Raw genomic sequence first — 230,686 nt, 5'->3', positions numbered from 1 at the left:
AAGGTGGATGAGCGTGACGACCGCACTGAAGTCACGCTGGAATTCGACGCGCCCCTGGACAGCAAAGTGGGCTTGTTCCGCATGGCGAACCCCGCCCGCCAAGTGGTGGATTTTTCTGCAGTGTTGGATAACCCAGCCTTGCCCGTGAAATTTTCAGAACACAGCCGCATCAAGCAGGGGCAACTTGTTTCTGCTCAGGGGCGAAGTCGCCTGGTGTTTGAAACGGCTCAAAGTTATGAGGTACAAACCAGCCAGTCCGAGCGTTCAGTGCGTTTGGTGTTCTCGGGGCCCCGACCCTTTGTGCCGGGTGGCGGTCAGGCGGCTGTGTTGTCTGAAAAAAGTGAGTTAAAAAATACAGTACAGGCGGTTCTTGGAAAGCCGGTGGTCATTCAGGAAGGGCCGCAGGTCAGTACCTGGAGCCTGTCTGAACAGAACGGCAAGTCGGTGCTGAGAATTGAGTTCGACCGAAGTGGCATTCAGGCCGATGCCCGGTTGACTAACGACAGATTGAGGCTTCGCTTTGCCAATGCAAAAATAAAACCCGGTATACCTGTCAGCTTGAACAGCGCACCCTCTGGTTTGGTCGGCAATGTGAAGTTGAGTCCAGGCGACCAGGCCCTGTCGGTGGACATGACGCTGAACAAATCGACCCATGTCATTCGCCAGATCGACAAGGTCGTTGAGGTGGAATTTATTCCCCTCGAGAAAACTGCGGGTTTGGCCAAGCCGGAGGTTTCAAAGCCCCTGAGTCCAAGCCAAAGTGTGGCGTCCCGGTATTCAGGTCGGCCTATCACGTTGGACTTCAAAGATGCAGACATTCGAACCGTGATGCAGGTGTTTGCCGATTTTACGAAGATGAACCTGGTGTTGAGTGATTCCATACAAGGCAAAGTCACGGTGTTTCTCAAAGACGTGCCTTGGGACCAAGCGCTGGACATCGTGATGCGCTCGCAGGGTTTGGTATCCAGCCAGTCGGGCAACGTATTGCTGGTGTCAACACCTGAAAATGTCAGTAACGACCGGTTTCAGGCCGCCAATACCCGTGCCCTGGATGACATGGAGCCGCTGGTTTCCAAGGTGTTTCAAATCAGTTATCAGAAAACAGCTGAGCTAGTCCAGATGATCAAGTCAGAGGATTCAAAGCTGTTGTCATCTCGCGGCACGCTGATTTCTGATGAACGAACAAGCCAGATTTTCGTGCAGGACACGCCAACCCGGATGGACCGAATCAGTTCAGTTGTATCGGGTCTGGACAAGCCGGTGAAGCAGGTCATGATTGAGGCCCGAGTGGTGCTGGCCGACACATCCGTGTCCAAGGAACTGGGTGTGAATGTTCGCGCCGCTTCCTCGCGCTCTGACGCATTTTTTGACATTGGTGACCAGTTTGGCAGTGGCAATTTCGTGGACACCGGTTCATCCGCGTCGACCAATCTGGCCTATACCCTGTTCAACGCCAACTCCACCCGCTTGATCAACCTGCAATTGCGGGCGCTTGAGACCAGCAACAAGATCCGTACTGTGTCGAACCCCCGGGTGATTACTTCGAACAAGGAACCCGCCCTGATTGAACAGGGCACCGAAATTCCGTACCAGATTGCCACCAGCAGCGGGGCCACGGCCATCGAATTCAAGGAGGCCAATCTCAAACTGGCGGTGACCCCCCAGATTGCGCCTGACGGCACAGTATTGCTGGATGTCGATGTCGCCAAGGACTCACTGGGCATAACCACTGCCAACGGCCCCGCCATTGACACCCGCCGGGTGAAGACCAAGGTGTTGGTGGCGGACGGCGGCACGGTGGTGTTGGGAGGGATTTTTGAAGAGGACGACAACGTGCTGCGAGAGAAAACCCCATTTCTTGGAGACATTCCCGGATTGGGTGTTCTTTTTCGTGGAAAGACGGACACCAAGCGCCGGGCTGAGTTGTTAATCTTTTTGACGCCCGTTGTGCTCGCAGACCAGTAAGACATGCTTTACCGTACAATGGGTTGATTGTTTACAAAAATTGAATGAAGTGTCCAATCAATGCATTGTGCTGGTGGGCATGATGGGTGCCGGCAAAAGCACTGTCGGCAAGGCCTTGGCCAAGCATCTGTCCTGGGAGTTCACTGATACCGATCACCTGATCGAGCATCAAACAGGCGTCAGTATTCCCGTCATATTCGAAATTGAAGGCGAGGCCGGTTTTCGTCGACGCGAGTCGACGGCACTGGCCAGTTTTGTTGGCAAAGAGCGTCAGGTGATTGCCACAGGCGGTGGCATCGTGCTGGTCCAGGAAAACCGCGAAGTGCTCAAACAGATTGGCTCGGTTATTTACTTGAGCGCCTCTGCTTCCGAGCTTTACCAGCGCACCCGGATGGACAAAAACCGGCCCCTGCTGCAAGGCCCCAACCCCCGACGAAAAATTGAAGAATTGCTGGCCGCACGCTTGCCCTTGTACAAGGAATGCGCGAGTGTGATCATAGAGACTGGGCGCCAGCCGGTTTACCAGATTGTTAACAAGATCAGCCTGGCGTTGAATCTTGATCAAAAGAATGAAAGCAGTACGCAAAAGGCAATAGGAACAGAATGAGCCGATATACCTTGGAAGTTGATTTGGGCGACCGCAGCTACCCGATCCACATTGGAGAAGGGCTGCTCAGTCAGGCCGATTTGTTCAAACCCCATGTGGCGGGCAAAGTGGCCATGATCTGTACCAACACCACGGTGGGGCCCCTGTATGCAGACCGCTTGAAAACCAGTTTGCTGGATGCGGGTGCAAAATCAGTGTTCACCGTCAGCCTGCCTGATGGGGAGGAATACAAGGACTGGCCCAACCTGCAATTGGTATTTGATGCCTTGCTGCAAAACCACTGCGACCGCAAAACCGTCTTGGTTGCACTGGGCGGTGGCGTGGTAGGCGACATGGGCGGGTTTGCCGCATCCGCTTTCATGCGCGGAATTCCGTTTATCCAGGTGCCGACCACTTTGCTTAGTCAAGTGGACAGTTCCGTGGGCGGTAAAACCGGCATCAACCACCCCTTGGGAAAAAACATGATTGGGGCGTTTTATCAACCCGAGATGGTGGTGACTGACATTTCCACTCTGAATACTTTGCCCGACCGCGAGCTCAGCTGCGGCTTGGCGGAAATCATCAAGCACGGCGCGATTGCTGACACGGCGTACCTTGACCTGGTTGAGCAGAATATGCCCGCCTTGCTGCGCCGAGACCCGGAATTGTTGGCCCTGGTGGTGAAGCGTTCCTGTGAAATCAAGGCAGATGTGGTGTCCAAAGATGAACGCGAAGGCGGCATTCGGGCCATTCTGAATTTCGGCCACACCTTTGGCCACGCCATTGAAGCGGGCATGGGCTACGGCCAGTGGTACCACGGCGAGGCTGTGGGGTGCGGCATGGTGGTTGCGGCCGAGTTGTGTCGCCGCATGGGCCGCTTGAGTGCCGAGGAGGCAGCGCGCTTGAAAAAAGTGGTGGTCGATGCCCGTTTACCGGTGATTCCGCCCGTGCTGGGCGTGGACAAGTACATGGCACTGATGGCGCACGACAAAAAGGCCGATTCAGGTTCCATCAAATATGTGTTGCTCAATGGTTTGGGGCGCGCGTCCACATCCCCGGCCGATGAGGCCTTGGTTCGGCAAACGCTTCTGGAAATGGGGGCAGGGGACTGACCGTGCGAAACTTCGAACTCAGCCTGGCGCCCTATGCGGTCAGCTCTGCCAACACCCGTGGCAGACTTCACCCGGAAACAAGTCCCGAAGGGCGCACTGAGTTTGAACGAGACCGCGACCGCATTATTCACAGTGCGGCCTTTCGTCGCCTGGAATACAAAACACAGGTGTTTGTGAATACGGAAGGCGATTTGTACCGCACCCGCCTGACCCACAGCCTTGAAGTGGCCCAAATTGCGCGCAGCATTTCCCGCAACCTTGGGCTTAATGAAGAACTGACTGAAGCTGTGGCCCTGGCCCATGATTTGGGTCACACGCCTTTTGGCCACGCAGGCCAAGACGCATTGAATGAATGCATGTCGCCGCATGGTGGTTTCGAGCACAACCTGCAAAGCTTGCGCGTGGTGGATGAACTGGAAGAAAAATATGCGTCATTCAACGGTTTGAATTTGTGTTTTGAAACCCGCGAAAGCATTTTGAAACACTGTTCACGCCCCAACGCAGAGAAACTGGGCGAGGTGGCAGACCGGTTTCTGAGTAATCGCCGCCCGGTGCTGGAAGCGCAAGTGACCAACCTGGCTGATGAAATCGCCTACAACAACCACGACATTGACGATGGCTTGCGTTCGGGCCTGATTACGCTGGAGCAGGCCGCTGAGGTGCCTTTGTTCAAGTTGCACCTGGATCGTGTGAAGGCGCGACACCCCAACCTGGACGGGCGCAGGTTGATCCACGAAGTGGTTCGGGGCATCATCAATGCACTGGTTCAGGATTTGTTGCATGAATCGGAGCGCCGCATTGCCCTGTTCAAACCGACCAGCGTGGCCGATGTGCAACTGGCCGACAAATTGATTGGCTTCAGTTCTGAAATGGCTGAATTGAACCATGCCCTAAAAGTGTTTTTGCGCAAAGACCTTTATCAGCATTACCAGGTACTTCGTGCGACCTTGAAGGCGCGCCGGGTGGTCCAGGAACTGTTCCAGATTTTCATGGAAGACCCGCGCCTTTTGCCACCGCAGTTTTTCCGCCGTTCCGAACTGGATGTGCCCCGCGCTATTGCCGATTATATTGCCGGCATGACCGACCGCTACGCCATGAAAGAACACCAGCGCCTCACCGTTCCCGGCCTGCAATCCTGACATTTCCATGGCACGCCAGGCCCGTTTGTTCATTCCCGATTGCCCCATGGTGCTGGAATTGCAGGGTGTGGCGGGGCAGGATGTATTCAAAACCCGGGAAGCCTTTTCGCTTTTTCAAGCCCAGTTGCCCTTGAGTTCCATTGAAGAAGGCATCGCACTGCATGCCTACTGCATGGTGCCTGCTCGGGCATTGCTCATGGTGTCGTCGCCCCAAGCGCAAAATGTGGGGCGCTTCGTCCAAAACCTGAATCGCCATTTTTCCCCCGCCTTGCGGCAAGTGCAGGATGTGCAATCCAGTGCGGTCTGGGAGCCTCGTTTCAAATCAAACGTGATTCAACCGGGCTTGCGAAGTTTAAAAGCGTGCCTGTTTGTTGAACAACTGGCAGCCCGCGCCACGGGGGCTCCTGACTTGGCCACCTACCCCTGGAGCAGTTTTGCAGCACACGCGGGGGTTGTGAATGAAGCCTGGCTGGTTGATTTGCCTGCCTATTGGCAATTGGGCAACACACCCTTCGAGCGCCAAAGCCGCTACAGGCAGTTTAGTGAGCAAGGTTTAAGTGACCGCGATGGTGCAGCGCTTGCTGCCAGCCTGCAAAAAGGGTGGTTGTGGGGTGACGACGATTTTTGCACACAAATTCAAGACTTTGCAAACAGGCCTGTCCGGCCAAGACGGCGCGGGCGTCCTTTAAAAGCCACGCGCAGCACCGAGTAGGTGCGGAAAACGGCCTTGATTTTTCTGTGTGTCCCTATTTTTATTCCCCTGAATTTGGTATCACTAAAAAAATAGGGTCAGACCCCTTTTAATTTTACTTGAGAATCTTGCTGCCCTGCAGTAAAGTGACCAACGTACTGAAATCAGGGGCTTTTCCATGCAACAAGACATTAGAAAGATTGCCGAAGAAAAAGGCATGTACTCCGCCAGCAACGAACACGACGCCTGCGGCGTTGGCTTCGTGGCGCACATCAAGGGCAAACGCACGCACGACATCATTGCAAGCGGCCTGAAAATTCTGGAAAACCTCGACCACCGGGGCGCCGTGGGTGCCGACCCATTGATGGGCGACGGTGCCGGTATCCTGATTCAGATTCCTGACGCCTTCTTCCGTGAAGAAATGGCCAAGCAGGGCGTGAATCTGCCACCCGCCGGTGAATACGGCGTGGGCATGTTGTTCCTGCCCAAGGAAACAGCTTCACGCATTGCCTGCGAGCAGGAAATTGAGCGCGCCGTGAAAGCCGAAGGCCAGGTGCTGTTGGGTTGGCGCGATGTGCCGGTGAATGCCGACATGCCAATGAGCCCCACAGTGCGTTTGAAAGAACCCGTGATTCGCCAGGTGTTTGTTGGCCGTGGTCGCGACATCATGGTGACCGATGCGCTGGAACGCAAACTGTATGTAATCCGCAAGCGTGCAGTGCACGCCATCAAGAACCTGAACCTGGCGCACGGCACTGAGTATTTCAGCCCCTCCATGAGCGCCCGTACCATTGTGTACAAAGGCCTGTTGCTGGCCAACCAGGTTGGCGAGTACTACCTCGATTTGAAAGACCCGCGTTGCGTGTCTGCATTGGCATTGGTTCACCAGCGCTTCTCCACCAACACATTCCCCGAGTGGCCACTGGCTCACCCGTACCGTATGTTGGCCCACAACGGTGAAATCAACACCGTGAAAGGCAACTTCAACTGGATGCGTGCACGTGAAGGCGTGATGAAAAGCGCCGTGTTGGGCGACGACCTGCAAAAGCTTTACCCGCTGATTTTTGAAGGGCAGTCCGACACCGCCTGTTTCGATAACTGTCTGGAACTGCTGGTGATGGCCGGCTACCCGATTGCCCAAGCCATGATGATGATGGTGCCTGAGGCCTGGGAACAACACACCCTGATGGACGACAACCGTCGCGCCTTCTACGAATACCACGCTGCCATGATGGAACCCTGGGACGGCCCCGCCGCCATGGCGTTCACAGACGGCAAGCAGATTGGTGCCACGCTTGACCGCAACGGCCTGCGTCCCGCACGTTACATCGTAACGGAAGATGATTTGGTCGTGATGGCGTCGGAATCCGGCACCCTGTCCATTCCTGAAAGCAAGATCGTCAAGAAGTGGCGCCTGCAGCCCGGCAAGATGTTCCTGATCGACATGGAAGCCGGTCGCATCATCAACGACGATGAGCTGAAAAACCAGTTGAGCGCCGCCAAGCCCTACAAGCAGTGGATTGACACAATCCGCGTGAAGCTGGACGAAGTGGAAGGCCAACCCGAGCCGATCGAACCGAACGAAACGCTGCTGGACCGTCAGCAGGCATTTGGCTACACCCAGGAAGATTTGAAGTTCCTGATGGCTCCCATGCTGCAAAGCGGCGAAGAAGCCACCGGCTCCATGGGCAATGACAGCCCCTTGGCCGTGATGTCCAACAAACTCAAGCCTTTGTACAACTACTTCAAGCAGTTGTTCGCACAGGTGACCAACCCACCGATCGACCCGATCCGTGAAAACCTGGTCATGAGCCTGAACAGCTTCATCGGACCCAAGCCCAACCTGCTTGACCTGAACAACATCAACCCGCCCATGCGTCTTGAGGTGTCCCAGCCCGTGCTGACCTCGAAAGACATGGCCAAGATCCGCAATATCGAGCAATTCACAGGCGGTAAATTCACCAGCCATGAATTGAACATTTGCTACCCAGTGGCCTGGGGCAAGGAAGGCATTGAAGCGCGCATCGCCTCATTGTGTGCAGAAGCACGCGATGCCGTGAAGAACGGCGCCAACATCCTGATCATTACCGACCGCATGATGAGCCGCGACAACGTGGCCATTCCAGCGCTGTTGGCAGTTTCCGCCATTCACCAGCACCTGGTGAAAGTGGGCCTGCGCACCAGCACCGGCTTGGTGGTTGAAACTGGCTCCGCCCGTGAAACACACCACTTTGCTTTGCTGGCGGGTTACGGTGCCGAAGCCGTTCACCCCTACCTGGCGATGGAAACCATTGCTGACATGGCCAAGGGTCTGCCAGGCGACCTGGGTCCTGAAAAGGCTGTGTACAACTACATCAAGGCCGTTGGAAAGGGTTTGATGAAAGTGATGTCCAAGATGGGCATTTCCACTTACATGAGCTACACCGGCGCGCAAATTTTCGAAGCCGTGGGCTTGAACCAGACTTTCGTCGATGGCTACTTTGCCGGTACCCCCACCAAGGTGGAAGGCATTGGCATTTTCGAAGTCGCGGAAGAAGCCATTCGTATTCACCACGCAGCCTTCAGCCCAGACCCCGTGCTGGCTGGCGCGCTGGATGCCGGCGGTGAATACGCCTGGCGTACCCGTGGTGAAGAACACATGTGGACCCCCGATGCAATTGCAAAATTGCAGCACGCCACACGTTCCGGCACGTACAACACCTACAAGGAATACGCGCAGATCATCAACGACCAAAGCAAGCGCCACATGACCTTGCGCGGCCTGTTTGAATTCAAGATTGACCCGGCCAAGGCCATTCCAATCGAAGAAGTTGAATCTGCTGAAGAAATCGTCAAGCGCTTCGCAACCGGTGCCATGTCACTGGGTTCCATTTCGACCGAAGCCCACTCCACCCTGGCCGTGGCCATGAACCGCATTGGTGGCAAAAGCAACACCGGCGAAGGTGGTGAAGACGAGAAGCGTTACAGCGCTGAATTGCGTGCCGGTCTGGACAAGTTTGGTCCCGGCAAAGGCCTGATTCAGGACGGCGAAACCCTCAAGAGCTTCCTTGGTGACGTGGTTGAGGCCGACTTCCCCTTGAAGAAAGGCGATTCACTGCGCTCACGCATCAAGCAGGTGGCTTCAGGCCGTTTCGGCGTTACTGCCGAATACCTGACTTCTGCTGATCAGATCCAGATCAAGATGGCCCAGGGTGCCAAGCCAGGCGAGGGTGGTCAGCTGCCCGGTGGCAAGGTTTCCGATTACATCGGCAAGCTGCGTTACTCCGTGCCAGGCGTGGGCCTGATTTCCCCACCCCCGCACCACGACATTTATTCCATTGAAGATTTGGCCCAGCTGATTCATGACCTGAAAAACGTGAATGCACAGGCTTCCATTTCCGTGAAGCTGGTGTCTGAAGTGGGTGTCGGTACCATTGCAGCCGGTGTGTCCAAGGCCAAGGCCGATCACCTGGTGATCGCAGGTCAAGACGGTGGCACAGGTGCTTCACCAGTTTCATCGATCAAGCACGCAGGTACCAATTGGGAACTAGGCTTGGCTGAAACCCAGCAGACCCTGGTGCTGAACGGTCTGCGTGGCCGCATCCGCGTACAGGTGGATGGCCAGATGAAGACGGGCCGTGACGTGGTGATTGGTGCCATGTTGGGCGCGGATGAATTCGGCTTTGCCACCGCACCGCTGGTGGTTGAAGGCTGCATCATGATGCGCAAGTGTCACTTGAACACCTGCCCAGTGGGCGTGGCCACACAAAACCCTGAACTTCGCAAGAAGTTCACTGGCAAGCCAGAGCACGTGGTGAACTATTTCTTCTTCGTGGCCAACGAAGTGCGCGAAATCATGGCGCAATTGGGCATTCGCAAGTTTGACGACCTGATCGGCCGCGCCAACCTGCTGGACATGAAGAAAGGCATTTCACACTGGAAGGCCAAGGGTCTGGACTTCAGCCGTTTGCTGTGGGTGCCGGAAGGCACAAGCGAGCCATTGCTGCACACAGGCAGCCAGGACCACGGCCTGGACAAGGCACTGGACCAGAAGCTGATCCAGTTGGCCAAGCCAGCCTTGGACAAGGGCGAGAAAGTGTCTTTCATCACCCCAATCAAGAACGTGAACCGCACAGCCGGTGCCATGTTATCAGGCGAAGTGGCCAAGAAATACGGCCATGCTGGTTTGCCGGATGACACCATCCACATTCAGTTCACAGGTACAGCTGGCCAATCGTTCGGCGCCTTCCTGGCACACGGCGTGACTGCCGACCTGGTGGGTGAAGGCAACGACTACGTGGGCAAGGGCTTGAGTGGCGGTCGCATTATTGTGCGCCCCACCAACGACTTCCGTGGCTTGTCTGCTGAAAACATGATCGTCGGCAACACTGTGCTTTACGGTGCCATCGCTGGTGAAGCATTCCTGAGTGGCGTGGCTGGTGAGCGTTTCGCTGTGCGTAACTCGGGTGCCGCTGCTGTAATCGAAGGCACTGGTGACCACGGTTGTGAATACATGACTGGCGGTACAGTGGTTGTGCTGGGTGAAACCGGCCGCAACTTTGCAGCCGGCATGAGCGGTGGCATGGCCTATGTGTATGACATCGACGGCTTGTTTGCCAAGCGCTGCAACATGGCCCAGGTTGAACTGGAAGGTGTGGTCACGGCAACCGAACAGGAAGCCCTGGGTAACCGCGAAATCTGGCACAGCCCAGCCCGTGGTGCCGACCGTCAGCCTGATGAAGTCATTCTGAAAGGCCTGATTGAACGCCATGCCCGTTACACCGGCAGCGAACGCGCAAAAGCCATCCTGGAAAACTGGGGCACAGAGCGCAAGAAATTCGTGAAAGTATTCCCAACCGAATACCGCCGCGCCTTGAAAGAACTGCACGTGGCTGCGCAGGCAAAACCTGCCGTAGTCGCTTGAGAACCAACCTGTTAGTGAGGATTTAAGAAAATGGGAAAGGTCACAGGTTTTATGGAATTTGAGCGTTTGAAGGAAGCCAGTGAGGCTCCCGAAAAACGCGTCAAGCACTACAAAGAATTTGTTATTACGCTGAATGATGACGAAGCCAAAATTCAGGGCGCGCGTTGCATGGACTGCGGCATTCCGTTTTGCAACAACGGTTGCCCGGTGAACAACATTATCCCCGACTTCAATGATCTTGTTTACAAGCAAGACTGGAAGGCGGCGTTGCACACCCTGCACAGCACCAACAACTTCCCCGAGTTCACCGGTCGTATTTGCCCGGCTCCATGTGAAGCGGCCTGTACCTTGGGTATTCACGAACTGCCCGTTGGCATCAAGAGCATTGAGCACGCGATCATCGACAAGGGTTGGGAAAACAACTGGGTGGTGCCGCAGGTACCAGCCAAGAAAACCGGCAAGAAAGTGGCTGTGGTGGGTTCAGGCCCAGCAGGCATGGCGGCTGCCCAGCAGTTGGCACGTGTGGGTCACGATGTAACGCTGTTTGAAAAGAACGACCGAATTGGTGGTTTGCTGCGCTATGGCATTCCAGACTTCAAGATGGAAAAGCACCACATCGACCGCCGTGTCGAGCAAATGCAGGCCGAAGGCGTGACCTTCAAGACCGGCGTGTTTGTGGGTGAAAAGCTGGCTGAAGGTGGCATCACCAACCTGGCCAAGCAAACCATTACCCCGAAAGAATTGATGGCTCAGTTTGATGCTGTCATTTTGACTGGCGGTTCAGAAGTACCCCGTGATTTGCCTATTCCTGGTCGTCAGTTGAAAGGTGTTCACTTTGCAATGGAATTCCTGCCACTGCAAAACCGTGTGAACGCAGGTGACAAGTTGAAAGACCAGATCATGGCCACGAAGAAAAACGTGTTGGTGATTGGCGGTGGCGACACCGGCTCCGATTGCGTAGGGACCTCCAACCGCCACGGTGCCAAGCAGGTTACGCAAATTGAATTGATGCCCCAGCCACCCGAAGAAGAAAACAAACCTTTGGTCTGGCCCTACTGGCCCATGAAAATGCGCACCTCGTCTTCCCACGAAGAAGGCGTGGCACGTGACTGGGCAGTGACCACCAAGGAATTCATCGACGACGGCAAAGGCAATGTAAAAGCTGCCAAATGCGCAAAGGTGGAATGGGTGAAAGACGAAGCCACAGGACAAATGAAAATGCAGGAAATCGCAGGTTCAGAATTCATGGTCGAGGCTGACCTGGTGTTGTTTGCCATGGGCTTTACGAACCCCGCGAAAAGCATTCTGGACGCCTTCGGTGTCGAGAAAGACAACCGCGGCAACGCCAAGGCGACTACCGATGGCGATGGCTGCTACCGCACCAATGTCGACAAGGTGTTTGCTGCGGGCGACATGCGCCGCGGTCAGTCACTGGTGGTGTGGGCCATTCGCGAAGGCCGCCAGGCTGCCCGTGAAGTGGACGAGTTCCTGATGGGATCTACCTTACTGCCACGCTGATTGTTCAGCGGTCTGGAAACAAAAAGGGATGCCCAGGCATCCCTTTTTTACTGGCATTCAGCCACGCATTAGAATCCGCTGTTGATGGCCTGATTTGCAGACATATCTGCAAATTGCGCCCGCTGGGCTGCATCCCTGTCACTTTGGTCCTGAGGGTCGATTGTTGGAGTGTCGTAGCCGGGAATGGACCCGGATGGTACCCCTCCGCAACCGCCGCCACTGCCACCGCCACCGCAACCACCCCCACCTTGTACGGGTGGTTGAACCGAGGGTACGCTTCCAATTGCTCCACATCCCATACGTTTCTCCATTCACAAATTTTGATTGACCCCACCCCATGTAAGAAAACACGGCGTCTGCAAATTGAGTAAGAAATTCTTGGTCTTGGTTCCATAAAAAACCTCTGCCGCACGGTGCTCGGGTTAGAAATGGGTCTGCTTGGACCAAGGGCGATTAGCTGGGGGCAGTCCAACGATATTCCATACCCGCCTTGTCGGGGGAAAAATAAAAAAGGGATGCCGAGGCATCCCTTTTTCTCAGGCGTGTAGCTTCAGAAACCGCTGCTGGCGTACTGGTAGTCATAGTCGTAAGCATAGTTACTGGGTGTCGAGCCGTTCAACCATGCGTTGCCAAACTGTGAGCTGTTCATCTCCGTGTTGTTGGGTTGCTGGTCAGTAGAGGCGAAAGCATAGTCGTAATCGTATGCATACTGGCTTGTATTCTGCCCATTTTGGTTTGCATCCCTGTTTTGCTGATTTTGAAAGTCAAAGGCCGACCTTTCAAAGAGAGGAACGTTTCCAAAAGGCGAGCCGCCACTTCCATCATCACCGTTTTGTCCAGTTGGTGGAACTGTTGATACACCGCTGAATGCACTACATCCCATAATCTTCTCCTTGACTAAATTTTCATGAACACAAACCGCAGACAAAACCACGGTCTCTGAAAATTGGGTAGAAGATGAGCTCACAGGGTTCCTGAAAGGTCGCGACAAAAAGGCCGAATTCTACAAGTGGCTCAAGTGTGCAGAATCAATTTCTGCACACGCGGCACTACGGCCCCACCAGAATTTATTGCGAGGCCAGCCCCCAGCAGGACTATCACTTTGATGTAATTTGAGCTGGCAACTCCACAGTGCTTGTTCCGCTTGGACACATCGTGACATGCGGGAATGGAATTTCAATACCCACCCTGTCGAATGCAGCCTTGATGCGCTTGTTGTACTCGCGGCGAACACCCCACTGCTCACCAGGCTGGGTTTTGAACCGAACCCGTACAATCACTGCAGAATCCGCCAGTTCCTGAACACCAAAAGTGGTCATCGGTTCAGTAATTTTTGAGGCCCATTCGGGATCTTCGGCCAACTCGACCCCCACTTTTTGCATGACTTGAATGGAAGCGTCCACATCTTCCTTGTAGGCAATACCCACATCTATCACTGCGTAAGCAAAGTCCATTGTGGAGTTGGTGACCGAGTTGATTTGGCCGTTTGGAACGAAGTGCACATTACCGTGTGCGTCCCGCAGCCTTACATAGCGCAGGGTAACGTTTTCCACGGTGCCTGATTTTCCACCCACTTCAATGGTGTCGCCTGCGCGAATCTGGTTTTCCAGCAGCAACACAACGCCTGTGAAATAGTCTTTCACCAGGCTTTGAGCACCAAAGCCAACGGCCAGGCCAACCACACCTGCAGCGGCCAGCACCGGGGCAATTGAAATGCCGATGGTACCCAATGCGATCAATGCACCCAAGAGAAGAATGACCACGTTGGCCACGTACTTCAGCACGCGCGTTAGTGTTTCGACGCGTTTCTGGTCGTCCAGGGTTTTGCTGCGGGCTTGCATTCTTGCGCCAACACGCTGAATCGCGGCTTTAACTAGCCGCAGTATAAACAGCGCCACAACAATGACCAGGATAAATTTCATGGCCTGCAAGCCAAGCTCCAGCAATTTTGCTGGCTCAATGTACTTGAATAGGGTTTCAAATTGTTCGTTCATGGTGCTCCCACTGCTTGAAAGAACCCCCTATTCTACACGAGCACTTTTTTGGCCTGTTTTCAGGCCTTTCCACCTGCTTTTTCATCGTTGTAGAAACGGGCCAAAAATTGACCCGTGTGGCTGGCCGGGTTGTTGGCAATGTCGCGTGGCGTGCCTTCGGCGATTAACTGGCCACCGTTGTCACCGCCCTCCGGCCCCATGTCGAGCACCCAGTCCGCGCACTTGATTACATCCAGGTTGTGCTCGATCACCAATACGGTGTTGCCCTGTTCAACCAGCGGGTTCAACACTTTCAGCAACATCGCAATGTCATGGAAGTGCAGGCCCGTGGTGGGCTCGTCCAGAATGTAAAGGGTTTTGCCGGTGTCGCGTTTTGAAAGCTCCAGCGACAACTTCACCCTCTGTGCTTCACCGCCAGACAGCGTGGTGGCCGATTGCCCCAGGCGAATATAACCCAGGCCTACATCAATCAGGGTTTGCAGTTTGCGTGCAATGTTGGGCACGGCTGCGAATACTTCAAGCGCTTTTTCCACCGTCAGTTCAAGCACTTCAGCAATGCTTTTGCCGCGGTATTGAATTTCCAGGGTTTCGCGGTTGTAGCGTTTGCCGTGGCAGACATCACAGGGCACATACAGGTCGGGCAAAAAGTGCATTTCCACTTTCACCACGCCATCGCCCTGGCAGGCTTCGCATCGGCCGCCTTTCACATTGAACGAGAAGCGACCCACGTCGTAACCGCGCTCGCGTGCAGAAGGCACGCCCGCAAACAGTTCACGAATGGGCGTGAACAGGCCCGTGTAAGTGGCCGGGTTGCTGCGGGGTGTGCGGCCAATCGGGCTTTGGTCCACGGCAATGACCTTGTCAAAGTGGTCCAGGCCTGCAATGTGGCTGTGTGGGGCGCCTTCGGAATGGGCACGGTTCAACTGGTGCGCTGCTTCGGCCAGCAAGGTGTCGTTGATCAGGGTCGATTTTCCTGAACCGGATACGCCAGTGACGCAAACAAACAACCCCACTGGAATGCTTGCAGTGACGTCTTTCAGGTTGTTGCCCGTGGCGTTGTGAATGGTCAGCATGCGCGCCGGGTCGGGTTTGCGCATGGGGCTTAAGCGGTCAATTTTCAGTTGACCATTCAGGTACTGCCCCGTCAATGACTTCGGGTTGGCCAGAATTTCAGCCGGTGTACCTTGGGCCACCACGTGGCCGCCGTGTTCGCCTGCGCCAGGGCCCATGTCCACCACGTAATCGGCGCAGCGAATCGCGTCTTCGTCATGTTCAACCACCAGCACGGTGTTGCCCAGGTTTTTCAGGCGCAACAGGGTTTGAATAAGCCGGTCGTTGTCGCGCTGGTGCAAGCCAATCGATGGTTCATCCAGTACGTACATCACACCCGTCAGGCCAGAACCAATCTGGCTGGCCAGCCGGATGCGCTGGCTTTCGCCACCGCTGAGCGTATCGGCGCTGCGGTTCAAGGTCAGGTAATTCAGGCCTACGTCATTCAGGAATTGCAAGCGAGCCTTGATTTCCACCACGATTTTTTCAGCAATCTGACCCTTGGCCCCGTGCATGGTCATGCCTTCAAAATAATGCAGCGCCTTGTGAATAGGCAATTCAGTCACTTGATGCAGCGCCCTTCGGTGGTCGTGTTCGCCGATAAATACGTGGCGCGCACCGGTTTTCAGGCGCGACCCTTGGCAGGCCTGGCAACCTCGCACGGCCATCAACTTGCCCAGTTCGTCACGCACTGCCGATGAGTCGGTTTCACGGTGGCGGCGCGTCAGGTTGGGCAAAATGCCTTCGAAGGGGTGGGTTTTGGCAACCGGCTTGCTGCGTTCGCTGAGGTAGGTGAAAGTAATCTGTTCGCTGCCCGATCCATACAACACCACCTGTTGCACATCATCTGGCAGTTCTTTCCAGGGCGATTCCGGGTCGAACCCATAGTGCGCCGCCAGGCTTTGGATCATCTGGTAATAAAGCGCATTGCGGCGGTCCCACCCGCTGATGGCGCCGGCCGACAGGGAAATGTCAGGGTGGGCCACCACGCGCTGGGGGTCAAAAAAAGTTTCGTGTCCCAAACCATCGCACACCGGGCAAGCCCCGGCCGGGTTGTTGAAGGAGAACAAACGGGGTTCAAGCTCGGTCAGGCTGTAGTCGCACACCGGGCAGGCAAACTTGCTGGAAAAAACGGTTTCGGTTTCCGTGTCCAGGTTTACCGCGATCGCTTTGCCATCCGACAGGCGCAGGGCTGTCTCGAAACTTTCCGCCAAACGCTGCCGTGCATCTACCCGTACTTTCAGGCGGTCAACCACCACGTCCAGGTTGTGCTTGTGGTGTTTGTCCAGCGGCGGTAGTTTGTCCAGTTCAAGAATTTCAGGCGCGTCTTGTGGCCCTTTCTTCAGGCGAATGCGCACAAAGCCTTGGGCGCGCAGGTCGTTGAGCATGTCAACGTGTTCGCCTTTGCGCTGGTCGAGTACCGGCGCCAAAATCATGATTCGCGCTTCTTCCGGCCAGCCAAGCACCGTGTCCACCATTTCTGAAACTGTTTGTACGCTCAGTTCCAAGTCATGTTCCGGGCAGCGGGGTGTGCCCGCGCGGGCAAACAGCAAACGCAGGTAATCGTGAATTTCGGTGACTGTCCCCACGGTTGAGCGCGGGTTGTGGCTGGTCGCTTTTTGCTCGATCGAAATGGCCGGTGACAGTCCTTCGATCAAGTCTACATCCGGCTTTTCCATCAGCTGCAAAAACTGGCGGGCGTAGGCCGACAGGCTTTCTACGTAGCGCCGTTGGCCCTCGGCATACAGGGTGTCAAAGGCCAGGCTGGATTTGCCCGATCCTGATAGACCTGTCAGCACCACGAGGGAATCGCGGGGCAGGTCAAGCGAGATGTTTTTCAGGTTGTGGGTTCTAGCGCCACGAATGCGAATGGAGTTCATGCGGTACAGCAAATGGAATCAGCGGCCAACCTGATACTATAGACGGTTTCCCGGATCAAGACATCTGCGCGGGTTGTTCAAGCCCTTGATTTTCCAAACCACATGAGTCTTAAAAGCGTGAGCCGCACTTCTGTTCCCGATGCTTTCACCATGTTGCCTGCCGAGCGAAAGGCTGCCGGGTGGCTTGCCAGCATTTATGCGTTGCGCATGTTTGGCATGTTCATGATTTTGCCTGTGTTTTCACTGCACGCTGCCGGCTTGCCGGGTGGGGACAACCTCAGCCTGATTGGCCTGGCGATGGGTATTTATGGCCTGGCTCAGGCCTGCATGCAAATTCCGCTGGGCTGGGCTTCTGACAAAATTGGTAGAAAACCCATCATCATCGGTGGCTTGTTGCTGTTTGCAGCGGGTTGCTGGCTGGGCTATGTCGCAGAAACGGTTGAGCAACTGGTTTGGGCGCGTGCCCTTCAAGGGGCTGGTGCCATATCTGCCGCATTGTCTGCTTTGTTGGCGGATGTCACCCGCGATGAGGTGCGCTCCAAGGGTATGGCCATGATCGGCGCCTCCATCGGCATCACTTTTGCACTGTCTCTGGTGTGTGCCCCTGTGTTGTACAAGTTTTTTGGGCTCAGTGGCTTGTTCGGCATCACAGGTGTCCTCAGTATTCTGGGCATTGGGGTGGTGATCTGGCTATTGCCCACACCGAACCTGGCTGACCAACAAGCCAAGCTGCAAGGCAGTTTTGCCGATGGCTGGGCTGTGCTGACCCAAACCGATTTGCTGCGTTTGAATCTGGGTATTTTTACCTTGCACCTGACACAGATGTCCTTGTTTGTGGTCGTGCCCAGTTTGTTGCTCAGCGGTCTTGGTTTGCCGCTGGAAGAACACTGGAAAGTGTACTTGCCCGTGGTGTTGGGCTCGTTTGTCCTGATGGTGCCGCTGATGGTGTGGTCCGAGAAAAAAGCCAAAACCAAGCAGGTCAAACTGGGCTCAATCGCCTTGATGGCGGTGGTGCTGTTGGGCCTGGTGTTGTTGGCTGACCAAGGCTGGGTGGTGGTTTTGCTGCTGCTCGCGTATTTCGTCGGCTTCAATCTGCTCGAGGCTACCCTTCCCTCGTGGGTATCACGAGTGGCACCCCTCAGTCACAGGGGTTTGGCATTGGGTGTATATAATACTTCTCAAGCGCTGGGGCTTTTTGCCGGTGGTGCGCTCGGTGGCTTGGCGTTTCGCCACTTGGGGGCGCAAGGCGTGTTTGAAGGTGTGTTGCTGCTGGTCGTGTTGTGGTTTTTGCTGGCCATGGGCATCAAAGCCTTGCCGCCACGCGCCACTACAGTACAGCCTGGCAATAGCGATTCAAACACCGCGTCCACCAGCCCCACTTAAAACTCATTTCAAGAATTCAGGAGCATTTTCATGGCATCAGTAAACAAGGTCATTCTGGTTGGTAATTTGGGCAAAGACCCCGATGTGCGTTATTTGCCCGACGGTGGCGCAGTGGTTAACCTGGCGTTGGCCACATCCAGCAACTGGAAAGACAAAAACACAGGCGAAAAGCGCGAAGAAACCGAATGGCACCGCGTGGTTATTTACGGTCGTTTGGCTGAAATCGCGGGCGAGTATTGCAAGAAAGGCCGTTCGGTTTACATTGAAGGGCGCTTGAAAACACGCAAGTGGCAGGACCAGTCGGGTGTGGACAAGTACACCACTGAAATTATTGCCGACCAAATGCAATTGCTCGGCGGCCGTGATGGTGGCGGTGGTGGTTCATCCATGGGCGGTGGTGATGATTTCGATCAGTCGCCCGCACCAAGCCGCAGTTCAGGTGGCAATTCTGGTGGCGGCAGCAGCATGCGCTCATCGGCGCCTGCGCCCCAACGTTCAGCGCCGCAAAGCGTTGCTGATCTGGATGACGACATTCCCTTCTAAAACCGACTAAAGGTTATTTCTGTTGATAAAAGCTCGCTAAGCTTTGTGCTGGCGAGCTTTTTCTTTATCCACGCTTTGTTCAGGGAGTTGGTATTGATATTTCTAAACAACTACTTTGATGTTCTTTGTGGGTAGCTCATCCTAAGTCACTGACTCTTGAGCGATAAAAGAGAAGTTTTTGCTGCCAAACAACGCTTGTCTCTTTCAGGTACTTTTGTACTGATTTTCCTGAATGGTTTCAGCCTGAAGTAACAATTTAGAGGCTCTCAGATTTAACGCGGACGCAATTTTAGAGAAGGTTTCAATGGTCGGCTGGGTTCTGCCAGATTCGAAACGCCATATAAATGACCGAGTCAATCCGGCTCGTAAAGCCAAATCGTCTTGGCTGTAGCCGAGTTCAATTCGCCTAGCGCGAACCAAAGCACCTAAAGTCAAAGAGAGTGTCATTTAGCAATTGGTCTTATAGAGACTTCATGCTACGATGTGCAATGATGCATATATGCATCATTCTGTCGCTTTAATTCCTCTGAGTTAAGCCATAAATAACTCTGGAAAATTGAAAATGTTGGAAACCAATCTACATGAAGGTTCTACATCCGTTTTTAATTGATTCGAATAGAACAGGTATTACCGAGGCTGAAGAACATTTGTATTTTTCTTTGATTGGTCGACCAAATATTCCCCCTCTTACTCAAAACGCATTTGTTAAAGAGTTTGTAGCTTTTAACCCTTACACAGTTATAGAGTTTAGAAACTCAGGTCGCTCAAACCACCATCAAGGGATGACTTTCCATGACTGTTTCAAATCTTGGTTGGATTCGAAAATATCTAATAAGAATTGGCACAGAAAACTTGTTAGGGAGGGTTATTCGGCCTTGCTGAGAGACTTATATATTTTGTGTAGGGATGATGCAGAAGGTAAATTATCTCTTCATTCGATTATAAGAATCGTGATGACACCACTGGTGCTAGCGGTTCATCTATCCGACGGCCGGTTAATTGAGGAAGTGCTGAACTCAGCAGATGACGGTTTGAATTCTATGGGCACTTGCGCCTTTGCATCGATTTCAGCGGACAAGGCTTCTTGTCAGAGTTCTTAAAAAAGGCGAAAGACTAGATGGGAACACAAGAACTCTCTTCTGATAGGTTGTATTGGGAGGATAGCAAGCGTCAGGCCCACGCCAACAGGGTGCTGCAACTAAAGAAAGGCAATATAGTCACCGCTGAACGCTTTTGCGACATGCTTGGAATAAAACCAGAAGACCTTGAACTTCGAGTGAAGGATTTTAGGGTGATAAAACTCGAACTCGATGGTGAATTTTATTACCCTAAGTTCTATGGTAAACGCGGCATTAACTGCTCTGAACTTGAACAAGTAGCACAGATTTTGGCGCCCATAGATGCGTGGGGGCGATGGGTATTTTTCATGCAGCGCAAGCTTACCTTGAACGGAAAAACACCTCTCCAAGCGTTGTCTCAAAACAAATTTGAAAAAGTTCTCGACGCCGCTCGTGGCTACGTTGAACTATAAAGATAAAGTTTTAAGTCGAAGGTCGATTATCAACTTTTAGCTTCCCATAAACAAACGGCAATAACAGCTCCGCAAACGACTCCCGTATCCGGTCATTGGTCAGAATTTGCTTGGTCATAGATTGGTGATTCTCAAAGCACGCCACTACTGCTTCTTCTAACACTTTCTTGAAATCAGGGCTTGCTCCAAACTGCTGCTCCGAGTTGGCCTTGGCCTGCTCCATCAGGTTTTCGTTCTCAAGCATCTTGCCTGCCACATGATTGAACACAGCCACGGCATCGGCATCGGTGAGCTGGTCACCTTCGAATAGCTTGTTAACTCGTTCGATGATTTCTGCAAAAAGCGCCTCTTCATCATTCTTGGGCGGCTTAGTGGTTCCCAGGTCAGTGAAAGCCGGGTCCAATGCCTTGGGGTCTGCCTTGGTCAAGGGGATGTTCTGAAGACCCTTGCTACGCAGTTGATAGTGAGTCAACTCCACATCGGAAAGGTCGATTGTTTCCAAATCCACTGACGACTTGAGCAAGCGGCTTAGAAGCTTCAAAAAGATGCTTCTCTTTTCTAACTCACTGTCGTCGTAGTTGATGATTTGAGACAAGAAGTCATAGATGCGCACAAACGTAATGACATCTTTCTTGAATCCTTCCAACCTTTCGATTTCAGGCAAATCATTGGCTGCAATTGCTGCTTTCAGTCCATCTCGGAATCTGCTTTGAGCCGGCTGCAAGCATTTGCTTACTGCTGCCTGAGTTGGTTTGTTGAAATACACCTTCACGAGGTAGTCGACTTCCTGCGCGGTATAAATCAGAGCGGCATCCAGCTTGGATTGCAGGTCATGAATCACGTTCGGGTCGGAGACGTCCGAAAGCGCAGCTGTCTTGAAATACGGCACGAACGCCTCAAGAATCTCATCTGGCTTGTTTACAAAATCGATAACAAAAGTCACATCCTTGCCAGGGTGGGTACGATTCAGGCGAGAGAGGGTTTGCACAGCAGCAACACCTGACAGCTTTTTATCCACATACATGGAGACGAGCAGCGGCTGGTCAAAGCCTGTCTGGTACTTGTTAGCAACAATCATCACTTGGTATTCGTCTTCAGCAAAAGCCTCTCGCATCTCGCGGCCGTTCAGCCCTGGGTTCATGTTCGTTTCGGTGAACTCGCCTGGGCCGGTATCTGGGTCAATCACTTGACCAGAAAAGGCAACCATCGCCTGCAATGCTTTGTAGCTGGGGTCTTGAGCCGCCTTATCAGTGATGTACTTGTCAATGGCCACTTTGTAACGAACAGCTTCTTTGCGCGAGCCAGTAACAACCATTGCCTTGGCTTTGCCACCAAGTCGCCACGCAACGTTGGTCTTGAAGTGCTCTACAATCACCGCCACTTTTTGGGCGATGTTGTAGGGGTGCAGGCGAACCCAATTCATAAGGCTCTTCAGGGCCTCAGATTTGTTCACCGTTTCGCTGTCGTAATCTTGGCCGTTGTGAGCAATCTTGAAGGCTACTTTGTAGGGCGTGTAGTTCTTGAGTACATCCAGAATGAAGCCTTCTTCAATGGCCTGCTGCATGGTGTACACATGGAAGGGTTCGGGCTTGCCAGATGCGCCAACACGTCCGAACAACTCCATGGTTTTGGATTTCGGAGTGGCCGTGAACGCAAAATAACTGATGTTTTTGGGTTGGGCCCGGGCAGCCATTTCGGCAGCCAACAGCGCTTCAATGTCCAAGTCCCCGCCGTCTTCCAGCTCCGCCTGTTCGGCCGGCGACAAGATGGATTTAACTTTCTTGGCTGCACTGCCTGTTTGAGAGGTGTGCGCCTCATCTGCAATGATGGCGTAGGACCGACCTTTCAGTGTCACATCTGCCAATGCATCCACCACGAAGGGGAAAGTCTGAATGGTCACGATGATGACAGGCGTTTTGTCTTTCAAGGCCTGTGCCAATTGCGCAGACTTTGAGTCACCCGGCTGCGACTTGATGCAGGCCACAACCCCGTGCTTGTGCTCAAACTGATAAATGGCATCTTGTAACTGGTCATCCAGCACCGTGCGGTCAGTGACCACAATCACACTATCGAAGACCTTTTTGTTGGCCGCGTCATGCAGGCTTGCCAACTGGTGGGCAGTCCACGAAATAGTGTTGGTCTTGCCAGAGCCGGCAGAATGCTGAATGAGGTACTTGTTTCCCGGACCTTCAACCTTGGCAGCGGCAATCAATTGGGTCACGCCTTCAAGCTGATGAAAGCGCGGGAAAATCATGGACAGCTTGGTGACCTTCTTTCCTGTTTTCTTGTCCACGCTGTCTTTGCGCTGCAAGTGAACGAAGCGACCAATGATGTCCAAGAAGCTGTCGCGATGGAGCACCTTTTCCCAGAGGTATTCAGTTTTGAATCCGTTTGGATTGTCCGGGTTTCCTTTGCCACCGTTGTTGCCCAGGTTAAAAGGCAGGAAGGTGGTTCCGGGGCCTTCTAGCTTGGTGGTCATTTGCACTTCTTCAGTGCTTACAGCGAAGTGGACCAATGCGCCGCGCTTAAAGGCCAAGAGGGGTTCCTCAGCTTTGCTTACTGGGTCTTTCGGCGGCCGGTCAAACTTGTACTGCTTTACTGCATCATCAATGGTTTGCGTGAAGTCAGTTTTCAACTCCATGGTGGCCACGGGTATGCCGTTAACAAAGAACACCAGGTCGATGGAATTACGATTGTGCAGGGAATAATGAACCTGCTGCATGACCCGCAGGCGCACCTTGCCGTAGTCTGCAAGCGTGGCAGGGTTCAGCGATGTTGCAGGCTTGAACTGACACAAAGAAATGCGACCAGAGGACACGTCCTTGAACCCATGGCGAACCACAGACAAGGTGCCATCTGCTTGAAGGACCTTCACCACACGTTCGAGCAGCTTCTTTTCCGACTGGCCATTGTGCATGGCTTTGATTTTGGCCCACGCTTGGGGTTGGGTTTCTTGTACCCACCACAGCAAGTCTTCTGGGAAAAGAGCTTTTTCAGCGTCGTAGCCTGCATCTCCCTCGGAGTGCAGCCAGCCCTGTGCTTTTAGCTGAGCGCAAATCTCTTTTTCGAAGTGCAGTTCTTTATGAATGTTTGACATGAGAGGATAGTTTTAGAGTTGTATGTGTAGCAATCCAGATTATTTTGTAGCGCCAGGTCGAATCAACTCGAGCAGATTCAACGGGAGGGGCTCATCCTTCACAATCCCGTCACTGGCGGGTCTGAAAAGTGCGGTTAGGACCGGTGCAAGTGAATCCCCTTGAAGAGGATGCTCAGTTTTCATCAACGCAAGGTAGGAGTTAATCATTGCCAAGCGCTCTTCGGCGTCATGCATCAAGTGTATGTTGGTCAGGTATACCCTCATGACTGTTTTGACTACCCAAGTCATTCCTGTAATCACCACCAAAACTAGAGCTGAGAACAATAAATTTACATTTTTGATATCACCGTAGAAAGGAACTAGTTTCCACCCGGCTAACGCCACTCCAACAGCAGAAATTACACCCAGCACACACAACCAGCGGTATGCGGTCTTTTGTGCGTTTTCATGACGTGTTTTCTTATCAGTCCAATATTTAACTGGCGCCTGGAGGGCAAGTTCTTTTTGAACTGCATTTTTAAATTGCTCAATTTCTTTGGTCTGTTCTTCTAGAAAGGAATTCAGCTTCTTGCCTACTTCCTCAATTTTTGTATCGACTGTTTTATTGGTTTTTTCCAGAAACTGGGCTTGAGCTAGGTTCTCTGCGGAACGATGCTGAGAATTTTTCTCGATTAAATCTTCGAGTTCTTTTCTTGCGTTGTCATAGTAGGTGGTTAGCGTGAGAAGAGTTTTGGCCTTCTCTAGTGCAAGCTTACCTTCTGGAATGATTCCATGTTCAATCATCCAACCCACTAATCGACCTGCTTGAATGTCAGGAAACCTTGAGGCATCGCCAAGCTCGCCATTATTGGAGTCTAAGTAAATTAGGGATTCCAACAAACCTCTTTTAAATTGCCCGTTCGGAGACTGCTGGCAAAGCTTGACCAAAGCAGCACGTCGAACATCGGTTTTATAGGGATACTTTGATTTGACATATAAAGAATGTAGCCCGTTTTTTGTGTCGGCTATAGCCCTCTTCCAAGCCTCGGGAGGATTCGCAGCGTCGAACCCGTTAGCGCTTTCTTGAGACAAGGCTTGGGCTATGTAACTTTGAATGTTGGACAACAACTGATTTACATGCCCGATTGGTTCTTGACCGCCTCGATACATAGGGCTCGGAGGGAGGTTAAGGCCAGCAAGAAATGTTAGTTCCGCCTCAACATGGGTCTTGATTTCGTGCAAAGAGGAGAACCTAATTAACGCCTCCCTATAACCCTTAATTTCAACAAATGCGGTGGATTCCGTCATTCCTCGTCACCTGTGGCTTCGCCGATGTTCAATTCAGATTCGCTGGCTCGCTCTAGCATCGCAACTTCTTCATCGGTGACCAAGTTGCCTACGTCAATCTCGCCGGTAACCGCTGCGGAAATAAGGGCTTGGCGGTGTTCTTTCAGCAGTTTGATAGAAGTAATAGCTTTGTCCATAAGCAGTCTGAATTGATTTTCCTTTTCCTCAATGTAATCAAGAATTGTTGACTGCTCCTTAATAGGAGGAAGTAAAGTTACAAGAGTATTCATCCCCCCGAGCGAGAGGGCTGGCTGGGCACTTCCGTTTACCAACAAATCAATCTGGCCTACCCACTTCAGCCAGTTCAGCTGTCGGACAATCCAACGATTGCTGGTTAGTCGGTCACAGGAATTGAGTTTGAGGGAGTTGCCTGATACGACTGCTTGTTTTGAAAGAGGTGGGAGTATTGCTGCACTTCCAAAACGAGCACCAATCTTTGCTATCACAATATCTCCCGCACTAACTTCACTTCGCTTTATGGTTTCAAAATGCTGCTGAGAAATTTTTTTCAACTCTTGTTCAAACAGGTTGCCTGTTGTCGCAAAGTTACTTTCTATAACCAGTACCTCGCCATCTTCAACGAAGTGCTCTGACTTCAGATTACTGCCGAACGGCCCGTCTACAAAAGAGTTTGCACTTGGGGATTTAATATATTTTATTTTTGTGATGACCCAATGCTCCGGCACATCCCCTAACCAACCAATCCCGCTAACCTTCATTTTCACATTAGAGTCGAGACCCTTTGTAATGGCTCGGCTGATGACAGCTTGTTGATTTTCTTGGATAAGCTCAATCAGACGTTCCTGCTTGGCAATCAAGCTGTCAATCTTAGCGGTTTCGCGATTTAAGAAAGCCACGACCTTGAGCAGCAAATTACGCTCTTCTGGCACAAACACCCTCAACTTTGCAACCTGGGAACTTGAAAGATGTTTAACTGTAGTGGCATAGGTTAAATCATTGATTTCTTGTAAGTGTTTGGGCAACAAGTACTCAAGATAATTCAAAATAATCGTATCTGAGTGACGCAGAGCCAAACAACGTTGATTTAGAAGGGCCGCAGTGTTTCCTTTCCATCTACCTATATTAAAATCCCCGTCCATACCAACTAAAACGTCCTTGGTTGTGATGAGTGCAGTCGAGGGGAAATCACCTCGATATGACAACTCCGTTTTAGTCTTCCCAATATCACGAATTCTAACCAGTGGCATACCCTCGTGATGAAAGTTGGTCGAGTCAAATGGGTGTCCATTAAGGAGCCTAACTAGAGAACCAACACGTTTATACGAAAATAGAGGCGCATTATTCATTTGGCCACATCTCCGAGCAGTGCAACAATCTCCGCAGTCACCGCCTTCAGGTCCGCATCAATCTCTTCGAGAGAGCGAGGCGGGACATATTTGTAAAAGTGTCGATTGAACGGAATCTCATACCCAATCTTGGTTTTATCTCGGTCAATCCAAGCGTCTGACACATGTGGCAGTACTTCCCGCTCGAAGTAAGCTTGTATGTCGTCTTTTAATGGAACGTTTTCTGTATCCCGCAGTTCAGGGTCCGCTTCAATGCGACCTTTACTGTCTTTACACACAGCAGCATCCTCATCGCGCTCACCCAGCTCGGAAATAACCGATTTCAAAGCGGCTGCCCCCAGAGAAAGTCCCTGTCCAGGGCATGCCTTCTTGAAGTCTTTTAAAAACTCTTCTCTGTCCATCCAGACCTTGCCTTCCGGAAAAGTTGACAAAACATTCGTGAGACGAAGCTTGTCCTCAGGTCTGAGTTTTGCGATAGGCCCAGCGGCCAGCAGCGACTGCACCTTGTCCGGGCTAACTGAAAACTTAAGTTTTAAGGGTCGCTCAACAGTGATGGTTGAGTAGCCAAAGTCCTCGTTGTCGAAAATAAGCGAGTGTTCAGAAGATACAAACTCACCATACAACTTGGTGATTTGGTCGATGTGCTCGTTGCTCAGTTCTTTGCGCTTTGAACCTAGGCTTTTGCGCATTTTTTGGAAGAAGTCAGCGGCATTGATGAGTTGAACTTTGCCTTTCCGCTCCGGAGCCTTGTGATTTGAAAGTACCCAGATGTAGGTGGAGATACCCGTGTTGTAGAACATATCCGTGGGCAATGCGATGATAACTTCCACCAGGTCTTGTTCCAGCACGTAACGCCGAATCTCGGACTCGCCGGAGCCCGCGCCACCGGTAAACAAAGGCGAGCCATTCAGAACAATACCAATTCGGCTGCCGCCTTCTTCAATAGGCCGCATCTTAGCCACCAAGTGCATCAGGAACAGCAAAGAGCCGTCTGACACACGGGGAAGCCCCGGCCCAAACCTGCCGGCGAATCCCTTTGTCTCGTGTTCCTTGCGAACGGCAGCTTCGACATTTTTCCATTCCACGCCAAACGGTGGATTGGCCAGCATGTAGTCAAATTTGGTGCCTTCGTGTCCATCCTCAGAAAGTGTATTACCCCAAACGATGTTGTTGATGTCCTGCCCCTTGATGAGCATGTCCGCTTTGCAAATTGCAAACGTGTCGGGGTTCAGCTCCTGGCCGTGCATCACTAAGCGGGCCTTGGGGTTGAGCTCAAAAACCTTCTCTTCACTGACAGATAACATGCCGCCTGTACCAGCTGTCGGGTCGTACACGGTGCGAACCACACCAGGCTTTGTCAATGCGTCTTCATCGGCAGAGAACAGGAGGTTCACCATCAACTTGATAACTTCACGCGGGGTAAAGTGCTCTCCTGCGGTCTGGTTGGATGCTTCGGCAAACTTGCGAATCAATTCTTCAAACAGGTACCCCATGCCCATATTGGAAATGGCCGCTGGACTCAAATCCACGGTAGCAAACTTCTGCGCGACCAAATAAAGCAGGTTGTTGGCATCCAGTGTTTCGATGAAGTTGATGAATTTGAACTTGTCGAAGATGTCACGGACGTTCTCTGAGAACGAGCCTACATAGTTGATGAGGTTTTGCTTGATGTTGGCACTGTCGCCCATCATTGTTTGCAAATCCATCCCGAAAGTGTTGTAAAAGCCAAGCTGCGACTTTTGCATCAGGAACGCTTTGGCGGCGTCCCCCAGGAATTTCTTGTTCTCCCATTCAGCAAGCACAGCTGGCTTGGTGGGCGCCATCACGCAATCCAGGCGGCGCAATACCACGAAAGGAAGGATGATTTTTTCGAACTCATAGTGCTTGAAGTTGCCGCGCAAAAGGTCTGCAACTGACCAGATAAAAGAGCTGATGTTTTGATTAGTCATGTAAATGCTTGTAGGGTATAAGTGGTTCGTTGTTTATCACATGCAAGGCTCAAGAGCTGAGCTCGTCTTTTTTATCTGCTTCGGGGTCAACTATTCCGCGTTTTTCGCAGAAGTCATACACCAGGTATTCCACCATGTTGGTCATCGTGCGGTGCTCCTTCTCTGCGGCCAGCTTGAGAAGCCTCTTGGCTTGAGCGGACATCTTCATGTTGACCTGCTCGGTTTTTTCGACCATTGCGTATAGTCCTTGTATTTATTTCCTATTTACCAATCTCTTTTTATCCGACTTAGCTTTCTTTGTCTATAGCTTTTGAAGACGTGTTTTGCCATCAAATTTGATTTATCAAATAAAAAATCTATCCATTTGTATAGATTTTTAATTTATTTGAAATTCTAGTTGCATGGTTCGAGGGAAAGCTATATAAAAATCCAATTAAAAAATTGGTTTGAGTTGAAGTTCGCCTAAAAAGCGATTGATTGATTTAATTTGGTTTGGCTTTTTATTTTTTGATTGATAATAAATTTCTTATTATCAATAGGTTGAGTGTTAGAGATTGAGTTAATGGACTGCGTGTTATTTAATTTAGTGGTTAAATCATGAGTTTTGTGGCTAAGCGTGTTCGATTTAGAAATGGAGAGCATCACTCCATATTGAGCAGGACAGGGTTAACTCCTGTACATGAAGTAACAATTTATCTTCGGAAGTATCGAACTAGAGGTCGCGCGGCAAACACAATCCATTTCGTTTGTTGCTCATTGGCGTTGCTTTACCGTCAATTGGCTGGGGCCAAAATTGACTTACTTGACCGTCTCAGTAATGGAAATTTTTTAACAATGCCAGAACTCGATAGGTTGGCCTCAGCTGCACAGTATCGGGTGGAGGATTTAGAAGAGTTGACAGAAGATACCTCTAATACACCAAACGTTATTCGAATTTCTCGAATCGGTTTACGAAAGACGAAAGTGGCCGACTCGCGGGCCTCTGTTGATGCTGCCACCCAAGCTTCTAGACTCCGATACATCTCCGATTTTTTAGAGTTTTTCTCTGGTTATGTTGGCGCAACGCTTTGTGATGCTGAACGAAAGCGGCTTGAAATGAGCACAAGTTTTGCATTGAAGGCGTTTCGGGAGCATATCCCCACTGTTTCTAAAAGAGCGAAATTGAATGCCCGCATTGGGTTAAGTGAACAGGAGCAACATCGACTACTTGAAGTTATTAATCCTGAGTCATCTCTTAATCCGTGGACAAGAGGATATGTCAGAAAGCGAAATTGGTTGCTTATCGTCTTATTGTTGGCTTCTGGAATGCGACGTGGTGAGCTACTCGGTCTTCAAATTGGGGATTTGAATGCGGAGGCGCCAAAGCTACGAATTCTAAGACGCGCCGATACTGAAAAAGACCCGCGTCGGATTCAACCATGTACCAAAACATTCGACCGAGAAATCGAATTAGCGCGACCTGTTATGAAGGCCCTATGGGACTTCATTAATAACGATAGGCGGGCAATCAAGAGGGCAAGAACAGTACCTCAGATTTTTGTTTCGGACGAAGGTGCGCCCCTCTCACATGCAAGTATTGACAAAGTCTTTTTTCAGTTGAGGTCAGTCTTTCCAGGTTTGCCAATGACACTGACAAGTCATGTCATGCGGCATACCTGGAATGAGCGATTTTCCGAGAAAGCTGAGGCTATGGGTGTCTCGGAAACAGTGGAGGAAAGGGCGCGCAACAGCCAGCAAGGTTGGAGTGACAACTCGAGGATGGCTGCCACTTACACACGCAGATATACAGCAAAAAAAGGCCGCGAAGTTGCTTTGAAATTACAGGAACGTTTAGATGCGCTCACTAACAAAAATTGATGCGAGTTCTAATCTTACTCCTCGTTTGCCAGAGGCAGCCTTCACTAGAAGCGGACTAAAGTTTCAGCCAAACAACGATTTGTGGCATTGGGTAGATGGCCCATTTCGGGTCCATTTAGATTTTGGAAAATTATTTTTACCAAGCTCGATTCCAATAGATTCCATTAAACGGACTTTGTTGGTTTTCGCTAAGAGAAGTTCTTCGTCTCACCTAGTTAATTTATTTAGCGTCTTCGTTCACTTCCTTACATATCGAAACAACTCGACGCAGTTGAAGACAATAACTACAGCTGAGATATCGAGTTACTCCTCGAATCTGCTGAGTCATCAGAAATGGCGGGTAGGCACATTAAATGTATTACTTCAAAAATGGGTGAGTCTTGGGTTGCCCGGAGTTGAGTCTGATTGCACAAATTATCTGCGTGAAATCCGTAAGCCTGGGAATACTAAAGGGAACGCCGTCAGAACAAGAGACCCTATAAGAGGACCTTTGAGCAACGATGAGTACACCAATTTGTACAAGTCCGTGGATGCCGCATATGGTCGCATGGAAATTCAGCAATGGGTGCTGGTTCTTACCCGACTATTGTTTGCTTGTGGTGGGCGTATATCTCAATACGCTTCTCTTAAGTTAAGTGATTTAAATGCAGTCAATGGGGTTTGGACTATTAAGCTTCCACAGGTAAAAACCCGTGAAAAGCACTCTCGTTATTCCTTTAAGGAGTTTGACTTGAGTCCTCAGACTGGAAGGTTGCTTGCTGAATACGTGCAAACCTTAAAGATAGCTGGTTACAAAGATGATTCAGCTCTGTTTCCAGAAGATATCGTAATGCCAAGTGGTAAAAGAAGCTCGAGCAGAGCTGAAGGAGACCTTTTTTTAGGTCACTGTGAAAGTAATTACCTTTCAAATATTTTTTCAAAAATGTTGCAGCCAATCTGTCCCGCAACGGAAAGGCTGGGTTTTGAGGCCATTCCAATTTCAGCTCAACGATTTCGGTACACCTTTGGAACTCGTATGGCTGAAGAGGGGGTAAGTAAAACAATCATTGCTGACCGTTTAGGACATACAGATTTACAGAACGTAGATGTGTATTTTGAAGCATCTCCTCGAATTGTTGACAACATAGATAAAGCTATGGGCTATGCCCTGGCGCCTCTGTCGCGAGCTTTTATGGGTCGACTGATTGAAGACGAGCAACATTCAACACAAAAAGGTAAAACCGGTAGTCGTATTATCGATTTCAGGTCGGCTGCTACCCCCCTAGGGAATTGCATGGGCTGTGGCAAGCAGTGTGCATTTGATAAGCCTGTGGCTTGTTACACCTGTTTCAAGTTTGAACCATGGCTCGATGCTCCTCATGAAAAGGTGCTTGCTAGGCTTGAGTCCGAACGAGCCCGCTTCTCTGCTGATGAGCGTATGGCCACTGTCAATGATGATGCGATATGCGCGGTACGCGAGGTAATCGCCGAATGTAAGCATATAAATGAAGCTCGCAAGGGGGAGAGGTGTGTATGAGTGCATCTACTCTGCATTTCATTTCAAGAACAGAGTTTCAAGCCTCAGTGAATATCGAAGCCTTCGTCTCACTGTGCAAACAGTCTTCAGTGTTGGATTCTAGTAAGCAGTTCGACTCAAATATTTGGGATTTAGGTTACTTCAAAGGGCAAAACAAAATCCAGAGAGCAATTTTTAGTTCTATGGAGGCTTCCCAGATTTCCCAATCACAGCCATTTTTGGCACAGCCATTTTTGGATTTTGCAAAAGCCTTATTGGTTTACTTGCATGATAAGCGACCTGTCGTTTGTCAAGCTGTTCGTGTCTCTGCACTTCGATTTCTTGAAGCTGCTCTAAGGGGTTGTGGAAAGGACTCTTGCCCAACGGCAGTGAACGAGGACGTCTTGGACACTGCTGTTGAGCTGGCGAGGAAACAATTATCCGCAAGGGTAGCCTATAGAGTTGCTGGTCAATTGGAGCTAATTAGCGAACTGATGAACTCCAAAAGATTTATCGTTCTCAGGCAGCGCTGGCATCATGGAATGAATAAACCACGTGAGCTGGGTTCTCGTATTTCAAAGGAGTCAATCGAGGCTAGAGAAAAAAAATTGCCATCGGCAGCGGTATTGAGAGCCTTGGCCAATATTTTTCATCAAGCAACAAAACCAATGCATATTTTAGTGTCAAGTTACACAGCTCTTATGCTGTGTGCGCCAGAGCGGATTAACGAAGTACTTAGGTTAAGCCGGAATTGCATCGTGCGAGGTGACGGACGATTTTCTGGAAGAGTTGGAATACGGTGGGCTGGTTCGAAAGGGGCCTCGGATACTATTAAATGGATTCCGTCTGCCATGGTCTCTGTGGCAGAGAAAGCCGTATCAAATTTGTTGAGAGTTTCGCTTCCTGCTCAGCAAATTGCAGAGTGGTATACAAACAATCCCAAAGAAATATATATCCATCAAACAATTGGATATTTAAGAAATTACGAATATCTAACGGTTTCTGAAGTGGCTGACATACTTTGGGGTGACGATACAAAACGTCACTCTGCCTATTCGTGGGTAATAGCGAATGGGATACCGAGCGTGTCTTTGGGGGCAAAAGGCAAAGGGTATTCGTTCAAGCATGTAGAGGAAGCTGTTTTGAAACTGTTACCACCCACTTTTCCTTACGTCCTAGGTGCTCCCGAACTTCTCTGCAAGGACTCATTAGCGCTTGTGCGACTGAACGAAAGCCACTGCGCAAGAGCAACTTATGTGTGCATGTTTCATTGCGTGGACAATTCAATTGTTACTAATCCCTTGGGTCGCCCTGGGCATAGGTCTATCTTTGAAGACTTTTCTTTCACAGAGGATGATGGTTCAGCCATTTGGGTTCGAAGTCACAGCTTTAGGCACTATCTCAATATGCTTGCCCAGATGGGGGGGCTGAGTAGTGCAGAAATTGCAATTTTTTCGGGACGAAAGGATGTTGGTCAGAATAGAGCCTATGACCATATGAGTTCAGAAGAGATTCAAGCGCCTGTGGGCCGGGCAATTAAAGAAGGTTTGAGTGGCGATTTAGTACCTATTACCAGCAGGAATTTGGTGGCTCGAAGCGAGTTCGCTGCGTCGGGAGTAGCCGCCGCGCACACAACTGAATTTGGCTGGTGTCAACATAACTTTGCGAGTGAGCCTTGCCAAATGTACAGGGATTGCATTAACTGCGAAGAACAGGTTTGCATTAAAGGGGAGGCTCGTAAAGAGGCCAATTTGCGAAGTCTCAAAGTGGAGACTGAGCATCTGTTGAGCCAGGCTTGTCAAGCCCTTACTAATGAAGAGTACGGCGCAGACACATGGGTCGTCCATCAAATGAAAACCCTAGAAAGGGTTAATGTTTTGTTATCGATTCTTGATGACCCGTCAGTATCTGATGGTGCACGAATTCGGCTCAACATTGAGAATGCGCCACTCGTCACTCTAGCTGACTCTGAGACCATAACTAAAGCAGTAACTTTTGAAAGAAGAAAGCGTCTTAAATGAGAAAATTACGTGCACCAGACTTGACGCCTAAGATACTCCAGGCGGTGATAGAAATTCTTGACGACTGGAAAGGTAAGCTGACATGGGAGTTGTTATTAGACGAAGTCCATAGAAAATTTGGCATTCGCTACTCTCGCTTCACCTTCGCGGAATACCCTCAAATTGCCAATGCATTCGCGCTCAAAAAGCAAACCTTGAAGGGTTCATGGTCACGTAAAGTGGGTAATCCTAGAGATGAAAAGGTTCGGGCCGCTCTTCAGCAAGTCGAGCGTTACAAAGCCAAGGTGCAGCGGCTTGAACAAGAGAATCAATTACTTTTGGAGCAGTTTGTCACTTGGGCTCATAACGCTGAACGTAAAGGGGTGACATTGATGATGTTGAATTCCCCTCTTCCTAAACCTCAGAGAGGCCAAAGCAAAGGTGTTTGTTAGTGGTGACTTAGTTAGCGTCCTCCGAAACTGAAATCTTTCATGGGCTTTTCCTTTTTATGGACATTTTTTCTAGGATGTGTTGGTCTTTTTAAGGCTTAACCCTATGATTTTAAATAATTTTATCGCTCGGTTAAAAATTCTCCATCGGACAAGGTAGTAATATTAATAAATTGAGCTGTGTGACAACTTACTTATGACGCGTTTAAGTGATTTTTTAAGCCATGAAGGTCCATCACGTTCTTCGGTCGTTTCTGATTGGCTAGTCAAAACTGAAGGGCTTTCTTCGGATGCTGCAAGGAAGCGCCTTTCTGCTAAACGCTTAAAGGCGCCCCTAAGAGCTTTCCCCGTTCCGCTACTACCTAAAAAAGAGGCATTTCTTTACCTTCAAGAGCAGAGGTACGAAGAGCGCTTTTGGCTTAAGTTTCTTGATGCTATGCGAGAGACTGGCTCTGTATTTGGATTGTCGATTGATGGCATGATTGCTCGTCATGGTTTGGTATTGGCATCTGAGTTTGCAGTGATATCTGGGGCTTCAGCGTCGGGCGTGAAGGGGCAGTTGACCGCAACGAGCGTAGCTGAGCGGCTTCAAAATGCGGGAGTGTTACAACTTCGTAATTTTGATGGGCTTGATTATTGGGAAGTTAGACGCGATGTTTTTGGAATACCTGATTATTCTGGCAACCGTGCACGTGACTTAACGGAAAAGATATTGTTAGACGGGTTGCGCGATTGGGTTAGAAATATGGGTATGGCCGCATACAACCAAGTGAAAATAAGAGGTGAGCAAGATAGAAGACCTGTGAGTTCTTACCTCTTCGATTTAGCAGGCCCTAGCTTTCTTCTTCCTCTCCAACACTCAGGCAAGCAACAAAGTTATTTTGTGGCGGATGTCTTTTCGAACACCGTTGTTTCAGAGCATCAAGTTAATTACTTTATTCGTAAAGCCAGTGCTACACATAGTCTTTTGAGGCGTAACGGTGCGGGCTTGATTGCAGTTCTTTTAGCTAGCGGCTTCACAGGACCTGCATTGACCGCCGGACATGCGGCGGGTGTAATTCTTACTACCCCTCGTGAATTGTTCGGCAGACGTACAGGAATTGCCCTACAAAATTTGCTGTCCGTCCTTTCAAATACAGCCGCGTATGTTTCAGCTGGTACTCCAGACCGAATAGCGAACCTGATTGAGGACCTGGCCGAAATAGAGGGGGCATCAGGTAACTTACGAGGGGTACTTTTCGAGCTACTTGCTGCTTATCTTGCCCGGCGCACAGCGGTTTCAATTGATATGGGAGTTCGCGCTTCAGACCCTGAAACTGGCAAGACGGCAGATATCGATATCTTGACTTTTTCAAACCAAGGCTCTCACTGCCACGTGATTGAATGCAAAGGTAGGAGTCCAGGTGGAACCGTTGACGTGAGGGAAGTGGAAAACTGGATTCGGCGCCTTCCGATTTTTACAGCACACCTCAAAGCCCAGTCTCATTTACGAGAATCAAAAATTAATTTTGCATTGTGGACTTCAGGCACCTTTGAACCTGATGCGAGATTAATGCTTGAGAACGAAAAGCGTAAAAGAATAAAGCATCCAATTTCGTGGAAGGAAGGTAAGGATGTTTTGCAGTTGGCATTGGAGGGCAAAGAAAAAGGAATTGCGAATGCCTTGCGTGAACATTTTTTGCATCACCCGTTATCCTTAATTGCTGGGTAATCATTTAGAAATTAAAGATGAAAATTTGTAGCTGAAAAATATCAATAAGTGCACATTTCTTAATCATCACAATCTAGCCGTTAGCAAGAAATCATTGAGCATCCCGTGAGTACATACGAACCCGACAAAAAAAGAGTCCAAGGTTTTGACCCGATTGCTATATTAGGTAATGGATTTACCTTAGGCGGCGCAGACTTGGTGACTGGTGGCTCATTGCGTGAGGTTGTTGGTCGCATGACAGCAGCTCTCTTATTGGCGCTTCGCGATAAAAAAGGGGGTTTGGTGTTTCCAGGAGGAGTTATCTTCTTGCCGCCTTCACAAGCGACGATGGTTACTCACGCGAACGTATTTTCGGCTTTGCTCGAGGCTATACAGGAACTGCGCGGTTCTCCAGTTGATACCAAAGAAGAAAAAGTTCTTCGACGTATTGTGAAAGTTCAGCATACCTCCAGTCTTGAGGTTGGGGATTTGATTCGCGAAGCGCAAGGCAGCCCTGAACGTAGCTTTATCGTGGTAGCAGAGGCGAGCCGCTTTAGAGACCCTGCGGTGAAACTGCCAGTTACTTTTGGAGCGACCGCCACGAGGCTTCCCGAGGACAACTGGACTCCCCATGTGGCGTCACTGTGTCGGCAATTGGTTTCAGTTGTTAAACGTATGGACTCCTATGCTTTCGTGCACGTGCCAGAACTTCCGGCTCGAAATCCGATAAATCAGCAACAGCTTATGTCTATAGATGATTGTGGAGTTGTTGAGTTGACCTATGAAGGTGATATTGAGCAGATTCTCGCTCATAACAGTGAGCTGTGGCTATCAATGGCTGTTCAAGGCCGACTCCACGAAGTGGAGACTCAACTTGATAATTTGAAGCTTTCGACAGGCTATAAATTTCACACGCTCGTTCAGCTTGTAAATCGAACCGGAAACAAAGAAGAGACGCTCGCATTTATTAAACGTTTCCGTCCTTACCTGCCTGAGCTTCCATCGGAGGTCGCCATTCAGGTCTCTCACTTCGCCGCAAACGCTGGTGATATAGTTTTAGCCCAGGAGTTGCTGCCCAACGTGCCCAACAGTATACGCGACCCAATGTGGCTCGAAGAGGGGCTAGAAGTTGCTACTCAACTTGAAGACAATGACCGAATAGCGCAGTACGATGCTCGTCTAGAAATTTTGTCACCACATTCGGAACGACTGAGAGAAAACCGCGACCGTCGGCTTCTAATGAACTGTCGAGATGCGTTGATTAGTGAGGGTCAGCGGTTCACAACGGCTGGCTTCACAATTTATCATCTTGAGTTACAACGATGTATGCTCGAGTCCGACCCAGACTATGATGCTGCAATTAAGCTGGCTGACGGCTGGGGGCAAGAATGGTGGGAGCTCGCGGTGGTGTGCTGCGCGATACGTGCAGAAAGTCTAGGCTTTTATCGTGATGCTGCTAACGCAGCTTGTCTTATCACCTCGTCAAAGCTTTATGGGCGGCAGGCTACTCAAGTGCTCTTGGCCTCTGTAAAAGCTATGATGCTTCGAGAGTTAGTTCCGAAGACAGAGTACGATGTTTACAGGGTGCTTTTTAAATCTGCTTTTCAATTCTTGGCGAGTCATCCTTCTGACTATCGAGTCCGCTCGAGTCTGACTTCACTTCTTTCTGTCGAGGCATGTGGTGACTTAGGCATGCCTATAGTAGCTTCAAGTATGCTCGCTTTAGCAGAGCGCGGTATCACGTTGTCAAGACCGGAGACAGAACGAGATGAGTTCAAAGCTTACTTGCTTGACAATCAAGTGCGGACTTCAATAACTAACGCATTTAAATGGATGGACGAAAGAGGTATTGGTGAGCCAGGTGTTACCGTGATTCCACGAGAGCTTATCCTTGCACCTCCAGACGATGTTGTCGCGGCGCTCAAGCAGACGGTTCTAAATGCTAACGGAGTGTTGGGGGAAGACGCCGACCTAACATTTTTGGAAAAGCTGGTATTCATTGTTTGCGCGGTGTGTCCTCACGCAATACAAGAACGTGATTGCGACATCGAATTGATGCGCTTGCTCGCATCACAATTTGCAATCTCGGGCCAATTTCAACGTGCTCGAGATTTCGCAGAACAGATTTTGTTAATGGGACAAAGGACTGTAATTTGCCGACGGTTGGCATGGGGTGCATTTGCCGATATCCATCATCGTTGTCATAACCACGTCACCGCGCTTGTGGGTTCAGCCTGTGCGCTTGCTACTGATGCTGCTGTTCAAAAAGAAGACCTTTGGCAAGAGGTGTACGTCATCCATCGAACACTGCGTGACCTTGGTCTCTTTGAGCTAGCTCAGAGTTTCCTTATTCCCATGAAGAAGCTACGGGAAGATTTAGGTTTTGACCCAAGTACAGATTTTCAAATTATCGCCGCCGATTTAGGTTTGCAGCTCATGCAGGCTGATGAGAAGCCTCTACATGAACTACAAGAATTACTGACTAAAATCGCCAAAGCATCCGAAGATGCGCTTGAGCATAAAAATCGTCTATTCCCTCTCGCGGTGCTTCTAGGTCAAATCATCACAAAGGTCAAAGTGGCGGGCGGTGTCGTAGCGCCGGCTAGAGACAGGCTGCTTAAAACTGCGCTTCAACAAGTCGGACTTAGGGCTGCAAATACAATAAGAACCATGTCCACAGATAAACCTACAGCTCTCGAAGTTTTAGCCTTGTTTAATGAAGTGGAACGAGCAACCTTCGTTTCAGATATCGCTTGCGACTATGCCTATATTGAAATCGCATCTAGACGTCTTTTGGGAGCAGGGCTAAAAGACGCGCCCATTCCTTCAGAGGCAGCGTTTGCTGTTGAGTTGCTTTCTGACCATACTTTAAGTACGCGCTCCAAAATTCCACCTATGACTGTTGAGTGGGCGACTCAATATGCTTATGAATTAAATGACCTGGGTTATAGCGTCGTATTTATGGCATTAGATAACGAGGGTGAGCTATCGGTTATCAATGTAGCGGACCGTCAAGTTTGCAAAATTGAACAGCAACGCTTGGAGAATACGTTCCAGAGGCGATTTGAAGGGTGGCTTGAGGAATTTCCAAAGGGGTATGGAACAGTTGACCGTGACGAAGGTAACAACATCTTTTATCTCACTATGGAGCAATTAGCGATTAATTTTCCTGAAGCAGATAGGTTGATTGTTGTCGCAGAGCCAGCACTTCAACAGTTGACCACCAACCTTGTGGTCATGCGTTCCGAAGTTAACAGTTGTGAATATCTTGCAGGTACACGGATATCCATCGGCATGGTACCTTCGCTGACATGGCTCGCAGCTACTAGGGCCGCACCGCGCGCTCGTAAAATTGGTTATAAGGCTTGGGTTTCTGCACAATCTGATGAAGTCCCTATCGAGCCTGGTACTGGGCAGGGTGAGCAAGATGGTGTTCAAGTTGTTCAAACCCTTGATGTCGCTCTAGGTCGTCTTAAAGGAAGTTTTGAGGAATTTGGATTTTCCGTAAATACTGGACGCAGACTTCCAGCTGGTTTGGGAGACGCGAGTCTCGCGGTGGTAATAGCCCACGGAGGGCTAAGTAATGAGGGCCGCTATTTACGCAGTATTCGGGATGATTACAGTCTCATCGAGTCCCCTTCTGCTTTGGCTAATGCTATTGGAGGAACTGAGTTGGTAGTTCTTTTTGTGTGCAGTGGAGGGCGTATCGACAAAAATCCTTGGAACAACTCCACCACCAGCTTACCAAAGCAACTTTTGAATTGTGGTAGCCGCGCGGTGGTAGCTTCACCGTGGCCACTAAGCGTGATTGTTACACACAATTGGCTCGACCCGTTCCTAAGAGCCTGGGAAGTGGGGGAAACCGTTCTTGAGGCTACTCGAAAGGCCAATGATGAAGTTGCAAGAAAATTGGGAGACGTCCCACAATATTCACTTGCAATGCAAGTGTATGGTGATGTTTTGCTGACTCGTTCAGCTGGCGTTTGAATCAGATGTTGTTGCTTTACCCACAAACTTGCGTTTATAAGGCCATAAAAGAAGAAGTGGTACCTATAAATGAAACTTACCAACATTGCTGATTGAATTTTGCATGGAGAGCCACGAATCTAGGCTTATAGGTAGAACTATCATCCGTTTTAAGTATGAATAACCTTTTTGACCCATTGCTCACGATACTTGAGCAATAAAAAAACCCCCTGTCAATATGAAATTGGCGGGGGTTTTTTATTGGGCTGATCTTGCCCCAAACCTGCGGGCCCAGTATGCTGATCGCACCAACCATTGTCGTAGAGGTTTGTATGTTGCACCGTGTTCTGGCTTTGTCTTGTAGCGCTCTTACCCTTCTCTGCAGCCCGTTGCAGGCTGAAACTTTGCTTCCAAAAGAGCACCCCCTGATTGGCTTGTGGCGCATTAATTTGCCAGAACAGCGTTGTGCTGAAATTTACGACATACGCACTGATGGCACTACGCAGATTCTTAGTGGCGGCCAGGTAGTGAAAACCCAATATGACATCAGCTTGGCCCCGAATGCTCAAGGTTTCTATACCTGGATGGATACGGTTGTTCAGGTGAACAGCGAGCCCGACTGTATGGGCAATGTAGTGCCCAATGGCAATGTGGCCACCAATTACATCGTGATGCACGCGTCGGGATCAAAATTCATGATGTGCCAAAAGGCCGACATCGAAACCTGCTTTGGTCCCTTTTTGAAAGAAGAGGGTATTTAACCCCGACAAGGAATCCCGATGCCACACGTCGCCTTACTGGCTGCTCAAACCAAAGCGGTTCAGGTTCGCAATATTTTCTGTATCGGCCGAAACTACTCGGCTCACATCGCGGAGCTGGGCAATCGTCCGGAGGAAGACCCAGTTGTGTTCATCAAGCCCACCTCAGCACTGCATGTGCAGGGCAAGCCCATTGTGTTACCCGTGCATTCCAGTGAAGTGCACTACGAGGCTGAATTGGTGTTGTTGGTCGGCAAGGCCGGTAAACACATTCCCGAAGACGAAGCCATGGATTACATTGCGGGTTATGGTTTGGGCCTCGACCTGACCGCCCGCGACCTGCAAACCAAAGCGAAGCAGGGCGGCTTGCCTTGGGCTGTGGCCAAGGGTTTTGATTGCGCGGCCACGGTGACTCCTTTTGTGCCGGCGAATACCATTCAGAATCCTTTCGAGATTCAATTTGAAATGCACTTGAATGGCCATTTAAGGCAGCATGGGGATATTAGAAAAATGCTGTTTTCCATTCCGCTTATTGTTCATTATTTGAGTACGGTTTTTGCCCTGCAGGAAGGTGACCTTATTTTCACCGGTACTCCTGAAGGGGTCGGCTCGTTGACTTCTCTCGACAAAATTCGATTGGTACTGCCCGGTCACATTGACACTGAATTTGACGTGATTTGAGATTCACCCCATTCAAATTCTGTTTACCCCTCCAATACCCACTCTGATTATGATTTTTCTGACGTACAAAGTGCGTCGGGGTGAAAAAATCATACGCGGTGCATCTCCTGTTTAATTCACAAGTACCTGCCAAATCCACCGGCTTCTTGTTGGTTTGAAGTTTATTTTCTCTCGATACAGTTCTTGTGCCAGCCAATAGCCCTTTACTATCAATGGGTTGTGCGGGTCGGATGCCTGCGCCTAACCGTGCAGGTGGTTTACAAGTCATCACTGTATTTAGCGGAAAACATCATCATGAGTATTCGAGCCGTTACCACCCAGCCCATCCTCAATGTCAGTATTTTGTTGATGGCCTCCATTGCAGTTCAATCCCCAAATGCCCTCGCTCAGGCGTATGAGCCTATTTGCCAGGTTGGTGTGGCGAGCGGTTATTGTCGCGCGCCCAGCGTGCTGACCACACTGGAAGCATTGCCCGAACCCACGCCTTTGCCCCTTCCCACACCTGTGGTTCCAGCCCCCACGGTGACGCCATCGGCGTCCGTGAGTCCGTTGTCCATGGGGAATCCGCTTGATTTGACCCCTTACGATTTTGGGTCGTTTAACAGACCTTTTTCGTTGAATTCCTTGTGGAACATTCGCCCAAAATTCGTCACGTTGGGTACTGCAGAAATTCCCAAATCCACGTATTACCCATTGATTGGAACAGGCAAGTATTCCACCACCGCCTTTCTGGCCAAACCGACTGATCCAGCAGTCAAGGTATACCCGCTGCCCGGTACCTATGGGGTGTGGGATCCCGATGCCGAGGCCAATTTTCCGTCCATTGACATTCCTCATTGGCCTGCTGACACCTTGCCCGCCAGCGGTACAGATGGCCATGCCGACATTGTCGATGTTGAAAACGGCATGATTCATTCTTTCTGGCAGTTGAGACAAACGAACGGTCGATGGGTTGCAGCTCAATACGCTTGGTCCAAGCTGGATGGCCGCGGTTGGGGCGATGGTTCTCATTACTTTCAAGGGGCCCGTGCTTCAGGTATTGCATCAATCGCAGGCTTGATCCGGAAGAACGAAATCAACGACGGCGCAAGTCAGTATTTCCATGCCTTGGCCATGTCGTTGACTTACACCGGCATGTCGGAATACGAGCAGTTTGTTTTTCCCGCCACATCGGGTGATCGAACCTGGCGAGAAAATACAGGCCGCTTTCCAACGGGTGCGTTGTTGATGCTGCCTCCCTCGTTTGATTCTTCAAAAATCAGCAATCCTGACCTGAGAAAGGTGGTCAATACCCTGAAAACCTATGGGGCCTACGTGGTGGATCGAAATGTTGGTACTCCCTTCTACATCTATGTTGAAAATGGATCAGGGTTTAATCTTCACAAAGGTGGATGGAATTCCGCTGTCGGCAATGACCTGCAAAAAATTCGGGCAGCGCTTCGCCAGGTTATCTATGCAAAAGACTGGGTCAACGCCCTAGGTCAGCCAGTTGCAGCGCTTGCGCCATTGAATGCCACTTCAATGCGTGGGCCCTGGAAGCCGATGGTCAAAGGCGGTGCCGTGCCTGTGTACGATTCACGCAAGCAGGGTGTCACGTTTGGCAAAACTGACAAAGCGTACTGGGCTGAAAGTGCGTCTGACAGGTCTATCCCAAGAGTGAGTTGGGCCAAGCCTGTGAAAGGTCGTCTGTATGAGTTCAAGGTCAAGGCGACCAACGGCGGGCGTGCTTACCTTCGCTTCTGGGGCAATGGTGCCGAGCAGTTCAACACCCGGGCCTTGGGTGACGGCGAGACCTATCGCTTCAACTGGCCCATGGTCAATGGTGTGTCCATTTTGGGTGTGGTCAGCGGGGTGGGGGATAAAACCTTCATTCAGGGCATGTTGACTGAAGTCGCTCAATAAAGAGACAGAACGGAGTCACTTCTTGAATTATTGAAACTTGAGGCTTTTACATCCGTTGATTGATGTCCTGTAATCAACGGATGTGAGGTGTTGTTTTGAAATGTTTGAAGTTTTCGCTACCCCTGACCACACTGGTCAATCGCTCAATTCTGGTTTTTGCCATGCTACTTGGCGGCGGCGCTTGCGCCGAGCCTTCCCAATCAAACCATTCTGTTTCCGGGTCATTTGGCACTTACGAGCGCCCGTTTTCTGCCCGCTCTTACTGGAATATTCGCCCTGTGGGAGCAAGATTAGGCTATTTTCAAATTCCTGATTCACGTTACAACCCCTTGATCGGAGAGGGGCCTTACTCGTCCGCTGCATTTCTGGCTCGCAACAGCGACGCTCCCATGAAAGTTTATGGCCGTGATGCAAAAAAAGGACTTTGGGAACTTGATGGTGAACAATTTGTTCCCAGCGTCACCATTGCGAATTGGCCTGCCAGCACCATGCCTGCAAGTGGCAGTGACGGACATGCCGACATTGTTGATCCAAGCACGGGTGTCATTCATTCTTTTCTCGATTTGAAAAAAGACGGACAGGGTCGCTGGACTGCGTCCATGTACGCATGGACCCGACTGGATGGCAGGGGTTGGGCTGAACCCGCCCAATATTACCAGGGAGCACGCGCCGCTGCTGTTGCACCCATGGCAGGCTTGATCCGCAAGCACGAAGTCCATGATGGAAAGCCCATGTATTCGCACGCCTTGGCAGTTTCCCTGACTTACAACGCATTGTCTGGGCAAACAGGCTATATATTTCCCGCAACATCAACCGACAGGACCTTCAAAAAGAACAGCGGCAAAATTCCGGTGGGTGCCTTGTTGATGCTTCCTGAAACATTCGACACGAGCCGCATTTCAAACCCCGCCTTGCGCAAAGTCGCTGAAACACTGAAGGTGTATGGCGCCTACGTTGTGGACCGAAATGAGGGAACACCCTTCTATATTTATGTCGAGAACGGCTCCAAGTTCAACCTGCATAAACCCAAGTGGAACAGCGAAGTGGCCAAGGACTTGAAAGACATCCAGAAAGGGCTTCGGCAAGTCATGTCTGTCCAAAGCTGGGTGGACGGTCATGGCCAGGCTTTCAATCCGAAGGAGAACCTGAACATGATTTCCATGCGTGGGCCCTGGGTGAAAACCTCGGGCAATGGGACCGCGCGTTTTGACACCTGGAGCCAGTCATTGATCGTCAGTGGAAGCAATCAGCAAAGTCTGTTTCAACACCGAAACAACCGAAGCTTCAACTCAACAAACTGGGGTGAAATGGAGGCAGGCAAACGCTATAAATTACAGCTGAAGTCCACTGAGGGGGCACAGATGGAATTGAAGGTCATGGCCCGAGAGGGTAATCGTGTGTTGTTCAACTCAGGCTGGATGAGAAATGGACAAGCCATGGTTATGCAGTGGCCCCAAGACGCTGGGCACACCGTGCTCAGTGTGCTCAAGCCCAAGTCAAACGACAACGACCCGGCCCGGGTTCGAGCTTTGGTTTATCCCCTGGATACAATGCTGACCAGTCCCCTGCAAAGTGTGGAAGCCATGGTGCGCTGATTCACATTTGCTTTTATTTTGTTTCGTTGTCACGTTTGGAGCGAACCCACTCCGCTTGGCGACGAAACAGAAAGCGGGCATACACAGGTAGTTTGGCCAACACATACACGGGCGCCATCAACAACTCCCGACCCGTTACCACGGCTCGTCCAAACTTGAGCCAAGCCAGGCCGACGGACGAGGCGATTGCCAGCAGGTAAACAAGACTGATCAGAAACGCAGCGGAGTTGCCGCTTGCAAGTGCATAAATGCCGGTGAGCAATTCCCAGGCAAGTACGGCAGTAACCAGCAATGCAAGTGGTGGAATGCACAAGTCCAAAGAAAGACCTACCAACGCCATGTCACGGCTGATCAATCCTTTGAGCAATTTGGGCAAGCCTTCGTGCCACATCATGGCCAGGTGACCATGTTCCCAGCGGGTGCGCTGTGATGCAACGCCTTCCCTGTTATTCGGGAATGCGCTGGTAACCACCGTGTCTTCTGAAAACAGGGGCGCCTGGCCCTGCGTGGTCAAGGTCATGCCCAATTTCATGTCCTCCACGATATCCCCGGTGGCCAGGGACACACCTTGTAATACCTCCCAGGTGAATGCCATGCCAGAACCTGTAAGGTGACAAGGCAAGCCCATGTTGTGCAAACCCTTGGGGCGGACATGATTTTTCACAAGCCAGGCAAACTCGGCAATTTTTTCCTTCAAACCGGGACTGTGCAGGTTGTTCATCAGGTAAAGCGCTTGCACAGGGCGGGAGGTACTCATGGCCCTGTTTGCAAGTTTCGCCAACACGCCATTCTCGGGCAGGCAGTCTGCATCCAGAACAATCACCACCTGCGGCGGGTTCGCTTTCAGGTGTCGAATGCCAAAGTCCAGCGCATAGCCTTTGCCCCGCAAAGCAGTGTTGTGGCGTTCAATCACCTCCACGCCTTCCTGTCTTGCAACTTCAGCCGTGTCGTCGTTGCAATTGTCCGCCACCACCAGAATATGGATCGACTCGCTTGCTTGTGCCAAAACGGCTCGCAGTGTGGGCAGCATGTTGGCGGACTCATTGTGTGCGGGCACAAGAACCGTGATCCGATGTGGCAGGTTCTCAAATTGCATTTCAATTGTTTTTTCAAATTGTTGCCTGAAAAAACAGGCTGCAGCAATTTGAATACAGAACCAGAACACGGGGATACCCAGTAACACGGTCATGGCCAGAACTGAGGACTCAGCAATCGACATGGGCTTAACCTCCCTTGGGCGTGAATTCGCCGGAATTGCTGTTTGAGAACAAGTGAGCGAGCCTGCCCGCCTCGATGTCAACACTGTGTTGCGCGAGAACGGCCTGCTGGGCCAAAAAGCCCATGTGCACCAAGGTTTCTGTAGGGGCGGTCAGGCACAGTTCCATCTGCAAGGCCAAGGCATCAACATCACCCGCAGGGCACAAAAAGCCATTCTGGCCCGCCTGTACCAATTCAGGAATGCCGGCAATGTAGGTGCTGATCACCGGTCGCCGCAAGGCCATGGCTTCCATGATCACAACAGGCAGACCTTCGCCGAAGCTTGGCAACACCATCGCCCTTGATTTCAATATTTCTTCCCGAACCTGTGCGCTGCTAATCCAGCCCGTGACCTGCACGTGCTTGCGCAAACCCATTGCGTCAATCTGGCGTTCAATTTCTGGACGCATTTCCCCGTCGCCAGCCAACACCAACGAAAAACTGATTTTCTTGAGTTTCAGCTTCAAGGCTGCTTCCAGCAAAATCAACTGGCCTTTCTGCTCACACAGGCGACCAATGCACACCATGCGGGGTTCGGCTGGAAAGGTGTCAGGCAGGTTTTCATGAAAAGGCGCATCAATACCACAGCGAACGACTTGAACCTTGTGCCATTGTGAATAAGGTATCCAGCGGAAGATCTGGCTTCGGCAATACGAAGTAATTGCCACGGTGAATGCACTGTGCTTGACCTTGGCCCCCAAATGAATGAATTCGGGCTTGTCGAACTCTTCGGGGCCATGAACCGTAAAGCTGTAAGGTGGCCCACCGAGCAGCCGAATCAGCATGGCGACTTCGGTGGAGTTGCCGCCAAAGTGCGCATGGACATGCTCAATATTGTCTTGCTGAAGCCATTCCAAGGCCTTGCAGGCTTCCAGCAAATAGATCAAGTGAAAAGGCCAGGCCCGGTCAGCACGAACTCCCATTCTCAAGGCAACGAACAGGGTGTTGAGAAATGTCGCGGGACGCTGCATGAAAACCTTCATGCCCGACCACAACAGGCTTCCCACACCTTGGCGAAGCAGGTAACGGGTTTTTTGTCGTTCTTGTTCATCCACGGGGTCGGGCAATTCATTTTCCCAGCCCCTGACAGACAGGCGCATTACATTCAATCCCAAGGTTTCAAGCGCCAGTATTTCCCGCCGTATGAAGGTGTGACTGACTTTTGGATATTGATTCACCAGATAGACAATTTTTTTCGCAGTCAAAATGATTTTTGTCCTTGCAGTTTGAATTTGCCTTTCAAATAGGCCATGAACACCACTTCGATGCTTTGGGGCTTGCCACTGACTCGCCACAGCAAACCCTGAATGACAAACTGCATCAGCAATCCCAACAGAATCAGACCGAAAAGTCCGGCTGCTTGATGCAATTTTGAATCGCCAATTTCCATGACTGGCCAGGTTTTTATCCAGTACAAAAATGGATAAACCAGTGCGCAGGCCAACCAAGTGCGCCAACTCAGAAACAGCTGCTTGCGGATGTGCAGTCCGGTGACCTTTCCCGCGATGGTGAAATACAGAAGAAGATCGATCACCGATGACAAGGCCCGCCCAGCCAATAAACCGATGAAGCCGCCTAGGTATAGGCCTGCGCCCATGCACAAAGCGCGAATGACAATCGAAACCAGGTCCCGCAGAAATGCAAGGCGGGTATTCAGCGTGGCCACCACAACCGACAAACCAACGCCACCAATCGCTTCAAGGCACACTGCCAAAACCAGGAACCTGAACACCTCGGTGACTTCTATCCACTTGTTGCCGAGTGTGAATTCAATCAAGGGATAGGCCAATGCGCTGGTGACACTGGCCAGTGGCAGAAAAACCAGGGTGACCAGACTTTGTGCGTGCAAATAGGCTTTGCCCAATTCCACTTTGTCGGCGGTGTAGGCCCGCAGACTGGGTGAAATCACACGAAGGGCAGCACCCAGTGTGTCGGTAAACAGAACGCTGGAAAGCCGAGTGCCCATCGAATAAAACCCGGTTGTCTCTGTGCTGAACATTTTCCCCACCAAAAACTGGTCTTGCTTGATGTTGAGTGTTTTGACAAAGTTGGCCAGCGACAGCCAAACCGAGTAGCCCCACAAATCACGCACTTTGCTCAGGGTGAATGATGGCTTGAATGGGTAACACCAATAGGACACCACGAAGCCGCAAATCTGCGTGGCCAGAGTGCCCAGTACCAAGGCCCAGTAACTGCGCAAGTAGTAGGCTGCAGCAACGGTCACCACAAAGCCGGCAATCTTCTGGCTGACATTCAAGATAAAGTCTTTCTTGAAGTCGAGGTCGCGAATCAGTATGGCCAGCTTTGGATTCAGCAAGGCGCCCAGAAAAAGGGAAAGACTCGAGATATAAGCAATACTCAAAAGTCTGGGTTCGTCATAAAACTCGACAAGCCATGGCGCGATTAAAATGACAAGCAAGCACAGTGCGAAGGCACGTATCAGGTTCAATGTCCAGGCCGTGCTGAAATGTGCATCGTTGACCTTGGGCAAATGAATCAGCACCGAGGCCATTTGCAGTTCAGTCACGGCGGCCAGTAATGTGACCACCGCTTCGACCAGAACGACGAGCCCATAATCTTCAGGGTCGAGCAGGCGAGCCAGAATCAGCATGCTGGCCAGCCCGATCACCGCAGAAAGCCCTTTGCCGGCCACAAGCAAATAGGCACCGCGAAGTGATTGTGCGTTCACGGGTTTGTGTTGGCAGGTGGGATTTGTCGGGCGTGTGCATACATGGCACCAGCGACTACCCAGTAGTACCAGTTGTAAGCCAGGTAATCGATGACGTTGTCAGAAAAGTTGAGTACCAGATACGACAACATCAGGCAGAAGTAAACCAGCCCTGTGAATTGATCCTGTTTCAGCAACTTGCGTGCATGATGAAACTGCACGGCAAAAAAGATTGAGAACACGGCAATCGCCACCAAGCCACCGTCAAAAAGCCGTTCAACAAATACATTGTGCGCACCGAAATAATTTCCCCCTGACAGCGGGAAGAAATCCACGGAATGATAGAAAAACCCACCGATTCCATAGCCCAACAAATATCGAGAGGGGCTCATCCAGTTCAAGCCACTTTCCCAAATGTACTGGCGCCAGGCGAACGAATTCAATTTGGCGTATTGAACAACTTCATTGCCTGAAAACAGATCCATGATCCGTTCCTGAACCGCTGGCAACAAGGCTGCCAATACAAGTACTGCCAACATTCCGAACAAGGTTCGTTTTGAAAAAAGAATACCGTACACCAGGCCAAGCAGGATCAACGCCGCCCAGGCACTGCGCGTTTGGGTCATGACAATCGACAGCAAGAGGCACGGCAGCAAAAGCCACATGGCGATCGTTGGTCCCATCGACTGTGCAGTCCCTGTGGGCACTTGTGTTCTCGCGTGCATTCGTTGAAGGTATACCAATGTGATGACGACCAGCAGGCAATAAAAGGCATAAATATTGGGGTGCGTGAAAGTGGCGGCCAGGCGGCCAGTACTGGCCATACCCCCTGTCGTTATTTGATAAAACCCCACACCCAGCGGAACCAGGGATGACAACACAATCACTTTTAGCAGCCTCTTGAGTTGTTCTTCGCTGGCCAGAATGAAGCCAATGGTGAACACTGCGAAATAGCTCACAAAGGCAACAAGTCTTTTCAGTGCAGGAATCAGTTCCGGTGCATAACTGACACCTAGCATCATCACCAGCAGCGGTGCAACCCACAACACAATGCTTTGCTGGATTGAAGCTTTGGTGCGCTGTATGCACAGGACGCCCGCGCATGCAATCAACAACAAATTCAGCAAGGCGCCCAGACCGAAGCTGGATGAGAATCGGGCTGATTCCAGGATGGGGTCCAGTGCACAACGCGAAGCAATCAAGAGATAAAACAGCAGCCTTGGCTGAATGAACAGCAGAACCCCTAACGGGATAATCAACGGGGCTGCCAACAGCAAAATGGCATGTTCTCCAAAACGAACGCCATAGGCACCCACCACCCCGCCAAAGGCCAGCAAAGCCAGTAGTGCAAAAAATTTGATTGCAATTTGTCGAGGATTTCCCACGCTTTGAATTGCATTCAAAAATGGATTGTCTGGGCTTTGTGAATGGTCTGATGTCAGCAAAGGAATGTGGGGTGTAGGGGTCATACCTTAAAAGTCCAGCAGTACCGATCCCAACAGATTGCCACCGGTCCTTGACATGCTTTCCTTCAATTGGCGCAGTTGCTCAACTTTGGAATAGCCTTGGCGCGCCACTGCAATCGAGGCGCTTGTGCGCGTTGCAATCGCTACTGCATCGGAATAGAGGAGGGAGGCCGGCGTGTCCAGAACAACAAGGTCAAAATGCGCAGCAAGTTCGTTCAGCAAATCTGGAAAGCGTACCTGTGACAAGAGCTCTTGGGGATTGGGTGCATGCGGGCCCGCGGGCAAAACGGACAAGTTTCGAATTTCAGGAATTTGCAGAATGAAACCTGGGTCACCCTTGCCTTGCAGAATACTGGACAGTCCCCTGCGGCTTGAGATACCAAAATGATGGTGAAGGTGGGAGTGGCGCAAATCGGCATCGACCAATAGTGTTTTCAGGCCCAATTGTGAAAATGACACCGCAAGGTTCGATGCAACATAACTTCTGCCTTCACCACGTTGCGTGCTCAAGATCGACAAGGTTTTTGGCTTTGATTCTGTCTCTATCCAGCGCAACAACAGATGAGTACGCAACTCGCGAAAAGCCTCGGCTTTTCCGCCAAAAGGATCGTAAGCCGACACTAGGTCTTCGGAAATTGCGCTGTCTCCTTTCTTCAATACGGAGTATTCAAATTGTCGTGCTATTGCATACTCCAGGTCTTCGCGGCTAATCAAGCCAAGCGAAATGCCTGTTTCTCCGAAAAGAATATTGTTGTCGCCTTGCTTGCGGTGTATCTGTTCCGCAGCCTCGGGAGTAAGCCGACCTGCGCTGACCAAGATATTGCCGATTGTTTGAGGTGGCAGATCTTGAGCGTTCAAGCCAGTGGGTTTTTCAATGTAGTTCATGGTTCTAGTTGCTGCGGGTGTATTGGCTGTCATGGTGATACCCAAGAATGATCTGTATTTAATTGGCTAGGCGGCGCCAGTCTGGCTTACCAGACGAAATCAGGGCCAGCGTAGGTAGGCCGAGCAAAGACAAGTCATCTTTGGATCGCACACGGTGATCCAGATATTCAGTGACACAGGCAATTGCTGAACCCAGTGCAAGCCCAAAAAGGAGTGCACTGAGTGCGATCAGTCCCAGGCGGGGTGAGCTTGGCTCTTTGGGCACACTGGCCTCAGTGACCAGGAACGCATTGGCGTTGGCTTGGCGACTTGAAATTTCCGACATGCTGGTTCGCGTTGATACCAATTCAAACTGATTTTTTGCTGCCTCAAGGTCCCGCTTCAAGGTCATGGCTGAATCGCTGTTTTCTTTCATGGTCAGAATTTTCCTGCGCTGTTCTTCAAGCGCCTTGCTCAAGCTGGCCGCACGTCCTGCTGCCGCCTTTGCTCCAGCACCCAAGGTGGCATTGCTGCGCAGAATTTCCTCATTCACGCTGTTTTGCAAAGCTTGAACCTCGGCCTTAAGGCGTTGGTATTCAGGATGGTTTTCTCCGATCCGGGCCGATGCCTCAGCCAGAACCGATTGCTTTTGCTGGAGTTGTGTTCTCAGTGTATTCAGAACCACATTGCTCATTGGGTCTTGAATCAACCCTTTGTCCCCCGAGCTAGCTGCACGGCTGAACTGTTCTGCGCTTTCAGCCTGTACCTGGGTTAGCGCACTTGAGAGTTCGTTCAGTCTTGCATTCTCAACATCGATTTGATCGTCGCTTGCAATCACGATTCCACGTTCTCTTTGAAAGTCAGACAAGCGGGTTTGTGCAGCAATCAGTTCTTCTCTTGCCTCGCGTTGTTGCTCATCAAAAAACTGGGCATACACTTTTGCAGGTTCAACATTCAAGGCCACGGAGGTCGTGATGTAGGCTTGGGAAATGCCGTTGGCCAATTCAGCCGAGAAGGTGGGCGAACTGCTTGAGGCGGTAATCTGCAAGGTGTTGCTTTCCTTGCCCGGCGCCACTTCGATCCGGCTTTGCACAAGGTTTACCAGCCAGTTTTGATATTCGCTTTCTTCTTGTTCTGTCGTTTCCCACTGGGCTCTCAAGTCTTCGTCTTCATCAAGTTTCAAGGTTTTGATGGCTTGGCGAATCACGCGTCCGGACACCACGATTTCAGCTTGCGTGTTCATGTAGGCAGGGGAGGTCAATGGCAGACCCGAATTACCGAACACAGAATCGGGTGAGCGTACATCGATGACCAGCGTTGCTTTTGCTGTGTAGGATTTGGGTATCAGGAACGCTGTAACCAGGGCACCAAACAACACCACGAACATGATGATCACGATGACTTGGAGGTGTGCCCGAAAGATCAATTGCAGTTGGTTGAATGTCATGAATATGTCCTGCGCTTGATTAAAATATGCTTTGTTTGAAGAAAAGGGTGTCGTTGTCCAGCAAAGGCTGATCCAGGTCAGGATTGACAACCGTTTCCTTGCCATCACTTTTTTTGCGGAAAATCTGAATGCCGTTCTGGGACCCGCGCGGTGTAAGTCCGCCTGCTTGGGCAAGAGCTTGACGCACCGTCATTCCAGTTTCAATCTTGTAGACGCCGGGCCGTTGTACCTCGCCATACACATAGTATTGAGGCGCCCTGTTGACATAGATGGTGTCCCCGCCCGCCACAAGCACATTGAGTTCATCATTGCCCTTGAGAAAGATCTCTTTGAGGTCAATCGTTTTTGAAAAACGCTCACCGTCCCTGATGCCCTGTAGCACCACGATGTCGCCGCCATTCAAGCTCACTGATGGGGCCGATTGAACAATACCGCCCGCCATGCTGAGCGCATCGGTAAGTCGGGTGTTGCGCGATTCCAGCGGATAACGTCCAGGTTTGCCCACCAGTCCTATGACCGAGATTTGAGCGCTGCGCATTTCGATGGGTACGATGGACACTTGTGGGCTGATCACGAACTGGCCTTCACTCAGTTTTCGCGCAATCAGCTGCTCTGCTTCTTGAACGGTCAGTTTTCCAACGGAGACGGCACCCACCAGTGGGAAAGTGATTTCTCCCGTCTCAGAGACTCGACGGTCTCCATTGAAGTCCGGGTTTTGGAATACAGTGATGTTGATCAGGTCTCCACCTCCAAGTCGATATTGATCACCGGGGCTGGCGCCATGCAAGGGGGTGAGTGCACCGAGAAGCAGCAGTGTGGATAGAAATCGTTTGAACATGTGGGTCTCTGCCAAGTAATTCAGTGTAGGGGTTGAAGATGGACCTGAGGATCAGTGCACATACTTCAGAAAAATGCTCATGGAACTGGCGGTGTAATCTGCATTCTCAATGGTGGTGGCGCGGCTTCGGTTGCGGAAATTGGCGCCTAGCGATATGCGTTGTTGAAGCTGATATTCAAGACTCGCAATGCCTTCCTTCACACGTTCCGTTCTGGGTGCCGTACTGAAACCATCGGTTCCATCAAATTGAAGATTCTGGGGACGGTAGGCCAGCTTGAAATGTACTTTGTCAGTGACTTCCATGTTCATGCCTAAAAACAGTTGGCGTGCCAATGCGTCAGAGTTTGTTGCATCGGACACACCCACAATCTGTTTGCCCCAGGTCAGGTTGAAATTGGTTTTCACCGTGGGCCGGTAGAATACTTCCAGCCGATAATTGGTACCCGAGAAGTCACGACGAGGGATTTCTTCATGGTCGCGTTGAACCGAAGAAAGTGACAGCGAGAATGCCGTTATTTCAGACCAGTTCCACTGACCGAGAAGCTCTGTTTCATTCTGGTGAAAGTCATTGGATACACTTTGACCCGGTGCCACAATTTGGCGAATTGGAAAATAGCCGTCTGCTTGCTTGAACAGTAGAGAAATGGTGCTGCCGCTTCCTGGGTGATAGGCAATACCAATGTGGCCCAGTTCATCATCACGATTCAGGCCTGCGAGTACAGCATCGTCGCTGTTTTCGGTTCCAACGAATCGGGTATTGGTTTTGGAGAGCTGACTCACCACTGAATAGTTTGCGTGGAATTTCCATGCAAGGGATGCATTGGCGTAGCCTTGTTCCCTTTGCACTGCAGTCACCAATCCTGTTTGAATCGGCGCTTGATCCGATGACATTCCACCTTCGATAGACGCTGTCAGTGTTTCGCCTATTTCAGAATCCCAGCGCAGGCGGTGGGCGTTTCCATCGGCATTGCGTTCTGTAAATCGGTCATATCGGGTGTCGCTGAACGACAGTGCGCCGCTGAACTTTTGCCTGCTGAGCTGAAAATTGATGTGAGTCCCAATTTCAATCCGCTCAATTTGATCAGATTCAGGGTCGGCTCCAGGCCCTTCTTCAGAACGATTCAGCAGATTGGAATCGTAGGTGTGTGTGAGGGTTGCATAGGGTGCAATGCCCTGGCTGGGCTCAAGCGGAGCAGCCTGTGCGGAAAGGTGCGCGCCAGACATCAGAACGCTCAGCAATGAGCACATCCGTCTGGGCGAAAGCCACGGCTTTGGCGTGGAAGCCACACGGTGATGTTCTGAAACTCGCACAAGCAACCTAGTTTTGTTGGTAATTTTTCTTAACGCTTAACAATACGCGCAAGGTAACACCACGCGGCTTGATACCTCCGGTCTGGGTAGGGGTGGGTAATCACTTGTGGTGATATGTGACAGTGTGTCTGCGCCTGAAGCAAATCACTTTCATATCGTGGCGTGCATCGGTCAATCGGGGAGGGGGAAACAGGAGTGCACTGGTGTAAAGTCAATCGCAACTTTAACCGGGTGTGGAGTATTTGTTGTCTATGGATCAAGACTGGTCATCAGATTTGGCACGTGCTGGCGGCAGCTGGAAAGCTCTGCTTCGAGAGCAATCGCTGTGGGCCATCTGGGTTTACAGATTGGGTCGGCGAATCGATCAGCGACCCGATGGATGGAGAAAGAGATTCATGCTTCAGTGGTATTGGTTGTTGTATCGCTTTGTTGAAACCGTGACAGGAATCAGTCTGCCCAAGGCTGCGGCTATTGGGGCGGGTTTAAGAATTTGGCATTTCGGTGGCATTTTCATTCACCCGGCGGTGGTGATGGGGCGTAACTGCACTTTGCGTCAAGGTGTGACGCTTGGCGACAAAGGCGATGGTGGTGCTGCACCTGTGGTTGGCGACAATGTGGATTTTGGTTCATGTGCACATGTAATAGGCCCGGTCCACATTGGTTCAAATGTCAAAGTGGGTGCATTGACCATTGTGTTGTCCAATGTGCCGGAGGGCGCCTCGGTGGTAGGAAACCCGGGGCGCGTTGTGCGTCAAAGTCCGGTTCACTGACGGTTTGATGTTGCTCGCCTGCCAGTCTTTCGATATTCAGACCAAAACAGGCCTGGTAGCGCCAAGCCATCCTGAACGTAGCGTTTGGTCAGTCTTTTGGGTTCTGAAAGCAGTCGGAAAAGCCATTCAAGACCGGTTTTTCTCATCCAGACCGGGGCCCGGGCTTTTTCCCCAGCCATGAAATCAATGGTGGCCCCCGCACAAATGGCTACATTCACACCAGTGTGTTCAAGGTGTTTGTCAGCCCACAATTCCTGTTTGGGTGCGCCCAAACCAATGATCAACAGACCTGCTTTGCTGTCCCGAATATTCTGACAAATCTTTCTGCATTCAACGGGGTTTTTTTCAAATCCGAAAGGTGGGCTGTACACACCGCAAACATGGACAGACGGGTGTTGGTCCATGATTCTATCTGCCGCGCGCCGGGCAACACCTTCAGCTGCGCCCAGCAAATACACATTGAGTTTTTCATCACTGCGTGTGGCTTGATGGGTAGCAAATATCGCTGGCACCAGGTCGCTGCCGGTGACCACTTCCGGCAGGCCGACATTGAACCATCGGGAAGCCCAATAAATTGGTTTGCCGTCCACCAGGCACAGGCTGGACGAGTTCAAAATCCGGCGAAACGCCGGATTGCCTTTTTGTAACATCGTCAGGTTGACATTGGGTGTGACAACCATTTTTGGACTGGGTACTTCTTCGGCCACCCAGTCCAGAATGGTCTTCACTGCCTGAGCCTGCGTTACAGCAGAGAATTCAATATCAAACAGTGTTTTTCGCATGGCGCTTGTAAATGATTGAGTCAGCTGCAGAAGGCGCAGGTGTAATAAAAGGCTTGGGTACGGAAGTTTTGCGTTTTCTCAACCATTCTTTGCCCATTTCGATGAAGAACTTTTCGAAGTATTTCGTGGAAAAGTACGCCAGGCCAAACAGCACCAGGAACAGCAGGGGACGCTTCATGTACATGGTCATTTTGTCGCCCGATGCAAGCCATGTGGTAAGCAAAAATGGGTGAATGATGTAAAGCGCGTAAGCGTGTTTTGAAAGCCACTGCCAGCATGAAGCAGACATCAGTTTGCTAAGGCCGGCCTGTTGGTTGTAGATCAGTGCACCGATCAACACGGCGGCGATGTAGGGGCGCAGTACGAACAAGACCGGATGGGGAGGCGCCATGCTTGCCGCAGCCAGGGCAATCATGATGAAGATAGGGTTGATGCTCGACAATATTTTCTTCAGTTGGCGCGCGATATTGTTGTCGGAATGCCAGAGCAAACCTACGCTGAGACCGATCAACAATTCATCCAGACGGAAGAGTGTGGTGGTGTTGAACAGGGCCTGTTCCTGAAAACGGTACAGGGTCAGCAACACGCCCACCATGACCAGCAGGTAAAGCCCCGAGCGGCGCAGCAGGAAAAAGCACAAGCCCGCCAGAATGTAGAAATGAACCTCAACGCACACGCTCCAGAGATGCTCTGTCTCGCGCAGGTAAAGTTCAGGCAAGTTATTCACGAACACCAGGAAATGTGAACTGACTGCCTTGAATTCGAGCTCCGGCAGGCGCCAGGCAAAGCTGAGAATTAACAGCAGCCAGAGCAGGGGGAAAATACGAACCGCGCGATTGACTGCAAAATCGGCCAGCGATTTTTCAGTCATCAACTTGTGTGCAATTAAAAAGCCGGACAGTGCAAAAAATATGGCCATGCCAAATTGCCCGACGGCAATATTCAAATCAAAAAAAGTTTTTGGCCCCAGTGGTAACAGGTGACAGGCCAAAACACACGCAATACTCAATGCTCTTGCACCGTCCAGGGAATTCCACTGGAAGTTGGTAGCGGGCTTGCTCATCGACATAAAATCTCCCCAAAAATTGAACAAAATCTCGATGAGTGTTAAGCCCCCACAGAGTGCGCCCAGCCTAACAGTGCAGGAGGAAGAGTGAGAAATTGCGCGTTGGAATTAGCTTGATGTAGCTAACCCATGCGCAGGCGAAAGCCTTGTAGCGGCGCGTATTCAGGGGATTGGGTCAATGATGGGAAATGCGGAATCTGTTGCAGAGCTGGATTAAAAATTTGCTGATCGGGGCTGAGAATACAAAAGGAATTTTCAATCGCTGGATGATAACCACAGCAAGCAAGGGGGCGAGAACTCCGGCCATGCAACCTGCTATCAAATGCAGGGTGAACGAGTCAATGTGAAGGAGCTTACTCAGCACAACACGAGTGCCGCTTCCTGCCAGGATATGCATGAGATAAATGGCCATCGAGGAGGCTCCGATGAACGCTAGAAATTTTAGATTTTTTTGGGCCAGATAGGCGCCCAGAGAAACCACGAAAAGGATGGATACACAAGTCAGTGCCAGCAATGCCGGATTTCTGTCACTTGACCGAAATTCGAATACTGTGTGGAACAGCCATTGAGCGATTGCGAAGGCCGCTGTGATTAACACCAGTGACGTCAGCGAAGAAAATTTTGCAATTCGGAAGTGGGTATTGAAAACAATACCCAGGCAAAAAAACACCAGGTGGCCCACAATGAAATTGGGAATGATGTAATGCGTGAGCGGAGGCGGAAACAGATACAGCACAACCGATACACCGAATATCAGCAGGTGTCGGCGGGTTGAGAAAGCCCAATACGTAAGGGATGCAAATGCAAATACAAAGAACAGCGCATACAAAAACCAGAATTGCGCGCGTGGCTGCCACCACAGGGCAAGTACTTCGCTGACTGTGACTGATCCGTTTGCATGTTGCGACAGAAATACTTCAATGCCACCCTGAATCAATGACCAGACGACATAGGGATAAAGGATGGTGTCCACCTTGCTGAGTACCAGTTTCCCGGTCCCTTTTTTGTCCAGCGTCTGAATGAAGAAAAGACCTGACAGGAAGAAAAAAAGTGGCATGTGAAAGCTGTAGATCACCTGATCCATCAGCTGGTAATACGGTGTGGGTGCCTCAATGTTTGAGCTGACCAATCCCCTGGCAACATGCCCGTACACCACCAGAATAATGCCAATGGCTTTTGCGTTGTCGATCCATGGGGTTCGATCGTTGATCATTTACCCGGACGCCATGCGTTGTTCCCATTTCCAGGCATGGTCCAACATGATGTCCAGGTCTGAAAATCGGGGTTGCCAGCCCAGTTGTTGTGTGGCCAGTGTGGCGTCAGCAACGAGACGGGCCGGGTCACCGAAGCGTCGAAGTGCGTCTACCACCTTGATGTCACGGCCCGTAACCCGCAGAGCGGAATCGATCACTTCATGAACTGAAAAACCCTGGCCGTTGCCCAAATTGTATCGCTGGCTGCCTGCACCGTTCATCAGGCTCAATAACGCAAGCCAGTGCGCAGAGCACAAGTCAGAAATGTGGATGTAATCGCGAATGCAGGTGCCGTCTGGTGTGTCGTAGTCTCGTCCGAAAAGTGAAATCGATGGCCTGCGCCCCGACGCGGCTTGCAAGATCAGCGGAATGAGGTGCGTTTCCGGGTCGTGTCTTTCGCCGAGTTGTCCCTCGGGGTCAGCCCCTGCAGCGTTGAAGTAGCGCAGGCAAACCGAACGCAGGCCATACGCGTGTTCGTAGTCATCAAGAATACGCTCCACGAACAGTTTGCTTCTGCCGTACGGGTTGATTGGCAACTGTGGATGTTGTTCGTCGATGGGGCTGTATTGGGGCTCCCCGAAAGTGGCCGCTGTGGATGAAAAAATGAATTTGTCGACCCCCGAAAGCCTCATGGTGTCGAGCAGGTTCAGCGTGTTGGTCACATTGTTCTCGTAATACATGGCCGGCTTTTGAACTGACTCGCCCACTTGGATAAACGAGGCAAAGTGCATGACTGCATCGAACTGAGTTGTGGCAAATAGCCTTTGCAGCATTGGCTTGTCTGCGATGTCACCCAGCACGAAATCACCGTGAAGAACTGCATCACGGTGACCACTCACCAGATTGTCCAGCGTCGTGACCCGACAGCCTGTTTTTGCGAGGTGCTTCACCATGTGTGAACCGATGTAGCCTGCGCCTCCAACTACCAAGACGTGTAGATTTGTCATTGTTGCCCGTTAATCCGTTTGTTCACCTGAGTGCGCTTGAATGCCTTTCATGCGTTACTGCTTTTCAATCTGTCACCGAAAAATTTTGACACTCAATCTGAGGTTCTGCCATGAACAACGTTCTATATCCATTGACCTACTTGGGTCTGGGGCCGTACATGATTGCATTGGCACGTGCGCTGCAATCCCGTTACAACTTTTGTCCCACTTATCTGGCTGTTACACCTTCAGAGGCTGCGTTTGCGATGAACAACGCAAGCGGGGATTCACTGGTGCTTGCGCTGCCCGACGATACAGACTCAGGCACCGATGCCCTTCTCAGCCAGGCAGAGTATGAATCTGTCTACGGCTTCATGAAAGCCAAATATGGAGGTAGTCACAAGGAGTGGCGCGACAGGGTGAACACTGTTTTCCGCTGTGTGGAAAGGGCTGTGGTCGATCGAAAAATTACCTTGTTTATTGTGTGGAATGGCAGCGACTGCGTGGGAAAGGTTTGTCAGATATTGGCCCACAAGCACGGGTTGAAAATCCTGTATCTGGAAAATGGTTACTTTCCGAATACCTTGCAAATCGACCCTTGCGGAGTGAATGCCGAAGCAAGCATTTGTGAGCTTTCCCGCGCCGAGTGGGAGCGTGAACCTGTTCCAGTTGTGGTGTCAGGGCAGCCAACTCATCCTTCTCATATTGTGCCCTTGAGCTTGTTCCAGCGAGCTGTCTTGAAATGCAAATCGAAACTGGATCGCAGGTTTTTTTCCCGCTACCCCGAGTTGCGTGATCAGCAAAAAGCAAAACGGGTACACACCAACCTGACGCTTTCCACTTCGCACAGCGTCTTGAAAAACAAAAAAGAATTTGCATTGATTGTGTTGCAAGTGCATGACGACACGCAACTCTTGCTGAATTCCCCATTGTTTAAAAATCCTCGCGATTTTCTGCTGCACTGTTACAGCAGCATTCGAGAGGTGTACGGACCGAATTATCCAATCGTGGTTAAGTTACACCCGGTTGATATGGATCGGATCTGTTACGCCGATTTGGCGTCCAGCATGCGTGGGGTCAGCTGGATTGGTGCAGAGCCCGTGCAGCCGCTCTTGCTGGGGTGTGGTTTTGTGATGGTGATCAATTCTTCCGTGGGATTGCAGTCGATTGCCTTGCACAAGCCAACATTGGTGTTTGGCGACAGTTTTTATTCACGCAGTGAGGTGTGCACTGTGGTGCGGTCGGTGCATGACACCCGTGTTGCGTTGCTCGCATTGAAAGGGTCGGGTTATCAGAAAGACCCGCGTCAAATCGACCGATTTGTCCATTATCTGAGTCAGAGCTATTTTGTTCCGGGTTCATGGAGTCTCAAGCCTGATTCGGATTTGACACCCGTCATCAACAGAATTCAATGGTTACTCAATAAGGCCTGAACAAGGATTGAATTTCCCTAAAAACCCTCTGCTCAGCAGAGGGTTTTTTCATTCAACTATTCCAAGCCAGTAAAGCGCCCCGATGTGATTACACCCACTAGGGGTTTTCTTTTACAGAACGGATCCCCCGTTTGTCCCTTTACTCACGAAACCACAACACTCGAGGAAATTCTAAAAAATATCCGCACTGATGAAGTTCCATCAAGGCAGGAACGAGGACACAAATTTCGTCACACCTTTTTCAGGTGTGGGTTCTTTCGTCCTACTTTCGGTGTGCTGCGATATGAAACGCAATAATTTTGATACTGTCCAGGTTTCCGCCGCCAATGTGGTTCCTTATTTAAGGTCCACCCTCAAGCGGATATTCGACATTCTATTTTCACTGCTGGTCTTGTGCCTGCTTTCGCCCTTTCTGTTGATGGCCGTTTTGCTGGTGGGTCTGGACGGTGGCCCCGTGTTTTATTATCAGCGGCGAGTGGGCCTTCACGGTGAAACATTCAAGTGCTGGAAGTTCAGAACCATGGTGGTCAACGCTGAAATGGTTTTGAAACACCTGATTGAGTCGGATGAAAAAATCGCAAAGGAATGGAATACCACCCAGAAGTTGCAGGTGGATCCGCGTATTACCTGGATTGGCAAATGGCTGCGCCGTTGCAGTATTGACGAGTTGCCCCAGTTCATCAATGTGCTGAACGGCAGCATGAGTGTTGTTGGTCCTCGCCCCTTTGCCCGTGAACAGATGGGTTTGTATAACAACGCTGCCTTGGCCAAATACCTGTCTGTCAAGCCGGGTCTGACTGGTTCATGGCAGGTTTATGCAAGGCATGACACCACATTCGCTTGCCGCGCAAAATACGATGAATTGTATGTGGATCAGGCTTCTTTTGCCATGGATCTGGCTTTGGTGGCAAAAACACCTTTGGCCATGTTGCGTGGTCAATAAGTCGATTCCTGGCTTTCGGGCGGTCAGCCTGCCCGAATGTCGCTTGGGCTTTTGCCAAACCAGCGTTTGCAGGCCCTGCTGAAAGCTGAAGCATCGGAAAAGCCCAGGTCAAGCGCAATAGCGGTTAAAGAGTCTTGGGTTTGCTTCAATCGCCGTTGTGCTTCACTTTGCCGGATGTCATCCACAATTGTGGCCAGGCTGGTGTTTTCTTCGGCCAGCTTGCGCTGCAGATTCCTGGTGCTCATGTTCATGTGCAGGGCCGCCTGATCAATTCCGGGTGCGCCGTTCTCCAGTTGCCCGACGACCCACGCCCGCAGTTTTCGGCTGATGCTGTGTACGGGCTTCAGCCGTTCAATGGCGGCCTGGCTGGCTTGGTCCAGGTGTTCAGCAATCAAGGGGTTTGCCCCCTTGAGCTTTTTGCGCACGGTTTCAATGTCGTAAACAATACGCATGGTGGCGCAGTCGAACAGCAAGGGTGCTGCAAAACTTTTCTCGAACAAGTTCAGATTTTCGGCCTTGGGGGCTGGGCGGCTCAACTCAACCCGCAGTGGCACCAGGCTGGCGTCGCCCAAGCCTTTGCCTGCATTGGCCAAAAGGCACAGAAACCCATCTGTGGACTGATGGGCTGGTTGCGCACCATCTTTGACTTTCAGTTCCACGATAAAGCTGGAATCGCTGCTTATCAAATCAATTTCACTGGCATCGGTGACCAGGTCTGCAAACCTGCGCATGCGGCCAAAAGCCTGCTCAAGGGTTTCGCTGGCCATGACACTTAAGCCCACTGCATGAAATGTGGCGGGTGTGATGTGGCGAATGGCCTTGATTCCAAGCGCCTCATCACCCGTGGCCACAACAGCCTTTTGCCAGAGTCGGGTGGTTTGGGCAACCGGGTAGCGGGCTTCCGGCGAGTCCAGGAGGCTGAAATCCAGTCCGGCTTCTTCAAACAGGGCCGCGGCATTGCAGCCTTGCTGTTCCAGCTCGCGTGCCAGCCCACGCATCCAGCTGGCCAGTGCGGTTGGGTTGTTTGCTGTTGAATTGGACGCTTTGTTGTTCATTGATTGCTTATATTGGCGCCGAAAGTCATGGGCTTGTCGTCTCTGAACAAGCTTTACAAGTTAACCCCAAGCATACTTCAATCACCAAAAGCCAAAACTAGAAAGAGGCAACAGTATGTCAAGTTTGAGTGAAAAGCTGATGAGCCAGCCGGCCAAAGCCGAAGGTGGTTCAAGAATCAAGCAAAACAGCATCAATGTGCAAGACCAAAAACGCATTGCTGCCATTAAAACCGCGGTGCTCGCCGAGGGCGATCGCATTCGGGCCAAGTACCCTATCCTGCAGCATCAAGACGCGATTGGCATGGCGATTTTGCTGTTTTCCATGGCAGGTGCTGCGCTAACTGGCTGGGCCTACCTCGAAGGCATGTTGGCCTGGTATGTCACGATTCCCGTGATTGCGATTTTCCTGAGCTTTACCCATGAACTGGAACATGACCTGATCCACTACATGTATTTCCGTAAAAACAAGTTGATGCACAACCTGATGATGGCGCTGGTGTGGGTTGCACGTCCCAGTACCGTAAACCCCTGGTTGCGCCGTCACCTGCATTTGCACCACCACAAGCATTCCGGCACCGAAACAGACTTGGAAGAGCGTGCGATTACCAATGGCGAACGTTTTACCCCCTTGCGTTTGTTGATGATGCTGGACCTGGAATTGAGTGTTGCTCTGCGCATTTTCCAGATTCCTGCAAAATATCGCTTGAAGGCTATCATGCGCGGAGCGGCGGGTAACTTCCCGCTGGCATCCGCCTTCTGGATCAGCTTCCACGCATATGTGGCGTACTCGGCGATTGAAGCAGCTGCCTGGGCGGTGGGCTACAGCGTGCCTTGGCCAGCCTTTGTCAATGCGGAATCAGTGGCCATTGCCAACACGGTTGCAGTGTTGATCTTCGCACCCAATTTGCTTCGTTCGTTCTCAATTAATTTCATTAGCTCGAACATGCATTACTTTGGCGACATTGAAGACGGCAACTTTGTGCAGCAATGCCAGGTGTTGAACAGCAAGTGGTTCATCATTCCCCACCTGTTCTGCTTCAACTTCGGCTCAACCCATGGCATCCACCATTTCGTTGTGCGTGATCCGTTTTACATTCGCCAGATGACAGCCAAGAAGGCCCATGAAGTGATGCGAGCCAATGGTGTGCGGTTCAATGACTTGGGTACGTTCAAGCGGGCCAACCGTTGGACTATGAAGGAACAGGCCAGCAAGGAGCATGGATACCAGGCCGCCTGAGAGCCTGTTGATCCGAAAACCCGTCCTTTGCTAGAGGGGGCGGGCAGTGGTGGGGTCGCAGAGCGGTCGTAGAACATCCGACGCGCTTTTGTCGACATGAAGGGTGCTTTTCCATTGGGAAAGCACTCTTTTTTTGTCTTTAAAATTCAGGGTGTTGGAGTTATGTAGCTTCGCATCTTATAATAGGGGGTTTTGTATCTGAATTTGCAGGTGTAGCGGAAATGCCAATTTATGCATATCGCTGTGAAGCGTGTGGTTTCGAGAAGGATGTGTTGCAAAAGCTGAGTGATGCGCCATTGACGCAGTGCCCCAGTTGCGGGCAGGCCAGTTTTGCGAAGCAGGTGACGGCAGCCGGATTCCAGTTGAAGGGGTCGGGCTGGTACGTCACTGATTTTCGGGGTGGGGCCAGTGGTGGTGGGGCAACTGCCGCCGCCCCAGCAGCCGAAGCGCCTAAAGCAAGCCCCTCCACATCGGGCACGAAAGATGCCAATTAAGCTAACGCCTCCGGTTTTGAATTCGGCAATGGTCAAGAAGTACCTGTTTACAGGTCTTTTGATCTGGGTACCTCTGGGCATTACGCTTTGGGTGCTGTCCCTGTTTGTGGGGCTGATGGATCAAAGCCTGATGTTGCTGCCTGACGCATTGCATCCTCGGGTGCTGTTTGGTGTTCATATTCCAGGTTTGGGTATCATTCTGACCGGGGCTGTTTTGCTAGTCACCGGCATGGTGGCTGCCAATTATTTCGGAGCCTGGGTTTTTAGAACAGGCGATTGGGTTTTGTCCCGAATCCCTTTATTCAATATTGTTTACAACAGTGTTAAGCAGGTTTCGGACACTTTGTTGAGTTCATCCGGCAAGGCGTTTAGCCAGTCTGTGCTGGTGCCTTACCCCCATGCAGGTGTTTGGGCTTTGGGTTTTGTCACGGGTACGCCACCCCAGGTTTTGCAAGACAATCTGGGTGATCAGGGTGCCTTGGTTTCTGTGTATGTGCCCACATCACCCAGCCCGGCTTCCGGGTATGTGATCATGGTGCCGGAAAATTTGCTGCGCCCGTCTGGCCTGACTGTGGACGAGGCGCTGAAGTATATTGTGTCTTTGGGGGTGGTTGCACCGCCTGAAGATGTGTTGAATCAACCTAATTAAACAAGACTACTATTCATGAAAATGCGTACTGACTATTGTGGCAACGTGTCACAGGCTTATTTGGGCCAAACCATTGCACTGTGTGGCTGGGTGCAGCGTCGCCGTGACCATGGAGGGGTCATTTTCATCGACCTGCGCGACCGTGAAGGCCTGGTGCAGGTGGTTTGTGACCCTGATCTGGCTGAGGTGTTTGCGACGGCCGAAACACTGCGTAATGAATTCTGTGTGCGTGTCGAAGGCCTGGTCCGTGCGCGTCCCCAAGGCACAGAAAACAGCAATTTGAAAAGCGGTGCCGTGGAGCTGTTGTGCAAGGGTCTTGAGGTGCTGAACGCATCGGTTACGCCGCCGTTCCAGTTGGATGATGAAAACCTGTCTGAAACCACGCGCTTGACCCATCGTGTACTCGATCTGCGCCGCCCGCAAATGCAGAAAAACCTGATGTTGCGTTACAAGGTGGCCATGGCCATCCGCAACCATTTGGATGCACAGGGTTTTGTTGACATTGAAACACCCATGTTGACCAAGAGCACACCTGAAGGCGCGCGCGATTACCTGGTGCCATCCCGTGTGCATTCCGGCGAGTTTTTCGCTTTGCCCCAGTCGCCCCAGTTGTTCAAGCAGATGCTGATGGTGGCTGGTTACGACCGCTATTACCAAATTACCAAGTGCTTCCGCGATGAAGACTTGCGTGCAGATCGTCAGCCTGAATTCACACAGGTCGACATTGAAACGTCGTTTTTGGGTGAGCAGGAAATTCGTGACCTTTTCGAGGACATGATCCGCAAGGTATTCAAGCAGACCATGGATGTGGAATTGCAGAACCCCTTCCCCGTGATGGCTTACGGCGAAGCGATGGCCCGTTTTGGTTCCGACAAGCCCGACTTGCGCGTGAAAATGGAGTTCACCGAGCTGACTGACATCATGAAAGATGTTGATTTCAAGGTGTTCTCAGGTCCGGCCAATTCAGACAATGGTCGCGTTGTGGCCTTGCGTGTGCCTGGCGGCGCAGAAATTCCACGTTCGGAGATCGACAACTACACCAAGTTTGTGGGCATCTACGGTGCCAAGGGCCTGGCCTGGATCAAGGTCAATGAGCTGGCCAAGGGCCGCGACGGTTTGCAGTCGCCCATCGTGAAAAACATTCACGATGCAGCCTTGGCTGAATTGCTCAAGCGCAGTGGTGCGGCCGATGGCGACATTCTGTTCTTCGGTGCAGACAAGGCCAAGGTAGTTAACGATGCCATGGGTGCTTTGCGCCTGAAGATTGGACACAGCGAGTTTGGCCAGAAAGCCGGATTGGTGCAGGGTCGTTGGGAGCCATTGTGGGTAATCGACTTCCCGATGTTTGAGCTGGACGAGGAAGCCGGCCGTTGGGCTGCATGCCATCACCCCTTCACCAGCCCCAAAGACGGGCATGAGGATTACCTGACCACGGACCCTGGCAAGTGTTTGGCCAAGGCTTATGACATGGTGTTGAATGGCTGGGAGCTGGGCGGTGGTTCCGTGCGTATCCACAAGGAAAAGGTACAAAGCAAGGTGTTCCGTGCGTTGAATATTTCCGAAGAAGAAGCCGCCGCCAAATTCGGCTTCCTGCTGGATGCCCTTCAGTACGGTGCGCCACCTCACGGTGGCCTGGCTTTTGGCCTGGATCGAATCGTCACCATGATGAGTGGTGCAGAAAGTATTCGCGACGTGATTGCCTTCCCGAAAACCCAGCGTGCGCAATGTTTGTTGACTCAAGCCCCGAGCCCTGTCGATGAAAAGCAGTTGCGCGAGCTGCACATTCGCCTGCGTCAAGCTGAACCCAAGAACGTTGCTTAAAGCAGGCTGACTTGAGCGGTAACAAAATCCCCGTGTCGGTGTTGGTTGTCATGGTCAACCCGGGCGGGGAGTTTTTATTGATAGAGCGGGCCGACAAGCCAGGGTATTGGCAATCGGTAACGGGTAGCCTGGATTTTCCAGGTGAATCGCCCTTGTTGGCTGCAGTCAGGGAATTGCAGGAGGAGACCGGGTTCAAAGCCACTCCGATGCCTGTGCCGACCGTGCGTGATGCGCATCCAACAGAATTGCTGGAGCCTGGGCTGTTGCGGCCCTGGCCGCACAGTTTGCAATACGAGATTTTCGAGCATTGGCGTCACCGTTACCCGGCGGGTGTGACTCAAAACACGGAACACTGGTTCATGGTGTGCATGCCAGATGGTTTTTCACCTCAACTGGCAAGCAATGAGCATGTAGGGTTCGCTTGGCTGTGTGCCAGGCAAGCCGCTGAACGGTGCTTTTCGCCAAACAATGCCCAAGCCATTCTCGAGTTGGCTGACCGGTTATCGACCTGACTGCCATGAAAATACAAAGGGGCCCCATGGGGCCCCTTTTTTCATATACGGTATGTAAATTGTGCAAGCGGTGATATGAAACTGCGTAACAATATTTCAATATTTACAAACTTAGTCTAAGGGCTAACCCTAATAGGTGACAATACCCAACGGGTGTGACGCCTTTGAGTTTATATAGTCAAATTACCGACAAATTCTTTAAGGTTGGCAATTGATGCGACTTCGAATCGCGACGTACAACATCCACAAAGGCGTCATGGGCCTGCGCAAGCCGGCCTTGACTATTCATGCCTTGCGCGAACAGATCCATGCCATGAATGCGGACCTGGTTTTTTTGCAGGAGGTACAGGGGCGGCACGACAAACATGCGGGCAAGTTCGAGCAGTGGCCTGAAGTGGGGCAGCACGAATTTCTTGCCCAGGCGCCTTCGGCAATTGATGACTTGCTGGGCCACGCCAGCCAGCAGTATTTCACAGCTTATGGCATGAATGCGGTGTATTCACATGGTCACCATGGCAACGCTTTGTTGTCCCGCTATGAAATTGAATGGATGCTTAACCAGGATGTGTCGGATCACCGCCTGGAGCAGCGTGGCTTGCTGCATTGCTGCGTAAAAACACCTGCTGGCCCCATGCATGCCATGGTTGCGCATTTCGGTTTGCTGTATCGCAGTCGGGTTCGACAGGCCAACAAACTGATTGAGCATGTGGGCAGCCATGTTCCCCCCAACATGCCATTGGTAGTCGCGGGTGATTTCAATGACTGGCAACGTCGTTTGGGGCCTGTGTTGCAGCAAGGTTTGAATGCCAAAGAAGTCATGCCCTTGGACAAGAACAATCGCTTGGCGCGCGTAGGCAGCTTTCCCAGTCGCTTCCCGGTATTGGGTCTGGATCGCGTGTTCGCGCGAGGCTTCAAGGTGCATGAGGCTGCTGTTCTGCATGGCCCTGCCTGGGCCAAGTTGTCTGACCATGCGCCCTTTGTGGTTGACCTGGAATTCACATGGCCCTGAATTTGTTGCCTGCCCCAGCGCCTGAGCGGGACGGCAATGTGGTGGAGTTGTTGATCGGCGGGGCACAGCTGTTCCCCAAGGCGCTGAAGGCCATTGAAGGTGCGCAAAGTGAAGTGCGCATTGAAACCTATATTTTTGCGAACGACCCTGCTGGTGAGGCTTTTCATGCGGCGATGTGCAAGGCGGCTGAGCGTGGTGTAAAAGTATGTCTCGTGCTGGACGGATTTGGCGGGCAAGAGGGTGTGAAGGCCTGGGTACCCGGGCTGCTTGCACAGGGTGTCGAGGTGCGTGTATTCAGGCCGGAAGGCTTCCTGTTTCAGCCCAATCCCCGACGATTGCGCCGCATGCACCGCAAGATCATCGCAGTGGACAATCAAATTGCTTTTGTGGGTGGCATTAACCTGATTGATGACATGAACCACACCGGCGAACTGGGTGAGCTGCAACGGGCCACTGAGCGTGCCCAGAGAAAGAAGACAAGAAGCTGGGGTGCTTCTGGGGGCATGCGGGCTGAAGCCATGACAGTCAACAAGGATTTGCTGGATCAAGATTTGGGGCCTCGCTACGACTTTGCCGTGCAGTTGCAAGGGCCTGTTGTGCAAGACATTTGGCACAACATGGACTGGTTGTGGTTGCAGATCGGCCCTGGCGGGCAGGTCACCGACACCTTCAGGTCGAACTGGTGGAAAGAAAGGTCGCGCCAGTTGCAACACACCTTGATCAATCAGCGTGGCATGACAAAACCAAAACCGGTTGGCTCCGTGAAAGTGCAACTGGCTGTACGGGACAATTTTCGTTTGCAACGTCGCATTGAACGCGCCTATTTGCAGGCCATTGGCAAGGCCCAGCGTTCTGTGGTGTTGAGCAACGCCTATTTCTTGCCGGGCAACAAATTGCGCAAAGCCCTGTTGGCTGCGCGTGGGCGTGGGGTGCACGTGCAATTGCTGTTGCAGGGGCGGGTTGAATACCGGTTTCAGCATTACGCAACGCAAAGCCTGTATTCCAGTCTTCTGAAGGCTGGCGTTGATATCTATGAATACCTGCCGAGTTTTCTGCATGCCAAGGTGGCCGTGGTGGATGGGCAGTGGGCCACGGTTGGGTCATCCAACCTGGATCCGCTGAGTTGCCTGTTTGCCCGCGAAGCGAATGTGATTGTGTACAACCGCGAGTTTGCTCAACAGTTGCAAACGGAGTTGTTGCGTGCAATTGAAAAAGGTAGTCGACCCATACAGGCCGAAGCCCACGCACAGCGACCCTTGACTGAAAGGGTGTTCAGTTGGGTGTGCTATAAATTGATGTTGCTGGCTGTGTTTCTGGGTGGTTTTGGCAGCCGGTATTAGCGAAGTGAACAGGAAGGTTGTACCGCATGGATTTGGTAGTTAGTCGGCCGGAAGGTCTGTATTGCCCACCGGGTGATTTTTACATCGACCCGTGGCGAAAGGTGGACCGTGCCATTATTACGCATGCGCATGCAGACCATGCCCGGGTGGGCCACAACCACTACCTGTGTGCTGCACCCGGTGAGGGTGTGTTGAGAGCCAGGCTGGGGAAAATCGCACTCGATACGCTGCCCTATGGCGGCAGCACGGTCCACAACGGTGTGAAAATCTCCCTGCACCCGGCTGGGCATGTGCTGGGTTCCTGCCAGATCAGGCTTGAATACCAGGGCGAAGTGTGGGTGGCCAGCGGCGACTACAAGGTGGCCCCTGATCTGACCTGCGAAGCATTCGAACCTGTGACATGCCACACCTTTATCACCGAATCAACTTTTGGTTTGCCCATCTACCGCTGGCGCAGTGATGCGGAAATTTATGCCGAAATCAATGCCTGGTGGGCAGCCAATGCCGCGCAGGGTAAAGCCAGTGTGTTGTACGGTTATTCCTTCGGGAAGGCGCAGCGAATATTGGCCGGGGTGGATCCGTCCATAGGGCCCATTGTGTGCCACAGTGCCTGCGAGGGCCTGAACAAGGCTTACCGCGATGCAGGTGTTGCCTTGCCCCCCACGGTGATGGTGAGCGACGTGCAAGACAAATCAATCTACAAGAACTGCCTGGCCATTGCGCCACCAGCGGCACAAGGCGCCGCCTGGATGAAGCGCTTTGGCAATGCCTATTCGGATGCGTTCGCCTCGGGATGGATGCTGCTGCGGGGTGGGCGCAGGCGAAGCAACATGGACCGCGGTTTTGTGATGTCTGACCATGCAGATTGGCCTGGCTTGATGCGGGCCATTGGTGCTACAGGTGCAGAACAGGTGATTGTGACCCACGGCTACGTGCAGGTGATGGTGCGCTGGTTGCAGGAACAAGGTTTGAATGCCCGGTCGTTTGTCACTGAATACGGCGGTGACAGCGATGAAAAAGAAGACGTTGAAAAGGAAGGCGTTGAAAATACGCCGGGTCTGCTTGCTACCGCCACTGGCCCGGTTGATCACGCTGCGGGTCCCGCCGCATGAAGCAGTTTGCCGAACTGTTTGCCCAACTGGACGGGTCCACTTCGACCTTGCACAAGCTGCAGGTGTTGCGGGCCTATTTTGACAAAGCTCCTGCAGAAGATGCGGCTTGGGCAGTTTACTTTTTGTCAGGCGGAAAACCCAAGCGCACGGTACCCACCCGCACCTTGCGGGAGGTGGCTTTGCAGGTCAGCGGGCTGCCCGACTGGCTATTTGAAGAAAGCTACCAGGCGGTGGGTGATTTGGCCGAGACCATCGCCCACGTGTTGCCCGCAGCTCCCAATGCAGTCAATCACTCTCAGGGTTTGGCCTGGTGGATGCAGCACCGCATCCTGCCCCTGCGCGCGTTACCTGATGATGAACGCATTGAAGCAGTAAAAATCTGTTGGAGTGAGTTGACCGCGGCTGAGCGGTTTCTGTTTGTGAAACTTGTGGGCGGTGGTTTTCGCGTTGGGGTGTCGAAGTTGCTGGTCACGCGGGCACTGGCTCAACTTTCAGGGTTGGATGCCAAGGTGGTGGCCACCCGAATGATGGGTTTTGCCGATGCGAGCAACCAGCCTGGCGCTGAACAATTTCTGGCTTTGGTTGAGCCGGAAACAGCCAGTGCTGATGACATGCACACGGGCCGAACTGGTCAGCCTTTGCCCTTTTTTCTGGCGCATCCTTTGCAGGAAGAACCTGAAATTCTCGGCGATGTAGATGATTGGCTGGTGGAATGGAAATTTGATGGCATTCGCGGCCAAGTGGTGAAGGACAACGGGCAGGTCTGGGTGTGGTCGCGCGGCGAAGAATTGGTGAGCGAACAGTTTCCGGAATTGCAGGAAGCCTTTGCACATTGGCCGGACGGCAGCATTCTCGATGGTGAAATTCTGGTGTGGCAGGGTGAAGCCCCTGCTGGTTTCAACGCTTTGCAGGGTCGCTTGAACCGCAAGGTGGTCAGCAAGAAGTTGATGGCCGATGCGCCAGTGATATTTCTGGCCTACGACCTGTTGCGGTTGAGTGGGCAAAACCGGGTGCAAAGCCCGCAGTATGAGCGCAGGCAGCAGCTTGAAGCGTTCCATGCAGCCTACAGCGAACAAAGCCAGGCCAATGGCATGCCGCGTTTTTTGTTGTCTGAACTGGTGAATGCGGACAGTTGGAGCAGCCTCAAAGTGCTGAGGGAGGAAAGCCGTGTGCGGGGAGTGGAAGGTTTCATGCTGAAGCACCGCAATTCACACTATGGTGTGGGCCGCACCAAGGCCGACGGCCTGTGGTGGAAATGGAAAATTGACCCGATGACTGCCGATTGCGTGTTGGTGTATGCGCAACGTGGTCATGGCCGCCGCGCCAGCTTATACACCGATTACACCTTCGCCGTGTGGGACACGCCGCCTACTAACGCTGCGCAGGCGCAGGAAGTGGCGCAAGCCATCGCCAAGGGCGAGAAGGTTGAAGATACAGTAGCCCGTGGTTTGCCGCGTTTGGTGCCTTTCGCCAAGGCCTATTCCGGTTTGACAGATGAAGAATTCAAGGAAGTTGACCGGGTGATCCGAAAGCACACTGTGGACAAGTTTGGCCCGGTCCGCACCGTTGTGCCTGTACTGGTGTTCGAGTTGGGCTTCGAGGCGATTTCACGTTCAACCCGACACAAAAGCGGCGTGGCTGTGAGGTTTCCGCGTATGCTTCGCATTCGCCATGACAAACCCCTACATGAAGCCGACCACCTCGCGGTGCTCGAAGCTTTGTTGCCCCCGGAGAATGCAGTTTGAATCCCGAGAACAGTCGCCTGCTGGGCATTGATTTTTCCAGCAGCCCCAGCAAAAAAAAGCCGGTCGCCGTGGCCGTTGGTCAATGGCAAGGTGCTGTGTTGGCTGTGGATGAACTGATGTCGCTGACCACGCTGGCTGAATTTGAAACCTTGCTGAAAGAAGGTCCGCAGGCTTTTGGAAAGTTTGAACGGGCGGCAGGCCCACTGGAACAATTGGGCTTTGTGGCGGCCATTGACATGCCGTTTGGTTTGTCGCGCAAACTGGTGGAAGGCTTGAAATGGCCGGGTGCCGGGCGCACTGACTTCCAAGCTTGGTCAGACCTGATCAATTTTTACAGCAAGCTAAGCCGTGAGCAAATTCGCGCCACCTTCAAAGCGTGGTGTGATGCACGCCCTGTTGGGCACAAGTTTGCCCACCGTGATTGCGATGGCCCGGCAGGTTCTTCTCCTTCCATGAAATGGGTCAACCCGCCAGTGGCCTACATGTTGCACGCAGGGGCGCCCTTGTTGATGAAAGCCGGTGTACACATACCCGGCATGCAGCGGGGTGACAAAACCCGTGTTGCACTGGAGGCCTATCCAGGTTACCTGGCACGCAAGGTGTTGAACCGTGCCAGCTATAAAAGTGATGATCCAAAAAAGGACACGGCCGACCGGCGCATGGCGCGTTCCGAACTGTTGTGCGCTCTGGAAGAGGGCATGTTGTTCGGGATCAAGGTGCAGGTGCGCCCATACCTGCGCGCCAAACTGCTGGACGATGTGAAGGCAGACCACCTGGATGCCGTGCTGTGCTGTTTGGTTGCGGCCTGGGCTGCCAAGCGGGCCGATTCCCATTACGGTTTGCCCAAGTTGATTGATCCGGTTGAAGGCTGGATTGCCGGAGTGCCCCCGTTATAATGTCAGCACTTATTCTTCCAAGGCCTGCAGTGAGAAATCCGGAAATTGTTTCAACCGACCAGCTGTTTGAGTACGCTCAGATTATTGATGTGCGTTCGCCCGCCGAGTTCGAGGAAGACCACGTGCCCGGTGCCATCAATTGCCCTGTGCTCAGCAATGAAGAGCGCATCAGGGTGGGTACCTTGTACAAGCAGGTGTCACCTTTTGATGCCAAGAAAGTGGGTGCTGCACTGGTGGCGAAGAATATTGCCCGCCACCTGGAGGAACAGTTTTGTCAGCATGAAAAAAGCTGGCGCCCGCTGATTTATTGCTGGCGCGGCGGCAGCCGATCGGGCGCGATGACCCACATTTTGAGGCAGGTGGGTTGGCAGGCCAGTCAACTGCACGGCGGTTACAAGGTGTACCGCGGTTTGGTGTTGAACGAGCTGGCCGAGTTGCCGAAAGCGTTCCGGTATCGGGTGATCTGCGGTGCAACCGGCAGTGCAAAAAGTCGCTTGCTTGAACAGATCGCAGCCCAGGGTGGGCAAGTTCTGGACCTGGAGGGTTTGGCCTGTCACAAAGGTTCAGTGTTGGGTGTGTTGCCCAATCAGCCACAGCCTGCGCAAAAAATGTTTGAAAGCCGGGTTTGGAATGCCCTGCGCCAGTTTGATGTGGCCAAACCCGTTTTTATCGAAGCAGAAAGCAAGAAGATCGGGAAGCTGCGTTTGCCTGAGGCTTTGTTCGATGCCATGGCAGCCAGTGGCGAGGTAATTCAGATCCACGCCCCTGTTGAGGCACGGGTCGATTTTCTGCTTCGCGATTATGATTATTTTCTGAAAGACCCAGTCAGCCTGCAAACCCAGCTTGATTACCTGTTTCGCCTGCATGGCCATGCGGTAATCAACCGCTGGAAGGAATGGGCAGAGAAGGGGGAATGGAACACCTTGGTCACAGAGCTTTTGGTGATGCATTACGACCCCAGTTATACCCGGTCAACTCCGCACAATTTGAGTGGTTTTGCGCAGGCCCGTACGCTGGATCTAAGCCAGTTGAGCACTGCCGAGTTAAGCCTGGCGGCGACAGAATTGTTGTCGGACTGAACCGGATCATGTCGGATTTTCGGGGACTTCCACCCGGTCCCAATGTGGGAACCCAACTGAAAGCACTGCGCCGCAAACAAAAAAAGGCGGCCGCGACGGCTGCCAACGTTGCCACGGATGTTGCCACCGCTGAGCAAGCAGGCACAGAGAATGTTGGTCCTGTTGTTGCCCCTTTCCCGGTAACCTCCACAGACCTATCACCCCTTTCAGCCTTGACTATCGAAAGAATCCAAGACTGGTTTGCAGCACAAGACTGGTCGCCATTCCACTATCAGCAGGAAGTGTGGAATGCCATGCAAGGTGGCCGAAGTGGTTTGTTGCATGCCACCACGGGTGCTGGAAAAACCCTCGCTGTGTGGCTGGGCGCCTTGCTGGCAGTTGCGCGCTTGCCCAAGCAACGCGGAGCCGCCACACGCGTGATGTGGATTACACCCATGCGAGCCCTGGCTGCTGACAGCGCCAAGGCCTTGCAAAAATCAGTTGCAGCACTGGCCGGCGACTGCGAGGTGGCACTTCAAACCGGCGACACCGATTCCGCAACGCGGGCTGCCATATTGCGCAAACCTCCATTTGCTTTGGTGACTACCCCCGAAAGCCTGACCCTGATGTTCACGCGCGCCAGCAGCCAGCCAAACTTGAGCAAGTTGCAAGTACTGGTGGTGGATGAATGGCATGAGCTGATCGGCAACAAACGAGGCGTGCAATTGCAGTTGGCCATTGCCCGGCTTGCCCAAATGAATCCTGGTTTGCAGGTGTGGGGCTTGAGTGCCACTTTGGGCAATTTGCCCTTGGCGATGGATGTGCTGCTGCACCCGGTGACAGCGAAGAAGAAGCCAGTACTGGTTCAAGGCAAACTACCCAAGCAATTGATGATCGACAGCTTGATCCCCGATACGTTTGAGCGTTTTCCCTGGGGCGGTCACCTGGGTTTGACCCAACTTGAATTTGTGGCCCGAGAAATCGACCAGTCGGCCTCCACGCTGGTGTTTACCAACACGCGGTCACAGGCGGAAATCTGGTATCAAGCCCTGTTGGAAGCACGCCCGGAATATGCGGGGCTGTTGGCCTTGCACCATGGTTCACTGGACAAGTCAGTTCGTGACTGGGTCGAGTCTGGTTTGAAAACCGGCCTGCTGAAAGCGGTGGTGTGTACCTCGTCGCTTGATTTGGGAGTTGATTTTCTGCCGGTTGAAAGGGTGATTCAAATCGGTTCGCCCAAGGGTGTGGCGCGTTTGCTTCAACGTGCAGGGCGTTCTGGCCACGCACCTGGAAGGCCTTCACGAATTACCGTGGTGCCCACCAATGCACTGGAATTACTGGAGGCTGCCGCCGCACGCCACGCAGCCGAGCGTCGGCAAATTGAATCGCGTTTCAGCCCGGATTGCCCTTTGGATGTGCTGGTTCAGCACCTGGTCACCGTGGCGATGGGTACGGGTTTCAAACCCGATGATTTGTATGTTGAAGTTCGCGCCACCTATGCCTACAGGAATCTGACACGGGCGCAGTTTGACTGGGCGGTGGCCTTCGTGGAGAAGGGCGGTGAAAGTCTTGCAGCCTATCCCGACTACCAGCGTGTGGCCATGGACGATGCCGGTGTGTACCGCGTGCCGCGTCGCGACATTGCACGTCGGCACGCCATGTCGGTGGGCACCATCGTGTCGGATTCAGCCATGCACGTGGCCTGGATGACTGGTGGCCGCCTGGGTACGATTGAAGAAGGTTTTATTGCCCGGCTGAAGGCGGGCGATTGCTTCAGTTTTGCAGGCCGGGTACTTGAGTTGGTAAAAGTGCGCGACATGACCGCGTATGTGCGAAAAGCCAACCGCAAAAAAGCCACGGTGCCCCAATGGCAGGGTGGAAAAATGCCCTTGAGTAGTGAATTGGCACACGCTTCGCTGCACATGCTTGAGGTGGCGCATCAAGCCCTATACAAAGGCAAAAAGCCGGCATTGCCTGAGCTGCATGCACTTGAGGGTTTGCTGGGTTTGCAAATGCGCTGGAGCGCCCTGCCCAGCACCACGAATTTGCTGATCGAGGAACTGCACAGCAAGGAAGGTCACCACCTGTTTGTGTACCCTTTCGAAGGGCGGACGGTCCACATTGGGCTTGCCAGCCTGCTGGCCTGGCGGGCTTCGCGCCACAAGCCGGGGACCTTTTCAATCGCCATGAACGATTATGGTTTTGAGTTGCTAAGCGCCGAACCTGTGAACTGGGCTGAGTGGATTCCCGCCCGCCTTGCAGATTCCCACCTTTTTTCCACAGACAACCTGTTTCAGGACGTGCTGGACTGCCTGAATGCGTCCGAGTTGGCTCAGCGGCGTTTTCGGGAAATCGCACGCATCTCGGGGCTCGTGTTTCAAGGATATCCGGGTGCCGGGAAAAGCACCAAGCAGCTGCAGGCCTCCAGTGGTTTGTTTTTTGAGGTGTTCAAAAAGCATGATCAACACAACCTGCTGCTGGGGCAGGCCCAGCGCGAAGCGCTGGAACAGGAACTGGAATTGAAACGCATGGAACAGGCGCTGCTGTCCATCCAAACCAAAACCCTCGTGTTCAAGCAAATTGAAAGGCCGACACCCTTTGCTTTTCCCTTGTTGATCGAGCGGCTGCGCGAGGTGGTCAGCACAGAAAAATTGAGTGACCGGGTCGCCCGCATGGTTGCTGAGCTGGAAAAGGCGGCGCAAGCGTGATTTTGCTGTCCGAAAAGTCGCCTACCCATGTCATTCAAACAGCCGGTGGCTCTCTTGCCTTGTCTAGTCGAAAACTGATTTTTGACCCGGGTCACCGCGCACTTTTCGTGGCCGATATTCATCTAGGTAAGGCCGCCACTTTTCGCAGTCTGGGTGTGCCCGTTCCTGCAGGTACCACACAGGAAAACCTGGATCGTTTGTCTGCTGCCATTGCCGAGTTTCAGCCGGCATCGCTTTATTTTCTAGGCGATTTGCTGCATGCCAAAGCGGCCCACAATTCAGATCTGCTCGGCAAGTTGCTGAACTGGCGGATGCAGCATGCTGGCGTTGAAATGACATTGATTCGTGGCAATCACGACAGCAAGGCAGGTGACCCGCCTGCTGATATGAACATTCAGGTGGTTGAAGAACCGTTCATGCTGGGTGGTTTCGCCTTGTGCCATCACCCCCAAGCGGTGCCCGGTGCACTTGCCTTGGCGGGCCACGAGCACCCTGTGGTGGTGCTCAATGGCAAAGGCAGAAGCCGTGCGCGTTTGCCTTGCTTCTACCTCAAATCAGATCAGCTGATTCTGCCTTCATTTGGCGAATTCACCGGTGGGTTCGCGGTGGTGCCCCAAGCCGGTGAGCTCGTGTTTCCAGTGGTGTGAATACTGGTGATGACTTTTATTTGCCTTTGCTGATTCCCAACGCACCACCACCCAAAGCCACAATCATCAGCAGACCACCCGCCACGCTCAGGTTTTTCATGAACATGAGTTGTTGAATGTAAGCTTGTTCTGCAGGCATGGCCCAAAAGTTGTGAAACAGCACCGATGCTGCCAAGGTGAAACCAGCCAGCAGCAAGGCGGCAATTCGGGCCTGGAAACCGACAATCAAGGCCAGACCGGCACCAATTTCCACTGCAATCGTCACAACGGTAAGCAGTTCAGCAAAGGGGAGCCCCACCGAGGCAATGTAGCCGGCGGTGCCTTCAAAGCCTGTTATTTTATCGATCCCGGCCAGGACGAACATGGCAGCCAGCAACACCCTTCCGATCAATGCGATTGTGCTACTTGCGTTTGTGAACGCGGTGTCCAGTGTGCTGGTGCCATTTGCGATTTTGCTTGTTGAAGTCATTTCAATTCTCCGTAGTGTGGTTGCGATTTATTGAATCGATGGGTGAATGATGCACGTAAGGAGAATTGAAATCGACTGGTCAGTTTTGCATTGAATGTTCAAATATTTTGAATATATTTTTTTGTTCGATCAACGGCCTGGCCCGGAACTGAATGGCATGGATCCTAGAATAATTTCTCTAACCAGACCCATTCCCAAATCTTTGCGGAAATAGCGTACACTCATAAAAAAACGAACGTTCGGTCTATTTTATATGCGCAAAGGTGAACAAACCCGAGCCGCCATTGTTGAGGCGGCGCTAGAAATCGCGTCCACGCAAGGGCTCGAAGGGTTGACCATTGGGTCTATCGCAGAAAAAATGGCCATGAGCAAAAGTGGTGTGTTTGCCCATTTTGGCTCACGTGAAGAACTCCAGATTGCCGTGTTGCAGGAATATGAAACACAGTTCATCAACGCCGTGTTATTCCCTTGCTTGAAAGAACCCCGTGGATTGCCCCGGTTGCGCGCAATTTTCATGCGCTGGCTGGACCGTGTCGGCAAGGAAATCGACAGCGGTTGCATCTACATCTCGGGCGCTACAGAATACGATGACAGGCCAGGTGCCGTTCGGGACGTTCTGGTGAAAATGCACCGGGACTGGCAAAAAGAAATGCACCGCGCCACAACACAGGCCATTGAGGAAAACCATTTACCAGCCAACCAAGCCCATGCGGACCAGCTCGTTTTCGAGATGGTGGGTTTGATTCTGGCCGCCCACCAACAAGGTCGCCTGATGGGCGATACCTTGTCGGTGAAGCGAGCCAGCGCTGGATTTAACCGCATGATTCAGCATTATCAGCAAACCCAGTCAGAAACTCTGAGCCAGTAGTACCAGGAGACTTTACATGAGCCAATACACGCCCCCAATTCGCGACATGCAGTTCGTATTGCACGAAATGTTGAACGCTGAATCCACTTTCAAAGCCATTCCAGCCTTTGAAGAAATTGACGCTGACACCATGAATCAGATCATGGAAGAAGGTGGCAAGTTCTGCGCGGAAGTGCTGCAACCACTGAACGCTGTAGGCGACACAGAAGGTTGTACCCTGAACAAGGCTGATCATTCCCTGAAAACGCCAACAGGTTTCAAAGAAGCCTATCAGCAGTTCGTGGAAGCCGGTTGGGCCTCCCTGAGCTGCGACCCCACCTACGGTGGTCAGGGTCTGCCAGTGACAGTGAATCAAGCCTTCTATGAAATGATGAACAGCGCCAACCAGGCCTGGACCATGTACCCCGGCCTGACACACGGCGCTTACGATTGCCTGCACGAGCACGGCAGCCAGGAACAGAAAGACCTGTACCTACCCAAGCTGACCAGCGGTGAATGGACCGGCACCATGTGCCTGACCGAACCCCATTGCGGTACCGATCTGGGCATGCTGCGCAGCAAGGCAGAGCCACAGGCCGATGGCAGCTACAAGATCACCGGCGCGAAAATCTTCATCAGCTCTGGTGAACACGACATGGCCGAAAACATCATTCACCTGGTGTTGGCCCGCCTGCCCGACGCACCTGTGGGCACCAAGGGAATTTCATTGTTCCTGGTACCCAAGTTCGTTCCCAATGCAGACGGCTCACTGGGTGCACGCAATCCGATTTTCTGCGGTGCCATCGAACACAAGATGGGCATTCACGGCAATGCGACCTGCCAGATGAATCTGGACGGCGCAACTGGCTGGCTGATTGGTCAACCCCACCGCGGTTTGGCGGCCATGTTCGTAATGATGAACGCAGCCCGTTTGGGCGTTGGCATGCAGTCTCTCGGCCTGACAGAAATTGCTTACCAGAATGCAGTTGTTTATGCCAAAGACCGCATTCAAAGCCGTTCATTGACCGGTCCCAAGGCCACTGACAAGCCTGCGGACCCCATCATCGTTCACCCCGATGTGCGCAAAATGCTGTTGACTACCCGTGCTTACGCAGAGGGTGGCCGCGCACTGTGCATGTGGACCGCGCTGGAACTGGACAAGGAACTGAGCCACCCCGATGAGGCAGTGCGCAAGGAAGCTTCTGAAATGGTTGCCCTGGCCACGCCCATCGTGAAAGCGTTCATTACCGACAACGCGTGGGAAGCGACATCGCATTGCATGCAGGTGTACGGTGGTCACGGTTACATTGCAGAATGGGGCATGGAGCAGTATGTTCGCGACAGCCGTATTAACATGATCTACGAAGGCACCAACACCATTCAATCCCTGGACCTGCTGGGTCGCAAGGTATTGGGTGACGGTGGCGCCAAGTTGATGAAGTTTGGCAAGATGGTGCGCGCACTGTGCGAAGCCGAAGCCAACAACCCAGCCATGAAAGAGTTCATTGAGCCCTTGGCAGACCTGGGCGACAAGGTCAGCAAGCTGACCATGGAAATTGGTGGCAAGGCCATGCAGAACCCCGATGAAGTGGGCGCTGCAGCCGTGGATTACCTGCGCGTGGTAGGTCACCTGTTCTACGGCTACTTCTTCGCAAAAGCAGCGAAAATCGCACTGGAAAAACAATCCGGTGGCGACAAGTTCTACACCGCCAAGCTCCACACAGCGCGTTTCTACTTCCAGAAAATGCTGCCCGAAACTGCCATGCTGATTCGCAAGGCACGTGCCGGTTCCAGCAGCTTGATGGAAATGGAAGCCGATCTGTTCTAAGAAATCCTGTCCAGTAGTACCCCGCAGCCCAAATGTGGCTGCGGGCGTTGAAACCAATTAACCTGAAGGAGACACGCGTGTCCAATTTCATCGTTCGCAAAGTCGCCGTGCTTGGCGCTGGCGTGATGGGTGCACAAATTGCTGCCCACTGTGCCAATGCCAAAGTGCCCGTGGTGCTGTTTGACCTGCCCGCCAAGGAAGGCCCCAAGAACGGCATCGTCGACAAAGCCATTCTGAACCTCACCAAGCTAAAGCCCGCACCGTTTGGCGCGAAAGACGTTGCACAATATGTGCAGGCCGCCAACTACGAAGAGCATCTTGAATTGCTGCAGGGCTGCGACCTGGTGATTGAAGCGATTGCTGAACGCATGGACTGGAAACACGACCTGTACAAAAAGGTTGCTCCGCACATCAATGCCAATGCAATTTTTGCAACCAACACATCGGGCTTGTCAATTGCCAAGCTGAGCGAAGGGTTTGACGCTGAATTGAAAAGCCGCTTCTGTGGCGTTCACTTCTTCAACCCCCCCCGTTACATGCACCTGTGCGAACTCATTCCATTGAGCACCACACGTCAGGACATTCTGGACAACCTGGAAACTTTCCTGACCACCACCTTGGGCAAAGGCACCATCACCGCCAAGGACACGCCCAACTTCGTGGCCAACCGCGTGGGTGTTGCCGGCATGCTGGCCACCATGGTTGAAGCACAGAAATATGGCATTCCTTTCGACATCGTTGACCAGTTGACTGGCTCCAAGCTGGGCCGCGCCAAGTCCGCAACATTCCGCACCGCCGACGTGGTGGGTCTGGACACCATGGGCCACGTGATTGCAACCATGCAAAACACACTGCCCAACGACCCGTTCGCTGCCAGCTATGCAACACCTGCCGTGTTGAAAGCGCTGGTCGAAAAAGGCGCGCTGGGACAAAAAACCAAGGGTGGCTTCTTCAAGAAAGAAGGCAAGCAGATCATGGTGTTCGATGCGAATACCAGCAGCTATGTGCCATCCGAAGGCAAGGCCGATGAAGCCGTGCTGAAGATTCTGAAAAACCGCAATGTGGCTGAACGCATGGCCGCACTGCGTGCTTCCGAGCATCCCCAGGCGAAATTCCTGTGGGCGATTTTCCGTGATGCATTCCACTACATTGCATTCCACCTGAATGAAATTGCAGACACCGCGCGCGAAGTGGACTTCTCCCTGCGCTGGGGTTACGGCTGGACAGAAGGTCCATTCGAAACCTGGCAAGCCGCCGGCTGGAAGCAGGTTGCAGAATGGGTGAAGGCTGACATTGATGCGGGCGAAGCCCTGTGCGATGCACCTCTGCCTGCCTGGGTATTTGAAGGCCCCGTGGCTGACAACGGTGGTGTGTACGGCACAGCCGGCGCATTCAGCCCTGCTGCCAATGCGTTCGTTCCGCGCAAAGATTTGCCCGTGTACCAGCGCCAGATTTTCCGCGCCAAGGTACTGGGCGAAACAACCGTGACTGGCCACAACGGTGGCACCACGATCAAGGAAAACGATGCAGTTCGCATTTGGACTGCACCGGGTCATGATGATGTTTTGGTTTTGTCCATCAAGACCAAGATGCACGCCATTGGCCCCGATGTCATCACCGGCACGCACGAAGCCATTGCCCTGGCCGAGAAAAGCTACAAAGGCCTGGTACTGTGGAGCCCGGATGAACCCTTCTCCGCAGGTGCAGACCTGCAGGCCATGTTGCCTGCATTCATGCAAGGCGGTGGCAAGGCCATCGAACCCATGGTGGCAGAATTCCAGAAAGGCACTGCCGCACTGAAGTACGCACAGGTTCCAACCGTGGCTGCTGTAACTGGCCTGGCCTTGGGCGGTGGCTGTGAATTCGCAATTCATTGCGCCGCACGCGTAGCCAACCTTGAAAGCTACATGGGCCTGGTGGAAGTGGGCGTTGGCCTGATTCCTGGCGGCGGTGGCTTGAAAGAAATTGCTGTCAACGCAGGTTTGGCTGCACAGAAAGCGGGCTCATCCGATGTGCTAGCTTTCCTGAAAGACGGCTTCATGACCGCTGCAACCGCCAAGGTGGGCACATCGGCCATGGAATGTCGCGACCTGGGCTTCATCAAGGAATCCGACACCATTGTGTTCAACAGCCACGAGTTGTTGTACGTCGCCATTTCACGCGCACGCGCCATGTTCGACAGCGGCTATCGCCCACCTCACAAAATCAAGGGTGTGCCTGCCGCAGGCAAATCCGGTTTCGCCACCATCAAGGCGCAATTGGTCAACATGCGTGACGGTGGTTTCATTTCCGCATACGACTTCCACCTGGGCTGCGTGATCGCCGAAGTGGTGTGTGGTGGCGAAATTGAAACCGGCTCATTGGTGGATGAAGAGTGGTTCCTGAACCTGGAGCGCAAGCACTTCGTGAAGTTGCTCGACAACCCCAAGACACAAGAACGAATCATGGGCATGCTGCAAACCGGCAAGCCTGTACGTAACTAAGGAGAGCAAACATGGCTCAAACTTGTAAAGATGTTTACATCGTCGCTGCAACGCGCACGCCAATTGGCAAGGCCCCACGCGGCGTGTTCAAGGACACCCGCCCCGATGACCTGCTGGTGCACGCCATCGCCAACGCCATGGCCCAGGTGCCAACGCTCGACCCTGCATCAATCAACGACGCAATCGTAGGTTGTGCATTTCCCGAAGGCGAGCAGGGCATGAACATGGCCCGCATCGCCGTGTTGCTGGCAGGCCTGCCCAACACAGTGGGTGGCGTCACCATCAACCGCTTCTGTGCATCCGGCATCACCGCTGTGTCAATGGCAGCCAACGCCATTGCCATGGGCGAAGCCGAAGTCATGATTGCTGCTGGCGCTGAAAGCATGAGCATGGTGCCCATGAGCGGCAACAAGCCCTCATTCAACAACGCAATTTTCCAGAAAGATGAAAACCTGGGCATTGCTTACGGCATGGGCATGACCGCTGAAAAGGTTGCCCAGCAGTGGGGCATCAGCCGCGATGCGCAAGACGAATTCGCCTTGAACAGCCACAAGAAGGCAATCGCAGCCCAGCAGGCTGGCGAGTTCAACGACGAAATCACACCGTTCACGGTTGTGAAAGCCACCCCCGACTTGTCCACTGGTGAAATCAAGACCAGTAGCAAAGTGGTGGGTCTGGACGAAGGCCCCCGTGCTGATTCTTCCATCGAAGGCTTGACCAAACTGCGCCCAGTGTTTGCAGCCAAGGGCTCAGTGACAGCTGGCAACAGCTCGCAGATGAGCGACGGTGCAGGTGCCCTGATTCTGGCGTCTGAAGAAGCCGTGAAGCGCTACAACCTGACACCGCTGGCCAAGTGGCGCGGTTTTGCAGTGCGTGGTGTGCCACCGGAAATCATGGGCATTGGCCCCAAGGAAGCCATTCCTGCTGTGTTGAAAACTGCAGGACTTAAAACCAGCGACATCGACTGGTTTGAGCTGAACGAGGCCTTTGCTGCGCAATCACTTGCCGTGATGAAAGACCTGGAGCTGGACCCCGCCAAGGTAAACCCAATGGGCGGTGCAATCGCCCTGGGCCACCCGCTGGGTGCAACCGGTGCCATTCGTGCAGCCACTGTGGTGCATGCACTGCGCAGGCACAACCTGAAGTACGGCATGGTCACCATGTGCATCGGCACAGGCATGGGTGCAGCAGGTATTTTCGAACGCGTGTAATTTCACCGTTTGAGTTGTTACAAAAAGCACAGCTTCTAAACAAGGGGCTGTGCTTTTTTTATGGTCAGAAGCTCACTACAGGGAACCCAGGCACGCCGAACGTTACTCACTGTTTTCAACTTCAAGGAAGTAGATCAGCATGGGTTGGTTTGGGATCAGTAACACAGTGAATCGGTGCAACAACGCATGCAGCATGCGTGCTGATGCACAACTTGTAAAAACGTTGCAGGAAAAAACAAAAGAGTTGAGTGCCGCACTGGATGCACAATTAATACACGCAGGGAAACTCGTCTATGTGGCCAATGCAGCACCTCCCACACAAATGCTGTGTTCCCGACATGGCGACTTGTCCGCCACAGCAGGTGAACTTGCTGCAGATTTAAGTATCGCCAAGGAGGATGCTCAACAATTTCGAAACGCTGTGGGCAAACTTGCCGGCGAAATTGATGAAACCAGGAATTTGTTGAAAAGCGTTGTTCAACAATACAACCTGCCCCGTGTTAAACGGTTGTTTCGTCTGGACGAAAAAGGCCAACCCGCCACGGGCAAACAGATTGCTGATTTCACCAAGGGCCTTGCACAACAAGTGCTGTCCAGTGCACAACATTTTGAAGCCACACATGCCCACCGGGCGGTGAACACCCACAACATCATTGCCAAAGCGGAAATGATTATGCTGAACCAGATCTCTGACAGCAACCGGGTGGTCAATGTTTTGCGTCAGCTTACAAGTCCTTGATAACGGGGCAGCCCGTTTTTCCAAGCGAGGTTGTCCGAAAATCGTTGCCAGACCGTATTAGAATGGGTCTTTGTACCTAATTTGGGGTAACGGCCAGCAATGGATATTCAAACAGAAATCAACAACGGCTTGATGACCATCACCATCAACCGTCCTGAGCGCAAGAACGCATTCACCAATGCCATGTACGTCGAACTGGCCGATGCATTTCGTGACGCCACCCACAGCAGTGGCGTGAAAGTGGTCTTGATCAAAGGCCACGAAGGCAGTTTCTCAGCAGGCAACGATCTGGGGGATTTCCTTAATAGCCCGCCGACCTCGCTGGATGCACCTGTGTTCCGTTTCCTGCGCATGATTTCAGTCTTTCCCAAACCAGTGGTGGCCCAGGTGCAGGGGCTGGCAATCGGAATTGGTACTACCTTGTTGCTGCATTGTGACCTGGTGTATGCCGCCAGCACAGCCAAGTTTTCCATGCCGTTTGTAAAGTTGGGTTTGTGCCCCGAAGCGGCTTCAAGTCTGTTGCTTCCTATTTCCGCCGGTTATCAGAAAGCGGCGGAGTTGCTGTTGCTTGGTGACTTGTTCACGGCCTTGAAAGCCTACGACACCGGCATCATTTCTGACGTTCTGGAACCTGACGCGCTGGAAGCGCATGTTCAGGCCCAAGTGAAAAAATTGCTTGACTTGCCCTTGACCAGTTTGCTGACCACCAAACGCCTGTTGAAGTCTGCAAACAAAAGCCAGGTTGCGGAAATCATGGCAGAAGAAGGCAAGCTGTTCATGAACATGATTCCCCAAGAACCTGCCCAGGAGGCATTCAGCGCTTTTGGAGAAAAGCGGGCACCCAATTTCAAGCAGTTTGAAGGCCAAGCATGACCGTCGCACTTTCAGAGATTTTGTCGAACCGTCGCCTGAACGGCGACACAGTAACTTTCACCGCCACAGACGACTGGACTCAGGGCCGAACAATGTTTGGCGGTTTTCTGTCCGCCTTGGCCGTGGTGGCCATGCGCGATACCTTGGGTATTGACATGCCTCTGCGTGCACTTCAAACCAACTTTGTGGGCCCTGTGCCAGCGGGTGATGTTGTGTACCGCACCCGGTTGCTTCGACAGGGAAAGAGTGTCAGCCAGGTCCAGTGCGAAATTTACAGCGACGAAACCCTGGCCGGTTTGGTCGTCGGCGTGTTTGGTGCACCGCGCGACACGGCGTTGCCGCTACTGACACCGGAGCACAAGCCGCTTCCCAAGCTTGTTGACGACATTCCAGCTTTGCCTTTCATTCCAAAAATCACCCCGAATTTCCTGCAGCACATTGAAATGCGCTGGGCCTTGGGCAGCATTCCCTATATGGGCACCCCATTCTGGGAAAGTGGCATTTACATCCGTTCAATCGATAAAAATCTAAGTCCTGAAGTGTTGATTGTCATGCTCAGCGATGGTCCACCCACCCCTTGCCTGAGTCATTTCAAGGGCCCTGTCATGGCCAGTTCCGTGAGCTGGTCTTTGGAATTACCGCCCCTGCCCAAAGACATCAACAGCGATGGCTGGTTCCAGATCGACATGGAAACCAAAGCGGGTGCGCAAGGGTATGTGAATCAAACAGCCAAGCTGTGGACGCCCAATGGCCAATTGGCCTCGCTGGGCTATCAAGTGGTAGCGGTCTATGGTTGAGCGGGTCAATCTGACATGAGAAATTCAGGCGCCAAAACACCCCTGATAAAATCTTTCCTGATTGCGTGGGTACTGGGTGTTTTGTTGGGTACCTTGGTGCAATCCCAGATCAACCTGTATGCCTTGCAAAATCTTGGGGTCAACATTCCGCTGCCCATTCGGTTCGAGACGACGCTGCATGATTTGGGGAACTTCTCCATCGTGTATGCGGTCATTTTCGGATGCAGCTTTGCAGCGTCCCAAGCCGTTGCCCTGTTGTGCTCGAGATGGACCTCTTTCAAATGGCGAATCTACTGGTGCACCTTTGGGGCAGTTGCGGGTTTGTGGGTAACTTTCAAGGTAGTCGACATGATTGCACCAATGCCAATACTTATCGCCGCCACCCGTACAGTGGTGGGTCTGTTCTCAATGCTAGCTGCCGCCGCAGTGGCTGGGGCGCTGTTTTCCGTCTTGTCAAAGCGCGGTAAATTGACGGCCTCCCCAATTCTTGCCTTCGTACTGCTCACAGGTTTGTTGATGCCTGCAGAGCAAACGCTTGCGCAGACCAGCAAGCCCTACAGAATCGACCTGCTTGCAGACGGCCTGGAAAGCCCATGGTCCATTGCTTTTCTTCCCGATGGCCGTGCGCTGATTACCGAAAAGCCGGGGCGACTGCGCTTGCTGGGCAGCGATGGAAAATTGCAGGCCAAGCCTTTGAGCAATGTCCCCGCCGTATTTTATGGTGGGCAAGCCGGGCTGTTCGATGTGCTGCCAGCGCCTGATTTCGCTCAAAGCAAGCAGATTTTCTTGAGCTATGCCTGTGGTACCCGCAGTGCCAACCACACCTGTGTGTCTGTGGCCCGCTTGGGCACGGATGGGCTTGATGGCGTCAAGGAAATATTCCGCTCCCAAATGGCCAAGTCGGGCAGTGCCCATTACGGCGGGCGCATGGTCTGGTTGCCCGACAACACCCTCATTGTCACACTGGGTGATGGTTACAGCTATCGCGAAGAAGCGCAGAACCTGTCAAATCATCTTGGCAAAATCGTGCGGATCAACCGGGACGGTTCAGTGCCAGCAGACAATCCTTTTGTTAAAACATCAGGCGCCAAGCCCGAGATATATAGCTACGGACATCGCAATGTGCAGGGTGTTGCTTATGACCCTGTTAACAAGCGCCTTGTCGCACACGAACATGGCCCTCGCGGCGGCGATGAGGTCAATGTCATCAATCCTGGTGTCAATTATGGATGGCCCAAAGCCACCTACGGCATTGATTACACCGGCGCTCAAATTTCACCCTTTAAAGAGTTTGATGGTACACAGCAACCCGCAATTTACTGGGTACCGTCGATCGCCCCCTCCGGCATGACCGTCTACGACGGCAATCTTTTTCCACAATGGAAGGGTAACTTGTTGGTGGGTGCCTTGAAGGCCCAGCAAGTAAGTCGCGTGGTGTTGAAGGGTAACAAGGCCACTGAAGAAGAGGTGCTGTTCAAAGAAGTGGGTGAGAGGTTTCGCGACATCCGTACCGGCCCCGATGGCGCCATTTATTTGCTTACCGACAATCCGGAAGGAAAACTGCTGCGCGTGCTTCCGCGATAAACAAGCTCGTGAAGCCGTCGTCTTTTTGCGTGTTCTGAGGCAACCCACATCATAAAACTGTTGATTGATCGTCAGTCTTTTGTGCTACTGTCGCTTCATGAAATCATCTTACCCAGCCCTCAGTACGCGCCTGTCCAAACAGGCTTTGGAACTCTCTATCGCCGCGCCTCAAGTGGTTGCCCAACGGGTGACCCGCATGGCACTGGCGGGAGCCAACCCTTCCGCCAGAGATCAAAAAGAATTCAAGCAAATGAGCGATGAAAAAGTCACTGCTTTCTATGAATCCTGGACTGCCATTTGGGCGCAAATGTACAAATCCCAGTTTGCCATTGCTCAAACCATGATGTCAGCGATGACCACTGCCATGGTGGCAGGAAAGCAACCTTCTGCGGCTTCCACGCTTTCCGCCTTGTCTCGTGAAACAAGCAAGGTCTTGTCTGCTGGAATTGCACCCGTGCACCGCAAGGCGGTTTCAAATGCCAAGCGTTTGTCGCGTGGTTGATCACGGCGGTAAAAAGTAAGCTGCCTCATTTAACCATTGGCCTTGAACAGGCGCTATACTTCGGTCCCGACTTGTCTAGATCTGAAGGAATACCATGGCGCTTAAATCCACCGACATGGCCAAAAACATGGCCAAAAAGCTGGACGGGTCACTGAAATCCGAAAGCTTGCCCGACCGCTTTGGACAGTCATCCAAAGCAGCAGCTAGCAAACGTGAGCGAGCTGCTGACATTCCTGCCAGCAAGTTGATTTCCGTCAACTACAGGTTGCCCGCTGAATTGGTCAATAGGCTCCGAGACCACGCCCTTCATTGCGAGGGTGGAATCAATCAATTGGTGGCTTCTGCCTTGAATGAATGGCTGATGTCGCAAGATAAAAAATAGTTTGAATCCAGTGTTTAGAACTTGCCCGGTGCAATTTTCCGGGTATTTCTTAAAACTTCAAACTTGCTATCTCAATGGTTGGTTTATTTCTAATAATTAAATTTCTAAAAATATTGCGTAAAAATCAATATTTTCAAGCTTTATAGTTAGTTTATTAAACAAAAACATTCTGATTTTTCCAGAAAACTCCCCAAGTCAAATCCCGTCCAGTTCATCACGATTGCCCCCTGTGGTTTCTGCGTATATGGAAAACCACAATTGCTGCCCATCCACCGCATGCTGATACTCCATCCACCTGCAGAGTCAATGCAGAAATCACAAGAAGAATAAAGCAGGCATTTCAATACCATCTGGTACCAATCACAAGGAGAGTTCCGTGAAGAAATCAATTAAGTCCGTTCTGGCAGTGGCCCTGTTGGGTCTGGTGGGTTCAGTACAAGCTGCTGATCCCTATCCATCCAAAGTCATTACCATGCTGATTCCGTTTGCAGCCGGTGGCCCAACGGACACGGTAGGCCGTTTGATTGCACAGTCCATGTCCAAAGACCTTGGGCAACAAGTGATTGTTGAAAACCTGGGTGGTGCTGGTGGAACTTTGGCTGCCGGCAAGGCTGCACGTTCACCTGCAGATGGTTACAACATTTTCCTGCATCACATTGGTCAGTCCACCGCGCCTTCGCTGTATCGCAAGTTGTCATACAACGCATCTACTGACTTCGAAACAATTGGCTTGGTGACCGATGTGCCAATGACCATCGTTGCCCGTAGCAACATGCCAGCCAAAAACATGCAGGAACTGTTGGCTTACATCAAGACCAACAAAGACAAGGTGACTTATGCCAACGCTGGCATTGGATCCGCCTCGCACCTGTGCGGCATGTTGTTCCAGACCGCCGTGGGTGTCGACCTCACGACAGTGCCTTACAAAGGCACCGGCCCCGCAATGAACGACCTCTTGGGTGGTCAGGTTGATTTCATGTGCGACCAGACAACCAACACCACCAGCCAGATCAAGGGCGGAAAGATCAAGGCCTACGCCGTAACCACCAAAAAGCCGGTTGCTTCCTTGCCTGATCTGCCAACTTTGGACAAAGCGGGTCTGCCCGGTTTCGAAGTGGGCGTTTGGCACGGTTTGTATGCCCCCAAAGGCACACCAAAGCCAATCATTGATCGCCTGAGCAAGTCGCTACAAACTGCATTGAAGGATCCTTCTGTCATTGCACGTTTCGCTGAATTGGGTACCGAGCCAGTAGCACAGGATCAAGCCACGCCTGCCGCCTTGCGCAAGCACCTCGATGCTGAAATCGCACGCTGGAAACCTATCATCGAAAAAGCTGGCCAGTACGCTGACTGATCAATTACCGAGATTTTAAAATGCCAAAAGACTTACGCGACTTTTGGGCCGGGCTGCTATACCTGATCATTGGTGTAGCAGCTTTGTATATGGCAGGTGACTACGAAATGGGCACCGCCATTGTCATGGGCCCAGGCTATTTTCCCGTGGTGTTGAGTGGTTTGCTGATTGTCATCGGCTTGATATCCCTCATTCGTTCTTTCATTGTTGAAGGCGAACCACTTCAAGGGTTTGCTTTTTCCAAAATTATTTTTGTGACCCTTTCCATCGTCGCATTTGCATTGCTGGTAGAGGGCGCGGGTCTGGCTATTGCTGTTATTGCGGTATTTTTTATTTCAGCCCTTGCCAGCAAGTTTTTTAACTGGAAGTTCACCCTTGGCATCGCACTGGGCGCGGCAGTATTTTGCAGCCTGGTGTTTGTTAAAGGCCTGGGAATTCCTCTGCCCATATTCGGGTCCTGGTTTGGAATGTAAACATGGAACTTCTCTCTAACTTATCCCTCGGTCTTGAAACAGCATTCACGGTCAACAACCTGCTGTTTTGCCTGATCGGTGTATTTCTGGGTACTGCCATTGGTGTACTGCCTGGCTTGGGCCCCACGGCAACCATTGCCATGCTGTTGCCTATCACCTTTGGTCTCCCGCCAGTGTCGTCCTTGATCATGTTGTCCGGCATTTATTACGGCGCGCAGTATGGGGGCTCCACCACGGCCATTCTGGTCAACTTGCCGGGGGAATCGTCGTCGGTGGTTACCGCACTGGATGGCTATCAAATGGCACGCCAGGGCAAGGCTGGTAAAGCGTTGGCTACCGCAGCAATTGGTTCTTTCGTGGCGGGTACATTTGCCACGGTCTTGCTGGCCCTGTTTGCTCCTCCCCTGGCCGATATTGCATTGCAGTTCGGTGCAGCTGAATACTTTTCCTTGATGGTTGTGGGTCTGGTTGCTTCGGTAGTTTTAGCCAGCGGTTCCCTGTTGCAGGCATTTGGCATGATTGTGCTGGGTTTGTTACTGGGCATGGCTGGTACCGATGTCAACTCAGGCCTGGAGCGGTACACCTTCGACACCCCTTACATGGCCGAAGGCATCAACTTCGTGATTCTGGCCATGGGCATGTTCGGTCTGGGTGAAATCATCAAGAACCTGGAGGAAGAGCATCTTCGTTCTGCCATGGTTTCCAAAGTTGAAGGCTTGATGCCCAGCAAGGAAGATTTCAAGCGCATGGCCTGGCCAATTATACGGGGCACAGGTCTTGGGTCTTTGTTGGGTATTTTGCCCGGCGGTGGCGCCATGCTGGCTTCGTTTGCCTCCTATTCCATCGAAAAGAAGATTTCGAAAACACCGGAACAGTTTGGCAAAGGTGCCATTGAAGGCGTAGCGGGTCCGGAGTCAGCCAACAATGCCGGTGCGCAAACCTCCTTCATTCCCTTGCTGACACTGGGTATTCCTTCCAACCCGGTCATGGCACTGATGATTGGCGCCATGATTATTCAGGGCATCACGCCAGGGCCTGCGGTCATGACCGAACAGCCTGCATTGTTCTGGGGCATCATCGTCTCGATGTGGATCGGTAACCTGTTCCTTGTTGTTTTGAACCTGCCCTTGATTGGTATCTGGGTCAAGATGATTTCGGTCCCTTACCATTACCTGTACCCGATGATTCTGGTTTTCTGCTGTATCGGTGTGTTCAGTCTGGGCAACAAGTTGTTTGATGTTTACCTGCTGGCCGGGTTTGGTGTGTTGGGTTACATTTTCTCAAAACTGAAATGTGAACCAGCCCCATTGCTGTTGGGTTTTATCCTGGGTCCCATGATGGAAGAGTACCTGCGCAGGGCCTTGCTGCTGTCGCGTGGAGACTTCTCCGTACTGGTTACCCGTCCAATCAGTGCAACCATGCTGGCTATCGCACTGATCGCCTTGATTGTGGTGTTTTTGCCTTCGATTCGTAAAAAGCGTGAAGAGGCCTTTCAGGAAGAGTAATCCGCTACCAAGCGTGTCCTGATGCAACACAAGGGCTGCCAGAACTTCGGTTTGGGCAGCCCTTTCACTTTTTTGTACTATCGCAGCAGTATGAATTGTGTTGCATTGTGTTGTATTATCTATGCAGCATTTCAGCAGCACTTGGACAGTACCCATGGACAGTCAGTTTCCCTCCGCACTTCACGAAGAATCGAACTTCGGGGACAGTAAATTGGACCCCAATCAGGTCGTGCCTCTTTATCACCAGATCTACCTGATTCTTCGCGAACGCATTATTGAGGGACACTACGACACCAAGCCCTTGCCAGGTGAGCTGGTGCTTGCAGAACAATTCAATGTGTCCCGGGTCACCATGCGTCGGGCCCTGCAAGACCTGGTGAAGGAAGGTTTGGTGGCAAGGGGCCGTGGCAAGGGTACTTTTGTCAAACCCCGCACTGAGTCACGCAATTCCTCCGTTGGCCAAAGCCAGTTGCTCAGTGCTTCTGCCATGCGTCTGCAAGCCAGTGGCGACTCTTCCGATCTCCAGCTGATCACCTCCAAACGCATTCTTCCTCCACCTGACATTGCAACCCTGCTGCATTTGCCCAGCGACGCCATTGTGGAAAAACTGATCCGTATTCGTCAGATTGAAGGACAGCCGGTTGCCCACCTGACCAGTTTCATACCGCAGGATTTGTCTGGCCGTATTTGTCGCAGGCGCTTGCGAGAATTTCCGATATTGGTTTTGCTGGAAGAGGCTGGGGTGAAAGTGGCCAAGGCTCGTCAAACCATCTCGGCGCGCCTGGCCGATGCATCGGTTGCCTATGCTTTGGGTGTACCCGTCGGCGCGCCCCTGTTGGCCATTTCACGCGTGGCTTACGATGAAAACGGCAGGCCGGTGCAGGTACTGAAAGGTTTGTATCGCCCCGACCGGTATGACTACCGGATCGAACTGTCGCGAAAACAGGCCAAGGGGCAAAGTTCCTGGCAGCACGTGAACGAGGTTGAGTTTGCGTTCGAGATGCACCAGCAGGACCTCAGTCACTTCTAGGCTCAAAGCGAGCAAGGCGACCAAAGCCATTTGGTCGCCGACCTGCTCAACTGTTCAAGAGCCTAATTCAATGGCTCCACAGGCCGTGAATTCCGGTTCTCGTCGACAGCCACATAAGTAATGTAGGCTTCGGTAACCTTGGCCACGTCATCTGGTTTCAAGCGGCGCTGTGCGAAAACTTCCACGTAAATCTGCATGGACGTTCGACCAACCTTCACCACTTCTGCATAGAAGCTGCACAAGTCACCGACAAACACCGGTTCCTTGAACACGAACTCATTCACAGCCACGGTCACAATCCTACCTTTGGCATGTGCGGTGGCAGGCACCGACCCAGCCAAGTCAACCTGCGCCATAATCCAGCCACCAAAAACGTCGCCTGATGCATTGGAATCACGGGGCATGGGGATCACACGAATGACCGGTTCACGGTCTACAGGTAGCAGGATTGGTTTGTCGGTGGTCATGTAGTCAGGTTCTTTTTATTGGATGAATGCTGGATTGTAACGCTGACCTTCTAGAGTCTGCATTTTATTCTAGGTGCCCGTTACCAATGCCTTCGCCTGAAAAGCGCGATAATGGCCCATTGTTGACTGGATCATAAGAGGAAATTATGGCTGTAGCTTGGGTGGCAGTATTGCAGATGGTGCCTTGGGGCGAGGTGATTAAAAATGCACCTAAAGTGGCAGACGGTGCAGTCAAGCTGTGGAACAGCGTATCCAGAAAAAAGTCGTCAGAATCAGGTCAAAGCAACACAACCGGCGTCGTGCTGGCCACCGACATCGGTGCAATTGGACGCCTTGAACACCAGTTGTTTGAGGCACAACAGGCCATCGTTGAGCTTCAAAGCCAGGTGGTTCAATCTGCCGAGGTCATCAAGGAACTGGCCAGCCAGAACACCCAGTTGGTTGCGCAAATCGAGGCCAATCGCAAAGCGGTTACCGTGCTGGGTGTGGTGGTTGTCTTGGCGGTATTGGGGGCTGTGGTTCAGGCCGTTATTCTGTTTGGGGCCTGAACCGGGCCCGTCCAAACTCGAATTCAAGCAGATTTTTTCCCGCCATGTTCGTCGTCCAGTGCGTCCTTGGCCATTTTGTCGATCACCGCGGGCACAAAGGGTTTCAGTTTCAGGCCCAAGCGACCTTTTGCCGTCATGACCCATTCGCGCTTGCGCTCGGCCATGGCGTCCACAATCTCGTTCACACATTGTTCAACGGTCATGGCCCCTTTTTCGCGCAGGCCCGATACGCCGGCACGTTCGCCATTCGGGTTCAGGCCGTTGCGGCGAATTTCCGTGTCCACCACCCCAGGAAAAATGGCGCACACATCCACGCCTGTGCCCATCAGTTCAATGCGCAAGGCTTCCATGAAACCGCTCATTGCGAACTTGCTGGTGCAATAGGTGGTGCGTGCAGGCACACCGGTTTTTCCAGCCAGGCTGGAAACACCGACAATCAGGCCTTTGGCTTTCTTGATATAGGGCAGGGCTTTGTGGGTAATCCAGACCATGCTCATCACATTCACGCGGAACAGGCGCTCAAATGTGCCCAGGTCGGTGATGTCCTCAAACCAGGCATGCATTGAAACACCTGCGTTGTTCACCACCATGTCAATGCCACCGAACACTTTCACCGATTCTTCCACCAGGTTTTCACACTGAGCCTGTTCGGTGACATCGCACGCCACGCAGTGAACTTGCCCGCCGGCAGCCTGCACCTGTTTGGCGACTTCCTGCAATTTGTCCATGCGCCTTGCAGCAAGAACCAGTTTGTTGCCGGGAGCCAGCTTGATGGCTAGCGCTGCGCCAATGCCCTCGGATGAACCCGTGATCACAATCACTTTGTCTTGAATACTTGTCATTTGAATTTGTCTCCTGCGTCGTGTTGGGCGAGGCGGGTGGTAGCATTCACCATCGCCTCATTTTTTTGTATCGAGAAGTATCGCATGCGCAGAACTGCACCGGTGGAATCCGCCCCGCCAAGATCCCGAAAACGAAGCGACTGGGGCACCATTGCCCAGCTTTTGCCTTACCTGTGGGAATACAAGTGGAGGGTGGTCTTTGCAATCGCCTGCCTGGTGCTGGCCAAGGTCGCCAACGTTGGCGTGCCCCTGTTGCTCAAGGAAATCATCGACACCTTGACCCCTTTGCTGCAAAGCAATGCCCTGTTGGCTGCTGCGTCAATGCCAGTGGCCTTGTTGGTGGCCTACGGCGCCTTGCGACTTTCCACGACCCTGTTTACCGAGCTGCGGGAACTGCTGTTTGCACGGGTCACCCAAAATGCAGTTAGGTCCATTGCCATTCAGGTGTTCGATTATTTGCATGCCCTGTCGTTGCGGTTTCACCTCAACCGTCAAACCGGGGGCGTCACCCGTGACATCGAACGCGGTTCACGTGCCATTTCAAGCTTGGTCAGCTACACCCTGTATAGCATCCTGCCCACACTGATTGAAATTGTTCTCGTGGTGGGCTACCTGTTTTTCAATTACGACATCTGGTTTTCAGTCATCACTGCAGTGGCGCTTTCGCTGTACATCTTTTTCACAGTCAAGATCACCGAATGGCGCCTGCATTTTCGCCGCACCATGAATGAACTCGATTCCAAGGCCAATGTGCGGTCGGTGGATTCCCTGATCAACTATGAAACAGTCAAGTATTTCGGTAACGAGGCTTTTGAATCCCAGCGTTACAACAAGAGCATGACTGCCTGGCAGGAAGCTGCCATACGTTCCCAGAAATCACTGACTCTGCTCAATACCGGGCAAAGTGCAATCATTGCACTTGCGGTCACTTTGGTGTTGTGGCGCGCCACAGCAGGTGTTCTCGATGGCAGCATGACCTTGGGCGACCTGGTGCTGGTCAATGCATTCATGATTCAGCTTTACATCCCCTTGAACTTCCTCGGTGTGATTTACCGCGAGATCAAGCAGAGCCTGGCTGACATCGAGCGCATGTTTGGGCTGATGGATGAGAATCTTGAAGTCAAAGACAAGCCCGATGCACCCGATTTGAAGGTAAATGGCGGGGCGATCGAGTTTCGCAACGTTGGTTTTGCCTATGACGAGCGGCGCCAAGTATTGAAAAATCTCTCTTTCTCGGTGCCTGCCGGGCACACTGTTGCGGTGGTCGGTCACAGCGGCGCCGGAAAATCAACGCTCTCCCGCCTGCTGTATCGTTTTTATGAGGTGGGCAGCGGCGCCATCCTGATTGACGGGCAAGACATTCGTGATGTTGCCCAGATCTCCCTTCGCAAAAATATCGGCATCGTTCCTCAGGACACTGTGCTGTTCAACGACAGCATCGCCTACAACATCGCCTACGGTCGGCCTGATGCCAGCCAGGATGAAATTGAAGCGGCTGCAAAAGCCGCGCACATCCATGAATTCATTCTCAGCCAACCGGATGGGTACCAAACCCAGGTTGGTGAGCGCGGTTTGAAGTTGTCCGGGGGAGAAAAACAGCGCGTGGCCATTGCACGAACCATCCTGAAAAATCCGGCAATCCTGATTTTTGATGAAGCCACTTCAGCACTCGACTCGCGCTCGGAACGGGCCATTCAGCAAGAGCTGCAAGCCTTGTCGCGCAACCGCACCACCTTGATCATCGCCCACCGTTTAAGCACGGTGGTTCATGCAAACCAGATTCTAGTGATGGGGCAGGGGGAAATTCTGGAAAGTGGCAGCCATGAATCACTACTTGACAAGAATGGTGAATACGCACGAATGTGGCTGATTCAACAGCACAGTCAACCGAACGCGTCTGCCCATGGAAACGAAATGGCTTGAAGACTTCATCACCCTGGCCCAAACCAAGAACTTTTCGAAAGCGGCCAACTTGAGATGCGTGACCCAGCCTGCTTTCTCGCGTCGAATTCAGGCGCTTGAGGGCTGGCTTGGCTGCGAGTTGATTGACCGGGGTTCATACCCCACGAGACTCAGCGCCCAGGGAGAAGTGTTTTATGAACAGGCCCTCGCCATGCTTGAGCAAATTCGCCAAGCCCGCACCATTGTGCGGGGCGGCAGCCTTCAAAGCCGACACCCGATCCGCTTGGTTGTACCTCATACGCTGGCTTGCAGCAAGGCCCCTTACTGGATCAGTACACTAAAGGCCAAGCTGGCCGATCGGTTACCCGATCTCAGTTTTCAATTGACTGCAAGCAACGTGCACGATGCAGTACTTTACTTCACCGACGGAGCAAGCGATTTTCTGGTGTGTTATCACCACAGTCGAGAGCCTATTGAGTTGGACCCGGGCAAATTCGAGTTTCGTCTTTTGGGCGTGGAGCGTTTTGCGCCTTACACGGCAAAAGATGCCTTCGGCAAGCCGCTTTATGCACTTGATCCCCTCGCACCATTGCCCGTGCCTTTTCTGTCCTATTCCAAGCACGCTTACTTGTCCAAGATGACTGACATGGCTTTTGAAGCAGGTCCGGTGTTTCTGAAAAAAACACTGTACGAAACCGATATGTCAGAAAGCCTGAAGTCCCTGTGCCAGGCTGGGCTAGGGGTGGCGTGGTTGCCGGAAAGTGCGGTGTCTGGTGATTCCGGTCTGTGTTGCATCACCGGACCTTACTTCATCGACATGGAAGTACGCCTGTACCGCCGCAGTCAACGCAACCGAGAGCTTAACGCTGGCAATGAGCAGGCCGATCTGGCTTGGCACTATTGGCCTGATTAGCTCGGTCGCCTACCCATCCAAGCACTACCCAATCAGGGGGTCTTTTGTGTATGCAAGAATTGCATGCTTTAATGCCAATTATGTATTGGAGGGAAATGCACCAAAGATTTAGCATGACCTTCATTCAAATTTCCATCAGGGGATCGCATGGTTAAGCAGCAGTCGGAACATCGCGTCGAAAAAGATCTTCTGGGTGAAAAGAAGATCCCCGCAGAGGCTTACTGGGGCGTTCACACCAGCCGGGCACTCGACAACTATCAAATCACCGGCTTCCCGCTTTACAACGCGCCTGAACTAATTAACGCGCTTGCCGCCGTCAAGTGGGCGGCAACCAAGGCCAATGCCGATCTGGATACAATCCCCCCCGAGTTGGCCAAAGCCATTACGCAGGCTTGCAAAGAAATCCGTACCGGCAAACTTCATGACCAGTTCGTGGTGGATGTCATTCAGGGTGGTGCCGGTACCTCGACCAACATGAATGCCAATGAAGTTATCGCCAACCGCGCCATTGAAATTCTGGGCGGAAAGAAGGGCGATTACAAGTTGGTTCACCCGATTGAACATGTCAATGCATCCCAAAGCACCAACGATGTTTACCCCACTGCAGTCAAAATCGGTTTGATCAATGCCATCACAGGTTTGTTGGCTGCCATGGAAGAGCTCGGCGAGGCATTTGGTGAAAAATCCTTTGAATTTCGCAAAATCCTGAAAATTGGTCGTACTCAGTTGCAAGATGCTGTACCTATGACCTTGGGGCAGGAATTTGCAACCTTCTCAGTCATGATTGGCGAAGATATCTTGCGCCTTCGTGAAGCCACCAGCCTGATTTCCGAAATCAACCTGGGTGCCACGGCCATTGGCACGGGCATCAACACCGATCCGGAATATGCATCCCGCGCGCGCCATTACCTTGAAGAAATAACCCAGTTGGGCCTGGTCACGGCCGCGGACCTTGTTGAAGCCACACAAGACACGGGTTCCTTTGTGCAGTTGTCGGGCGTACTGAAGCGCGTGGCCGTCAAATTGTCCAAGATGTGTAACGATTTGCGCCTGCTTTCGTCTGGTCCGCAAGCCGGCTTGAATGAAATCAATCTGCCCCCGCGTGCCGCAGGTTCGTCCATCATGCCAGGCAAGGTGAATCCGGTCATTCCTGAAGTGGTCAATCAGGTGGCCTTCGAGGTCATCGGAAACGACGTCACTGTGACCATGGCCGCCGAGGCAGGCCAACTCCAATTGAACGCCTTTGAACCCATTATTGCGTGGAGTTTGTTCAAAAGCATTTATCACCTGACAGCTGCTTGTAAAACCCTGACCAAGAATTGCGTATTAGGGATTACCGCAAATGAGTCACTTTTGCGTCAAAGGGTGGAGGAATCAGCCAGTCTGGCTACCTCCCTCAACCCTTACATAGGCTATGATCAAGCATCTGAGATCGCAAAAACTGCATTGAAAACCGGAAGGAAAGTTTCCGACCTTGTTCTTGAAAAGGGCTTACTGTCAGAGCAGCAGTTGAGTGAAATACTCAGACCCGAGGTTCTCACCCGTCCTCGGAGAATAAAACTCTAATACCGCCGCGCGGAAATTCGCGTTTCGGAGGGTGTTTGCACACTTCGTGCTTTAAATTTTTCATTCAAGGAGCAAAAATGAAAAGGAATCTTCTTGCAGCAGCGCTGGCCGTGGCCACTGTTGCCGTAGTGCAGCCCGCAGTTGCCCAAGACCTTACGGGTACTTTGAAAAAAATCTCCGACACAAAAACAATTGTGGTTGGATACCGTGAGTCGTCTGTTCCGTTTTCATACCTGGACAACAATCAGAAGCCGATTGGTTACCACATGGACCTGTGCAACAAAATTGTTGATGCGGTCAAAACCAAGCTGAAAATGCCTGACCTGAAAGTGGAAATGCAACCAGTTACTTCTGCAAACCGCATCCCCTTGCTTCAAAACGGCACAGTTGATATGGAATGTGGTTCAACGACCAACTCAGTCGCTCGCCAGGAACAAGTTTCTTTCGGCAACACTACCTTCGTGACTGGCGTGAAAGTAGTTGTCAAGAAAAACAGCGGCATCAAAAGCCTTGCTGATTTGGATGGACAGCCCATCGCCACTACATCGGGTACCACTTCCGTTCAGCTGATCAAGCAAAACGAGAAAGGTGCCAACATCAATTTCAAGGAAATTTACGGCAAAGACCATGCTGAAAGCTTCTTGTTGGTGGCCAATGACCGCGCAAAAGCTTTCGTGATGGACGACATTCTGATTGCTGGCTTGGTTGCGAACAGCAAGAATCCTGATGAATTCATGTTCCTGCCCGAAGTATTGCGCGTAGAGCCTTACGGCGTCATGGTTCGCAAGGGCGATGCACCTTTCAAGGCAGTTGTTGATGGAACGATCAACGGCCTGATCAAGTCCGGTGATGTGGAAAAAATGTATGCCAAGTGGTTCATGAACCCGATTCCTCCAAAGAACGTGAACCTGAATTTCCCGATGTCTGCTGAACTGAAGGCAGCGTTGGCGAACCCCAATGACCAAGGCGTGAAATAATACGACCTGGTTCGACACAGGCCGGCTAGCGTTTGCAAACGTATGCCGGCCTTTTCCTTGTATTGGCCGAGATTCGACTCGGGAGTATCTAAATGAATAGCGACCTGAATTGGCTGTTGTTTTTTCAGCCGATCGTGGAAGGTGAAACCCTGGTTTGGTGGGAAATGCTGTTTTCCGGCCTGCTTTGGACCCTTGCCACTTCTGCAGTTGCGGGCGTCATCGCCTTCTCTGTGGGTTCCCTGATGGGTGTGTTGCGCACCGCCTCGAACAAACCGTTGGCCTTCCTGGGCAATGCTTATGTTGAGATCTTTCGCAACATTCCACTGATCGTGCAATTTTTTCTCTGGTATTTTGTGGTTCCCGAATTCATCCCGGCTCTGAAAAGTTGGTCGATTGAACAAGATCCGACCTTTGTCCAGTTTCTGGCTGCTGTAGTTTGTCTTGGCCTGTTTACCGCTTCACGGGTGGCTGAACAGGTGAAATCGGGCATTCTTTCCCTTTCGCGCGGCCAGCGGGCTGCGGGCTACGCACTTGGACTGACTGAGGCGCAAACCTACCGGTTTGTACTTTTGCCGATGGCTTATCGCATCATCATCCCACCCATGACGTCCGAGTCCATGAACCTGATCAAGAACACATCGGTGGCTTTGACCATCGGCTTGACAGAGTTGACGTTCCGGACCCGTGAAATGGGTGAAGTCACATTTGCGTTTTTTGAAGCTTATATTGCTGCCACCGTGTTGTACGTGATTGTGGCGATGACCATGAACCGGGTGATGGCTTTGATTGAGCGACGTACAGCAGTGCCTGGCTTCATTGCGGGAGGCAAATAATGAACGATTTTGACTTCAGCGCAATTACGGGTTCTCTGCCTTATCTGCTGCAAGGCCTTGGCTACACCGTGCAACTGACGGTGGTGGCGTGTCTTGGGGGTATTTTCTTTGGTACCTTGCTGGCTTTGGCCCGTTTGTCGAGTATCAAACCCTTGGCCATGATCGCGGCGGGTTACGTGAACCTGATGCGGTCTATTCCCTTGATTCTGGTGATCTTCTGGTTCTATTTTCTGGTGCCGGTGGTTCTGCAGTCGGTCATGGGGTATGAGCGTCCGCCACAGGTTGGGCCAGACCGTTCGGCCTACATCACGTTCATCATGTTTGAAGCAGCATTTTTCTGCGAAATCATGCGGGCCGGTATTCAAAGTATTTCACGCGGCCAGGTTTCAGCTGCGCAAGCTTTGGGTTTGAACTATCGCCAGTCAATGTGGTTGATCATTCTGCCTCAAGCCTTCCGCAACATGTTGCCTGTGTTGTTGACCCAAACCATCATTTTGTTCCAGGACACATCCCTGGTGTATGTACTGTCAGTCACCGATTTCTTGGGCGCTGCGTCCAAAATCGCACAACGCGACAGCTCTCTGGTTGAGATGTACACCTTTGTGGCCCTGGTCTATCTGGCGATCTGTTTCAGCATGTCGATGCTGGTCAAGGCGCTTCAGAAGAAAACCCAAATTATTCGATAGCAGGAGAGCACTGTGATTGAAATCAGTAAAGTAAGTAAGTGGTACGGCAGTTTTCAGGTGCTCACCAATTGCACAACTTCGGTTAAAAAGGGCGAAGTTGTGGTGGTGTGTGGTCCATCAGGTTCTGGCAAGTCCACCTTGATCAAAACCGTCAACATGCTGGAGCCTTTTCAGGAAGGAACTATCACGGTGGACGGCGTCTCTGTTGGCGCCAAAGGCACTGACCTGCCCAAGTTGCGTTCGCGCGTCGGTATGGTGTTTCAGAACTTTGAGTTGTTCCCTCACCTCACCATTACAGAAAACCTGACCTTGGCCCAGATCAAGGTACTGGGCCGTTCCAAGGAAGAGGCCACAGCCAAGGGGCTTGGCCTGCTGGACCGCGTGGGCTTGAAAGCGCAAGCCGCCAAGTTCCCGGGGCAACTCTCCGGTGGACAGCAACAGCGTGTGGCCATTGCACGGGCCTTGTCCATGGATCCGATCTGCATGTTGTTCGACGAGCCGACTTCAGCCCTTGATCCAGAAATGGTGAATGAAGTGCTGGATGTAATGGTGGAACTCGCTCAGGAAGGCATGACCATGATGTGCGTGACCCATGAAATGGGCTTTGCACGTAAGGTGGCTGATCGGGTCATTTTCATGGACAAAGGCAACATTGTGGAAGACTGTACCAAGGAAGACTTCTTTGGTTCGCCGCGTTCTGAACGCGCGCAGTTGTTCCTGTCAAAAATCCTGGGTCACTGATCCGGCGTATCTTGCTGCCGGGGCGATCGCTCTGGCAGCTTCCTTCGTTGCTCGAACTCTCCACGATGAAGAATCCATGGGCCTGCTCCTTGGTCCGACCGCCTCGCCCAATTTGATTGTCGTCGCTGTGGCCGTTTCCATTCCCACCCGAAATGGATGCCGCAAGCGCAATGGCGCCTTGCGGAGCCGCTTCGCATCTAATCCATTTCAAGTGGGGAAACGGCGGGCGAGTCGTGACTATCGGCCAAAGACCGGCCCATGAATTCTTCTGGTTTCATCGCGTGCAACGCAGAAATGCCATCGACGCAAATCCTTGTGTGACCGCACCCGCAGCAGCTGGCATCCAGAGCAGAAGCCAGAGTCGCGACACCGCATGGCATGGCATGGCACAGCACAGCACGGCAAGGCACCGATCTGCGACAGGCTGTGGTTTGTGATTCAGAAAGGCCCCAACTTTGTCGACCCACTGCTTTGGGATGGGCTGCAAGCCCCCGGACGGACCTGTTTGAGCGCGAAGCGCGAGTTGGTCCTCCGGTTCCCAACGCAATGGGGCGACCCTTTACCTTTGGGCCTTTCAAGCAAACGGGGCCTGTTGCGGTTCGGTGCCCAAACCAGTGCAGTGCTAAATTCAGTGCAGTGCGATGGCGTGCCTCGCGCGGGGTTACTTCTCCCGCTGATTGCTCATCAACTCCCGCACTTTCGCGTACTTGATAAAACTGTTGAAACAGCCAATTGCAATGTGCACCAGGCCCGGCCATCCATCCAGAAATCCTTTGCGCGCAACATAAAACTTGATGAATCGAACCAGTGGCGACAAGGTCATTTTGCCCACACTGGGCCATTTGCCCCGCGCGGCAAGGGCTTGCGCTTGAATGCTGGTGTAGCGGTTCTGCTTCACCAAATAGCTGTCCAGGCTTTCTGCCGATTCATGCAAAAGGTCACCGTGGAGTTTTTCGAAGTGACGGCCAGCAGTCAGCAATTCAACTTTTTCGTGAACTGCGTCATCGCTCCAATTGGCAAGCTTGCGATTGAACAGGCGGCGAGAATAATCCGGGTACCCTTCACCGTGACGCAGATACCGACCCAGGAAAAAGTTGCAGCGTGGCATGTCGAAACCCGCCAGGTCGTCTGGCAACAAACCTTGTTCTGCCTGCAGCATCATGGCACGAATGCTTTGTTCCAGTTGCGGCGTCACTCGTTCATCCGCATCTAGACACAATACCCAGTCATGTCTGGCCTGCGCCACAGCGAACTGCTTTTGGGGCCCGAAACCAAGCCAGCTTTGTTGCACGACCCTGGCGCCCTGTCGCGTTGCAATCTCGACTGTGTTGTCGCTGCTGTTCGAATCGACAATCACAATGTCGTCGCAAAATTTCAGGCTTTTCAATGCTGCGTCAAGCTGACTGCCAGCGTTCAGCGTAATCAGCACTGCAGACAATGCGATTGGATTGTGTGGAGCAGAATTCAAATTTATTCTTCCTTGGCTGGGACTAATCGGATTGACCGAGCGCTTCTGCTTACAATGATGCGATTGCGACCAACTCAAGCGCTAGATGAAGCGTATCTTAATAGTTAAGACGACCTCGATGGGAGACGTCATTCACGCCTTGCCGGTTTTGAGTGACATTCGTGCCCACGACCCCTCTGTTCAAATTGACTGGATGGTTGAAGAGCCATTTGCAGACTTGGTGCGAGCCAGTCTGCTGGTCAATGAGGTAGTGCCTGTAAATTTGCGGAAATGGCGCAAACTGGGCATTCGCCACACTTGGCAACAGTGGAAAAGTCTTCAAGCCCGTTTGGCAGACCGTGAATATGACGCTGTCATTGACTTGCAGGGGTTGATTAAAAGTGCGTTGCTGGCTTGCGCAGCCAAGGGGCCACGCATGGGCCCAGGCTATTCCTACGCCAAAGAAGGGCTGGCCTGCCTGTTTTATAAAAAGCGCGCGGGTTGGGACCCCCAGGCCCATGCTGTGGAGCGCCTTCGCGAATTGGCCGCCGGGCTTTTGAATTATCGTTTGAATGGCAAACCGGTCTTCTACGATATTCGCCCACAAAAAGTGTTGCCGGTAATTCCGAAGGGTGCGGAAATCTGGTTTTTGCATGCCACGGCACGGGATGAAAAAAAATGGCCTCTTCTCCAGTGGCGTGAACTTGCACACCGCTTTTCTGACCTTGGCTACCAAATCAAGCTGCCTTGGGGCAGTGAGGCTGAACGTGTTCAAGCAGAAAAAATTGCCGCCGGCATTGCCCATGTGGAGGTATTGCCGGGCATGTCACTTGCCGAGCTTCGTTTGCGTCTTGGCCACGCGGGCCTTGTCATTGGTGTAGACACCGGGATCATGCATTTGGCGGCTGCACATTACCTGCCCATGGTGGCTTTGTTTTTTGCCACGCCCGCCTGGCGCTTTGCGCCCCGGTTCAATCCCCACGCCATCAGTCTGGGCGATGTGGGTCACCAGCCCTCGGTGGGTGAAGTGTTCGGGGCCGCCACGCGTTTGCTACGGGGGAATAAACTTTGAGTGTCTTTGCTCGCCTGTTTCTGGGAATTTACAGCCTTTGCCTGTTTGTACTACAGCCTGTGCTGGCGATTTACCTGTTCAAGCGAAGCCTCAAGCAGCCTGAATACAGACAGGCCTGGGGGCAGCGCTTCCTGGCCCGGTTGCCACATTTCTCACCTGTGCCTGCGGGGCAAAAACGGATCTGGGTGCATGCGGTGTCGGTGGGCGAGGCGCATGCCGTGTCTCCACTGGTCCATCACTGGGCCAAGGTGCATCCACAACACGAATGGGCTATTTCCTGTACCACGCCTACGGGTTTGGCTACCTGCAAGCAATTGTATGCCGGGTTGAACAACGTCCGTTTTTTCTATTTGCCTTATGACTTGCCTTGGCTGGTCAAAAAATGCGTCAGACAAGTGAAGGCCCATGCCTTGTGGATTGTAGAAACAGAAATTTGGCCCAATTTGCTGCTGGGGGCAGCCCGTCAAGGTATTCACACGGCCTTGCTCAATGCACGTGTTTCACCCACCACTGGAAAGCGTTTGGCGCAATTGCAGTTCATCAGCAGGCCTGTATTGCGCAGTTTGGGCACGCTGGTTTGCCAAACCGAAGCAGATGCAGCGGTGTTTGAAAACCTGGGCCGCAAACCAGATGCCATTTGTGGAAATCTGAAGTTCGATGTGGCTTTGAAACCCGAACTGGCAGCGATTGGGCGAAGCTGGCGTGCGTCGTTGCAGGCCGATCAAGTGTTGTTGTTCGCCAGCAGCAGGGATGGCGAAGAAGCCCTGTTGCTGGATGCGCTAAACCGGTGTCAGTTTTTCAAGCGCATGCCCAAGGCCAGTGTGTGGATCGTGCCGCGCCATCCTCAGCGTTTTGAAGAGGTGTTTGATCTGATGGCGGACGCAGCTACGCGCATGGGTGTGGCTCGGCCTGTGCGGCGCTCCGCGTCATTCAATGCAGGAAACAACGTGGCGCTGGCCGGGTTTGGGCAGGCGCGTTTGGTGTTGGGCGATTCCATGAGTGAAATGCCCGCTTACTACAATGTTGCAGACCTGGCGTTGCTGGGTGGTTCCTGGTTGCCTTTTGGCGGGCAGAATTTGATCGAAGCTTGCGCTTATGGCTGCCCGGTCTGGATGGGGCCTCACACATTCAACTTCTCAAAAGCTGCGCAAGATGCTTTGGCGGCGAATGCTGCGCGTCGTTTTGACAATTTGATTTCAGTTTGCGATGAATACCTTGCTGGCCATCAGGGTACTGACTTGGCCAAAAAAGCGGCTTTCGCTTATGCGAGGAGCCATCGCGGTGCAACTCAGCGAAGTTTTGATGTGTTGAATCGCGCAGTTTGATGCGCCAGCCTGAACTTGCTTTATGGCCATGTCAGCAGGCTGTTGACCTTTTTCAATGCGTCGATGTTCAATTGACCTGCCGCAGCTTGTAGCTCAAGCATGTTGATCAGGCAGGCATACTTCGCTTTCGACAAATCTCGTTGGGTGGCATTGAATTGCTGCTGGGCATTTAGTACATCCACATTGATCCGTATGCCCACCTCAAAGGCTGTTTTGTTGGATTGCAATGCCAGTCCGCTAGACGACATGGCCGTTTCAAGCGCCCGGACCTGGGCAAGGCTGCTTTGCACACCTAGAAAGGCAGCCTTTGCGTTTTGTGCGGCACTTCGTTCAGCAAAGTCCCGATTGTTCTGAGATTTTTCCAGCAGGGCTGCCTGCTGCCTCACTTTACTTTGCGTGCCGCCACCCGAGAAAATGGGCAGGTTCATGACCAACCCGATGGTGGTGCTGTCCACACCGATGTCAAATGGACGTCCGCTGGTGCCATCAAAAATTTGCTGCTCTGTTTCAACCATTTGGGCAGTTAAGTCCAGCGTGGGCAGGTGACCGTACCTGGCTTTGTTGACTTCTGCCTTTGCTACACCGTGGGCCAGCTTTATTTGCTGGGCCTGTAAATTGTTTTCGCGGGCTTGTGCGGCCCATTGGTCAGGGCTGTTGGGGCTTGGTGTATCCAATTGGATTTCAGGTTTCAATTGGGATAGCTTTTGAACGGGCTTACCCACCATGGTTTCCAGCTGAAGCTGTCGAACCGCCAATTGGTTTGTTGCGGCAAGTTCCTGAGCCACTGTCAAATCAAACCGTGCCTGTGCTTCCTGCTGGTCGGTAATTGTGGTGCTGCCCACTTCAAAATTGGCTTTGGCGAAAGCCAATTGTTCGGTAATTGCGGTTTTCAAAAGTTGCAAGTTGTCCAGTTCATCTTGAGCAGACAACAAGTCAAAGTAGGCTTTGGACAACCGCAAAATCAAATCCTGCTCGGCCTGCTTGAAAGCGAGTTTGGCAATTTCACCAATCAGTTGGCTTTGTTTGTGACTCTCCCAGGCCTGAGGACGAAAAATCGCCTGGTTCAGTGTCAGGCTGTAGGTGCCGGGGTTTCTGCTGGCGTCCACTGACATGCCAAATGCATCGTAAGTGTTTTCCTGTTTTTCAATCCGGGCGCCAAGGTTTACGTTGGGCAGCAAGGCCGATCGACTTTGATTTTCTGTCTCAAGATCGGCTTGCAATTGCGAGGCGGCTGCCAGATATTGCGCATCGTGCTGCCGGGCCAAGGCAAAGAGTGCTGACAGGTTTTCAGTGGCAGGTGTTTGCGCAAAACCTGTTCGCCCCAGCAAGCACAGACAGACAAGAAACACGACTTTCAATCCAGATGCACCTGACTGCTGCTTGGTGGTGTTGCTTGGGGTGGGCATTGAATTGATGTCCTGGATTAATAGGTGGGGCAGCTTGGATCTACGGTACACGACCAGTCATGAATGCCGCCGCGCAAGTTGTAGAGCCGGGAAAATCCGAGGCTTTTGAGGTAGAGCGCTACCTGCTGACTGCGAATGCCGTGGTGACAGATGCACACCAACTCGGTTTCCGGATCCAGAGTTTTGGCCCTGTCCATGATTTCACCCATCGGAATTGAAAGACTGCCAGGCAGCTTGCAGATTTCGAATTCCCAGTTTTCGCGGACATCCAGCAACAGCGGTTGTTGCTTGTCGGGGCTACCCAGCCAATCGGACAAATCGGCGGCGCTGATTTGCGCGATAGGCTGGGACATTTGTGCCTATTCCTTAGAATACGAATTCACTGGCTTTGGGAGCGTTGGTCAACACCTTGGTCATGGTTTCGAACAGGGGTGTTGTGATCAGTTGTCCTTCTTTGGACTTGCGGGCCAAGACCAGTTGCATGGCCGGGGCCTTGCCAACCACAGCCATAAGGCGGCCCAGGGGGTTCAAGGCACCCAACAGCGATGCAGGCATGATGGATGAGGCGCCGGACAGCACGATGGCGTCAAATTGCCCCAAACCTGCTGCGAGTTCAAAGCCACAACCTTCAAGTACTTTCACACGGGTGATTCCATTCTTTTTCAGGTTGGCACGCGCCAATTCCGCGATGCTGCCATTCAACTCAACCGTGGTCACGTGCGCACATTGCTGAACCATCAGTGCGGCCATGTATCCAGTACCTGTGCCGATTTCGAGCACTTTATCCTGACTTCCAAGTTCGAGCTCCTGCAGAATGCGCGCTTCCATTTTAGGGCTGAACATGGTTTCGCCAGTGTCCCTGCCGTTGATGCGGATGGGCAGGTCGCAGTCAGTAAATGCCAGTTTTTCCAAGCCAGAGCACACAAAATTTTCGCGTTTAACCACTTCCAGCAAATCAAGCACGTCCTGATTCAGCACATTCCATGGGCGGATTTGCTGTTCGATCATGTTGAAGCGGGCTTTTTCGAAGTCCATGGCGGGTTCTCGCGGGGTGGTCAATAGATAACTTTCTATTTTAGCAAATTTTAAGCGAGTCGCGCTGAATGTCCTGTGACATGTTGCTGGCAAGTCAAGCCGCCAAGCACCATCTGGATGTGAGCTTCAATGTAGCGCATTGGGTTGGTGTCAATGCCGCAGCAGGTGTCCATGGTTCGTTTCCACAAACCAAGTGTCACCAGCGGCGCGCACAGCACCTGGGCCGCATATTGGGTGTCAATGTCTGAAAATTCGCCTCGCGATATGCCGCGTTTCAGGATGGATTCAAGATAATCCCACCAAGGGCGAACCACTTCGCTGTAAAAAAACCGGGCCAGTTCGGGAAAAGCGTTGGCTTCCGAGAGCACAATTTTGGTGATGCTGCTCAACTTGGTTGAACCATACTTGAGCCACCAAAGGTGGATTGCTTCGCGGATCAGGACGGCTGAGCTTTTATCAGGTTCGAGCAGGCCCTTGGCCTCCTCGACAATTGGGGATACGTGCTCCTTGACCACAGCTTTCAGCAGTTCTTCCTTGTTAGAGTAGTACAGGTAAACAGTACCTTTGCTGACACCCGCGCTTTTGGCCACGTCTTCGAGGCGAGCCCCAGCGAACCCTTTCTCGCTGAAAATGGTCAGGGCGGCGTCGAGCAGTTCTTGCGGCCTCTCCTGTTTGCGCCGCGTCCACCGGGGTTGTGCATTTGCCAAGCATTGCTTCATTGGAGTACTTCTTTTTTAGGGTGCTTGATTGCACTATAGTGGTTCATTCTTCACCGAGTCAACGTACTGCGCCCAATTCGATGCTGGTTGGGTTGTAGAATATGTCGGTTTGGTAAATCTTGGAATTTCGGAGAATTCAGCATGTCAATGGCCGATCGCGATGGCTTTATCTGGTTTGACGGCAAACTTGTGCCGTGGCGTGAAGCGCAAATTCACGTGCTTACACACAGTTTGCATTATGGCCTGTCCGTGTTTGAAGGCGAGCGTGCCTACAAAACCGACAAGGGCCCAGCTATTTTCCGCTTGAAAGAGCACACCGACCGTTTGTTCAATTCGGCCCACATTTATCGCATGCACATGCCGTATACCCGTGAACAAATCATGGAAGCCTGCTGTGAAGTGGTGCGTGCAAACAAACTGGATTCTTGCTACATCCGTCCAATCGCTTTTTATGGCTCTGAAAAAATGGGTGTTTCGCCCAAGGGCGCAGCCACACATGTTGCAATTGCTGCATGGCCTTGGGGCGCCTATCTGGGTGAAGAAGGTCTGCAAAAAGGCATTCGAGTCAAAACATCTTCCTACGCCCGCCATCATGTGAACGTGACCATGGCGCGTGCCAAGTTTGCGGCCACTTACGCCAATTCCATTCTGGCCAATACTGAAGCGGTTCAAGATGGCTACGATGAAGCCTTGCTGCTGGACGTAGATGGTTTTGTGGCTGAAGGCGCAGGCGAGAACGTGTTCGTGATCAAAGACGGCTGCATTTACGAGCCTGAAATTGCATCAGCCCTGGTGGGTATTACCCGTTCAACCATTATTTCTCTGGCCCGTGAAATGGGCCTGGAAGTGGTGAGCAAGCGCCTGACCCGCGACGACATCTACATCGCGGACGAGTGCTTCTTTACTGGTACTGCTGCTGAAGTGACGCCTGTGCGTGAACTGGACAACCGTACCATTGGCGCAGGTACACGCGGCCCGATCACCGAAGAATTGCAGAAGCGTTATTTCGACGTGGTGTATGGTCGCAATGACAAATACGAACACTGGCTGACCAGGGTATAAGAATCATGATCAGTGACAAAAAAGCAAAACATGAAACCGTTCAGCTTGATGGCGACCAGTTGCCTGCATTTTGTCCCAACCCGGCCATGCCGGTGTGGAACACACACCCCAAGGTGTACTTGGACGTAACAAAAACAGGCAAGGCAGCCTGTCCGTATTGCGGCACGGTATATACGCTGAAGCCCGGTGCGAAAGTACACGCACATTGATGCGGCAAGTGTGTTGACGGCAGCATGAAAATTTTGATTGTTGCTCCAAACTGGATTGGCGATGCGGTGATGAGCCTGTCGCTGATTCAGGCCTTGCACCAGAACAAATCCCTTTTCGGTTCCGATGGTCAGCCTTGTGAAATTCATGTGCTGGCCCCTCCCGTCACCGCACCGGTTTACCAGTTCAGCCACACAGTGCACGCGGTGCATGTAGAGCCCTTTGCCCATGGGCAGTTGCAGTGGAGTTTGCGGCGCAAGGCTGCGAAGGGTTTAAAAAATCAGAAATTTGACCAGGCCGTGGTGTTGCCCAACTCCCTGAAGTCCGCTCTGTTGCCTTGGCTTGCGCGTATTCCCAAGCGAATTGGATACGACGGTGAATTGCGTACAGCCGTACTCACCCACCCCTTGCCCAAACCGGCCAAAACGAACAAGCCTCCCATGATTGAATGGTATGGACGCCTGGGTGGGGTTCTGCCTGACGCGCTGGCGTATCCGGAATTGCAGGTCGATCCCGGCATGGCCACGACTACATTGGAACAGTTCAGTTTGTCGGCAGGTTTTCTTGCTTTGGCTCCTGGTGCAGAGTTTGGTCCTGCCAAACGCTGGCCCGCCGACCATTTTGCGCAAGTGGCAGCTGCGTTTCTTGAACAAAATCAGACCCAACACGCGGTGTTGTTTGGCGGGCCGAAAGACCAGGCTTTCTGCGGTGAAATTTTGGCACTGCTGCCGCAGCCCTTGCGCAGCCGTGCTGTCAGCCTGGCTGGCTCAACGAGCCTTGCGCAGGCGGTGGCCTTGATGTCAGCGGCTAGCCAGTTGGTGACCAATGATTCAGGCTTGATGCATGTGGCAGCCGCCTTGAATGTTCAGGTGCATGCGGTATTCGGTTCCAGCAGCCCACACCACACCCCCCCTTTGAACAAGGCGGCCAAAGTCTATTACCTGAGCCTGGAATGCAGCCCCTGTTTTCAGCGTGAATGCCCCCTCGGGCATACCGATTGCCTGAAAAAGCTGACCCCCAAAATGGTGGCGGATCAGTTGGTGCCAGCCCCGCGCGGGGTATGATCTAGCAAGTCCACTACCGACGCAATTTGGCATTACCATGCGTGATTACATCCTGACCATTTCTTGCCCGGATACCACGGGCATTGTGTACAACGTCAGCAAGTTCTTGTTTGACCAACAGTGCAATATTATCGATTCAGCCCAGTTTGGCGACGAGTCGACCAACCTGTTTTTTCTGCGGGTTCACTTTTCATTGCCAGTTGAAAGCGCACTCAATGAAATGGATCTGCAAGCCAATTTTGCAACAGTGGCTGCGCCTTTCGGCATGAAGTACCAGTTTTTCGATGCCAGTGTGAAACCCCGAGTATTGCTGATGGTTTCAAAGTTCGGCCACTGCCTGAATGACCTGTTGTTCCGCTGGAAAAGCGGGCAATTGCCGTGTGAAATACCGGCGATTGTCTCGAACCATCAGGACTTTGCGCTGCTTGCTGCTTCCTATGGTGTACCGTTTTATCATCTGCCGGTCAAGCCCGATGCCAAGGAATTGCAGGAAACCCAGATTCGCCAGATTGTTGAGAATGAAAAGATCGATCTCATGGTGCTCGCCCGGTACATGCAAATTTTGTCACCCGCGCTTTGCCGTGATCTGTTGGGCAGGGTGATCAACATTCACCACAGTTTTCTGCCCAGCTTTAAAGGGGCCAAGCCGTATCAGCAAGCATTCGATCGAGGCGTAAAGTTGATTGGTGCGACTGCGCATTACGTGACTTCTGATCTGGATGAAGGCCCGATCATTGAGCAGGATGTCGCCCGTGTTGATCACTCGCTGACGCCCGAGGAACTCACCGCCCGTGGTCGCGATACGGAATGCATGGTACTGGCCCGCGCCGTGAAATGGCATTGTGAGCACCGCGTGGTCTTGAATGGCCACAAAACGGTGGTGTTTCAGTGAAAGCATCAACCCTGAGGGTTGTGTGTAACGCCTTGTATTTTTTTGGAGTGTGTTGAGTGTCCCGAACCAAAGTTATTCATTCCTCACCCCAAGACATTGAACAAGCCTTCTATGAGGCGCTGGAAGCAGCCGATCTGGAGGCCTTGATGGATCTGTGGGCCGACGACGAGCACGTAGTATGTATTCACCCAGGCGGGCCTCGGGTGGAGGGTTATCACGATGTTCGCGATTCCTGGAAAGAGATTCTCTCGGCCGGGGCTTTGCAAATTCGTGTGGTGCCCGTGCATCGTGTTGAAGGAGTGATGGTGTCGGTTCACAACCTTGTTGAGCAGGTCATGATGAGCAGTTCCCGGGGCGAACCCCATGTGGTTCAGGTCAATGCAACCAATGTGTATCACAAGGGGCCCAATGGCTGGAAGATTGTGATGCACCATGCCAGCCCGGCAATGGACACAGAAGAACTGGCCGAGGACGATCTGTCTGAATTTGATCCTCAGCCCACCTTGCATTAAAAAGCGTCACCCCATATGTTGTACCGTTCTCCTTGGTGGCTCCCTGAAGGGCATTCGCAAACCATTCTCGCTGCACGGTGGGCCAGCAAGCCCGCGATGCAGTATCACCGTGTGCGCTGGACCACCCCCGACCACGATTTCATTGACCTTGATTTCACTGAATCCCCTGAGGTGGCCGCGCGCCACCACAGCCTGTGGGTGCTTTTTCATGGCCTGGAGGGCTGTTCCCGAAGCCATTACAGCCTGGCCGTGATGAACCAGGCCCGAGCCGCAGGTGCCTTGGGTGTGGTGGTGCATTTTCGGGGATGCTCTGGCGAAAACAATTTGAATCCACGCGCCTATCATTCCGGTGATTCAACCGAGATGGACTGGATACTGCGGCGTTTGCGTGAAAGCTTTCCGGCGGTGGATAGCATGCATGTCACCGGCGTGTCGCTGGGTGGCAATGTGTTGCTGAAATGGCTGGGTGAGCAACAGGAAGCGGCCCGCGAAGTGATTAGTTCCGCCGTGTCAGTTAGTGCACCAGTGGATTTGCTTGCTGGGGCCAATTCGCTGGCCAAAGGCTTTAACCGGGTGTACACCCGAATGTTTTTGAATACCCTGATTCCCAAATCAATTGAGAAAATCAGGCGTTTTCCGCAATTGGGCAATGCGGACGACATCGCGCGTTGCAAGGACTTCTTCGACTTTGACAACCGGGTTACTGCGCCCTGGCATGGCTTTCGGGACGCAGAACATTATTACGCTGTGTCCTCCGCCAAGCCCTTGTTGAAGCAGATTGCGGTGCCCACCCTGATGATTCACGCAAAAAATGACCCGTTCATGGGGGGGCAATATTTGCCAGCGGCAAACGAGGTGTCGAATCAGGTCACTTGCCGGTTCACGGAGCATGGTGGCCATGTGGGCTTTGCCAATGGCAGCCCCAGAATGCGTTTGGGGCTGGACTGGCTGCCCCGACAGTGCGATTCTTTCTTTGCACAACACAACGGAGCAAGAGGTGGATGATCTCGTTGAAAAAGCATTGGCGCGTTGGCCCAATGTGCCGGCAATTGCCGGTTGGTTGAAGCTGAACCAGCAAGGCGACTGGTTGTTGACTGGCCCGGTGCCAGAAGGGTTGACGATCAGCCACCCGCGCATTCTGAACTTCATGGCCCGCAACTATGGCTGCGAGCCGGACGGCCGTTACTATTTCCAGAACGGTCCCCAAAAAGCCTATGTTCACCTGGCTTACACGCCTTGGGTGTATCGCATTCATCCACTGGAATCCGGTGAATTGATGCTGAGTACCCACACTGGCCTGCTCGACTGGCCCAAAGCCATGTATCAGGATGAACAGGGCAGGGTGTTGATTCAAGGCGAGCAGGGTATTGGCCTGCTGCACAGCAGTGACATGGAATTGCTGGCTGCGGGCTTGCAGGAAAAAGACACCCAGCTGAGTCACCACGCTGTCTGGGCCATACCGGAGGTTGATCCCGACACCTTGATTGCCACGCGAACGCGCCTGCGCAAAGGCAAAAGCACCCCAACGGGACGACGCGAATGTGTCTTTGAGATGCAAGGTATTCAATCCAGCCAAGTGGCTGCACGTTTCAACTTTGAACCAAATCCCGAGATCAACAAGCCGGAATCAATCCAGTGAAAACCATTCAGAACCAGCGGGGTGCTTCAGCCACCGCATTGCTTGCCTTCGTGCTTTTTGTGGCACTGCTGTATGTGTTGTACAACCAGTCCAGCATTGAAAGCCTGTTCACCAGCCGTCCCGAGAACGTGACGCCACGCGTGGTTGAGGCGCGCGGTGACTTGGCTGCCGGTGAGAAAAGTGTGGTTCAACTGTTTGAAGTGTCCAAGGCCTCAGTGGCGTATATTTTTACTGAAAGCGTACAGGGGCAACTCTTCTTTCGGCGTGTGGCGGAGGGAACCGGGTCTGGTTTTATCTGGGACGACGCAGGGCACATTGTGACCAATGCCCACGTAGTACAGGGTGCAAGTCGAATCCGCGTGCAACTCGATGATTCCGAGCCATTGCCTGCGCGCCTCGTTGGCATTGCGCCATCCTATGATTTGGCGGTCATTCGTTTGGTGAACAAGCCGGCCAATCTTCGCCCCATCCCGGTGGGCACTTCAGGCGACCTGTTGGTGGGGCAATCCGTGTTTGCCATTGGCAACCCATTCGGTTTGTCCAAAACGCTGACTGCAGGCATTGTGAGCGCCTTGGGTCGTACCTTGCCAGTCAGCAATGGCCGTGAAATTCCGGATGTCATTCAAACCGATGCGGCGATCAACCCGGGTAATTCGGGTGGGCCGCTGCTTGATTCTGCCGGCCGGTTGATTGGTGTAAATACTGCGATTTTGTCGCAAAGCGGCAGCTCTGCAGGGGTGGGTTTTGCTATACCGGTTGACCTGGTCAACCAGATTGTTCCGCAACTCATTGAGCGCGGTACATTGCCACGCCCAGGCATTGGTATCTCGGTGGCCGATGAGTCACTTGCCCGCCGCCTGGGTATTCGGGGTATTGCAGTGATGGGTGTAGAGCCGGGCTCACCCGCTTCAGAAGTCGGCTTGATGCCTTTTGATTTGCAGGCCGGTGTAGTTGGCGACATCATCATCGCAGTGGACCGCAAGCCTGTGGCCAACGTCCTGCAATTGTCCAAAGCACTTGAAGCCATTGGTGTGGGCGGTACAGCCAATTTGCTGGTGATGCGGGGTGACGACACTCGCGAATTGACGGTTCGAATTGCCGACCTGGAAACGCGTCAATGAGCGATGGCGCCCTGACCGCAGATTTAAGTCGCCGCTTCGGCGGGCTGGATCGCCTTTACGGCGAAGGAGCGTACGCGTATTTGAATACACAGGTCCACGCCATGGTGGTGGGCGTGGGGGGCGTGGGTTCGTGGGCTGCCGAGGCGCTGGCACGCAGTGGCGTAGGTCGAATCACACTTGTTGACCTGGATCACGTGGCGGAAAGCAACATCAACCGCCAGATTCAGGCCTGCGATGCCACCCTGGGGCAGGAGAAGATCAAGGCCCTGACCAACCACATTCACAGTTATTTCCCGAGTTGTGAAGTGACCCTGGTGGATGCATTTCTTGAGCCGGAAAATGCACAGGACCTGTTGACCAGATTTGCGCAATCGAACGCCGCATACAAAGTACTATTGGATTGTTGCGACAATGTGCGTGCCAAAGTGGCCATGGTCAACTGGGCCAAACGGTTGGGCATTTCAGTAGTGCTGTCGGGCAGCGCTGGTGGCAAAAGCAAACCCTGGCTGGTTCAGCCAGCGGATTTGCGCGATACCACCAATGATCCTCTTTTGGCCAAGGTGCGTTACACCCTTCGGCGAGAGCACGGCTACAGCAAAGACCCCAAAAAGAAATTGGGCGTCTCCGTCTTTTATTCTGCCGAGCAGGTCACTCGAAGTAACGCGTGTGAACCTTCGGCAGGGCTGAACTGTGCGGGTTATGGCTCGGTGGTTACCGTGACGGCCACCATGGGCATGCAAATGGCCGCATGGGCCATTTCACAAGCCATTTCACAGAACATTCAGGCAGGTTTAAAGCCTAGCGTTTGAACAAATCCGCGAAAAGATCTTCAGCCTTTTCAACCTTGGGTGCAACCACATAGGCGCAATAAGGTTGCATGGGGTTGTTCTCGAAGTATTCCTGGTGGTATTTCTCGGCCGGAAAGTAATTGATCAGTGGTGATATCTCGGTGACAACCTTGTCTCGGAAAATTTTCCTTTTTTCAAGGTCTTCCACAAAGGCCAAGGCAGTGTCACGTTGCTCGTCGGTGTGGAAAAAAATCACTGACCGATATTGCGTACCAATGTCATTGCCTTGGCGATTCAGCGTGGTAGGGTCGTGAATGGCGAAAAATACAGCGAGAATTTTTCTAAATGAAATGACATTGGGGTCAAAGTGAAGGCGGACGACTTCTGCATGTCCGGTTTTGCCACCACATATCTTGTCGTAGTTGGGGTTTGGGTCTGAACCTCCGCTGTAACCCGACTCACAAAGTTCAATTCCCTTGAGTTGGCGAAAGACAGCCTCAGTGCACCAGAAACAACCTCCACCCAAGGTTGCCTGTTCAATATTGCTCGACATAAATCAAAGCCTGTTTTTATGGTTCCCACAATCATCTAGTGAATCTTTAAGTGGAACTCAAGTCAAGCCTTTTGGTCTGAATTTTGGGTGTCAAGCGTTGTATACTCGGCGCGAACCCATCACAACTTTAAGGAGATGACCGTGATTTCATCCGCGTTTGCGCAATCCGCAGCCGCTGGCCCGGAAAGTGGCCTTTTGAGCTTTTTGCCTCTCATTTTGATGTTCGGTGTGCTTTACTTCTTGGCCATTCGCCCCCAGATGAAGCGTCAGAAGGAACACAAATCCATGGTTGAAGCGCTACAGAAAGGCGATGAGGTGATTGCGTCGGGTGGTTTGTTGGGCAAGATCAGTAAAATCAATGAGTCGTATATCACACTGGAAGTTGCTGAAATGGGCGACAAGCCTGTTGAAGTGGTGGTGCAACGCGCTGCCGTGCAAAGCCTGCTGCCCCGTGGCACCCTGAAAGAAACACGTTAATCCGCCGTCATGAATCGATACCCTGTCTGGAAGTACCTGTTGATCGCCGTCACCTTGGTGTTGGGTGTGTTGTACACCTTGCCCAATTTTTACGGCGAAGCCCCTGCCGTGCAGGTTTCAAGCGGCAAGTCCACCTTGAAACTGTCCGCTGAAGTCGCCGACCGTTTGGCCAGCGACCTGACAGCTCAGGGCTTGACTCCAGACGGGGTGTTCTATGAACAGAACCTGGGTGGCGGCACCGTCAAGCTGCGATTTAATACATCGGAAGAACAGCTCAAGGCGCGGGATCTCCTTCAGGCCCGATTGAATCCAGACCTGAACAACCCTGACTACATTGTGGCCTTGAACCTGTTGTCGCGTTCGCCGGATTGGCTCACCAACATCAATGCCTTGCCCATGTACCTGGGTCTCGATTTACGTGGTGGCGTGCATTTTCTGTTGCAAGTGGACATGAATGCAGCCCTTGAAAAGCGGAAGGATTCGCTCTTGAGTGGCGCCAAGCAAACCATGCGTGACCAGGATTTGCGCTACTCAAGCGCAGTGCGGACGCCCGCGGGTTTTTCAATGACATTCCGCGATGCTGCCTCGCTTGACAAGGCTCGGGCCGCGCTGGAAAAAAGCTCAAGCGACCTTCAGTTCAGCGTCCCTGAAAACAGCACCGATTTCATTTTGAATGTGGGTCTGGCTGCCGGCGTTGAACAACAGGCGCGTGAGTATGCATTGCGCCAGAACATTACAACACTTCACAACAGGATTAATGAGTTGGGTGTCGCCGAACCCGTGATTCAACGCCAGGGTGCTGACCGAATTGTGGTGCAATTGCCAGGCGTTCAAGACACAGCAAAGGCCAAGGACATTTTGGGCCGGACGGCCACTTTGGAAGTGCGTCTTGTAGACGACAGCCCGGAAGCTCAGTCAGCCTTGGCCAGCGGCATTGTGCCATTTGGCCTTGAGCGCTACACCGAGCGTGGCGGACGCGACTTGTTGCTACGCCCTGAAGTGATCCTGACTGGTGAAAACCTCACGGATGCACAGGCCGGTTTTGACAACCAGACCCAAGAGCCAGCTGTTCATCTGTCCCTTGACAGCCAGGGTTCCCGAATTTTCAGAACCATCACCGCTGAAAGCATCGGCAAACGCATGGCCATCGTGCTGGTTGAAAAAGGCAAGGGTGAAGTGATTACTGCACCTGTGATCCGCGCTGAAATCGGCGGTGGCCGAGTACAAATTTCGGGCAGCATGAACACGGTCGAGTCTGCAGACTTGGCCTTGTTGCTTCGTGCCGGCTCCTTGGCTGCCCCGATGGACATTATTGAAGAGCGTACCATTGGCCCAAGCCTGGGCGCAGACAACATTGACAAGGGCATTAGCTCAACTGTCTACGGTTTTGTGGTGCTGGGCGCTTTCATGGTGGTGTACTACCTCATGTTCGGTGTGTTTTCCGTGTTTGCGCTGGGCGTCAACGTGCTCTTGCTGTTTGCTCTGCTTTCGGTATTACAGGCCACATTGACGCTGCCTGGACTGGCTGCTGTTGCATTGACACTGGGTATGGCCATTGACGCCAACGTGCTGATCAACGAGCGTATTCGGGAAGAACTTCGAGATGGCGCACAACCGCAACAAGCCATTTTTGCCGGCTATGAGCGTGCATGGGCTACCATTCTTGATTCCAACATCACCACGCTGATCGCAGGCCTTGCCCTGTTGGTGTTTGGCTCAGGCCCTGTCCGTGGTTTTGCTGTGGTCCATTGCTTGGGTATCGTGACCTCCATTTTCAGTTCCGTGGTGGTGTCCCGCGCTGTGGTTAACCTCTGGTATGGCCGCAAGAAGAAACTGGATTCAGTGAGTATCGGCCAAATCTGGCGCCCCGACGGTGGCACTGATTTGGACAACAGCGTGGCGAAAAAAGCCTGATCACCAATCGAACCGAGTGAATTAAAAGAAAATGGAATTATTCAGGATTAAGAACGACATTCCGTTCATGCGGCATGCAAAGATTTTCAACATCATTTCTTTTCTGACCTTTGCGGCAGCGGTGTTTTTTCTGTCCACCAAGGGTTTGAACTTGAGTGTTGAATTCACGGGCGGGGTCTTGGTTGAAGCCCGTTATTCGCAACCGGCCGAGCTCGAGAAAATTCGGGAAGGCTTGCGTGCAACGGGAATTGATGAGCCTCAGGTACAAAACTTCGGTACTGCCCGTGATGTGCTGGTACGTTTGGCGGTCAAGGATTTGCAGTCCGGTGTATTGGGAAGTGAAGGCAAACTCGATCAGCAGGCCATGACAAACAAGGTGCTTGCCTTGGGCGGGCCAGATGTTCAGTTGATGCGTGTGGAATTCGTGGGCCCGCAAGTGGGCCGAGAATTGGCTGAAAACGGGGTGATTGCCTTGATGGTGGTGATCGCCGGGATCATGATCTACCTTGCCTTGCGGTTTGAGTGGAAGTTTGCTGTTTCCGCGATTGTGGCCAACCTTCACGACGTCATTATCATTCTTGGTTTTTTCGCGTTTTTCGGCTGGGAGTTTTCCCTTTCGGTATTGGCTGCGGTGCTGGCAGTGCTGGGCTATTCGGTGAACGAGTCGGTGGTGGTGTTTGATCGAATTCGTGAAACATTCATGAAAGTGCGCCGAATGACAGTTGAGGAAACCATTGACAACGCCATCACCCGGACAATTTCCCGAACCATCATCACCCATGGATCAACCCAGATCATGGTGTGTTCCATGTTGTTTTTTGGTGGCCCTACCTTGCATGGTTTCGCAGTGGCGCTGACAATCGGTATTTGTTTTGGTATTTACTCTTCTGTATTGGTAGCAAGCCCCATGCTGATGTGGATGGGGTTGACTCGGGAAGACTTGGTCAAGCCGGTCAAAAAAGACAAAGAGTTCGAAACCCCTTGATGTGGGCGCCCTGTAGAGGGTGTAAGGCAGCGTGGAAAATCCGAAAGATCTGTCACCCTTGGCCAAGGGTGATCTCGAAATAGGCAAAGCGCTGCCGTTTCCAATTTATGACCGGCAAGGCATGTTGTTGCTGGCTGCCGGTCAAAGTATTGCCACCAGCAAACAGCTCGATGAGCTTGCCTTGAAGGGTTTGTATCAAAACCCGCGTTGGTCATCCTCCGTGTTGCAGTCCAAGCAAGCCAAAGGCAGCGTGAAGCCCGGGGTGGAGATTAGATCTGCCTTGCTGAAACAGCTTGCAGAAGAGCCCTCCGAAACCGGCGCAAGCCTCAAGATGAATTTGATTGGTCAAACCGATGTGTTTCCGGTCAAGCTGGTCGGCGCCCATGGTCGGGAAGCTTTCGTAGTGTCACACCCCATGCGGGATGGCAGCTGCATTTTTACCAAAGAAGGCCAGAACTGGGAGTTTCGCTCGTTCTATGGCTTGTCGGTGTATCACTTCACCGCCATGGTTGAAAAGGTGTTGCTGTCGCCCTATCCTTTGCTGGTCATGTCTTGGCCGCAAGAACAACAGCTCGAATCGACCCCGATACGCAGTGCCCGCAGGGTGGCTTGTGAGGTGCCAGCCACTGTGCGTTTGAATGCGGAAGATACACATCCCAGAAACGCAGTGGTGCTGAATCTTTCAACAGGCGGTGCCGAGCTTAAATTGACTTCCGGGGGTGCCTTGGTTGTGGGCGGCGAGTTTTTGCTGGCTTTCCAGCTGCACGTATCTGGCCGAAAATACCTGTTTGAACTGCCTGCCCGTGTTGTTGCCCATCACGGGGGCGCAGGTGAAAAGACCAGTTATGGTTTGGCTTTCAACCTCTTGAAAGACAGTGATTTTGCTGCCATTCACGCTTTTGTTTGCGAACGGCTGGTGCTGAAGCTGGAGTCGCCGCTGTATTCAGTCGGCAACCCCTGAAGCCCGGTTAAATGCGTTTGGCCAGTTCAGCGGCCTTGCCGATGTAGCTGGCAGGTGTCATTGCCAACAAGCGTGTTTTCTCTGCTTCGGGCAAGTCCAGTTGACCTATGAATTGCTTCAAGCCTTCCTGCGTAATGCCTTTGCCGCGTGTCAGTTCCTTGAGTTGCTCATACGGGTTAGGCAGGCCGTAGCGGCGCATCACTGTTTGAACGGGTTCTGCAAGCAATTCCCAGGCATTGTCGATGTCTGCAGCAATGGCCGCTTCGTTCACTTCGAGCTTGCCCAAACCACGCAGGCAGCTTTCATACGCCAGGATGGCATAGCCAATGCCGACACCCAAATTGCGCAGTACCGTGGAGTCGGTCAAATCACGCTGCCAGCGTGAAACAGGCAGTTTCTCAGCCAAATGCTTTAGCACGGCGTTGGCCATACCCAAGTTGCCTTCGGCGTTCTCGAAGTCGATCGGGTTGACCTTGTGTGGCATGGTTGATGAACCCACTTCGCCAGCTTTCAGCTTTTGCTTGAAATAACCCAGTGAAATGTAGCCCCAAATGTCGCGACTCAAGTCGATCAGAATGGTGTTGGTGCGGGCAATGGCGTCCATCAAGGCGGCAATGCCATCATGGGGTTCAATCTGGATGGTGTAGGGGTTGAAGGTCAAACCCAGGCTTTCAATCAGATCACGGCTCAGCTTTTCCCAGTCAAATTCCGGGTAGGCCGACAGGTGTGCATTGAAGTTGCCCACCGCACCGTTCATCTTGGCTGGCAATTCCACAGCTTGAATTGCAGCTATGGCGCGTTCAAGGCGGTGTACTACGTTGGCAAATTCCTTGCCCATTGTGCTGGGGCTGGCAGGCTGACCGTGTGTGCGACACATCATGGGCAGGTCAGCAAACTGGTGCGCATAATTGCGCAGAGTGGTAACCATGCGGTCCAGGGTGGGCAGAATGACCTGCTCACGGGTCGCTTTCAGCATGAGTGCATGGCTCATGTTGTTGATGTCTTCAGACGTGCAGGCGAAATGAACGAATTCTGCTGATTTTTTCAGTTCTTCATCGGCCTGAAACTTTTCTTTAATAAAGTATTCCACGGCTTTTACATCGTGGTTGGTGGTGACCTCGAATTCCTTGATGCGTTGTGCATCGGCTTCTGAAAACTCGTTTTTGATCGATTCGAGTTTGGCGAGTGCCTGTGCCGAAAAGGCAGGAAGTTCGGAGAACCCCGCGTTTGCAAGCGCTTTGAGCCATTCAATTTCGACAATGACGCGGTGGTGCATGAACCCGGCTTCAGAGAGCAGGGGGCGCAAATTCGCCACTTTGGACTGATAACGGCCGTCAAGCGGGCTAATTGCGGTTAAGGTGCTTAAAGAGTCTGAAGAGATCATGCGGGCGGTAAAAATTGAGGTTTTTCAAAGCCTTGTATTGTAACCTGTCCCACCCGAAACTGTTTGGACTGAGTGATGTCCCCGGTGCTATTTTGGAATACTGCTTGTTCAATTTGTAAAACTGTTAGACACTTTCAGGTCGTAGAAACAACACGCAATCTCATCCAGGATTGTATCTAGGAGAACTGTGATGAAACTAGTGGGATCCCTGACTAGCCCTTTCGTGCGAAAAATACGCGTGCAGCTTCAAGAAAAAGAAATTCCGTACGAGTTTGTTTTGGAAAATGTGTGGGACGAGAATACCCGCATTGCCGAGCACAATCCATTGGGCAAGGTACCTTGCCTGATTCTGGATGGTGGTCAAACTGTATTTGATTCATTGGTTATTTCCGGCACGCTGGAATACATGATGCCAACGGTACCCCTGTTGCCGACCAACCCGAATCAGCGCGCCTTGGTGCGTACTGTCGAGTCACTGGGGCAAGGCATCAGCCAGGCGGCGGTGGATATTTTGCTGGAAAAAAGATTCCATGAAGGCGACAAGGTCAGCCAGGTCTGGATTGATCGCCAAACCCAGAAAATACACAGTGGTCTGGCCTGGGTGTCACATCGCATCAAGACAACTCCCGGTTACTACCTGACTGAACAATTCAGCCTGGCGGATATCACCGTGGGTTGCGCCTTGTTCTATCTGGACTTCCGCATGCCCGAACTGAAGTGGCGTGAACTGTATCCGGAATTGAATGAGTATTCAGAACGTTTGGCCTGTCGCCCAAGTTTTGAAGACACCAAGCCTGAATGAAGACTCTTTAAAGTGCGGTCAGGCAAATCTGCTCGCAAAAATAAAAAAGCCCCAGTACTGGGGCTTTTTTTATGGGTATCGACATGATTCAAGCGATGACACCGCCACCCAGACACACCTCGCCTTGATATAGCACTGCACTTTGGCCTGGCGTGACTGCAAACTGGCTCTCCTCGAAGTTCAGCTCGAAGCCTGAGGGCGTGGCCCTGAAGTGGCACGCAGCATCTTCCTGCCGGTAGCGCGCCTTGCAGCCCATTTCCATCTCACTGGGTGCGCTTCCTGAAATGTAATGGGCTTGTTCCGCACTTAGGGTTTTCTGGTGCAGCCACGGGTGGTCATGCCCTTGCACGGCATACAACACATTGTTAGGCAGGTCTTTTCGAGCCACAAACCAGGGTTCGCCATTGCCTTCCTTCTGGCCGCCAATGCCAATGCCCTTGCGCTGCCCAAGGGTATAAAAGCTCAGACCCACATGTTCGCCAATTTGCTGGCCTTCATCATTCAGAATAGGGCCAGGTGCAGTGGGCAAGTAGCGGTTCAGAAAGTCGCGGAATGGGCGCTCGCCAATAAAACAAATGCCAGTGCTGTCTTTCTTTGTGGCATTGGACAAGCCCAGTTCAAGCGCAATTTTGCGCACTTCGGTTTTCTGGATTTCGCCCAGAGGAAACAGGGTTTTGCTCAGTTGTGCCTGGTTAAGCCGGTGCAGGAAATACGATTGGTCTTTGCTGTGGTCCACAGCCTTCAACAATTGAAACTCGCCGTTCAACTCGCGAACACGTGCATAGTGGCCCGTGGCAATGTAGTCAGCCCCCAGACTGTAGGCGTGGTCGAGAAAAGCCTTGAATTTGATTTCGCTGTTGCACAGAATGTCGGGGTTGGGTGTTCGGCCTGCGGAGTATTCGCTGAGAAACACCGAGAACACGCGGTCTTTGTATTCGCTGGCGAAGTTCACGGCTTCAATGTCAACGCCCACCACATCGGCCACGCTGGCTGCATCCAGCCAGTCCTGGCGGCTGGAGCAATATTCGGAGTCATCGTCGTCTTCCCAGTTTTTCATGAAAAGACCGATGACGTTGTAACCCTGCTGTTTGAGCAGCCAGGCTGAAACCGAGGAATCTACCCCGCCCGACATGCCGATTACCACTGTTTTTGCCATGTTGCTTACGACACGCCAGGAGGCATTGGGCCAGCCAGCACGCTGGGGTGCGTGTACACATGCTCAAGCGGCATAATGGGCTGCTTGCCGGCTTTCCAGTTTAAAAAGTCTTCGACGCAGCGCATTACCAAGGGGCTGCGGTGCTGATCTTGCGTTGCGCGCAATTCCTCGACGGTCATCCAGATTGTGCGGATAATCCCTTCGTCCAAGGCTCGATCGGTGTGGTGTTTGATCACTTCCGCCGCGAAGGCAAAGCGCAGGTAGGTGACGTCTTCCAGGGTGCGGGAGCTTGTATAGCGGCTCATGTAGATGCCAAGCAAGCCCACCGGGTTAACTTCCCAGGCGGATTCTTCGAGTGTCTCGCGCGCAGCACCAAACTGCGGCGTTTCACCTGGGTCCAGGTGGCCTGCGGGTTGGTTCAACTTGATGCCATCGGTGGTGTGCTCTTCCACCATCAGGAATTTGCCCTGATGTTCAACAATGGCGGCTACGGTAACGCTGGGTTTCCAGACTTCTGACATGGCTTTTCAATCGCACTAGCTAAACAGAGTGCGCCGATGTTTGGGTGTTGAAAAAACACGTTAGAATAGCAGGGTTAAGGTGCTTGTGCTCATTTTTTGAGCGCAGTTAAACGGGAAGCAGGTATCAAGCCTGCGCTGCCCCCGCAACGGTAAGTAAGTGCGGGTGTGTCATTTTGCCACTGGTAGTAAAGCTGTTTACATTTTGGTGTAAACAGCGACTGGGAAGGCGACACATCAAAACTTACAAGCCCGGATACCGGCCTTGACCGTTCAGCCTGTCCCATTCAGGCGAGCGACTGGTGCTGCGGGGAGGCAGTGCGCAGGCGGCTAATTGTTTCCATTCGAACTTTTTCCGGGACTTCTGTCGGCGTATCGCCTTCGGCTTGTTTGCGTAGACTGTTTCATCGCCTGTCTTTTGTCTTCTCCAGTGAATTAATTGCCGCACGGTGGGTGTGGTCAAACCTCAAGGTTAAATTCATGTTGAAGCAAATTCGTTGTCAGGCAGTAGTGGGCGCATCTGTTGCCCTTTCATTTTTCTCATTCCCACAGCTGGCTATTGCTGAGCCAGTAGTCTCCAAGGAAGTTGTCATCACTGCGAGTCGCTACGAGCGCTCGTTGAAAGATGTACAGGCAGATGTCACCGTGATTGATCAGGACGACATCAAGCGTTCTGGAGCAAGCAATCTGACAGATCTTCTAAAGAGATCTCCTGGTGTTCAGTACTCAAGCAACGGTGGCGGTCAGCAAGCTTCATCGCTGTTTATTCGAGGAGCTGACAGCAAGCACACTCTGTTTTTGGTAGATGGTCAGCGAATTGGTCCACTTGACGGATTTTCGCAATTTCAGTTTCAACACGTACCTTTGGACCAAATTGAGCGAATTGAAATTCTGCGCGGGCCTGGTTCATCACTTTATGGCAGTGACGCAATTGGCGGTGTTGTACAAATCATTACCAAGAAAGCGGCGCGGAAAAGCGGTGGGGATGTTGCTTTCTCACTGGGAAACAACCACACCAGAAAACTGAGTACATCAGGCACCTTTGCCGGTGAACGAGGCTCGATTCGATTAGGTGTTGGCCATGAGTACAGTGATGGTATCAATGCCAGTCGAGACAATAGCGGTAAAGATGCGTACCGGATTACTTCCGGCAGCTTTAATGGGCTGTACGAGTTAACCAAGCACACGCAACTGACTGCTAGCGCACTCGCTACCGATGTAAATAACGAGTTTGATTCGAATCCCCAGTTCAACCGCGACAATCAGACCGTACTGAATGTAGGGTTAAAGCATCAATGGACGGATGGAGCCGAGTCGTCCATTCGTTTGGGCAGTTCGACTGAAGAGCTAGAGTTTCCTTTGTTCGATTTCGGCACGCGCACCTTTCAAAATCAGTTCTCTCTGGATCATCGTTTCAGCGTCTTTAATGGTGTGTTGTTGTTGGGGTACGAATATCTGGATCAACGATTCAGTTCAACATCCGCCCCGCAGGCAGGTATCCCGAATGTCGACAATACGCAAGTTAACAGTGGACTTGTGACGTACACGAAAGACGTGGCGGGTTACACCATCCAAGGTAACCTGCGCTTCGATGCGAATTCGAACTACAGGGACGTTGCAACCGGTCAAGTCTCTGTTTCCCGAGCTCTTAATGAGCAAGTCAAGCTTGGCACTTTGATTGGAACAGGTTTCAAGCGTCCAAATTTCAGTCAGATTTCAGGATTCGCAAATCCTTTTGCTCCAGGATTTGTCTTGAATCCTGCTGTGGTCAATACAAATCTTGATCCTGAAGAAAGCGAGAATTACGAATTGTATGCTGCCATCAGTAATGAATATGGGCAGTCCAGAATCTCCGTGTTTCAGAATTTGGTTCAAGATCTGATTGTGGGTAATCTTATTTCTCCAGGAAATACGCGGTTCACGAATGAACCTGGTGTTGCGAAAATCGAGGGTATCTCCTTCTCACATGAAGGTGGGTCCGGGCCGATTGTATGGGGTGCTTCTCTGGATATTCTGTCGGCAAAAAATGCGCGTGATGAGCGTTTGCTGCGCAGGGCTATCCAAACAGCAAAGGTGTACGGCAGTTATAACCTACCTCAAGGGTGGTCTATTGGCGCTGAATTCTTGGCCAATGGCAAACGCGATGACATTGCCTTTCCTGGCGGACGGGTTCAATTGGGTGGATATTCGATAATCAATACTACTGTGCAGTATGAACTTGATAAGCAAAATAGTTTTACTTTTCGGGTCGATAACTTGACTGGTAAAGACTATGAAATTGTCAAAGGCTTTGGCGTTGCACAACAAGATGTCTTGCTGACCTATAACCACAAGTTCTAAGGAAAGTTGTTGTTACTGCGATCATTCATTGTCTTGTGGCTGTGTGGCTTTGTGCAATTTGCACAAGCCACACAACCCTGCGTTCAAGACGACCTCAACCAACCCGTGTGTGTGAAGCAAGCCCAGCGTGTGCTGGTGCTTGCTCCGCATCTTACTGAAATAGTGGATTTTGTTGGTGGACTTGATCGGGTAATTGCCGTGGATGGTTCCAGCAATTTTCCAGCCGCGGTCAATTCTTTGCCGAAACTCCCTAACCCTTGGGTTTTGGGTGCCGAGTCCATTCTGGCCCGTAAGCCAGACTTGGTTCTGGTGTGGCAATCCGGTATTTCTGCAGATGTGGTTGTGCAATTACGCAAGGCCGGGATGCCCGTGTTCGTGAGCGAACCAAAAACCGTTGCTCAGGTGGCCACTACCATGCAACGTATTGCGCTCCTACTCGGTACGCAAAGCACAGCCTATCCAAAGGTGGATCAATGGTTGGCCAGGTTTGAGCAATTGAGCAACCGTTTCAAGGGGCGTGCCGTAGTGCCGGTTTTTTACCAGGTTTGGCGCCAACCTCTGATGACACTGGGCGGTCAGCACGTGGTGTCGGAGGTGATCGGCTTGTGCGGCGGGCGGAATGTGTTTTCGGATTTGACCAATCTGGCTGCGCAGGTCAGTGTGGAAGGTGTTCTGAAACGAAACCCGGCAGTGCTGCTGAGCAGTGGCTCGGTTGAGGATCACCGTGCATTGCTCAAACAGTGGGCGCCATGGCCTGGGCTGAATGCTGTGCAGCGAAGTCATGTGTACACCGTTCCGAACGACTTGTTGGTGCGCAACGGTCCTCGGCTTATCGATGCAGCAGAGCAGGTTTGTGATCACATTGAGCAGGCGCGTCGCCAGGAACCATGACAGAAGCAGGTCTGGACTATTCAGCCAGTGCAATCCCTGCTTAGATCAATGCTTCAAGACAGAAACAACGCGTTCGAATATCATTTGGCAGTTAATATTGTCAGATACTGGGTTGTGGTTATCCCTTAGATTGGGTGATACTACCGTGCTATAGTCCGCACCAGCAGTGTATTTGCAGTTCTTAAACATCAAATAAAAGCGCTTTCCCTCAAGGAGAAGTTCCATGAAAATCGGAATCCCGGCCGAGACAAGGTCCGGAGAAACGCGTGTAGCCGCCACACCTGAAACGGTGAAGAAGCTCATTTCTCAAAAACACGAAGTGTTTGTTCAGACTGGCGCAGGCGTTGCCAGCTCCATCACCGATCAATCCTATGTGGATGTGGGCGCCAAAATCGTCGAACGTGCCATGGACGTGATCAGCAACTGCGACATGATCCTCAAGGTGCGTGCACCAGCAGAGAATGAATTGTCTGCATACCGTGCAGGCCAGGTGGTGGTCGGGATGCTGAACCCTTTTGATTCAGCTGCACTGGAATCCATGAACAAGGCTGGTCTCACAGCCTTTGCCCTGGAAGCCGCGCCCCGCACAACCCGTGCGCAAAGCATGGACGTGTTGTCTTCACAGGCCAACATCGCAGGTTACAAGGCCGTGATGATTGCAGCCAATGTGTACCAGCGTTTCATGCCCATGTTGATGACCGCCGCCGGTACCGTGAAAGCTGCCCGCGTGCTGATTTTGGGTGTGGGTGTTGCCGGTTTGCAAGCCATTGCCACGGCCAAGCGCCTGGGCGCTGTGATTGAAGCATCCGACGTTCGCCCGGCCACCAAAGAGCAGGTTGAATCCTTGGGCGCGAAGTTTGTCGATGTGCCGTTTGAATCCGATGAAGAACGTGAAATTGCCAAGGGTGTAGGCGGTTATGCACGCCCCATGCCAGAAAGCTGGATGAAACGACAGGCAGCTGCAGTTCACGAAAAGGCGATCAAAAGCGATATCGTGATTACGACGGCCCTGATTCCCGGACGCAAGGCACCGACATTGCTGCACGAAGAAACCGTGCGCGCCATGAAGCCAGGTTCTGTGGTGATCGATTTGGCGGTCGAGCAGGGTGGCAACTGCCCCTTGTCCCAACTGAACGAAATTGTAGACGTAAATGGCGTCAAAATTGTGGGTTATGCCAACCTGGCCACTATGGTGGCTGCGGATGCTTCCGCACTGTATGCCCGCAACGTGATCGATTTCCTGAAGCTTGTTTTCGACAAGGAAGGCGCTTTCAAGATCGACCTGGAAGACGACATTGTTGCTGCGTGCCTGATGTGCACCGGCGGCGAACTCAAACGCAAGAACGCATAAGGAAGGAGCCAACATGGACGCAATCAGCCCTGCCGTGGTCAACCTGATTATTTTTGTACTGGCCATTTACGTGGGTTACCACGTGGTCTGGAACGTAACACCTGCGTTGCACACCCCCTTGATGGCGGTGACCAACGCAATTTCCGCAATCGTGATTGTGGGTGCCATGCTGGCAGCCGCGCTAACCGTGACGCCCTTGGGCAAGTTCATGGGCGTGCTGGCTGTGGCGCTGGCCGCTGTGAATGTGTTTGGTGGCTTTCTGGTCACCCGGCGCATGCTTGAAATGTTCAAGAAAAAGAACAAGTAACCCAACAGCGATCTGGAGAATCTTATGCAATTGAGTTTCAACGCAGTGACGCTGTTGTACCTGGTGGCGTCAATCTGTTTCATTCAGGCCTTGAAGGGCCTTTCACACCCCACAACCTCACGCCTGGGTAACACCTTCGGCATGGTGGGCATGGCCATTGCCGTGGTCACCACGATCGGCTTGATCTTCAAACTGGCTGAAATTGCAGGGCAATCTGCGATTACAGGTTTGGGCTGGGTACTGGCTGGTTTGGTTGTTGGTGGCGGCTTGGGCACAGTGATGGCCAAGCGCGTCGAAATGACCAAAATGCCTGAACTGGTGGCTTTCATGCACAGCATGATCGGTTTGGCTGCCGTGGCCATTGCGGTTGCTGCGGTCGCTGAACCCGATGCGTTTGGCATCACTGCCAAAGGCGTTTTCGACATTCCCTTGGGTAACAAGATTGAACTGTTCATTGGTACCTTCGTGGGCGCAATTACCTTCTCGGGTTCCGTCATCGCTTTTGGCAAGTTGAGTGGCAAGTACAAGTTCCGCCTGTTCCAGGGTGCACCTGTGCGCTTCACCGGTCAACACCAGTTGAATGCAGTTTTGGGTATTGTGATGATCGGTTGCGGTATCTGGTTTGCAGCAACGCAAAGCTGGACACCGTTCATCATCATGACGGTTGCGGCCTTCATTTTGGGCGTCACGCTGATTATTCCAATTGGCGGTGCAGACATGCCCGTGGTGGTGTCCATGCTGAACAGCTATTCTGGCTGGGCGGCAGCGGGCATTGGTTTCTCGCTGAACAACAGCATGTTGATTGTGGCGGGTTCGCTGGTCGGTTCATCCGGCGCGATCCTTTCCTACATCATGTGCAAGGCGATGAATCGTTCGTTCTTCAACGTGATTCTGGGTGGCTTCGGTGGTGAGGCAGACGCAGCAACAGCAGGCGGTGGCCAGCAGCGCACCGTGAAAAGTGGTTCGTCTGATGACGTGGCTTTCTTGTTGACCAACGCAGAAACCGTGGTGATTGTGCCTGGTTACGGTTTGGCTGTAGCCCGTGCCCAGCACGCACTCAAGGAACTGAGCGAGAAGCTGACCCACATGGGCGTGACCGTGAAATATGCGATTCACCCCGTGGCAGGTCGTATGCCAGGCCACATGAACGTGTTGCTGGCCGAGGCCGAAGTGCCTTATGACCAGGTGTTCGAGATGGAAGACATCAACAGCGAATTCGCGCAAACTGACGTGGTGTTGGTATTGGGTGCGAACGACGTGGTGAACCCCGCCGCGAAAGACCCCAAGAGCCCGATTGCAGGCATGCCGATTCTGGAAGCCTACAAGGCCAAAACCATCATCGTGAACAAGCGTTCGATGAACGCTGGCTACGCTGGTTTGGACAACGAACTGTTCTACATGGACAAAACCATGATGGTGTTTGGCGACGCCAAGAAAGTGATTGAAGACATGGTGAAAGCTGTCGAGTAAAGTCGGCGCTGCTTGCCTGTCCTGAAAAGCCCTGTGAGCAATCACGGGGCTTTTTTCTTGGGTGAGTTGTTTTGTGTGAAGCCTTCCGACCTTTGCTGGTTTGCTTGGAAATTTGTGATTCCAGCGGCTTTGAAAAATTCGCTCAAAGCCGCTCGCCAAAAGAAATCGGCGAGTCCGCTTTGTCGCTGGCGCGAACGCTCATTTTGCAAGCCACTGGCAAATTTCCTTGAATCGCAAACCAGCCAAAGGCGCGGAAGGCTTCACGCAGTCACCCAGCGTGCGCAGAGTTGAGTGCTGTCAACCTCTGTCGTGAGGCTTGCCGGATACTGACTGCTGGGCTGGGCTGGGCTGGGCTGGGCTGGGCTGGGCTGGGCTGGGCTGGGCTGGGCTGGGCTGGGCTGGGCTGGGCTGGGCTGGGCTGGGCTGGGCTGGGTTGCTGTCGAGTGGCTGGTTCTCCCTGCCGAATTGTCTCTGCGTTCCGGCGGGCTCGCAGCGCGAGGCGATTCCGTTAGGAATCGATGCGAAGACGCTATTGCGTTTCGCATGCCCCAAGCAAGAGGCAAAAAGCCGGAAAAAACGCAGAGACCAGGCAGGGTGAACAGCCCTCGGCAGCAAGCTTTAGCTCTACGCTAACTTGCGCGAGCTTTCCTTGCCCCAACAATGCTGCGCCTTAGACTCCCACCACTTCCCGAATCCGTTGCACCACCAAGTCTGTGTGCTCCATCGGCAAAAAGTGTGTGGCATCAGCAAGCACTTCAATCCTTGCATGTGGCAAGCGCTTTTGAATTCGCGCATGGGCGGTGACAGGAAATGTGGATCCTTTGCCCGCAGCAAGTATGTGAATCGGGCAGCCGGGGTTTTTCATCCAGCGAACGGCATCGGGCTCTGTGTGTTGAAAGGTCAGCGATTCCCAGTCGGGTTTGCAGGCCAACTCAACTTCGTCGATTCCTTTGGCAACAAAACCATGTTGAACGTAGGCATTTAACCACTCATCACTCCAGGTGCTGAACGCCTTTTTATTGCGATAGTTCTCAAAGGCCTCTTCATGGGATGCAAAGCTTGCTCGCCTGCGTGCAGCCGCCGACGCCATGGCGATTCGATTGGCAAAGCCAAACCAGTTCGCCAGCTTTAGCGCCCAACCCTGCTTGGGGTCGAGCAAAACAGGTTCGATCAATATTAGCCCTTTCACCTTTTGGGGACGCTGTGCGGCAGCGGCCAGGCTGGTGGTGGCGCCAATCGAATGGCCTGCCAGCCACATCGGCTCTTCCGCCTGGTCCAGCACGGCGATCAGGTCGTTGTAGTAGGTTTTCCAACCCTTGAATGTTTTGGGGTTGCCGGCATCGCGACTTTCCCCGTGCCCGCGCATGTCCCAACTGTGGACATCGAAGTGAGGAAGCAGTTTGTGCAGCATCGGGGTATAGGTTTTGGCACTAAACCCTGTGGCATGGGCCCAATGCAGAACAGGTTTGCCTGTGCTTTGGCCCCAACGAATCAACTGAATGCTGGCGCCGTCGCCCGTACGTACTGAAAAATTGGTCTGTGTCATTCTGCGCGTTCAAGCCACATGGCATCGCCGTAACTGAAGAATCTGTATTGTTGCGCAATTGCGTGTTGATATGCGTTAAAGATGGTGGACTTTCCTGCCAAAGCGGAAACCAGCATCAACAAGGTACTTTTGGGTAGGTGGAAGTTGGTGATCAATCTGTCGACCACCTTGAAGTTGTAGCCGGGTTTGATAAAAATCTGAGTATCTCCGGCGTGCCCATGTTCTGCATAAGTGGCCACTTTGCTTAGCCCGGCTTCAGAGTTCAAGTCACAGGCTGTTTCCGTGGCCCAGGCTTCCAGTGCGCGCAGCGAGGTTGTGCCCACGGCCACAATGCGCCCGCCGTTTCGTTTTGCATTCAACAACTCGGCAATCACCGGCCCTGAAATGCTGTAACGCTCGCTGTGCATGACGTGTTCTTCCACATTGTCGGTTTTGACCGGCAGAAATGTGCCAGCACCTACATGCAGGGTCAGGTTTAAAAGTTGAACGCCTTTGGCCTGTACCTGTGCCAGCAAGTCTTCAGTGAAATGCAAGCCAGCGGTGGGGGCCGCCACGGCACCGGGTTCTTTTGCGAACACGGTTTGGTAGCGCTCATCGTCTTGAGCATCGGCATTGTGCTCAATATAAGGGGGTAGAGGAAGGGCGCCGTGCGACTCAAGCAAGTCGGGCAGGCTCAGGCTGGATTGCGTGAGTTCCAGTTCATACATCATGTCGTGCTTGGCCAGTACCCGTGCGCTGGCCACCCCAGCCAAAATCACTTCACTGCCGGGTTTTGGCGATTTACTGGCTCGAATCATGGCGGTGAAGCGCCTGTCATCGAGTATGCGTTCAAGCATCACTTCAATTTTTCCACCCGTGGCTTTTTCGCCCTGCAAGCGGGCTTTCAAAACCTTCGTGTCATTGACCACCAGCACATCGTTGGGCTTAAGCAGATTCAACACATGCCGGAATTGATGGTCTTCAATCGGCTCATGGGTTGGGCACACCAGCAAACGGGACTCCCCCCGCTGTTGCGGCGGATGTTGGGCAATTAGCGCTTCGGGAAGCGTGAAGTCAAAATCAGACAATTTCATGGTGAGCTACATGCAGACTTGGGAAATATTGCGGGGGACAGGGAAATTGACACTGATTTTCCATTGAAAAACCGACCATGGGGTCTCTCGCAAAAACTCAGGATCGACCAGATAAAAACAAAGAATATTTTGAATTCAAGGCGCCTGTTGTTGGCACAATTTTACAGTCCCTGCACCGTCCCGCAAGAACGTCCACTTCCAAAAGCACAAAAGGCAGTTGCAAGTCATTTGCAAACTGCCTTTTTTACAACTGTTTGAGAAAGGGTGAAGCTTACTCTGCGTTTTCAGTTTCCCTTAAAACGGCTGAAAGATGATTCCGGGCTTGACCCAGTTGTTCCAGGTCGGCCTTGCAGGCTTTGCGGAACAGCTCTGCACATTCGGTTTCGCCCGCTTCTTCTGCATCAGAAATGTATTGCTCATAGGCCTTGACTGCCTTGGCTTTGTGTTGAACAAAGCTCACCCAGTTGTAAGCCATATTGCTGAGCGATTTGTTTTGTCCGTTGGAATCCATGTCAGCCCGGTTGTTGTCTTGATCCTGGCCGGACTCTTCAAGGTCATCATCCTGATCGCCACGACTTTCCTTTCCAATGCTCTGAAAGCTGCGTTCTTCATTGCCCTCGTCGTTGGATCGATCGTTGGAACTGCTTTTTTCCCATTGCTTTTCCATGCTGTTTTCTCTCCGTGAACATATGTTGGTGAAAAAGAGAAGACGCAACAGCGTCACAGAAGAATTTAGTTCAACGAAGACGTGATGGATGTAGGACAGGCGTGACACCATTTGTGGGACATGTCTGGCTTGAATATAGGAAATTTGGAATTGCAGCGCATGTAAATCGCGCTTAGGATTTCTATCGAAGATTGCTTGAGCAGATCTTTTTTGAATTTGGGGGCTGGTGCCGAGGGCGGGAATCGAACCCGCACGATATCTCTACCACTGGATTTTGAGTCCAGCGCGTCTACCAATTCCGCCACCTCGGCAAGCCCACAATTATGGCAAAAAAAAAGTTTTAATACAACACCCCGGATCACAAATTTGTGTTTATTTTGAAAATGGGCGAAAAGTGCCCCTCTCGTGGGATTCAAACACGATCAGCAAGCGGGGATACTTTGCACAATAGATCACACTTTTCGGGCCACACGGCGATGTCTTTTAAATGGAAATGGCTCCTGACTACATTTGTCGCCCAGCTGATGTTGGGCGGCATTTTCACGAGTATTCAATTCCTGCACATGGGCAATGTGGCAGAACGTGAGCTCCAGAAAACCCGTGAAAGTTTTCAGGCTGAGTTGACGCGGGCCAACATGGCCAGCGACACCTATTCCATCAATACTGTGTCGTCGATTGTTCGGGATTTTTATACGCGCTACAAACCCACTGCGGTGTGGATCAACGCTGAAAACCGCATGGTGTATACCTTGGGGCAGGTTCCTAAAAGTTCTGAAGACATTGATCCCGCGCTGGTTTCCGCATTCACCTTGCCCACGCAAGGGCACCAGCTAATGGTTTTGTTTGATGAGCAAGAGGTGTACCGCAGCAGAGACGAGATGGTTTTCTACCTGGTGGGTGTATTTCTGCTCAGTGCAATTGCCTGCGCCATGATCCTGTTTGGTTTGAGCAATACCCTGTCGGCTCGACTGGAAGACCTGCGGACCAAGGCCATGGAGTTGCAGTCCGGGCAAATTGAATCGCGCATACAGGTCACTGGACGCGATGAAATCTCTTGCTTGGGTGCAGCGTTCAACAGCATGGCGCAAGCGATTCAAGCGCAAATGAAGGCCATGGAAAACAGCCATGCGCGGTCTGTTTCCGAAAAAAACAGGCTGGATTTGTTGCTTTCGTCACTGGGTAGCGGCGTAGCGTATCTGGATGAACACTTCAATGTGCTTTACACCAACAAGGCCTTGGCCAAAATGCTGCGGCTGGAATCAATCAATCCGGCATCGGCAAAACTGGAGCAGGTGTTGCTCAACGCAGGTGTGGTACGCGAACAGCGGATATTGCTCAAGGACCTCGTAACCGACTATTTTCGCAACCACGAAATGCCCATCGAATTGAATTTCACCGACGGCCGGGTACTTCAATTCCGCTTCGCGGTGTACAACGACAAAACGCAGGGTGCCCATGCGGTATTGATTGTGGAGGATGTCAGTATCCGCAAGAATGTGGAAGACCTTCGCAACGAGGTGGAGCGCGACCCGCTGACCGGTATCTTGAATCGCCGTGGCTTCGACATCACGCTGGAAACCCGCTTGTCTCGCTTGTTGCCCGGGGAAACCCTGGGTTTGATGTTTCTGGACCTTGATGGTTTCAAGGCTGTGAACGACACGCTGGGCCACAAGGCCGGCGATCAAATTCTGAAAACCAGTGCCAGCCTGTTGAAGGGCGCCACACGCAACGTGGACCAGGTGGCGCGCCTGGGTGGCGATGAGTTCGCAATCATCGTGGCACGGTGCAATATCCAGTTGCTCAAGAACATTTCGGAGCGGATTATTGAATCGTTTGCTTGTGACAAGCTCTTGGTGCGGATTCGTCAAAATCATGGATTGACCGTGTCATGCAGCATTGGTGCAGCCATGCACCCGCTGCACGGCAGCTCATTTCAAAAACTGCTGGAAATCAGTGACGAGCAAATGTACCAGGCCAAGAAGGCCGGTAAAAACTGTTATCGAATTGCAGGTGTCAGCGCGACACCCGAGCCGCTTGATTCCAGTGTTTGAGTTGGTTTGCTGTGTGTTTTCATGGTTAGTCCCAGTGTCTAAGGCTGCAATTAGTCGGTAGCCTTCTAGCAACCCAATTGGAGACAACACCATGAACATTGTTTGGCTGGAAAGCGAAACCGTACGCACCCCTTTGCCGCGCCCTGAATGCGCGCACACCTGGACGGAATACCCCTTCACAACGGCAGACATGCTGAAAGAGCGCATCAAGGACGCTGAAATTCTGATCATCAACAAGGTTAAAATTGGACCCGTCGAACTGGGCTATGCACCCAAACTGAAAATGATTCAGCTGGTGGCCACCGGCACAGATAATGTGGACAAGGTTGCTTGTGCAGAGCGTGGGATCAAGGTCAGCAACGTGATCAACTACGGCCCGGAATCTGTGGCCGAGCATGCAATGGCCTGTATTTTGCAACTGACTCGGCGGGTGCCTGAATGGCAAAGCCAGGTGCATGACGGCACTTGGAGTGCGTCGCGGTTTTTCTGCCTGCACACCTTGCCCATGCGCGGTTTGCATACCCAAACGCTGGGTGTGCTGGGCAGCGGTGCCATTGGTGGCAAGCTGATCGAATTCGCCAAAGCGTTTGGCATGACCGTGCTGCACATTGAACGCCAGGGGGTCGCAACACCTCGCGACGGCTACGTGACCTTTGAACATGGTTTGGCCCACAGCGATGTGCTCAGTCTGCACTGCCCCTTGAACGATCAAACACGTGGTTTGATTGGCCCTGATACATTGCCAAAGATGAAGAAGGGTGCCATTTTGATCAATACCGCGCGTGGAGGCCTGGTGCAGTTCGAGGCTTTGAAGCAGGCCATCGAAAGCGGGCATTTGGGTGGCGCCGCACTGGATGTTCTGGATGTGGAACCACCCCCACGAGATCACCTGATGGTGCAATGGCACCACCCGCGTTGCATCATCACACCCCACGTGGCTTGGGGCACTGAAAGTTCGCAGGCCAATGCGGGCCGTTTGGCGGTCAAACACGTGGATGAATTCATCGCCGAACATCTCTGAATCGACAGACACCGCCAGCTGTTGTATGAAAAGTACATTTGCTGCACCCAGCCGGTGCAGCAAGTGAATTTAAGTCCGCTGCACAAATAATAAGCATCAAATGGGCTTAGAATGCGTGCATGACACAAACTGAACCGAATACCATCAGCGCGGCAGAAGAGGCCGCCCTCGCGAACGTCACTTTTGCGGACTTCGCGCTGCACCCCGACATTCAAAAAGCAATCGACGCGCAAGGCTACACCCAGCCGACCCCAATCCAGGCGAAAGCAATTCCGGTCGTGTTGACCGGTGTGGATGTCATGGGTGCTGCTCAAACAGGTACCGGAAAAACCGCTGGTTTCTCCTTGCCGATTTTGAACCGCTTGATGCCGCTGGCCACGGAAAACACGTCGCCCGCCCGTCACCCCGTTCGTGCCCTGATTTTGACGCCTACCCGCGAGCTGGCTGATCAGGTTGCAGCCAATGTGCACACCTACGCCAAATTCACGCCATTGCGTTCAACTGTGGTGTACGGTGGTGTGGACATCAACCCCCAGATTCAGGCGCTGCGCCGCGGTGTTGAGCTGGTGATTGCCACGCCCGGTCGACTGTTGGACCACGTCCAACAAAAAAGCATCAACTTGGGCCAGGTTCAAGTGCTGGTGCTGGACGAAGCAGATCGCATGCTGGACATGGGCTTTTTGCCTGATTTGCAGCGCATTATCAATTTGTTGCCTAAAACTCGGCAAAACTTGCTGTTTTCTGCCACTTTCTCCCCAGAAATTCAAAAACTGGCCCGAAGTTTCATGGTGTCGCCCACTTTGATTGAGGTGGCCCGACGCAATGCAACGTCCGAGAACATCAAGCAGGTGATCTTCGCGCTGGACAGCGAAGAAGACAAACGCATGGCCGTTTGCCACCTGATTCAGACCAAGGCCCTGAGCCAGGTCATCGTGTTTTCAAATACCAAGCTGGGTACGGCCCGACTGGCGATTTATCTTGAAAAGCAGGGTGTGTCCAGCACTGCAATTCACGGCGACAAAACGCAGGCCGAGCGTACCAAATCGCTTGAAGCGTTCAAAGCGGGTGAAGTCACCGTGCTGGTGGCCACTGATGTGGCTGCACGTGGTTTGGACATTGCCGACCTGCCCTGCGTGATCAACTATGACCTGCCCACCACGCCTGAAGATTATGTTCACCGCATTGGCCGTACTGGCCGCGCGGGTGCCAAAGGTACAGCGTATTCATTCGTTGTAAAACGCGATGAACGCGCCTTGAAAGACATTGAAAAGCTGATCGGCAAAGCCTTTGTTCGCGAAGAACTTGAAGGCTTTGTTCCAGGTGCGCGTGCACCCCGTGAAGAACGTGCTGGTCGGGATGGACGTGATGGCCGCACAGAAGGACGCACCGAGAGTCGCTACGAGGGACGTAGCCAGGAAGGCCGTTCAGACCGCAGACCCCCCCGAACGTCTGATGATTCAGCCCCAGCGCGTGAGCGCCGCCCGGCCAGGGACATGTCGTACCAGGGCGCGCGTTTCAACGACAACGCCCCGATTCACCGCGATGCGGAATACGAGCGTTTGCGCGCCAAGCTGGCGCAAACCCGTGTGAAAGACAACTTGTTCAATCAGCCTTACCAGGAATCCAAGGAAGACAAGGCGGCAGGCGATCAGGCCTCTGCCCAGCAGTCCAACCTGAGCAACAAGGCCAAAAACAAGAATTCAGCGCCCGTGGCGTTTTTGCTGGGTGGTAGCCCCCGCAACTGACGCAATCAGGCACTGTGTCCCTACAATTTCCGTGCGGCCTGTGCTGCCCGGTAATTGGCCCAAACCGGAATTGCCAAATCAAGCCACTCGGTTGCCGATGTGGCTTTTATTTTGTCCAGTCCAAAGTGCTGCCACACCGCATTCAAGTTCAGCACCGGCTCGTGTTCAGGCACAGCCTGTGCCCCGGTCTGTTTGGAAAGCTTTTGCCCATCCTCAGCCAATATCACTGGCAGGTGCCAATACGCAGGGGGTGTGCCTTGCAGGGCTCTCCACACCGCGATTTGTCGTGCGGTGGTGTCGGTCAAGTCTTCACCCCGGACAATGTGGGTGACCTTGCTGGCCAGGTCGTCAACCACCACGACCAGGTGGTAAGCCCAAAAGCCGTCTCCCCGTTTCAGAATAAAATCGCCGCTGGTTTCGCTTAGCCGGTCACTGAAATGGCCCAAGCGGTGGTCGTGCCAATTGATAGGCTGGTTGGGGCATCGAAAACGAACGGCCCGCATTTCCCGACCTTCCGGCATGCCTTGTCTGCAGGTGCCGGGGTAAATGCGGTTTTCACCGTGGGTGCGGTTGGCATTGGCTTCGTCAATTTCCTTTCGGGTGCAGGCGCAGGGATAGGTCAAGTTGTCGCCTTGCAGTATATCCAGAGCAGTTTGATACACAGCATGCCTTTGCGATTGCACCCACACGTCGCCTTGCCAGTTCAAGCCATGTCGCCTCAGTGTGTGAACAATGTGTTCGGTAGACGCAGCGTTGCAGCGGTCTTGATCAATGTCTTCTATACGCAGCAGCCATTGGCCTTGGTGCACTTTGGCGTCCAGATAGCTGGCCAGCGCCGTGGCCAGTGAACCGAGGTGCAATGGGCCGGTGGGGGAAGGTGCGAAGCGACCGATGTAGTGGGGTGTGGTGGGCATGGACGCTTAAGGGTTCAGGCGGGCGGTTGAAAGTGAAGCTGAACCGTGGCCAGGTGGCGCGTCCACCAGTCCAGCGCCTTGCCCTGGCTGCCGCGTTGCCACGCAAAACAAAGGTTGCTTTGGCGGGTTGTGTCTTCTGTGGCCTTTACAATCAGGCGGCCATTGGCCACATCCTGTTCAATCAGGTTCCAGGGCAGCCAGCCGCAGCCTAACCCAGCCAGTTGCGCCTGCACCTTGGCTTGCAAGTTGGGCACGGTCAGTACGGCCTGCCCGCTTTGCAGGCCAAAGGTGACCGGCTTGAAGTTGCGGGACGTATCCCCAACAGCCACCGCGCGGTGCTGGCGTATGGTTTCGATGCACACGGGTTCCGGCTCTGCCGCCAAGGGGTGCGTGGGGGCCACGGCAAACACGAACACCGACTGCCCAAGGCTTTGAATGTGCAGGCCAGTAGCGGTGGCAAACTGGTTTTGATCCAAGCGGCTGCCGATCAACAGGTCTGCCCGGCCCGAATACAGTGCTTCCCAGGTGCCCGACAGCACTTCACTTGAAAAGCGAAGGCGGGTGGGGCTTTGTAGTTGATCGAATGCGTCGATCCACGCGATGGTTTGTTCAAACGGCACCACTGAATCCAGCACGATGCGCAGTTCGGCTTCCCAGCCGCTGGCCACGGCTTTGACCCTCTTGGTCAGTGCTTCTGAGTTTTCGAGCAACTTGCGGCCTTCTTCCAGCAAAGCCTGCCCAGCGGGCGTTAACTTGGCCTTGTGGCCCGAGCGGTCGTAAATCAGCACATCCAGGCTTTCTTCAAGCTGGCGCAGTTGGTAGGTAATGGCAGAGGGCGCTTTGTTCAAGGCCAGGGCAGCGGCTGCAAAACTGCCCCGGGCTTCAATCAGTTCAAGCAGTGCGAGGCTGTCCAGGTTGATGGTCATGGGTTCAAATTTTTTGAATAAGTCCGTCAAATTCTACGCCTTGTTTGGGCGTGCTGCACCACCTACACTGGGTTCATCATTCAACAGGAGGTTGAACATGTTCCAGATCAGAAAATCCAATGAACGCGGTTACGCCCAGCACGGCTGGCTTGAAAGCTATCACAGCTTTTCATTTGGCAGTTATTACGACCCCAAGCATATGGGGTTTGGCCCCCTGCGCGTTATCAACGAAGACTGGGTACAGCCCGAAACCGGCTTTGGCACCCATGGTCACCGCGACATGGAAATCATCACCTACATGCTGGGTGGTGAATTGAGCCACAAAGACAGCCTGGGCGGTGGTTCAGCCATCAATCCCAATCAGATCCAGCGCATGAGCGCGGGCACCGGTATTCGCCATTCTGAAATGAATGCGCACAAAACGGATGTGGCGCACCTTTTGCAAATCTGGATCGAGCCTGCTGTGAAAAATGTGGAGCCTGGTTACAAAGATCACGATCTGGATGTGGCCAGCATCACCGGACAATTGGGCTTGATTGTGACGGGCGACAAGGCTGAGGCGGAAGCAAAGAACATCGCCTTTATCTACCAGGACGCCAAGATGTATGCTGGCCGTTTGAACCAGCAAAGCGTGCACCGCGAACTGGACCCCCAGCGCAAAGGGTACCTGCATGTGGCGCGTGGCGAATTGACCGTGGGCAATGTGTTGCTGCAGACCGGCGATGCCTTGATGGTGAGCGGCGAGCGGGAATTGAATTTTGACGTGAACGACCAAGCGGAAGTGCTGTTTTTCGACCTGCCTGCTTGAACTTACAACACAGGAGTTTTGACATGACACAAGTTGCAGTTGTTTATCACAGCGGTTACGGACACACAGCCAAGGTGGCGCAAGCTGTTCAGCAAGGTGTGGATGCTGTGGATGGGGTGACCAGCCACCTGATTTCCGTCAATGACGTGAATGACGTGAATGACGCCACCTGGGATGTACTGGCCAAAGCCGATGCCATCATTTTTGGCTCGCCCACTTACATGGGCGGTGCTTCGGCCGACTTCAAAAAGTTCGCAGATGCGTCCAGCAAGGTTTGGTTCAGCCAAGGCTGGAAGAACAAGATTGCCGGCGGCTTCACCAATTCCATGTCCATGAGTGGCGACAAGCTGAGCACGCTTCAGTATTTCGTCACCTTTGCCATGCAACACGGCATGATCTGGGTGGGCAGTGCAACACCGGGCGCCCAGAAGCCGGGTGATGTGAACGAGCTGAATCGTGTTGGTTCTTGGGTGGGCGTGATGACGCAATCCGACAACGCGCCTGCCGATGTAACGCCACCGGCTTCCGACCTTGAAACTGCGAACATTTATGGCAGCCGGGTTGCCGAGTTTGCAAAGAAAATGTCGGCTTAAAGTATTGGATGGTTTGATGGTGCTTTCCGGGCAACTTCTGGTTCATGCCTGGAAAGCACTCTGTTTGAACGCGCCTGTTTCAGCAGTTGTTTTTGGACACACCATAAATAATTCCGGATATCAATGTTGCAGTAGTACCCAGCGTAAAGCCCAATGAGCCCAGAGAGGCCATTAGTCCACCGACACCCATGGATGCCATGCCCGCCGCCCGCGCCGCGCCTTCTTCCTCTTCAGCCACCGAGCCGCCTCCCCACAGGCAACCGCCCAGAATTACGCCACCCAGGCACGCACCCGTTGTTGCGCCTGAAATGACCAGGGCGCGTTTCGCACTTGCTATGTTTTTGAGTTGGTGCGGGCTGCATCCCTCCTCATTCAGCAAGCTTCTGTTTTGCAAGCCGCTTGTGTCCGATCCTTCATGCAAAGCCACAATTGCCGTAGTTAAAGCGCCAGCGATACTTGCTGCAGCCAGCGTTGCAATTTTTGCCCGGGCCAACGTCCGATTGTATTGGGGCGCTTCGGGTTTTTGCGCTTCGATGTCCATGGTGTGTTGCGGGGCAACTCTTAAAGCCAATGCATTCGAGCTGGTAGTCATTTTGATTTCCTGTGGTTGTTAAGGGTCGTTGCAGTACAGCACAGGGATGAGCAAGAGTGGCTTGTGTACTCCTGCAGAGGTAACTCGGTTCCGAACTTAGGTAGGGGTGTTTTTACAAAGCGATACTTCAGTTGTTTTGGGCAAAATTCAATTGGTCCGCTTTGTATGACATTCAAGAGTCACAACCTTGGTTCCTGGTGAAAAAAATCAAGTCTTGCTCAAGCAAGCTGCGGATCTGATTTTTGGACGAAAAATTAAATGAGGGATACCTAGCGAGCGATGCGGTGTAATCCGTTTGAGCGACACAACCCATATGAAGTTTTTTGATCCCTGTAAGTTGTCTCCACTTAAATTTGGAGTCCATTGAATGCGGTGTCGGTTGTTGTCTCATGTGATTGTTGGCGTGCTTTTCTTGAATGCGGTCAGTGCTGCGCAAGCAGACATACCTCTCAAGGTTGAAGAAATTCTGACTGACCAAGGTCGTTATCGATTGGAGCTCACCGGCACCTATTCGAATAGTGACCAGACGGGTTTGTTTGTTGGTGAGCCCTTGCTGATTCAAACTGGTCCAACTTCATTTGTGGTCATACCTACCCAAATAGGCCAAATTCAAAACAATACGGATACTTTGGTGGGGTCATTGGGACTTCGCTATGGTGTAACTTCCAAAACTGAAATCACTTCCCGTGTGTCGTATTTGTTCAATGAGAGTCGACAGGTTGGTGCAACGGGGTTCAGTAGCCAGTCAGATTCTTATGTGGCTGACGCATGGGTGGGCATTTCCCATGAATTCAAAGGTGATGATCAAACACCTGCCCTCCTCGGGTTCGGCGAACTCGCCTTGTATGAAAACCGTGGTTCAGGTTCAAGTAATTTGAAATCTACTTTGATTGGTTTGACCGCGTACAAGGCCATTGATCCTGTTGTGTTTGCAATTACTGCTGCGTACCGGGCAAGTGCTTCTCGCAATGAGAGCGGGGCAAACGTAAAGCCAGGAGCCATTTGGACGATATCCCCAACCGTCGTTTTTGCTGCGAATGACCGTGTGTCATTGAGCACGGGTTTTCAATGGACAGCAAAACAGGCGGATTCAATCAACGGCCAGTCCTTGTTTGCTCGTCGTACCCAAACCAGCTTGGTTTTGGGTGTTGGTTATGGCCTGCAAAAAGGATCCTCCATCAATCTTTCTCTCAAAGCGAATACTTCAGGTGGGCAGGGTGCTGACCTGAGGTTAAGTTGGCTGCAAACCTTGTAGGTTCAGCGACTTTTCTAACAGCACCCGGATTTATTTCAGGAAAAAATATGAAAAAGCTGAATAAGAGTCTTATCGCAACAATTCTGGTGGGAAGCGTTGTGACCCCCGCATTTGCAGAGCAGACGCATGCACAGGAATCGCCGGCGTTTGAAGCTGCGGATTATGCTTCTTTGTTTGACTCAGAGATAGCCAGAGTAGAAGTTGCTTCGCTGAGTGATGAGGAAATGAAGGAAACGGAGGGTGCTTTTTTTAATCCATATGGAGCTGCACTTGGTGCGGCGGCAGGCGGTGCTGGTTACGCTTATCGAACAGTGATCGGTGGTTCTCCTTGGTCTTGGTATTCTTTTGGCACTTCAGCGGGGGCTGGTTTTGTTGCGGGCTCCGGTGCCGGAGCGGTTGCTTCAATATGGGGGGCGAACGCTTATATGGCCTCAAGTTTGGTTGGTGGTGTAATGGATTATAACGGCTGGTAAAAAATGGCAGCGCATCTTAAAAAGTTAGCGGCAGCAGCTATTCAATGCGCTGCCATCATTTTGGCTCCCAGTTATGAAAACTGGTTGGGTTTCCTTCCTTGGATTTTTATAGTCTTTGGGTTTTTAGTTGTTGATATAGAAAAATCTGGAAAAATTTATCCCTATGACTCATTGTCTGTAAAGAGTTTTCTTTCTAATAGATGGATGGCATTTATTCTTATTTATATGCTTTGGCAGTCCTCTGCTTATGTTAGTGTTTAAAAATATCAAATTAATTTTTATGTGTGTAGTTTATAAAAATATTGAAGAAGGTTCAAAAAAATAAGATTGATTTTTAAAATAACAATTGAGTTTTTTAGGAAGGTATTTATAACTCCTTTTTCGTTGGAAAGTGCGGGATTTTATTTTTTCAAAAAATCAACGAGAAGGTCTAATGCTGCGAGTAAAAATCTTCGTCAATTGGTGTTTTTGATTCTGATTGGGGAGGGTTGTGATCTTTTTTGATTTTATAGTTTTGTTCCTAACTTTTTTGATGTCTTTTTGTGTGCTAAGCGGATGTTTATATCGTCTCGTGAAAGGTGATTTTTTTCGGTATTTATTTTTTGTAGCTGGGATTTCGCTTTTTCTTTATTTTCTGAAATTTGGCGTTTATTTAGATTATTGGAGTTTTTCGTTGTCAGTTTTTTTATTGGTGCTCTTCATTGGAATGTTTTTTTATGAAAGAAGAAGTTTTTTGATGCTTAAGAAGCGGTGAATATTTTTAATTTTTTTGTAATCGATTTTTTGTTTTAAATATTTGGGTGTAATTGAATTGATTTTTGATCAATTTTTTGATTTGAAATTTTTTTGTAGGTCATATGATCCATTGGCTATATCGTTGCTGATACTAGTGGGTTATCAGTTGTCTATGCCGCCGTATTCTGTGGTGAAGGTTTTATTGCAGTTTTTGGGTGTTGTTTCATTCTGGATATTGGTAATTGTATTCGATAATAAAATGTGCAAAACTGAGCCTGATGAAATTAAATGGATTTTTATTTTATTTTTTTCTGTGTTTCTTCATATATTTTTTTATCTGTGCAAGTGGTTGGAGCGACTTAGCGAGGTAAAAAAAGAGGGTTGAGTTTGAATGATATTTTCCTGATTTTTCTTGATGTTATAAAAAACCTGCTTGATAAGCAAAAAATAAGTTTTTTGATTTCAATTGTTTTGGTTTTTATTTTTTCTTTTGTTTTTTTTTTATTATTTGCGGTGGCTTGTCAAAAGAATTTGAGTTTGTTTTATGTTGTTTTTGTAAGTTCTCTTCTTTCTTTTTTTATGAGTTTTTTAGCGGCAATATACTTTTATCCATGGCGTATTATTTCAAAAAATTCGAATGATGATTAAAGGTAAAGATGCGTCTATTTATTTGAGTAATTTTTTAGACATTTTTCTAAATAAAAAATTGTTTTCATTTTATTTCGTTTTTCTTTTCCCGGTTAGCCTTTATGGACAAACAATTTTGTTAACTCCATCATCTGTTCTGACCTTGCAAGTAAAAAGCTGGAAGTCCATCCGTGATGAAGGCATCGTCAAGCAGGACCTCGATTACTCATGCGGTGCCGCCGGTCTGGCTACAATTCTGAATGAGTTTTATGGTCAGTCAGTTTCCGAAGAAGAGTTGCTGAAAGCTTTGGACAAAGGCGATGCCCGGGCTAGCTTTGCAGACATGCAGCGTGTGTTGCCCGCCTTTGGATTCAAAGCTCAAGGCTTTGCAGCAACATTTGACCAGTTGCTAAAGCTCAAAGCGCCTGTACTCGTCTACTTAAAGCACCGCTCCACAGAACACTTTTCAGTCCTCAAGGGAGTGGGTAACAACACGGTGCATTTGGCAGATCCGTCATTGGGGCATGTCACATTAAGCAAATCCCAGTTTTTGAACATGTGGAACAACCACGAGGCTGATGTAGATGACAATCTTCGCGGCCGCTTTCTGGCGGTACTCCCAGTCAAGCATGATGAAATAGACGTTATTCAAAACTATTTTAATCGAGCGCCAATACGGCGATCCCAGGCTGCGATGCTGCACTTGGCCCATCCTTCGTTCTAGTCCATGGATTGAACAAGCTCAATCGTTTGCCAGTCACTTGGTAGTAAAATGCCCAGATGACAAATCCATCCCACCCTCTACCTTCCACTTTTGTTCACCTGCGCATGCACACCGAGTTTTCGGTGCTCGATGGCATGGTGAGGGTGGGCGACGCCGTCAAAGCCGCGGCTGCCTGCGGCATGCCCGCGCTGGCCATTTCTGACCTGTCCAACCTGTTTGGTCTGATCAAGTTTTATGGCAAAGCCCGTGGTGCAGGGGTCAAGCCCATTGCAGCGTGCGACGTGTGGATTGAAAGCGAGCGCGATGACGAACAACCCGCACGCGTGCTTTTGCTGGTACAAAACCACAAAGGCTACCTGCAGCTGTGCGAATTGCTGAGCCGCGCCTTTTTGCGCAACCAGAAACGTGGCAAGGCCACGCTGAAATTCGAGTGGTTCGATGAAGTGGGTTGCGATGGGCTGATCGCGGTATCCGGGTTTGTAAATTCCGATGTCGGTCAGTTTTTACTGGGTGGCAACATGGGGCGAGCAGAACATTCCGCCCGCAAATTCCTGCACTACTTTGAAGGCCGTTATTACATCGAGCTTCAGCGCGATGGCTCAAGCCAGGCGGAAAATCTGGTTAATCTGAGTTGTCAGCTGGCGGCCAAATTGCAGTTGCCGGTAGTGGCCACTCACCCCATCCAGTTTTTGAAGCCCGATGACTTTCGGGCGCATGAAGCACGCGTGTGCATTGCGCAGGGCGAAATCCTGTCGAACCCGCGCAGGCCGCGCCGCTTCACCGAGCAGCAATATTTCAAGACTGCGCAGGAAATGGCTGAACTGTTCGCCGACATTCCCAGTGCCATACGCAACAGCATTCGAATTGCCCAGCGTTGCAACCTGACGCTGGAACTGGGCAAGCCCAAGCTGCCCGCATTTCCCACACCCGAAGGCATGACGCTGGACGATTACCTAGTGCACTTGTCCAAGGAGGGGCTTGAAAAGCGCCTGGTGCACCTGTTCCCGAATATCGAGGAACGGGAAAAAATGCGCCCGGAATACGAAGCGCGTTTGAAAATCGAATGCGACACCATCATTGGTATGGGCTTTCCCGGCTACTTCCTGATTGTTCAGGACTTCATCAACTGGGGAAAAAGCAACGGCGTGCCGGTGGGGCCGGGCAGGGGTTCCGGTGCGGGTTCACTAGTGGCCTACGCATTGGGCATTACCGACCTGGACCCCTTGCGCTACGACTTGCTGTTCGAACGGTTCTTGAACCCAGAGCGGGTTTCAATGCCTGACTTCGACATTGACTTTTGCCAGGACAACCGCGACCGCGTAATCGATTACGTAAAGCAGAACTACGGGCGCGATGCGGTCAGCCAGATTGCCACCTTCGGTACCCTGGGCGCGAAAGCCGTTATTCGAGATGTGGGCCGCGTGCTCGATATGCCCTACATGTATTGCGACGGGCTGTCCAAGCTGATCCCGCAAACCCCTGCCGACCCTTGGGACCTTGAACGGGCCATGGCCGACGAGCCCACGTTCCGCGAGCGTGTCGAAAACGAAGACGAAGCCCGTGAAATAATTTCTGTGGCGCGTCCTCTCGAAGGCTTGACCCGCAACGTGGGCATGCACGCCGGGGGCGTGTTGATTGCACCGGGCAAGCTGACTGATTTCTGCCCCTTGTATTGCGCCGATGGCTCGACCGATTCCGTGGTGTCGCAGTACGACAAAGACGACGTGGAAGCAGTTGGCTTGGTCAAGTTCGACTTTTTGGGCCTGCGAAACCTGACCATTCTGGATTGGGCGGTGCGTTGGGTTCGCGAAAACTACGAAGACATGCGCGACTTCCGCTTGGAAGACCTGCCGCTGGATGACCCGGCGGTCTACCAGTTGTTTTCCGATGGCAACACCACAGCGGTCTTCCAGTCTGAATCGCGTTCCGCGAAAGACCTTGAAAAAAAGCTCAAGCCTGACAATTTTGAAGACATCATCGCTTTGATGGCGCTGAACCGCCCTGGCCCATTGGGTTCAGGCATGGTGGACGACTTCATTGCCCGTAAAAAGGAAACTTCGAAAACCGGCAAAGGCCGCGCCGAGTGGTACTTCAACCCCAAGCTGGAAGGCATTCTCAAAAGTACCTATGGGGTGATTGTTTACCAGGAACAGGTGATGCTGGTCGCCCAGATTCTGGCAGGTTACAGCCTGGGTGGCGCTGACCTGTTGCGTCGCGCCATGGGTAAAAAGAAGCCCGAGGAAATGGCCAAGCAGCGTGAAATTTTCACGACTGGTGCCACGGAGCGAGGTGTTGAGCCGGCGGTGGCCAAGCAGCTTTTCGACTTGATGGAAAAGTTTGCCGAATACGGTTTCAACAAATCACATTCGGCTGCTTATGCGCTGATTGCGTACCACACCGCGTGGTTGAAGGCTCATTACCCGGCAGAGTTCATGGCCGCGTCCATGAGTTCCGATATGGACGACACCGACAAGGTCAAAATTTTTGTCGAAGACGCCATGTCCATGTGCCAGGTGCCAGGCAAAAAAGCCGGCACCACCGTCACCATGCTCGGTCCCGATGTCAACGAGTCGAATTTCCGTTTCACTGCAGTGCGCGTGGGTGGCGAAAAGCGCGCCAGTGCCATTCGTTATGGTTTAGGTGCAGTCAAAGGCACAGGGCAGGCCGCTTGTGAAGCCATTGTGGCTGAACGCACCGCCAATGGGCCGTTCAATGACCTGTTCGACTTTGTCAAGCGCGTAGACAGCAAGCAGATCAACCGCCGAGTGATTGAGGCCTTGATTCGCGCTGGTGCATTTGATTCACTTAATCCTGACCGGGCCAAGTTGCTGGCCAGTTCAGGCCAGGCCATGGAATGGGCAGCACAGCAGGCCGCCACTGCAGCGCAGGTCAGCCTGTTTGGGGAAGACCTGGGTGGCGACGCGCCCCCTGCGCTGGTCGATGTGCCCGCGTGGAGCGAACGGGAAAAGTTGCAGCAGGAAAAAGCGGCGCTGGGTTATTACTTCAGCGGCCACCTGTTCAAGGCCGATGAAGACAAAGTTCGCCAGTTCGTCAAACTGCGTTTGAAAGATTTGTCGCCAGGGCGTGACATGGTGTGGATGGCGGGGGTTATCGCCTCCCTGCGTACCATGATGACCAAACGCGGAAAAATGGCGATTGTGTTGCTGGATGATTCGACCGCACAGGTCGAACTATCGATTTTTAACGAGCAGTTTGAAGCCAACCGCACCCTGCTGAAAGAAGATTCCCTGCTGGTGCTGCAGGGCAAGGTGTCCGAAGATTCGTACACGGGTGGCTTGCGGATTTCGGCCGAGAACCTGTATTCACTGGCCAGCGCAAGGGCCCATTTTGTAAGCCGTTTGCGCCTGAGCATGAACGGCAAATCGGATGCAGAGAAGCTTCGCGCCATGCTGGAGCCTTTTCGTGACCCCGAGCAGGGTTGTTTGGTCGAGATCGACTACCACAACGGGCAGGCCGCCTGCGTTGCACAGTTGAGCAGCGACTGGAAGGTGCGGCCTGAAGAAGATTTGCTGATTGAAATGCAAGGTTGGTTGGGTGAAGGCAAAGCCAAATGGGTGTTTGGCTGAACGCGACCAGATTTGTTTTTGCCCGGCGGTGTCTGTGAAGCCTTCCCAGCAGTTTTTCAAGCCTCCCCGGCGTGCCTTGCCCGATTCCGCACAGAAAACCGCTGATCCCTTTTTTGATCCCACCCTCTGCTCACAGCGCCTCGGCAAAAAAGATGGCCGAGTCTCTGTGGTGCCCTTTTGGCACACGCAGTGGGCGGGTCAAAACGGGGCGGTTTCCTGAATCTGCGGAACAGGCAAGTGCACGGCCGGGGCGGCTGGAAGCCCGACGGTGATTTTTATCAGCAGGTCGCTGCTTAGCCAGATCTGGGGGTCAACTTGCCGCCAGTTTGGTCGCTCGCCCTGTGCGATTACGCTCACCCGTGCGATAAATCACTGCCGGCTCTCTGCCCAATCGGCGGCGGTGTTCCAGTCGCGTCGCCTTCAAGAAAACCTGCCCGTTTGAATTCACATGCAACGTTCGGCTGCAAGCCGACAATCCATTCGACCATCTGTTTTGTCGAATGGATTGAGTCAATGTGAATACAAAAAGGGATCCAAAGGTTTTCTGGCGAGTGACTGGAATTCGCGCCGGGTGGGCACAAAACTAACCAGCGAATTTTGAAACAGGTGTGCGAATGGAATTCGCGCCGGGAGGGCTCAAAGCCGACTGGCTTCAAGCCGAGTGCGCCTCAACAAATCCTGCAGGCTAACGATTGAGACTCGTGTAAACTTCGACCATCCAATCCAAACTCGCACTGCATGCCCAACAACATAGACTACACCGCCAAAGGTCTTTACAAGCGCTTGCTTTCCTACAGCCTCCGGTATTGGCCCTTGTTCACGACTTCACTTGTTGCATTGGTGTTTGCAGCTGTCACCGAGCCGTTGTTTGCAAGCCTGATGAAGCCGTTGATTGACGAGAATTTCTCAGGTCAGCGCACGGAAATGGCGAAATGGCTGCCGGTCATAATTATCGTGTTGTTTCTGGTTCGTGGACTGGCTACCTACATAAACGAGTATTGCAGTGCCAAGTTGGCGGGTCTTGTGGTTCACGATCTGCGCTTCGACATGCTCTCGGGTATTTTGCGTTTTCCGAATTCCTATTTCGTCGAGCAACCCGCCGGGAAAATCATTTCCACCGTGTCCACTAACGTGGACGCCGTAACTGAAGCCGGCTTCAACATCATCACGGTGCTGATTCGCGACGGCGCAATTGTCATCGGGTTGATGGCTATTTTGCTCTACACCAACTGGCAGCTCACCCTGATCTGTTTTGCGATTCTGCCCTTGATCGCCGTTGGGGTTTCTGTGGCGGCCAAGCGCTTGAACCGCTTCGCGCACAGCGCGCAAACCTCGCATGCCGATTTGGTACAAAGTATTTCTGAAGTGATTGGTGCCCAGAAAATCATCAAGATTTACGGTGCGCAGAAAGTTGAAACCGAGCGCTTCATGAAAAGCGCTGATGAAATCATGAAGTCGCGCGTGAAGCTTGTGGCCACCAGTGCTGCCAACTCTGCCATTGTGCAGTGGATTCTGGCTGTAGCCGTGGCTGCAGTGGTTTACTTCGCTGGCATTTTGGCTGAAAGCAACAGCATGACCGCTGGAGATTTTGCGTCATTCATGACTGCCATGATGATGCTGCTGGCCCCTGTAAAAAGGCTGACCAACATCAACCAGCAACTTCAAAAAGGCCTTGCCGCGGCGGACAACGTGTTTCGAGTGGTGGATCGCCCCATTGAAAATTCCAGTGGCACCCACACTACCGACCGGGCTTTGGGCTACATCGAGTTCAACCAGGTCGGCCTGACTTTTCCCGGGGCCGACGCCCCCACGCTGAGTCAAATCAATTTGTGGGTCAAGCCCGGTCAAACCGTGGGTATTGTGGGTGTGTCGGGTGGCGGAAAGTCCACGCTGATTAATCTGTTGCCCCGGTTTCTCGACCCCAGCAGTGGGGTGGTCAAGCTCGATAGCGTGGATTTGAAGCAATGGGATTTGCAATGCCTGCGCCGCCAAATTGCGGTGGTTACCCAGGAAAGTCACCTGCTGAACGACACCGTGCGCAACAACATCGCCTATGGTGAAATGCGTGGTGCCACTGACGAAGCCATTCTGGAAGCTGCCCGCATGGCCAATGCCTTGCCCTTCATTGAAAAACTGGAACACGGCCTGGATACGGTGCTGGGTGACAATGGTCTGAGGCTTTCCGGCGGCCAGCGCCAGCGTATTTCAATTGCTAGGGCCTTCTTGAAAAACGCCCCTATCCTGATTCTGGATGAAGCGACTTCGGCGCTGGATTCCGAGGCCGAACGTGAAGTGCAGGAAGACATGGAACGTCTGCGCCATGGCCGCACCACGCTGGTTATTGCACACCGATTGTCCACGCTGACCACGGCCGATTTCATCATCGTGCTGGATCAAGGTCAGTTGATCGAACAAGGCACCCACCAGGAATTGCTGGCCAAACAGGGCAAGTACCACTACCTGCATTCCATACAAAACCAGTCTGGTGAAAACAGCCATTGAACAGGCTTTAGGCCCGATCTGCCCAGATTTATTTCATCAACTGGTCCACAGCCTGAATGACCACCTCGGTGGGAATGGCTGCCAATAAACGGGTGGTGTCGTCGGTGTTGATGCTGTCGGGGTGGGGAAGTGGGCCGAAGTCGCCCGCATAAATCACCGTGGCCTTGTCAGACCAAGGTCGCCATTCCTGAACCCACGATGGGCCAAACAAGGCCACCTGGGGCACATTCAATGCTGCCGCCATGTGCATGGGTGCAGAATCCACACCCACATAAAACTTGCTCAACTTCAACAAGGCGGCCAGCAGGGGCAAGCTCATTTGGCCACCCACATTCACCAGTTTGCTGGGGGCGTTACCTGTTTTTTCACGGGCCAGTCGCTCGATTTCAGCTGTCATGGCCACTTCCACGGGGTCGGGGCTGCAAGTCAGCACCACATGCAAACCGCTGTTCAACAGGTGCACAACCACGGCGGCAAATTTTTTGTCTTCCCAACATTTGAAGGGCCAGCGGGCCGCCGGGTGTATCAGTACAAAAGGCCCGTCAATGCTTTGGGTGCTCAACAGTTGATCCGCCTTTTCCAGATTCTCGGCACTCGGACGCAACACCATTTCACCGCGCAGGCTGCGCGGGTTCACACCCAAAGCTTCCAGGCACAGCAAGTTAAGCTCCACAGCGTGTGCTTGTCCGCGTGCAGGAGGTACGATGCGGTGGGTAAAGCAGGCGTGCCACAGGGCTTTGTCGCGCTTGGCATACGCCATTTGAACCCGCACGGGCGCTTTTGAAAAACGGGCCAGCAGTGCGCCAACCCATTGGTCAGTCAAATGGATCACCACATCGTAACCAGTGCGCCTTACATTCAATACCAAGCCCATTTCCGCTTTCAAGCGCGTAAAGCCTTTGAGTTTCCTGTCGATGCACAGCACCCGGTTCAGGTGCGGGTTATTTTGCAGCAGTGGCGTGGTTTCCTTGTAAATCAGGGTGTCCACCTGCGCGTCGGGAAACTGCGTGTGCAGCGCGTGGTACAAAGCCGTTGTCAGCAGCACGTCGCCGTGGTGCCTTAATTTGATCACCAGAATTTTTTGCAAGGTATTTCAACCCAGTGAGGATTAGAGTGAATTCACGCCCATGTACCTGTTCAGGCGCATTAAACTGCGGCGTAATATAAAGCGAATATAGACCGCGACTCAAACCAATTCTGTCTCCAAATCAAAATGACCCCCATTTTCTTTTCTGAAAGTTCTAAAAATATCGGTGGGCAAGAACTGCAATTGCTTGAGCAGGCTGTTGGCCTGAAAGCGAAGGGGTATACACCTTACATTTTGTGCCGGGCAGGCAGCCGCATATCGCAGGAAGCGCACAAGCTGGGTTTGAACGTCGAATACGTGCCATTTCGCAATGCCATTCACCCGCCTAGTGTGCTCAGATTGGCCAATCTGGTTCGGCGCCACAAACCGGTGGCCGTAGTTTGCCACAGCAGTCACGATGCCAACTTGTGCTCACTCACGGTGCATACCTTGGCAAAGGTCGGTTTGCTCAAACCCCGCCCCATGTTGATCCGCATGCGCACTTACCAGCCGGGCCCTGCCAAGGCCTTTACCTACAACCAGATGTTTGATCAGACCTTCACGCCCAGCCAGGCGCTGAAAGATCAATTGTTGCAAAACAGTGGTGTGCTGCCCGAAAAAGTGGGTGTGTTGTACCCTGGTATCGATTTCGAGCGCATTGTTGCAGCGGCCACAAGTGCGCTGCCCGCTGAACTGGATACCCGTTTGAACGACTTGCAACAACGCCCTGTGATAGTTCATGCAGCCATGTTTCGTGTCGAGAAGGGCCACAGTTTCATGTTGCAGGTGGTCAAAGCACTGTTGCCGCGTTTCCCCAACTTGTTGTACGTGGCCGCCGGGGAGGGTGAAACCCGCCAAGCCGTTGAAACAGAGGCCCAACGCCTTGGCTTGCTCAAGCATGTGGTGCTGCCGGGCATGTTGAACCCGGTTGCCCCATTGATCAAGCGGGCTGATGTACTGGTCATGCCGTCGAGCTATGAACCCTTGGGCATGAGCCAGATTGAAGCGCTCGGTTTGGGCGTACCCGTGGTGGTGAGCAACGTGGGTGGTCTGCCTGAAACGGTGCAAAGTGGCATTACTGGTTATGTGTGCCCCGCCCCCCATGCCCCCGGTGCTCTGGATACTTGGGTGCAGGCATTGACTACCGTACTGGGCGAGCCGCAGAAGGCGCGCGACATGGCTGCAAAAGGCCAGCAGGCCGTGGTGGCCCAGTTTGGCCGGCAAAGCAACATCAACGGCCTGGTAGGCACCATTCAAACACCGCGTTTGGGGCGCAACTGATGGGCCGTGCCACGCGTATTGGTCTGTGGTTCGGTGGCGGTCTGGAAAATGCCCTGGCTGCGCGGGCGGTATTGGGGCCCTTGCAAGCCGAATACCCAGGGGCTGAATGGGTGTTGTTTGGACCTCGCGAAAGTCTGTACTTGTTTGAAATGGACGACCGCGTGTCTGGTTATATTCCCCTTCGCAGCCTGGAAGCCCGGCGTGTCACGCAATCCCGTCTTTCCTTCTTTTTTGAAAAAAGGGCACAGTTCAAAAAACTGCGTGGCCTGCAACTGGATGAATGCATTGCTGTGCTTGTTTGCTCAGGCGATAAGGCTGCAGATCAGCAGGCGTTGAAAAATTTTCAGAAAGACTTCAGCCGCCTGGGCGTCTCCGGCCGCTGCATGGCTGATACCTTGGAATGGTTTCTGGCCATTGATCGACCCACCTTGCAAGCTGGCCCGGAAGCCTTGGCATTTGCCACGCAACTTCACAGAAGAAGTTCACCCAATTTGCCAAAGTACCTGGTGTTGCTGAGCGATTATGCGGGCAACGGTTTCACTTTGGAGCAACAGTGGGCAAGCGTGCAGAGTTGTGATGTTTTCAAGAAAAATTCTCAACCCACTGTGGCGGTGGTGACCACAGGCAACCGCCTTGCTGTGCGGCAAATCTCCCAAAGCCACCCGGACTGGCTTCAATTGAACAGGGCGCAAGCCATGGGCCTGATTGCGTATGCAGATGGGGTGATCAGTTTGTCGCCGGATATCACCCTGATTTGCCAGGAAATGGGTCGTTCAGAGCTGCTGTTGTTGGGTAAAAGTCACAGTTAATTCTGCTGCTACAAAGTGCTGGCATCTTGGGGCGTACACCACGCATTAAACAACCCCAAGCTTTTCAATCGCAAGGCTTTTTGCGGCTTGCAGGGCGGTCCACAGCTATTGCCAATATGCGGCCACTATTGCTTTCATCGGTTTTGCCTGTTGCACGTCAGCGACAAAAACACCAGTTTTGCGATACTCACAGCAGGATTTGGTTGGTTGCCTCAAGGGTCCGCGTGTACATTGTCTCTCGTGCCGCCGTAAATGGTGGCAAAGATTCAACCAACACTAATAAGGGTGAAATATGAACAAGAAGCTAGTAGCTGCTGCTCTGGGTCTGGCATTTGCCGCTCCAGTATTTGCTGATTCATCAAACGTAACTTTGTACGGTCGTGTACACCAAGCTCTGGATCACCAGTCCACAAGCGCACCAACCGGTGACACAGGCGGTAACTTCGCCCTGGAAGACGTTTCTTCACGTTTCGGTATCCGCGGTACTGAAGACCTTGGCGGTGGCTTGAGCGCCATTTTCGCCTACGAATTTTCTGTAGCTGCTGATGCAAACGCTGGTGTGGGTGGTCGTCACTCTTACATCGGTTTGAAAGGTAGCTGGGGTACATTCGTAGCTGGTAAGCAAGACGGTGGTAACGAATCAGTTGCTCCTTTGTATACCCAAGCTTCTTTGACTGGTGGCGTTTCTAACCAAGGTGGTCCTTTGACTACTATTGGCGGTGGTGTTGCCTCTTTGGCCAACAACGTTGCAATTTCACGTACACAGCGTACCGACAACTCTTTCGGTTACAAGACAAGCATCGCTGGTGTAGCTCTGGAAGCACGTCACGCACTGCGCGGTACCAACGACCAGGCCAACAACACACCAGTTAAAGAAAACGGTGTTCGCGAAACTGAAGTTGCAGCAACTTACAAAGTTGGCGCGCTGACTCTTGGCGGTGGCTTGCAGATGTTTGACCAGCAAGGTAATGACCCAACAGTAGCAGCTGCACCAGAGCGTACAGTTCAGGGTGTTGCTTCTTACAACTTCGGTTCATTCACATTGGCCGGTCTGGTTGCACAAACCAAACTGTACGGTACCAACGCAGGTAACGGCAAAGACGACAACACAGAATACCTGTTGTCAGCAACTGTTCCATTGAGCGCCAACAGCGGTCTGTTCGGTTCTTACTCTGACTCAGAGCGTAACAACCTGGTTGCCGGTAATGAATTGACTCAAGCTCAAGTTGCTTACTACTACGACTTCAGCAAGCGTACACGTTCATACGTTGGTTTCAACCGTTTGACAACTGAAAACACAGTTGGCGCACGCGTAGAGACAGATCAGGACAACTTCACAGTTGGTCTGCGTCACAACTTCTAATTCAACGCCAGGCTGGCCTGGTTTGAATGCAGAGTTTGAAAAAGCCACCTTCGGGTGGCTTTTTCTATTTCAGCCTTTGTTAGTAGATAGAGGCCAAAAAAAAGACCTGAACAAATTGGTCAGGTCTTTTCGGTTTCACAAATCATTTATCGGGCCTTACTGCAAATTCATATCCAGTTGAACACCACACAGGGTGCTGCTGTATCGGTTGGTATTTCGACCAACGCTGCTGCCGCTGTCGCTCATGCACCCCAATGAAGTGGTTTGCAACTGGCTTTCAGCCACTTTCAAGCCAAAAAACAAGTCGGGCCTTTTGCTGCCTTCTTCACGGCTTAGCTTGAACACCCAGTCTCCCGAGCTCCACTGTGCGCTCATCGGTGCGCGGCCGCGTTCCTGGTTCAATTTGAATCCGTAGCCCAACCCACCATTTTCGGCGCTGGTCCAGCGACCCCATTTGCTTAAGGGGCTTTGGTTGTCGATGTTCAAGGTGACACCGCCAGCTTGGGCGCTGACCAGTGTGGGCATTGCTGCAATGCAGGCAATTAAAAGTGCTTTTTTCATGTTCTTCTTCCCTTCAACAGCTGCCAATTTCGGCAATTTCAGCTGTTTCGCCTTCAAGGGTTTAATTATGCGCGCAAAGCAGTAGCTCACAAAGCTACATTAAGGTGAGCTTTGTGCCGTCAAATCATTGATTTGAATCAGAAAGTCAAATATTCTTAATTTGATTCTTCTTTTAAAACAACGGCTTTTAGGTGTTAGTTCTCAAGTCGCTTTAAGCCCAGCTTCTCAAACAGACGTGTATCGCGTTCAAGTTCAGGGTTGTCTGTTACCAACAGTTTTTCGCCATAGAAAATGGAGTTGGCGCCTGCCAGGAAACAAAGCGCCTGGGTGCTCTCGTTCATGCTCTCGCGGCCAGCCGACAAACGCACAAAACTGCCGGGCATGGTGATGCGGGCCACAGCAATGGTGCGCACAAAATCCAGTGGGTCAATTTCAGCATTGTCAGCCAGCGGGGTTCCTTCCACTTTCACCAAATTGTTGATGGGTACACTTTCAGGCGGTTCGGCCATGTTGGCCAGTTGCGCAATCAACCCTGCACGTTGGGTCACGGTTTCGCCCAAACCAACAATGCCTCCACAGCATACTTTGATGCCAGCATCGCGCACGTGGTCCAGCGTATCAAGCCGGTCTTGGTAAGTGCGGGTGCTGATAATGTCGCCATAGAAATCAGGCGAGGTGTCCAGGTTGTGGTTGTAGTAATCAAGCCCGGCTTCTTGCAGTTGTTTGGCCTGGCTTTCCTTGAGCATGCCCAAGGTGACGCAGGTTTCAAGGCCCATGGCCTTGACGGCTGCAACCATTTCACCCACGGCTTCCACCTGGTGATCTTTAGGGCTGCGCCAAGCGGCACCCATGCAGAAGCGGGTTGCGCCTTTGTCTTTGGCCGCTTGGGCGGCCTTCAGTACCTCGTCTATCGGCATCAGTTTTTCTGCTTCAACGCCGGTGTTGTACTTCGCCGATTGTGGGCAGTAGCCGCAGTCTTCGGGGCAACCGCCGGTCTTGATCGACAGCAGTGTTGAAAGCTGTACGGTGTTGGCATCGAAATTCTCGCGGTGCACTTGTTGTGCCCGGAAGATCAAGTCATTGAATGGCAGCGCGAACAAAGCCTCAATGGCCTCCACTCTCCAGCGTGTGGTATCTGTTACTGCATTGGCCTTGTTTGCGGGTGAGTTGGCTTTTTTATTCTCTACCCAGGTGATTTGGCTTTCCATGTGCATCCTTCAGAACAATTCGCTTCCGGGGCCAGGTGCAGTCAAACTGCCCCAGCGTTGTAGTATTTGCATCAGTGTCTGGTAAGCGTTTTCCAGTGTTTCGGGGGCGGTGCAATAAGGCGGCACCCAGTACACCGTGTTGCCCAAGGGGCGCACCACAATGCCCAGTTCCAGAAAGGTTTCGCGTATCCATTGGCTTGTATTGGAACCGTAGGAAGAACCGCACTGACTTTGCTTGGATTTTAGCTCAAAGGCCGCCACGGTGCCGCATACGCGCGGATTTTCAATCCAGGGGTGGCAGGCAAGGGTTGGCAGCCAACTCTGGTGAATGGCTTCAATATTGCGCATGCTTGCCCAGGTTGATTCATGACTGAACAGGGCCAGGCTGGCCAGCGCAGCGGCGCAACCCAAGGGGTTTGCCGTGTAGGAATGACCGTGCAGCAACGCACGACCCACTTCGTCGCTCAGGAAGGCATCGTAAACAGCCTGGTTGGTCAAGGTAGCGGCCATTGGCATGAAGCCGCCTGTCAGGCCCTTGGATATGCAAATCATGTCCGCTTGCCCGCCAAATTCGGCTACTTGATCGGCGGCAAACAGGGTGCCGGTTCGGCCAAATGCGGTAAACACTTCATCGAAAATCACCAGCACATCGGCAGCCTTGCAGCGCTTGCACAGCTCCGCCACAAAAGCGGGGCGCATGAAGCGCATGCCGCTGGCACCCTGTATCAGGGGTTCCAGTATCAGTGCGGCAATATCGGAAGCACTGTCTTCAAGCAATTGATTCAGTGTGGCCAGCGCAGCTTCTTCAGTGCAGTGGCACACGCCAGTGGGTATGAAGTTCACTTCGAAAAGCCACGGCTTGAAGGGATCGTAAAAACCACTTGATTTGCCAGCAGCCATGGCCCCAAAGGTGTCGCCGTGGTAGCCGCCTTCCAGTGCGATGATGCGCTTCTTATCAGGGACCCCTTTGTTTTGCCAGTATTGAAAGGCCATTTTCAAGGCCACTTCAATGGCAGTGGATCCGTTGTCAGAATAAAACACCTTGGCCATGGGGGTCGGGGCGTGTTGTATCAGTTGTTGCGCCAGCAGCGCGGCAGGCGGGTGGGTCACACCGGCAAACATCACGTGTTCAAGCTCAGCCGCTTGCCTGGCAATTGCTTGCGCAATCGCGGGGTGGCTGTGACCATGAATGTTGACCCACCAGCTCGACACTGCATCAAAGTACTTTTTGCCTTGGGCATCGAACAGAAATTCGTTTTGCCCACGCACAACAGCCAGTGGGGCTGTAGCGGTTTGCATTTGTGTGAAAGGGTGCCAGCAGTACTGCGCATCCAGTTCAAGCAGTTCGGTGTGTGAAAGAAGGGTCATTCTTGTATTGCCCTGATTTACAGGCTGTCCAGGGCACGCTTAAGGCGGTCTGGCATTGTAAACTCGGAAAGAGCCTGGGCTGTCAGGTGCTCGAAGTAGGGCAATTCAGCCAACACCGGTACTTCACCAAAATGTTCAATGGCCTCGCGGTTGGCGGGGTTGGGCGGGTTCAGCCGGTCTGCAGCCATGATGACGCCCAATATAGGCACGCCAGCGGCTTTCAGTGCCTGGAGTGACAGGCAAGTGTGGTTGATGGTGCCAAGCCCACTGCGGGCCACCAGCAGGGCGCAGCTGCGAAGGTGTTTCATCAGGTCCAGCATGGTGTCGCGCCAGTTCAGTGGCACCAGGCAGCCCCCCGCACCTTCCACCACCAGGCGCTCGGCTTGTGGCAGTGTGAAATCATTCAACTGAATCTTGACGCCATCTAGATCGGCTGACTGGTGCGGAGATAGGGGTTGGGTCAGGCGCCAGGTTTCAGGGTGCGCGCGCGCGCCGCTCAAGCCCGAAACCAATTCACTGTCTGTGCCGTCTTCCAACCCGCTCTGGACCGGCTTCCAGTAGTCGGCCTGCCAGTGCTGGCAAAGCCAGGCACTGGTGATTGTTTTGCCAATACCGGTGTCTGTGCCGGTTATAAAAACATGTTTCACGGCCGTTCCAGGTAGTAAAAACCAACGTGATAATTCATGGTACAGCCATCGCCCAAGGCTGAAATCACCTTGCGCAAGTTGACAGGCGTGTGGTTCACGCGGGGTTGATCCGCGCCAATAGCGCGCAGGCTGCGTGCAAAGGAAAGCCCATCAGGATGATGATCAAGAAAGTTTTTGGTGTGGTTTGCCGAGCTTGCCACAATACCCTCGGCCACCAGCGTGTGCAGAATGTCTTGCAGCTGTTCATCACAGGGCAACTGGCGTAACCCGCTGGTTTGATTTGTATCCTGGTGGGCGGTTTCCCAGGCCTGGAAGGAACCATCAAGCAGAACGCTGAATGCAACGGTGTTTGACACCGAAAGCCAGCGGCGTATGGCCTCCTCGAGGTTGTTGAACCACTGCGCGCACATACCAGAAATCAATAGTGAATGGTTTGGAATCCACAAATGTTCCACTGCCAGCTCTTCACCGTTCAACAAGTGCGTGTGCAGACGTTCCGTGGGGTATTTGCGTTTCAATTCACTCAACATGCCCTGCGCTACATCCACCGCGTGCACGGCACTGTTGGAGAAGCGGTTCAGCAGGTGCTCAGTCAAAAAGCCTGTTCCGCTGCCCACGTCCACGCAGGCCTTGGGCGCAAACTCTGCGGGAAGCATTTGCTCCAGCCACTGTACAAGGTGAAGGGCTGCGTGCTTTTGCACCCTTGCGTGGTGGTCGTAGTCACGGGCGGCATCGGAAAACCTTCTTGATGCGGGCGGTGAGGCGACAGGTTTGCGGGTTGATGCGTGTTCAGGCATGGGCTTGCTGCGGTTTAAGGCGTGTTGAGCAAAGGCAACAAAGTGCCAGTATACAGCGCAGGTGTGCGTGCAAGTTCAGCATGTTCCGCTGCCAGCGTGATGAGCTGATTACCCTGATTGTTCAGTGGTTCGTTAAAACAGGCCTGCGCCAAGGGCAGGGGTACTATTTTGTCTTGAAGGCCAGCCCAGGCAAACAATTCGGCACCATTGGACAGGGCAGCTTGAAGTGCCGTGGCGCAGTCCAGTGTTTGCATGCTGTGCAGGTCTACCATCAGGGCCTCTTTATTCAAGGTGGTGAATGGGGTTTTGAATCCGCAGCGTTCATGAAATTCATTCAGTACTTCCGGCAGATTTTGTTCAGCTTTCCTGCACATGCGGTCCAATACCCGTGGTGCCGTGCCTTCGGATTGCAAAGCATTTGCAGCAAAGCGGTTGAAGCCATGCACGCTGAACAAATTGCGCCAGCGAACCGAGAAATCCAGCAGCTTTGAAAACCCCAGCGAATGCCCCAAGCCCAGCCAGGGCAGGTTGGCATGTGCCAGAACCAGACTGTGCAATGTTTCCAGTGGGTGGTGAATCCATTCGCCTTCGGTGTAGACCATCAAACCGCTGGGGGCCTGGTCGTCGAAATAACCCGCTTCAAGACAGGCTAGCAATGTGGTTTCGCGCATGGCGTTTGGGAGGGCTTTCACCAAGGGGTCAAAGAAGCGGTGGTTGTAGCCCCAGCCATGCGCCAACAGCAGCACGCGCTGAATGTTTGCCTGCGTCATGCCCTGCGTTTCCACTGCTGTAGGCATTCCAGCAATTGGCTGTACAACTCGTCGCTGTGCCCGGTATTCAAGGCTAGGCGAACGCGTGCGGCATTGGGTGGCACGGTGGGTGGGCGCACCGCAGATGTGCGAATGCCTGCTTGTTGCAAATGGCTTTTCAATTCCAGGCAGGCTTCTGCACTGCCCACCACCAGCGGCACAATGTGGGTGTTCGACAAACCCGTGTCAAACCCCAAGGCATGCACTTGCCCGCGCAATTGCTCGGCTGCCAAGTGCAGGGCGGTACGTTCAGTTTCCATTTGCGGGATGATTTCCAGTGCCCTGGCCACTGCGCCGATCACGAAAGGAGACGGCGCTGTGGAGTACACAAAACCCGTACAACGGTTCACAAGGTACTGTTTGAAAATTTCGCTGCATGCAATGTAGGCACCGCTGACTCCTACCGCCTTGCTGAAGGTGCCCATGACGATCCAGTGGCCCATCGCTTTCAATGCATCAATGTCGGGGTGTTTTACTGCACCCAAACCGCGGCCGTTTGGACCCCACACACCAGTGGCATGGGCTTCGTCCAGATACACCACTGCCTTGTGTACAAGCGCAATTTCCGCCAGTTGTTCAACGGGAAGCAGATCACCTTCCATGCCAAACACCGTTTCGGTCACGATGATTTTGGGCTGGGTCGATTCCGCATGTTTTGCCAACAATTCGGCCAGGTGCGCCATGTCATTGTGGCGAAAACGGATTTGCCTGATTCCTGCCAGTTGGCAGGCGTGGTGCAGGCTGGCGTGGTTCAACCGGTCGGTGAAAACCAGGGGGGCTGTACCACCAACCGTGCCACCAACCGTGCCACCCCAAAGGCTTTTATCCAGCAAGGCGGCAAGCCCGCTGGCATTGGCTTGGTAGCCGCTGGAAAACACCAGCGCTGATTCGGCGTTCTTGAATTGGGCCACTTGCGATTCAAGTTGTTCAAAGCAGTCCAGGTTGCCTGACAGCAATCGCGAACCTGTAGCACCCGCCCCGTACTGCCGTGCACAGGCATGTCCAGCCTCGATGATTTCGGGGCGCTGGCTCAGGCACAGATAATCGTTGCTGGAAAAGTCAGAGATTCGCTGATCAAGTGGGCAGGGCAGCAGAGTCCGTTTCAGGCTGTCCTGAGACAGAAGTTCAAGGCGTTGCTGACTGGCTTCACTCAGGTTCATCGCAGCTATTTTTAAAATTCGTTCAGGTCAAAATAATGTCGTAATGTTCCTGCACAAACAGGTTGTCCACTTGCAAGGTAATTGGCTTGCCGACGAATTCTTCCAGCATGCCCAAGTGTTGTGCTTCTTCTTCCAGAAACAGGTCGATTACCGCCGGGCTGGCGAGAATACGAAATTCCTTGGGGTTGAACTGGCGGCTTTCGCGCACAATTTCCCGCATGATTTCATACGCCACGGTTTGCGCGGTTTTAACCTGGCCTTTGCCCTGGCAACTGGGGCAGGGCTCGCACAGCAGGTGCGCCAGGCTTTCGCGGGTGCGTTTTCGGGTCATTTCAACCAGGCCCAGCGTTGAGAATTCAGTGACACTGGTGCGGGCGCGGTCACGGTCCAGTGCTTTTTGCAGTTCCGAAAGCACCGCTTTCTTGTGGTCTTCCGTGTTCATGTCGATGAAGTCGATCACGATAATGCCGCCCAGGTTGCGCAAACGCAGTTGGCGGGCGATGCTTTGAGCGGCTTCCAAATTGGTTTTGAACACCGTTTCTTCAAAATTGCGGGCGCCGATGAAGCCGCCTGTGTTCACATCCACCGTGGTCAATGCCTCGGTCTGGTCAATGATCAGGTACCCACCAGATTTCAATTCTACCCGGCGCCCCAAGGCTTTTTGCAATTCGTCTTCGATGTTGTAAAGCTCGAACAGCGGTCGTTCACCTTGGTGTAATTGAAGGCGATCTGTCACTTCGTGCGCATACGTTTGCGCGAAGGTTTGCAGGCTTTTCAGGGTTTCTTTCGAATCGATCAGAATGGCCTGCGTGTCGGTGCTGACCAAATCACGAACCACACGCTGGGCCATGGTCAGGTCTTCATAAATCAGACTGGGTGCCGGTTTCATGCGGGTCAACTCCAGCATTTCGCGCCAGCGGGTTCGCAGGTAATTCACATCGGCGGTCAATTCTTCGTCGGTGGCTTCTTCCGCATGGGTCCGAATGATGAAGCCGCCAGTGTTTTCGGGCAGCAAGCGGGTCAGTTTTGCGCGCAGTTCTTCGCGTTCGCCTTCGTTTTCAATGCGTTGGGACACGCCAATGTGCGGGTCTTGGGGCAGGTGCACCAGCATGCGGCCAGCCAGGCTGATCTGTGTGGTCAAGCGAGCGCCCTTGGTGCCCAGCGGGTCTTTGCTGACCTGCACAATGATGGTTTGGCCTTCGAATACCATTTTTTCAATGGCAGGCGGTGGGTTGCCGTTTTGCTTGGACTGGTGGTGGTTGTAGGTGCGGTGTTCCCACAGGTCGGCCACATGCAGAAAGGCAGCACGTTCCAGGCCGATGTCGACAAAGGCCGATTGCATGCCTGGCAACACCCGCACCACTTTGCCCAGGTACACATTGCCCACGATGCCGCGGGTGGACGTGCGCTCTATGTGAAGTTCCTGCACAGCCCCGTGTTGAACGATGGCCACGCGCGTTTCCTGCGGTGTCACGTTCACCAGTATTTGTTCGTTGATCATTTTTTGCTTCTTGGGTATGAATCGATTTTTGTTGCAGCTCAGTGACTACTTTGGGCCGCTGTTTGGATGAGGCGCATCAATTCGCTGGTTTCAAACAGTGGTAAGCCCATGATGCCAGAATGACTGCCCGAAATGTGACGAACGTACTGACCAGCTATCCCCTGAATGCCGTAGGCTCCCGCTTTGTCGAAGGGTTCGCCACTGGCAATGTAGGCCTGGATGAAGGTTTCTGGCAGGGTTGCAAACTCCACTTGGGATGTTTGTACGATAGAGCGGATGGCTTGTGTCGTGCCTTTTTCGTCCAGCCAGGCGCCCGCCACTGCGGTGTGAACCTGGTGGGTGGTGCCGGAAAGACTGTGCAGCATCTGGAAGGCCTCTGCGGCGTTTTGTGGTTTGCCCAGAATGTTGCCGTTCAGCGCCACCGTGGTGTCGGCAGCCAGTACCAGGCCGCTCAAGCCTTGCTCAGTGCTTTTTTCACGCATGGCATTCAATGCGGCATTCAGCTTCAACTGGGTCACCCGTTGAACGTAGACCAACGGGTCTTCCTGCTCAAAAGGGGCTTCAAGCGCTTCTGCTTCCGGGCTGTTCTGGGCCAGAAAAACGGTGACATTCAGCCCAAGTGTTTGCAGCAATTCAAGCCGACGCGGGCTGCGTGAGGCCAGCCATACCGCATGCGGAAGGCCACATTGTTGGGGGCTGATTGGCGTATTCATCGGTTTTTGTTCACTCTCGGTGATACGGATGCCCGATGGTAATGGAAAACGCGCGATACAACGCTTCCACCAGCAACACGCGGGCGAGCGCATGGGGCAGGGTCAGATCAGAAAGGCGCCACATGCCCTGGCATTGCTGTTTCAGTGTGTCATCCAGGCCGTCTGCGCTGCCAATCAACAGACACAGTGTTTCACTGCTGTTGTGCCATTTTTGAAGTTGTTCAGCCAGGGCTTTGCTGGTGTGGCGTTCGCCGCGTTCATCCAGAGCAACCACACGCGCACCGGCAGGTATGGCCGCGCGAATGCGCTCGGCTTCCTTGGCGAGTATCTGGTCCACGGGCTTGCCCGCAGACCGGTCTTCCGGCTTCAGTTCTTTGATGGACAGCTTCCAGTCGTTCGGAAAACGTTTCTGGAACTGATCCACAGCAAGTTGCGCCCAAGGCTCAATTTTGTGAGACAGGGCGATCACGTGGATTTTCAAGGTGAATGAAAAGCTTAGTTGTACTGGCTTGAATAGGCTTCAGCCTGTTGCGGGAAGTAGTCCACACCGGGCATGGGCTTGCTCAGGCTGTGCGGGTTCAGTTTCACGCGCACGGGCTTGCCGCCCCAGATCTCCTCCAGGTTGTAATACTCGCGAATGGCGGGTTGCATCAAGTGCACCACCACGTCGCCGAGGTCAACCAGAACCCATTCGCCGGTGTCTTCGCCTTCGGTGCTGAACACTTCGCCGCCAGCTTCCTTGGTTTTTTCGCGAACGTTGTTGGCCAAAGCGCGGGTTTGGCGGTTAGAGGAGGCCGAAGCAATGACTACCCGGTCAAAAACACCGGTCAGGTGGGTCGTGTCGAAGATGGCGATGTCTTGTGCCTTGATGTCTTCGAGGGCGTCAATCACGACGCGCTGCAGTTTACGCAATTCCATGCAATTCCAAAGGTATGTTAATTGCCTGAATTCTAACAACTTTCACGGCTGGGCGCGACCATAAACTGAGTGCTTGATGATGTACTTGAACACCGCAGTGGGCAGGCTGGCTTCAAGTTTGAAGCGGGCCGTTTCCAAAACATCACCAGTTCCTGAATGCAAAAGCGCGAACTGGCGTCGAATTTGGGTGGAACTGATGTTGACGCTGGGCATGGGTATGCGAAACAGGCGGTCTTGCATCAAGTGTCGTTTTAAAGCCTCGGGTACCTTGAATTCGCCCCACTGTACACGGTCCACCACACCAATACGGGCGTAGTCAAACAGGCTTTGCCAGTGTTTCCAGGTCGTCAGGTTGGCAAGCTGGTCTGCGCCGATTACGAGGGCAAACTTGCAATCCGGGTGCTTGTCGGAAAGCAGTTCCAGCGTGTCCACGGTGTAGGTAGGGCCTTGGCATTCAAGTTCGAAAGGCTCTAGCCGCCAGGAATGCACTCCTTCGATGGCCAATTCCACCAGGTGCTTGCGCACGTCGGACGGGGCCAGGTCTATGTTGGCTTTTTGCCAAGGCTGCCCAGCCGGCATGAACCACACCTCGTCGGCCATGCACTGGGCTTGTGCCGAGCGCGCCATTTGAAGGTGACCCATGTGAATGGGGTTGAAGGTGCCGCCAATGATGCAGATTTGCCGAGTGGGCATGGTGTGGGCATGAGTGTGAAGACGAATTGAAGTCTACTCCACTAAGTTAGTGAGGTGTTTTGATCAAGTGGAAAGTCAGGGCCGTGGCTGGGTTGCGTTGGTGTGTGTTGATTGGCTAATGTCACTAGATCAACGACCTTGCTGTGTCTATTCCCTGAATTTGCCCATGGAAATCGTGACCAAGTACCCTTTGTTGTCAGGGTAGCGATTGTCACCGTAGCAAGTAATCACCACCATCAGTTGGTACAGTTTTCCGGCATTCCAGTGACTGCTTAATGCTGAGCATTCCTTCAGGGCTTGGTACCAAACTGGGGTGTTGTCGTAGGCTGGAAATTCTTCGGGTTCATCAAGTGTCCACCCTGATGTTCTCCACTGCTCTTGCAAATTAAGCACGATGTCCAATGCCTGTTGAAGCGGGAGGGGTTCGATTTGGGGGGACATACGTATGCTGTCAATTTTTCCCCTGTTGAAACCAATTGTAAAGAATTTGGCTGGAGGAGTTATAAATTCGTAATTAGGATCGGAAAACCTGAGATAAGCGAGTTCCTTTGGTACGCGGTACCAAATTTCATTAGGTATGTCATCGGCGATTTCTGCTGTTGAACGGGCCTGCATGCTTTTCCAGGGCTCGCCGATAATCAAAGCTATTTCCTTTGCCTGGGTGAGGGGTTCCGCGGCCTTGCACGCACCAAATGCAAGCAGCATGGTCGCGAATGCAGCGAGAATTTTGTGATGTCTAATCAACTGAAGCAGCCTGATGTTTGTTCGCAGTTCACTGGTAGTCGATGTATTTACCCATGGACATTGTGATCAAGTAACGTTTCTCTTCCGGATGACGATAATCTTTGAAGCATCCGATTGCGATTGCAATCGAATACAAACCTTTAACATGCCAATAGGTGCTGTAGGCGGTGCATTGTTCGATGGCCTTTCGCCATTCAACATTGTCCTCATAGGGCGGGTTTTCCTCCGCATCATCAAGTTCCCAGCCAGTTTTTCTCCACTGCTCTTGTAAGTTCAGCACGATATTTAAAGTTTCTTGAAGAGGCAGTGGTTCGACTTGAGGAGACATTCGAACGCCATCAATGTTTCCGTTGCTGTCGAACCCAATGGTAAAAAACTTCGCTGGCGGTGTTGTAAATTGATAATTGCTGTCCGCAAAGCGCAAAAAGGATATTTGCTTGGGTTCCCGATACCAATGGCGGCCTTCAAACACTGGACCAATTTCGGCTGTTGATCTGACCTGCATGTTTGTCCAGGGCTCACCGATAATCAAGGCGATTTCTTTGGCTGGGGCAAGGAGTTCTGCTGCCTTGCAAACTCCTATGCCAAGTAATAGAGCTATAAAGAGTGCCGGAGCTTTGTGAGTTGTAATCCACTGAATCAGCTTGCTGTGCGTTTTCATCGAGTTGCTTGTCCACTGGATATTTCATGAATGCTCTGCTCAATCACTTGCCGGTTTCCACTTCTAAGTAAATTATGAAACTGCTTGGCTGCGCGAAGTACAAAGGGCATGCGTTCATCCAGATTGGCAAGGTTTGCGAAGCCATTCTTGCTGAATTCAATGCTGCGTCCGTCTGGTAGCGGTGCGCATTGATTGGCCAGTGTCAATTGAACGGGTTGTTCCAACCTTGTTGAAAAGTTGGTGACATAAGCAAATGAACTGGCTACCTGGTTGCCTTGCAAAAGGCTGCGCATTAGAAAATCTTCGTAAATGGCGGGTTGAAGGATATTTTTCTGTTCATGGCGAGCCAACAAATCAACACTTTTGAAGATATCACCAGCTTCAATGGCTTCAAATGCCGGAATAATTTCGGCAAATCGAAACCCGAATCTCACTTTTTCCTGAATAGTCCAAAGCACAGGAAATTTTGGGTGACCATAGATTTTTTCTCTCTTGCCCATGCACTTTTTCATCTCCTCAATGCCCCGCTTCTTGTAGAACATGTGCAATGGGTAAATGTCGAGAAACAAGGCCGTGTTGCCTAGGGCCAGCATATCGAAAACATACTTGAGTGATACTTCCGCGCTTTCCATGCCACCGCGCGCACCAGCAGATCCTATTTTTGCGCCAAGCGGCACCCAAGGGTTTCGTTCAAGCATCTCCAATTCGTCTTGTGTGCGGTTGATCTGTTCCATGCCAATGGCCGCATGCAACAGGCCACAACCTACTTGCTTAGATGCAAAGGCGGCCAACCCGGCCCATTCAAAGCGGTTATCGGTTTTCCACAGTGCTGCGTAGGCCGCATTGATTCGCCGGTTGCGCGCAATCGGGTCCGCAATCAACAGGCCACCCGGCGCAACAATTCGTTCGGCTTCTCGCTGGCAAATCCGCCACAGGCAGTCACAGGTCAGTACCTCCACTTCGGCAACAAGTTTCTCGGTGTTGTCGTAACGGTCGGTGCTGTAGCACTTGCATTGGTCGAGGGTGCGAGCGCCCTTGTGCAAAGGCAAGTCGTCGCTGATCAGTTGGGGGAAACAGGTGGTGGTCATGGCATGGTGTGAACAATCAATTCGGCCTGAACGGTTTTCTTCACAAGCAATTTGCTGGTCAGACCTTCGGCATTGGAATGCCCTGATTCAATCGCGCCCGTGGACAATCTGATGGTGTAAGGCACACCCTCAAGGGGTTCCTTGGTTTCATGGTGGCGAATGATGAACTCCACCACCTTGTCCTCGGCTTGGTTGCCCAGCGGGTTGTCTGGTATTTGCTGTTCAGCAATTCGGGCCATTGAACCTGTGGGCGAGGTGTGGGTGGTGCTGGCTTGCGAAGCAATCAGGCTGGCGCCGCAGGCTGTTTTCATGCCCTCATAGGCCAATGCTACGTGGTTGAAGGTGTGGGCGGGGTTGCCTTGTGCAATTGGAAACACACCTTTGCACAATGGGCATGCTACTTTGTGTCCCAAACCGGCCACTGCACGGCCTTCTACGGTGTAAACAGCAAAGCCTTCAAGCACTGTGCCACCGTGGCTGGTGGTGTCACCTTGGCGAATCATCAATGGCATCTTTCAATTTTGGTGCAGTCAACAACCGGGCAACGTAGCACGCGCTGATCTGGATTGAAAAAAGGTGTCACCCCAAGTGGTGACAGTGGGTTGGGTCAGGCCGGGTGTTCCTCCAGTATGGTGTACACAATCACTGGTTGGCCAACCGCGGATGCCTGCTGCAGCGCTGGCAATATGCTTTGCAGTTGCGCCCACGAGGTCACGTGGGTCGTTGCAATCAGGTCGGTCAGACCTTGTTCACTTTCGTCTTGCAACAGGGTGCTCAGTGACACTTCCGCATTCGCAAAAATGGTGCTGACTTCTGCAAGTACGCCCACTTTGTCCTCAACGCGCAGGCGCAAATAAAACTGGCTGCTGCGCTCGTGCGGTAGCAGATATTCAATGGGTTTAAGGGCCGCCTTTCTGAAGCCTAGGTTGGGTGTGCCTGCAGACTGTCCGGGTTTCGCATGCTGGGCCAGTTCGATCAAGTCCGCCAGAATGGCGCTGGATGTCTGCTTTCCCCCGGCGCCTGAGCCGTAAAAAAAGGCTGAGCCAAAAAGGTCGCCAGCGATGGAAATGCCATTCATCGAGCCATGCACTTGCGCAAGCAATTCGGTTTCAGGAACCAGCATGGGCGCAACAGCAACGTAGGCCTTGTTGTTCTCCAGCCTGGCCTGGGCAATCAGCTTTAGTTCATAGCCCAGCCGCTTCGCAAATTGAGTGTCTGCCCGCTCAACCCCGGATGTTCCCTTGAAGCAGGTGGCATCAAAGCGGATGGGAATACCAAATGCCAGCGAGGCCAGCAAGGTGATTTTGTGTGCAGCGTCTTCACCATTGATGTCCAGTGTGGGGTCCGCTTCCGCAAAACCTTTTTCCTGGGCTTGAGCCAGTGCGTCGTTGAATTCTGTACCGTGCTCGCTCATCTGGGAAAGAATGTAGTTGGACGTGCCATTCAAGATGCCCACCACCGAGGTGACATGGTTGGCTGCCGCAGACGACTTCAATGTTTTGATGATCGGAATCGAAACTGCCACAGCCGCCTCAAACAACACACAAACGCCATATTGATCAGCCAGCGCCATGATTTCCTCGCCACAGTAGGCAAGCAGCGCCTTGTTGGCTGTAATAACATGCTTGCCATTCGAGATGGCGCGCATCACCAGTTCCTTGGCCAGCGTGGTGCCGCCAATCAATTCAATGACAATGTCGATTTCCGGGTCATTGACCACGGCCCAGCAATCGTCGGTGACTTCGCAGCCCGGTGGAACACGGTTGGTGGCACGGGTCACGGTTCGCGTGGCCAGCTTGACAATTTCCAGTGGCGTGTCTGTTTTCGATGCGATCAAATCGCGGTTGGACATCATGGCCTGTACGGTAGCTGAAGCCACGTGGCCGAATCCCAATATGCCTATTTTCATAAATGTTCCGATTTTTTATAAACAGTGTTCTTCATTCAATTCGATGCGGGGCCGGTCTCCCCGAAGTGCGGGGTAAGCCACCGACATGACGTAAAACGGGTTTGACGTAAAAAGCGCCAGTCGGGCGCGTCGGTGAACCAGTGTGTGCCCGCTCGGGCAAGACACAAAACCATCGGGTTTCGCTTCCACTGCTTTTGGGTCAACTGCCAAACCAACCCCGTTCAGTTTCAGAAAGGCTTCTTTTTTCGTCCAAATTTCCAGAAAGTTCACTTTGGGTAATAAAGCGAGCTGCTTAAGTTCACTTTCCGAGCACACCGATTCAAGTGTCGGTGCAGGACCGCGCCTGGCCGTGTCTTCAATGTCGATGCCAACACGCCGGTTTTTTGAAACCGCAATGGCCAGGAATGCCTTGCTGTGCGAAATTGAAAAGTCGAGAAATCCCGGGGCGTTTTCAACAAGCGGTTTGCCATGTGGGCCCAGGCCGATCGACAAAGTGCTGGCGGGCATGCCAGTGGTGTGGCTCAAAACGCCATACAACTTTTTGCGGCTGTACAGGAAAAGATTGCGCCTGGATTCCGAATGGAGGGTGGAGAGTTGCCTTTGATCCGCTTCGCACAGGCACTGCGCAGCGAAGTCAACTTGCTGTGCCGGCTGCGTGGGAAACACATGAACCTGAATCACGATTGTTTTCCAAGTTGTCCCGGTTGCCGCAATTGCGGCTGGGTTGTGTGCAAGGGCAGGTCGAGGTTGAAATTCAAATCGGGCAGCGTGTTCATGAACCAGCGCGCATACAGCTTTTCAAATTCATCGGCTTGAAAAATTCTGGACAATTGTTGATCGACCAATGCTTTGAACTGGTGTTCTTCTTTATGAAACATGAATCCATAAGGCTCGCCCTTCAGGCGCATGGGCAATAACACCATGTCGCTTGAACCTGATTGAAGCAGCAAGGATTTCAAGATCACCTCGTCTGCCACCATGACCTCAATGGCAGGGTCGTTCTGAAATCGCTCGAAGGCAAAATGGATACTGCTGCAGCCAAAAAATTCGATGGCGCGCGGTGCTTCAGGCCAGTTCAAAATGGCGTGATGGCTGGTGGAGTTTTCAATGCCAGTGGCACGTAGGGGTTGCTTGCTGTGAGCAGCGCTTTCTGCGTGTGAATTCTTGACTGCGATCCGGTGTGCTGTGTAAAAAATTGGCTGACTGAACAGGGTGTTTTTCTGCCGCGCCGGGGTGATGCTGGTCGAGCCACACTCCATGTCAATCAAACCTTGATCCAGCATGCCCTGCCGGGTTGAGGAGGTGACCTCCACAGGGCTTATCTGGATTTCCTCAAGGCCCAGTTCCACGCAAATACCCCGGAGCACCCTGTGGCAAATGTCGACTGAATAACCGATGGGCTCGACCTGCTGTGCGGCCTTGTAAGCAAACGGCGGGGTGTGGTGCTGAAAGCCTACGTGGATTAGGCCCTGTTCCCTGATCTTGCCAAGTAGATCACGATGTGACATTGGAATACCTTTCGATCAACTGTTCAATTGTTGTGTAAAGCGGCTCTGCTTGATCAAGCCAATACAAATGACCGCCCTGCATCGGGACGAGACCAAAATGCCGTGACGTGAGGTTTCTCCACTGCGCGACCTCAGTGCGCGCAATCAAGCCGTCGCGGATGCCATACATGGCATGCACGTCCACTGGTAAAACGGACGGGTGAAAGCAGACCAATTCCCTCTTCATCCATTGGCTGTCGATTGCCCATGTTGTTTCAAACAGGGCCCGGAGTTCAGGGTGTTTCAGTGCTGCAGGAAATTTCTCTCCCAGTAATTCGTACCAGCCTGGCAGGTCATACTGTGTCTGTTCTGCCAACTGTTTTTCAGGTGTGGGCGACTGGGCTGACACAATCAGGACTGGCCTGCACCGGTGGATAAACCACAATTGTTCTGCCACAGCCCATGCGATGGATGCGCCCATGCTGTGCCCGAATAAAAACAGTCTATTGACATTGCTTGCGGCCAACTCATTGGCAATGGCTTTGGACAGTTCAAAAAGGGACGAGGAAAAATCCTCGTGAATGCGGTCTTCCCGACCCGGCAACTGAACCAGGGCAACGCCCACGTGATTTTTGAACCTTGTGGGCCAGTTTCGGAACGCAGAAATACCGGCGCCAGCATGCGGGAAACAGACCAGCAAATCGGTGTGGTCAGATCTGTTCAGGCGCAGCAACCGGGTGTCACTGAACATTTGAATTCACCTGTCATGGATGCACGGCACAAGGTGCGCGCGGTATTCCTGCGCCAGGTCCTGGTACTCAATGGCGGTGTCTTTGAGGTTTTGAATGTCGCTTTCGCTGAGCGCCATGAGCACCTTGGCCGGGGTGCCGGCGATCAGGCTGCCTGCTGGAAAACGTGGGCCTGCACTCAGAATGGAGCCCGCTGTGATCAGGCAGTTCTCACTGACCCGAACGCCGTTCAACAGCACTGCGCGAATACCCACCACCGTGTGTGCGCCCACTGTGCAGCCATGCAAAACCACACCATGGCCAATGGTGGCATTGGGCTCAATCGTCAGCGGAAAGCCGGGGTCGGCATGCAACACAGAATGTTCTTGAATATTGCTGCCTTCGCGGATGATGATTTTTTCCTTGTCGCCCCGAATGGTGACACCGGGCCAAATGCTGACATTTTTTTCAATCACCACATCGCCCACAATGACCACGTCATCAAACACATAGGCATCGGGGTGAATTTGAGGGGAAATGTTTTTGTAGGTGTAGGATTTCATGGCTCAGTGTTTCAGAAGGCTGGAAAGCAGGCTCAGGCTGGCAAGCACTTCGTTCTTGCTCAGTCCGAAATCAACAAGGCAGGCGATTTCATCCACTCCCATGGATTTGAACCCGGCAAGGATTGTTTGACACTGGACTGGGTCGCCAATCAGCGAGCTTGTAGTGATGTATCGGTTAAACACCATGTCGACAAAATCGTCGCTGTCATTTCCAAGCGTTTGCAAGGTTTTTACCTTGTCGTCAGTCTCTGTGTTTGCGGTTTGGTGTTGTGTCACAAACGATTTCAAATAATCGGTCAGGGCAGGGCGAACGCGTGTGACTGCCTGCTCGGTGCTGCGGTCAACAAAGGTATGAAGCATCAGGCTGACCACCCCGTCTTCAGGTTTCAAGCCAACCGAGGAACGGGCCTTGCGGTAAATTCCGATTCGTTTTTCCAGTTCCTTTGGGCCAAAATTGATCAGTGCTGATAGCACATTCAAATTGTTTTCGCCTGCAAACCGCCACGCATCCTCCTGTTTCGAGGTGGTCAGCCAAAGTGGCAGCTTTTTTTGCACCGGGCGTGGGTAAGTCACAATCGATTGGGTGTGCCCATTGGCATCTACTTTGTCGAGTGGATTGCCTGTCCACAAATTTTGCAGTTGCGTCCGGTATTCATTCAGGATTCTGAATTTGTCGGCAAAGTTTTCGGGCCGAAGTACAAAATCCCGCACATGCCAACCGGGCGCAAGCGCAAGGTCAACGCGGCCATTCGAGAGTTGGTCCACCACAGCCCATTCTTCGGCCACCCGCAGGGGGTCGTGCAAAGGCAGGTTGATGCTTCCAGCCCGCAAGCGTACCTTCCGGGTCACTGTGGCCAAAGCGGCGGCCAGCACCGACGGGTTTGGGTAGGCTCCCCCAACCTCGGTGAAGTGTCTCTCAGGCGTCCAGATTGCCTTGAATCCATTGGTGTCTGCGAATTGCGCAACTTCCAAGAGGAGTTCGTAGGGTCTTTCACCCGAGCCGATTCCCGAGAAAAAAATGATGCCAAGCTTGGGTATGTCTGCCGCTTTCTGTAAGGACTCCGCCTGGTTTGACGGGGCACTGGCCCCTAAGCCTTGCAAGCGTGCATGGAGTTGGGCCAGCTGGCTTTTCGTCAAATCATGGACGCTAGACATTGGCTTCATCCTCCAGCAGTTTTTGCGCAATCTGAAATGACACCGCCGACACAGAACTGTTTTCGTAAAAGCCACGAAGCGGAATGTCCAGCTTGAATGTTTCTCGCAGCTTGTTGATCATCTGGATTGCAATCAGTGAGTTTCCGCCCAAATCAAAAAATGACTGTTCACGGTCCACTGTGCCCTCTCCCAGATAGGTGGAATAAATGTCAGCCACAATGGCTTCAACCGGATTGTCATCGGCGTTGCCAGGGGTGATCGCCTCGGGTTTGATGGTGGCAGATTCCGCGCAAGTTGCAATGGCCGCCTCATTTGCCGGCGGATTTGCCTGCATGGTGGCGACAGGCGCAAGCTGTTTGCGAAAACCAATGACAGGTTCTATCCAGTGGCGTGTTTTGTCAAAGGGGTACACCGGCAGGGACACTTTGTTGTGGCCTTGTACATAGGGAGCCAGTACAAGTTGTCCTGACAAGGCCCATGCGGCAGCAATGGTATTCAGGAAGCAGGCATATTCTTCATCGGTGCTCCCGAGGGCTTGAACAACCTTGCTTGTTGAGCCTTGCGAATTGCGGGGCTTGTTGGCCTGAATGAGATTGCCCATGGCGTAACCATGACCGATTTCCACAAAATGACTAACACCGAGTTCATGCAGAGATTGAACCGATTTTGCAAACTGCACGGTTCGAAGCAAATGATCTGACCAGTAAATCGGATTCTTGTATTCATATTCAGCAAGCACCTGGCCCGTGATGTTTGACACAAGGGGGATGCGCGCTTCATTCAGTTTTTGCGCCTTCAGGAACTCGAAAAACTCCGCAGCAGCTGGGCGCATCATTTGGGAGTGAAATGCGTGAGAGGTTTTCAGGCGTTGGTACCCCACAGCCTTGAAATCAAGAATTTCAATGGCAGCTTCTATGGCTTCGTGCGTGCCAGACACCACAAATTGTCGTGGCGAATTGTGAGCAGCGACGGAAATTGAGCGTGCCTGAATCAGGGCTTGCAGGCAGTCAATGTCCTCAACGGCAATCATGCTGCCAGGTTCGCAACGGGCCATGCACTGTGCGCGTTTCACGACCACTGCTGCGGCGGTGGACAAATCAAAAATCCCGGATATGGAGGCGGCCACCAATTCACCCAAGCTGTGCCCAAGCACATACCTGGGCATTATTCCCGATTCGATCAATGTTTTTGCCAGTGCGTATTCAACGGCAAACAGCAAGGGTTGTGTGGTCTCGGTGTTGGCAATTTCAGCAGCTTTTTCTTCATGCCAAAGGCAACTGCGCAAGTCCACTGACTGCTCGGTGAGGAATACATCCAGCACCTGTTCCAGGTTTTGATTGAACTGCGCTGATTTGCTGGCCAGCTGGCTGCCCATGTGGATGTGCTGAGTTCCTTGTCCCGAAAACAAAAAGGCAAGTTTTTCAGGCTCTTTTTCCAGGTGCCGGTTGAATCGGCCAGCCTGCAGCAATGCCAAGGCCTCGTCATGGCGGCGGGCTACAAACGAAATTCGGTTTGGAAAATGGGGTCTGCAATAGAAGGCTGTGTGTGCTGCATCGGCAAATGATGCTTCTGGTTTATTTGCAAAGTAGTCAATGTGTTTTATGAGCAGCGCATTCAAGGCGTTTTCGGATTTGGCGGATAGCGTGAATATGTTGAACTCATCGCTTTGCTTGCTTGTTGGCGGTGCCTTGGTCTCGAAGTTTTGCAGAATGACATGACTGTTTGTACCGCCCATGCCAAAGGCGCTGACCGCCACAAGCTGGGGTGCGCTGGTGTTCAGGGGTGTGCTGTGTTGGGTCACAAAAAAGCGCGATTGCTCCAGCCCCAGTGTGGGATTGACCTTGTCCACATGCAGTGTCGCCGGTATTGTTTTGTGCTTCAGGATCAGGGCGGCCTTGATCAACCCAATCACACCTGCAGCGATGTTGAAATGACCAAAATTGGACTTCAATGACCCCAGGCCGCAAGGCTGGCCATTTTCGCCATAGGCCTGTTTGATTGCTTCCATTTCAATAGGGTCGCCTAGCGCCGTACCCGTGCCGTGCGCTTCGATGTACTGCATATCGGCCGCGTCAATGCCTGCGATTTGAATGGCCTCGCGTAGCACATTGACCTGACCTGTCACGCTTGGGGCGGTGAAGCCAACCTTTTGGGAGCCATCGTTGTTGATGGCCGAGGCCCTGATGACTGCAACAATTTCATCTCCGTCCTGTATGGCGTCTTCCAGCCTTTTCAGCAACACAAGACCCAATCCATTGGTGAAGATGGTGCCATCGGAGTTCGAATCAAAGGGGCGACAAATTCCGTCTGAAGACAACACGCTGTCGGCCTGGTGAAGATAGCCCGTGTCCTGGGGTACCCGGATATAGACCGCACCGGCAATCGCCATTTCGCACTCGTGAAGCAGCAGGCTTTGGCAGGCTGTGTGCACAGCGACCAGGCCAGTTGAGCATGAAGTTTGCACATTCACGCTGGGGCCTTTCAAATTCAGTTTGTAGGAAATTCTGGGGCAGAGAAAGTCCTTGTCATTCCCGTGGCGAATGATCATTTCACCCAATGCATCCACCAGGTCTGTTCGTTCCAGAATGCCAAACAGGTAGGAGCTGAATCCCGAACCTGCAAATATCCCGATGCGTTTTGCGCAACGGCCAGGATCGATGTTGGCCTGATTCAACAGGTGAACGGCTGCTTCCAGCATTTTGCGCTGTTGCACGTCGAGCACGTCCGCCTCTTTGGCGCTGATGTCAAAGTACTGCGAATCGAACTTGTCGATGTCGTCGAGAATGCCCGCTTTTTTGACATAGCTCGGGTTGCTCAATGCGGAGGCTGAAATGCCTGTGCGCAGTATTTGCTCATTATTTAGGTCGGTGATTGTGGAATGTTTTTGCATCAACAAGTTCCACAGTTCATCGGTGTTACTGGCCTGGGGAATGTTGCAAGCCATGGCCACAATCGCGATCGTGTTGTCCTGATCCAGCGAAGTGGTGTCGTGCTTCTCAGAAGGTTTCATGTTGTATCGCCTGTTCGGTGACGTGTTCGTGCAGCAATGAACCGTTGTCTGCCACCCGGTTTTGAGGTGGGAGGACCTTGGCCTGCCAATGTCTGTTTGTCAGGATCTGTGTTGAGCAGGGCTTCTATCGCGTGCGTCTGGGTTTCAATGGTGGTTGTTTGAAAAAGCTGCACCAAAGGCAGATGCAGGCAGAAAAGTTTTTCAATTTTTTCGTGCAGCACCACGATGGACAGCGAGTTTCCGCCCGCATCAAAAAAGTTTTGCGAGCGGGACACATCCGGATTTTCAAGAATCTCAATCCAGATCTTTTCAACTTGATCGGCAACAGATCTGGACTGGCCCGGTTGCAGGCCATCGAACGTCGTGTGTTGAAGATTGACCTCGTCCATCAGCGCCCGGCGGTCGATCTTGCCATTGGGCAAGCGAGGCAGCGCGTCACGCAGGTGTAACTTGCCGGGGACCATGACCGAAGGTAGCCTGTCTTTCAGAAACTTGAAAATGTCGGTTTCGCTGCAATCGCCGGGTTCTACGAACGCCACAATGGATTTGGTAAAGGCCTGTTGACGTGTGCACACAAATGCATCGCGAATGGCGGGGTGTGCAACAAGTACAGACTTCACTTCCATCAAATCGATCCGCACCCCATTGATCTTGATCTGTTCATCCTTGCGGCCCAATATCTCGATTTCGTTGCTGTGGTTCTTGCGCCCAAGATCACCCGTGCGGTACAAAGGCACCGTATCGGACTCTGGAATCAAGCCGCTGACATAGGGAGATTCAAGACCTGCGCGTGTCAGGTACCCATGTGAGCCATAGGGCGTGGAAATGCAGATTTCGCCCACCTGGCCCGGCGCGCACAATGTGCCGTCTTCGGAGAGAACGAATGTGTTCGATCCTTCAATGCTGTGCCCCACAGGCTGAATGCCTTCTTTCACTGTCGAGTCAATGCGCTTGAAGTGTTTGGCCAGCGTGGTTTCGGTGGGGCCATACAGATTAACGATCTGGCAGTCTGGAAATACATGTCGCCATTTGTTCACCAGTGCGCCTTCCAGTGGTTCACCGGCAAAAAATGCATGCTTCAATGCGATGGGGGCGACAGGGTGGTGGGTGTTGATCCACACATTGGCAATGGAGGGCACCAGGTGTGTGGCCGTGATTCGGCTCTCGGATAAAAACTCAAATGCCGCGCGCGCACCGGGGTGTGGTGTGTCGGGTATGCACACGGTCGCACCACTGATCAGCGGGGTAAATACATCCCGAAACCACACGTCAAATGACAGGTTGGTGAATTGTGCAAAACGGTCATGCGGGCCTGTTTTGAATTCGGTACTTTGCCAAATCAGAAATTGCGAAAGGCCATTGTGGCTGCCCACGATGGCCTTGGGTACACCGGTTGATCCAGACGTGAAAGCAATGTAGGCGCGATCTTCATTGTGATTTTGCAATGGCAGTTTGACCGGAACTTGAGGTGCTTTGGTTACATTCGCTGATGGAGTGCTGCCAAATTCAAATTCAGGTCCGCAGCAGGCCACCAGGCTGGTTGGCACAGTTTGAAGCATCAGGTTTCGTCGATGTTCGGGCAGGGAAGATTCCATCAACATGGCAGTTGCACCACTGGCCCAAACAGCGAGTACACAGGCAATCACGTCGATGGAACGCTCACCGTGTAAAGCAACGATTTTTCCTTTGCCCATTGCATGGGCCTGCAGCAGCACATGAATGTCATGAACCCGGTTCAGCAATTCCTGATACGTGACCCGTTGCAAGCCGTGTTCAACTGCAATGTGGTCCGGGTATTGTATGCAGGCATTCTGGAACAACACATGAACTTGATCAAAGATCCGTTTTCCTGAGTCAGTTGCCGAGTTTGAAGCAGACATTGTTATACCCCCATCAACTCACTTGATGGACCTGGTGAAAGGTTGCAAGCACCATGGCTGCTGCCATGAACAGGGCGCCAAATACCTTGTTGAGCATGCTCATGTGGGCCTCTGTTTTCAGGTAGACCAAGGCTTTCGCCGCCAGGCCCGTGTAGCCCGCCATGACCACCAGGTCAGTGAACGCAAAGGTCATTGCGATGATCAAGTACTGCGGTGTAAGCGGCGCGCTGTATTCGATGAATTGAGGAATAACCGCAAGCATGAAAATATAGCCCTTCGGGTTCACTACATTCAAAGCCACGCCTTTTGCAATCAGGGACATGATGCTTACGGGTGTGCCATGTTCTTCCTTCACTTTCACCGGTGATCCTTTTGATCGCCATTGATCAAGACCCAGGTAAAACAGGTAGGCGACCCCAGCCCATTTCAGGATGTTGAAGGCAAGGGGCGAGGCCTGGATGATTGCACCCAAACCCACAACCACTGCGAGAAAAACAATCCAGAGGCCGAGAACCAAACCAATGACACCGAAGTAGCCACGCTTGAAGCCGTAGTTCAGGCCATTTGTCATGGAGAACACGGAGCCGGCGCCGGGTGAAAGGGAGAATATCCAGGAGGCTACAAAGCAGGTAACCCACATGTCGAGGTTCATAGGTGATTTATGTTTGTTGGGGTGAAAAAAAGATCCAGTCAATGCTGGCCGGGGCCACTTTATTACGCTGGACTCTAGCATGTGCACTGGGTGAGGGACCCAGTGTTTATGCCCCTTTCAGGCTGGTTTGCTGTATTGGGTCCGTTCTGTTCAATGGCTTAATGACATTGAATTTGATTTCTACCGTTGTAACTTAGTGCGGTGCGAAATGGTGTGCTTTGGATTTAATCTTTGCGCAGCAAATTGGTGGCATCCTGCCAGTTTGAAATCAATTCCAGCGTGGGTGAACTGCCCTTGAATATCGCATCAAGCAAGTCAGCTTTTTCCCGGTCAAGTTGCACGTATTTTGCACGTGCTTCAAGCAGGTTTTGTGAAGGAAGCAGAAGTGCCAGCCCAGATCGTTCCGGGTCAATTGGTTCATTGGGACTGCCCGCAACATAGGTGTTGCAATCCAGTATTGCGGAGATCAACCTGCTTCTGCTGTGGCTCGAACATTCTTCCAGCGCCTTGTCTCGAAAATACACAATTGCAAAGTGCAATTCCTGCAAGGTCACTTTTTGTCGGGCCAGTTCGGCAACCGGAAGCGTGATTTCTTTGGCTTGGTATGCCGAGGCCTCGCAGCGTTCGAAAGTTTCTTCGTAACCCAATGTGGCCTTGACCAATTGCAGCGTCAAATGTTCTTTGACTGGATCACTGGCTTGCAAGGTTGGAGAAAGCAGGGATAGGGCAGTAAGCAGAAAGACGGATTTAACGGGCACAGTAACACCCGTTGACGGTTGAGCAAGAAAGGGTTCGCATGGCGTGCACGAAATGTTTTGAAAAACGTGACGCTAGCAAATACTGCTTGGGGTTGGAAAGTTCCGGTTCGGTTCAGGTGAGCCATAGCCGATGGCTATGGATTCAAACCCAGTCGCGGTCTACAAGAAAATCGGTGTACAAGGCCGCTTCCGGTGTTCCTGCTTCCGGTTGCCAGTCATAACGCCATTTAACTTGGGGCGGCATGCTCATCAGGATTGATTCAGTACGCCCGCCGCTTTGCAGGCCAAACAGCGTGCCGCGGTCAAACACCAAATTGAATTCAACATAGCGACCCCGGCGGTAGGCTTGAAAATCGCGTTCGCGCTCACCATAGGCCATGTTCATGCGTCGTTCAACAATGGGCAAATAGGCTTTCAGGAAGGCATCGCCCACGCTGCGTGTCATTGCAAAACTCTGCTCGAAACCCAGTTCGGAAAAGTCGTCGAAAAACACACCACCCACTCCTCGGGGTTCCTTGCGATGCTTCAGGTAAAAATATTCGTCGCACCATTTTTTGAAATCGGCGTGGTAATGCGCACCGAATGGGTCGAGCGCGTTTTTGCAGGTTTGATGAAAATGCCTGGCATCTTCCTCCGCGCCGTAATAGGGGGTCAGGTCCATGCCGCCACCGAACCACCACACCGATTCACCTTCTACGGTGGTGGCTGCAAACAGCCGCACATTCATGTGCACAGTGGGCACATACGGGTTGCGTGGGTGAAACACCAGTGAAACGCCCATGGCTTCAAAACTTGCGCCTGCCAAGCCTTGTCGGCTTGCTGTGGCCGAGCCTGGCAATTTGTCACCCATCACGTGGCTGAAATTCACGCCACCGCGTTCAAGCAGGCTGCCCTCTTCAAGCACACGGCTGCAACCACCACCGCCTTCCGCACGGTCCCAGGAATCGTTCAGAAACGGTTTGGTTTCGAACTGTCCAATCCCTTCAACAATGCTGGCTTGCAAGCCTTGAAGATACTGTTTGACCTGATTCAGCTCGGAAGGAGTCATGGTTGAGTTTGCCCTGCTTGAATTTCATTATTTTCGAATCATTTTCTATTGATGGCGCGGTAACCAATGTCGCTGCGAAACTGCATGCCATCAAAACTGACGGTGTCTACCAGTTCGTAGGCCTTGGCCTGTGCCTGGCGTACCGTGTCGCCCAAAGCGGTGGCGCACAGTACGCGCCCACCCGCTGTCACTGCCTTGCCATTTTTCTCGATGGTGCCAGCATGGAAAACAACTGCTTCATCGCTGGCTTGTCCACGCAAGGTGATTTCATCGCCGGCACGGGGTGTTTGTGGGTAGTTGTGCGCTGCGATCACTACACCCAGGGCTGTGCGGCGGTCCCATTCGGCTTCCACCTTGTCGAGTGTGCCGTCAATGGCGTGGTCCAGCAGGTTCACGAAGTCGCTTTTCAGGCGCATCATGATGGGCTGTGTTTCAGGGTCGCCCATGCGGCAGTTGAACTCCAGCACCTTGATGTCGTTTTTGTCGTCGATCATCAGGCCGGCGTACAGAAAACCTGTGTACACCAAACCATCTTTTTTCATGCCTGCAATGGTGGGGTAAATCACTTCTCGCATGACACGGGCATGCATGGTTGGCGTGACCACAGGTGCGGGGCTGTATGCGCCCATGCCCCCGGTGTTGGGACCCAGGTCGCCATCTAGCAGGCGTTTGTGATCCTGGCTGCTGGCCATGGCCAATGCATTCACTCCATCCACCATGACGATGAAGCTGGCTTCCTCGCCGTCCAGAAATTCTTCGATGACCACGCGCGAGCCCGCGCTGCCCATGCTGTTGCCCAACAGCATGTCGTCAATGGCCTGGTGCGCTTCTTCAAGGCTCATGGCCACCACCACGCCCTTGCCGGCAGCAAGGCCATCGGCCTTGATCACGATGGGGGCACCCTTGGCATTCACATAATCATGGGCCTTGGCCGCATCGGTGAATGTTTCATATTCAGCCGTTGGAATTTTGTGGCGCTTCATAAAGGCTTTGGCGTAATCCTTCGAGCTTTCCAGTTGCGCAGCCAGCTTCGCCGGGCCAAAAATACGCAGGCCGCGCTGGCGGAACAAGTCTACAACGCCAGCGGCTAACGGTGCTTCCGGACCAACTACAGTTAAGTGCACCTGCTCTTTCTGGGCAAAATCAGCCAGCTCAGCCAGGTCGCTGATGGGTACATTTTCCATTTTGGCTTCAAGCGCTGTGCCGCCATTGCCAGGCGCCACGAATACTTTTGTCACGCCCGGGGTTTGGCAGATTCGCCAAGCCATGGCGTGTTCGCGGCCGCCTGATCCGATCACCAAAATTTTCATGTTTGTTAGGGCTCCGTACTTTTTATTCGTTGATGATCACGTTGGTGTAGACCTGCTGCACGTCATCCAGGTCTTCCAGCATGTCAATAATCTTTTGCATGCGAACCGCGTCATCGCCGTCCAGTTCGGTTTCGCTGGCCGGCTTCATGGTCAGCTCGGCGTTTTCAAACGCCATGCCTGCTGACTCAAATGCGGTTTTCAGGGTATGAAATTCGGGCACGGGGCAGGTCACTTCAATGACACCGTCCTCGGATGTCACCACATCGTCCCCGCCATTTTCCAGCGCCAGTTCCATGATGGCATCTTCGCTGTGTCCGGGGGCAAAAATGAATTGGCCACAATGCTTGAACATGAAAGACACCGAGCCATCTGTGCCCAGGTTGCCACCGTGCTTGGTCAAGGCGTGGCGAACTTCGGCCACTGTGCGCACCTTGTTGTCAGTCATGCAGTCGATGATGACGGCCGCACCGCCCACGCCATAGCCTTCGTAGCGAATCTCTTCGTAGTTCACACCCTCGGCTTCACCCGTAGCCTTGGCAATGGCGCGCTGCACGTTGTCCTTGGGCATGTTGGCATCGGCCGCCTTTTCAATGGCCAGACGCAAACGGGGGTTGGTGGCCACGTCGCCACCGCCCACGCGGGCTGCCACGCTGACCTCACGAATGATTTTGGTCCACACCTTGCCGCGTTTTTCGTCCTGGCGGTTTTTCCGGTGTTGAATATTGGCCCATTTACTGTGTCCTGCCATGGCTCACTTTCTGTTGTTGAATCAAAGAGGTGCGATTTTATCACCACGGGGCACCTGCCGTATTGCCCGGAAAGGAATCCACAGCGATAATCTGCGCGGGTATTGGTGTTTTGCAGCATTTAACATTTTTGGAGGCAACGTGAGTTTGCTCAAGGATTTCAAGGCGTTTGCAGTAAAAGGCAATGTAATTGACTTGGCAGTGGCGGTGATTATCGGTGGTGCATTCAGCGGCATTGTGAAAAGCCTGGTCGATGATGTGATCATGCCTGTGGTGGGTCGAATATTCGGCAGCCTCGATTTTTCCAATCTGTATTTGCCGCTGGCAGAAGTTCCGGCTGACGTGGCGCCGACCCTTGCTGCCGTCAAAGCTGCGGGAGTGCCCGTGTTGGCATATGGCAGCTTTGTCTCGGTGCTGATCAATTTCACCATCCTGGCTTTCATTATTTTCATGATGGTGCGTCAGGTGAGCAAACTGACCCAAGCCCTTGTCAAGAAAGAAGAAGAGGCGCCAGCAGCACCTGCGCCAACTCCTGAAGATGTACTTTTGCTGCGTGAAATCCGCGACGCTTTGAAACAGAAGTAACAAACTGCCACCGGTTTAGACTGGCTTCTCCAGGTTCGCGGTAGTACAATTGCAAGCTGAATCTGGAGAGTAACCTGCTCGTATCTGTGCAGGTTCGCCGTAGGCGCAATCCCCATGAACGCTCAGGCTTCCGTACAGGTTCAGGAATTCAAATCTGGAGAGCGCTGTGCGCGGCCAATTGCTGCGTGGTCACAGCCGCCGAAGAGGCAAGCAACACACCCGTTGTGAATCTTTCAGGCCAATGGACAGAGAGGGGCTACAAGGCAGCATTGGCTGCCGAAAGCCCTTTTTATGTTCCATGGAGCCTTTCCCTCATGAAAGCACTTGTTCTTGGCGCCGGTCTTACCGGCATTACTTCCGCCTGGTTTTTGAAAAAAGAGGGGTTTGACGTCACTGTTGTAGACCGTCAACCCGCAGCCGCCATGGAAACCTCGTTTGCCAATGGTGGGCAAATTTCGGTTTCTCACGCAGAGCCTTGGGCCAACCCAGGCGCCCCCAAAAAGGTGCTGAAGTGGTTGATGAAAGAAGACGCACCCCTGTTGTTCCGTCTGCGTGCCGATGCGCGCCAGTGGCGCTGGGGCATGCAGTTTTTGCGTGAATGCACGCCCGAAAAAACCCGCCACAATATCATTCAGATGGTGAACCTGGGTACGTTTAGCCGCAGCACGCTTCAGGAATTGCGCGCCGAAACAGGCATTGAATACAACTGCCTGACCAAGGGCATCCTGCACTTTTACACCAACCAGCAGGAATTTGATGATGCGCTGGAACCCGCTGAGATCATGCGTGAATTCGGTTGCGATCGCAAAGTGATCACATCGGACGAAGCAGTTCGTCTTGAGCCGGCACTGGCCTCAGTCAAAGACAAAATCGCAGGGGCAACCTTCACTGAAGCCGATGAAAGCGGCGATGCACACCGATTCACTCAGAATCTGGCCAAGTTGTGTGCAGACCAGGGTGTTCAGTTTCACTATGACACAGCCATTTTGGGGCTGGATACCGAGGGTGGTCAGATCAGCGGTGTTCGGGTTCGGGGTACAGACGGTCAAGTGCAGGTGTTGAAGGCCGACAAGTATTTGCTTTGTATGGGCAGCTACAGCCCCATGCTGGTCAAAGACCTGGGCGTGGATTTGCTAATTTATCCGGCCAAGGGCTATTCCGCCACCTTGCAAATCGACGACGCCAGCAAGGCACCCCAAGTCAGCCTGACCGACGACGAGTACAAACTGGTTTTCAGTCGCCTGGGTGACAAGCTGCGCATTGCAGGTACAGCTGAACTGAATGGCTACAGCACCGAATTGAACGACGTGCGTTGCAAGGCGATTACCCGCCGGGTGATGGAATTGTTCCCCGGCATGGCCAATCCCGACAATGCGGTGTACTGGACTGGCTTGCGCCCAGCCACCCCCTCCAATGTGCCCTACATTGGCTTGTCAAAAATCCCCAACCTGTACCTCAATACAGGCCACGGCACACTGGGCTGGACGCACTCCTGCGGTTCAGGTCGCTCAATTGCGTCCATCATGAATGGCAAGCAGCCCGAGCTTGATTTTGCATTTACTGGAATTTCTTCCAAGAAGGGCGAGGCCTTGGCCGCTGCCTGAGCCTTGTTTTTGCTAACATCAGCGCATTCGCCAACAGGATGTGCTGATGTCTGATTCTGCAAACAAAAACACCGCCGCTGGGGTCGACAACGCCCCGGCTTCCAATTTCCTTCGGAACATCATTGATTCGGATCTGAAAAAGCCCGAATACCAGGTTCGTCCCTGGGCTGGAAAGCCGGGTGGTGCCGACGTGCACGAGGGTGCACCCGCTGACCCCGCTGCCATCCGTTTGCGTTTTCCGCCCGAGCCCAATGGCTACCTGCATGTTGGCCATGCCAAGGCCATTTGCGTGAACTTTGGACTTGCACAGGAATACGGCGGGGCTTGTCATATGCGGTTTGATGACACCAACCCCGAAAAAGAAAGCGAAGAATTCGCTGACTCCATCCTGGACGCCGTGAGTTGGTTGGGTTTCAAGTGGCAGAATTTTGGCGACGACAACCTGTATTACGCCAGTGATTATTTTGAATTCATGTACCAGGCGGCTGAATTCCTGATCCAGGCCGGCTTGGCCTATGTGGATGAGCAAAACGCCGATGACATGCGCGCCAACCGTGGCACCTTGAATCAGGCCGGGGTAGATTCACCATTCCGCAACCGTCCTGTGGCAGAAAGCCTGGCCCGCTTCCGAGCCATGCGTGCCGGTGAGCTGCCAGATGGCGCTGCTGTGTTGCGTGCCAAAATTGACATGGCCAGCCCCAACATGAACATGCGCGACCCGGCGATTTACCGCATTCGGCGCGCTTTTCACCACCGAACGGCTGACGACTGGTGCATTTACCCCATGTACACCTTCGCACACCCAATCGAAGACGCACTGGAACGTATTACCCACTCATTCTGTACACTGGAATTCGAAGACCAGCGCCCTTTCTACGATTGGCTGCTGGGCAATCTGGCTGCGCAGCACAATGCTGCCGATGGCACCGTATTACAGCCCTTGTTGAGCCAACCTCTGCCCAAGCAAATCGAATTTGCCCGCTTGAACCTGAGCTACGTGGTCACCAGCAAACGCAAATTGCAGCAACTGGTCACGGAAAACAAGCTGAGCGGCTGGGACGACCCCCGCATGCCCACCATCGTCGGATTGCGTCGTCGGGGTTACACACCGGAAGCCATTCAGCTGTTTTGCGCACGAATTGGTGTGTCCAAGTCGGATTCCTGGATTGACTATTCTGTGCTGGAAGGCGCTTTGCGTGACACGCTGGACCCGGTGGCCCATCGCGCCGTGGCTGTACTCGACCCAATCCCGCTGATTCTGGACAATGTGGATGATGACTGGGCCGACCAGTGCAGCGCGCCTGTTCACCCTCACCATCCCGAGTGGGGTACCCGGCAATTCACCATCGGCAAGCGCTTGTGGATTGAGGCAGAAGATTTTCAGGAAAATCCCGAGAAGAAGTTTTTCCGGCTGTTTCCCGGTAACAAGGTTCGTTTGCGCTACGGTTACGTGATTGAGTGCACGGGTTGTGACAAGGGTGAACACGGCAAGGTGACCGCCGTGCATGCGAATGTGTTCCTGGACAGCAAGTCAGGTACCCCCGGTGCTGACACTTACAAGGTGAAAGGCAATATTCATTGGGTCGATTCAGCCCACGCGCTTGAAGCCACAGTGCGCCTGTACGACCGTCTGTTCACCGAGGAACATCCGGATGCGGGTGGCAAGAATTTCATGGACAGCCTGAACCCCAAGTCGCTGACCGAGGTGAAAGCCTACCTGGAAGCAGGGCTTAAGGACACATGGTCGGGTACGGTGTACCAGTTTGAAAGGCATGGCTACTTTGTACCGGATCTGAAAGACCATACCTTGAATTCCCCCGTGTTTAACCGCACTACCACGCTGAAGGACAGTTGGAGTAAATAGCTGGGGCATCATCGGGTACACTAGCCTCCGGAATAGGTATCCAGAAGATGGCAATGAACCCGAACTACAACATCCGCGGTGCGCTGCTGACCATTCTTAATGGAATGGGACCTGACAATGAACACGAGGCAGACATTGTTCACCTGTGTCACCTCATGGCGTGGTTCCGTGAGGGTGCCCCCGGTTCTGACTTTGAAATTGAGCGGCGGTTTTCAATGCTGGTGGAGGCACTCGAGCATTCCGCTGCATTGCGCCTGCAGGTCAAGGCTTATCTTGAGCAGTTTCTGAACGAATCCCGTTACCGCTACACCTTTGCTGAACTGGGTATTCTTGGCAACGAGTCCTTTGGACAGGCCATGAAAAACCGGATTTTCCAGCGCCTGCTACCCGCCACTGTTGAGGACAAGACTGTGCGGGAATCCCTTAGCCTGATGTTTACCAAGGCAGACGACCACGAGTGGCTTGAAGCCATCAGCGTGGCCAGTTGGGCCCGGCTGTTTGCCGTGCTTGAGTGGCTGGACCCGGCAATCCCCTTGTGGAAGCGCATTCAGCACGAAATGCTGGAAGCCATGGAAATGCTCGCCGTGAGAATTGCCGCCTTGGGTATTGATTCCGAAGTGGTTCGCTGCCTGGGCATTGCCGAGCGGCATACCTCGCCATTTGTGGAGCAACACCTGGAGCTTCGCAACATGATTGCGCAGGCGCACCAGAAACTCAGCAATATGGAGCCTTTGAACGCGTTGGGAGATCACCTTGATGTGCTTCTGGACCAGTGCCAGATGCAGATCAAGAAGGCCTATGCCCAGTCCCGCGTACACGGTATTTCGGTCACTTTGAGCATGCAGTTGATTCGGCTGGAACAGTCGATCAACCGAATGCGCAGGTTGCTTCAACTACTGGGGGCTCTACCCACAGAAGACCGTGTAGCCACCTGTGTCCAGTTTTTTTGTACATTGACCCGTGAAGAAAACCGCAAGCACTCGATCAGTGACCTGTGGCGAGGCCTGACCGACAAACTGGCGCTTCGCATTACGGAACATGCCAGTCAGTCGGGTGAAAAATATGCCACTGAAACCCGTTCCGAATACTGGAAAATGGCCCGTGCGGCCATGGGGGCCGGGGTCATTATTGCGTTTCTGTCCCTGTTCAAGGCAGTGATATCGGGTTGGCACTTGCCACCCTTCTGGGAAGCGGTGTTTTTCAGTTTGAATTACGGCATTGGTTTTGTGGTGATTCACTTGCTGGGCTTTACGATTGCAACCAAGCAGCCTGCCATGACGGCAGCCCGAATTGCATCGGCTGTGGATGCGGCCAATGGCAGGCTAAGCTCTGCAGAACGGGTGGTTGAATTGATCACCCAGGTCGCACGTACGCAATTCATCTCGATCTGGGGGAATGTGCTGCCTGCATTTGCCACCGCGACGATCGTGGCGCTGGCACTGACGGTGCTGTTAAGCTCGCCCCCGATTGAGCTTGAAAAGGGCGAGAAGATGTTGATGGAATTGCACCCTTTGCTGTCGGCGGCTTTGCCACATGCGGCCATCGCCGGGGTATTCCTGTTTCTGGCTGGTGTTATTGCGGGCTACTACGACAACCTGTCAATTTATTACCGTGTGCCCGACAGAATTCGCAAAGTACCCTGGCTGCGCAATCAACTTGGCGTAGTGCGTTTGAACAAACTGGCTGACTACCTGAGCAAACACACAGGCGCATTGGCTGGCAACTTTTTCTTCGGTTGCATGTTGGGCTCGGCTGGCTTTGTGGGTTTGATCCTGGGCTTGCCGATTGACATACGCCACATTACTTTTGCGGCGGCCAACATGGCCTATGGCTTTCAGGCGCAGGAATTCCTGGTCAGCGGGCTGGACGTGGCCATTGCAGTGGCCGGTGTGCTTCTGATTGGCATGGTGAACCTGGGGGTCAGCTTTAGCCTGGCGTTTTTCACGGCGCTGCGCGCGCGCGGGGTTCGCAAACTGGAAAGTCTTTCACTGGCCGGGCGAATTGCCAAGCGGTTTTTTGCTTCACCGCGTGAGTTTTTCTACCCACCCAAAGAAACCGAAAAGATCGATCAAGAAACGTCTGATTCAATCGAAAAGGCGGAGTTCAAGTAGTTATTGTTTGCACGGTGCATCCCTTCGGGAGCACCTGGCCAGCCTGAATCCGGCTTATTCTTGGGGTCGGTTGAAGCCTTTTTTCCATTGCACATCGCGCACACCCTTTTTGTGGTGAATCCAGCGCGAGGCCACAAACAAAAAATCAGACAAACGGTTCAAATAAAGCAACAGGTCTTTGGGCAACTCTGATTTCTGGTTCAAGTCCACCAGCACGCGTTCTGCCCGGCGACACACCGTGCGCGCAATGTGGGTGTAAGCCGAGGCCTTGCTGCCACCGGGCAAAATAAATTCTTCCAGGCGGGGCAGTGGTTCGTTGAATTCCTTGATCAGGTCTTCAAGGCGGGCCACGGCTTGCGGTGGAAACACATCAAAGCCCGGCATGCACAGGGCAGCGCCCAGGTCGAACAGGTCATGTTGAATGCGGGTCAGCTCAGTGGCCAGTCTTTCCGGCAACGGTTCGGTCAAAATGAGGCCAAGGTGCGAGTTCAGCTCGTCCACGTCGCCCATGGCGTGCACCCGCAGGTCGTTTTTCGCCAAACGGCTGCCGTCGGCCAGCCCGGTGGTGCCGTCGTCGCCAGTGCGGGTGGTGATTGAACTGAGTCTGTTGCCCATGAAATTGCGTGATCCGATAAAGTTGAACAAAAAGAGCGCCTTGTGCAAACCGATGTTGAGCTGCGGCTGGCGCGGGCCTATACTTTGAGCTTACTGAAGTTTAACGCAGGGGTCCTGGCAAATTGTTGCCGGGTGAGAAAAACCCTCATACCTGTGCAGATAATGCTGTTCGCAGGAAGCGCTTCACTGGCTTTGCCTTTTTGGGTGGCTGGGTGGAATGTTTCTGCTGCACCCAGCAAATTGATTTACGCCCAACTAGGAGTTCTCATGAGCGCCAATCCAGATTTCCTCGCCGCAACCGCCAAGGTGGACGAAGCCGCGGTTCAGCCACTTCCCAATTCCCGCAAGGTGTACGTGCAGGGCTCGCGCCCCGACATTCAAGTGCCCATGCGTGAAATTTCACAAGACGACACCCCCACATCGTTTGGTGGCGAGAAAAACCCACCCATTTATGTGTACGACTGCTCAGGCATTTACACAGACCCGAATGCAAAAATTGACATCCGTTCCGGCTTGCCAGCCATTCGCAATGCGTGGATTGAAGAACGCAATGACACGGATTTGCTGACTGGCCCCAGTTCCGAATACGGCATCGAGCGCCTTCACGACCCCAAGCTGACCGAGCTGCGCTTCAACCTGCAACGCAAGCCCCGCAAGGCCAAGGCAGGCAAGAACGTGACGCAGATGCACTATGCGCGCCAAGGCATCATTACGCCTGAAATGGAATACGTGGCCATTCGCGAAAACCTGCGCCGCCAGGACTACATTGAAAGCCTGAAGCACGCTGGTGGAAAAATTGGCGCGAAAATGGTGGATCTGCTGACCCGTCAGCACCCCGGTGAGTCGTTTGGGGCGTCCATTCCACAGCAAATCACGCCCGAATTCGTGCGCGATGAAATTGCCCGTGGCCGCGCCATCATTCCCTTGAACATCAACCACCCTGAAGTCGAGCCGATGATTATTGGTCGCAACTTTTTGGTCAAGATCAACGCCAACATTGGCAACTCTGCCGTGTCTTCATCCATCGGTGAAGAGGTCGAAAAAATGACCTGGTCCATCCGTTGGGGTGGCGACACAGTCATGGACCTGTCAACTGGCAAGCACATTCACGAAACCCGTGAATGGATTCTGCGCAACAGCCCAGTGCCAATCGGCACCGTGCCAATTTACCAGGCGCTGGAAAAAGTAAACGGAAAGGCCGAAGACCTGACTTGGGAAATTTTCCGTGACACGTTGATTGAGCAAGCCGAGCAGGGCGTGGATTACTTCACCATTCATGCAGGTGTGCGCCTGGCCTATGTGCCTATGACAGCAAGCCGTATGACCGGCATTGTGAGCCGTGGTGGTTCAATCATGGCGAAGTGGTGCCTGGCGCATCACAAGGAAAGCTTCCTGTACGAGCATTTCGAAGACATTTGCGAAATCATGAAGGCCTACGACGTCAGCTTCTCGCTGGGCGATGGCCTGCGCCCCGGTTCTGTGTGGGACGCCAACGACGAAGCCCAGTTGAGCGAACTGCGCACCCTGGGTGAACTGACCCAAATTGCCTGGAAGCACGACGTGCAAGTGATGATTGAAGGCCCGGGTCATGTGCCCATGCAGTTGATCAAGGAAAACATGGACATTCAGTTGAAGGAATGCCATGAAGCCCCTTTCTACACCCTCGGCCCTTTGACTACCGACATTGCCCCAGGCTACGACCACATCACCAGCGGCATTGGTGCGGCACAAATCGGCTGGTATGGTTGCGCCATGCTGTGTTACGTCACGCCTAAAGAGCACTTGGGTTTGCCCAACAAGAAGGATGTGAAAGACGGCATCATCACCTACAAAATTGCGGCCCACGCTGCCGATTTGGCCAAAGGCCACCCCGGCGCGCAGATTCGCGACAATGCGCTTTCAAAAGCGCGTTTCGAATTCCGTTGGGACGACCAGTTCAACCTGGGCCTGGACCCAGACACGGCGCGTGAATACCACGACGAAACCTTGCCCAAGCAGAGCATGAAAGTGGCGCATTTCTGCTCCATGTGCGGACCGCATTTCTGTTCGATGAAGATTACACAGGATGTGCGCGAGTACGCTGAAAAGCTGGGTGTTTCTGAAAAAGAAGCGCTGAACAAGGGAATGCAGGAGAAATCCATCGAGTTCATCAAGAAAGGGTCTGAGATTTACCACAAGACCTGATTTTTAAAAGAAAAATTGACACCGCCCCGTCGTCTTTGTACGATTAGGCGGTGTTTTTTTCTTACAGGAGTGCTCGGGCCTTTCCCGACCGTTTATGGATAGTTCCAGTTGTCGAAGTTGTTCAAACTTCACCACGCCTTCATTGGCAACCCCCCTCATTGAGTCTTTCGCGCATCCTCACGCGCAGTTTCTCCAGTCTGATACCGCCCATTCAAGCGTAAGGTTTGATGGCATTGTTGCGTTCACCAACCAGGGAGAACAAGCATGGAAGTGCTGATCCTGTTAGGTTTGATTGTGACCAATGGCCTGTTTGCCATGTCGGAAATCGCATTGGTGACGGCCCGTAAGGCTCGTTTGGTGAAGTTAGCGGCAGAAGGCGATAAATCAGCAGCAGTAGCTGTCAAATTGTCGGAAGATCCCACCAAGTTTTTGTCCACAGTGCAAATCGGCATTACCTCGATCGGTGTGCTCAGCGGTATTGTGGGTGAAGCTGTGCTTGCAAAGCCATTGGCGCTTTGGCTTCAAACTTTTGGCCTGGAAGTGGCCCTGACGGATGTTGTTTCCACAGCCATCGTGGTGATCGGCGTGACTTATGTGGCCATTGTGGTCGGCGAACTGGTGCCCAAGCGTTTGGGCCAGCTTAACCCAGAGGCCATTGCGCGCCTGGTGGCCCGCCCCATGCATATTCTGGCCATTGCAACCCGCCCGTTCGTGATGTTCCTGTCATTTTCTACCCGCAGCTTGCTGCGCATGATGGGTGTGAAAGAAAACATGGACAACGGCGTGACTGAAGAAGAAATTCACGCCATGCTGGACGAAGGTTCTGTGTCAGGCGTCATCGAAAGTAGCGAGCACACCATGTTGCGCAATGTGTTCCGCTTGGACGATCGCCAGCTGGGTTCCTTGATGATTCCGCGTTCGGATGTACTGTACCTGGACATTCGTTTGCCGCAGGAAGAAAACCTGAAGCGGGTCATTGAGTCGCAGTATTCCCGTTTCCCGGTGGTTGATGGCAATCTGGACAATCTGATTGGTGTGATTCACGCCAAGCAGGCCCTGGCCTATGCCGCGCAAGGTGAAATGCCTGATTTCGCGTCCAATTTGCAGCAGTGCGTATTTGTGCCTGAAACCCTGACAGGCATGGAATTGCTGACTCAGTTCCGCAGCAACAACATGGACATTGCCTTTGTGATTGATGAGTACGGCGAACTCGAAGGCATTGTGACGCTTCATGACCTGATGGAAGCACTCACGGGTGAATTCACGCCCCACAACAAGGAAGACTCTTGGGCGGTGCAACGGGAAGATGGTTCCTGGCTGCTGGATGGTGCTATCGCCATTCTTGAACTGAAAGACACCCTGAACATCAAGAGTGTACCCGAGGAAGAGAAAGGCCGTTACCACACCCTGAGCGGCATGGTCATGTTGCTTTCCGGACGCTTGCCCAGCACGGGTGAAGTGGTGGAATGGCAGGGCTGGCGTTTCGAAGTGGTGGACATGGACCAGAAACGGATTGATAAAATTCTGGCCACGCCAATCAGCGAATCTGACAGCGCAAAAGACCAAGCTGAATAAACAAAGGCGACGGATTTACACTCTGTCAGGATCTGTCTGTGACTAAGTAAAAAAAAGCCTCAAGAAGTGTTTCTTGAGGCTTTTTGTTTTTGACCACAGTATGTCGGGGCTGCTTTGCAGGCTACCCGCCTGCCTTGGAGAGCCGCTGTGCTTTCAGCGAATTTGTGGGCGGCTCCCCCACAGCAGTTTTTCCTGCATTTCCCGGGTTGTATTGGAGGTTGAAGCGGGTTCCTGGGGTGTACTACCAGTACCAAACAGACCTTTCAGTTCTGTCACTTCGCTTTGCGGGGCTGCTGCACGGTTGCTGTTGGCGGCTGACGGCGAGCTTGCTGCCGATGGGGCAGGTCTGACAATTTCACCTGTATACGAATCAATGCTGACATTTTCACCCTGCCTGGAGGCGTTCAGTGCGGGTGGCGGTGTCAATACAATTGGATTGTTGCTGCGCTGATTAACGGGCATAGGTGCCGCGGCTGCCTGGGTTTCTTGCTCGCTTTCCAGATTGGCGGTGCTTAACCTTGCGCAGTTTTGCGCGGGCAGGTTATTCATTTCGGTCAGCATGTTGAACACAGCTTGTTCAATCACCATGCGCACGCCTTTTTGAATGGGTTCCTGTGTGCGTTCTGCTGCATTCACGTCAACCAGGCCATCGGAGAACAGGCGGAAGTAGCCGCCACTCAATTCGGTACCTATGATTTGCTTTTGCAGGCTTTGTGTATTCACCACTTCCAGTGTTTTGGTGTTTACAACCCGCAGATCCACTGCAACGTTCATGACAAAGTAGCGTGCCGCAGCTCCAATAAAACGGATTGAAGACTCCAGGCTGCCGCTGCGAATGTTGTAGTTGACTTCGGTGATGCCACCCACGATGTGAAAGTCGGAGCCGGGCAGGGAACCGGAGAAAATCTGGCGGTGGGCCTTGCTGTCGGGGTTGTCGGTAATCAGTTTGTTGTCGGAGTACTTCAACTCCATGTCGGCAATTGATGTGTCAAAACGTTCAACCATGGGCACACCTGTTTTTGCCAGCGCCGAGATGACCATCAGTGCCGCACCTTGCGTTAAACGTTTGCCGTTGACCAGGTCTTCCTTGCCCGTAAAGTCGCTCACCCGGCCCACTGCGAAACGCTTTGCATTGGGGCCACGACCGCCCACCATGGGCTTCAGGCACTCAAGCGCCTGGCTGTACCGGGTTTTGTTTTCCATCACGCTGGCCCCGTCAAAGGCGCTAACGTACTCGGCCTTGCTGAAAGAAGGCAGGGTGGTGCAAGCACTGCCAGTGGCAGCCAGTGCGGTGATGAAGGCAAGCTTAAGAGCGGAATAGCGAAACATAGTGGGCCTTTGTGTATTCAAGTGCGACGCGGTTTCAGAAGCCGCCGTCAATGGATGCGTTCTGACTGCCGTTGTTGATCTGTGTTGCGTTGATGACGACTGTGTTATTGCTGCCCTCGGTCTGAACATTGATCAGGTTGCCGATGGCGGTGGATGCGAAACCAAAACCTGGGGCTTGCACTTGGGTGCGGTTGAAATTCTCGTCGCGACGGGTTGCGGCGGGCGAGTCAATGTCGGTGACGCTGCGCATGCCAAAAGGAGTTTCAAACGAGCTGACATTGCCTTCAAAGGTTTGAGCAAAAGTTGCAGAAGTGGGTGCCAGGAGCATTGCGACGATGAGGCTGAGCTTTTTCATTGGGCTGTTTCCGGTGTTGGACTGGCGGGTGACTGGGAAGAAGTCACCCCCGGCAATCTGTAAGGCGAACTGCTGTGCCGAACTGTTGTGCTATGGGTTGATGCCGGGGATGAAAAAGTTCAATTAAGGACGTACGGCGCCAATTGAAATGTTGTTGCCTACGGCTGTTGCAGATGCAGTCAACTTGGTGGGGTCAAAGCGGAATTCAGCCAGTGCCACGTTGTCGCTCACGTTGCACTGTGCAACAGACAGTTCGGCCAGTGTGGCGTTGTCCAGGCTGAGGCTGAAGTTGTTGCCGATGGATACCGCTTCAATGTTCACTTCACCGGTTTTGGAGGCAGAGTGCTGGATCAGGCTGACCGTGGCCAACTGGTCACCATAGTTACCTTGAGACACATGACGCACAGGCACTTTGGAAGAAGAGCTGAGGGAAATGGCAATGTTGTTGCCCACAGCCTGTGCTGCGCCGGATACAGCACCGTTGTCGCGCATGACAACGTTTTGCAGGTCAACAATGGCGGTGTTGGTGCCGGTGTTGCTTTGAATGTAGATGCCATTGTGGCTGGGGCTGAGGTGGTAGTGACCATCAAAGTCGACATTGGCTTCGACTTCAACTTGACAGTCGCTACCTTGACAAGTCGCAGATGCAACAGAGTGCATGGACAACAACGCAGCCAGAATAGAAAGTGATTTAACGGATTGCTTCAACATGAAGTATGCTCCAAGAGATATGAGGACATGAAAAGACAACGGACTAAGGACGTAAAGCATTGAGCGCTGTCGCATTGCGGAAATGCTTCGTTTGAGTGACGTACATTCGATAAAAGTTCAGCAAATGCCTTCGGTCTGGATTGGCAGGATTTTCTGGCTGCAAGAGAGTAAAATGCGTGCTTTCTGCGCCATTGATCGAGAGTTTCGTGAATCAAGTAGACATCAAGCCGGTGGAGTTCGATCTGCCCAATCAGGCCAACCCCTCACTCAGTTGCAAGCCTTCCCAGGCGTGGGCGCGTGTCCCTGCCCAACCGGATGCGCAAGAACGCGCATCGTTGAAAGCCGAAATCAAAGAGTTGCTCAAAGCCCGGGATGCGGTGCTGGTCGCGCACTACTACGTGAACGCAGAATTGCAGGATTTGGCCGAAGAAACAGGTGGGTGTGTATCGGATTCCCTGGAAATGGCGCGTTTTGGACGTGAAAGCAAGCAGCAAAACCTCGTGGTGGCGGGCGTGCGTTTCATGGGTGAAACCAGCAAGATCCTGAATCCCGAAAAACGGGTGTTCATGCCGGACCTGGATGCCACCTGTTCGCTCGATCTGGGTTGCCCCTCAGCCGAATTCAATGCATTTTGTGATCAGCATCCCGATCGCACCGTGGTGGTATACGCCAACACCAGTGCGGCTGTGAAAGCGCGGGCAGACTGGATGGTTACCTCCAGCATTGCGCTGGACATTGTTGGCCACTTGCATGACCAAGGGCACAAAATCATTTGGGCACCTGACCGGCACTTGGGGCAATACATTCAGACGCAGACCGGGGCAGACATGCTGCTGTGGCAGGGTTCATGCCTGGTGCATGATGAATTCAAGGCCGAAGAACTGGTCATGTTGAAAGCCCTGCATCCTGATGCCATGGTGCTGGTGCACCCAGAATCCCCGGCTGATGTTGTGGCATTGGCAGATGTGGTGGGTTCAACCACGCAAATGATCAAGGCCACGCAAACCCCGGGAGTTAACACCTTTATTGTGGCCACCGACAATGGCATTCTTCACAAGATGCGCCAACTGGCGCCTGGAAAAATGCTGATTGAAGCCCCCACTGCAGGCAATTCCGCCACGTGTAAAAGCTGTGCGCATTGCCCGTGGATGGCTATGAACGGCCTGAAGAACCTGCGGGATGTGCTGAAAACCGGTTTTGATACCGGGCTTGGCGAAGTGCACGTTGACCCTGATTTGGGAAAACAGGCTTACCGATGCATTGACCGCATGCTCGACTTTGCGAAAGTACATGGTATTTCCGGCCCGCGTGGACAAGCCCGTTTGGAACAGGCGCACAAGGGAGTGGGACCAGCATGAGCCGTTCAGAACTGTTTCAATCATTCGGACCTGCGCTTGAACTGGCCTTGCTGAAAAATGTACACGACGCGATTGCCGAAGACATGGGCAACACCGACTGGACCGGTTTGCTGGTGCCGGAAGGCAAGCGTTGCAAGGCGCAATTGCTGTGCCGCGACAAGGCCGTGGTGTGCGGGCAGGACTGGTTCAACGGGGTGTTCAACGCTTTGTGTGCGGACGCATTGGTGCGTTGGCAGGTGCCGGAAGGTCAGGAAGTGCAGCCGGGGACGGTGGTCTGTGAGATTGAAGCCTTTGCGCGCCCTTTGCTGACGGCAGAACGTTCTGCCATGAATTACCTTCAGTCGCTGAGCGCTGTGGCCACACGAACCCGTCACTTTGTGCAACTGATCGAAGGCACCAAGTCGTCTATTCTGGATACTCGTAAAACTTTGCCCGGCATGCGTCTGGCCCAAAAATATGCAGTGCGCGTGGGCGGTGGTCTGAATCAGCGACTGGCTTTGTACGACGGCATTTTGATCAAGGAAAACCACATTGCCGCGGCGGGCGGTATTGCGCAAGTGCTGGCCAATGCCGACGCCTTGGGGGCTGCCCATGTGTCGGTTCAAATCGAAGTGGAAAGCCTGGTGCAACTGGAAGAAGCCCTGCAGGCTGGCGCCAAGTCAGTGTTGCTAGACAACTTTGGTTTGGAAGCTATGCGGGTCGCGGTTGAACTGAACCAAGGGCGCGCTATTCTGGAAGCCTCGGGTGGGGTCAATGAACACACGGTACGGGCCATTGCCGAAACTGGCGTTGACCGCATTTCGATTGGTTCGTTGACCAAGGACATTGCGGCGGTGGACTATTCACTGCGAGTGCTGGATTAAGCGTCAATCTCCGCTGGATTGCATGCCTCGGTGCAGTTTGTGCGCACTCGGCGCGAATTGTGAGCAACCACCTGCGGGTATGAAAAGCCCAGTCAGCGCGAATTCCAGTCGCTTGCCTGAAAACCTGTTGATCCCTTTTTGAAATTCACACTGACTCAACACACTCGACAAAAAAGACGGTCGAGTGTGTTGCCGGCTTGCAGCCGAACGTCGCATGTGAATTCAAACGGGCAGGTTTTCTTGAATGGCAAGCGACTGGAATTCGCGCTGACTGGGCAAACACCGACCTTGATTGTGATCTTGCGCGAGTGGGCAACAATTGCGACTGGTTGGCACTGGCGGCGCAATGGCATGTGGCGGTTAATTCGCTCCTGCGGCAGTGAGTCGTCCGCCAGTGTTGAGGGGCTTGCACTGGTGATGATATCCATCGGCGCGGCTCTTAAGCAGTCGCCTGCGCGAACCGGTTGTGAGTAAGCCTCCCGGCAGTGCACTTGCTTGTCCTGCACATTCAAGAAAACCGTCCCGGTGGAATTGATTCGCTGCGTTCGGCTGCAAGCCGACTCCGAATCAGGCCGTGTGTTTTGCCTGATTCGGTGAGCAAGAATCAATTCAACAAGGGATTAAGCGGTTTTCTGTGCAGGATTGAGCAAGGCACGCTGGGAAGGCATATAGCAGAGGCTTCGCGATCAATGCGGGATTGGGCAAGGCACGCTGGGGAGGCCTAAACAGAAGCCTGGTACAACTCGCGCAACGGACAAGGCACGCCGCGCGGTGTCCTTAACAGACGTCAGACTTAACGCTTTTTCGGTCGCTGCAACACCGTCGGAAATGCCTTGGGCAAGGTGCCCGGGTAGTCGCTGCTGTAATGCAGCCCGCGGCTTTCCTTGCGGCTCAGGGCGCTGGTCACAATCAGATCTGCCACATCCACCAGGTTTCGCAGTTCAAGCAAATCGCGGCTCACCCGGAAGTTGCTGTAGAACTCCAAAATTTCCTCACGCAGCAGTTGAATGCGGTGCTGGGCACGTTCCAGGCGTTTGTCGGTGCGCACAATGCCCACGTAGTTCCACATGGTTTGGCGAAGTTCGGCCCAATTGTGTGAAATCACCACTTCTTCGTCGGGGTCGGTCACCCTGCTTTCATCCCAATCGGGCAGGCCCATGGTTTCGCGGTGGGGTTTGGTGAGAATGTGGTTGGCTGCAGCCTGGCCCAGTACCACGCATTCCAGCAGGCTGTTGCTGGCCAGCCGGTTTGCACCGTGAAGGCCGGTATAGGCTGTTTCGCCGACGGCATACAAGCCGGGAATGTCAGTTCGCGCATTGTGATCGGTCACTACGCCACCACAGGTGTAGTGGGCCGCTGGCACCACCGGAATGCCTTGCTTGGTGATGTCGATGCCCAGTTCAAGGCAGCGCTTGTAAATGGTCGGGAAGTGTTTTTTCAGCTTTTCTTCGGGCTCGTGGCTGATGTCCAGGTACACGCAATCCAGGCCGCGCTTTTTCATTTCAAAGTCGATGGCGCGCGCCACCACGTCGCGCGGTGCCAGTTCGGCGCGCTCGTCGTGTTCGGGCATGAAGCGGGTGCCATCCGGCAGCTTGAGCAGGCCACCTTCGCCCCGTACGGCTTCGGTAATCAAAAAGCTTTTGGCATAGGGGTGGTACAGGCAGGTCGGGTGGAACTGGATGAATTCCATATTGGAAATTCGGCAGCCCGCGCGCCAGGCCATGGCAATGCCATCGCCGGTGGCTGTGTCGGGGTTTGTGGTGTAGTTGTACACCTTGCCTGCGCCACCACAGGCCAGCACGATGTAGGGGCAGGTCAGGGTGAGTACACGCTGAGATTGTTCATCCAGAATGTAGGCACCGAGAATGCCGGCCTTTTTTTCGCTCAGACGGTCGCCCGTGATGAGGTCGATCACCATGTGGTGCTCGAACAATTCAATGTTGGGGTGGTTGCGCGCTTTGGCTTCCAGCGTGTTCTGTACGGCGTCGCCCGTGGCATCGGCCACGTGCAGGATGCGCCGGCGGCTGTGGCCACCTTCGCGCGTCAGGTGAAAACCGTTGGGCTCTGTGTTACTGGGGCCTTCTTCGTCTTCGCGAGAGAAGGGCACGCCCTGTTCAACCAGCCAGTCAATTGATTTGGATGCATTTTCAAGAATGAACTGCACGGCATCGCGTTCACACAGCCCACCACCGGCCACCAGGGTGTCCTGAACGTGTTCTTCCACGCTGTCTGCGGGGTCGCGAACCGCGGCGATGCCCCCTTGTGCCCAGCGGCTAGCCGAGTCGGAGACGGATCGTTTGCAGATGATGGCCACTTTGAGTTTGTCTGCCAGTTGCAGGGCTGTGGTCAGGCCGGCCAGGCCGCTGCCGATGATTGCAACGTCGAATTGTTTCATTTTCACGGGATGCTGCTTTGTGTGAATTGTCATCACGACATCATATCGAAGCCGCAGCACATCAGGTAAAACTTGCTTGAAAAGACAAAACTAAATATGCGTTTAAATGTATGGGACCAGTTCGTCGTGGTTGCCTACAAGGTGTTTCAGCTTGAATTCCTCGAACGGCATGGGCTTGGACAACCAGAAGCCCTGCACATAATCGGCTCCCAGTTTTTTGACCAGGTCAAATTCGGCTTGTGTCTCAACGCCTTCGGTGGTGACCAACAAACCCATGATGTGGCCCATTTCGATGGTGGATTCAAGAATGATTTGCCCGTCAGTGTCAAGGTCGGCCCCCTGTACCAGTGAGCGGTCGATTTTAAGCTCGGTGACTGGAAAGCGTTTCAGGTAAGCCAGTGAGGAATACCCGGTACCAAAATCATCAATCGAGATTTGAAATCCCATCGCTGCGAGTTCGTTGAGAATTTCCAGCGCCTGTTCCGGGTCGCGCATGGCCGCGCTTTCCGTGATTTCCAGCACCATGTGGCGGGCGGCATCGGGTTGTTGTTCATGCAACTGCGACACAAAGTCGACCAGGCTGTTGTCTTCCAGGTCGAGCGCGGAAAGGTTGAGCGACAGGCGAATGTTTTGCTGCGTACACAGGGCGATGATGCTGTAGGTTTGGCGAAAAACCAGCCGCGTGATTTCCTTGATCATGCCGGTTTGTTCAGCCAATTCTATGAAACCACCGGGGGCAATGACGCCGCGCGTGGGGTGGTTCCAGCGCAAAAGGGCTTCGGCCTGGTTGATGCTGTTGGTCCGCAGGTTCAGTTTGGGCTGAAAGTACAGGCAGAATTCCTGCTCGTTGATGGCTTTGCGCAGTTGCGCGACCAGTTCAAGCCTGTTGGCCGAGCGCTGTTCCAGACGGGGTTCAAACACAATGCAGGTCTGCCGTGTTTTCTTGGCGAGCTGGCGTGCAATTTCCGCGCGGCGCATCAGGCTGTCGGGGCATTCACCGTGTTCGGGATAGTGCGCAAGCCCGGCATGGCTTTGTATGTCGAGCTGGTAATTCTGAACCCTCAAAGAACCATGCAGCAAGCGCTTGATGCAGTGTTTTTTCAGCATTGCTTCCAGCAAGGCGCGGGGCAGCAGCATGCAAAATACATTGCCTTCCAGCCGGGCGATAACCAGGTTTTCGCGGCACACCCTTGCCGCCTTGCGGGCAACTTTCACCAGCACCTTGTCGGCCACTTCATGGCCCAGTACTTCGTTGATGTTGTCCAGGTTGTCTATGCCCCACACCACGATGGACAGGGGTTCTCGGGCGGATTGTGTTCGTTCCCGCAAGGCGAGACTGAGAAAGGCCCTGTTGTCCAGCCCGGTCAACTGGTCTTTGTAGGCGGTGCGGCGAATGACCTTGTCCCTCTCCTGCAGGCTTTTGGCCATGTGGTTGAAGGTGGTGGCAAGCTGGTTGATTTCCGGTATCGGATTGTCTGGGAGTCGCCAGTCGTAGTGGCCAGCTGACATGTGTTCGGCGCTGGCGGTAATTTCAGCAAGCGGCTGGGTGATGGAATGGCTGATCCATCGGCTGCACAGTGCGCTGATGGTCAACACCAGCAGGGCCAGCCCAATGGCTTCATGCACAGGCATGCTCAGCATTGAAAGGCCAGCCGTGTGCACTGCCCACAGGGTGACCTGCGCGCTTTGTACCTGCTCGGGGTTTAGTTGGGTTTGAAGGGCATGAAGACGAACACCATTTTCGCACCTGAATTGCTGAATTTTTGAAGTGGCGCCTGCGGATACAGGGTGACAGGCTTTGGGCCAGTGCTGTGTGAACTGTGCTTCCTGCAGGTTGCCCTGGTGGTAAAAAACCGGGGCGAATTGGGTGTCTGTGTTGGTGTCTGGGGTGTTGACCTGGTGAATGGCCAGTGCCTTGTCATACAGCAGCCGCTCGATCTTGTCTTCATGCTGGGTGGCGATCTGCTTATTCAAGATGACATACAGGCAGAGACACAACACGAAGAGAGCCTCCAGACACACCAGCAATGTACGTGCGTTCAGTGAAAGGCTGGCCCTTTTGGAAAAAAGGGCACGCAGCAAGCCGGTTGGTTGTGTTGAAAGCATGCCGTCACAAGGTTGCTTGAATCGATCCCAATTAAATCAAACCGCTGCGGTCTGTGACATACCGCAAGAGGGGAGGTAACTGTTCAGTTCCCCGAAACTGGTGAGGCTGACGGATTTAACGAACCCGGTAGAGCAGGTCCCAGACACCGTGACCCAGTTTCAAACCCCGATTTTCAAACTTGGTCAGCGGGCGGTCTTCAGGTCTTGGCGAGAAGGGCGTGCTGACTGTGTTCTGCCAGTCGGGGGCCACGCTCAGCACGTCGTGCATGTGATGGGCGTAGTTTTCCCAGTCGGTGGCGCAGTGCAGCAGGCCACCGGGCTTCATTTTTTTGGCAAGCTTGGCCACAAATTCCGGTTGAATCAGCCTGCGCTTGTGGTGGCGGGCCTTGCGCCAGGGGTCAGGAAAATATAGCAGCACCTTGTCCAGGCTGTGGTCGGGAATCATGTCGCGCAGTACATCCACCACATCGTGGGAAATGACACGAATGTTGGCAATGCCTTCTTCTTCGATTTTTTTCAGCAACGAACCCACGCCTGCGGTGTAGATTTCAACCCCGAGGTAGTTCACCTGTGGATGGGCTGCCGCAATTTTGGCGGTTGTTTCACCCATGCCAAAGCCTATTTCAAGCCAGTTGGGCTGACCAGTGGTGCCCCATTGCGCTTCGAAATCAATCGGCGTTTGCGCGCTGTAGGGAATGCCCCACCTGGGCATGCCTTCTTCAACGGCCCTTTCCTGGGCGCGGGAAATATGCCCCCGACGTTTCACAAAACTTTTGATGTGTTGGTCGCGAAATGGATTGTCAGGGGTTTGGTCTGTCATTTTGTGCTGGAAGAAATAACGCCTTCCACAGGGGAAGAGGGGCTGGCCGTGTAAAACTTTTTCGGCATTCTACCTGCAAGAAAGGCCTCCCTTCCTGCCTGTGTAGCCAAACGCATGGCACGCGCCATTTGCACCGGGTTTTTCGCCTTGGCAATGGCGGTGTTCATCAACACGCCGGCACAGCCCAGTTCCATGGCAATCGCTGCATCGGAAGCGGTGCCCACGCCTGCATCCACAATCACGGGCACCTGTGCCTTCTCAAGGATCAGGTTGATGTTCCACGGGTTTAAAATGCCCATGCCGGAACCGATGAGTGAGGCCAGTGGCATGATGGCCAGGCAGCCCACGTCTTCCAGCTTGCGCGCGTAAATTGGGTCATCCGAGCAATACACCATGACGTCAAAACCGTCAGCCACCAGTTCTTTGGCAGCTATCAGGGTTTCTTCCATGTCGGGGTACAGGTTGGTGGGGTCGCCCAGCACTTCAAGTTTGCAAAGGTTGTGGCCATCCAGAAGTTCACGTCCCAGCCGCAGAGTGCGTACTGCGTCTTTGGCGGTGTAACAGCCCGCAGAGTTGGGGAGGTAAGTGAACTGGCTGGGTGGGATGTAATCCAGCAGGCTGGCTTCGCCTGCGTTTTGACCAATGTTGGTACGGCGAATGGCCACAGTGACAATTTCAGCGCCGCTTTCTGTAATGGCTTCGCGGGTTTCGTCCAGGCTGGCGTATTTTCCGGTGCCCACCAGCAAACGGCTGGTGAATTCGCGACTGCCGACTTTCCATGTGTCTTGGGTATTCTGCATATTGGGTACTGCTCCTGAGGATTTATCCGCCGCCCACTGCCACTACGATTTCCAGGCTTGCACCGGGCTGAATCGGTGTGGCCGCGTGCTGGCTTTTTGGGACAATCTCGCCGTTCAATTCGACGGCGATGCGTTTGCCGGTCAGTTCAAGGGCTTCCACCAGTTGGGCCACGGTGCTGTTCTCGGGCATTTCACGATTTTCACCGTTGACTGTAACTTGAATCATGGCTTGAGCGAATGAAGTTCCGTAAGTTTGTTACTATGAATTAACGCGATAATTAAACCGCAACGACCTTGATCGAGAGTCTTGATTCTCTCATTATCTCAAAACGAAATAACCGCGCGGCGCACAGAAACCGGAGCCTACATGCACTCAGTCGTTCATTTGTTGAAAAGTACCACCTTCCCAAGCGTCAAGCGCTTGAACCTGGAGACCATTCAGGTCAATCTGGGTTATCTGTGCAATCAAAGCTGCACCCACTGCCATGTGAATGCCGGCCCCAACCGGACCGAGTTGATGCAGGATGAACAGATTGACCAGTTGATTGTGTTGATGAACCAGGGTTGGGTCAAGAAACTGGATCTGACAGGTGGTGCGCCCGAGATGAACCCGCGCTTCAAGCGCCTGGTGGTGGCCGCCCGCAAGGCGGGTGTGCATGTGATTGACCGCTGCAACCTGACCATTTTGAGCGAGCCCGGTTATGAAGACCTGGCGCAGTTTCTGGCTGACAATGAAGTGGAAATTTTTGCCTCACTGCCTTGTTACCTGGAAGACAATGTCGACAAGCAACGGGGCAAAGGTGTGTTTGATGCCAGCATCGCAGGGCTTCAGAAACTGAATGCACTGGGTTATGGCGACAAACTGAACTTGACCCTGGTTTTCAACCCGCAAGGGCCGGCGTTGCCGCCGCCCCAAGAAGCGCTGGAAGCCGATTACAAGGCGGTGCTATTCGAGAAGTTTGGTATTCGCTTTACCGGCTTGGTCACGATTACCAACATGCCGATTGCCCGTTTTGGCAGCACCTTGATTAGCAAGGGCACGTTCGAGACCTACATGAATACGCTGAAGGGCGCTTATCGTGAGAGCAACCTGGCGGCGGTGATGTGCCGAAGCCTGGTGTCGATTGATTATGAAGGCACGCTGTACGATTGCGACTTTAACCAGCAATTGGGCTGGCCGGTGCGCGATTCAAGCGGCAAGGCAATGACACTGAGTGACTTGACGCGCAATGCGTTGGACACTATTGATGTTGTAGTGGGTGACCATTGCTACGGTTGCACCGCAGGTCAGGGAAGCAGTTGCGGTGGTGCTTTGGCTGCCTGATCCCGATTGGCATTGATTGGCAAGGTCAGCGGGTTCTGCTGGCTTTTGTCCATAAGGCGCTTGGCCAGGCGCAAGGCGTTTTCTGATTCCTGCGAAGCCGACTCGGCCACCTGCTCCACCTGATTCAACAGGTTGGACCAGGCGGTCTGGTTCACCGCCATGTATTCCGCCAGTTTGTCGGATTCGTGCTGGCCCATGTTGATTTTCTGGCTGGCCAGCACCAAGCCTTCAATGGACTCTTTCAAGGCCTGTTGGCTTTGCTCCACAAGTTGCTGAAGCTGGCGATTGTTCTCTGGTTCGGTCAGGGTCAGTTCCATTTGGGTGGCGTCCAGCCGCCCCAGCAATTGCCGGCTTACCTCACCTGCCTTGCGCAAGCCCTGCGCCGCGCTTCGAATGTCGGAACGCAAGCCTTCCAATTGGGCCTGCATGATTTCCATGTGACTTTCAGCCTTGATGTTGCGCTGCTCGCTGTTCAGCGTTGACTTCACCACTTGGGTGCCTTGTGTGGACAACTGGTGAAATGATTTTGCAAACTGAAGCACTGCCCGGCCGCTCTGGTTGAGCTCCTCCAGTTGTTGGCCAATCTGCATCAGGGTGCCACGGTGTTCAAGTTGCTGGTTTTGGCTAAGTGCTTTTAGCACGCCTTCCAATGCGGCATGCGCGCCTTCACGTTTTTGATCGTTCTGTTGTTGACTGTGCAGTGCGCGGCTCAGCATTTGGACTCGGCGGCTCAATGCGAGTGTTTTTTGATGGGTAAACCAGTGAAAGCCAAGAATCAGGCCGATGAAAGCCAAAAGCAGCCCCAGCCCAAACAGCAAAATAAGATAGCCATTGGTGGCTCGCTCAATGTGGGCCTTGAGTTGGGTCAACTTTGGGAGCGCATCGAGTCGAACTTGCGCTTCCAGTTGTTGTTGCACTTCGGGGCTTGAATTGATGCCTGCAACCGGGCGGGACAAAGCCTCGATGGCCTGTGTCAGCAAGACCTGCAAGGTTTGGCTGTGCAAGGCACCAAACCATTGAATGTGCCGGTTTTGCTGGCTTACCTGTTGGCCCAGCGTGAGAAGAGCCTTGAGGCTTTGGGGTTGAAGGGGTTCACCAATGGGGCCGTTCAGTGCGATCAACTCCTGCTGAATGCGGCTTTCAACCAGGTTGACCTGGTTCAGTTGGGTATTGCGAATTGCGCCAGATTGGTTTTTTGCATACAGGGCTCCCACCAGCAGCAGGGATGCGGCAATCAGCAGGCCAACAGAAAATTGACCCAGTTGCCGAACAAACTTGGGCCTGACCGGCGTGGGAGCGTGGTCTTCAAACGCGCGGGCAGGGTCCGTTTTTTGTTCGGTCATTGATCCATGGGGTGTGGTTTTTAGATCTGAGTCATCTCAAAATCTTCTTTGCGGGCACCGCATTCCGGGCAAACCCAGTTTGGGGGAACATCATCCCATTTGGTACCGGGCGCAATGCCTTCTTCAGGCAAGCCAGCGGCTTCATCGTATACCCAACCGCAAATCAAACAAATCCAAGTATTCATTCTGACCTACTTCCAGAAAAAAAATTGCAACGGGTGGATAATACTGAGTTTGGCAGCCGACTACAAAGGTTGTCGGTTTTTTTTGGGTTTTGAATGACACAGACCGTACCGCTGGTGCTGACATTTTCAGCGTCAGACCCCACCGCTGGCGCTGGCTTGCAGGCCGATGCGCTCACCATTGCTGCCCTGGGCGCTCACCCTTTGACCGTGCTGACTGGCCTGACCGCGCAAAACACCGTGGGTGTAAAGCGCTTTGAGGCTTGCGCGGCTGACTGGATTGACGATCAGTTCCATGCTTTGCTGGAAGACGGCATTGCGCCCAGCGCCATTAAAACCGGTGTACTTGGCAGTGTGGCGGCTGTGGCTGCGGTCCTGAGAGCCAAGCAATTGTGGCCGAATGTGCCGCTGGTTGTTGATCCGGTGCGTGCTTCTGGCCGCGGAGATTCCTTTGGTGGTCAGGCCTTGTTCGATGGTTTCAGAAATGAATTATTCCCTGTAGTTGACTTGTTGACACCGAACTGGCCTGAGGCACAGGCTTTCACGGGCGCCGTTACCGTGGATGAGGCAGGTGCACGTTTGCTGCAAATGGGTTGCAAGGCGGTGTTGCTGAAAGGTGAGCACCTTGATTCGGGCGACGTGGTCAACCGTTTGTATGTGCAAGGCCAGACAGTGCTTGCGTATCCTTGCGAACGCTTGCCAGCGCAGTACCATGGCTCAGGCTGTACCCTGGCTAGTGCCTGTGCAGTGGGGCTGGGGCAGGGGCTGACTGTGAAGGATGCCGTGGAGCTGGGCCTGGAGTATACCTGGCAAGCCCTGAATTACGGGTTTGTGGTGGGGCAGGGGCAATTGATCCCTGACCGCATGCACCTGATGCAGCATTTGGGCGAGGAAGACGATGAAGAGGCCAGCGATGAACACCAGTGAATTGATTCATGGGGTGTATGCCATCACGCCCGAACGATCTGCCCTGTGGACACCGGACGCGATTGTGGATTGCGTAGCTGCAGCGTTGGAAGGCGGAGTTCGCCTGTTTCAATGCCGGCAGAAAAATTGGCAACCCGATGAGTTGATTGAGTTCGTGGGGCAGCTGAATGCCCTGTGCGAGAAATTTGATGCAGCCCTTATTTTGAATGATGTCTCTTCTGAAGCGTTTGCGCATTTTAAAGGCGCAGCCATCGTTGGTGTGCACCTTGGTAAAACCGATGAGCCCGTTGCGCAGGCACGTAGCCGCCTGGGTTCGAAGTGGGTTGTCGGCGCTTCTTGTTACAATCAGTTTGAACTGGCAGATCTTGCCGTGCTGGATGGCGCAAGTTATGTGGCTTTCGGTGCCATGTACCCCAGCGGAACCAAGCCAAATGCAGTGAAAGCCGAGCTGGATTTGTTGTCGAAGGCGCGTACTTTGGGTGTGCCCACAGTGGCAATTGGCGGCATTACACTGGACCGCGTGCCCGAACTGATTTCTGCGGGTGCCAACGCAGTCGCAGTGGTGAATGGTTTGTTTGGAATGGAACCCGATGCGGCGCAGGTTTGCAGTGCAGCGCAGCAGTGGGTCGATGCAGTGAATGCAGAACATTAAGCAATTTGGAGTTTTTACAATGAGTGGTGTAGTGGTCAGTCAAAATGAAGTGCTGTTTGAGCGCGCACAAAAAACAATTCCTGGTGGCGTGAATTCACCCGTACGCGCATTTCGCTCCGTGGGCGGTACGCCCCGTTTTTTCAAACGCGCCAATGGCCCTTATGTGTGGGATGCGGATGACAAGCGTTACATTGACTACATTGGTTCCTGGGGTCCTGCGGTGTTGGGCCATGCCCACCCGGAAGTGATCAAGGCCGTGCAGGACGCGGCGGTGGGTGGCTTGAGCTTCGGCGCGCCCACAGAGGGTGAAATCGTGATGGCAGAAACGCTTTGTGAGATGCTGCCCTCAATGGAACAGGTGCGTTTGGTCAGTTCCGGCACCGAAGCCACGATGAGTGCCATTCGCCTTGCCCGTGGATTCACTGGCCGTGACACCATTGTGAAGTTCGAGGGTTGTTACCACGGCCATGCCGACAGCCTGTTGGTGAAGGCAGGTTCTGGTCTGCTGACCTTTGGAAACCCCACTTCTGCCGGTGTGCCGGAAGATTTTGCGAAACACACGCGTGTGCTGGACTACAACAATGTTGAGCAGTTGCACGAACTGTTCAAGGCCAGTGGCAGCAGCATTGCCTGCGTGATTGTTGAGCCGGTAGCCGGCAACATGAACCTGATTCGCCCCAGCCACGAATTTTTGAACACCCTGCGTGAGTTGTGCACGCAGCATGGCGCGGTGTTGATTTTTGATGAAGTGATGACTGGCTTCCGTGTTGGCCCGCAAGGCGTTCAGGGCGTGTATGGCATTACACCCGATTTGACCACACTGGGTAAAATCATTGGTGGTGGCATGCCCATGGGCGCTTTCGGTGGCCGCAAAGACATCATGGCTTGCATCGCCCCCTTGGGTCCGGTTTACCAGGCAGGCACCTTGAGTGGAAACCCGGTTGCTGTAGCAGCCGGCTTGACCACCATGTGCCTGTTGAAGCAGGAAGGTTTTTACCAAACGCTGGAAGCGCAGACCCGCAAGCTGGTGGAAGCTTTCAATCAGGTGGCGTATGCCCATGGGGAAACCTTCTGCGCCGACAGCATTGGGGGCATGTTCGGCATTTACTTCAGCGAAAAAGTACCCACTACGTTTGCAGAAGTCAGTGCGTCCAACCGAGACCGCTTCAACAAATTCTTCCACGCCATGCTGGATGCAGGTGTTTACTTGGCACCGTCTGCCTACGAGGCGGGTTTTGTTTCTGTAACGCACGATGATGCGGTGATTGAAGCCACGAAAGTGGCCATTGACCGGGCGTTTGCGGCGATCAAGTAAATCAGTGGCTGTTACTCGAAATTTACAGCGCCCATGTTGTCCGCTTGCTGGTTTAAACAAGAAAAAACCGCCGGGATTGAATATCCTCGGTGGTTTTTTCTTGATAGTTTGATCGGTTTTTTTAAAAGACTGCTTTGTAGGCGACTCCCAGGCTTTGCCCGCTAATGCCCGATTGACCAAGGGTACTGGACAGTTGAATGTTCAACACACCTTCCCCAATTTCCTTGGCTGCGCCCACACTCAATAGCTGGAAGTCGCCATCGGGGCGAGGAGCCAAAATGGTGGCCAAAGTGCCCTGGTTGGGGCCCATTCGAATTTTCAGATCGTCGTTGTTCTGATCGGATTCAATTGAATAGCGCAACAAGGGTCTCCAACCACCACGTACACTGGGTGCCTTGGTAATTAGAAAGCCCAAACTGACACGTTCAGCCTTGTATTGCGTGTCACCAAAGCTCAGGCTGGCAGCCCCCGTGGATTCGTCATAGCCTTGCAGATCAATTTTTTCAACGGTGTAGGCGGCTTGAGGATTCAGTGTCCACCCCTGCGACAGGCTGTGGATACTGCCCAAACCGACTCGGGCGGAGGTGAAATCGCCCTGCGTGTTTGCGGTGTACCGTTCAAGTGAAGGGCCCAGCGTAAACTGGCGCGTGATGTCGTAATCAATTCGTCCAAAAGCCAAGGCCGCATTCAAATACAACGATTTGGACAAAGCCACGGTGCTGAACACCGTGCCCAAAACAATGTCGTTGTCGAAGCCGCCACCATTGTTGGCGATGTCAGTTTGAGCCCGGTCAATGCTGACACCAAAACCGAGCAGTGCATTCGAGGTGATCATTCTGTCGCCACCGAATTTCACGATTTGCGTGTCGGACTCAAGCCCAGCCTGAACCTGCTGCGCATCCAGTTCAAACTGCCCGATTTCTGCACCACCGTACCATTCTGTGTCGCCCACTGGTCTCAAGGAGGCTTTGCCCGTTGCGTCCTCTCGCACCAAGGCCAAGGCGGTCAGTCGATTTTCCAGGCTCAAGGCATGCTGCCGGATCGGTGTGAGAGGCGCGACAGCCAGCACGCCATTGAGGCTTGCGGCTTGAAGGCCGGCAAATCCTGCCTCTCCAAACAGGCGCTGCGCGGCAGCAGTAGGGTGTACGCCGTCTGCGAAAATTCGCTGTTCGCTGTCGGGAGCCGCATTCACGCCTTGGATGCAGGTCAGGCTTGAGTTGAAAAAAGTGTTGGGGTCGTTGCCGCCATTGTTGCCACAGGCTGCTTGCAGCGGCGTGGGGGAAGTGAACCCGTAGCGGGCCGGGTTGGCAATGACAGCACTCAGCAATTTGTTCGAGTCGACAATCACTGCCCCTTTGCTGGCAGCAGCAGATGTCAAGGTGTTGTTGAAGCTGTCTGACAGAGCAGTGAGCAGGGCAATGGATCCAGGGGCGGGTGTGCCACTGACCGAGCCATCTTCAATAATTTGGGCTTGGGGTGTGACCCCCAGGTTGGGCACGGTAATGACCACAATATTTTGTGCACCTGCGGCCTTCAGGCGGTCAATCTGGGCGAGCAACTGGGTGGCTGCGGTTGACATTTCTGCCAAGGCCACTTGGGGCGTAATGGCACCGGCCGCAACGGTTGCGAACTGAACGAAACCATCGTTCGAGCCAGCCCACAGAGCGACCAGGTCGTTACGATTGAACGTCGGGGTGTCGGCCAGCAGCCGGTCAATTTGTTCAGTAACCGGGATGGTGGTGATGCCAATTGCGGGGTTGTTGGACACGCCAATCGGGTTGGACACCCGCGAGCCGCCTTGTGCATAATTGCCGCCGTTGATGGTGTTGGACACGCCGTTGATTACATCCACATCCAGGGGGATTCCCAGTTTTTCCGCGACCACGCTTGCCCATATTTTTGCATTGGGCGAGTTGGTGGTGAACATCATGCGGTTGGGTATCGCACCAGCCGGCACGCCTGCACCCAGAAGGCCTTGTGTGGCAGTTCCTGTGTAGGCTCCCCCGTCGCTCAGGCTGTCGCCCACTACAAAAAGACGGTTGATTTTGAATTCATCGGCACTGGCCTGCAGGCTGCAAAGGGCGGCCGCAGTGGCAATCGCAAGCTTGAGTTTCTTCATGGTGTCTCCTCAGGAATATCAGTATTGTTATTACGTTATTTTTTCCAGAGTAGAGCATGTGCAGCGAATAATCCAGTGCTTGTCACACAAGTTATTAATTGAACGATGGGGTAATAAAAAAGCCGCCGGGCTTTGCACCCAAGGCGGCTTTTATTCAAGGTGTTCCGCTTTTTAGCAGACCAGCAGGTAAACCATGTAAAGGGTTAAGAATACTTGAGCCAGGAAGAAAGTAGCCCTGGAAAATACCAAGATGAACGAGGTGCCCAGAATGTGGGAAATGGTTTGGCCAATGCGTGCATATAGCACGAATGCAGCCAGTCCGTTGATTGTATCGATCTGACCCATCAGGCCAGCGATAGCGACCACAGCTGCGAATACCGGGAAGTTTTCCAGGCAGTTCAGGTGCGCAGATTTTGCACGCTGCAAAAACATGGGGTCTGTTGATTCTTTGCCGCGTTCCCAGCTGTCAATCCGCTTTTGACCCAGTAGGGCTTGAGGTACGCGGGGCAGTGCGTAGAACAGGGCCAAGACCAAAATCCATCCGGCGTAAAGCATTACGGCGTTGTAAGCGTTCACTGTGTTGTCTCCTTGTTGTTGTGTGAATCAACGAAATTGCACCGCCGATTATGGGTGAAGGAAAGACAGGTGAACATCATAAGATCGGACAAAATCAACAACACCTCATTCAGTCTTTTCTTTCTTCACCACCGCATACCGTTCCAGTGTTTTTTTGCGCGCCACATCGTGCTCCACCACCGGGCGTGGGTAGGTTTCGCCTAGAACCACACCGGCCATTTGTAGCTCGAAAGGCGGGCATTCAGCCGGGTTGTGGATGTGCTTGTTGGGCAACTTGGCCAGTTCCGGACAGTACTTGCGAATGAATTTACCCTCGGCATCAAATTTCTCTGACTGGCTGTAAGGGTTGAAAATGCGGAAGTAGGGTTGCGCGTCGCAGCCGCTGCTTGCAGCCCACTGCCAGCCACCATTGTTGGCTGACAAGTCAAAGTCGTTCAAATGCTCGGCGAAATATCTCTCGCCCCAGCGCCAGTCAATTCCCAGGTCTTTTGTGAGGAAACTGGCTGTGACCATGCGCAAGCGGTTGTGTTGAAAACCGGTCTGGTTCAGTTGGCGTTGTGCGGCGTCAACCAGCGGGTAGCCGGTTTTGCCTTCGCACCAAGCCTTGAAAAGCCGCTGCGCCTTTTCATCGCTGTCCCATTGAATTTGGTCGTACTCGGGTTTGAAAGCTTTTTCCGCCGCGTCCGGGCGGTGGTAAATGATCTGGAAATAGAAATCGCGCCAAATCAGCTCATTCAGCCAGCCCATTGCCCCTTCATCGCCATTGAACTTGAAGCGGTCGTAGGCCGCCTTGGCCAGTCGACGTATAGAAATGGTGCCAAAGCGGTTGTGCACACTCAAGTAGCTGACACCTTTTACGGCTGGGAAATCACGCTTGTCTTTGTATTTGTCAATCCGGTTCAGGAAATCCTCGAAGGCATCCAGCGCGCCTTCTTCACCAGGCTTGATCATGTCCAGCAGGTTGGTGCGCTCGAACCCCATGCTTTCGAGGCTGGGGGTCGGGAGGTCTTTTTCACTGCTCAAGTTCGCAACCCGCACTTCGCTGGGGTAGGGCGTCAGGTGAAAAGCGTCCAGTTTTTTCAGGCAGGCGTTTTTAAAGGGTGTGAACACACTGAAAAACTTGCCAGCCTGGGTCAGCACCTCATCTTCTTCAAAAATGGCCTGATCTTTGAAGCGGAACAATTCAATGCCTTGGCCTTGCAGCGTTTTGCCCACCGTAATGTCGCGGTCAATGGCTGCGGGCTCGTAATCTTTGTTGGTGAATACAGCCTGAACGCCCAGCTTTGTGGCCAGGTCGGGAATCGCTTTCTCTGAGTGATCGTAAATCAGGTGCAGGTCGCCACCGAAGCCCTGCAGCTTCTTTTTCAGAGCCATGCAGCTTTCCCAAATGAATTCCACGCGGCGGTCTGCCTTGTTTGGCAGTTGGTCGAGAATCGTCTTGTCGAAGACGAACACGCAATGCACCTGTGTGCAGTGCTTCAGGGCATAAAACAGCGCTGCATTGTCGTGTGTTCGAAGGTCGCGTCGAAACCACATCAAGCCTTTGGCATATTGGCCCGGCTTGGGTTGAGTCGACAGTGGATGGTTTTCCAGAAGTGATGCAGGCATGTGAACAACTTAATTTGGGTTGGTGTGTGCGCTTAAAGGCGGGTAGAGGAACGCCCACCCGCTTTCGCACAGTCAAAAGGCATTACAATTTTGGCATGAGCGAGACCGAAATTTCCACATCCGATGAATTTAGCTTGTCCGGTCAGTTGTTGATCGCCATGCCAAACATGCTTGACCCCAACTTTGCCGGGTCGGTTGTTTATTTGTGTGAGCACTCGGTCAAGGGGGCAATGGGCTTGGTCATCAATCGGCCAACTGATCTGGATATCCACAGCCTGCTGGATAAAATCAACGTGAATGTGCCCGATGCGCTGCCTGCTCATTTTCCAGTCATGATGGGTGGGCCTGTGGCTGCCGAGCGCGGTTTTGTTCTGCACACCGAACCTTTGGACTGGAGTTCTTCGCTCAAAGTGAACGACGAATTGTCCCTGACCACGTCACGGGACATTCTTGAAGCGGTGGGCCGAGGCGAAGCGCCATCCAAGTGGCTCATTACTCTGGGTTACGCAGGCTGGGGCGAGGGGCAACTGGAACAGGAGTTGGCTCAAAACGCCTGGTTGACTGTGCCTGCCAACCACACGATTTTGTTCGACACCCCGCTTGAAGAGCGATTTGCTGGCGCATATGCCATGCTGGGCATCGACCCCGCCTTGATGAGCGGTGCAGCGGGGCATGCCTGATCAATGACCCAGCCCATGCATTCGCCCAAACCCACCCAGTATCTGGCTTTTGATTTTGGTTTGAAGCGGATTGGCGTTGCATTTGGCAATTCGCTGACCAAAACTGCAAAAGGAATTGCCGTGGTCGAGGCTCAAAACGACGAACAGCGTTTTGCAAAAATTGAAAACCTGATTAAAGAATGGCAACCCGAAGGCTTGGTGGTGGGGGTTCCCCGCCAACCCGATGGCGAGGACAACGAGATGACTGCGCGCTGTGAGCGCTTCGCTCGCCAACTGGAGGGGCGCTTTTCCCTGCCGTGTGCCACGGTGGATGAACGCTACACCAGTGCCATCATGGAAAGCTGCCTGGGGGGCAAGGCCGCCCGCGAGCAAAAAGGCCGAGTCGACATGGGCAGTGCTTGCCTGATTCTGGAGCAATTTTTCCTGGAGGGGCGATGAGTCTGCCAAATCCTGAAGCTTTGTATGCCCGCTTGCGGGATCAAATTGAAAAAGCATTTCCCGATCGCAGCGAGCTGGGCTTGATCGGTGTTCACAGTGGTGGTGCCTGGATTGCCGAGCGTCTGCATGAAGACCTGGCCTTTACTTTGCCTTGCGGCTTTCTCGACAGTGCGTTTTACCGCGACGATTTTTCTGAACGTGGTTTGAAAGAGGCCCCCAAGCCGGCCGAAGTGCCCTTCGAAGTTCAGGGCCGAACCATTTTGCTGGTGGATGATGTGCTATACACCGGCCGTACCACGCGGGCCATTGTGAACCACCTGTTTGACTTCGGTCGACCTGCAAAAATCGAACTGGCCGTGTTGCTGGATCGGGGTGGACGAGAGCTGCCGATTGATGCGCAGTATGTGGGCAAGCACTTGCCCTTGAAATCCAATGAAGCTTTTGTATTGACCCTGGATGAGCAGGGTGCTTTCCGCCTGGAGCTGGAGGTAAAACCAAATTGAATAACCCTCAACTGAACGCTGCGGGGGAACTGATTCACCTGTTGAGCATTGAAGGGCTGCCCAAGGCGATGATTCATCGCATTCTGGACACGGCAGAGTCTTTTCTCAGCGTGACCGACCGTGATGTGAAACAGGTGCCCCTGTTGCGCGGCAAATCCGTGTTCAACGTGTTTTTCGAAAACTCGACACGAACCCGCACCACCTTTGAAATCGCGGCCAAGCGTTTGTCTGCCGACGTGGTGAACCTGAATATCGGTTCCTCTTCAACCAGCAAGGGTGAGTCGCTGATCGACACCATCGACAACCTGGCGGCCATGTCAGCGGACATGTTCGTGATGCGCCATTCCGAAAGCGGCGCACCCACCTTCATGGCGCAGCATTTGAACCGCACCAGTGGTGGCACCATCCATGTCATCAACGCAGGCGACGGCAGGCATGCGCACCCCACGCAGGCCTTGTTGGACATGTACACCATTCGCCACTACAAGCAGGACTTCACCAAGCTGCGCGTGGCCATAGTTGGCGACATTCTGCACAGCCGCGTGGCGCGTTCCGATATTCATGCGCTGACCACTCTGGGTTGTCCCGAAGTGCGTGCTGTGGGGCCCAGTACGCTGCTGCCCAGCCACTTGGACAACATGGGTGTGCGGGTGTACCACGACCTGGTGGCGGGTATCAAGGATTGCGATGTGATTATCATGCTGCGCCTTCAGAAAGAACGCATGACCGGTGCCCTGATTCCTTCCGCCCAAGAGTACTTCAAGCACTTTGGCCTGACCGAAGAAAAACTGCGGCATGCCAAACCCGATGCAATCGTGATGCACCCAGGACCTATGAACCGGGGTGTGGAAATTGACTCGGCGGTGGCGGACGGTCCGCAAAGCGTGATCTTGAACCAGGTGACTTTTGGTATCGCGGTCCGCATGGCGGTGATGAGTATTCTGGCCTCGTCCAGCAAGGGCGTTTGAGTGTATTCGCGCACAAGTTGCGTATAAGGGAAAAGCAATGCGAGTGTTGATTTCTGGCGGGCGTGTCATAGACCCCAGCATTGAGGCCGATGCAGTCATGGATGTGGCGGTGGCTGCGGGCCGCGTGGTGGCGGTGGCTCCGAAAGGTGAAATGCCTGCCGACTTTGCGCCCAGTAAAACCATTGATGCCACAGGCTTGTGGGTGTTGCCCGGCCTGGTGGATTTGTCCGCACGCTTGCGTGAACCCGGTTATGAATACAGGGCCACACTGGAAAGTGAAATTGAGGCTGCCATGGCTGGGGGCATTACCTCGCTGGTTTGCCCACCCGACACTGAGCCTGTGCTGGACGAGCCGGGCCTGATCGAGATGTTGAAATTCAAGGCGCGACAATTGAACCTCTCCAAGGTGTACCCGCTGGGTGCCTTGACCACTGGTTTAAATGGCGAAACCCTGACTGAAATGGCGGAACTGACCGAGGCGGGTTGTGTGGGCTTTGGGCAGGCTGAATCGCCCATTCGTGACTTGCGCGTGCTGTTGCAGGCCATGAAGTACGCCCGCAACTTTGGCTTTACGGTGTTTTTACGCCCGACAGAACCCAATTTTAGCCGGGGTGGTGTGGCCCACGCTGGTGCCTATGCCTCTCGTATGGGTTTAAGCGGTATACCGGTGATGGCGGAAACCATTGCCTTGCAGGCGTATTTTGAACTGGTGCGCGCCACCGGTACACGCATGCACATTTGTCGAATCAGTTCTGCCAAAGGCATCGAGTTGATTCGTCAGGCCAAGGCTGAGGGCTTGCCCATCACTTGCGATGTGGCCATTCACCATGTGCACCTGACCGACCTCGATATCGGATTTTTTGATCCCAACGCCCACTTGATTCCCCCGCTTCGTGAGCAGCGCGACCGCGATGCCATTCGTGCGGGTTTGCTCGACGGCACGATTGATGCAATTTGCTCTGACCACACCCCGGTGGATGATGATGCAAAATTGTTGCCATTCGCTGAAAGCGAGGCGGGTGCCACAGGTCTTGAATTGTTGCTGACCTTGACCGTGAAATGGATGCGAGAACAGAATGTTCCGCCCGCCCGCATTGTGAAACTGTTATGTGGCAACCCGGCCGACATCATCAAGGTTCAGGCGGGCAGTTTGCGTACAGGCATGCCCGCAGACCTGTGCCTGTTCAATCCCGATGTGGATTGGGTGGTGGGTGAAGCCAGCCTGATCAGCCAGGGCAAACACACCCCCTTCACAGGCTTTCCGATGCAGGGCAAGGTGCAATTGACCATGGTCAATGGCAATGTGGGCTACAGCAGTCTTGAAAAAAGCAAAATGAAAGTGCTGGTTGCCTGATTTCAGGCACGAGAACTTCAATCACAAGGGCAGTTAACCATGCGCAAAGCCTGGATGATTTCTTGTTTGGTGTGTCACCTGCTGGGTGGCTTTGTGTTGGCCCTGGTTTTCTGGCCTTTGTTCAGTAAGGCCATCAAGGAAGGAATTGAGCGACGTTTTGCGCGGCGTTTGCTTTCCATCCTGAATGTGCAGGTGAGGGTGGTTTACGAAACCCCAGAGTCGAACTACGCCATTCACAAGCCTTGCTTGCTGTACAGCACCCATGTGTCGTGGCTGGATATTTTTGCATTCAATAGCGTTCACCCCGTCACTTTCATTGCCAAATCCGAAATTTCAAAATGGCCCATTGGCGGCTTGCTGGCCAAGCGAAGTGGCACCCTTTTTATTGAACGTGGCAAGCGCCACGCGGTGCGTGATGTCATTCATGCGGCAGTGGGCGTTTTGAAAACAGGCCGCTGCGTGGCGGTGTTTCCAGAAGGCACAACAGGCGAGGGCAAGGCGCCGCTGCACTTTCACAGCAATTTTGTGCAACCTGCCATTCAGGCCAATGTGTCATTGTTGCCCGTCAGCCTGCAGTATTTCACCCCCGACGGGAAGTTTTCTGACCAGCCTGCTTTTGTGGGTGAGCAGACCCTGCTTGAAAACATTCAGGTTTTGCTCAACAGCAGGGACGGGTTTGTGGTTCAACTGCATATCCACGCGCCCATGGACACAACAGGGCGAACCCGCCACGACCTAAGTGACGAGGCGCATGCAAGAATTGCCGCCTTGTGCAGCATGACGGCCGGGGTTTCGTCGGTCTAGGGTATGGTGGGCAAAGGTGGTTCTACCGCGTTCACCTGAATGATCGCTTCGTCTTCAAGTCGAAGGGCGGTCAACTGCCCGCCCCACACGCAGCCTGTGTCCAGGCAATAACCTGCCTTGTTTTTCAGCTTGCCCAAGGTGGACCAATGCCCAAACACAATCGGGCCTTCGTGTTGAAATTCCCGCTGTACTTCAAACCAGGCTTTCAAATCGGGTGGGGCATCTGCGGGTTCAAGCTTGTATTTGAAATCTATTTTTCCGTCATCGCGAACCATGCGCATGCGAGTGAACACGTTCACAATCAAACGCAAGCGGTCGAAGCCTTGCAGGGCAGGGTCCCAACGGTTGGGTTTGTTGCCATACAACTGCGCCATGAAATCTTTCCAGTCAGGGCCAGACATCATCTGTTGTACTTCCGCGGACAATGCCAACGCCTCCTCGAGGGACCACTGAGCCAGTATTCCGGCGTGCACAAGCAAGGCCTGTTGAGGGCCGGGTAACGCCAGGGCCAGGGGTTGAGACCGCAGCCAGTTCACCAGTTCTTCGCCATCAGGTGCGCTGACCACTTCGGCAATGGTGTCTGATTCATGGCTGCGCCCACTGTTGCACCACAAGGCCAGCAAATGCAGGTCGTGGTTGCCCAATACAGTGTGGGCCTGTGCACCAAGACCTTTTATAAAACGCAGTGTGTCAAGTGAGCGCGGGCCACGGTTGACGAGGTCGCCTGCAAACCACAGCACATCGGTTGTGGGCTCAAAGCGCACTGCGTCCAGCAATTCAAGTAGGGAGTCCAGGCAGCCCTGAACGTCGCCAATCACATAGTTGGCCATTTTGAAATCTAATCCCAACATTGAAAGTAGTATTATGCCTTGAGTAAATTGCGGCAGTGCGACAAAGGCGAATTGCCCCTTCATTCCAATTGCGACTATTTCGGGTGTTTATCCATGACTATTTCTTCTTCTATTTTTAAAGCGTATGACATCCGCGGTATCGTGGACGACACATTGACCGAAGACGCCGCTTACTGCGTCGGCCGCGCACTGGGGCAACTGGCGTTGAGCCGTGGCAAGAATGAAGCAGTGGTTGGACGAGACGGCCGCCTGAGTGGACCGCGCCTGTGTGGCGCGCTGGCCGATGGTTTCCGCGATGCAGGTGTGAATGTGGTGGATGTGGGCATGGTGGCCACGCCGCTAGTGTATTTCGCGACCTTCCTGCTGGGCAATGGTACGGGTGTACAGGTTACTGGCAGCCACAACCCACCCCAGTACAATGGTTTAAAAATGATGGTGGCTGGTGAAACGCTGTATGGCGACACCATTCAGGGTTTGTTGAAATGGATTCAAACCGAAAAGCCTGTGCGTGGTGTGGTAGCCGGCGTGGAGCGGGGCACCTACCGTGAACTGAATGTGTGGCCTGACTACTTGGCCAACATTCTTGGCCACATCAAGCTGGCGCGCCCCATGAAAATTGCCGTGGATTGTGGCAATGGTGTGGCGGGCGCATTCGCCAAAACCCTGTACGAAGCCTTGGGTTGTGAAGTCACCGAACTGTTCTGTGAAGTCGATGGCACTTTCCCCAACCACCATCCCGACCCGGCCCACCCCGAGAATCTGCAGGACCTGATCGCCTGTGTGAAAAACGGCGATGCCGAAATTGGCTTGGCCTTTGACGGCGATGGCGACCGCTTGGGCGTGGTCACCAAGGATGGTGAAATTATTTACCCCGACCGCCAACTGATTTTGTTTGCGCGTGATGTGATTGCGCGCAACCCGGGCGCCATGGTGATTTACGACGTGAAGTGCACCCGCCATGTGGCCAAAGCGGTCAAGGCCGCAGGCGGCGAACCACTGATGTGGAAAACAGGCCATTCACTGATCAAGGCTAAGTTGAAGGAAACAGGCGCACCTTTGGCTGGTGAAATGAGCGGCCACGTGTTTTTCAAGGAACGCTGGTTTGGTTTTGACGATGGCTTGTACGCCGGTGTCCGTTTGCTTGAAATTTTGTCGCGTGGCAGTGACCCAAGTGCTGAACTGAATGCATTGCCGAATTCATCCAGCACGCCTGAGTTGCAGTTGCAAACAGCGGAAGGCGTGAACTTCGAGATCGTGAAACGTCTACAGCTTGAGGGCAAATTCCCCAGCTCTGAATCAGTCAACACCATCGATGGCGTGCGCGCCGAATACGCGGACGGGTTTGGCCTGGCCCGCCCGTCGAACACAACACCTGTGGTCGTTATGCGTTTTGAGGCGGATACCGATGAGGCACTGGCGCGAATTCAAGGTGAATTCAAGGCTGCCATTCTGGCCGTGTCCCCCGATGTGGATTTGCCATTCTAAATGATGGACCTAAGAGACGACGAGGTCATTGCCGCCACCCGCCGTTGGGTGGAGCAGGTGGTTGTGGCCTTTAACCTGTGCCCCTTTGCCAAACGCGAGCTGGTCAAGGAGCGTGTGCGTTTTGTGGTCAGCAAGGCTGACAGTGAACCCGAGTTACTGGATGAACTTGCTCACGAGTTGGCGCTGCTGAATGTGCAGCCTGACGTGGAAACAACGTTGTTGATTCATCCGCAGTTGTTGCAGGATTTTTACCAGTACAACGACTTTCTGGAAGTTGCAGATGAATTGCTGGTCGACATGGACCTGGAAGGTGTTTACCAGGTGGCCAGTTTCCACCCGGACTACCAGTTCGGCGGAACGGAACCTGAAGATGCCGAGAACTACACCAACCGTTCGCCATTTCCCATGTTGCACCTGTTGCGGGAAGACAGTTTGACCGTTGCGATTGACAGCTACCCCGAGGTCGATTTGATTCCCGAGCGCAACATTGAATGCATGAACGAGCAGGGCGTTGAGAAGTTGCGTGCCCTATTGAAAGCTTGCTTGAAGCCTGACGCCGGGAATTAAAACAACACTCAACGGTTTTGGGTGTTTTGTTCTAATTGAACATTCAGCTTACAGCTGTAAACCTGAAAGCAAAGCGGTGGTTATATTTCAGGGTTTTTTGAGGTTTTATTCTAGGGAAAGGGCAGGGATGTAACTCTGGAGTTTCGAGGAAAGCCTCGAAAAATGGGCTTGATCGGAAAACGGAGCGGTTGCAAACTAAGCGCTCACATCCCTCCTCTTTTGCTTCTGAGGTTTGCCCGATCAACCATATCGGGCATTTTTTTTGCCCTTTTTCTGGGCACCTTTTCCCATTTCAAGTAGCATTGCGCCTGTAACAAACAAGCGATCAAGCCGTGAGCACTTACACCGTCAAAGAAATGTTTTACACCTTGCAAGGCGAAGGCGCACAGGCCGGTCGGGCTGCCGTGTTTTGCCGGTTTGCGGGTTGCAACCTGTGGTCGGGGCGGGAAGAAGATCGCGCCACCGCGGTTTGCAAATTCTGCGACACCGATTTCGTTGGTACCAATGGCGTGGGTGGCGGTAAATTCAAGGACGCTGGCAGCCTCGCACAGGCTATTGCGGACACGTTCAAAGGCGATTCAGTTCACGCCAAGCCCTATGTCGTATTCACCGGGGGGGAACCTGTTTTGCAACTGGATGCGGCATTGATTGATGCAGTACATTCGCACGGGTTCGAGATTGCAGTGGAAACCAATGGCACCTTGCCTGTGCCAACTGGAGTGGACTGGATTTGTGTCAGCCCCAAATTTGGCAGTGAACTGGTTCAAACCCGCGGTAACGAAATGAAGGTGGTCGTGCCGCAACTGGGCCAGAACCTGGAAGCACTCAGCCGACTGGATTTTGATCATTGTTTTGTGCAGGCCATGGACCATGCAGACCCGGCAACCAAAGCCAGGAATCTGCAGGCCGCCATTCAAACTTGCCTGAAAAACCCCAAGTGGCGTTTGAGTGTACAAACCCACAAAGTCATTGGAATGCCATGAAAGTCTTCAAACAGTTCACCTTCGACGTTGCGCACCAGTTGCCGGATTGGCCTGGCTTGCATGGCCACAGTTACACCGCTGAGGTGTGGTTCGAAGGTCCCGCCACAGACGGCTATGTAGTGCCTGAAAGCCTGCTTAGTGAACAGGTTGAGGCGGTTCGAGAGCGCCTGGACCACTCGTACTTGAATGAATACATTGAATTGCCTACCTCCGAGAATATTGCGAGGTGGATCTGGGACCAATTGCGGCCGAAGGGTCCATTGATACGCGTGCGGGTGTTTCGTGGTTCGATCGGGTTTGGGGTCGAGATGGACCTGGACGATGCTAAAGCCGAAGGCCGAGCTTGATTCGGTGGTATTGAACCGAAATTCATGTGCCACACTTGAACCGGCTTTCAAGCGTCATATTTGAACCAAATCAAGCGTCATACTCGAACCGAATTTCAAGTGTCACCACTGCCCGAAAACTGGCTATTCGACTTTGCTGCTTGAGCGGCACTAAGCAAAACCCTCCAAAAAAGATTGTCGGATTTTGCTTTCGCTTCGCGATCGTTTCTCCCTGCGCGCAAAGTCGGCCAGTTTTCTGACTGGGCAGTGGCATTCACTTGACAATTCGGTTCTGAGCTACCGGCGTGGTTGGCTCACGCGGCATTCGGCTCTGTACCACCGGAGCGGTTGACTCAAGCAGTATTCGGCTCGGGCTGTATCTCACCTCGGATTCAGAAAGCTTGCCCGCTTGAAACAGGATTTCCATGATCGCCTTCAGGCAACACACAGCCCCGACCATCTTTTTTGGAGGGGCTGGGTGAATGGGAATTCTGTTTCAAGATGGGATAGACAAGCTTTCAACGAGGTGGGGTACACCCAGCCGAATGTCGCTTGGATTTTCGAACCGGGCTCACCCAGCCGAATGGTGTTTGAGTTCACAAACCACCTGCACCAACCGAATGCCGCTTAAGTTCACAAAACGTCTGCATACAGCCGAATGTCGCTTTGATCAGCACGCAAAGCGCTCAAACCAGAATTTTCTTGGCCGAATCGCTCGTGATCTGCTGTGCCCACACAAACTGCCGGGAGTCGTCAGCTGTCATGGGCCGCGCAAGGCCAAAACCTTGAAGCTCGGGTACTCCCGCATCAATGAGAAAATCACGTTGCTCCGAAGTTTCCACACCTTCAGCGACCACTTTCAAACCCAGTGCCTTGGCCATGGCCAGCACCGTGCGCGAGAGAACCACGCTGTCTACTTTGTCGGGCAGGTCGCTGACAAAGGATCGGTCCAGTTTGATGGATTGCACGGGCATGCGGTGCAAGGTAGCCAGTGAGGAATAGCCTGTGCCGAAATCGTCAATGGACAAAATCACACCCAGTGCGTGTAGTTTGTTCAAATCCTGCAGCACAGCATCCTGGTTTTGCATCAGCACGGTTTCCGTCAATTCAAGTTCAAGCATTTCAGGCGCGAGCCCACTCAGCTTCAGAACCTTTTCAACGGTGGCGCACAGTTGACCATCCAGCAACTGGATTCCTGACACATTCACCGACACACTGATTGGTTTTTTAAGTTTCTTGTTGGTGTCTTGAACCCAGCGGCATGCCTTTCGCAAGACCTGTTCACCCATGGGGATGATCAAACCGGTTTCTTCGGCAATAGGAATGAATTGCGCAGGGGGAATCAGTTCACCAGACCGGGATCGCATGCGAGCCAATGCTTCAACTGAGCAAATGGAACCATCCGAGTTGAATCGCGGCTGATAATGCAATTCGATTCGGTCATTCAGTATGGCCTCATGCAAATCATTTTCAAGGTCAACCTTGATTTGTAGTGCGGCACTCATGTTGGCGTGAAACATGCGCACAGTGTTCTTGCCAGCCTGTTTGGCCTGGTACATGGCGATGTCTGCGTGCTTGAGCAGCCCTTCCACATCTTGCGAATCTTCGGGGAACAGGGCGACGCCCACTGAAGCACCGACATAAATTTTCTTGTCACCCAGTTCGAACGGTTTTTTGCTCACCGCATCAACCACCTTCCGGCCCACATTGAATGCGGTGTCCTGGTCTGCGATGTAGGGTAGGGTGATGACAAATTCGTCACCTGACAGGCGCGCCACAATGTCGGAATTTCGAACCACGCTTCGAAGCCGCTTGGAGACCGCAATCAACAGGTCGTCGCCGCGGTCGTGGCCCAGCGTGTCGTTCACCGCCTTGAAGCCGTCAAGGTCAATGAACAGCAAACCCAGTTTGAAATCCTTGATCTGGTCGTTGCCCAACAACTCCCCGAGCGCCTGTGAGAGGGCCAACCTGTTTGGCAGACCCGTCAGTGAATCGTGGGTAGCCTGGTGGTGCATCTTGTTTTCATTGTGCTTGATGGAACTGATGTCAGTGAAGAAGATTGAAATCAGTTCATCGCTGGGAAATGCTTTCACCTGATACCACATGTCCTTGGCTGGGTCTTGCCACTGAAATGTTTCGGGTTGCATGCTGCTCTTGGCCTGGTTCACGTATTTGAACAGGGGAGTTTTTTTCAAATGGGGGGCGCGTTCCCAAACCATTCTGCCCAGCAGAAGGGGGGCACTTTTCCCCAGAAGCTCCGCACCTTTTTCGTTCAGGTAGTTCACATAGCCGTTCATGTCGATGGCAAAAAAGGCATCGTCCATTGATTCAAGAATGTTGTTGATCCGTTCTTCACTTTTGACCAGTGCTTCTTCCAGGTGAATGTTGCTGGAGCGACCGATCAGCATCACATCCCCACCGCTGCATGCGGCGGTCCAGTCGAAGTACACCACGTCGTTGTGAATGTTGCGCAAGCGAAATGAACCGTCTGCAGAAGTGGTTTGATACTTCACTTGATCAAGCAGGCGCTTGAATTGTCCGACGTCGGTGCGAAAAACCAGGTTTGCTGCATCCACCTGTCGAAGCTGCTCGCTGCTCTGCCCGAGAAACTCTTCCAGCGAAGGGCTGGTGTTTCTGATTGTTCCCTTGTCATCCACCACCAGCAAAACACTTGCTGGCATTGATTTGTTGTTCGTGGAGAGGGCGGGGCCGACCTTTGCAATAATCTGTTCCCCAGCCAATCCCTTGTGTTCAGCAGCATCCTGCTCGCACAGAATACCGAAGCCACTGTGGGCCAACATTTGCAAACGAAACCACTGGGAGCGCACTTTGACATGGCCTGTCCAACCCTGGTTCTTGAGCAGGGCGTTGGAGAGGGCTCGGTAAACCGACATGCCGTAGCGGTTGACCAGCAATTCACTACCCGATTTGAACCCTACATGTTGCCGGAAGAATTTGCTCGCGGCCACCAGGCTCAGTTCCTCGCCAAAGTGACCCACAATCGCATGGCGAACCGAGTCACTTTCCAGTAACTCATTGACCATGGGGTCATCCAGCACATTGCTCAGGCTCACAGGTCAAACCTCGAAAGTCTTTTCTCCATTTCGCGGGTCAGTTCATCGGCACGCAGAATGGTCTGTACCGTGCTGCCCAAGGTGCGCAGTGCGCTTTCTGCCCGGGTTTGCATGCTGTCCATTGACCCTAGAACTTCCCAGCCCTGTCGCTGGTTTGCATGGCCGTTCTCCACCCATTGGTGAGTGGCCCTGTCAATCGACACCACCTGGTTTTCAATCGCATTCAATCCGCTTTT

The 230,686-nt window shown here is 52.9% G+C and carries 203 protein-coding genes, 1 tRNA gene, 1 pseudogene and 2 riboswitches (2 of these 207 running past the window's edge); of the genes and pseudogenes, 116 read left to right on the top strand and 89 right to left on the bottom strand.

The window, feature by feature from the left end; all coding sequences use genetic code 11:
* The 7 genes from RGQ30_RS14075 to RGQ30_RS14045 form a co-directional block, all read left to right on the top strand.
* Positions 1-1,965 carry the 3' portion of a type IV pilus secretin PilQ gene (locus RGQ30_RS14075; protein WP_130557616.1) on the top strand. 114 nt of this gene lie to the left of the window's left edge, so the window shows 1,965 of its 2,079 coding nt (coding positions 115-2,079); the start codon falls outside the window, past its left edge; it ends in the stop codon at positions 1,963-1,965.
* Positions 1,966-2,044: 79 nt separating this feature from the next.
* Complete coding sequence (locus tag RGQ30_RS14070; RefSeq protein WP_130558033.1) at positions 2,045-2,572, top strand: shikimate kinase; 528 nt, start codon at positions 2,045-2,047, stop codon at positions 2,570-2,572.
* Positions 2,569-3,663 carry a 3-dehydroquinate synthase gene (aroB, locus tag RGQ30_RS14065; protein WP_130557617.1) on the top strand — a complete coding sequence of 365 codons (1,095 nt, stop codon included), beginning with the start codon at positions 2,569-2,571 and terminating at the stop codon, positions 3,661-3,663. Before RGQ30_RS14070 ends, aroB begins: the two co-directional genes overlap by 4 nt.
* The gene (locus RGQ30_RS14060; protein WP_420915179.1) at positions 3,660-4,802 is read left to right on the top strand and encodes a deoxyguanosinetriphosphate triphosphohydrolase; all 1,143 of its coding nucleotides are present in this window, start codon (positions 3,660-3,662) and stop codon (positions 4,800-4,802) included. Before aroB ends, RGQ30_RS14060 begins: the two co-directional genes overlap by 4 nt.
* A 7-nt stretch (positions 4,803-4,809) precedes the next feature.
* Positions 4,810-5,514, top strand: coding sequence for a hypothetical protein (locus RGQ30_RS14055; RefSeq protein ID WP_130557619.1), 705 nt, complete (start codon positions 4,810-4,812; stop codon positions 5,512-5,514).
* A 157-nt stretch (positions 5,515-5,671) separates the two neighbouring features.
* Positions 5,672-10,396, top strand: coding sequence for a glutamate synthase-related protein (locus RGQ30_RS14050; RefSeq protein ID WP_130557620.1), 4,725 nt, complete (start codon positions 5,672-5,674; stop codon positions 10,394-10,396).
* 30 nt (positions 10,397-10,426) lie between these two features.
* Positions 10,427-11,914 (top strand): glutamate synthase subunit beta, encoded by a 1,488-nt coding sequence (locus tag RGQ30_RS14045; protein ID WP_130557621.1) that lies wholly within the window; start codon positions 10,427-10,429, stop codon positions 11,912-11,914.
* 68 nt (positions 11,915-11,982) lie between these two features.
* Here RGQ30_RS14045 and RGQ30_RS14040 read toward each other — a convergent pair whose 3' ends face one another.
* From RGQ30_RS14040 to uvrA, 4 genes are all read right to left on the bottom strand, one after another.
* On the bottom strand, positions 11,983-12,213 hold the full coding sequence (locus RGQ30_RS14040; RefSeq protein ID WP_130557622.1) for a hypothetical protein: 231 nt from the start codon (positions 12,211-12,213) through the stop codon (positions 11,983-11,985).
* A gap of 251 nt (positions 12,214-12,464) precedes the next feature.
* On the bottom strand, positions 12,465-12,881 hold the full coding sequence (locus tag RGQ30_RS14035; protein WP_130557623.1) for a hypothetical protein: 417 nt from the start codon (positions 12,879-12,881) through the stop codon (positions 12,465-12,467).
* Positions 12,882-13,011: 130 nt separating this feature from the next.
* A complete protein-coding gene (locus RGQ30_RS14030) occupies positions 13,012-13,908 on the bottom strand; it encodes a mechanosensitive ion channel family protein (RefSeq protein ID WP_130557624.1) in 897 nt (298 codons plus the stop codon).
* Between the two features lie 59 nt (positions 13,909-13,967).
* Positions 13,968-16,838 (bottom strand): excinuclease ABC subunit UvrA, encoded by a 2,871-nt coding sequence (uvrA, locus tag RGQ30_RS14025; RefSeq protein ID WP_130557625.1) that lies wholly within the window; start codon positions 16,836-16,838, stop codon positions 13,968-13,970.
* Positions 16,839-16,940: 102 nt separating this feature from the next.
* On the opposite strand from uvrA, the gene RGQ30_RS14020 reads away from it, so the two are divergent.
* Together RGQ30_RS14020 and ssb are read left to right on the top strand one after the other, a co-directional pair.
* On the top strand, positions 16,941-18,221 hold the full coding sequence (locus RGQ30_RS14020; protein ID WP_130557626.1) for an MFS transporter: 1,281 nt from the start codon (positions 16,941-16,943) through the stop codon (positions 18,219-18,221).
* A gap of 30 nt (positions 18,222-18,251) precedes the next feature.
* Positions 18,252-18,764 (top strand): single-stranded DNA-binding protein, encoded by a 513-nt coding sequence (gene ssb, locus RGQ30_RS14015; RefSeq protein ID WP_130557627.1) that lies wholly within the window; start codon positions 18,252-18,254, stop codon positions 18,762-18,764.
* 204 nt (positions 18,765-18,968) lie between these two features.
* Here the strand turns inward: ssb and RGQ30_RS16155 are convergent, their stop codons facing one another.
* Positions 18,969-19,211 (bottom strand): helix-turn-helix domain-containing protein, encoded by a 243-nt coding sequence (locus RGQ30_RS16155; RefSeq protein ID WP_130557628.1) that lies wholly within the window; start codon positions 19,209-19,211, stop codon positions 18,969-18,971.
* 134 nt (positions 19,212-19,345) lie between these two features.
* Between RGQ30_RS16155 and RGQ30_RS14010 the strand changes: the two genes are divergently transcribed.
* Complete coding sequence (locus RGQ30_RS14010) at positions 19,346-19,864, top strand: hypothetical protein (RefSeq protein ID WP_130557629.1); 519 nt, start codon at positions 19,346-19,348, stop codon at positions 19,862-19,864.
* A gap of 17 nt (positions 19,865-19,881) precedes the next feature.
* Positions 19,882-20,295, top strand: coding sequence for a hypothetical protein (locus tag RGQ30_RS14005; protein WP_130557630.1), 414 nt, complete (start codon positions 19,882-19,884; stop codon positions 20,293-20,295).
* A gap of 10 nt (positions 20,296-20,305) precedes the next feature.
* Here the strand turns inward: RGQ30_RS14005 and RGQ30_RS14000 are convergent, their stop codons facing one another.
* From RGQ30_RS14000 to RGQ30_RS13980, 5 genes are read right to left on the bottom strand one after another with little or no spacing between them, the layout of a single operon-like run.
* Positions 20,306-23,392, bottom strand: coding sequence for a type I restriction endonuclease subunit R (locus RGQ30_RS14000; RefSeq protein WP_130557631.1), 3,087 nt, complete (start codon positions 23,390-23,392; stop codon positions 20,306-20,308).
* Between the two features lie 39 nt (positions 23,393-23,431).
* Positions 23,432-24,679 (bottom strand): DUF6161 domain-containing protein, encoded by a 1,248-nt coding sequence (locus RGQ30_RS13995; protein ID WP_130557632.1) that lies wholly within the window; start codon positions 24,677-24,679, stop codon positions 23,432-23,434.
* Positions 24,676-26,025, bottom strand: coding sequence for a restriction endonuclease subunit S (locus tag RGQ30_RS13990; RefSeq protein WP_130557633.1), 1,350 nt, complete (start codon positions 26,023-26,025; stop codon positions 24,676-24,678). The genes RGQ30_RS13995 and RGQ30_RS13990 overlap by 4 nt, the downstream gene beginning before the upstream one ends.
* A complete protein-coding gene (locus RGQ30_RS13985) occupies positions 26,022-27,974 on the bottom strand; it encodes a type I restriction-modification system subunit M (RefSeq protein WP_130557634.1) in 1,953 nt (650 codons plus the stop codon). The genes RGQ30_RS13990 and RGQ30_RS13985 overlap by 4 nt, the downstream gene beginning before the upstream one ends.
* A 49-nt stretch (positions 27,975-28,023) precedes the next feature.
* Positions 28,024-28,209 (bottom strand): hypothetical protein, encoded by a 186-nt coding sequence (locus tag RGQ30_RS13980; protein WP_130557635.1) that lies wholly within the window; start codon positions 28,207-28,209, stop codon positions 28,024-28,026.
* A 599-nt stretch (positions 28,210-28,808) separates the two neighbouring features.
* Between RGQ30_RS13980 and RGQ30_RS13975 the strand changes: the two genes are divergently transcribed.
* The 10 genes from RGQ30_RS13975 to RGQ30_RS13930 all read left to right on the top strand — a co-directional run bounded on the left by RGQ30_RS13975 (position 28,809) and on the right by RGQ30_RS13930 (position 44,367).
* Positions 28,809-29,831 carry a tyrosine-type recombinase/integrase gene (locus RGQ30_RS13975; RefSeq protein WP_338284525.1) on the top strand — a complete coding sequence of 341 codons (1,023 nt, stop codon included), beginning with the start codon at positions 28,809-28,811 and terminating at the stop codon, positions 29,829-29,831.
* Complete coding sequence (locus RGQ30_RS13970) at positions 29,809-31,347, top strand: site-specific integrase (RefSeq protein ID WP_130557637.1); 1,539 nt, start codon at positions 29,809-29,811, stop codon at positions 31,345-31,347. Before RGQ30_RS13975 ends, RGQ30_RS13970 begins: the two co-directional genes overlap by 23 nt.
* Entirely contained in the window at positions 31,344-33,347 is a 2,004-nt protein-coding gene (locus RGQ30_RS13965) for an integrase (RefSeq protein ID WP_130557638.1), read from the top strand. The genes RGQ30_RS13970 and RGQ30_RS13965 overlap by 4 nt, the downstream gene beginning before the upstream one ends.
* A complete protein-coding gene (locus tag RGQ30_RS13960) occupies positions 33,344-33,778 on the top strand; it encodes a hypothetical protein (RefSeq protein WP_130557639.1) in 435 nt (144 codons plus the stop codon). Before RGQ30_RS13965 ends, RGQ30_RS13960 begins: the two co-directional genes overlap by 4 nt.
* Positions 33,779-33,971: 193 nt before the next feature.
* Positions 33,972-35,486, top strand: a complete 1,515-nt coding sequence (locus RGQ30_RS13955) for a hypothetical protein (protein WP_130557640.1) — start codon at positions 33,972-33,974, stop codon at positions 35,484-35,486.
* Between the two features lie 105 nt (positions 35,487-35,591).
* Positions 35,592-39,452, top strand: coding sequence for a CHAT domain-containing protein (locus RGQ30_RS13950; protein WP_130557641.1), 3,861 nt, complete (start codon positions 35,592-35,594; stop codon positions 39,450-39,452).
* A 311-nt stretch (positions 39,453-39,763) separates the two neighbouring features.
* A complete protein-coding gene (locus RGQ30_RS13945; RefSeq protein ID WP_298217021.1) occupies positions 39,764-40,192 on the top strand; it encodes a hypothetical protein in 429 nt (142 codons plus the stop codon).
* 18 nt (positions 40,193-40,210) lie between these two features.
* A complete protein-coding gene (locus RGQ30_RS13940) occupies positions 40,211-40,870 on the top strand; it encodes a fumarylacetoacetate hydrolase family protein (protein WP_130557643.1) in 660 nt (219 codons plus the stop codon).
* A gap of 294 nt (positions 40,871-41,164) precedes the next feature.
* Positions 41,165-42,772 (top strand): Atrophin-1 multi-domain protein, encoded by a 1,608-nt coding sequence (locus RGQ30_RS13935; RefSeq protein ID WP_130557644.1) that lies wholly within the window; start codon positions 41,165-41,167, stop codon positions 42,770-42,772.
* Between the two features lie 95 nt (positions 42,773-42,867).
* On the top strand, positions 42,868-44,367 hold the full coding sequence (locus tag RGQ30_RS13930; RefSeq protein WP_130557645.1) for an Atrophin-1 multi-domain protein: 1,500 nt from the start codon (positions 42,868-42,870) through the stop codon (positions 44,365-44,367).
* Between the two features lie 13 nt (positions 44,368-44,380).
* On the opposite strand, the gene RGQ30_RS13925 is transcribed toward RGQ30_RS13930, so the two are convergent.
* The 8 genes from RGQ30_RS13925 to RGQ30_RS13890 are packed head-to-tail and all read right to left on the bottom strand — an operon-like array spanning position 44,381 to position 54,146.
* On the bottom strand, positions 44,381-45,586 hold the full coding sequence (locus tag RGQ30_RS13925; RefSeq protein ID WP_130557646.1) for a glycosyltransferase family 2 protein: 1,206 nt from the start codon (positions 45,584-45,586) through the stop codon (positions 44,381-44,383).
* 4 nt (positions 45,587-45,590) lie between these two features.
* Complete coding sequence (locus tag RGQ30_RS13920; protein ID WP_130557647.1) at positions 45,591-46,829, bottom strand: glycosyltransferase; 1,239 nt, start codon at positions 46,827-46,829, stop codon at positions 45,591-45,593.
* The gene (locus tag RGQ30_RS13915) at positions 46,826-48,313 is read right to left on the bottom strand and encodes a lipopolysaccharide biosynthesis protein (RefSeq protein ID WP_338284522.1); all 1,488 of its coding nucleotides are present in this window, start codon (positions 48,311-48,313) and stop codon (positions 46,826-46,828) included. Before RGQ30_RS13915 ends, RGQ30_RS13920 begins: the two co-directional genes overlap by 4 nt.
* On the bottom strand, positions 48,310-49,761 hold the full coding sequence (locus RGQ30_RS13910) for an O-antigen ligase family protein (protein ID WP_130557649.1): 1,452 nt from the start codon (positions 49,759-49,761) through the stop codon (positions 48,310-48,312). The genes RGQ30_RS13915 and RGQ30_RS13910 overlap by 4 nt, the downstream gene beginning before the upstream one ends.
* A gap of 3 nt (positions 49,762-49,764) precedes the next feature.
* Positions 49,765-50,643, bottom strand: a complete 879-nt coding sequence (locus RGQ30_RS13905) for a polysaccharide biosynthesis tyrosine autokinase (protein ID WP_338284520.1) — start codon at positions 50,641-50,643, stop codon at positions 49,765-49,767.
* Positions 50,644-50,701: 58 nt separating this feature from the next.
* Positions 50,702-52,069, bottom strand: a complete 1,368-nt coding sequence (locus RGQ30_RS13900) for a Wzz/FepE/Etk N-terminal domain-containing protein (protein ID WP_298217014.1) — start codon at positions 52,067-52,069, stop codon at positions 50,702-50,704.
* A gap of 19 nt (positions 52,070-52,088) precedes the next feature.
* Entirely contained in the window at positions 52,089-52,907 is an 819-nt protein-coding gene (gene epsE / locus RGQ30_RS13895) for a polysaccharide export protein EpsE (protein WP_130557652.1), read from the bottom strand.
* A gap of 51 nt (positions 52,908-52,958) precedes the next feature.
* Positions 52,959-54,146, bottom strand: coding sequence for an outer membrane beta-barrel protein (locus RGQ30_RS13890; protein ID WP_298217012.1), 1,188 nt, complete (start codon positions 54,144-54,146; stop codon positions 52,959-52,961).
* Positions 54,147-54,469: 323 nt separating this feature from the next.
* On the opposite strand from RGQ30_RS13890, the gene RGQ30_RS13885 reads away from it, so the two are divergent.
* Positions 54,470-54,988 (top strand): serine O-acetyltransferase, encoded by a 519-nt coding sequence (locus tag RGQ30_RS13885; protein ID WP_130558034.1) that lies wholly within the window; start codon positions 54,470-54,472, stop codon positions 54,986-54,988.
* Here the strand turns inward: RGQ30_RS13885 and RGQ30_RS13880 are convergent.
* The 4 genes from RGQ30_RS13880 to galE form a co-directional block, all read right to left on the bottom strand.
* Positions 54,982-55,770 (bottom strand): WecB/TagA/CpsF family glycosyltransferase, encoded by a 789-nt coding sequence (locus tag RGQ30_RS13880; RefSeq protein WP_130557654.1) that lies wholly within the window; start codon positions 55,768-55,770, stop codon positions 54,982-54,984. The genes RGQ30_RS13885 and RGQ30_RS13880 overlap by 7 nt on opposite strands.
* Positions 55,751-56,833: an acyltransferase family protein gene (locus tag RGQ30_RS13875; RefSeq protein ID WP_338284518.1), complete on the bottom strand. Its 1,083-nt coding sequence runs from the start codon at positions 56,831-56,833 to the stop codon at positions 55,751-55,753. Before RGQ30_RS13875 ends, RGQ30_RS13880 begins: the two co-directional genes overlap by 20 nt.
* 178 nt (positions 56,834-57,011) lie before the next feature.
* Positions 57,012-58,049, bottom strand: a complete 1,038-nt coding sequence (locus tag RGQ30_RS13870) for an acyltransferase family protein (protein ID WP_298217008.1) — start codon at positions 58,047-58,049, stop codon at positions 57,012-57,014.
* On the bottom strand, positions 58,050-59,036 hold the full coding sequence (galE, locus tag RGQ30_RS13865) for a UDP-glucose 4-epimerase GalE (RefSeq protein ID WP_130557656.1): 987 nt from the start codon (positions 59,034-59,036) through the stop codon (positions 58,050-58,052).
* Positions 59,037-59,146: 110 nt separating this feature from the next.
* Between galE and RGQ30_RS13860 the strand changes: the two genes are divergently transcribed.
* Positions 59,147-60,448, top strand: a complete 1,302-nt coding sequence (locus RGQ30_RS13860; protein ID WP_130557657.1) for a capsular polysaccharide export protein, LipB/KpsS family — start codon at positions 59,147-59,149, stop codon at positions 60,446-60,448.
* Positions 60,449-60,731: 283 nt separating this feature from the next.
* The gene (locus RGQ30_RS13855) at positions 60,732-61,391 is read left to right on the top strand and encodes a sugar transferase (protein WP_298217005.1); all 660 of its coding nucleotides are present in this window, start codon (positions 60,732-60,734) and stop codon (positions 61,389-61,391) included.
* Between the two features lie 23 nt (positions 61,392-61,414).
* Here the strand turns inward: RGQ30_RS13855 and RGQ30_RS13850 are convergent, their stop codons facing one another.
* Positions 61,415-62,446, bottom strand: a complete 1,032-nt coding sequence (locus RGQ30_RS13850; protein WP_130557659.1) for an AraC family transcriptional regulator — start codon at positions 62,444-62,446, stop codon at positions 61,415-61,417.
* A 115-nt stretch (positions 62,447-62,561) separates the two neighbouring features.
* Between RGQ30_RS13850 and RGQ30_RS13845 the strand changes: the two genes are divergently transcribed.
* From RGQ30_RS13845 to pdeM, 13 genes are all read left to right on the top strand, one after another.
* Entirely contained in the window at positions 62,562-63,683 is a 1,122-nt protein-coding gene (locus RGQ30_RS13845) for a fatty acid desaturase (protein ID WP_130557660.1), read from the top strand.
* 221 nt (positions 63,684-63,904) lie between these two features.
* Complete coding sequence (locus tag RGQ30_RS13840) at positions 63,905-64,177, top strand: FmdB family zinc ribbon protein (protein ID WP_130557661.1); 273 nt, start codon at positions 63,905-63,907, stop codon at positions 64,175-64,177.
* Positions 64,167-64,826 (top strand): DUF502 domain-containing protein, encoded by a 660-nt coding sequence (locus RGQ30_RS13835; RefSeq protein ID WP_338284516.1) that lies wholly within the window; start codon positions 64,167-64,169, stop codon positions 64,824-64,826. Before RGQ30_RS13840 ends, RGQ30_RS13835 begins: the two co-directional genes overlap by 11 nt.
* A 15-nt stretch (positions 64,827-64,841) precedes the next feature.
* Positions 64,842-66,647, top strand: coding sequence for an aspartate--tRNA ligase (aspS, locus tag RGQ30_RS13830; protein ID WP_130557663.1), 1,806 nt, complete (start codon positions 64,842-64,844; stop codon positions 66,645-66,647).
* Positions 66,648-66,658: 11 nt separating this feature from the next.
* A complete protein-coding gene (nudB, locus tag RGQ30_RS13825) occupies positions 66,659-67,159 on the top strand; it encodes a dihydroneopterin triphosphate diphosphatase (protein ID WP_338284515.1) in 501 nt (166 codons plus the stop codon).
* A gap of 214 nt (positions 67,160-67,373) precedes the next feature.
* Positions 67,374-68,168, top strand: a complete 795-nt coding sequence (locus tag RGQ30_RS13820; RefSeq protein ID WP_338284514.1) for an endonuclease/exonuclease/phosphatase family protein — start codon at positions 67,374-67,376, stop codon at positions 68,166-68,168.
* Positions 68,159-69,508: a phospholipase D-like domain-containing protein gene (locus RGQ30_RS13815; protein ID WP_130557665.1), complete on the top strand. Its 1,350-nt coding sequence runs from the start codon at positions 68,159-68,161 to the stop codon at positions 69,506-69,508. Before RGQ30_RS13820 ends, RGQ30_RS13815 begins: the two co-directional genes overlap by 10 nt.
* A 26-nt stretch (positions 69,509-69,534) precedes the next feature.
* On the top strand, positions 69,535-70,620 hold the full coding sequence (locus RGQ30_RS13810) for a ligase-associated DNA damage response exonuclease (protein WP_130557666.1): 1,086 nt from the start codon (positions 69,535-69,537) through the stop codon (positions 70,618-70,620).
* Entirely contained in the window at positions 70,617-72,365 is a 1,749-nt protein-coding gene (locus tag RGQ30_RS13805) for an ATP-dependent DNA ligase (protein ID WP_130557667.1), read from the top strand. The genes RGQ30_RS13810 and RGQ30_RS13805 overlap by 4 nt, the downstream gene beginning before the upstream one ends.
* Complete coding sequence (locus RGQ30_RS13800; protein ID WP_130557668.1) at positions 72,362-73,261, top strand: DUF429 domain-containing protein; 900 nt, start codon at positions 72,362-72,364, stop codon at positions 73,259-73,261. The genes RGQ30_RS13805 and RGQ30_RS13800 overlap by 4 nt, the downstream gene beginning before the upstream one ends.
* On the top strand, positions 73,261-74,340 hold the full coding sequence (mnmH, locus tag RGQ30_RS13795) for a tRNA 2-selenouridine(34) synthase MnmH (RefSeq protein ID WP_130557669.1): 1,080 nt from the start codon (positions 73,261-73,263) through the stop codon (positions 74,338-74,340). The genes RGQ30_RS13800 and mnmH overlap by 1 nt, the downstream gene beginning before the upstream one ends.
* Before the next feature lie 8 nt (positions 74,341-74,348).
* The gene (locus tag RGQ30_RS13790) at positions 74,349-77,027 is read left to right on the top strand and encodes a ligase-associated DNA damage response DEXH box helicase (RefSeq protein ID WP_130557670.1); all 2,679 of its coding nucleotides are present in this window, start codon (positions 74,349-74,351) and stop codon (positions 77,025-77,027) included.
* On the top strand, positions 77,024-77,674 hold the full coding sequence (gene pdeM / locus RGQ30_RS13785; RefSeq protein WP_130557671.1) for a ligase-associated DNA damage response endonuclease PdeM: 651 nt from the start codon (positions 77,024-77,026) through the stop codon (positions 77,672-77,674). The genes RGQ30_RS13790 and pdeM overlap by 4 nt, the downstream gene beginning before the upstream one ends.
* A 16-nt stretch (positions 77,675-77,690) precedes the next feature.
* On the opposite strand, the gene RGQ30_RS13780 is transcribed toward pdeM, so the two are convergent.
* Positions 77,691-78,143, bottom strand: a complete 453-nt coding sequence (locus RGQ30_RS13780; RefSeq protein WP_130557672.1) for a DoxX family protein — start codon at positions 78,141-78,143, stop codon at positions 77,691-77,693.
* Positions 78,144-78,396: 253 nt separating this feature from the next.
* Between RGQ30_RS13780 and RGQ30_RS13775 the strand changes: the two genes are divergently transcribed.
* The 14 genes from RGQ30_RS13775 (at position 78,397) to RGQ30_RS13710 (ending at position 93,751) form a co-directional block, all read left to right on the top strand.
* A complete protein-coding gene (locus RGQ30_RS13775) occupies positions 78,397-79,011 on the top strand; it encodes a TetR/AcrR family transcriptional regulator (protein WP_130557673.1) in 615 nt (204 codons plus the stop codon).
* Between the two features lie 16 nt (positions 79,012-79,027).
* Positions 79,028-80,818 carry an acyl-CoA dehydrogenase C-terminal domain-containing protein gene (locus tag RGQ30_RS13770; RefSeq protein ID WP_130557674.1) on the top strand — a complete coding sequence of 597 codons (1,791 nt, stop codon included), beginning with the start codon at positions 79,028-79,030 and terminating at the stop codon, positions 80,816-80,818.
* A 77-nt stretch (positions 80,819-80,895) separates the two neighbouring features.
* Positions 80,896-83,301, top strand: a complete 2,406-nt coding sequence (locus tag RGQ30_RS13765; protein ID WP_130557675.1) for a 3-hydroxyacyl-CoA dehydrogenase/enoyl-CoA hydratase family protein — start codon at positions 80,896-80,898, stop codon at positions 83,299-83,301.
* An 11-nt stretch (positions 83,302-83,312) separates the two neighbouring features.
* Positions 83,313-84,512 (top strand): acetyl-CoA C-acyltransferase, encoded by a 1,200-nt coding sequence (locus RGQ30_RS13760; protein WP_130557676.1) that lies wholly within the window; start codon positions 83,313-83,315, stop codon positions 84,510-84,512.
* A gap of 139 nt (positions 84,513-84,651) precedes the next feature.
* The gene (locus RGQ30_RS13755; RefSeq protein ID WP_130557677.1) at positions 84,652-85,251 is read left to right on the top strand and encodes a hypothetical protein; all 600 of its coding nucleotides are present in this window, start codon (positions 84,652-84,654) and stop codon (positions 85,249-85,251) included.
* Positions 85,252-85,350: 99 nt separating this feature from the next.
* Positions 85,351-86,124 (top strand): enoyl-CoA hydratase, encoded by a 774-nt coding sequence (locus tag RGQ30_RS13750; RefSeq protein WP_130557678.1) that lies wholly within the window; start codon positions 85,351-85,353, stop codon positions 86,122-86,124.
* On the top strand, positions 86,121-86,921 hold the full coding sequence (locus RGQ30_RS13745; RefSeq protein ID WP_130557679.1) for an acyl-CoA thioesterase: 801 nt from the start codon (positions 86,121-86,123) through the stop codon (positions 86,919-86,921). Before RGQ30_RS13750 ends, RGQ30_RS13745 begins: the two co-directional genes overlap by 4 nt.
* A 15-nt stretch (positions 86,922-86,936) precedes the next feature.
* Positions 86,937-88,505, top strand: a complete 1,569-nt coding sequence (locus tag RGQ30_RS13740; RefSeq protein ID WP_338284512.1) for a PQQ-dependent sugar dehydrogenase — start codon at positions 86,937-86,939, stop codon at positions 88,503-88,505.
* A gap of 97 nt (positions 88,506-88,602) precedes the next feature.
* Complete coding sequence (locus RGQ30_RS13735; RefSeq protein ID WP_130557680.1) at positions 88,603-89,007, top strand: polyhydroxyalkanoate granule-associated phasin; 405 nt, start codon at positions 88,603-88,605, stop codon at positions 89,005-89,007.
* A gap of 94 nt (positions 89,008-89,101) precedes the next feature.
* The gene (locus RGQ30_RS13730) at positions 89,102-89,389 is read left to right on the top strand and encodes a hypothetical protein (RefSeq protein ID WP_130557681.1); all 288 of its coding nucleotides are present in this window, start codon (positions 89,102-89,104) and stop codon (positions 89,387-89,389) included.
* 376 nt (positions 89,390-89,765) lie between these two features.
* Positions 89,766-90,743 (top strand): tripartite tricarboxylate transporter substrate binding protein BugD, encoded by a 978-nt coding sequence (locus RGQ30_RS13725; RefSeq protein ID WP_130557682.1) that lies wholly within the window; start codon positions 89,766-89,768, stop codon positions 90,741-90,743.
* 20 nt (positions 90,744-90,763) lie between these two features.
* Entirely contained in the window at positions 90,764-91,216 is a 453-nt protein-coding gene (locus tag RGQ30_RS13720; RefSeq protein ID WP_130557683.1) for a tripartite tricarboxylate transporter TctB family protein, read from the top strand.
* Between the two features lie 2 nt (positions 91,217-91,218).
* Positions 91,219-92,721: a tripartite tricarboxylate transporter permease gene (locus RGQ30_RS13715; RefSeq protein ID WP_130557684.1), complete on the top strand. Its 1,503-nt coding sequence runs from the start codon at positions 91,219-91,221 to the stop codon at positions 92,719-92,721.
* Positions 92,722-92,875: 154 nt separating this feature from the next.
* Positions 92,876-93,751: a GntR family transcriptional regulator gene (locus RGQ30_RS13710; RefSeq protein ID WP_298216965.1), complete on the top strand. Its 876-nt coding sequence runs from the start codon at positions 92,876-92,878 to the stop codon at positions 93,749-93,751.
* A 62-nt stretch (positions 93,752-93,813) separates the two neighbouring features.
* On the opposite strand, the gene RGQ30_RS13705 is transcribed toward RGQ30_RS13710, so the two are convergent.
* Positions 93,814-94,218 carry an acyl-CoA thioesterase gene (locus RGQ30_RS13705; protein WP_338284511.1) on the bottom strand — a complete coding sequence of 135 codons (405 nt, stop codon included), beginning with the start codon at positions 94,216-94,218 and terminating at the stop codon, positions 93,814-93,816.
* A gap of 146 nt (positions 94,219-94,364) precedes the next feature.
* Between RGQ30_RS13705 and RGQ30_RS13700 the strand changes: the two genes are divergently transcribed.
* Positions 94,365-94,766: a hypothetical protein gene (locus RGQ30_RS13700; protein WP_130557686.1), complete on the top strand. Its 402-nt coding sequence runs from the start codon at positions 94,365-94,367 to the stop codon at positions 94,764-94,766.
* A 23-nt stretch (positions 94,767-94,789) separates the two neighbouring features.
* On the opposite strand, the gene RGQ30_RS13695 is transcribed toward RGQ30_RS13700, so the two are convergent.
* A complete protein-coding gene (locus RGQ30_RS13695) occupies positions 94,790-95,608 on the bottom strand; it encodes an SDR family oxidoreductase (protein ID WP_130557687.1) in 819 nt (272 codons plus the stop codon).
* Positions 95,609-95,692: 84 nt separating this feature from the next.
* Between RGQ30_RS13695 and RGQ30_RS13690 the strand changes: the two genes are divergently transcribed.
* The 7 genes from RGQ30_RS13690 to RGQ30_RS13660 all read left to right on the top strand — a co-directional run bounded on the left by RGQ30_RS13690 (position 95,693) and on the right by RGQ30_RS13660 (position 103,226).
* Positions 95,693-97,531, top strand: a complete 1,839-nt coding sequence (locus RGQ30_RS13690; protein WP_130557688.1) for an ABCB family ABC transporter ATP-binding protein/permease — start codon at positions 95,693-95,695, stop codon at positions 97,529-97,531.
* Positions 97,512-98,423, top strand: coding sequence for a LysR substrate-binding domain-containing protein (locus RGQ30_RS13685; RefSeq protein ID WP_130557689.1), 912 nt, complete (start codon positions 97,512-97,514; stop codon positions 98,421-98,423). Before RGQ30_RS13690 ends, RGQ30_RS13685 begins: the two co-directional genes overlap by 20 nt.
* 147 nt (positions 98,424-98,570) lie before the next feature.
* On the top strand, positions 98,571-99,989 hold the full coding sequence (aspA, locus tag RGQ30_RS13680) for an aspartate ammonia-lyase (protein WP_130557690.1): 1,419 nt from the start codon (positions 98,571-98,573) through the stop codon (positions 99,987-99,989).
* Positions 99,990-100,066: 77 nt separating this feature from the next.
* Positions 100,067-100,966, top strand: coding sequence for a transporter substrate-binding domain-containing protein (locus tag RGQ30_RS13675; RefSeq protein WP_130557691.1), 900 nt, complete (start codon positions 100,067-100,069; stop codon positions 100,964-100,966).
* Positions 100,967-101,058: 92 nt separating this feature from the next.
* Entirely contained in the window at positions 101,059-101,799 is a 741-nt protein-coding gene (locus RGQ30_RS13670) for an amino acid ABC transporter permease (protein ID WP_130557692.1), read from the top strand.
* Positions 101,799-102,485, top strand: coding sequence for an amino acid ABC transporter permease (locus tag RGQ30_RS13665; RefSeq protein WP_130557693.1), 687 nt, complete (start codon positions 101,799-101,801; stop codon positions 102,483-102,485). Before RGQ30_RS13670 ends, RGQ30_RS13665 begins: the two co-directional genes overlap by 1 nt.
* 12 nt (positions 102,486-102,497) lie before the next feature.
* A complete protein-coding gene (locus tag RGQ30_RS13660; protein ID WP_130557694.1) occupies positions 102,498-103,226 on the top strand; it encodes an amino acid ABC transporter ATP-binding protein in 729 nt (242 codons plus the stop codon).
* A gap of 661 nt (positions 103,227-103,887) precedes the next feature.
* Here the strand turns inward: RGQ30_RS13660 and RGQ30_RS13655 are convergent.
* Complete coding sequence (locus RGQ30_RS13655) at positions 103,888-104,694, bottom strand: glycosyltransferase family 2 protein (protein WP_130557695.1); 807 nt, start codon at positions 104,692-104,694, stop codon at positions 103,888-103,890.
* An 85-nt stretch (positions 104,695-104,779) separates the two neighbouring features.
* On the opposite strand from RGQ30_RS13655, the gene waaC reads away from it, so the two are divergent.
* Together waaC and RGQ30_RS13645 are read left to right on the top strand one after the other, a co-directional pair.
* Positions 104,780-105,745, top strand: coding sequence for a lipopolysaccharide heptosyltransferase I (gene waaC / locus RGQ30_RS13650; protein WP_130557696.1), 966 nt, complete (start codon positions 104,780-104,782; stop codon positions 105,743-105,745).
* Entirely contained in the window at positions 105,742-107,070 is a 1,329-nt protein-coding gene (locus RGQ30_RS13645) for a 3-deoxy-D-manno-octulosonic acid transferase (protein ID WP_130557697.1), read from the top strand. Before waaC ends, RGQ30_RS13645 begins: the two co-directional genes overlap by 4 nt.
* 20 nt (positions 107,071-107,090) lie before the next feature.
* Here the strand turns inward: RGQ30_RS13645 and RGQ30_RS13640 are convergent, their stop codons facing one another.
* From RGQ30_RS13640 to RGQ30_RS13625, 4 genes are read right to left on the bottom strand one after another with little or no spacing between them, the layout of a single operon-like run.
* Complete coding sequence (locus RGQ30_RS13640; protein ID WP_130557698.1) at positions 107,091-108,476, bottom strand: TolC family outer membrane protein; 1,386 nt, start codon at positions 108,474-108,476, stop codon at positions 107,091-107,093.
* A 17-nt stretch (positions 108,477-108,493) separates the two neighbouring features.
* Positions 108,494-108,829 (bottom strand): rhodanese-like domain-containing protein, encoded by a 336-nt coding sequence (locus RGQ30_RS13635; RefSeq protein WP_420915145.1) that lies wholly within the window; start codon positions 108,827-108,829, stop codon positions 108,494-108,496.
* A 13-nt stretch (positions 108,830-108,842) separates the two neighbouring features.
* Positions 108,843-109,535 carry a protein-L-isoaspartate O-methyltransferase family protein gene (locus RGQ30_RS13630; protein WP_298216941.1) on the bottom strand — a complete coding sequence of 231 codons (693 nt, stop codon included), beginning with the start codon at positions 109,533-109,535 and terminating at the stop codon, positions 108,843-108,845.
* A 26-nt stretch (positions 109,536-109,561) separates the two neighbouring features.
* Complete coding sequence (locus RGQ30_RS13625) at positions 109,562-110,230, bottom strand: TetR/AcrR family transcriptional regulator (protein ID WP_130557700.1); 669 nt, start codon at positions 110,228-110,230, stop codon at positions 109,562-109,564.
* A gap of 141 nt (positions 110,231-110,371) precedes the next feature.
* On the opposite strand from RGQ30_RS13625, the gene RGQ30_RS13620 reads away from it, so the two are divergent.
* The 9 genes from RGQ30_RS13620 to RGQ30_RS13580 are packed head-to-tail and all read left to right on the top strand — an operon-like array spanning position 110,372 to position 117,536.
* A complete protein-coding gene (locus RGQ30_RS13620) occupies positions 110,372-111,292 on the top strand; it encodes a branched-chain amino acid transaminase (protein ID WP_130557701.1) in 921 nt (306 codons plus the stop codon).
* Between the two features lie 5 nt (positions 111,293-111,297).
* On the top strand, positions 111,298-111,501 hold the full coding sequence (locus RGQ30_RS13615; protein WP_130557702.1) for a zinc-finger domain-containing protein: 204 nt from the start codon (positions 111,298-111,300) through the stop codon (positions 111,499-111,501).
* Between the two features lie 24 nt (positions 111,502-111,525).
* Complete coding sequence (waaF, locus tag RGQ30_RS13610; RefSeq protein ID WP_130557703.1) at positions 111,526-112,563, top strand: lipopolysaccharide heptosyltransferase II; 1,038 nt, start codon at positions 111,526-111,528, stop codon at positions 112,561-112,563.
* Positions 112,564-112,600: 37 nt separating this feature from the next.
* On the top strand, positions 112,601-113,455 hold the full coding sequence (gene purU, locus RGQ30_RS13605) for a formyltetrahydrofolate deformylase (protein WP_130557704.1): 855 nt from the start codon (positions 112,601-112,603) through the stop codon (positions 113,453-113,455).
* Between the two features lie 56 nt (positions 113,456-113,511).
* Positions 113,512-113,967 carry a YybH family protein gene (locus RGQ30_RS13600; protein ID WP_130557705.1) on the top strand — a complete coding sequence of 152 codons (456 nt, stop codon included), beginning with the start codon at positions 113,512-113,514 and terminating at the stop codon, positions 113,965-113,967.
* Between the two features lie 15 nt (positions 113,968-113,982).
* The gene (locus tag RGQ30_RS13595; RefSeq protein ID WP_130557706.1) at positions 113,983-114,972 is read left to right on the top strand and encodes a hydrolase; all 990 of its coding nucleotides are present in this window, start codon (positions 113,983-113,985) and stop codon (positions 114,970-114,972) included.
* A complete protein-coding gene (locus RGQ30_RS13590) occupies positions 114,965-115,606 on the top strand; it encodes a DUF2946 family protein (RefSeq protein WP_298216929.1) in 642 nt (213 codons plus the stop codon). Before RGQ30_RS13595 ends, RGQ30_RS13590 begins: the two co-directional genes overlap by 8 nt.
* Positions 115,603-116,727 (top strand): S1C family serine protease, encoded by a 1,125-nt coding sequence (locus tag RGQ30_RS13585; RefSeq protein ID WP_130557708.1) that lies wholly within the window; start codon positions 115,603-115,605, stop codon positions 116,725-116,727. The genes RGQ30_RS13590 and RGQ30_RS13585 overlap by 4 nt, the downstream gene beginning before the upstream one ends.
* Complete coding sequence (locus RGQ30_RS13580) at positions 116,724-117,536, top strand: tRNA threonylcarbamoyladenosine dehydratase (protein ID WP_130557709.1); 813 nt, start codon at positions 116,724-116,726, stop codon at positions 117,534-117,536. The genes RGQ30_RS13585 and RGQ30_RS13580 overlap by 4 nt, the downstream gene beginning before the upstream one ends.
* Here the strand turns inward: RGQ30_RS13580 and msrA are convergent.
* Positions 117,526-118,068: a peptide-methionine (S)-S-oxide reductase MsrA gene (gene msrA / locus RGQ30_RS13575; protein ID WP_130557710.1), complete on the bottom strand. Its 543-nt coding sequence runs from the start codon at positions 118,066-118,068 to the stop codon at positions 117,526-117,528. The genes RGQ30_RS13580 and msrA overlap by 11 nt on opposite strands.
* A 135-nt stretch (positions 118,069-118,203) precedes the next feature.
* On the opposite strand from msrA, the gene yajC reads away from it, so the two are divergent.
* From yajC to RGQ30_RS13555, 4 genes are read left to right on the top strand one after another with little or no spacing between them, the layout of a single operon-like run.
* Positions 118,204-118,545, top strand: a complete 342-nt coding sequence (gene yajC, locus RGQ30_RS13570) for a preprotein translocase subunit YajC (RefSeq protein WP_130557711.1) — start codon at positions 118,204-118,206, stop codon at positions 118,543-118,545.
* Between the two features lie 9 nt (positions 118,546-118,554).
* Positions 118,555-120,459, top strand: a complete 1,905-nt coding sequence (gene secD, locus RGQ30_RS13565) for a protein translocase subunit SecD (protein ID WP_130557712.1) — start codon at positions 118,555-118,557, stop codon at positions 120,457-120,459.
* A 31-nt stretch (positions 120,460-120,490) separates the two neighbouring features.
* Complete coding sequence (gene secF, locus RGQ30_RS13560; RefSeq protein ID WP_130557713.1) at positions 120,491-121,444, top strand: protein translocase subunit SecF; 954 nt, start codon at positions 120,491-120,493, stop codon at positions 121,442-121,444.
* 31 nt (positions 121,445-121,475) lie between these two features.
* Positions 121,476-122,405 (top strand): PilZ domain-containing protein, encoded by a 930-nt coding sequence (locus RGQ30_RS13555; protein WP_130557714.1) that lies wholly within the window; start codon positions 121,476-121,478, stop codon positions 122,403-122,405.
* A 7-nt stretch (positions 122,406-122,412) separates the two neighbouring features.
* Here the strand turns inward: RGQ30_RS13555 and purB are convergent, their stop codons facing one another.
* Complete coding sequence (gene purB, locus RGQ30_RS13550) at positions 122,413-123,789, bottom strand: adenylosuccinate lyase (RefSeq protein WP_130557715.1); 1,377 nt, start codon at positions 123,787-123,789, stop codon at positions 122,413-122,415.
* A 190-nt stretch (positions 123,790-123,979) separates the two neighbouring features.
* Here purB and RGQ30_RS13545 point away from each other — a divergent pair, with 190 nt between their 5' ends.
* Positions 123,980-124,591, top strand: coding sequence for a glutathione S-transferase C-terminal domain-containing protein (locus RGQ30_RS13545; protein ID WP_130557716.1), 612 nt, complete (start codon positions 123,980-123,982; stop codon positions 124,589-124,591).
* 88 nt (positions 124,592-124,679) lie between these two features.
* Here RGQ30_RS13545 and mnmA read toward each other — a convergent pair whose 3' ends face one another.
* Entirely contained in the window at positions 124,680-125,747 is a 1,068-nt protein-coding gene (gene mnmA / locus RGQ30_RS13540; RefSeq protein WP_130557717.1) for a tRNA 2-thiouridine(34) synthase MnmA, read from the bottom strand.
* A 5-nt stretch (positions 125,748-125,752) separates the two neighbouring features.
* Positions 125,753-126,268, bottom strand: a complete 516-nt coding sequence (locus RGQ30_RS13535; RefSeq protein ID WP_130557718.1) for an NUDIX hydrolase — start codon at positions 126,266-126,268, stop codon at positions 125,753-125,755.
* A 60-nt stretch (positions 126,269-126,328) separates the two neighbouring features.
* Positions 126,329-126,547, top strand: a riboswitch (cobalamin riboswitch).
* 198 nt (positions 126,548-126,745) lie between these two features.
* Here RGQ30_RS13535 and RGQ30_RS13530 point away from each other — a divergent pair.
* The 5 genes from RGQ30_RS13530 to RGQ30_RS13510 all read left to right on the top strand — a co-directional run bounded on the left by RGQ30_RS13530 (position 126,746) and on the right by RGQ30_RS13510 (position 132,624).
* Entirely contained in the window at positions 126,746-128,605 is a 1,860-nt protein-coding gene (locus RGQ30_RS13530; RefSeq protein WP_130557719.1) for a TonB-dependent receptor domain-containing protein, read from the top strand.
* 9 nt (positions 128,606-128,614) lie between these two features.
* A complete protein-coding gene (locus RGQ30_RS13525; protein WP_338284509.1) occupies positions 128,615-129,496 on the top strand; it encodes a helical backbone metal receptor in 882 nt (293 codons plus the stop codon).
* A gap of 223 nt (positions 129,497-129,719) precedes the next feature.
* Entirely contained in the window at positions 129,720-130,847 is a 1,128-nt protein-coding gene (locus RGQ30_RS13520; RefSeq protein ID WP_130557721.1) for a Re/Si-specific NAD(P)(+) transhydrogenase subunit alpha, read from the top strand.
* Positions 130,848-130,860: 13 nt separating this feature from the next.
* Positions 130,861-131,154, top strand: coding sequence for an NAD(P) transhydrogenase subunit alpha part 2 (locus tag RGQ30_RS13515; protein WP_130557722.1), 294 nt, complete (start codon positions 130,861-130,863; stop codon positions 131,152-131,154).
* 24 nt (positions 131,155-131,178) lie between these two features.
* On the top strand, positions 131,179-132,624 hold the full coding sequence (locus RGQ30_RS13510; protein WP_130557723.1) for an NAD(P)(+) transhydrogenase (Re/Si-specific) subunit beta: 1,446 nt from the start codon (positions 131,179-131,181) through the stop codon (positions 132,622-132,624).
* Between the two features lie 670 nt (positions 132,625-133,294).
* On the opposite strand, the gene RGQ30_RS13505 is transcribed toward RGQ30_RS13510, so the two are convergent.
* From RGQ30_RS13505 to RGQ30_RS13490, 4 genes are all read right to left on the bottom strand, one after another.
* Positions 133,295-134,170, bottom strand: coding sequence for an alpha/beta fold hydrolase (locus RGQ30_RS13505; protein WP_130557725.1), 876 nt, complete (start codon positions 134,168-134,170; stop codon positions 133,295-133,297).
* Positions 134,167-135,243 (bottom strand): tRNA preQ1(34) S-adenosylmethionine ribosyltransferase-isomerase QueA, encoded by a 1,077-nt coding sequence (gene queA / locus RGQ30_RS13500; RefSeq protein ID WP_130557726.1) that lies wholly within the window; start codon positions 135,241-135,243, stop codon positions 134,167-134,169. The genes RGQ30_RS13505 and queA overlap by 4 nt, the downstream gene beginning before the upstream one ends.
* Before the next feature lie 271 nt (positions 135,244-135,514).
* Positions 135,515-135,910 (bottom strand): hypothetical protein, encoded by a 396-nt coding sequence (locus RGQ30_RS13495; protein WP_338284508.1) that lies wholly within the window; start codon positions 135,908-135,910, stop codon positions 135,515-135,517.
* Positions 135,911-136,134: 224 nt separating this feature from the next.
* Positions 136,135-136,221: transfer RNA gene (locus RGQ30_RS13490), tRNA-Leu, on the bottom strand.
* 165 nt (positions 136,222-136,386) lie between these two features.
* On the opposite strand from RGQ30_RS13490, the gene RGQ30_RS13485 reads away from it, so the two are divergent.
* The 3 genes from RGQ30_RS13485 to RGQ30_RS13475 all read left to right on the top strand — a co-directional run bounded on the left by RGQ30_RS13485 (position 136,387) and on the right by RGQ30_RS13475 (position 140,727).
* Positions 136,387-137,961, top strand: a complete 1,575-nt coding sequence (locus RGQ30_RS13485) for a GGDEF domain-containing protein (protein ID WP_338284507.1) — start codon at positions 136,387-136,389, stop codon at positions 137,959-137,961.
* A 91-nt stretch (positions 137,962-138,052) separates the two neighbouring features.
* A complete protein-coding gene (locus tag RGQ30_RS13480; protein ID WP_130557728.1) occupies positions 138,053-138,982 on the top strand; it encodes an NAD(P)-dependent oxidoreductase in 930 nt (309 codons plus the stop codon).
* Between the two features lie 119 nt (positions 138,983-139,101).
* Complete coding sequence (locus RGQ30_RS13475; protein ID WP_130557729.1) at positions 139,102-140,727, top strand: DEAD/DEAH box helicase; 1,626 nt, start codon at positions 139,102-139,104, stop codon at positions 140,725-140,727.
* A gap of 20 nt (positions 140,728-140,747) precedes the next feature.
* Here the strand turns inward: RGQ30_RS13475 and gluQRS are convergent, their stop codons facing one another.
* Both gluQRS and RGQ30_RS13465 read right to left on the bottom strand, forming a co-directional pair.
* The gene (gene gluQRS, locus RGQ30_RS13470; RefSeq protein WP_130557730.1) at positions 140,748-141,641 is read right to left on the bottom strand and encodes a tRNA glutamyl-Q(34) synthetase GluQRS; all 894 of its coding nucleotides are present in this window, start codon (positions 141,639-141,641) and stop codon (positions 140,748-140,750) included.
* Positions 141,642-141,655: 14 nt separating this feature from the next.
* Positions 141,656-142,567 (bottom strand): LysR substrate-binding domain-containing protein, encoded by a 912-nt coding sequence (locus RGQ30_RS13465; protein WP_130557731.1) that lies wholly within the window; start codon positions 142,565-142,567, stop codon positions 141,656-141,658.
* A 97-nt stretch (positions 142,568-142,664) separates the two neighbouring features.
* Here RGQ30_RS13465 and RGQ30_RS13460 point away from each other — a divergent pair, with 97 nt between their 5' ends.
* A complete protein-coding gene (locus tag RGQ30_RS13460) occupies positions 142,665-143,375 on the top strand; it encodes a pirin family protein (RefSeq protein WP_130557732.1) in 711 nt (236 codons plus the stop codon).
* A gap of 23 nt (positions 143,376-143,398) precedes the next feature.
* On the top strand, positions 143,399-143,968 hold the full coding sequence (locus tag RGQ30_RS13455; protein WP_130557733.1) for a flavodoxin family protein: 570 nt from the start codon (positions 143,399-143,401) through the stop codon (positions 143,966-143,968).
* 79 nt (positions 143,969-144,047) lie between these two features.
* Here RGQ30_RS13455 and RGQ30_RS13450 read toward each other — a convergent pair whose 3' ends face one another.
* Positions 144,048-144,560, bottom strand: coding sequence for a hypothetical protein (locus tag RGQ30_RS13450; RefSeq protein WP_130557734.1), 513 nt, complete (start codon positions 144,558-144,560; stop codon positions 144,048-144,050).
* A gap of 382 nt (positions 144,561-144,942) precedes the next feature.
* Here RGQ30_RS13450 and RGQ30_RS13445 point away from each other — a divergent pair, with 382 nt between their 5' ends.
* The 6 genes from RGQ30_RS13445 to msbA all read left to right on the top strand — a co-directional run bounded on the left by RGQ30_RS13445 (position 144,943) and on the right by msbA (position 154,463).
* Complete coding sequence (locus RGQ30_RS13445) at positions 144,943-145,815, top strand: hypothetical protein (protein WP_130557735.1); 873 nt, start codon at positions 144,943-144,945, stop codon at positions 145,813-145,815.
* A complete protein-coding gene (locus RGQ30_RS13440; RefSeq protein WP_130557736.1) occupies positions 145,797-146,288 on the top strand; it encodes a hypothetical protein in 492 nt (163 codons plus the stop codon). The genes RGQ30_RS13445 and RGQ30_RS13440 overlap by 19 nt, the downstream gene beginning before the upstream one ends.
* 3 nt (positions 146,289-146,291) lie before the next feature.
* Complete coding sequence (locus RGQ30_RS13435; protein WP_130557737.1) at positions 146,292-146,549, top strand: hypothetical protein; 258 nt, start codon at positions 146,292-146,294, stop codon at positions 146,547-146,549.
* Between the two features lie 1,111 nt (positions 146,550-147,660).
* A complete protein-coding gene (locus tag RGQ30_RS13430; RefSeq protein WP_338284506.1) occupies positions 147,661-148,374 on the top strand; it encodes a C39 family peptidase in 714 nt (237 codons plus the stop codon).
* Positions 148,375-148,430: 56 nt separating this feature from the next.
* Positions 148,431-151,961 (top strand): DNA polymerase III subunit alpha, encoded by a 3,531-nt coding sequence (gene dnaE / locus RGQ30_RS13425; RefSeq protein WP_130557738.1) that lies wholly within the window; start codon positions 148,431-148,433, stop codon positions 151,959-151,961.
* A 738-nt stretch (positions 151,962-152,699) separates the two neighbouring features.
* Positions 152,700-154,463 carry a lipid A export permease/ATP-binding protein MsbA gene (gene msbA / locus RGQ30_RS13420; protein ID WP_130557739.1) on the top strand — a complete coding sequence of 588 codons (1,764 nt, stop codon included), beginning with the start codon at positions 152,700-152,702 and terminating at the stop codon, positions 154,461-154,463.
* A 28-nt stretch (positions 154,464-154,491) separates the two neighbouring features.
* Here the strand turns inward: msbA and rfaQ are convergent, their stop codons facing one another.
* On the bottom strand, positions 154,492-155,550 hold the full coding sequence (rfaQ, locus tag RGQ30_RS13415) for a putative lipopolysaccharide heptosyltransferase III (protein WP_130557740.1): 1,059 nt from the start codon (positions 155,548-155,550) through the stop codon (positions 154,492-154,494).
* Positions 155,551-155,676: 126 nt separating this feature from the next.
* On the opposite strand from rfaQ, the gene RGQ30_RS13410 reads away from it, so the two are divergent.
* The 3 genes from RGQ30_RS13410 (at position 155,677) to RGQ30_RS13400 (ending at position 158,982) form a co-directional block, all read left to right on the top strand.
* Positions 155,677-156,810, top strand: a complete 1,134-nt coding sequence (locus RGQ30_RS13410; protein ID WP_130557741.1) for a glycosyltransferase family 4 protein — start codon at positions 155,677-155,679, stop codon at positions 156,808-156,810.
* Positions 156,810-157,619 (top strand): hypothetical protein, encoded by an 810-nt coding sequence (locus RGQ30_RS13405; RefSeq protein ID WP_130557742.1) that lies wholly within the window; start codon positions 156,810-156,812, stop codon positions 157,617-157,619. The genes RGQ30_RS13410 and RGQ30_RS13405 overlap by 1 nt, the downstream gene beginning before the upstream one ends.
* A gap of 292 nt (positions 157,620-157,911) precedes the next feature.
* Positions 157,912-158,982 carry a porin gene (locus RGQ30_RS13400; RefSeq protein ID WP_130557743.1) on the top strand — a complete coding sequence of 357 codons (1,071 nt, stop codon included), beginning with the start codon at positions 157,912-157,914 and terminating at the stop codon, positions 158,980-158,982.
* 156 nt (positions 158,983-159,138) lie between these two features.
* Here the strand turns inward: RGQ30_RS13400 and RGQ30_RS13395 are convergent, their stop codons facing one another.
* From RGQ30_RS13395 to RGQ30_RS13255, 29 genes and pseudogenes are all read right to left on the bottom strand, one after another.
* Entirely contained in the window at positions 159,139-159,543 is a 405-nt protein-coding gene (locus RGQ30_RS13395; protein WP_130557744.1) for a hypothetical protein, read from the bottom strand.
* Between the two features lie 209 nt (positions 159,544-159,752).
* Positions 159,753-160,757, bottom strand: a pseudogene (gene bioB, locus RGQ30_RS13390) (biotin synthase BioB); the annotation flags it as partial.
* Between the two features lie 3 nt (positions 160,758-160,760).
* On the bottom strand, positions 160,761-162,119 hold the full coding sequence (bioA, locus tag RGQ30_RS13385; RefSeq protein WP_130557746.1) for an adenosylmethionine--8-amino-7-oxononanoate transaminase: 1,359 nt from the start codon (positions 162,117-162,119) through the stop codon (positions 160,761-160,763).
* A 17-nt stretch (positions 162,120-162,136) separates the two neighbouring features.
* Complete coding sequence (bioD, locus tag RGQ30_RS13380) at positions 162,137-162,766, bottom strand: dethiobiotin synthase (RefSeq protein ID WP_130557747.1); 630 nt, start codon at positions 162,764-162,766, stop codon at positions 162,137-162,139.
* Positions 162,763-163,563, bottom strand: coding sequence for a methyltransferase domain-containing protein (locus RGQ30_RS13375; RefSeq protein WP_130557748.1), 801 nt, complete (start codon positions 163,561-163,563; stop codon positions 162,763-162,765). The genes bioD and RGQ30_RS13375 overlap by 4 nt, the downstream gene beginning before the upstream one ends.
* 14 nt (positions 163,564-163,577) lie before the next feature.
* A complete protein-coding gene (locus tag RGQ30_RS13370) occupies positions 163,578-164,333 on the bottom strand; it encodes a hypothetical protein (protein WP_130557749.1) in 756 nt (251 codons plus the stop codon).
* Positions 164,330-165,532, bottom strand: coding sequence for an aminotransferase class I/II-fold pyridoxal phosphate-dependent enzyme (locus tag RGQ30_RS13365; RefSeq protein ID WP_130557750.1), 1,203 nt, complete (start codon positions 165,530-165,532; stop codon positions 164,330-164,332). The genes RGQ30_RS13370 and RGQ30_RS13365 overlap by 4 nt, the downstream gene beginning before the upstream one ends.
* A 22-nt stretch (positions 165,533-165,554) precedes the next feature.
* A complete protein-coding gene (gene rng, locus RGQ30_RS13360) occupies positions 165,555-167,030 on the bottom strand; it encodes a ribonuclease G (RefSeq protein ID WP_130558042.1) in 1,476 nt (491 codons plus the stop codon).
* 41 nt (positions 167,031-167,071) lie between these two features.
* Positions 167,072-167,746 carry a Maf family protein gene (locus tag RGQ30_RS13355; RefSeq protein ID WP_130557751.1) on the bottom strand — a complete coding sequence of 225 codons (675 nt, stop codon included), beginning with the start codon at positions 167,744-167,746 and terminating at the stop codon, positions 167,072-167,074.
* A gap of 10 nt (positions 167,747-167,756) precedes the next feature.
* Positions 167,757-168,227, bottom strand: coding sequence for a 23S rRNA (pseudouridine(1915)-N(3))-methyltransferase RlmH (rlmH, locus tag RGQ30_RS13350; RefSeq protein ID WP_130557752.1), 471 nt, complete (start codon positions 168,225-168,227; stop codon positions 167,757-167,759).
* Between the two features lie 14 nt (positions 168,228-168,241).
* Entirely contained in the window at positions 168,242-168,664 is a 423-nt protein-coding gene (rsfS, locus tag RGQ30_RS13345; protein WP_130557753.1) for a ribosome silencing factor, read from the bottom strand.
* 42 nt (positions 168,665-168,706) lie between these two features.
* The gene (gene nadD / locus RGQ30_RS13340; protein WP_130557754.1) at positions 168,707-169,357 is read right to left on the bottom strand and encodes a nicotinate (nicotinamide) nucleotide adenylyltransferase; all 651 of its coding nucleotides are present in this window, start codon (positions 169,355-169,357) and stop codon (positions 168,707-168,709) included.
* A 147-nt stretch (positions 169,358-169,504) separates the two neighbouring features.
* Positions 169,505-170,062 carry a hypothetical protein gene (locus tag RGQ30_RS13335; RefSeq protein ID WP_130557755.1) on the bottom strand — a complete coding sequence of 186 codons (558 nt, stop codon included), beginning with the start codon at positions 170,060-170,062 and terminating at the stop codon, positions 169,505-169,507.
* A gap of 67 nt (positions 170,063-170,129) precedes the next feature.
* Positions 170,130-170,762, bottom strand: coding sequence for a hypothetical protein (locus RGQ30_RS13330; protein ID WP_130557756.1), 633 nt, complete (start codon positions 170,760-170,762; stop codon positions 170,130-170,132).
* Positions 170,759-171,850 (bottom strand): DUF2515 family protein, encoded by a 1,092-nt coding sequence (locus RGQ30_RS13325; RefSeq protein WP_130557757.1) that lies wholly within the window; start codon positions 171,848-171,850, stop codon positions 170,759-170,761. The genes RGQ30_RS13330 and RGQ30_RS13325 overlap by 4 nt, the downstream gene beginning before the upstream one ends.
* Complete coding sequence (locus RGQ30_RS13320) at positions 171,847-172,353, bottom strand: PAAR domain-containing protein (RefSeq protein ID WP_338284504.1); 507 nt, start codon at positions 172,351-172,353, stop codon at positions 171,847-171,849. Before RGQ30_RS13320 ends, RGQ30_RS13325 begins: the two co-directional genes overlap by 4 nt.
* 104 nt (positions 172,354-172,457) lie before the next feature.
* On the bottom strand, positions 172,458-173,759 hold the full coding sequence (locus RGQ30_RS13315; protein ID WP_130557759.1) for a homoserine dehydrogenase: 1,302 nt from the start codon (positions 173,757-173,759) through the stop codon (positions 172,458-172,460).
* Between the two features lie 15 nt (positions 173,760-173,774).
* A complete protein-coding gene (locus RGQ30_RS13310) occupies positions 173,775-174,440 on the bottom strand; it encodes a 4'-phosphopantetheinyl transferase family protein (protein WP_130557760.1) in 666 nt (221 codons plus the stop codon).
* Positions 174,437-175,267: a transporter substrate-binding domain-containing protein gene (locus RGQ30_RS13305; RefSeq protein WP_130557761.1), complete on the bottom strand. Its 831-nt coding sequence runs from the start codon at positions 175,265-175,267 to the stop codon at positions 174,437-174,439. Before RGQ30_RS13305 ends, RGQ30_RS13310 begins: the two co-directional genes overlap by 4 nt.
* Entirely contained in the window at positions 175,254-175,997 is a 744-nt protein-coding gene (locus RGQ30_RS13300) for a thioesterase II family protein (RefSeq protein ID WP_130557762.1), read from the bottom strand. Before RGQ30_RS13300 ends, RGQ30_RS13305 begins: the two co-directional genes overlap by 14 nt.
* Positions 175,998-176,003: 6 nt before the next feature.
* Positions 176,004-176,537, bottom strand: a complete 534-nt coding sequence (locus RGQ30_RS13295; RefSeq protein WP_130557763.1) for a gamma carbonic anhydrase family protein — start codon at positions 176,535-176,537, stop codon at positions 176,004-176,006.
* 3 nt (positions 176,538-176,540) lie between these two features.
* Positions 176,541-177,692 (bottom strand): MupA/Atu3671 family FMN-dependent luciferase-like monooxygenase, encoded by a 1,152-nt coding sequence (locus RGQ30_RS13290; protein WP_298216850.1) that lies wholly within the window; start codon positions 177,690-177,692, stop codon positions 176,541-176,543.
* Positions 177,685-180,702 carry a type I polyketide synthase gene (locus tag RGQ30_RS13285; protein WP_130557765.1) on the bottom strand — a complete coding sequence of 1,006 codons (3,018 nt, stop codon included), beginning with the start codon at positions 180,700-180,702 and terminating at the stop codon, positions 177,685-177,687. Before RGQ30_RS13285 ends, RGQ30_RS13290 begins: the two co-directional genes overlap by 8 nt.
* Positions 180,699-182,582 (bottom strand): non-ribosomal peptide synthetase, encoded by a 1,884-nt coding sequence (locus RGQ30_RS13280; RefSeq protein ID WP_130557766.1) that lies wholly within the window; start codon positions 182,580-182,582, stop codon positions 180,699-180,701. The genes RGQ30_RS13285 and RGQ30_RS13280 overlap by 4 nt, the downstream gene beginning before the upstream one ends.
* 13 nt (positions 182,583-182,595) lie before the next feature.
* Positions 182,596-183,234, bottom strand: a complete 639-nt coding sequence (locus RGQ30_RS13275) for a LysE family transporter (protein ID WP_130557767.1) — start codon at positions 183,232-183,234, stop codon at positions 182,596-182,598.
* Positions 183,235-183,458: 224 nt separating this feature from the next.
* The gene (locus RGQ30_RS13270; protein ID WP_130557768.1) at positions 183,459-183,992 is read right to left on the bottom strand and encodes a hypothetical protein; all 534 of its coding nucleotides are present in this window, start codon (positions 183,990-183,992) and stop codon (positions 183,459-183,461) included.
* A gap of 142 nt (positions 183,993-184,134) precedes the next feature.
* Positions 184,135-185,040 (bottom strand): oxygen-dependent coproporphyrinogen oxidase, encoded by a 906-nt coding sequence (gene hemF, locus RGQ30_RS13265; protein WP_130557769.1) that lies wholly within the window; start codon positions 185,038-185,040, stop codon positions 184,135-184,137.
* Positions 185,041-185,078: 38 nt separating this feature from the next.
* Positions 185,079-186,350 carry a phosphoribosylamine--glycine ligase gene (gene purD, locus RGQ30_RS13260; protein ID WP_130557770.1) on the bottom strand — a complete coding sequence of 424 codons (1,272 nt, stop codon included), beginning with the start codon at positions 186,348-186,350 and terminating at the stop codon, positions 185,079-185,081.
* A gap of 22 nt (positions 186,351-186,372) precedes the next feature.
* Positions 186,373-187,098: a YebC/PmpR family DNA-binding transcriptional regulator gene (locus tag RGQ30_RS13255; protein ID WP_130557771.1), complete on the bottom strand. Its 726-nt coding sequence runs from the start codon at positions 187,096-187,098 to the stop codon at positions 186,373-186,375.
* A 139-nt stretch (positions 187,099-187,237) separates the two neighbouring features.
* Here RGQ30_RS13255 and mscL point away from each other — a divergent pair, with 139 nt between their 5' ends.
* The 4 genes from mscL to RGQ30_RS13235 all read left to right on the top strand — a co-directional run bounded on the left by mscL (position 187,238) and on the right by RGQ30_RS13235 (position 193,260).
* Positions 187,238-187,681 (top strand): large conductance mechanosensitive channel protein MscL, encoded by a 444-nt coding sequence (gene mscL, locus RGQ30_RS13250; RefSeq protein ID WP_130557772.1) that lies wholly within the window; start codon positions 187,238-187,240, stop codon positions 187,679-187,681.
* A gap of 144 nt (positions 187,682-187,825) precedes the next feature.
* Positions 187,826-187,940: riboswitch (glycine riboswitch) on the top strand.
* Between the two features lie 55 nt (positions 187,941-187,995).
* Entirely contained in the window at positions 187,996-189,285 is a 1,290-nt protein-coding gene (locus tag RGQ30_RS13245) for a D-amino acid dehydrogenase (RefSeq protein ID WP_130557773.1), read from the top strand.
* Positions 189,286-189,331: 46 nt separating this feature from the next.
* A complete protein-coding gene (locus RGQ30_RS13240; protein ID WP_130557774.1) occupies positions 189,332-191,149 on the top strand; it encodes a glutamine--tRNA ligase/YqeY domain fusion protein in 1,818 nt (605 codons plus the stop codon).
* Positions 191,150-191,202: 53 nt separating this feature from the next.
* Positions 191,203-193,260 (top strand): site-specific recombinase, encoded by a 2,058-nt coding sequence (locus tag RGQ30_RS13235; protein WP_338284501.1) that lies wholly within the window; start codon positions 191,203-191,205, stop codon positions 193,258-193,260.
* A 54-nt stretch (positions 193,261-193,314) separates the two neighbouring features.
* Here the strand turns inward: RGQ30_RS13235 and RGQ30_RS13230 are convergent, their stop codons facing one another.
* Positions 193,315-193,875 (bottom strand): cob(I)yrinic acid a,c-diamide adenosyltransferase, encoded by a 561-nt coding sequence (locus RGQ30_RS13230; protein WP_130557776.1) that lies wholly within the window; start codon positions 193,873-193,875, stop codon positions 193,315-193,317.
* Between the two features lie 267 nt (positions 193,876-194,142).
* Between RGQ30_RS13230 and thiC the strand changes: the two genes are divergently transcribed.
* Both thiC and RGQ30_RS13220 read left to right on the top strand, forming a co-directional pair.
* The gene (gene thiC / locus RGQ30_RS13225) at positions 194,143-196,059 is read left to right on the top strand and encodes a phosphomethylpyrimidine synthase ThiC (protein WP_130557777.1); all 1,917 of its coding nucleotides are present in this window, start codon (positions 194,143-194,145) and stop codon (positions 196,057-196,059) included.
* A 264-nt stretch (positions 196,060-196,323) separates the two neighbouring features.
* Positions 196,324-197,634 (top strand): hemolysin family protein, encoded by a 1,311-nt coding sequence (locus tag RGQ30_RS13220; protein WP_130557778.1) that lies wholly within the window; start codon positions 196,324-196,326, stop codon positions 197,632-197,634.
* A gap of 153 nt (positions 197,635-197,787) precedes the next feature.
* Here RGQ30_RS13220 and RGQ30_RS13215 read toward each other — a convergent pair whose 3' ends face one another.
* The 3 genes from RGQ30_RS13215 to RGQ30_RS13205 all read right to left on the bottom strand — a co-directional run bounded on the left by RGQ30_RS13215 (position 197,788) and on the right by RGQ30_RS13205 (position 200,029).
* On the bottom strand, positions 197,788-198,963 hold the full coding sequence (locus tag RGQ30_RS13215; RefSeq protein ID WP_338284500.1) for a CsgG/HfaB family protein: 1,176 nt from the start codon (positions 198,961-198,963) through the stop codon (positions 197,788-197,790).
* Positions 198,964-198,997: 34 nt separating this feature from the next.
* Positions 198,998-199,318, bottom strand: a complete 321-nt coding sequence (locus RGQ30_RS13210; RefSeq protein WP_130557780.1) for a hypothetical protein — start codon at positions 199,316-199,318, stop codon at positions 198,998-199,000.
* Positions 199,319-199,441: 123 nt separating this feature from the next.
* Complete coding sequence (locus RGQ30_RS13205; protein WP_130557781.1) at positions 199,442-200,029, bottom strand: hypothetical protein; 588 nt, start codon at positions 200,027-200,029, stop codon at positions 199,442-199,444.
* A 206-nt stretch (positions 200,030-200,235) separates the two neighbouring features.
* Between RGQ30_RS13205 and nadA the strand changes: the two genes are divergently transcribed.
* Both nadA and nadC read left to right on the top strand, forming a co-directional pair.
* A complete protein-coding gene (gene nadA, locus RGQ30_RS13200) occupies positions 200,236-201,387 on the top strand; it encodes a quinolinate synthase NadA (RefSeq protein ID WP_338284499.1) in 1,152 nt (383 codons plus the stop codon).
* Positions 201,384-202,250, top strand: coding sequence for a carboxylating nicotinate-nucleotide diphosphorylase (nadC, locus tag RGQ30_RS13195; protein WP_130557782.1), 867 nt, complete (start codon positions 201,384-201,386; stop codon positions 202,248-202,250). Before nadA ends, nadC begins: the two co-directional genes overlap by 4 nt.
* A 793-nt stretch (positions 202,251-203,043) precedes the next feature.
* Here the strand turns inward: nadC and nadB are convergent.
* From nadB to thiS, 5 genes are all read right to left on the bottom strand, one after another.
* Positions 203,044-204,645, bottom strand: a complete 1,602-nt coding sequence (gene nadB / locus RGQ30_RS13190; protein ID WP_130557784.1) for an L-aspartate oxidase — start codon at positions 204,643-204,645, stop codon at positions 203,044-203,046.
* Between the two features lie 102 nt (positions 204,646-204,747).
* The gene (locus RGQ30_RS13185; RefSeq protein WP_130557785.1) at positions 204,748-206,751 is read right to left on the bottom strand and encodes a bifunctional diguanylate cyclase/phosphodiesterase; all 2,004 of its coding nucleotides are present in this window, start codon (positions 206,749-206,751) and stop codon (positions 204,748-204,750) included.
* A 115-nt stretch (positions 206,752-206,866) separates the two neighbouring features.
* On the bottom strand, positions 206,867-207,571 hold the full coding sequence (gene trmB / locus RGQ30_RS13180; RefSeq protein WP_130557786.1) for a tRNA (guanosine(46)-N7)-methyltransferase TrmB: 705 nt from the start codon (positions 207,569-207,571) through the stop codon (positions 206,867-206,869).
* A complete protein-coding gene (locus RGQ30_RS13175; RefSeq protein WP_130557787.1) occupies positions 207,568-208,371 on the bottom strand; it encodes a thiazole synthase in 804 nt (267 codons plus the stop codon). Before RGQ30_RS13175 ends, trmB begins: the two co-directional genes overlap by 4 nt.
* 22 nt (positions 208,372-208,393) lie before the next feature.
* Positions 208,394-208,594 (bottom strand): sulfur carrier protein ThiS, encoded by a 201-nt coding sequence (thiS, locus tag RGQ30_RS13170; protein WP_298217054.1) that lies wholly within the window; start codon positions 208,592-208,594, stop codon positions 208,394-208,396.
* A gap of 144 nt (positions 208,595-208,738) precedes the next feature.
* Here thiS and arsS point away from each other — a divergent pair, with 144 nt between their 5' ends.
* The gene (gene arsS / locus RGQ30_RS13165; protein ID WP_130557789.1) at positions 208,739-209,695 is read left to right on the top strand and encodes an arsenosugar biosynthesis radical SAM (seleno)protein ArsS; all 957 of its coding nucleotides are present in this window, start codon (positions 208,739-208,741) and stop codon (positions 209,693-209,695) included.
* Here arsS and RGQ30_RS13160 read toward each other — a convergent pair.
* Positions 209,659-211,038, bottom strand: a complete 1,380-nt coding sequence (locus RGQ30_RS13160) for a hypothetical protein (RefSeq protein ID WP_130557790.1) — start codon at positions 211,036-211,038, stop codon at positions 209,659-209,661. The two genes, arsS and RGQ30_RS13160, sit on opposite strands and share 37 nt — an antisense overlap.
* 20 nt (positions 211,039-211,058) lie before the next feature.
* Positions 211,059-211,223, bottom strand: a complete 165-nt coding sequence (locus tag RGQ30_RS13155) for a rubredoxin (protein WP_130557791.1) — start codon at positions 211,221-211,223, stop codon at positions 211,059-211,061.
* Positions 211,224-211,316: 93 nt separating this feature from the next.
* Between RGQ30_RS13155 and thiD the strand changes: the two genes are divergently transcribed.
* The 3 genes from thiD to hemL are packed head-to-tail and all read left to right on the top strand — an operon-like array spanning position 211,317 to position 214,114.
* Positions 211,317-212,147 carry a bifunctional hydroxymethylpyrimidine kinase/phosphomethylpyrimidine kinase gene (thiD, locus tag RGQ30_RS13150; RefSeq protein WP_130557792.1) on the top strand — a complete coding sequence of 277 codons (831 nt, stop codon included), beginning with the start codon at positions 211,317-211,319 and terminating at the stop codon, positions 212,145-212,147.
* Complete coding sequence (thiE, locus tag RGQ30_RS13145) at positions 212,134-212,799, top strand: thiamine phosphate synthase (protein WP_338284498.1); 666 nt, start codon at positions 212,134-212,136, stop codon at positions 212,797-212,799. Before thiD ends, thiE begins: the two co-directional genes overlap by 14 nt.
* Before the next feature lie 19 nt (positions 212,800-212,818).
* A complete protein-coding gene (hemL, locus tag RGQ30_RS13140; RefSeq protein WP_130557794.1) occupies positions 212,819-214,114 on the top strand; it encodes a glutamate-1-semialdehyde 2,1-aminomutase in 1,296 nt (431 codons plus the stop codon).
* Positions 214,115-214,235: 121 nt separating this feature from the next.
* On the opposite strand, the gene RGQ30_RS13135 is transcribed toward hemL, so the two are convergent.
* From RGQ30_RS13135 to RGQ30_RS13125, 3 genes are all read right to left on the bottom strand, one after another.
* Positions 214,236-216,233, bottom strand: coding sequence for an autotransporter domain-containing protein (locus tag RGQ30_RS13135; RefSeq protein ID WP_130557795.1), 1,998 nt, complete (start codon positions 216,231-216,233; stop codon positions 214,236-214,238).
* A gap of 171 nt (positions 216,234-216,404) precedes the next feature.
* Entirely contained in the window at positions 216,405-216,809 is a 405-nt protein-coding gene (locus tag RGQ30_RS13130; RefSeq protein WP_298216798.1) for an MAPEG family protein, read from the bottom strand.
* Positions 216,810-216,914: 105 nt separating this feature from the next.
* The gene (locus RGQ30_RS13125; protein ID WP_130557796.1) at positions 216,915-218,417 is read right to left on the bottom strand and encodes a cryptochrome/photolyase family protein; all 1,503 of its coding nucleotides are present in this window, start codon (positions 218,415-218,417) and stop codon (positions 216,915-216,917) included.
* A gap of 95 nt (positions 218,418-218,512) precedes the next feature.
* On the opposite strand from RGQ30_RS13125, the gene RGQ30_RS13120 reads away from it, so the two are divergent.
* Genes RGQ30_RS13120 through RGQ30_RS13095 form a run of 6 tightly spaced genes read left to right on the top strand, consistent with a single transcriptional unit; the run spans position 218,513 to position 223,164 of the window.
* Positions 218,513-219,097 (top strand): YqgE/AlgH family protein, encoded by a 585-nt coding sequence (locus tag RGQ30_RS13120; RefSeq protein ID WP_130557797.1) that lies wholly within the window; start codon positions 218,513-218,515, stop codon positions 219,095-219,097.
* Between the two features lie 15 nt (positions 219,098-219,112).
* Complete coding sequence (gene ruvX / locus RGQ30_RS13115) at positions 219,113-219,535, top strand: Holliday junction resolvase RuvX (protein ID WP_338284497.1); 423 nt, start codon at positions 219,113-219,115, stop codon at positions 219,533-219,535.
* Complete coding sequence (gene pyrR / locus RGQ30_RS13110) at positions 219,532-220,038, top strand: bifunctional pyr operon transcriptional regulator/uracil phosphoribosyltransferase PyrR (RefSeq protein ID WP_130557799.1); 507 nt, start codon at positions 219,532-219,534, stop codon at positions 220,036-220,038. The genes ruvX and pyrR overlap by 4 nt, the downstream gene beginning before the upstream one ends.
* A complete protein-coding gene (locus tag RGQ30_RS13105; RefSeq protein WP_130557800.1) occupies positions 220,035-221,006 on the top strand; it encodes an aspartate carbamoyltransferase catalytic subunit in 972 nt (323 codons plus the stop codon). Before pyrR ends, RGQ30_RS13105 begins: the two co-directional genes overlap by 4 nt.
* A 37-nt stretch (positions 221,007-221,043) precedes the next feature.
* Positions 221,044-222,360, top strand: a complete 1,317-nt coding sequence (locus tag RGQ30_RS13100; protein WP_130557801.1) for a dihydroorotase — start codon at positions 221,044-221,046, stop codon at positions 222,358-222,360.
* Between the two features lie 39 nt (positions 222,361-222,399).
* Entirely contained in the window at positions 222,400-223,164 is a 765-nt protein-coding gene (locus RGQ30_RS13095) for a lysophospholipid acyltransferase family protein (RefSeq protein ID WP_130557802.1), read from the top strand.
* On the opposite strand, the gene RGQ30_RS13090 is transcribed toward RGQ30_RS13095, so the two are convergent.
* Positions 223,161-224,015 carry a symmetrical bis(5'-nucleosyl)-tetraphosphatase gene (locus RGQ30_RS13090; protein ID WP_338284496.1) on the bottom strand — a complete coding sequence of 285 codons (855 nt, stop codon included), beginning with the start codon at positions 224,013-224,015 and terminating at the stop codon, positions 223,161-223,163. The two genes, RGQ30_RS13095 and RGQ30_RS13090, sit on opposite strands and share 4 nt — an antisense overlap.
* A 93-nt stretch (positions 224,016-224,108) precedes the next feature.
* On the opposite strand from RGQ30_RS13090, the gene RGQ30_RS13085 reads away from it, so the two are divergent.
* The 4 genes from RGQ30_RS13085 to RGQ30_RS13070 all read left to right on the top strand — a co-directional run bounded on the left by RGQ30_RS13085 (position 224,109) and on the right by RGQ30_RS13070 (position 227,397).
* A complete protein-coding gene (locus tag RGQ30_RS13085) occupies positions 224,109-225,500 on the top strand; it encodes a phosphomannomutase/phosphoglucomutase (protein WP_130557803.1) in 1,392 nt (463 codons plus the stop codon).
* Positions 225,501-226,067, top strand: a complete 567-nt coding sequence (locus RGQ30_RS13080; RefSeq protein ID WP_338284495.1) for a DUF1415 domain-containing protein — start codon at positions 225,501-225,503, stop codon at positions 226,065-226,067.
* Between the two features lie 332 nt (positions 226,068-226,399).
* On the top strand, positions 226,400-227,050 hold the full coding sequence (gene queE, locus RGQ30_RS13075) for a 7-carboxy-7-deazaguanine synthase (protein ID WP_338284494.1): 651 nt from the start codon (positions 226,400-226,402) through the stop codon (positions 227,048-227,050).
* Positions 227,047-227,397 carry a 6-pyruvoyl trahydropterin synthase family protein gene (locus RGQ30_RS13070; RefSeq protein ID WP_130557804.1) on the top strand — a complete coding sequence of 117 codons (351 nt, stop codon included), beginning with the start codon at positions 227,047-227,049 and terminating at the stop codon, positions 227,395-227,397. The genes queE and RGQ30_RS13070 overlap by 4 nt, the downstream gene beginning before the upstream one ends.
* 665 nt (positions 227,398-228,062) lie before the next feature.
* Here RGQ30_RS13070 and RGQ30_RS13065 read toward each other — a convergent pair.
* Both RGQ30_RS13065 and RGQ30_RS13060 read right to left on the bottom strand, forming a co-directional pair.
* Positions 228,063-230,450, bottom strand: coding sequence for a putative bifunctional diguanylate cyclase/phosphodiesterase (locus RGQ30_RS13065; RefSeq protein WP_130557805.1), 2,388 nt, complete (start codon positions 230,448-230,450; stop codon positions 228,063-228,065).
* Positions 230,447-230,686, bottom strand: the final stretch of a protein-coding gene (locus tag RGQ30_RS13060; RefSeq protein WP_130557806.1) for a hypothetical protein. Its footprint extends 1,194 nt past the window's final position; only the last 240 of its 1,434 coding nucleotides appear in the window; its start codon lies beyond the right edge, outside the window; its stop codon occupies positions 230,447-230,449. The genes RGQ30_RS13065 and RGQ30_RS13060 overlap by 4 nt, the downstream gene beginning before the upstream one ends.

Origin of the sequence: Limnobacter thiooxidans, assembly GCF_036323495.1 — a bacterium.
GTDB classification, from domain to species: Bacteria; Pseudomonadota; Gammaproteobacteria; order Burkholderiales; family Burkholderiaceae_B; genus Limnobacter; species Limnobacter thiooxidans.
The sequence above is the reverse complement of the archived record's forward strand: the minus strand, read 5'-3'. Positions and strand labels throughout refer to the sequence as shown.

What these genes read in the sequence shown, in the direction of transcription:
- RGQ30_RS14070 (WP_130558033.1), top strand. Translation starts at nt 2,045, where the DNA reads ATGATGGGTGCCGGCAAAAGCACTGTCGGCAAGGCCTTGGCCAAGCAT.
- aroB (WP_130557617.1), top strand. Translation starts at nt 2,569, where the DNA reads ATGAGCCGATATACCTTGGAAGTTGATTTGGGCGACCGCAGCTACCCG.
- RGQ30_RS14055 (WP_130557619.1), top strand. Translation starts at nt 4,810, where the DNA reads ATGGCACGCCAGGCCCGTTTGTTCATTCCCGATTGCCCCATGGTGCTG.
- RGQ30_RS14050 (WP_130557620.1), top strand. Translation starts at nt 5,672, where the DNA reads ATGCAACAAGACATTAGAAAGATTGCCGAAGAAAAAGGCATGTACTCC.
- RGQ30_RS14045 (WP_130557621.1), top strand. Translation starts at nt 10,427, where the DNA reads ATGGGAAAGGTCACAGGTTTTATGGAATTTGAGCGTTTGAAGGAAGCC.
- RGQ30_RS14040 (WP_130557622.1), bottom strand. Translation starts at nt 12,213, where the DNA reads ATGGGATGTGGAGCAATTGGAAGCGTACCCTCGGTTCAACCACCCGTA.
- RGQ30_RS14030 (WP_130557624.1), bottom strand. Translation starts at nt 13,908, where the DNA reads ATGAACGAACAATTTGAAACCCTATTCAAGTACATTGAGCCAGCAAAA.
- uvrA (WP_130557625.1), bottom strand. Translation starts at nt 16,838, where the DNA reads ATGAACTCCATTCGCATTCGTGGCGCTAGAACCCACAACCTGAAAAAC.
- RGQ30_RS14020 (WP_130557626.1), top strand. Translation starts at nt 16,941, where the DNA reads ATGAGTCTTAAAAGCGTGAGCCGCACTTCTGTTCCCGATGCTTTCACC.
- ssb (WP_130557627.1), top strand. Translation starts at nt 18,252, where the DNA reads ATGGCATCAGTAAACAAGGTCATTCTGGTTGGTAATTTGGGCAAAGAC.
- RGQ30_RS16155 (WP_130557628.1), bottom strand. Translation starts at nt 19,211, where the DNA reads ATGACACTCTCTTTGACTTTAGGTGCTTTGGTTCGCGCTAGGCGAATT.
- RGQ30_RS14010 (WP_130557629.1), top strand. Translation starts at nt 19,346, where the DNA reads ATGAAGGTTCTACATCCGTTTTTAATTGATTCGAATAGAACAGGTATT.
- RGQ30_RS14005 (WP_130557630.1), top strand. Translation starts at nt 19,882, where the DNA reads ATGGGAACACAAGAACTCTCTTCTGATAGGTTGTATTGGGAGGATAGC.
- RGQ30_RS14000 (WP_130557631.1), bottom strand. Translation starts at nt 23,392, where the DNA reads ATGTCAAACATTCATAAAGAACTGCACTTCGAAAAAGAGATTTGCGCT.
- RGQ30_RS13995 (WP_130557632.1), bottom strand. Translation starts at nt 24,679, where the DNA reads ATGACGGAATCCACCGCATTTGTTGAAATTAAGGGTTATAGGGAGGCG.
- RGQ30_RS13990 (WP_130557633.1), bottom strand. Translation starts at nt 26,025, where the DNA reads ATGAATAATGCGCCTCTATTTTCGTATAAACGTGTTGGTTCTCTAGTT.
- RGQ30_RS13985 (WP_130557634.1), bottom strand. Translation starts at nt 27,974, where the DNA reads ATGACTAATCAAAACATCAGCTCTTTTATCTGGTCAGTTGCAGACCTT.
- RGQ30_RS13980 (WP_130557635.1), bottom strand. Translation starts at nt 28,209, where the DNA reads ATGGTCGAAAAAACCGAGCAGGTCAACATGAAGATGTCCGCTCAAGCC.
- RGQ30_RS13975 (WP_338284525.1), top strand. Translation starts at nt 28,809, where the DNA reads ATGCCAGAACTCGATAGGTTGGCCTCAGCTGCACAGTATCGGGTGGAG.
- RGQ30_RS13970 (WP_130557637.1), top strand. Translation starts at nt 29,809, where the DNA reads ATGCGCTCACTAACAAAAATTGATGCGAGTTCTAATCTTACTCCTCGT.
- RGQ30_RS13965 (WP_130557638.1), top strand. Translation starts at nt 31,344, where the DNA reads ATGAGTGCATCTACTCTGCATTTCATTTCAAGAACAGAGTTTCAAGCC.
- RGQ30_RS13960 (WP_130557639.1), top strand. Translation starts at nt 33,344, where the DNA reads ATGAGAAAATTACGTGCACCAGACTTGACGCCTAAGATACTCCAGGCG.
- RGQ30_RS13955 (WP_130557640.1), top strand. Translation starts at nt 33,972, where the DNA reads ATGACGCGTTTAAGTGATTTTTTAAGCCATGAAGGTCCATCACGTTCT.
- RGQ30_RS13945 (WP_298217021.1), top strand. Translation starts at nt 39,764, where the DNA reads ATGTTGCACCGTGTTCTGGCTTTGTCTTGTAGCGCTCTTACCCTTCTC.
- RGQ30_RS13940 (WP_130557643.1), top strand. Translation starts at nt 40,211, where the DNA reads ATGCCACACGTCGCCTTACTGGCTGCTCAAACCAAAGCGGTTCAGGTT.
- RGQ30_RS13935 (WP_130557644.1), top strand. Translation starts at nt 41,165, where the DNA reads ATGAGTATTCGAGCCGTTACCACCCAGCCCATCCTCAATGTCAGTATT.
- RGQ30_RS13925 (WP_130557646.1), bottom strand. Translation starts at nt 45,586, where the DNA reads ATGTCGATTGCTGAGTCCTCAGTTCTGGCCATGACCGTGTTACTGGGT.
- RGQ30_RS13910 (WP_130557649.1), bottom strand. Translation starts at nt 49,761, where the DNA reads ATGACCCCTACACCCCACATTCCTTTGCTGACATCAGACCATTCACAA.
- RGQ30_RS13905 (WP_338284520.1), bottom strand. Translation starts at nt 50,643, where the DNA reads ATGAACTACATTGAAAAACCCACTGGCTTGAACGCTCAAGATCTGCCA.
- RGQ30_RS13900 (WP_298217014.1), bottom strand. Translation starts at nt 52,069, where the DNA reads ATGACATTCAACCAACTGCAATTGATCTTTCGGGCACACCTCCAAGTC.
- epsE (WP_130557652.1), bottom strand. Translation starts at nt 52,907, where the DNA reads ATGTTCAAACGATTTCTATCCACACTGCTGCTTCTCGGTGCACTCACC.
- RGQ30_RS13885 (WP_130558034.1), top strand. Translation starts at nt 54,470, where the DNA reads ATGGATCAAGACTGGTCATCAGATTTGGCACGTGCTGGCGGCAGCTGG.
- RGQ30_RS13880 (WP_130557654.1), bottom strand. Translation starts at nt 55,770, where the DNA reads ATGCGAAAAACACTGTTTGATATTGAATTCTCTGCTGTAACGCAGGCT.
- RGQ30_RS13875 (WP_338284518.1), bottom strand. Translation starts at nt 56,833, where the DNA reads ATGAGCAAGCCCGCTACCAACTTCCAGTGGAATTCCCTGGACGGTGCA.
- RGQ30_RS13870 (WP_298217008.1), bottom strand. Translation starts at nt 58,049, where the DNA reads ATGATCAACGATCGAACCCCATGGATCGACAACGCAAAAGCCATTGGC.
- galE (WP_130557656.1), bottom strand. Translation starts at nt 59,036, where the DNA reads ATGACAAATCTACACGTCTTGGTAGTTGGAGGCGCAGGCTACATCGGT.
- RGQ30_RS13860 (WP_130557657.1), top strand. Translation starts at nt 59,147, where the DNA reads ATGAACAACGTTCTATATCCATTGACCTACTTGGGTCTGGGGCCGTAC.
- RGQ30_RS13855 (WP_298217005.1), top strand. Translation starts at nt 60,732, where the DNA reads ATGAAACGCAATAATTTTGATACTGTCCAGGTTTCCGCCGCCAATGTG.
- RGQ30_RS13850 (WP_130557659.1), bottom strand. Translation starts at nt 62,446, where the DNA reads ATGAACAACAAAGCGTCCAATTCAACAGCAAACAACCCAACCGCACTG.
- RGQ30_RS13845 (WP_130557660.1), top strand. Translation starts at nt 62,562, where the DNA reads ATGTCAAGTTTGAGTGAAAAGCTGATGAGCCAGCCGGCCAAAGCCGAA.
- RGQ30_RS13840 (WP_130557661.1), top strand. Translation starts at nt 63,905, where the DNA reads ATGCCAATTTATGCATATCGCTGTGAAGCGTGTGGTTTCGAGAAGGAT.
- RGQ30_RS13835 (WP_338284516.1), top strand. Translation starts at nt 64,167, where the DNA reads ATGCCAATTAAGCTAACGCCTCCGGTTTTGAATTCGGCAATGGTCAAG.
- aspS (WP_130557663.1), top strand. Translation starts at nt 64,842, where the DNA reads ATGAAAATGCGTACTGACTATTGTGGCAACGTGTCACAGGCTTATTTG.
- RGQ30_RS13820 (WP_338284514.1), top strand. Translation starts at nt 67,374, where the DNA reads ATGCGACTTCGAATCGCGACGTACAACATCCACAAAGGCGTCATGGGC.
- RGQ30_RS13815 (WP_130557665.1), top strand. Translation starts at nt 68,159, where the DNA reads ATGGCCCTGAATTTGTTGCCTGCCCCAGCGCCTGAGCGGGACGGCAAT.
- RGQ30_RS13810 (WP_130557666.1), top strand. Translation starts at nt 69,535, where the DNA reads ATGGATTTGGTAGTTAGTCGGCCGGAAGGTCTGTATTGCCCACCGGGT.
- RGQ30_RS13805 (WP_130557667.1), top strand. Translation starts at nt 70,617, where the DNA reads ATGAAGCAGTTTGCCGAACTGTTTGCCCAACTGGACGGGTCCACTTCG.
- mnmH (WP_130557669.1), top strand. Translation starts at nt 73,261, where the DNA reads ATGTCAGCACTTATTCTTCCAAGGCCTGCAGTGAGAAATCCGGAAATT.
- RGQ30_RS13790 (WP_130557670.1), top strand. Translation starts at nt 74,349, where the DNA reads ATGTCGGATTTTCGGGGACTTCCACCCGGTCCCAATGTGGGAACCCAA.
- RGQ30_RS13780 (WP_130557672.1), bottom strand. Translation starts at nt 78,143, where the DNA reads ATGACTTCAACAAGCAAAATCGCAAATGGCACCAGCACACTGGACACC.
- RGQ30_RS13775 (WP_130557673.1), top strand. Translation starts at nt 78,397, where the DNA reads ATGCGCAAAGGTGAACAAACCCGAGCCGCCATTGTTGAGGCGGCGCTA.
- RGQ30_RS13770 (WP_130557674.1), top strand. Translation starts at nt 79,028, where the DNA reads ATGAGCCAATACACGCCCCCAATTCGCGACATGCAGTTCGTATTGCAC.
- RGQ30_RS13760 (WP_130557676.1), top strand. Translation starts at nt 83,313, where the DNA reads ATGGCTCAAACTTGTAAAGATGTTTACATCGTCGCTGCAACGCGCACG.
- RGQ30_RS13755 (WP_130557677.1), top strand. Translation starts at nt 84,652, where the DNA reads ATGGGTTGGTTTGGGATCAGTAACACAGTGAATCGGTGCAACAACGCA.
- RGQ30_RS13750 (WP_130557678.1), top strand. Translation starts at nt 85,351, where the DNA reads ATGGATATTCAAACAGAAATCAACAACGGCTTGATGACCATCACCATC.
- RGQ30_RS13745 (WP_130557679.1), top strand. Translation starts at nt 86,121, where the DNA reads ATGACCGTCGCACTTTCAGAGATTTTGTCGAACCGTCGCCTGAACGGC.
- RGQ30_RS13740 (WP_338284512.1), top strand. Translation starts at nt 86,937, where the DNA reads ATGAGAAATTCAGGCGCCAAAACACCCCTGATAAAATCTTTCCTGATT.
- RGQ30_RS13735 (WP_130557680.1), top strand. Translation starts at nt 88,603, where the DNA reads ATGAAATCATCTTACCCAGCCCTCAGTACGCGCCTGTCCAAACAGGCT.
- RGQ30_RS13730 (WP_130557681.1), top strand. Translation starts at nt 89,102, where the DNA reads ATGGCGCTTAAATCCACCGACATGGCCAAAAACATGGCCAAAAAGCTG.
- RGQ30_RS13720 (WP_130557683.1), top strand. Translation starts at nt 90,764, where the DNA reads ATGCCAAAAGACTTACGCGACTTTTGGGCCGGGCTGCTATACCTGATC.
- RGQ30_RS13715 (WP_130557684.1), top strand. Translation starts at nt 91,219, where the DNA reads ATGGAACTTCTCTCTAACTTATCCCTCGGTCTTGAAACAGCATTCACG.
- RGQ30_RS13710 (WP_298216965.1), top strand. Translation starts at nt 92,876, where the DNA reads ATGGACAGTCAGTTTCCCTCCGCACTTCACGAAGAATCGAACTTCGGG.
- RGQ30_RS13705 (WP_338284511.1), bottom strand. Translation starts at nt 94,218, where the DNA reads ATGACCACCGACAAACCAATCCTGCTACCTGTAGACCGTGAACCGGTC.
- RGQ30_RS13700 (WP_130557686.1), top strand. Translation starts at nt 94,365, where the DNA reads ATGGCTGTAGCTTGGGTGGCAGTATTGCAGATGGTGCCTTGGGGCGAG.
- RGQ30_RS13695 (WP_130557687.1), bottom strand. Translation starts at nt 95,608, where the DNA reads ATGACAAGTATTCAAGACAAAGTGATTGTGATCACGGGTTCATCCGAG.
- RGQ30_RS13690 (WP_130557688.1), top strand. Translation starts at nt 95,693, where the DNA reads ATGCGCAGAACTGCACCGGTGGAATCCGCCCCGCCAAGATCCCGAAAA.
- RGQ30_RS13685 (WP_130557689.1), top strand. Translation starts at nt 97,512, where the DNA reads ATGGAAACGAAATGGCTTGAAGACTTCATCACCCTGGCCCAAACCAAG.
- aspA (WP_130557690.1), top strand. Translation starts at nt 98,571, where the DNA reads ATGGTTAAGCAGCAGTCGGAACATCGCGTCGAAAAAGATCTTCTGGGT.
- RGQ30_RS13675 (WP_130557691.1), top strand. Translation starts at nt 100,067, where the DNA reads ATGAAAAGGAATCTTCTTGCAGCAGCGCTGGCCGTGGCCACTGTTGCC.
- RGQ30_RS13670 (WP_130557692.1), top strand. Translation starts at nt 101,059, where the DNA reads ATGAATAGCGACCTGAATTGGCTGTTGTTTTTTCAGCCGATCGTGGAA.
- RGQ30_RS13665 (WP_130557693.1), top strand. Translation starts at nt 101,799, where the DNA reads ATGAACGATTTTGACTTCAGCGCAATTACGGGTTCTCTGCCTTATCTG.
- waaC (WP_130557696.1), top strand. Translation starts at nt 104,780, where the DNA reads ATGAAGCGTATCTTAATAGTTAAGACGACCTCGATGGGAGACGTCATT.
- RGQ30_RS13640 (WP_130557698.1), bottom strand. Translation starts at nt 108,476, where the DNA reads ATGCCCACCCCAAGCAACACCACCAAGCAGCAGTCAGGTGCATCTGGA.
- RGQ30_RS13635 (WP_420915145.1), bottom strand. Translation starts at nt 108,829, where the DNA reads ATGTCCCAGCCTATCGCGCAAATCAGCGCCGCCGATTTGTCCGATTGG.
- RGQ30_RS13625 (WP_130557700.1), bottom strand. Translation starts at nt 110,230, where the DNA reads ATGAAGCAATGCTTGGCAAATGCACAACCCCGGTGGACGCGGCGCAAA.
- RGQ30_RS13620 (WP_130557701.1), top strand. Translation starts at nt 110,372, where the DNA reads ATGTCAATGGCCGATCGCGATGGCTTTATCTGGTTTGACGGCAAACTT.
- RGQ30_RS13615 (WP_130557702.1), top strand. Translation starts at nt 111,298, where the DNA reads ATGATCAGTGACAAAAAAGCAAAACATGAAACCGTTCAGCTTGATGGC.
- waaF (WP_130557703.1), top strand. Translation starts at nt 111,526, where the DNA reads ATGAAAATTTTGATTGTTGCTCCAAACTGGATTGGCGATGCGGTGATG.
- purU (WP_130557704.1), top strand. Translation starts at nt 112,601, where the DNA reads ATGCGTGATTACATCCTGACCATTTCTTGCCCGGATACCACGGGCATT.
- RGQ30_RS13595 (WP_130557706.1), top strand. Translation starts at nt 113,983, where the DNA reads ATGTTGTACCGTTCTCCTTGGTGGCTCCCTGAAGGGCATTCGCAAACC.
- RGQ30_RS13580 (WP_130557709.1), top strand. Translation starts at nt 116,724, where the DNA reads ATGAGCGATGGCGCCCTGACCGCAGATTTAAGTCGCCGCTTCGGCGGG.
- msrA (WP_130557710.1), bottom strand. Translation starts at nt 118,068, where the DNA reads ATGTCGAGCAATATTGAACAGGCAACCTTGGGTGGAGGTTGTTTCTGG.
- yajC (WP_130557711.1), top strand. Translation starts at nt 118,204, where the DNA reads ATGACCGTGATTTCATCCGCGTTTGCGCAATCCGCAGCCGCTGGCCCG.
- secD (WP_130557712.1), top strand. Translation starts at nt 118,555, where the DNA reads ATGAATCGATACCCTGTCTGGAAGTACCTGTTGATCGCCGTCACCTTG.
- secF (WP_130557713.1), top strand. Translation starts at nt 120,491, where the DNA reads ATGGAATTATTCAGGATTAAGAACGACATTCCGTTCATGCGGCATGCA.
- purB (WP_130557715.1), bottom strand. Translation starts at nt 123,789, where the DNA reads ATGATCTCTTCAGACTCTTTAAGCACCTTAACCGCAATTAGCCCGCTT.
- RGQ30_RS13545 (WP_130557716.1), top strand. Translation starts at nt 123,980, where the DNA reads ATGAAACTAGTGGGATCCCTGACTAGCCCTTTCGTGCGAAAAATACGC.
- mnmA (WP_130557717.1), bottom strand. Translation starts at nt 125,747, where the DNA reads ATGGCAAAAACAGTGGTAATCGGCATGTCGGGCGGGGTAGATTCCTCG.
- RGQ30_RS13535 (WP_130557718.1), bottom strand. Translation starts at nt 126,268, where the DNA reads ATGTCAGAAGTCTGGAAACCCAGCGTTACCGTAGCCGCCATTGTTGAA.
- RGQ30_RS13530 (WP_130557719.1), top strand. Translation starts at nt 126,746, where the DNA reads ATGTTGAAGCAAATTCGTTGTCAGGCAGTAGTGGGCGCATCTGTTGCC.
- RGQ30_RS13520 (WP_130557721.1), top strand. Translation starts at nt 129,720, where the DNA reads ATGAAAATCGGAATCCCGGCCGAGACAAGGTCCGGAGAAACGCGTGTA.
- RGQ30_RS13515 (WP_130557722.1), top strand. Translation starts at nt 130,861, where the DNA reads ATGGACGCAATCAGCCCTGCCGTGGTCAACCTGATTATTTTTGTACTG.
- RGQ30_RS13510 (WP_130557723.1), top strand. Translation starts at nt 131,179, where the DNA reads ATGCAATTGAGTTTCAACGCAGTGACGCTGTTGTACCTGGTGGCGTCA.
- RGQ30_RS13505 (WP_130557725.1), bottom strand. Translation starts at nt 134,170, where the DNA reads ATGACACAGACCAATTTTTCAGTACGTACGGGCGACGGCGCCAGCATT.
- queA (WP_130557726.1), bottom strand. Translation starts at nt 135,243, where the DNA reads ATGAAATTGTCTGATTTTGACTTCACGCTTCCCGAAGCGCTAATTGCC.
- RGQ30_RS13495 (WP_338284508.1), bottom strand. Translation starts at nt 135,910, where the DNA reads ATGGAAAAGCAATGGGAAAAAAGCAGTTCCAACGATCGATCCAACGAC.
- RGQ30_RS13485 (WP_338284507.1), top strand. Translation starts at nt 136,387, where the DNA reads ATGTCTTTTAAATGGAAATGGCTCCTGACTACATTTGTCGCCCAGCTG.
- RGQ30_RS13480 (WP_130557728.1), top strand. Translation starts at nt 138,053, where the DNA reads ATGAACATTGTTTGGCTGGAAAGCGAAACCGTACGCACCCCTTTGCCG.
- RGQ30_RS13475 (WP_130557729.1), top strand. Translation starts at nt 139,102, where the DNA reads ATGACACAAACTGAACCGAATACCATCAGCGCGGCAGAAGAGGCCGCC.
- gluQRS (WP_130557730.1), bottom strand. Translation starts at nt 141,641, where the DNA reads ATGCCCACCACACCCCACTACATCGGTCGCTTCGCACCTTCCCCCACC.
- RGQ30_RS13465 (WP_130557731.1), bottom strand. Translation starts at nt 142,567, where the DNA reads ATGACCATCAACCTGGACAGCCTCGCACTGCTTGAACTGATTGAAGCC.
- RGQ30_RS13460 (WP_130557732.1), top strand. Translation starts at nt 142,665, where the DNA reads ATGTTCCAGATCAGAAAATCCAATGAACGCGGTTACGCCCAGCACGGC.
- RGQ30_RS13455 (WP_130557733.1), top strand. Translation starts at nt 143,399, where the DNA reads ATGACACAAGTTGCAGTTGTTTATCACAGCGGTTACGGACACACAGCC.
- RGQ30_RS13450 (WP_130557734.1), bottom strand. Translation starts at nt 144,560, where the DNA reads ATGACTACCAGCTCGAATGCATTGGCTTTAAGAGTTGCCCCGCAACAC.
- RGQ30_RS13435 (WP_130557737.1), top strand. Translation starts at nt 146,292, where the DNA reads ATGGCAGCGCATCTTAAAAAGTTAGCGGCAGCAGCTATTCAATGCGCT.
- RGQ30_RS13430 (WP_338284506.1), top strand. Translation starts at nt 147,661, where the DNA reads ATGATGATTAAAGGTAAAGATGCGTCTATTTATTTGAGTAATTTTTTA.
- dnaE (WP_130557738.1), top strand. Translation starts at nt 148,431, where the DNA reads ATGACAAATCCATCCCACCCTCTACCTTCCACTTTTGTTCACCTGCGC.
- msbA (WP_130557739.1), top strand. Translation starts at nt 152,700, where the DNA reads ATGCCCAACAACATAGACTACACCGCCAAAGGTCTTTACAAGCGCTTG.
- RGQ30_RS13410 (WP_130557741.1), top strand. Translation starts at nt 155,677, where the DNA reads ATGACCCCCATTTTCTTTTCTGAAAGTTCTAAAAATATCGGTGGGCAA.
- RGQ30_RS13405 (WP_130557742.1), top strand. Translation starts at nt 156,810, where the DNA reads ATGGGCCGTGCCACGCGTATTGGTCTGTGGTTCGGTGGCGGTCTGGAA.
- RGQ30_RS13400 (WP_130557743.1), top strand. Translation starts at nt 157,912, where the DNA reads ATGAACAAGAAGCTAGTAGCTGCTGCTCTGGGTCTGGCATTTGCCGCT.
- RGQ30_RS13395 (WP_130557744.1), bottom strand. Translation starts at nt 159,543, where the DNA reads ATGAAAAAAGCACTTTTAATTGCCTGCATTGCAGCAATGCCCACACTG.
- bioA (WP_130557746.1), bottom strand. Translation starts at nt 162,119, where the DNA reads ATGACCCTTCTTTCACACACCGAACTGCTTGAACTGGATGCGCAGTAC.
- RGQ30_RS13375 (WP_130557748.1), bottom strand. Translation starts at nt 163,563, where the DNA reads ATGCCTGAACACGCATCAACCCGCAAACCTGTCGCCTCACCGCCCGCA.
- RGQ30_RS13370 (WP_130557749.1), bottom strand. Translation starts at nt 164,333, where the DNA reads ATGACGCAGGCAAACATTCAGCGCGTGCTGCTGTTGGCGCATGGCTGG.
- RGQ30_RS13365 (WP_130557750.1), bottom strand. Translation starts at nt 165,532, where the DNA reads ATGAACCTGAGTGAAGCCAGTCAGCAACGCCTTGAACTTCTGTCTCAG.
- RGQ30_RS13355 (WP_130557751.1), bottom strand. Translation starts at nt 167,746, where the DNA reads ATGAATACGCCAATCAGCCCCCAACAATGTGGCCTTCCGCATGCGGTA.
- rsfS (WP_130557753.1), bottom strand. Translation starts at nt 168,664, where the DNA reads ATGGAATTGCGTAAACTGCAGCGCGTCGTGATTGACGCCCTCGAAGAC.
- nadD (WP_130557754.1), bottom strand. Translation starts at nt 169,357, where the DNA reads ATGCCCACTCGGCAAATCTGCATCATTGGCGGCACCTTCAACCCCATT.
- RGQ30_RS13335 (WP_130557755.1), bottom strand. Translation starts at nt 170,062, where the DNA reads ATGCTGCTTGCATTTGGTGCGTGCAAGGCCGCGGAACCCCTCACCCAG.
- RGQ30_RS13330 (WP_130557756.1), bottom strand. Translation starts at nt 170,762, where the DNA reads ATGAAAACGCACAGCAAGCTGATTCAGTGGATTACAACTCACAAAGCT.
- RGQ30_RS13325 (WP_130557757.1), bottom strand. Translation starts at nt 171,850, where the DNA reads ATGACCACCACCTGTTTCCCCCAACTGATCAGCGACGACTTGCCTTTG.
- RGQ30_RS13320 (WP_338284504.1), bottom strand. Translation starts at nt 172,353, where the DNA reads ATGATTCGCCAAGGTGACACCACCAGCCACGGTGGCACAGTGCTTGAA.
- RGQ30_RS13315 (WP_130557759.1), bottom strand. Translation starts at nt 173,759, where the DNA reads ATGAAAATAGGCATATTGGGATTCGGCCACGTGGCTTCAGCTACCGTA.
- RGQ30_RS13305 (WP_130557761.1), bottom strand. Translation starts at nt 175,267, where the DNA reads ATGTCACATCGTGATCTACTTGGCAAGATCAGGGAACAGGGCCTAATC.
- RGQ30_RS13300 (WP_130557762.1), bottom strand. Translation starts at nt 175,997, where the DNA reads ATGTTCAGTGACACCCGGTTGCTGCGCCTGAACAGATCTGACCACACC.
- RGQ30_RS13295 (WP_130557763.1), bottom strand. Translation starts at nt 176,537, where the DNA reads ATGAAATCCTACACCTACAAAAACATTTCCCCTCAAATTCACCCCGAT.
- RGQ30_RS13290 (WP_298216850.1), bottom strand. Translation starts at nt 177,692, where the DNA reads ATGTCTAGCGTCCATGATTTGACGAAAAGCCAGCTGGCCCAACTCCAT.
- RGQ30_RS13285 (WP_130557765.1), bottom strand. Translation starts at nt 180,702, where the DNA reads ATGAAACCTTCTGAGAAGCACGACACCACTTCGCTGGATCAGGACAAC.
- RGQ30_RS13280 (WP_130557766.1), bottom strand. Translation starts at nt 182,582, where the DNA reads ATGTCTGCTTCAAACTCGGCAACTGACTCAGGAAAACGGATCTTTGAT.
- RGQ30_RS13275 (WP_130557767.1), bottom strand. Translation starts at nt 183,234, where the DNA reads ATGAACCTCGACATGTGGGTTACCTGCTTTGTAGCCTCCTGGATATTC.
- hemF (WP_130557769.1), bottom strand. Translation starts at nt 185,040, where the DNA reads ATGACTCCTTCCGAGCTGAATCAGGTCAAACAGTATCTTCAAGGCTTG.
- purD (WP_130557770.1), bottom strand. Translation starts at nt 186,350, where the DNA reads ATGAAAATTTTGGTGATCGGATCAGGCGGCCGCGAACACGCCATGGCT.
- RGQ30_RS13255 (WP_130557771.1), bottom strand. Translation starts at nt 187,098, where the DNA reads ATGGCAGGACACAGTAAATGGGCCAATATTCAACACCGGAAAAACCGC.
- RGQ30_RS13245 (WP_130557773.1), top strand. Translation starts at nt 187,996, where the DNA reads ATGAAAGCACTTGTTCTTGGCGCCGGTCTTACCGGCATTACTTCCGCC.
- RGQ30_RS13240 (WP_130557774.1), top strand. Translation starts at nt 189,332, where the DNA reads ATGTCTGATTCTGCAAACAAAAACACCGCCGCTGGGGTCGACAACGCC.
- RGQ30_RS13235 (WP_338284501.1), top strand. Translation starts at nt 191,203, where the DNA reads ATGAACCCGAACTACAACATCCGCGGTGCGCTGCTGACCATTCTTAAT.
- RGQ30_RS13230 (WP_130557776.1), bottom strand. Translation starts at nt 193,875, where the DNA reads ATGGGCAACAGACTCAGTTCAATCACCACCCGCACTGGCGACGACGGC.
- thiC (WP_130557777.1), top strand. Translation starts at nt 194,143, where the DNA reads ATGAGCGCCAATCCAGATTTCCTCGCCGCAACCGCCAAGGTGGACGAA.
- RGQ30_RS13220 (WP_130557778.1), top strand. Translation starts at nt 196,324, where the DNA reads ATGGAAGTGCTGATCCTGTTAGGTTTGATTGTGACCAATGGCCTGTTT.
- RGQ30_RS13215 (WP_338284500.1), bottom strand. Translation starts at nt 198,963, where the DNA reads ATGTTTCGCTATTCCGCTCTTAAGCTTGCCTTCATCACCGCACTGGCT.
- RGQ30_RS13210 (WP_130557780.1), bottom strand. Translation starts at nt 199,318, where the DNA reads ATGAAAAAGCTCAGCCTCATCGTCGCAATGCTCCTGGCACCCACTTCT.
- RGQ30_RS13205 (WP_130557781.1), bottom strand. Translation starts at nt 200,029, where the DNA reads ATGTTGAAGCAATCCGTTAAATCACTTTCTATTCTGGCTGCGTTGTTG.
- nadC (WP_130557782.1), top strand. Translation starts at nt 201,384, where the DNA reads ATGAGCCGTTCAGAACTGTTTCAATCATTCGGACCTGCGCTTGAACTG.
- nadB (WP_130557784.1), bottom strand. Translation starts at nt 204,645, where the DNA reads ATGAAACAATTCGACGTTGCAATCATCGGCAGCGGCCTGGCCGGCCTG.
- RGQ30_RS13185 (WP_130557785.1), bottom strand. Translation starts at nt 206,751, where the DNA reads ATGCTTTCAACACAACCAACCGGCTTGCTGCGTGCCCTTTTTTCCAAA.
- trmB (WP_130557786.1), bottom strand. Translation starts at nt 207,571, where the DNA reads ATGACAGACCAAACCCCTGACAATCCATTTCGCGACCAACACATCAAA.
- RGQ30_RS13175 (WP_130557787.1), bottom strand. Translation starts at nt 208,371, where the DNA reads ATGCAGAATACCCAAGACACATGGAAAGTCGGCAGTCGCGAATTCACC.
- arsS (WP_130557789.1), top strand. Translation starts at nt 208,739, where the DNA reads ATGCACTCAGTCGTTCATTTGTTGAAAAGTACCACCTTCCCAAGCGTC.
- RGQ30_RS13160 (WP_130557790.1), bottom strand. Translation starts at nt 211,038, where the DNA reads ATGACCGAACAAAAAACGGACCCTGCCCGCGCGTTTGAAGACCACGCT.
- RGQ30_RS13155 (WP_130557791.1), bottom strand. Translation starts at nt 211,223, where the DNA reads ATGAATACTTGGATTTGTTTGATTTGCGGTTGGGTATACGATGAAGCC.
- thiD (WP_130557792.1), top strand. Translation starts at nt 211,317, where the DNA reads ATGACACAGACCGTACCGCTGGTGCTGACATTTTCAGCGTCAGACCCC.
- thiE (WP_338284498.1), top strand. Translation starts at nt 212,134, where the DNA reads ATGAACACCAGTGAATTGATTCATGGGGTGTATGCCATCACGCCCGAA.
- hemL (WP_130557794.1), top strand. Translation starts at nt 212,819, where the DNA reads ATGAGTGGTGTAGTGGTCAGTCAAAATGAAGTGCTGTTTGAGCGCGCA.
- RGQ30_RS13135 (WP_130557795.1), bottom strand. Translation starts at nt 216,233, where the DNA reads ATGAAGAAACTCAAGCTTGCGATTGCCACTGCGGCCGCCCTTTGCAGC.
- RGQ30_RS13125 (WP_130557796.1), bottom strand. Translation starts at nt 218,417, where the DNA reads ATGCCTGCATCACTTCTGGAAAACCATCCACTGTCGACTCAACCCAAG.
- RGQ30_RS13120 (WP_130557797.1), top strand. Translation starts at nt 218,513, where the DNA reads ATGAGCGAGACCGAAATTTCCACATCCGATGAATTTAGCTTGTCCGGT.
- ruvX (WP_338284497.1), top strand. Translation starts at nt 219,113, where the DNA reads ATGCATTCGCCCAAACCCACCCAGTATCTGGCTTTTGATTTTGGTTTG.
- pyrR (WP_130557799.1), top strand. Translation starts at nt 219,532, where the DNA reads ATGAGTCTGCCAAATCCTGAAGCTTTGTATGCCCGCTTGCGGGATCAA.
- RGQ30_RS13100 (WP_130557801.1), top strand. Translation starts at nt 221,044, where the DNA reads ATGCGAGTGTTGATTTCTGGCGGGCGTGTCATAGACCCCAGCATTGAG.
- RGQ30_RS13095 (WP_130557802.1), top strand. Translation starts at nt 222,400, where the DNA reads ATGCGCAAAGCCTGGATGATTTCTTGTTTGGTGTGTCACCTGCTGGGT.
- RGQ30_RS13090 (WP_338284496.1), bottom strand. Translation starts at nt 224,015, where the DNA reads ATGTTGGGATTAGATTTCAAAATGGCCAACTATGTGATTGGCGACGTT.
- RGQ30_RS13085 (WP_130557803.1), top strand. Translation starts at nt 224,109, where the DNA reads ATGACTATTTCTTCTTCTATTTTTAAAGCGTATGACATCCGCGGTATC.
- RGQ30_RS13080 (WP_338284495.1), top strand. Translation starts at nt 225,501, where the DNA reads ATGATGGACCTAAGAGACGACGAGGTCATTGCCGCCACCCGCCGTTGG.
- RGQ30_RS13070 (WP_130557804.1), top strand. Translation starts at nt 227,047, where the DNA reads ATGAAAGTCTTCAAACAGTTCACCTTCGACGTTGCGCACCAGTTGCCG.